Annotated in this window: 252 protein-coding genes, 3 tRNA genes and 5 pseudogenes (1 of these 260 cut by a window edge); 137 read left to right on the forward strand and 123 right to left on the reverse strand. The window is 62.1% G+C overall.

The genetic code is table 11. The annotated features are described in order from the left end of the window. The 6 genes and pseudogenes from O7B34_RS13040 to O7B34_RS13065 all read left to right on the forward strand — a co-directional run. Positions 1-116 (forward strand): annotated as a pseudogene (locus O7B34_RS13040) (IS630 family transposase); the annotation flags it as partial. Between the two features lie 11 nt (positions 117-127). Beyond that, positions 128-307 (forward strand): hypothetical protein, encoded by a 180-nt coding sequence (locus O7B34_RS13045; protein ID WP_337146425.1) that lies wholly within the window; start codon positions 128-130, stop codon positions 305-307. 557 nt (positions 308-864) lie between these two features. Continuing rightward, entirely contained in the window at positions 865-1,167 is a 303-nt protein-coding gene (locus tag O7B34_RS13050; RefSeq protein WP_337146426.1) for a hypothetical protein, read from the forward strand. Beyond that, on the forward strand, positions 1,164-2,384 hold the full coding sequence (locus O7B34_RS13055) for an NRAMP family divalent metal transporter (protein ID WP_337146427.1): 1,221 nt from the start codon (positions 1,164-1,166) through the stop codon (positions 2,382-2,384). Before O7B34_RS13050 ends, O7B34_RS13055 begins: the two co-directional genes overlap by 4 nt. Continuing rightward, positions 2,384-2,743 carry a hypothetical protein gene (locus O7B34_RS13060; protein ID WP_337143263.1) on the forward strand — a complete coding sequence of 120 codons (360 nt, stop codon included), beginning with the start codon at positions 2,384-2,386 and terminating at the stop codon, positions 2,741-2,743. The genes O7B34_RS13055 and O7B34_RS13060 overlap by 1 nt, the downstream gene beginning before the upstream one ends. A 2-nt stretch (positions 2,744-2,745) precedes the next feature. Next, a complete protein-coding gene (locus tag O7B34_RS13065; RefSeq protein WP_337143264.1) occupies positions 2,746-3,078 on the forward strand; it encodes a hypothetical protein in 333 nt (110 codons plus the stop codon). Between the two features lie 338 nt (positions 3,079-3,416). Here the strand turns inward: O7B34_RS13065 and O7B34_RS13070 are convergent. The 4 genes and pseudogenes from O7B34_RS13070 to O7B34_RS13080 form a co-directional block, all read right to left on the reverse strand. Next, positions 3,417-3,661 (reverse strand): annotated as a pseudogene (locus O7B34_RS13070) (NADP-dependent oxidoreductase); the annotation flags it as partial. A gap of 667 nt (positions 3,662-4,328) precedes the next feature. Continuing rightward, on the reverse strand, positions 4,329-4,568 hold the full coding sequence (locus O7B34_RS32165) for a DUF6894 family protein (protein WP_442920965.1): 240 nt from the start codon (positions 4,566-4,568) through the stop codon (positions 4,329-4,331). A 314-nt stretch (positions 4,569-4,882) separates the two neighbouring features. Next, complete coding sequence (locus O7B34_RS13075; protein WP_337143265.1) at positions 4,883-5,059, reverse strand: hypothetical protein; 177 nt, start codon at positions 5,057-5,059, stop codon at positions 4,883-4,885. Positions 5,060-5,122: 63 nt separating this feature from the next. After that, positions 5,123-5,491 carry a hypothetical protein gene (locus tag O7B34_RS13080; protein WP_337143266.1) on the reverse strand — a complete coding sequence of 123 codons (369 nt, stop codon included), beginning with the start codon at positions 5,489-5,491 and terminating at the stop codon, positions 5,123-5,125. A gap of 722 nt (positions 5,492-6,213) precedes the next feature. Here O7B34_RS13080 and O7B34_RS13085 point away from each other — a divergent pair. Further along, the gene (locus tag O7B34_RS13085; protein ID WP_337143267.1) at positions 6,214-6,435 is read left to right on the forward strand and encodes a DUF768 domain-containing protein; all 222 of its coding nucleotides are present in this window, start codon (positions 6,214-6,216) and stop codon (positions 6,433-6,435) included. A gap of 473 nt (positions 6,436-6,908) precedes the next feature. Here O7B34_RS13085 and O7B34_RS13090 read toward each other — a convergent pair whose 3' ends face one another. Further along, positions 6,909-7,106 (reverse strand): hypothetical protein, encoded by a 198-nt coding sequence (locus tag O7B34_RS13090; RefSeq protein WP_337143268.1) that lies wholly within the window; start codon positions 7,104-7,106, stop codon positions 6,909-6,911. A 489-nt stretch (positions 7,107-7,595) separates the two neighbouring features. On the opposite strand from O7B34_RS13090, the gene O7B34_RS13095 reads away from it, so the two are divergent. Further along, positions 7,596-7,946, forward strand: coding sequence for an ethanolamine utilization protein (locus O7B34_RS13095; RefSeq protein ID WP_337146428.1), 351 nt, complete (start codon positions 7,596-7,598; stop codon positions 7,944-7,946). Between the two features lie 473 nt (positions 7,947-8,419). Here O7B34_RS13095 and O7B34_RS13100 read toward each other — a convergent pair whose 3' ends face one another. The 9 genes from O7B34_RS13100 to O7B34_RS13140 form a co-directional block, all read right to left on the reverse strand. Further along, positions 8,420-9,646 (reverse strand): tyrosine-type recombinase/integrase, encoded by a 1,227-nt coding sequence (locus O7B34_RS13100; RefSeq protein WP_337146429.1) that lies wholly within the window; start codon positions 9,644-9,646, stop codon positions 8,420-8,422. A 193-nt stretch (positions 9,647-9,839) separates the two neighbouring features. Continuing rightward, complete coding sequence (locus tag O7B34_RS13105; RefSeq protein WP_337146430.1) at positions 9,840-10,049, reverse strand: hypothetical protein; 210 nt, start codon at positions 10,047-10,049, stop codon at positions 9,840-9,842. Then, on the reverse strand, positions 10,046-10,534 hold the full coding sequence (locus O7B34_RS13110; RefSeq protein ID WP_337146431.1) for a hypothetical protein: 489 nt from the start codon (positions 10,532-10,534) through the stop codon (positions 10,046-10,048). The genes O7B34_RS13105 and O7B34_RS13110 overlap by 4 nt, the downstream gene beginning before the upstream one ends. Next, positions 10,534-11,421: a putative quorum-sensing-regulated virulence factor gene (locus O7B34_RS13115; RefSeq protein WP_337146432.1), complete on the reverse strand. Its 888-nt coding sequence runs from the start codon at positions 11,419-11,421 to the stop codon at positions 10,534-10,536. Before O7B34_RS13115 ends, O7B34_RS13110 begins: the two co-directional genes overlap by 1 nt. Then, positions 11,396-11,875, reverse strand: coding sequence for a DUF1367 family protein (locus O7B34_RS13120; protein ID WP_337146433.1), 480 nt, complete (start codon positions 11,873-11,875; stop codon positions 11,396-11,398). Before O7B34_RS13120 ends, O7B34_RS13115 begins: the two co-directional genes overlap by 26 nt. Further along, positions 11,872-12,474 carry a GcrA family cell cycle regulator gene (locus tag O7B34_RS13125; protein WP_337146434.1) on the reverse strand — a complete coding sequence of 201 codons (603 nt, stop codon included), beginning with the start codon at positions 12,472-12,474 and terminating at the stop codon, positions 11,872-11,874. The genes O7B34_RS13120 and O7B34_RS13125 overlap by 4 nt, the downstream gene beginning before the upstream one ends. After that, positions 12,471-13,442, reverse strand: coding sequence for a phage recombination protein Bet (gene bet / locus O7B34_RS13130; protein WP_337146435.1), 972 nt, complete (start codon positions 13,440-13,442; stop codon positions 12,471-12,473). Before bet ends, O7B34_RS13125 begins: the two co-directional genes overlap by 4 nt. A 1-nt stretch (position 13,443) precedes the next feature. Continuing rightward, complete coding sequence (locus O7B34_RS13135; RefSeq protein WP_337146436.1) at positions 13,444-14,073, reverse strand: siphovirus Gp157 family protein; 630 nt, start codon at positions 14,071-14,073, stop codon at positions 13,444-13,446. Positions 14,074-14,281: 208 nt separating this feature from the next. Beyond that, positions 14,282-15,019 carry a helix-turn-helix domain-containing protein gene (locus tag O7B34_RS13140; RefSeq protein WP_337146437.1) on the reverse strand — a complete coding sequence of 246 codons (738 nt, stop codon included), beginning with the start codon at positions 15,017-15,019 and terminating at the stop codon, positions 14,282-14,284. A 112-nt stretch (positions 15,020-15,131) separates the two neighbouring features. Between O7B34_RS13140 and O7B34_RS13145 the strand changes: the two genes are divergently transcribed. Together O7B34_RS13145 and O7B34_RS13150 are read left to right on the forward strand one after the other, a co-directional pair. After that, positions 15,132-15,413 (forward strand): DUF2312 domain-containing protein, encoded by a 282-nt coding sequence (locus O7B34_RS13145; protein WP_337146438.1) that lies wholly within the window; start codon positions 15,132-15,134, stop codon positions 15,411-15,413. A 215-nt stretch (positions 15,414-15,628) separates the two neighbouring features. After that, positions 15,629-16,015: a hypothetical protein gene (locus O7B34_RS13150; RefSeq protein WP_337146439.1), complete on the forward strand. Its 387-nt coding sequence runs from the start codon at positions 15,629-15,631 to the stop codon at positions 16,013-16,015. 42 nt (positions 16,016-16,057) lie between these two features. On the opposite strand, the gene O7B34_RS13155 is transcribed toward O7B34_RS13150, so the two are convergent. After that, positions 16,058-16,273: a hypothetical protein gene (locus O7B34_RS13155; RefSeq protein WP_337146440.1), complete on the reverse strand. Its 216-nt coding sequence runs from the start codon at positions 16,271-16,273 to the stop codon at positions 16,058-16,060. 250 nt (positions 16,274-16,523) lie between these two features. Between O7B34_RS13155 and O7B34_RS13160 the strand changes: the two genes are divergently transcribed. The 3 genes from O7B34_RS13160 to O7B34_RS13170 all read left to right on the forward strand — a co-directional run bounded on the left by O7B34_RS13160 (position 16,524) and on the right by O7B34_RS13170 (position 18,337). Next, on the forward strand, positions 16,524-17,114 hold the full coding sequence (locus O7B34_RS13160) for a helix-turn-helix domain-containing protein (protein ID WP_337146441.1): 591 nt from the start codon (positions 16,524-16,526) through the stop codon (positions 17,112-17,114). 11 nt (positions 17,115-17,125) lie between these two features. Further along, a complete protein-coding gene (gene ssb / locus O7B34_RS13165) occupies positions 17,126-17,638 on the forward strand; it encodes a single-stranded DNA-binding protein (protein ID WP_337146442.1) in 513 nt (170 codons plus the stop codon). A 90-nt stretch (positions 17,639-17,728) separates the two neighbouring features. Further along, complete coding sequence (locus O7B34_RS13170; RefSeq protein ID WP_337146443.1) at positions 17,729-18,337, forward strand: hypothetical protein; 609 nt, start codon at positions 17,729-17,731, stop codon at positions 18,335-18,337. Positions 18,338-18,776: 439 nt separating this feature from the next. On the opposite strand, the gene O7B34_RS13175 is transcribed toward O7B34_RS13170, so the two are convergent. Further along, positions 18,777-19,340: a helix-turn-helix domain-containing protein gene (locus O7B34_RS13175; RefSeq protein ID WP_337146444.1), complete on the reverse strand. Its 564-nt coding sequence runs from the start codon at positions 19,338-19,340 to the stop codon at positions 18,777-18,779. Between the two features lie 103 nt (positions 19,341-19,443). Here O7B34_RS13175 and O7B34_RS13180 point away from each other — a divergent pair, with 103 nt between their 5' ends. The 7 genes from O7B34_RS13180 to O7B34_RS13210 all read left to right on the forward strand — a co-directional run bounded on the left by O7B34_RS13180 (position 19,444) and on the right by O7B34_RS13210 (position 24,465). After that, positions 19,444-20,058: a ParB/Srx family N-terminal domain-containing protein gene (locus O7B34_RS13180; RefSeq protein ID WP_337146445.1), complete on the forward strand. Its 615-nt coding sequence runs from the start codon at positions 19,444-19,446 to the stop codon at positions 20,056-20,058. Continuing rightward, positions 20,055-20,264: a hypothetical protein gene (locus O7B34_RS13185; RefSeq protein ID WP_337146446.1), complete on the forward strand. Its 210-nt coding sequence runs from the start codon at positions 20,055-20,057 to the stop codon at positions 20,262-20,264. Before O7B34_RS13180 ends, O7B34_RS13185 begins: the two co-directional genes overlap by 4 nt. A gap of 311 nt (positions 20,265-20,575) precedes the next feature. Next, positions 20,576-21,058: a hypothetical protein gene (locus tag O7B34_RS13190; RefSeq protein WP_337146447.1), complete on the forward strand. Its 483-nt coding sequence runs from the start codon at positions 20,576-20,578 to the stop codon at positions 21,056-21,058. A 2-nt stretch (positions 21,059-21,060) separates the two neighbouring features. Then, positions 21,061-22,359, forward strand: a complete 1,299-nt coding sequence (locus O7B34_RS13195; RefSeq protein ID WP_337146448.1) for a phage terminase large subunit — start codon at positions 21,061-21,063, stop codon at positions 22,357-22,359. Positions 22,360-22,362: 3 nt separating this feature from the next. Beyond that, positions 22,363-23,826 carry a DUF4055 domain-containing protein gene (locus O7B34_RS13200; protein WP_337146449.1) on the forward strand — a complete coding sequence of 488 codons (1,464 nt, stop codon included), beginning with the start codon at positions 22,363-22,365 and terminating at the stop codon, positions 23,824-23,826. A 192-nt stretch (positions 23,827-24,018) separates the two neighbouring features. Beyond that, complete coding sequence (locus O7B34_RS13205; RefSeq protein WP_337146450.1) at positions 24,019-24,207, forward strand: hypothetical protein; 189 nt, start codon at positions 24,019-24,021, stop codon at positions 24,205-24,207. 48 nt (positions 24,208-24,255) lie between these two features. Further along, positions 24,256-24,465, forward strand: a complete 210-nt coding sequence (locus O7B34_RS13210) for a hypothetical protein (protein ID WP_337146451.1) — start codon at positions 24,256-24,258, stop codon at positions 24,463-24,465. On the opposite strand, the gene O7B34_RS13215 is transcribed toward O7B34_RS13210, so the two are convergent. Continuing rightward, positions 24,455-24,700, reverse strand: coding sequence for a hypothetical protein (locus O7B34_RS13215; RefSeq protein WP_337146452.1), 246 nt, complete (start codon positions 24,698-24,700; stop codon positions 24,455-24,457). The two genes, O7B34_RS13210 and O7B34_RS13215, sit on opposite strands and share 11 nt — an antisense overlap. Before the next feature lie 64 nt (positions 24,701-24,764). Between O7B34_RS13215 and O7B34_RS32170 the strand changes: the two are divergent. The 8 genes and pseudogenes from O7B34_RS32170 to O7B34_RS13255 form a co-directional block, all read left to right on the forward strand. Then, positions 24,765-24,953: pseudogene (locus tag O7B34_RS32170) on the forward strand (DUF7940 domain-containing protein); the annotation flags it as partial. A gap of 85 nt (positions 24,954-25,038) precedes the next feature. After that, positions 25,039-25,548 carry a lysozyme gene (locus tag O7B34_RS13225; RefSeq protein ID WP_337146454.1) on the forward strand — a complete coding sequence of 170 codons (510 nt, stop codon included), beginning with the start codon at positions 25,039-25,041 and terminating at the stop codon, positions 25,546-25,548. Positions 25,549-25,639: 91 nt separating this feature from the next. Beyond that, positions 25,640-26,143, forward strand: coding sequence for a hypothetical protein (locus O7B34_RS13230; protein ID WP_337146455.1), 504 nt, complete (start codon positions 25,640-25,642; stop codon positions 26,141-26,143). Positions 26,144-26,341: 198 nt separating this feature from the next. Beyond that, positions 26,342-27,610 carry a helix-turn-helix domain-containing protein gene (locus O7B34_RS13235; protein ID WP_337146456.1) on the forward strand — a complete coding sequence of 423 codons (1,269 nt, stop codon included), beginning with the start codon at positions 26,342-26,344 and terminating at the stop codon, positions 27,608-27,610. Between the two features lie 119 nt (positions 27,611-27,729). Beyond that, the gene (locus O7B34_RS13240; protein ID WP_337146457.1) at positions 27,730-28,251 is read left to right on the forward strand and encodes a DUF7768 domain-containing protein; all 522 of its coding nucleotides are present in this window, start codon (positions 27,730-27,732) and stop codon (positions 28,249-28,251) included. Next, complete coding sequence (locus tag O7B34_RS13245; protein ID WP_337146458.1) at positions 28,248-28,790, forward strand: dATP/dGTP diphosphohydrolase domain-containing protein; 543 nt, start codon at positions 28,248-28,250, stop codon at positions 28,788-28,790. The genes O7B34_RS13240 and O7B34_RS13245 overlap by 4 nt, the downstream gene beginning before the upstream one ends. Continuing rightward, positions 28,780-29,016, forward strand: a complete 237-nt coding sequence (locus O7B34_RS13250; protein WP_337146459.1) for a hypothetical protein — start codon at positions 28,780-28,782, stop codon at positions 29,014-29,016. Before O7B34_RS13245 ends, O7B34_RS13250 begins: the two co-directional genes overlap by 11 nt. Beyond that, the gene (locus O7B34_RS13255) at positions 29,013-29,159 is read left to right on the forward strand and encodes a hypothetical protein (RefSeq protein WP_337146460.1); all 147 of its coding nucleotides are present in this window, start codon (positions 29,013-29,015) and stop codon (positions 29,157-29,159) included. Before O7B34_RS13250 ends, O7B34_RS13255 begins: the two co-directional genes overlap by 4 nt. Positions 29,160-29,246: 87 nt before the next feature. Here O7B34_RS13255 and O7B34_RS13260 read toward each other — a convergent pair whose 3' ends face one another. The 11 genes from O7B34_RS13260 to O7B34_RS13310 form a co-directional block, all read right to left on the reverse strand. After that, entirely contained in the window at positions 29,247-29,465 is a 219-nt protein-coding gene (locus tag O7B34_RS13260; protein WP_337146461.1) for a hypothetical protein, read from the reverse strand. Positions 29,466-29,687: 222 nt separating this feature from the next. Continuing rightward, positions 29,688-30,083, reverse strand: a complete 396-nt coding sequence (locus O7B34_RS13265) for a hypothetical protein (protein ID WP_337146462.1) — start codon at positions 30,081-30,083, stop codon at positions 29,688-29,690. Next, positions 30,080-30,829 (reverse strand): hypothetical protein, encoded by a 750-nt coding sequence (locus tag O7B34_RS13270; RefSeq protein ID WP_337146463.1) that lies wholly within the window; start codon positions 30,827-30,829, stop codon positions 30,080-30,082. The genes O7B34_RS13265 and O7B34_RS13270 overlap by 4 nt, the downstream gene beginning before the upstream one ends. Then, complete coding sequence (locus O7B34_RS13275; protein WP_337146464.1) at positions 30,822-32,300, reverse strand: hypothetical protein; 1,479 nt, start codon at positions 32,298-32,300, stop codon at positions 30,822-30,824. The genes O7B34_RS13270 and O7B34_RS13275 overlap by 8 nt, the downstream gene beginning before the upstream one ends. A 4-nt stretch (positions 32,301-32,304) precedes the next feature. Beyond that, positions 32,305-32,562, reverse strand: a complete 258-nt coding sequence (locus O7B34_RS13280) for a hypothetical protein (RefSeq protein WP_337146465.1) — start codon at positions 32,560-32,562, stop codon at positions 32,305-32,307. Between the two features lie 49 nt (positions 32,563-32,611). Beyond that, positions 32,612-33,481 (reverse strand): DUF6011 domain-containing protein, encoded by an 870-nt coding sequence (locus tag O7B34_RS13285; protein ID WP_337146466.1) that lies wholly within the window; start codon positions 33,479-33,481, stop codon positions 32,612-32,614. Between the two features lie 52 nt (positions 33,482-33,533). Further along, positions 33,534-33,962, reverse strand: coding sequence for a hypothetical protein (locus tag O7B34_RS13290; protein WP_337146467.1), 429 nt, complete (start codon positions 33,960-33,962; stop codon positions 33,534-33,536). Continuing rightward, on the reverse strand, positions 33,959-34,213 hold the full coding sequence (locus tag O7B34_RS13295) for a hypothetical protein (RefSeq protein WP_337146468.1): 255 nt from the start codon (positions 34,211-34,213) through the stop codon (positions 33,959-33,961). Before O7B34_RS13295 ends, O7B34_RS13290 begins: the two co-directional genes overlap by 4 nt. Before the next feature lie 91 nt (positions 34,214-34,304). After that, on the reverse strand, positions 34,305-34,679 hold the full coding sequence (locus tag O7B34_RS13300; RefSeq protein WP_337146469.1) for a hypothetical protein: 375 nt from the start codon (positions 34,677-34,679) through the stop codon (positions 34,305-34,307). Positions 34,680-34,715: 36 nt separating this feature from the next. Then, complete coding sequence (locus tag O7B34_RS13305) at positions 34,716-34,931, reverse strand: hypothetical protein (protein ID WP_337146470.1); 216 nt, start codon at positions 34,929-34,931, stop codon at positions 34,716-34,718. Then, entirely contained in the window at positions 34,928-35,452 is a 525-nt protein-coding gene (locus O7B34_RS13310) for a hypothetical protein (protein WP_337146471.1), read from the reverse strand. The genes O7B34_RS13305 and O7B34_RS13310 overlap by 4 nt, the downstream gene beginning before the upstream one ends. A gap of 151 nt (positions 35,453-35,603) precedes the next feature. On the opposite strand from O7B34_RS13310, the gene O7B34_RS13315 reads away from it, so the two are divergent. Beyond that, positions 35,604-36,479, forward strand: coding sequence for an ATP-dependent DNA ligase (locus O7B34_RS13315; RefSeq protein WP_337146472.1), 876 nt, complete (start codon positions 35,604-35,606; stop codon positions 36,477-36,479). A gap of 195 nt (positions 36,480-36,674) precedes the next feature. Here O7B34_RS13315 and O7B34_RS13320 read toward each other — a convergent pair whose 3' ends face one another. From O7B34_RS13320 to O7B34_RS13480, 33 genes are all read right to left on the reverse strand, one after another. Further along, on the reverse strand, positions 36,675-37,019 hold the full coding sequence (locus O7B34_RS13320; protein WP_337146473.1) for a hypothetical protein: 345 nt from the start codon (positions 37,017-37,019) through the stop codon (positions 36,675-36,677). Continuing rightward, positions 37,016-37,717, reverse strand: a complete 702-nt coding sequence (locus O7B34_RS13325) for a DUF2786 domain-containing protein (RefSeq protein ID WP_337146474.1) — start codon at positions 37,715-37,717, stop codon at positions 37,016-37,018. The genes O7B34_RS13320 and O7B34_RS13325 overlap by 4 nt, the downstream gene beginning before the upstream one ends. Beyond that, positions 37,714-37,989 carry a hypothetical protein gene (locus O7B34_RS13330; RefSeq protein ID WP_337146475.1) on the reverse strand — a complete coding sequence of 92 codons (276 nt, stop codon included), beginning with the start codon at positions 37,987-37,989 and terminating at the stop codon, positions 37,714-37,716. Before O7B34_RS13330 ends, O7B34_RS13325 begins: the two co-directional genes overlap by 4 nt. 79 nt (positions 37,990-38,068) lie before the next feature. Beyond that, a complete protein-coding gene (locus O7B34_RS13335) occupies positions 38,069-38,260 on the reverse strand; it encodes a hypothetical protein (RefSeq protein ID WP_337146476.1) in 192 nt (63 codons plus the stop codon). After that, positions 38,257-38,601 (reverse strand): hypothetical protein, encoded by a 345-nt coding sequence (locus O7B34_RS13340; RefSeq protein WP_337146477.1) that lies wholly within the window; start codon positions 38,599-38,601, stop codon positions 38,257-38,259. Before O7B34_RS13340 ends, O7B34_RS13335 begins: the two co-directional genes overlap by 4 nt. Further along, positions 38,598-39,287 carry a hypothetical protein gene (locus O7B34_RS13345; protein ID WP_337146478.1) on the reverse strand — a complete coding sequence of 230 codons (690 nt, stop codon included), beginning with the start codon at positions 39,285-39,287 and terminating at the stop codon, positions 38,598-38,600. The genes O7B34_RS13340 and O7B34_RS13345 overlap by 4 nt, the downstream gene beginning before the upstream one ends. A gap of 82 nt (positions 39,288-39,369) precedes the next feature. After that, positions 39,370-39,648 carry a hypothetical protein gene (locus tag O7B34_RS13350; RefSeq protein WP_337146479.1) on the reverse strand — a complete coding sequence of 93 codons (279 nt, stop codon included), beginning with the start codon at positions 39,646-39,648 and terminating at the stop codon, positions 39,370-39,372. Further along, positions 39,641-40,099 (reverse strand): hypothetical protein, encoded by a 459-nt coding sequence (locus O7B34_RS13355; protein WP_337146480.1) that lies wholly within the window; start codon positions 40,097-40,099, stop codon positions 39,641-39,643. The genes O7B34_RS13350 and O7B34_RS13355 overlap by 8 nt, the downstream gene beginning before the upstream one ends. A 10-nt stretch (positions 40,100-40,109) precedes the next feature. Then, positions 40,110-40,310 (reverse strand): hypothetical protein, encoded by a 201-nt coding sequence (locus O7B34_RS13360; protein ID WP_337146481.1) that lies wholly within the window; start codon positions 40,308-40,310, stop codon positions 40,110-40,112. Beyond that, positions 40,310-40,678 carry a hypothetical protein gene (locus tag O7B34_RS13365; protein WP_337146482.1) on the reverse strand — a complete coding sequence of 123 codons (369 nt, stop codon included), beginning with the start codon at positions 40,676-40,678 and terminating at the stop codon, positions 40,310-40,312. The genes O7B34_RS13360 and O7B34_RS13365 overlap by 1 nt, the downstream gene beginning before the upstream one ends. A gap of 25 nt (positions 40,679-40,703) precedes the next feature. Next, positions 40,704-41,207, reverse strand: a complete 504-nt coding sequence (locus tag O7B34_RS13370; RefSeq protein ID WP_337146483.1) for a DUF1643 domain-containing protein — start codon at positions 41,205-41,207, stop codon at positions 40,704-40,706. Beyond that, the gene (locus O7B34_RS13375; RefSeq protein WP_337146484.1) at positions 41,194-41,394 is read right to left on the reverse strand and encodes a hypothetical protein; all 201 of its coding nucleotides are present in this window, start codon (positions 41,392-41,394) and stop codon (positions 41,194-41,196) included. Before O7B34_RS13375 ends, O7B34_RS13370 begins: the two co-directional genes overlap by 14 nt. Further along, complete coding sequence (locus tag O7B34_RS13380) at positions 41,391-41,621, reverse strand: hypothetical protein (protein ID WP_337146485.1); 231 nt, start codon at positions 41,619-41,621, stop codon at positions 41,391-41,393. Before O7B34_RS13380 ends, O7B34_RS13375 begins: the two co-directional genes overlap by 4 nt. Further along, a complete protein-coding gene (locus tag O7B34_RS13385; RefSeq protein ID WP_337146486.1) occupies positions 41,618-41,929 on the reverse strand; it encodes a hypothetical protein in 312 nt (103 codons plus the stop codon). Before O7B34_RS13385 ends, O7B34_RS13380 begins: the two co-directional genes overlap by 4 nt. Then, positions 41,926-42,360: a hypothetical protein gene (locus O7B34_RS13390; protein WP_337146487.1), complete on the reverse strand. Its 435-nt coding sequence runs from the start codon at positions 42,358-42,360 to the stop codon at positions 41,926-41,928. Before O7B34_RS13390 ends, O7B34_RS13385 begins: the two co-directional genes overlap by 4 nt. Continuing rightward, positions 42,360-42,632, reverse strand: a complete 273-nt coding sequence (locus O7B34_RS13395; RefSeq protein WP_337146488.1) for a hypothetical protein — start codon at positions 42,630-42,632, stop codon at positions 42,360-42,362. The genes O7B34_RS13390 and O7B34_RS13395 overlap by 1 nt, the downstream gene beginning before the upstream one ends. Continuing rightward, positions 42,629-42,826 carry a hypothetical protein gene (locus O7B34_RS13400; protein WP_337146489.1) on the reverse strand — a complete coding sequence of 66 codons (198 nt, stop codon included), beginning with the start codon at positions 42,824-42,826 and terminating at the stop codon, positions 42,629-42,631. The genes O7B34_RS13395 and O7B34_RS13400 overlap by 4 nt, the downstream gene beginning before the upstream one ends. Further along, positions 42,826-43,140 (reverse strand): hypothetical protein, encoded by a 315-nt coding sequence (locus O7B34_RS13405; RefSeq protein WP_337146490.1) that lies wholly within the window; start codon positions 43,138-43,140, stop codon positions 42,826-42,828. Before O7B34_RS13405 ends, O7B34_RS13400 begins: the two co-directional genes overlap by 1 nt. Before the next feature lie 118 nt (positions 43,141-43,258). Further along, entirely contained in the window at positions 43,259-43,414 is a 156-nt protein-coding gene (locus O7B34_RS13410; RefSeq protein WP_337146491.1) for a hypothetical protein, read from the reverse strand. 65 nt (positions 43,415-43,479) lie between these two features. Beyond that, positions 43,480-43,644 (reverse strand): hypothetical protein, encoded by a 165-nt coding sequence (locus O7B34_RS13415; RefSeq protein ID WP_337146492.1) that lies wholly within the window; start codon positions 43,642-43,644, stop codon positions 43,480-43,482. Continuing rightward, positions 43,641-43,865 (reverse strand): helix-turn-helix domain-containing protein, encoded by a 225-nt coding sequence (locus tag O7B34_RS13420; RefSeq protein ID WP_337146493.1) that lies wholly within the window; start codon positions 43,863-43,865, stop codon positions 43,641-43,643. Before O7B34_RS13420 ends, O7B34_RS13415 begins: the two co-directional genes overlap by 4 nt. A 27-nt stretch (positions 43,866-43,892) precedes the next feature. Then, a complete protein-coding gene (locus tag O7B34_RS13425) occupies positions 43,893-44,258 on the reverse strand; it encodes an HNH endonuclease (RefSeq protein ID WP_337146494.1) in 366 nt (121 codons plus the stop codon). Between the two features lie 30 nt (positions 44,259-44,288). Next, positions 44,289-44,423: a hypothetical protein gene (locus O7B34_RS13430; RefSeq protein WP_337146495.1), complete on the reverse strand. Its 135-nt coding sequence runs from the start codon at positions 44,421-44,423 to the stop codon at positions 44,289-44,291. A 96-nt stretch (positions 44,424-44,519) separates the two neighbouring features. Beyond that, positions 44,520-44,870, reverse strand: a complete 351-nt coding sequence (locus O7B34_RS13435; protein WP_337146496.1) for a LexA family protein — start codon at positions 44,868-44,870, stop codon at positions 44,520-44,522. Next, entirely contained in the window at positions 44,867-46,030 is a 1,164-nt protein-coding gene (dnaN, locus tag O7B34_RS13440) for a DNA polymerase III subunit beta (protein WP_337146497.1), read from the reverse strand. Before dnaN ends, O7B34_RS13435 begins: the two co-directional genes overlap by 4 nt. 183 nt (positions 46,031-46,213) lie before the next feature. Further along, positions 46,214-46,642, reverse strand: coding sequence for a hypothetical protein (locus tag O7B34_RS13445; RefSeq protein ID WP_337146498.1), 429 nt, complete (start codon positions 46,640-46,642; stop codon positions 46,214-46,216). 33 nt (positions 46,643-46,675) lie between these two features. Continuing rightward, a complete protein-coding gene (locus O7B34_RS13450; RefSeq protein ID WP_337146499.1) occupies positions 46,676-46,927 on the reverse strand; it encodes a hypothetical protein in 252 nt (83 codons plus the stop codon). After that, the gene (locus O7B34_RS13455) at positions 46,924-48,357 is read right to left on the reverse strand and encodes a DUF4942 domain-containing protein (RefSeq protein ID WP_337146500.1); all 1,434 of its coding nucleotides are present in this window, start codon (positions 48,355-48,357) and stop codon (positions 46,924-46,926) included. Before O7B34_RS13455 ends, O7B34_RS13450 begins: the two co-directional genes overlap by 4 nt. A 69-nt stretch (positions 48,358-48,426) precedes the next feature. Next, a complete protein-coding gene (locus O7B34_RS13460) occupies positions 48,427-48,669 on the reverse strand; it encodes a hypothetical protein (RefSeq protein WP_337146501.1) in 243 nt (80 codons plus the stop codon). 35 nt (positions 48,670-48,704) lie between these two features. Further along, on the reverse strand, positions 48,705-48,953 hold the full coding sequence (locus O7B34_RS13465) for a hypothetical protein (RefSeq protein WP_337146502.1): 249 nt from the start codon (positions 48,951-48,953) through the stop codon (positions 48,705-48,707). An 84-nt stretch (positions 48,954-49,037) separates the two neighbouring features. Continuing rightward, positions 49,038-49,430 (reverse strand): hypothetical protein, encoded by a 393-nt coding sequence (locus tag O7B34_RS13470; RefSeq protein ID WP_337146503.1) that lies wholly within the window; start codon positions 49,428-49,430, stop codon positions 49,038-49,040. Beyond that, on the reverse strand, positions 49,354-50,178 hold the full coding sequence (locus tag O7B34_RS13475) for a YdaU family protein (protein WP_337146504.1): 825 nt from the start codon (positions 50,176-50,178) through the stop codon (positions 49,354-49,356). The genes O7B34_RS13470 and O7B34_RS13475 overlap by 77 nt, the downstream gene beginning before the upstream one ends. Further along, positions 50,175-50,741, reverse strand: a complete 567-nt coding sequence (locus O7B34_RS13480) for a GIY-YIG nuclease family protein (RefSeq protein WP_337146505.1) — start codon at positions 50,739-50,741, stop codon at positions 50,175-50,177. Before O7B34_RS13480 ends, O7B34_RS13475 begins: the two co-directional genes overlap by 4 nt. A gap of 75 nt (positions 50,742-50,816) precedes the next feature. Here O7B34_RS13480 and O7B34_RS13485 point away from each other — a divergent pair, with 75 nt between their 5' ends. From O7B34_RS13485 to O7B34_RS13570, 18 genes are all read left to right on the forward strand, one after another. Next, positions 50,817-52,565, forward strand: coding sequence for a minor capsid protein (locus tag O7B34_RS13485; RefSeq protein WP_337146506.1), 1,749 nt, complete (start codon positions 50,817-50,819; stop codon positions 52,563-52,565). Then, positions 52,546-52,713: a hypothetical protein gene (locus O7B34_RS13490; protein WP_337146507.1), complete on the forward strand. Its 168-nt coding sequence runs from the start codon at positions 52,546-52,548 to the stop codon at positions 52,711-52,713. Before O7B34_RS13485 ends, O7B34_RS13490 begins: the two co-directional genes overlap by 20 nt. Before the next feature lie 179 nt (positions 52,714-52,892). Further along, positions 52,893-53,174, forward strand: coding sequence for a hypothetical protein (locus tag O7B34_RS13495; RefSeq protein WP_337146508.1), 282 nt, complete (start codon positions 52,893-52,895; stop codon positions 53,172-53,174). A gap of 213 nt (positions 53,175-53,387) precedes the next feature. Beyond that, complete coding sequence (locus tag O7B34_RS13500) at positions 53,388-54,221, forward strand: hypothetical protein (protein ID WP_337146509.1); 834 nt, start codon at positions 53,388-53,390, stop codon at positions 54,219-54,221. A 56-nt stretch (positions 54,222-54,277) separates the two neighbouring features. After that, the gene (locus O7B34_RS13505) at positions 54,278-55,423 is read left to right on the forward strand and encodes a hypothetical protein (protein ID WP_337146510.1); all 1,146 of its coding nucleotides are present in this window, start codon (positions 54,278-54,280) and stop codon (positions 55,421-55,423) included. A 68-nt stretch (positions 55,424-55,491) separates the two neighbouring features. Further along, complete coding sequence (locus tag O7B34_RS13510; protein ID WP_337146511.1) at positions 55,492-55,779, forward strand: hypothetical protein; 288 nt, start codon at positions 55,492-55,494, stop codon at positions 55,777-55,779. Positions 55,780-55,788: 9 nt separating this feature from the next. Further along, on the forward strand, positions 55,789-56,226 hold the full coding sequence (locus O7B34_RS13515; protein ID WP_337146512.1) for a peptidase S14: 438 nt from the start codon (positions 55,789-55,791) through the stop codon (positions 56,224-56,226). A gap of 5 nt (positions 56,227-56,231) precedes the next feature. Next, positions 56,232-56,308: transfer RNA gene (locus O7B34_RS13520), tRNA-Met, on the forward strand. 15 nt (positions 56,309-56,323) lie between these two features. Further along, a complete protein-coding gene (locus O7B34_RS13525) occupies positions 56,324-56,728 on the forward strand; it encodes a gp436 family protein (protein ID WP_337146513.1) in 405 nt (134 codons plus the stop codon). After that, on the forward strand, positions 56,728-57,156 hold the full coding sequence (locus O7B34_RS13530; RefSeq protein ID WP_337146514.1) for a phage virion morphogenesis protein: 429 nt from the start codon (positions 56,728-56,730) through the stop codon (positions 57,154-57,156). The genes O7B34_RS13525 and O7B34_RS13530 overlap by 1 nt, the downstream gene beginning before the upstream one ends. Next, positions 57,153-57,677 carry a hypothetical protein gene (locus tag O7B34_RS13535; RefSeq protein ID WP_337146515.1) on the forward strand — a complete coding sequence of 175 codons (525 nt, stop codon included), beginning with the start codon at positions 57,153-57,155 and terminating at the stop codon, positions 57,675-57,677. The genes O7B34_RS13530 and O7B34_RS13535 overlap by 4 nt, the downstream gene beginning before the upstream one ends. Continuing rightward, positions 57,674-58,234 carry a phage baseplate assembly protein V gene (locus tag O7B34_RS13540; RefSeq protein ID WP_337146516.1) on the forward strand — a complete coding sequence of 187 codons (561 nt, stop codon included), beginning with the start codon at positions 57,674-57,676 and terminating at the stop codon, positions 58,232-58,234. The genes O7B34_RS13535 and O7B34_RS13540 overlap by 4 nt, the downstream gene beginning before the upstream one ends. Positions 58,235-58,249: 15 nt before the next feature. Next, positions 58,250-58,450 carry a hypothetical protein gene (locus O7B34_RS13545; protein WP_337146517.1) on the forward strand — a complete coding sequence of 67 codons (201 nt, stop codon included), beginning with the start codon at positions 58,250-58,252 and terminating at the stop codon, positions 58,448-58,450. Further along, positions 58,443-58,808: a GPW/gp25 family protein gene (locus tag O7B34_RS13550; RefSeq protein ID WP_337146518.1), complete on the forward strand. Its 366-nt coding sequence runs from the start codon at positions 58,443-58,445 to the stop codon at positions 58,806-58,808. The genes O7B34_RS13545 and O7B34_RS13550 overlap by 8 nt, the downstream gene beginning before the upstream one ends. A gap of 12 nt (positions 58,809-58,820) precedes the next feature. Beyond that, a complete protein-coding gene (locus tag O7B34_RS13555; protein WP_337146519.1) occupies positions 58,821-59,681 on the forward strand; it encodes a baseplate assembly protein in 861 nt (286 codons plus the stop codon). Continuing rightward, positions 59,681-60,802 carry a phage tail protein gene (locus tag O7B34_RS13560; protein ID WP_337146787.1) on the forward strand — a complete coding sequence of 374 codons (1,122 nt, stop codon included), beginning with the start codon at positions 59,681-59,683 and terminating at the stop codon, positions 60,800-60,802. The genes O7B34_RS13555 and O7B34_RS13560 overlap by 1 nt, the downstream gene beginning before the upstream one ends. Positions 60,803-60,809: 7 nt before the next feature. Further along, positions 60,810-64,097, forward strand: a complete 3,288-nt coding sequence (locus O7B34_RS13565) for a DUF4815 domain-containing protein (protein ID WP_337146520.1) — start codon at positions 60,810-60,812, stop codon at positions 64,095-64,097. Between the two features lie 71 nt (positions 64,098-64,168). After that, entirely contained in the window at positions 64,169-65,545 is a 1,377-nt protein-coding gene (locus O7B34_RS13570) for a pyocin knob domain-containing protein (RefSeq protein WP_337146521.1), read from the forward strand. A 268-nt stretch (positions 65,546-65,813) separates the two neighbouring features. On the opposite strand, the gene O7B34_RS13575 is transcribed toward O7B34_RS13570, so the two are convergent. Beyond that, on the reverse strand, positions 65,814-66,929 hold the full coding sequence (locus O7B34_RS13575; protein ID WP_337146522.1) for an acyltransferase family protein: 1,116 nt from the start codon (positions 66,927-66,929) through the stop codon (positions 65,814-65,816). Positions 66,930-67,090: 161 nt separating this feature from the next. On the opposite strand from O7B34_RS13575, the gene O7B34_RS13580 reads away from it, so the two are divergent. From O7B34_RS13580 to O7B34_RS13615, 8 genes are all read left to right on the forward strand, one after another. Next, entirely contained in the window at positions 67,091-68,527 is a 1,437-nt protein-coding gene (locus tag O7B34_RS13580) for a phage tail sheath subtilisin-like domain-containing protein (RefSeq protein ID WP_337146523.1), read from the forward strand. A gap of 73 nt (positions 68,528-68,600) precedes the next feature. Then, positions 68,601-69,104, forward strand: coding sequence for a phage major tail tube protein (locus tag O7B34_RS13585; RefSeq protein WP_337146524.1), 504 nt, complete (start codon positions 68,601-68,603; stop codon positions 69,102-69,104). A gap of 14 nt (positions 69,105-69,118) precedes the next feature. Then, on the forward strand, positions 69,119-69,427 hold the full coding sequence (locus O7B34_RS13590; protein WP_337146525.1) for a phage tail assembly protein: 309 nt from the start codon (positions 69,119-69,121) through the stop codon (positions 69,425-69,427). 129 nt (positions 69,428-69,556) lie between these two features. Next, positions 69,557-71,710 carry a phage tail tape measure protein gene (locus O7B34_RS13595; RefSeq protein ID WP_337146526.1) on the forward strand — a complete coding sequence of 718 codons (2,154 nt, stop codon included), beginning with the start codon at positions 69,557-69,559 and terminating at the stop codon, positions 71,708-71,710. Continuing rightward, positions 71,710-72,156: a phage tail protein gene (locus O7B34_RS13600; protein WP_337146527.1), complete on the forward strand. Its 447-nt coding sequence runs from the start codon at positions 71,710-71,712 to the stop codon at positions 72,154-72,156. Before O7B34_RS13595 ends, O7B34_RS13600 begins: the two co-directional genes overlap by 1 nt. Position 72,157: 1 nt before the next feature. Then, entirely contained in the window at positions 72,158-72,373 is a 216-nt protein-coding gene (locus O7B34_RS13605; protein WP_337146528.1) for a tail protein X, read from the forward strand. A 3-nt stretch (positions 72,374-72,376) separates the two neighbouring features. Beyond that, positions 72,377-73,531, forward strand: a complete 1,155-nt coding sequence (locus tag O7B34_RS13610; protein ID WP_337146529.1) for a phage late control D family protein — start codon at positions 72,377-72,379, stop codon at positions 73,529-73,531. 274 nt (positions 73,532-73,805) lie between these two features. Then, on the forward strand, positions 73,806-74,165 hold the full coding sequence (locus O7B34_RS13615) for a hypothetical protein (RefSeq protein WP_337146530.1): 360 nt from the start codon (positions 73,806-73,808) through the stop codon (positions 74,163-74,165). A gap of 62 nt (positions 74,166-74,227) precedes the next feature. Here the strand turns inward: O7B34_RS13615 and O7B34_RS13620 are convergent. Further along, a tRNA-Pro gene (locus O7B34_RS13620) sits at positions 74,228-74,304 on the reverse strand. A 199-nt stretch (positions 74,305-74,503) separates the two neighbouring features. On the opposite strand from O7B34_RS13620, the gene O7B34_RS13625 reads away from it, so the two are divergent. Continuing rightward, positions 74,504-76,024 carry a phosphomannomutase/phosphoglucomutase gene (locus O7B34_RS13625; RefSeq protein ID WP_337146531.1) on the forward strand — a complete coding sequence of 507 codons (1,521 nt, stop codon included), beginning with the start codon at positions 74,504-74,506 and terminating at the stop codon, positions 76,022-76,024. A gap of 7 nt (positions 76,025-76,031) precedes the next feature. Here the strand turns inward: O7B34_RS13625 and O7B34_RS13630 are convergent, their stop codons facing one another. After that, positions 76,032-76,919, reverse strand: a complete 888-nt coding sequence (locus O7B34_RS13630; RefSeq protein WP_337146532.1) for an NmrA/HSCARG family protein — start codon at positions 76,917-76,919, stop codon at positions 76,032-76,034. A gap of 113 nt (positions 76,920-77,032) precedes the next feature. Here O7B34_RS13630 and O7B34_RS13635 point away from each other — a divergent pair, with 113 nt between their 5' ends. Genes O7B34_RS13635 through O7B34_RS13645 form a run of 3 tightly spaced genes read left to right on the forward strand, consistent with a single transcriptional unit; the run spans position 77,033 to position 80,834 of the window. After that, positions 77,033-77,932 carry a LysR family transcriptional regulator gene (locus tag O7B34_RS13635; protein ID WP_337146533.1) on the forward strand — a complete coding sequence of 300 codons (900 nt, stop codon included), beginning with the start codon at positions 77,033-77,035 and terminating at the stop codon, positions 77,930-77,932. 51 nt (positions 77,933-77,983) lie between these two features. Continuing rightward, the gene (locus O7B34_RS13640) at positions 77,984-80,221 is read left to right on the forward strand and encodes a mannose-1-phosphate guanylyltransferase/mannose-6-phosphate isomerase (RefSeq protein ID WP_337146534.1); all 2,238 of its coding nucleotides are present in this window, start codon (positions 77,984-77,986) and stop codon (positions 80,219-80,221) included. Positions 80,222-80,225: 4 nt separating this feature from the next. Next, a complete protein-coding gene (locus O7B34_RS13645; protein WP_337146535.1) occupies positions 80,226-80,834 on the forward strand; it encodes a hypothetical protein in 609 nt (202 codons plus the stop codon). Positions 80,835-80,840: 6 nt separating this feature from the next. Here O7B34_RS13645 and betB read toward each other — a convergent pair whose 3' ends face one another. The 5 genes from betB to betI form a co-directional block, all read right to left on the reverse strand. Further along, positions 80,841-82,304, reverse strand: a complete 1,464-nt coding sequence (gene betB / locus O7B34_RS13650; protein ID WP_337146536.1) for a betaine-aldehyde dehydrogenase — start codon at positions 82,302-82,304, stop codon at positions 80,841-80,843. Positions 82,305-82,390: 86 nt separating this feature from the next. After that, positions 82,391-84,043 (reverse strand): choline dehydrogenase, encoded by a 1,653-nt coding sequence (gene betA, locus O7B34_RS13655; RefSeq protein WP_337146537.1) that lies wholly within the window; start codon positions 84,041-84,043, stop codon positions 82,391-82,393. Then, positions 84,036-85,040, reverse strand: a complete 1,005-nt coding sequence (locus O7B34_RS13660) for a threonine/serine dehydratase (RefSeq protein ID WP_337146538.1) — start codon at positions 85,038-85,040, stop codon at positions 84,036-84,038. Before O7B34_RS13660 ends, betA begins: the two co-directional genes overlap by 8 nt. Beyond that, a complete protein-coding gene (betC, locus tag O7B34_RS13665; protein ID WP_337146539.1) occupies positions 85,037-86,566 on the reverse strand; it encodes a choline-sulfatase in 1,530 nt (509 codons plus the stop codon). The genes O7B34_RS13660 and betC overlap by 4 nt, the downstream gene beginning before the upstream one ends. Continuing rightward, the gene (gene betI, locus O7B34_RS13670; protein WP_337146540.1) at positions 86,563-87,153 is read right to left on the reverse strand and encodes a choline-binding transcriptional repressor BetI; all 591 of its coding nucleotides are present in this window, start codon (positions 87,151-87,153) and stop codon (positions 86,563-86,565) included. The genes betC and betI overlap by 4 nt, the downstream gene beginning before the upstream one ends. 188 nt (positions 87,154-87,341) lie before the next feature. On the opposite strand from betI, the gene O7B34_RS13675 reads away from it, so the two are divergent. The 3 genes from O7B34_RS13675 (at position 87,342) to greA (ending at position 90,310) form a co-directional block, all read left to right on the forward strand. Next, positions 87,342-88,508: an acetyl-CoA acetyltransferase gene (locus O7B34_RS13675; RefSeq protein ID WP_337146541.1), complete on the forward strand. Its 1,167-nt coding sequence runs from the start codon at positions 87,342-87,344 to the stop codon at positions 88,506-88,508. Between the two features lie 78 nt (positions 88,509-88,586). Then, entirely contained in the window at positions 88,587-89,591 is a 1,005-nt protein-coding gene (locus tag O7B34_RS13680) for an asparaginase (protein ID WP_337146542.1), read from the forward strand. 245 nt (positions 89,592-89,836) lie between these two features. Further along, positions 89,837-90,310, forward strand: coding sequence for a transcription elongation factor GreA (gene greA / locus O7B34_RS13685; RefSeq protein WP_337107794.1), 474 nt, complete (start codon positions 89,837-89,839; stop codon positions 90,308-90,310). Here the strand turns inward: greA and O7B34_RS13690 are convergent. From O7B34_RS13690 to O7B34_RS13705, 4 genes are all read right to left on the reverse strand, one after another. Then, entirely contained in the window at positions 90,307-90,693 is a 387-nt protein-coding gene (locus tag O7B34_RS13690) for a type II toxin-antitoxin system death-on-curing family toxin (protein ID WP_140823809.1), read from the reverse strand. The two genes, greA and O7B34_RS13690, sit on opposite strands and share 4 nt — an antisense overlap. Then, positions 90,690-90,920, reverse strand: a complete 231-nt coding sequence (locus O7B34_RS13695; protein ID WP_140506122.1) for an AbrB/MazE/SpoVT family DNA-binding domain-containing protein — start codon at positions 90,918-90,920, stop codon at positions 90,690-90,692. Before O7B34_RS13695 ends, O7B34_RS13690 begins: the two co-directional genes overlap by 4 nt. A 71-nt stretch (positions 90,921-90,991) precedes the next feature. Further along, complete coding sequence (gene scpA / locus O7B34_RS13700; protein WP_337146543.1) at positions 90,992-93,115, reverse strand: methylmalonyl-CoA mutase; 2,124 nt, start codon at positions 93,113-93,115, stop codon at positions 90,992-90,994. Next, positions 93,112-94,554 carry a methylmalonyl-CoA mutase subunit beta gene (locus O7B34_RS13705; protein ID WP_337146544.1) on the reverse strand — a complete coding sequence of 481 codons (1,443 nt, stop codon included), beginning with the start codon at positions 94,552-94,554 and terminating at the stop codon, positions 93,112-93,114. The genes scpA and O7B34_RS13705 overlap by 4 nt, the downstream gene beginning before the upstream one ends. 376 nt (positions 94,555-94,930) lie before the next feature. Between O7B34_RS13705 and O7B34_RS13710 the strand changes: the two genes are divergently transcribed. After that, the gene (locus tag O7B34_RS13710; RefSeq protein WP_337146545.1) at positions 94,931-96,472 is read left to right on the forward strand and encodes a helicase HerA-like C-terminal domain-containing protein; all 1,542 of its coding nucleotides are present in this window, start codon (positions 94,931-94,933) and stop codon (positions 96,470-96,472) included. 34 nt (positions 96,473-96,506) lie between these two features. Here O7B34_RS13710 and O7B34_RS13715 read toward each other — a convergent pair whose 3' ends face one another. Together O7B34_RS13715 and O7B34_RS13720 are read right to left on the reverse strand one after the other, a co-directional pair. Next, complete coding sequence (locus O7B34_RS13715; protein WP_140506114.1) at positions 96,507-97,331, reverse strand: L,D-transpeptidase; 825 nt, start codon at positions 97,329-97,331, stop codon at positions 96,507-96,509. Positions 97,332-97,502: 171 nt separating this feature from the next. After that, entirely contained in the window at positions 97,503-98,165 is a 663-nt protein-coding gene (locus tag O7B34_RS13720) for a haloacid dehalogenase type II (protein ID WP_337146546.1), read from the reverse strand. 155 nt (positions 98,166-98,320) lie between these two features. Here O7B34_RS13720 and O7B34_RS13725 point away from each other — a divergent pair, with 155 nt between their 5' ends. The 5 genes from O7B34_RS13725 to O7B34_RS13745 all read left to right on the forward strand — a co-directional run bounded on the left by O7B34_RS13725 (position 98,321) and on the right by O7B34_RS13745 (position 102,325). Beyond that, positions 98,321-99,199 carry a branched-chain amino acid aminotransferase gene (locus tag O7B34_RS13725; RefSeq protein WP_027143972.1) on the forward strand — a complete coding sequence of 293 codons (879 nt, stop codon included), beginning with the start codon at positions 98,321-98,323 and terminating at the stop codon, positions 99,197-99,199. Positions 99,200-99,369: 170 nt separating this feature from the next. Continuing rightward, on the forward strand, positions 99,370-99,972 hold the full coding sequence (locus O7B34_RS13730; protein ID WP_337146547.1) for a superoxide dismutase: 603 nt from the start codon (positions 99,370-99,372) through the stop codon (positions 99,970-99,972). Positions 99,973-100,133: 161 nt separating this feature from the next. After that, complete coding sequence (locus tag O7B34_RS13735) at positions 100,134-100,571, forward strand: c-type cytochrome (RefSeq protein WP_337146548.1); 438 nt, start codon at positions 100,134-100,136, stop codon at positions 100,569-100,571. Positions 100,572-100,580: 9 nt separating this feature from the next. After that, positions 100,581-101,531, forward strand: a complete 951-nt coding sequence (locus O7B34_RS13740) for a cytochrome c (RefSeq protein ID WP_337146549.1) — start codon at positions 100,581-100,583, stop codon at positions 101,529-101,531. A 152-nt stretch (positions 101,532-101,683) separates the two neighbouring features. Beyond that, positions 101,684-102,325 carry a glutathione S-transferase family protein gene (locus O7B34_RS13745; RefSeq protein WP_337146550.1) on the forward strand — a complete coding sequence of 214 codons (642 nt, stop codon included), beginning with the start codon at positions 101,684-101,686 and terminating at the stop codon, positions 102,323-102,325. A gap of 140 nt (positions 102,326-102,465) precedes the next feature. Here O7B34_RS13745 and O7B34_RS13750 read toward each other — a convergent pair whose 3' ends face one another. The 3 genes from O7B34_RS13750 to O7B34_RS13760 form a co-directional block, all read right to left on the reverse strand. Next, positions 102,466-102,867 (reverse strand): SET domain-containing protein, encoded by a 402-nt coding sequence (locus O7B34_RS13750; protein WP_337146551.1) that lies wholly within the window; start codon positions 102,865-102,867, stop codon positions 102,466-102,468. Between the two features lie 149 nt (positions 102,868-103,016). Continuing rightward, the gene (locus tag O7B34_RS13755) at positions 103,017-103,643 is read right to left on the reverse strand and encodes a LysE family translocator (RefSeq protein ID WP_337146552.1); all 627 of its coding nucleotides are present in this window, start codon (positions 103,641-103,643) and stop codon (positions 103,017-103,019) included. Positions 103,644-103,662: 19 nt separating this feature from the next. Next, positions 103,663-105,762 carry a S9 family peptidase gene (locus O7B34_RS13760; protein WP_337146553.1) on the reverse strand — a complete coding sequence of 700 codons (2,100 nt, stop codon included), beginning with the start codon at positions 105,760-105,762 and terminating at the stop codon, positions 103,663-103,665. A 114-nt stretch (positions 105,763-105,876) separates the two neighbouring features. Between O7B34_RS13760 and O7B34_RS13765 the strand changes: the two genes are divergently transcribed. Both O7B34_RS13765 and O7B34_RS13770 read left to right on the forward strand, forming a co-directional pair. Continuing rightward, positions 105,877-106,245 carry an SH3 domain-containing protein gene (locus O7B34_RS13765; protein WP_337146554.1) on the forward strand — a complete coding sequence of 123 codons (369 nt, stop codon included), beginning with the start codon at positions 105,877-105,879 and terminating at the stop codon, positions 106,243-106,245. A 410-nt stretch (positions 106,246-106,655) separates the two neighbouring features. Beyond that, entirely contained in the window at positions 106,656-107,081 is a 426-nt protein-coding gene (locus O7B34_RS13770) for a MucR family transcriptional regulator (protein ID WP_027143963.1), read from the forward strand. Positions 107,082-107,250: 169 nt separating this feature from the next. Here the strand turns inward: O7B34_RS13770 and O7B34_RS13775 are convergent, their stop codons facing one another. Together O7B34_RS13775 and O7B34_RS13780 are read right to left on the reverse strand one after the other, a co-directional pair. Next, complete coding sequence (locus tag O7B34_RS13775) at positions 107,251-107,679, reverse strand: SufE family protein (RefSeq protein ID WP_337146788.1); 429 nt, start codon at positions 107,677-107,679, stop codon at positions 107,251-107,253. A 99-nt stretch (positions 107,680-107,778) separates the two neighbouring features. Beyond that, a complete protein-coding gene (locus tag O7B34_RS13780) occupies positions 107,779-108,129 on the reverse strand; it encodes a DUF5330 domain-containing protein (protein WP_337143296.1) in 351 nt (116 codons plus the stop codon). A 533-nt stretch (positions 108,130-108,662) separates the two neighbouring features. Here O7B34_RS13780 and O7B34_RS13785 point away from each other — a divergent pair. The 3 genes from O7B34_RS13785 (at position 108,663) to O7B34_RS13795 (ending at position 111,590) form a co-directional block, all read left to right on the forward strand. Beyond that, on the forward strand, positions 108,663-110,414 hold the full coding sequence (locus O7B34_RS13785) for a PAS domain-containing sensor histidine kinase (protein WP_337146555.1): 1,752 nt from the start codon (positions 108,663-108,665) through the stop codon (positions 110,412-110,414). After that, positions 110,389-111,171, forward strand: coding sequence for a peptidoglycan-binding domain-containing protein (locus tag O7B34_RS13790; protein ID WP_337146556.1), 783 nt, complete (start codon positions 110,389-110,391; stop codon positions 111,169-111,171). The genes O7B34_RS13785 and O7B34_RS13790 overlap by 26 nt, the downstream gene beginning before the upstream one ends. A gap of 71 nt (positions 111,172-111,242) precedes the next feature. Continuing rightward, positions 111,243-111,590 carry a DUF1491 family protein gene (locus O7B34_RS13795; RefSeq protein WP_140717047.1) on the forward strand — a complete coding sequence of 116 codons (348 nt, stop codon included), beginning with the start codon at positions 111,243-111,245 and terminating at the stop codon, positions 111,588-111,590. Here the strand turns inward: O7B34_RS13795 and O7B34_RS13800 are convergent. The 6 genes from O7B34_RS13800 to O7B34_RS13825 all read right to left on the reverse strand — a co-directional run bounded on the left by O7B34_RS13800 (position 111,568) and on the right by O7B34_RS13825 (position 119,193). Continuing rightward, complete coding sequence (locus O7B34_RS13800; protein WP_337146557.1) at positions 111,568-112,593, reverse strand: hypothetical protein; 1,026 nt, start codon at positions 112,591-112,593, stop codon at positions 111,568-111,570. The genes O7B34_RS13795 and O7B34_RS13800 overlap by 23 nt on opposite strands. 409 nt (positions 112,594-113,002) lie before the next feature. After that, positions 113,003-113,572 carry a DUF1254 domain-containing protein gene (locus O7B34_RS13805; RefSeq protein WP_337143300.1) on the reverse strand — a complete coding sequence of 190 codons (570 nt, stop codon included), beginning with the start codon at positions 113,570-113,572 and terminating at the stop codon, positions 113,003-113,005. Continuing rightward, positions 113,565-114,149: a DUF1214 domain-containing protein gene (locus O7B34_RS13810; RefSeq protein ID WP_337146558.1), complete on the reverse strand. Its 585-nt coding sequence runs from the start codon at positions 114,147-114,149 to the stop codon at positions 113,565-113,567. Before O7B34_RS13810 ends, O7B34_RS13805 begins: the two co-directional genes overlap by 8 nt. Before the next feature lie 111 nt (positions 114,150-114,260). Further along, positions 114,261-116,414 carry a transglycosylase domain-containing protein gene (locus tag O7B34_RS13815; protein ID WP_337146559.1) on the reverse strand — a complete coding sequence of 718 codons (2,154 nt, stop codon included), beginning with the start codon at positions 116,412-116,414 and terminating at the stop codon, positions 114,261-114,263. 221 nt (positions 116,415-116,635) lie between these two features. Next, on the reverse strand, positions 116,636-117,568 hold the full coding sequence (locus O7B34_RS13820; RefSeq protein ID WP_027143943.1) for a dimethylarginine dimethylaminohydrolase family protein: 933 nt from the start codon (positions 117,566-117,568) through the stop codon (positions 116,636-116,638). Positions 117,569-117,591: 23 nt separating this feature from the next. Beyond that, positions 117,592-119,193, reverse strand: coding sequence for an amidohydrolase (locus tag O7B34_RS13825; protein ID WP_337146560.1), 1,602 nt, complete (start codon positions 119,191-119,193; stop codon positions 117,592-117,594). Positions 119,194-119,269: 76 nt separating this feature from the next. Between O7B34_RS13825 and O7B34_RS13830 the strand changes: the two genes are divergently transcribed. The 5 genes from O7B34_RS13830 (at position 119,270) to O7B34_RS13850 (ending at position 124,228) form a co-directional block, all read left to right on the forward strand. Next, positions 119,270-120,166: a LysR substrate-binding domain-containing protein gene (locus O7B34_RS13830; protein ID WP_140717055.1), complete on the forward strand. Its 897-nt coding sequence runs from the start codon at positions 119,270-119,272 to the stop codon at positions 120,164-120,166. A gap of 122 nt (positions 120,167-120,288) precedes the next feature. Beyond that, the gene (locus O7B34_RS13835; RefSeq protein ID WP_337146561.1) at positions 120,289-121,383 is read left to right on the forward strand and encodes an ABC transporter ATP-binding protein; all 1,095 of its coding nucleotides are present in this window, start codon (positions 120,289-120,291) and stop codon (positions 121,381-121,383) included. Between the two features lie 70 nt (positions 121,384-121,453). Continuing rightward, positions 121,454-122,566 (forward strand): ABC transporter substrate-binding protein, encoded by a 1,113-nt coding sequence (locus O7B34_RS13840; protein WP_337146562.1) that lies wholly within the window; start codon positions 121,454-121,456, stop codon positions 122,564-122,566. Positions 122,567-122,588: 22 nt separating this feature from the next. Beyond that, positions 122,589-123,422, forward strand: a complete 834-nt coding sequence (locus O7B34_RS13845; RefSeq protein WP_027143938.1) for an ABC transporter permease — start codon at positions 122,589-122,591, stop codon at positions 123,420-123,422. Further along, positions 123,422-124,228, forward strand: a complete 807-nt coding sequence (locus O7B34_RS13850; protein WP_337146563.1) for an ABC transporter permease — start codon at positions 123,422-123,424, stop codon at positions 124,226-124,228. Before O7B34_RS13845 ends, O7B34_RS13850 begins: the two co-directional genes overlap by 1 nt. On the opposite strand, the gene O7B34_RS13855 is transcribed toward O7B34_RS13850, so the two are convergent. Further along, complete coding sequence (locus O7B34_RS13855) at positions 124,225-125,013, reverse strand: 2-keto-4-pentenoate hydratase (RefSeq protein WP_337146564.1); 789 nt, start codon at positions 125,011-125,013, stop codon at positions 124,225-124,227. The genes O7B34_RS13850 and O7B34_RS13855 overlap by 4 nt on opposite strands. Positions 125,014-125,321: 308 nt before the next feature. On the opposite strand from O7B34_RS13855, the gene O7B34_RS13860 reads away from it, so the two are divergent. From O7B34_RS13860 to O7B34_RS13925, 14 genes are all read left to right on the forward strand, one after another. Then, on the forward strand, positions 125,322-125,729 hold the full coding sequence (locus tag O7B34_RS13860) for a DUF3168 domain-containing protein (protein WP_337146565.1): 408 nt from the start codon (positions 125,322-125,324) through the stop codon (positions 125,727-125,729). A gap of 171 nt (positions 125,730-125,900) precedes the next feature. After that, positions 125,901-126,200 carry a hypothetical protein gene (locus O7B34_RS13865; RefSeq protein ID WP_337146566.1) on the forward strand — a complete coding sequence of 100 codons (300 nt, stop codon included), beginning with the start codon at positions 125,901-125,903 and terminating at the stop codon, positions 126,198-126,200. 86 nt (positions 126,201-126,286) lie between these two features. Further along, positions 126,287-126,952: a response regulator transcription factor gene (locus tag O7B34_RS13870; RefSeq protein ID WP_027143933.1), complete on the forward strand. Its 666-nt coding sequence runs from the start codon at positions 126,287-126,289 to the stop codon at positions 126,950-126,952. A gap of 28 nt (positions 126,953-126,980) precedes the next feature. Continuing rightward, entirely contained in the window at positions 126,981-128,369 is a 1,389-nt protein-coding gene (locus O7B34_RS13875; RefSeq protein ID WP_337146567.1) for an ATP-binding protein, read from the forward strand. A 184-nt stretch (positions 128,370-128,553) separates the two neighbouring features. Continuing rightward, positions 128,554-128,994: a hypothetical protein gene (locus tag O7B34_RS13880; protein WP_027143931.1), complete on the forward strand. Its 441-nt coding sequence runs from the start codon at positions 128,554-128,556 to the stop codon at positions 128,992-128,994. Positions 128,995-129,118: 124 nt separating this feature from the next. Then, positions 129,119-130,258: a c-type cytochrome biogenesis protein CcmI gene (ccmI, locus tag O7B34_RS13885; protein ID WP_337146568.1), complete on the forward strand. Its 1,140-nt coding sequence runs from the start codon at positions 129,119-129,121 to the stop codon at positions 130,256-130,258. A gap of 8 nt (positions 130,259-130,266) precedes the next feature. Continuing rightward, positions 130,267-130,710, forward strand: a complete 444-nt coding sequence (gene ccmE / locus O7B34_RS13890; protein WP_337146569.1) for a cytochrome c maturation protein CcmE — start codon at positions 130,267-130,269, stop codon at positions 130,708-130,710. A 32-nt stretch (positions 130,711-130,742) separates the two neighbouring features. Further along, positions 130,743-132,728 carry a heme lyase CcmF/NrfE family subunit gene (locus O7B34_RS13895; RefSeq protein WP_337146570.1) on the forward strand — a complete coding sequence of 662 codons (1,986 nt, stop codon included), beginning with the start codon at positions 130,743-130,745 and terminating at the stop codon, positions 132,726-132,728. Further along, positions 132,725-133,192: a cytochrome c-type biogenesis protein gene (locus O7B34_RS13900; protein ID WP_337146571.1), complete on the forward strand. Its 468-nt coding sequence runs from the start codon at positions 132,725-132,727 to the stop codon at positions 133,190-133,192. The genes O7B34_RS13895 and O7B34_RS13900 overlap by 4 nt, the downstream gene beginning before the upstream one ends. A gap of 131 nt (positions 133,193-133,323) precedes the next feature. Continuing rightward, positions 133,324-134,880, forward strand: coding sequence for a Do family serine endopeptidase (locus tag O7B34_RS13905; RefSeq protein WP_337146572.1), 1,557 nt, complete (start codon positions 133,324-133,326; stop codon positions 134,878-134,880). A gap of 353 nt (positions 134,881-135,233) precedes the next feature. Continuing rightward, complete coding sequence (locus tag O7B34_RS13910; protein ID WP_023771592.1) at positions 135,234-135,908, forward strand: response regulator transcription factor; 675 nt, start codon at positions 135,234-135,236, stop codon at positions 135,906-135,908. Positions 135,909-135,916: 8 nt separating this feature from the next. Further along, on the forward strand, positions 135,917-137,398 hold the full coding sequence (locus O7B34_RS13915) for a sensor histidine kinase (RefSeq protein ID WP_337146573.1): 1,482 nt from the start codon (positions 135,917-135,919) through the stop codon (positions 137,396-137,398). Further along, positions 137,398-140,358, forward strand: a complete 2,961-nt coding sequence (locus tag O7B34_RS13920; RefSeq protein WP_337146574.1) for a bifunctional [glutamine synthetase] adenylyltransferase/[glutamine synthetase]-adenylyl-L-tyrosine phosphorylase — start codon at positions 137,398-137,400, stop codon at positions 140,356-140,358. The genes O7B34_RS13915 and O7B34_RS13920 overlap by 1 nt, the downstream gene beginning before the upstream one ends. 50 nt (positions 140,359-140,408) lie before the next feature. Next, positions 140,409-140,882: a hypothetical protein gene (locus O7B34_RS13925; RefSeq protein WP_337146575.1), complete on the forward strand. Its 474-nt coding sequence runs from the start codon at positions 140,409-140,411 to the stop codon at positions 140,880-140,882. 44 nt (positions 140,883-140,926) lie between these two features. Here O7B34_RS13925 and O7B34_RS13930 read toward each other — a convergent pair whose 3' ends face one another. Beyond that, a complete protein-coding gene (locus O7B34_RS13930; RefSeq protein ID WP_337146576.1) occupies positions 140,927-143,245 on the reverse strand; it encodes a PAS domain-containing sensor histidine kinase in 2,319 nt (772 codons plus the stop codon). Positions 143,246-143,449: 204 nt separating this feature from the next. Further along, the gene (gene pepN, locus O7B34_RS13935; RefSeq protein ID WP_337146577.1) at positions 143,450-146,095 is read right to left on the reverse strand and encodes an aminopeptidase N; all 2,646 of its coding nucleotides are present in this window, start codon (positions 146,093-146,095) and stop codon (positions 143,450-143,452) included. Positions 146,096-146,367: 272 nt separating this feature from the next. Between pepN and O7B34_RS13940 the strand changes: the two genes are divergently transcribed. Together O7B34_RS13940 and O7B34_RS13945 are read left to right on the forward strand one after the other, a co-directional pair. Next, positions 146,368-147,333 (forward strand): DMT family transporter, encoded by a 966-nt coding sequence (locus O7B34_RS13940; protein ID WP_337146578.1) that lies wholly within the window; start codon positions 146,368-146,370, stop codon positions 147,331-147,333. Positions 147,334-147,389: 56 nt separating this feature from the next. Further along, complete coding sequence (locus tag O7B34_RS13945) at positions 147,390-147,842, forward strand: hypothetical protein (protein WP_337146579.1); 453 nt, start codon at positions 147,390-147,392, stop codon at positions 147,840-147,842. Here the strand turns inward: O7B34_RS13945 and O7B34_RS13950 are convergent. The 3 genes from O7B34_RS13950 to O7B34_RS13960 form a co-directional block, all read right to left on the reverse strand. Then, positions 147,834-148,664, reverse strand: a complete 831-nt coding sequence (locus O7B34_RS13950) for a helix-turn-helix domain-containing protein (RefSeq protein ID WP_337146580.1) — start codon at positions 148,662-148,664, stop codon at positions 147,834-147,836. The genes O7B34_RS13945 and O7B34_RS13950 overlap by 9 nt on opposite strands. Positions 148,665-148,712: 48 nt before the next feature. After that, entirely contained in the window at positions 148,713-149,591 is an 879-nt protein-coding gene (locus O7B34_RS13955) for a uracil-DNA glycosylase (protein WP_337146581.1), read from the reverse strand. An 88-nt stretch (positions 149,592-149,679) separates the two neighbouring features. After that, a complete protein-coding gene (locus tag O7B34_RS13960) occupies positions 149,680-150,324 on the reverse strand; it encodes a hypothetical protein (protein ID WP_337146582.1) in 645 nt (214 codons plus the stop codon). 220 nt (positions 150,325-150,544) lie between these two features. On the opposite strand from O7B34_RS13960, the gene O7B34_RS13965 reads away from it, so the two are divergent. After that, entirely contained in the window at positions 150,545-152,224 is a 1,680-nt protein-coding gene (locus O7B34_RS13965; RefSeq protein ID WP_337146583.1) for an electron transfer flavoprotein-ubiquinone oxidoreductase, read from the forward strand. 104 nt (positions 152,225-152,328) lie between these two features. Next, the gene (locus tag O7B34_RS13970) at positions 152,329-152,925 is read left to right on the forward strand and encodes a DUF922 domain-containing protein (protein ID WP_337146584.1); all 597 of its coding nucleotides are present in this window, start codon (positions 152,329-152,331) and stop codon (positions 152,923-152,925) included. A 10-nt stretch (positions 152,926-152,935) separates the two neighbouring features. On the opposite strand, the pseudogene O7B34_RS13975 reads toward O7B34_RS13970, so the two are convergent. From O7B34_RS13975 to O7B34_RS14000, 6 genes and pseudogenes are all read right to left on the reverse strand, one after another. Then, positions 152,936-153,058 (reverse strand): annotated as a pseudogene (locus O7B34_RS13975) (IS481 family transposase); the annotation flags it as partial. Positions 153,059-153,157: 99 nt separating this feature from the next. Beyond that, the gene (locus O7B34_RS13980; RefSeq protein WP_337146789.1) at positions 153,158-154,168 is read right to left on the reverse strand and encodes an endonuclease/exonuclease/phosphatase family protein; all 1,011 of its coding nucleotides are present in this window, start codon (positions 154,166-154,168) and stop codon (positions 153,158-153,160) included. Positions 154,169-154,314: 146 nt separating this feature from the next. Then, positions 154,315-155,775: an AMP nucleosidase gene (locus O7B34_RS13985; RefSeq protein WP_337146585.1), complete on the reverse strand. Its 1,461-nt coding sequence runs from the start codon at positions 155,773-155,775 to the stop codon at positions 154,315-154,317. Between the two features lie 118 nt (positions 155,776-155,893). Then, positions 155,894-156,088 carry a hypothetical protein gene (locus O7B34_RS13990; protein ID WP_027143912.1) on the reverse strand — a complete coding sequence of 65 codons (195 nt, stop codon included), beginning with the start codon at positions 156,086-156,088 and terminating at the stop codon, positions 155,894-155,896. 41 nt (positions 156,089-156,129) lie between these two features. After that, a complete protein-coding gene (locus tag O7B34_RS13995) occupies positions 156,130-156,285 on the reverse strand; it encodes a hypothetical protein (RefSeq protein ID WP_181169782.1) in 156 nt (51 codons plus the stop codon). Positions 156,286-156,498: 213 nt separating this feature from the next. Continuing rightward, a complete protein-coding gene (locus O7B34_RS14000; RefSeq protein WP_027143911.1) occupies positions 156,499-156,840 on the reverse strand; it encodes a DUF2147 domain-containing protein in 342 nt (113 codons plus the stop codon). Between the two features lie 438 nt (positions 156,841-157,278). Between O7B34_RS14000 and O7B34_RS14005 the strand changes: the two genes are divergently transcribed. Both O7B34_RS14005 and O7B34_RS14010 read left to right on the forward strand, forming a co-directional pair. Continuing rightward, positions 157,279-157,545 carry a sel1 repeat family protein gene (locus O7B34_RS14005; RefSeq protein WP_010915070.1) on the forward strand — a complete coding sequence of 89 codons (267 nt, stop codon included), beginning with the start codon at positions 157,279-157,281 and terminating at the stop codon, positions 157,543-157,545. A gap of 433 nt (positions 157,546-157,978) precedes the next feature. Continuing rightward, a complete protein-coding gene (locus O7B34_RS14010) occupies positions 157,979-159,100 on the forward strand; it encodes a branched-chain amino acid ABC transporter substrate-binding protein (protein WP_337146586.1) in 1,122 nt (373 codons plus the stop codon). A 177-nt stretch (positions 159,101-159,277) separates the two neighbouring features. On the opposite strand, the gene O7B34_RS14015 is transcribed toward O7B34_RS14010, so the two are convergent. The 3 genes from O7B34_RS14015 to O7B34_RS14025 are packed head-to-tail and all read right to left on the reverse strand — an operon-like array spanning position 159,278 to position 163,450. Further along, on the reverse strand, positions 159,278-161,260 hold the full coding sequence (locus O7B34_RS14015; RefSeq protein ID WP_337146587.1) for an acetyl/propionyl/methylcrotonyl-CoA carboxylase subunit alpha: 1,983 nt from the start codon (positions 161,258-161,260) through the stop codon (positions 159,278-159,280). A 52-nt stretch (positions 161,261-161,312) separates the two neighbouring features. After that, the gene (locus O7B34_RS14020) at positions 161,313-161,843 is read right to left on the reverse strand and encodes an O-acetyl-ADP-ribose deacetylase (RefSeq protein ID WP_337146588.1); all 531 of its coding nucleotides are present in this window, start codon (positions 161,841-161,843) and stop codon (positions 161,313-161,315) included. Continuing rightward, positions 161,843-163,450: a carboxyl transferase domain-containing protein gene (locus O7B34_RS14025; protein WP_337146589.1), complete on the reverse strand. Its 1,608-nt coding sequence runs from the start codon at positions 163,448-163,450 to the stop codon at positions 161,843-161,845. Before O7B34_RS14025 ends, O7B34_RS14020 begins: the two co-directional genes overlap by 1 nt. Positions 163,451-163,498: 48 nt before the next feature. On the opposite strand from O7B34_RS14025, the gene O7B34_RS14030 reads away from it, so the two are divergent. Further along, positions 163,499-164,290 carry a hypothetical protein gene (locus O7B34_RS14030; RefSeq protein ID WP_337146590.1) on the forward strand — a complete coding sequence of 264 codons (792 nt, stop codon included), beginning with the start codon at positions 163,499-163,501 and terminating at the stop codon, positions 164,288-164,290. A 53-nt stretch (positions 164,291-164,343) separates the two neighbouring features. On the opposite strand, the gene O7B34_RS14035 is transcribed toward O7B34_RS14030, so the two are convergent. The 3 genes from O7B34_RS14035 to O7B34_RS14045 all read right to left on the reverse strand — a co-directional run bounded on the left by O7B34_RS14035 (position 164,344) and on the right by O7B34_RS14045 (position 166,576). Continuing rightward, entirely contained in the window at positions 164,344-165,507 is a 1,164-nt protein-coding gene (locus O7B34_RS14035; RefSeq protein ID WP_337107748.1) for an isovaleryl-CoA dehydrogenase, read from the reverse strand. A 74-nt stretch (positions 165,508-165,581) separates the two neighbouring features. Then, a complete protein-coding gene (locus tag O7B34_RS14040) occupies positions 165,582-166,229 on the reverse strand; it encodes a TetR/AcrR family transcriptional regulator (protein ID WP_337146591.1) in 648 nt (215 codons plus the stop codon). A gap of 65 nt (positions 166,230-166,294) precedes the next feature. After that, positions 166,295-166,576 (reverse strand): acylphosphatase, encoded by a 282-nt coding sequence (locus O7B34_RS14045; protein ID WP_337146592.1) that lies wholly within the window; start codon positions 166,574-166,576, stop codon positions 166,295-166,297. A gap of 182 nt (positions 166,577-166,758) precedes the next feature. On the opposite strand from O7B34_RS14045, the gene O7B34_RS14050 reads away from it, so the two are divergent. Beyond that, entirely contained in the window at positions 166,759-167,286 is a 528-nt protein-coding gene (locus tag O7B34_RS14050) for a MarR family winged helix-turn-helix transcriptional regulator (RefSeq protein ID WP_337146593.1), read from the forward strand. Here O7B34_RS14050 and O7B34_RS14055 read toward each other — a convergent pair. Together O7B34_RS14055 and O7B34_RS14060 are read right to left on the reverse strand one after the other, a co-directional pair. Further along, complete coding sequence (locus O7B34_RS14055; RefSeq protein ID WP_337146594.1) at positions 167,283-168,395, reverse strand: pyridoxal phosphate-dependent aminotransferase; 1,113 nt, start codon at positions 168,393-168,395, stop codon at positions 167,283-167,285. The two genes, O7B34_RS14050 and O7B34_RS14055, sit on opposite strands and share 4 nt — an antisense overlap. Before the next feature lie 136 nt (positions 168,396-168,531). Beyond that, positions 168,532-168,818, reverse strand: a pseudogene (locus O7B34_RS14060) (porin); the annotation flags it as partial. A gap of 154 nt (positions 168,819-168,972) precedes the next feature. On the opposite strand from O7B34_RS14060, the gene O7B34_RS14065 reads away from it, so the two are divergent. After that, a tRNA-Ser gene (locus O7B34_RS14065) sits at positions 168,973-169,063 on the forward strand. Positions 169,064-169,092: 29 nt separating this feature from the next. Here the strand turns inward: O7B34_RS14065 and O7B34_RS14070 are convergent. Both O7B34_RS14070 and O7B34_RS14075 read right to left on the reverse strand, forming a co-directional pair. Next, a complete protein-coding gene (locus O7B34_RS14070; RefSeq protein ID WP_337146595.1) occupies positions 169,093-169,992 on the reverse strand; it encodes an alpha/beta fold hydrolase in 900 nt (299 codons plus the stop codon). Between the two features lie 109 nt (positions 169,993-170,101). Then, positions 170,102-172,132, reverse strand: coding sequence for a lytic transglycosylase domain-containing protein (locus O7B34_RS14075; RefSeq protein ID WP_337146596.1), 2,031 nt, complete (start codon positions 172,130-172,132; stop codon positions 170,102-170,104). A 350-nt stretch (positions 172,133-172,482) separates the two neighbouring features. Here O7B34_RS14075 and dapA point away from each other — a divergent pair, with 350 nt between their 5' ends. The 3 genes from dapA to O7B34_RS14090 all read left to right on the forward strand — a co-directional run bounded on the left by dapA (position 172,483) and on the right by O7B34_RS14090 (position 174,876). Then, entirely contained in the window at positions 172,483-173,364 is an 882-nt protein-coding gene (dapA, locus tag O7B34_RS14080; protein WP_337146790.1) for a 4-hydroxy-tetrahydrodipicolinate synthase, read from the forward strand. Positions 173,365-173,611: 247 nt separating this feature from the next. Continuing rightward, entirely contained in the window at positions 173,612-174,091 is a 480-nt protein-coding gene (gene smpB, locus O7B34_RS14085; RefSeq protein WP_337146597.1) for an SsrA-binding protein SmpB, read from the forward strand. Between the two features lie 74 nt (positions 174,092-174,165). Continuing rightward, positions 174,166-174,876: a glycoside hydrolase family 25 protein gene (locus O7B34_RS14090; protein ID WP_337146598.1), complete on the forward strand. Its 711-nt coding sequence runs from the start codon at positions 174,166-174,168 to the stop codon at positions 174,874-174,876. A 61-nt stretch (positions 174,877-174,937) separates the two neighbouring features. Here O7B34_RS14090 and O7B34_RS14095 read toward each other — a convergent pair whose 3' ends face one another. Then, positions 174,938-175,861: a DMT family transporter gene (locus tag O7B34_RS14095; RefSeq protein WP_337146599.1), complete on the reverse strand. Its 924-nt coding sequence runs from the start codon at positions 175,859-175,861 to the stop codon at positions 174,938-174,940. Positions 175,862-176,008: 147 nt separating this feature from the next. Between O7B34_RS14095 and O7B34_RS14100 the strand changes: the two genes are divergently transcribed. Then, the gene (locus O7B34_RS14100; protein WP_337107829.1) at positions 176,009-176,482 is read left to right on the forward strand and encodes an Lrp/AsnC family transcriptional regulator; all 474 of its coding nucleotides are present in this window, start codon (positions 176,009-176,011) and stop codon (positions 176,480-176,482) included. 32 nt (positions 176,483-176,514) lie between these two features. Here the strand turns inward: O7B34_RS14100 and O7B34_RS14105 are convergent, their stop codons facing one another. Both O7B34_RS14105 and O7B34_RS14110 read right to left on the reverse strand, forming a co-directional pair. Continuing rightward, entirely contained in the window at positions 176,515-177,171 is a 657-nt protein-coding gene (locus tag O7B34_RS14105; RefSeq protein ID WP_337146600.1) for a uracil-DNA glycosylase, read from the reverse strand. An 11-nt stretch (positions 177,172-177,182) separates the two neighbouring features. Next, positions 177,183-177,764, reverse strand: a complete 582-nt coding sequence (locus O7B34_RS14110) for a LabA-like NYN domain-containing protein (protein ID WP_027144193.1) — start codon at positions 177,762-177,764, stop codon at positions 177,183-177,185. 282 nt (positions 177,765-178,046) lie between these two features. On the opposite strand from O7B34_RS14110, the gene rpoZ reads away from it, so the two are divergent. The 19 genes from rpoZ to O7B34_RS14205 all read left to right on the forward strand — a co-directional run bounded on the left by rpoZ (position 178,047) and on the right by O7B34_RS14205 (position 197,074). Next, complete coding sequence (gene rpoZ, locus O7B34_RS14115; RefSeq protein ID WP_027144192.1) at positions 178,047-178,448, forward strand: DNA-directed RNA polymerase subunit omega; 402 nt, start codon at positions 178,047-178,049, stop codon at positions 178,446-178,448. A 259-nt stretch (positions 178,449-178,707) separates the two neighbouring features. Beyond that, entirely contained in the window at positions 178,708-180,936 is a 2,229-nt protein-coding gene (locus O7B34_RS14120; RefSeq protein ID WP_027144191.1) for a RelA/SpoT family protein, read from the forward strand. Positions 180,937-180,960: 24 nt separating this feature from the next. After that, positions 180,961-181,539: an orotate phosphoribosyltransferase gene (gene pyrE, locus O7B34_RS14125; RefSeq protein ID WP_337146601.1), complete on the forward strand. Its 579-nt coding sequence runs from the start codon at positions 180,961-180,963 to the stop codon at positions 181,537-181,539. Between the two features lie 10 nt (positions 181,540-181,549). Further along, positions 181,550-181,930 carry a VOC family protein gene (locus tag O7B34_RS14130; protein ID WP_337146603.1) on the forward strand — a complete coding sequence of 127 codons (381 nt, stop codon included), beginning with the start codon at positions 181,550-181,552 and terminating at the stop codon, positions 181,928-181,930. 262 nt (positions 181,931-182,192) lie between these two features. Then, positions 182,193-182,792: a DUF2062 domain-containing protein gene (locus O7B34_RS14135; RefSeq protein ID WP_140746702.1), complete on the forward strand. Its 600-nt coding sequence runs from the start codon at positions 182,193-182,195 to the stop codon at positions 182,790-182,792. Continuing rightward, on the forward strand, positions 182,789-183,202 hold the full coding sequence (gene acpS, locus O7B34_RS14140) for a holo-ACP synthase (RefSeq protein WP_337146605.1): 414 nt from the start codon (positions 182,789-182,791) through the stop codon (positions 183,200-183,202). The genes O7B34_RS14135 and acpS overlap by 4 nt, the downstream gene beginning before the upstream one ends. Positions 183,203-183,280: 78 nt before the next feature. Continuing rightward, positions 183,281-184,030, forward strand: coding sequence for a signal peptidase I (lepB, locus tag O7B34_RS14145; protein ID WP_337146791.1), 750 nt, complete (start codon positions 183,281-183,283; stop codon positions 184,028-184,030). A 4-nt stretch (positions 184,031-184,034) separates the two neighbouring features. Further along, positions 184,035-184,760, forward strand: a complete 726-nt coding sequence (gene rnc, locus O7B34_RS14150; protein ID WP_337146607.1) for a ribonuclease III — start codon at positions 184,035-184,037, stop codon at positions 184,758-184,760. Continuing rightward, entirely contained in the window at positions 184,757-185,677 is a 921-nt protein-coding gene (gene era, locus O7B34_RS14155) for a GTPase Era (protein ID WP_337146608.1), read from the forward strand. The genes rnc and era overlap by 4 nt, the downstream gene beginning before the upstream one ends. 40 nt (positions 185,678-185,717) lie before the next feature. Next, positions 185,718-186,608, forward strand: a complete 891-nt coding sequence (locus tag O7B34_RS14160) for an aminoglycoside phosphotransferase family protein (RefSeq protein ID WP_337146610.1) — start codon at positions 185,718-185,720, stop codon at positions 186,606-186,608. A 509-nt stretch (positions 186,609-187,117) separates the two neighbouring features. Beyond that, positions 187,118-188,290: a porin gene (locus O7B34_RS14165; protein WP_337146612.1), complete on the forward strand. Its 1,173-nt coding sequence runs from the start codon at positions 187,118-187,120 to the stop codon at positions 188,288-188,290. Between the two features lie 134 nt (positions 188,291-188,424). Next, positions 188,425-189,201, forward strand: a complete 777-nt coding sequence (gene recO, locus O7B34_RS14170; protein ID WP_337146614.1) for a DNA repair protein RecO — start codon at positions 188,425-188,427, stop codon at positions 189,199-189,201. Next, positions 189,198-189,716 carry a PaaI family thioesterase gene (locus O7B34_RS14175; protein ID WP_337146616.1) on the forward strand — a complete coding sequence of 173 codons (519 nt, stop codon included), beginning with the start codon at positions 189,198-189,200 and terminating at the stop codon, positions 189,714-189,716. The genes recO and O7B34_RS14175 overlap by 4 nt, the downstream gene beginning before the upstream one ends. 82 nt (positions 189,717-189,798) lie before the next feature. Beyond that, positions 189,799-192,537 (forward strand): DUF2339 domain-containing protein, encoded by a 2,739-nt coding sequence (locus tag O7B34_RS14180; RefSeq protein WP_337146618.1) that lies wholly within the window; start codon positions 189,799-189,801, stop codon positions 192,535-192,537. Positions 192,538-192,710: 173 nt separating this feature from the next. Then, positions 192,711-193,229, forward strand: coding sequence for an RNA polymerase sigma factor (locus tag O7B34_RS14185; protein WP_027144179.1), 519 nt, complete (start codon positions 192,711-192,713; stop codon positions 193,227-193,229). Continuing rightward, a complete protein-coding gene (locus tag O7B34_RS14190) occupies positions 193,226-194,017 on the forward strand; it encodes an anti-sigma factor family protein (protein ID WP_337146620.1) in 792 nt (263 codons plus the stop codon). Before O7B34_RS14185 ends, O7B34_RS14190 begins: the two co-directional genes overlap by 4 nt. Before the next feature lie 208 nt (positions 194,018-194,225). Continuing rightward, positions 194,226-195,323 (forward strand): GNAT family N-acetyltransferase/peptidase C39 family protein, encoded by a 1,098-nt coding sequence (locus tag O7B34_RS14195; RefSeq protein WP_337143009.1) that lies wholly within the window; start codon positions 194,226-194,228, stop codon positions 195,321-195,323. Further along, positions 195,323-196,786 carry a RimK family protein gene (locus tag O7B34_RS14200; RefSeq protein ID WP_337146621.1) on the forward strand — a complete coding sequence of 488 codons (1,464 nt, stop codon included), beginning with the start codon at positions 195,323-195,325 and terminating at the stop codon, positions 196,784-196,786. The genes O7B34_RS14195 and O7B34_RS14200 overlap by 1 nt, the downstream gene beginning before the upstream one ends. 15 nt (positions 196,787-196,801) lie before the next feature. After that, on the forward strand, positions 196,802-197,074 hold the full coding sequence (locus O7B34_RS14205; RefSeq protein WP_027144175.1) for a DUF3303 domain-containing protein: 273 nt from the start codon (positions 196,802-196,804) through the stop codon (positions 197,072-197,074). A 16-nt stretch (positions 197,075-197,090) separates the two neighbouring features. Here O7B34_RS14205 and O7B34_RS14210 read toward each other — a convergent pair whose 3' ends face one another. After that, entirely contained in the window at positions 197,091-198,008 is a 918-nt protein-coding gene (locus O7B34_RS14210; protein ID WP_337146622.1) for a LysR substrate-binding domain-containing protein, read from the reverse strand. 112 nt (positions 198,009-198,120) lie between these two features. Here O7B34_RS14210 and O7B34_RS14215 point away from each other — a divergent pair, with 112 nt between their 5' ends. After that, positions 198,121-199,011, forward strand: coding sequence for a fatty acid desaturase family protein (locus O7B34_RS14215; RefSeq protein WP_337146624.1), 891 nt, complete (start codon positions 198,121-198,123; stop codon positions 199,009-199,011). 16 nt (positions 199,012-199,027) lie between these two features. Here O7B34_RS14215 and O7B34_RS14220 read toward each other — a convergent pair whose 3' ends face one another. The 3 genes from O7B34_RS14220 to ygfZ all read right to left on the reverse strand — a co-directional run bounded on the left by O7B34_RS14220 (position 199,028) and on the right by ygfZ (position 202,724). Beyond that, complete coding sequence (locus O7B34_RS14220) at positions 199,028-201,163, reverse strand: putative bifunctional diguanylate cyclase/phosphodiesterase (protein WP_337146625.1); 2,136 nt, start codon at positions 201,161-201,163, stop codon at positions 199,028-199,030. A gap of 65 nt (positions 201,164-201,228) precedes the next feature. Next, positions 201,229-201,864, reverse strand: coding sequence for an HD family hydrolase (locus tag O7B34_RS14225; protein WP_027144171.1), 636 nt, complete (start codon positions 201,862-201,864; stop codon positions 201,229-201,231). Further along, a complete protein-coding gene (ygfZ, locus tag O7B34_RS14230) occupies positions 201,864-202,724 on the reverse strand; it encodes a CAF17-like 4Fe-4S cluster assembly/insertion protein YgfZ (protein WP_337146627.1) in 861 nt (286 codons plus the stop codon). Before ygfZ ends, O7B34_RS14225 begins: the two co-directional genes overlap by 1 nt. An 81-nt stretch (positions 202,725-202,805) precedes the next feature. On the opposite strand from ygfZ, the gene O7B34_RS14235 reads away from it, so the two are divergent. From O7B34_RS14235 to O7B34_RS14245, 3 genes are all read left to right on the forward strand, one after another. Then, entirely contained in the window at positions 202,806-204,131 is a 1,326-nt protein-coding gene (locus O7B34_RS14235) for a dihydroorotase (RefSeq protein WP_337146629.1), read from the forward strand. A gap of 81 nt (positions 204,132-204,212) precedes the next feature. Continuing rightward, a complete protein-coding gene (locus O7B34_RS14240) occupies positions 204,213-204,419 on the forward strand; it encodes a hypothetical protein (RefSeq protein WP_337142984.1) in 207 nt (68 codons plus the stop codon). Positions 204,420-204,487: 68 nt separating this feature from the next. After that, positions 204,488-205,204: a nucleotidyl transferase AbiEii/AbiGii toxin family protein gene (locus O7B34_RS14245; protein ID WP_337146631.1), complete on the forward strand. Its 717-nt coding sequence runs from the start codon at positions 204,488-204,490 to the stop codon at positions 205,202-205,204. 71 nt (positions 205,205-205,275) lie between these two features. Here the strand turns inward: O7B34_RS14245 and O7B34_RS14250 are convergent, their stop codons facing one another. The 4 genes from O7B34_RS14250 to O7B34_RS14265 form a co-directional block, all read right to left on the reverse strand. Beyond that, on the reverse strand, positions 205,276-206,064 hold the full coding sequence (locus O7B34_RS14250; protein WP_337146632.1) for a hypothetical protein: 789 nt from the start codon (positions 206,062-206,064) through the stop codon (positions 205,276-205,278). 70 nt (positions 206,065-206,134) lie between these two features. Further along, complete coding sequence (locus O7B34_RS14255) at positions 206,135-206,392, reverse strand: hypothetical protein (protein ID WP_015318556.1); 258 nt, start codon at positions 206,390-206,392, stop codon at positions 206,135-206,137. 352 nt (positions 206,393-206,744) lie between these two features. After that, positions 206,745-207,122: a TIGR02301 family protein gene (locus tag O7B34_RS14260; protein ID WP_027144167.1), complete on the reverse strand. Its 378-nt coding sequence runs from the start codon at positions 207,120-207,122 to the stop codon at positions 206,745-206,747. A 111-nt stretch (positions 207,123-207,233) separates the two neighbouring features. Next, positions 207,234-207,656: an NUDIX hydrolase gene (locus tag O7B34_RS14265; protein WP_337146633.1), complete on the reverse strand. Its 423-nt coding sequence runs from the start codon at positions 207,654-207,656 to the stop codon at positions 207,234-207,236. Between the two features lie 119 nt (positions 207,657-207,775). Between O7B34_RS14265 and O7B34_RS14270 the strand changes: the two genes are divergently transcribed. After that, positions 207,776-208,537 (forward strand): SOS response-associated peptidase, encoded by a 762-nt coding sequence (locus tag O7B34_RS14270; protein WP_337146634.1) that lies wholly within the window; start codon positions 207,776-207,778, stop codon positions 208,535-208,537. Between the two features lie 80 nt (positions 208,538-208,617). On the opposite strand, the gene O7B34_RS14275 is transcribed toward O7B34_RS14270, so the two are convergent. Together O7B34_RS14275 and O7B34_RS14280 are read right to left on the reverse strand one after the other, a co-directional pair. Beyond that, positions 208,618-208,773, reverse strand: coding sequence for a hypothetical protein (locus O7B34_RS14275; RefSeq protein ID WP_337146635.1), 156 nt, complete (start codon positions 208,771-208,773; stop codon positions 208,618-208,620). Positions 208,774-208,884: 111 nt separating this feature from the next. Beyond that, on the reverse strand, positions 208,885-209,040 hold the full coding sequence (locus O7B34_RS14280; protein ID WP_337146637.1) for a hypothetical protein: 156 nt from the start codon (positions 209,038-209,040) through the stop codon (positions 208,885-208,887). A gap of 152 nt (positions 209,041-209,192) precedes the next feature. Between O7B34_RS14280 and cysS the strand changes: the two genes are divergently transcribed. The 8 genes from cysS to rarD all read left to right on the forward strand — a co-directional run bounded on the left by cysS (position 209,193) and on the right by rarD (position 216,184). Beyond that, the gene (cysS, locus tag O7B34_RS14285) at positions 209,193-210,644 is read left to right on the forward strand and encodes a cysteine--tRNA ligase (protein ID WP_337146638.1); all 1,452 of its coding nucleotides are present in this window, start codon (positions 209,193-209,195) and stop codon (positions 210,642-210,644) included. 199 nt (positions 210,645-210,843) lie between these two features. Then, a complete protein-coding gene (locus tag O7B34_RS14290; RefSeq protein ID WP_337146639.1) occupies positions 210,844-211,254 on the forward strand; it encodes an endonuclease domain-containing protein in 411 nt (136 codons plus the stop codon). Beyond that, positions 211,251-211,637, forward strand: coding sequence for a VOC family protein (locus O7B34_RS14295; protein ID WP_337132118.1), 387 nt, complete (start codon positions 211,251-211,253; stop codon positions 211,635-211,637). The genes O7B34_RS14290 and O7B34_RS14295 overlap by 4 nt, the downstream gene beginning before the upstream one ends. A 6-nt stretch (positions 211,638-211,643) precedes the next feature. Continuing rightward, on the forward strand, positions 211,644-212,135 hold the full coding sequence (locus tag O7B34_RS14300) for a GFA family protein (protein WP_337146640.1): 492 nt from the start codon (positions 211,644-211,646) through the stop codon (positions 212,133-212,135). Further along, positions 212,132-212,608 carry a GFA family protein gene (locus O7B34_RS14305; RefSeq protein WP_337146641.1) on the forward strand — a complete coding sequence of 159 codons (477 nt, stop codon included), beginning with the start codon at positions 212,132-212,134 and terminating at the stop codon, positions 212,606-212,608. The genes O7B34_RS14300 and O7B34_RS14305 overlap by 4 nt, the downstream gene beginning before the upstream one ends. After that, complete coding sequence (gene pip / locus O7B34_RS14310; protein ID WP_337146642.1) at positions 212,605-213,555, forward strand: prolyl aminopeptidase; 951 nt, start codon at positions 212,605-212,607, stop codon at positions 213,553-213,555. The genes O7B34_RS14305 and pip overlap by 4 nt, the downstream gene beginning before the upstream one ends. Next, positions 213,552-215,174 carry a citramalate synthase gene (cimA, locus tag O7B34_RS14315; protein ID WP_337146643.1) on the forward strand — a complete coding sequence of 541 codons (1,623 nt, stop codon included), beginning with the start codon at positions 213,552-213,554 and terminating at the stop codon, positions 215,172-215,174. The genes pip and cimA overlap by 4 nt, the downstream gene beginning before the upstream one ends. 83 nt (positions 215,175-215,257) lie before the next feature. Further along, complete coding sequence (gene rarD / locus O7B34_RS14320) at positions 215,258-216,184, forward strand: EamA family transporter RarD (protein ID WP_027144157.1); 927 nt, start codon at positions 215,258-215,260, stop codon at positions 216,182-216,184. Here rarD and O7B34_RS14325 read toward each other — a convergent pair. Continuing rightward, positions 216,162-217,160 (reverse strand): transporter, encoded by a 999-nt coding sequence (locus tag O7B34_RS14325; protein WP_337142971.1) that lies wholly within the window; start codon positions 217,158-217,160, stop codon positions 216,162-216,164. The genes rarD and O7B34_RS14325 overlap by 23 nt on opposite strands. A 107-nt stretch (positions 217,161-217,267) precedes the next feature. Then, on the reverse strand, positions 217,268-217,894 hold the 3' portion of the coding sequence (locus tag O7B34_RS14330) for a glucose 1-dehydrogenase (RefSeq protein ID WP_337146645.1). It continues 156 nt past the right edge of the window; 627 of the gene's 783 nt are visible here — the last part of the coding sequence; the start codon falls outside the window, past its right edge — the gene reads right to left on this strand; it ends in the stop codon at positions 217,268-217,270.

Below are 217,894 nucleotides of genomic sequence, written 5' to 3' on the forward strand. Positions count from 1 at the left end.
AGAAACGCACCGTCGAGGACACGTGGCGCCACATCGGACATCTCGTCGAAACCATCGAGGCAGCCGAATGTAAGAACTACTTCGAAAACGCAGGATACGCTTCCGTCAAAACGTGAAAGGCTCTAGTGTGGCGATCAGCGAGCTCACCGATGCGGTTGCGGATCTGCCGCGGGCGGTCGTTGAAACGGTCGACCGGCCGATTCCTTTCATTCAGCCCGAAACGCGCGAGACAGTGAGAAATCAGGTACTCGGCATTATCCATGAATACAGGATCGAGAACCCTCCAGGCGCGGCCGAGCAGGATTGAACTAGCCGTTCTGGTCTATCGCGTGGGGCGCGGGTTGGCTCCCGTTTTGCGCTTTGTGGCCGCTGAACCAGAACCAGGCCGCGATGATCACGACCGCCACAATCGCTATCCAGACTATGAGACGAGGCATTGCCGAATCCTCCGTGCCAGCAGTCTATCCACGTTGATGCGGTGATCAGGACGGGTTGAGGTCGGCTCGCCGCCCCTCGTATTTCAAATCCCAGAAGCGATCCTTTGTTCCGCTTGAGTTGGTTTCGGTCCTGGCCGACGGTTCCCTGTCACGGCCCATATCTTGCGATCGGCACCCGTGCGATCGGCGTTGATTGACGGGCATGCGGGGCACACTAGATCAATTCATGCCGATCACGATTTGCTTCGATGGCTGGGAGACTATTCTTGTGGCGCACCAAACGCCGGCTTTGACCTTCAGTGGCCGTCATCTCAGGCTGGATTATCTGTGCGCCCTGTTGCTTTTGGGTGTTTCGGCGGGATGCTCGTCTTCCGATAGGATCGAGCAGCAATCCCAAACCGCGGCCGCCGCCGCACAGACCGTATCGATGGTGCTCGATGCCTGGACAAGCGGGGCGGCGCCGTTCGCATATACCGCCGGCACGCTGCAATCGATCGGCAAGACACTGGCCGATGCCGAGGCGCAAATCCAATCGGCCGAAACGGCCGAACCCGCGGAGCGGGCTGCATTGGCGGCAGCGGTCAAGGATCTGTCGGTCGCGGTGGCTCACGCCGAGGCGGGATTGCAGGCAGGCAATCGAGCGGGGGTCCAAAAAGCAAAACAGGATCTTCAACTGGCCTCGCGCTCGCTGGCCGCCGCCTATGCAAACTATTTCGCGCCGAAGCCATGAAGAAGCTCGTGGAAATATCGCTCGGCGTCGTTACCAGCGTTGGCGGCTTCCTCGAAGTCGGATCGATGGCGACGGCGGCGCAGGCGGGCGCGACTTTCGGTTTCCAACTGATCTGGGCCGTGGTGCTCGGCACCATCTGCATCATCTTTCTGGTGGAAATGGCCGGCAGGTTCGCGGCGGTGAGCCATCACACGATCTGCGATGGCATTCGCGAGCGATTTGGCTTCAACGTCTTTGTGTGGCCGTTGCTTGCCACCTTCTTGCTCAGTCTCATGGTGCTCTCCGCCGAGATCGGCGGCGTTGCCATCGCACTCGAACTTGCGACCGGCATAGGCTTCCAGTGGTGGGCGTTGCCGGTGGCTTTTCTGGCGTGGCTGCTGCTCTGGAAAGGCACGTTCGGCCTCATCGAGAAAGGCGTGTCGATGCTCGGTCTGGTGACCTTGTGTTTCGTCGTCGCGGCCGTGATGCTGAAACCCGATTTGACAGCGGTCGCTGCTGGCGCCGTGCCTTCGCTGCCAGCCCACGATACCGCCAGTTACTGGTTCATGGCGGTCAGCATTCTCGGCGCCTCGATATCGCCGTACCTGTTCATGTTCTATTCCTCCGGGGCCATCGAGGACCAGTGGGACAAGAGCTATCTCGGTGCCAATCGGGCCATAGCGGGACTGGGGATGTCTTTCGGCGGCACCATTTCGGTTGGCGTGCTGATCGTGGCCACCCTCGTGCTGGCGACGCACGGCATCGACCAGGTGGACGATTATCACCAATTGCCGTTGATGCTGATCCCGGTATTCGGCTTCTGGGGTTTCGTCCTGTTCGTAGCCTCTCTCGCCATTGCCTGCTTCGGCGCTACGCTCGAAGTCGGGCTGCAGCAGGCTTACCTCGTGGCGCAAGGCTTCGGCTGGACGTGGGGCGAGGACCGCAAGCCGCGCGACAACCCAGGGTTCAGCGCGGTGTACACGGTATCGTTGTTTCTTGCCGCCATCCCCATCATGCTTGGTCTCGATCCGCTGAGGCTCACCATCTTTTCCATGGCGCTGACGGCGGCCAGCCTGCCGCTGACCGTGGTTCCATTCCTGTTTCTGCTGAACGACAAACGCTACGTCGGCGAGCATCGCAACGGCACTCTCTCCAACGCCGCGGTCATCTTCATCATCGCGCTCGGCTTTGTGCTGGCCGTGGTGACGATCCCGCTGCAGATATTCGGAGGCACATGATGAAATTGCTGCGTGATCTCCTGGACAAGCAGGTGGTCGACCGCGAACAGGTCAAGATCGGCAAGATTGATGGGCTGGTGGCGGAGTTGCGGCAGGGCAAGCCGCCAAGGATCATTGCGATCGAGCTCGGCTCCATCACTTTGGCACGTCGCCTCGGCGCGGGACCCGGGCGATGGATGGCGCGACTCGCGGCAAAGCTGGGTGGCAAGCACCATGGCAAACCGCATCGGATCGCCTGGCACAAGGTGAAGGATATCGGCACCGACATCGAGTTCGATGTGGGTGTGCGTCAGACGTCGATCTTCGCTTGGCAGGACTGGTTGCGCGACCATATCATCGGACGCATTCCGGGAGCTTGATGATGACCATCGTCAATCTCGAACATCTGGCTGGGCGACGCGTGCTCTCGCAGCGAGGCAAGAGCATCGGCTACATCGAGGAAATCTGCGCCGAACGGGATGACGACGATTTCGTCGTTACCGAATTCCACGTCGGCATCTACGCTGCTTTCGAGCGTCTTTCGGCGTCGGCCATAGGCGTGGCGGTGCTCGATCTGTTTCGGCTGCGCCGCCGCGATGGTCTATACCGCATCCCTTGGGACAAGCTCGACATCTCCGACCCGGCGCGCCCGCGGCTGCTGTGCCCGATGACCGAACTATCCGGCATGAAGAGCGCACCCGATCTTCGCGAATAGGTCGCCGCCGCGCATCGGCATCGACGCCAAGGCGGCGCCGACCCTCAAGAACGCAGAGGCGGAGGTCGCGGTTTTTCTGGCCGCCAGCATGCTGCGCTGAAAATGTTCACGACGTGTTCTACACGGAAGCAATCCGCGAGCTTACCGTCACGGATACTCCCTTCCTGGTCGCTTCATCCAGGAGAGAGGTCGGCATGACGGAGCCGACATCAATCGCCAACGGGCATCATGCCGTTGGCCGAGCCGAATATGACATCAAAGAAATGCGTGCCCTTGAACACCTTGCCAAATGAAGCGGAGTTGCTGGCCGAGGATTTGCGTAACTGCTCGATCCCAGGTCCCAGCGACAGTCCCGCTGTGCCGTAGCCGAGTGAGGTGACCACTCCGGCTAACTCATGGAATCGAGGCTTCCGATCGCGGCCGAGGCGATGGTCCAGGTCGAAGGCCACGTCAGCTCCGTCGGGACGAATCAAGACCCATGAAAGAACGACGACGTCGTTATCGATGCCTGGGGCTCGGGCCGCTCCACCAGCCTCATTCCGGCCGTTCCAGGGACCTGGTCCGTCATAACGATTGCCTTCATCGTCCATCTACCTGTGTGGGTCGTGGTCATCTTTCTGAATTCCTTGGCACGAGCGAAAGGGGAAACGCGAAACTAATGGTCCAATGATCTTTGCTATCAGGCCGGCGGCCAAACATCTGTCTCGTTACCTAAACCGGAGCGTTGTCCTGAGGCCAGGTTGCCACTGATGCTGGCGTGATGAAACACGCTCCCGGCATCCTTGGACGAGCGGACACGCATTTCGGAATCCGGAGTTCGCGAGGCTCGGCTGAGTCGCAGCGCCGGATTGCACGAACGCTCGCAGCTTGCTTTCGGCCTTTGCCGTTTCAAGTGTTTTCTTCCGCCAAGCAGCGAACTCGGCCGACGATGAAAGCCCGACGAACGTTTTCAACTAAGAATGTCACCATTGGCACGCCGTAAGAAAAACCACACGTCTGACGCGAGAGATGCCTCGGGGCGCGGTATTGGGGTCATGTGCAAGGAACCGCACCCGGAATTGCTTCTCTGCCTGAATGCGCTCGTCGTGCTTTTGCCTGGTTCTGCCATGGTCACATCCACCACGGTTCAACATATGCCACTGCCCGTCGCCGATAGAGGCGCGCGCTAATATTGAAGTAATCGTCAGGCTCCCACGGTTCCATGGCTCCGGCCTATGGTGGCGGTCGTCCGGCGCCCCGGTTAACGTCGTTCAGGCGTGACTGTCTGGCAAGGATCGCGAAGACAACTGCGAACCTTCCGCCTCGACATTGAAAACGATGCTCGCCCTAAAGACCAAATCGCCGGCCTCGTCACGCACCACCATCACCATCTTGTGGTGATCGCCATCTGGAAGCGCGTCCCTCGTCCAGATCGAAATGATAGAGCGCCATCGCCCCGAACATGGAGGTGTGACAATTGCTCCTTCGATCTGAAGCTGTAGCTCCTTCAGAAAATGCCCATGACAACCAGGATGATCCCAATCGCCGCCACGGCCATGACGAGGATCATAGCTATCTCGAAACCGGGACGGAAAGTGTCAGTCATCTGGCACTACGCACACAGGGACAACAGCCCGGCCTGCTCCTCGAGTGACACAGGATTCCGCAGGCCGGGCCGTACGCCGGCCTGGAGGGCAAGCCGGTGACGGTTAAGCATGTTCCTAAGCGGACCTGTCCGCAATGGCATGTCCGATTGCGTACAAAATCCCCGTGCGGCGTGTCACCCACGGGATCCTATGATCCCGTGGGTGTACAATCGCCGGCCTTAACGTCCGCTAGGGACGATGGTGCGCTTTGGCGCGAGGGCTTGCCGAATGATCTTGGCGGCTTCGTCCGGTGTGATACCGCACTTGCGAGCATAGTAGGCAGCTTCCGTTTCAAGCTCGCCTTCCATCGGGATTTCAATCACCTTCTTTGCTTTGTGCTTGGCCTTCTTACCCATAGGACGAATCACACCACAAAACGATGTGCCCCGAACATGGCGACGTGGCGATTGTTCCGTCCGTTACCTCCTAATGATCCAATCCACCAAGGCCGCGTCAACGCGCTCGCACCCGGTAAACTCGTAGGCGAGGCTTTGAGCGAGTGCACGCCATTCACACTCCGGTGTCTTCATTTCCAAGACCAAGTCCTTAAAGACCTTGCGGAGAATGTCGGCATCGAACGCGGACACGCGGTGCTGCTCAACGTCTTTGAGCGCTTCGTCAATTTTGCGCTGACGAAACCGCTTTAGAAGCTCGTGCGACGCTGCGATTGCACGTCGGGTTTGGGCTATGTCACCCCGAAGCGAGGAAATGTAGGCCCTAGAGTGGTGCTGAGACAGGAAACTGGCGTCAACCACCGCCCGCGCGATGTCTGTACCGCTTTCGATCATAGCTACCTCCCAATAGCTAGGATTTTAAGTACCTCTATTTAAAGCGGGGCTTCAAAGGATTCAACGTCGGTTTGATACGAAGGGAACCGGTCCGAGCCTATGGCTGGCTATCGTCTGGCGCTCCGGTTATCTGGCTAACCGCCATTTCCGAAAGTTTGTGGTCCGCAAGTTGTTGAATGAACCATCGGGCATGCTCGCCTCATTAGGCAGGCGAGACGCTGTTGTCGCGGACCGACTTCATGAACGCCTCACGTACCGCGTCGAGATCGAAGACGGAAACGGGCTGGCTGTCCTTCTCGAGCAGCTTGCTCGATAAGGAGTCGATCCCCCATCTGTGCCTCTGTCATTCGCAGGTGAAGACACAAGGGTGAGGTCGATCAATGGACGATAGTTGCCCGGCAAAGGAAAGCAGAGTCTCGTCGGCTCGGCGCCCTGAAAAAAGAGTTGCCTGAAGGACGCCGAGCCTAACCGGCGAAATTGGCGGGGCGCGCGTCGTCTCGCCGGCTAAGGGTTTTATGCGCTCTTTAAGGCAACTCGCACAAAGCATCCGAACGAACTAAAGGGTCAGCCGATTGGCGGTAGCAGGCAATTTCGTTGTCGGCGCTGCTGGTTCCTTAGAGGGGCTGACGTGGATGAAGCTGCCTAATGATCTTGGTTCCGTTTGCTTGCCGGCGCCCTTGTATTCCAGCGGAACCTAATATGCGCTTGCGGCTTGTTGAGGCATGAGCACGCGCGGTCTCAATTTTCTGCATAAGTGGCTAGGCAGCAATCTGTCAGGGCTTGCCAGTCCAGACGTACTTTCGGTTGCCGAGGCAATCCAGAAGCTTTTTGCGGACGCGAAGGCGATCGGGATCAGCAGCATCGAGATGGAGGAAGAGACCGGCAGCGTTTATGAAACGGTGCTCGATGCCATCGTCCATCATGACGCTGGCCTTCTGGAATAACGCCTGATCCCGAGTTGGTGGAATGAGGCTGCGTTATGTTCTGCCGAACTGCCGCTCAGCACCCAAACTGCATGGAAACCTAGATTTTTAGACGTATGGAACCGAACACAACGACCCTAGAACGCGCGTTTGAACTGGCCCGGTCTGGCGAGCTAAGGGATGTAGAAGGCCACGTCGTCAGCTGAGATCGGAGGGTTATGATTCGAGCCAGCCGTTCCCTAGTTAAGCAGCTGAGGACAGTCCTTAAGTCCTCGGCACCAGCAGGCGACATGCGGTACTAGCCCTGCCGAGAAGCGCAGCTGTTCTGGGCCAGCCTGACGCAGCGGCACGGTGACGGGAATGCCCAGCTTTCCCCACATATGCCATTATCACACCGACCGGGGGGATGCGCGTCCACGCTCCAGCGCGCTGTACGAGGCCCTCGATCGGCCTGGGGTCGGGCCAGCCACATTCCGCGCGCCAGCCTGCACCGGCTAGGGCAAGTGAGGTGCATCACCATCAACTATCAGCCGGTTGTGCTCCCAGAAAGAATGCCAGACCACTTGCCGCGCGTCCCGTTCATCCACCATCTGGCCGCACAGGGGGCAGCGGTAGAAATACTCGCTTTCATGGTCGGCGATCTTGCCGTTGAGGTGAGGTTCAAATGAGCCAAGATCCGATAGCTTGATCATTGTAATCACTTTAACATTCAATTTAGCTAAAATGTTCCGGAACTAATATGCCGGACCGTGGCTTGAGGAGCGGTTGAGTGCTGTGCATGCGTCTGAAGTTCATACCGCCGCTGATGCCGCTCCCGAGGGCGACGACTGGATCCACGGGGTGAAGTGTGGGCAGTGTGCTTGAGGAACAGGCTGATGCTCAGGTATCGGATGGTGACGTTCGACCGGTCGACCCCCAGGTCGCCTTTGAAGAAGGGCTTCTGTTGATCGTCGACGGAATGGCATCCCGGATGCGTCCGCGGAAATAGCGGCGTTCGCTCCAGTCAGTACGACTGGCGCTATGGACTCATGTTACGCGCAAACCCGTCAGAACTAGATCCAGCGGCGACATCAACAACTCTGGCGACGTCGCCGACGCGGAACGATCCCATGCGAACGCCAGCGGTAATGGCTATTCACACCACTCCACGTTCCCACAGCCAGTTATAAAGGAGACAGTCCATGACCATTCACAAGTTCGCCCTTGCCGACGCGCCGCTGGAACGCTCGCCGGGGCAGGATGGCGACATCTTCGCCGGCAACGTCCTAGACCAGCGTCAGGGCGGGCCAGTGACGATCGGCTTCGGACGCTACGGGCCAACCCAGACCCTGAAGGAGACTATCACCGTGCACGACACGATGGTGATCCTCGAAGGAAAGATCAGTGTCTCCGACGACCACGGATCGGTGACGGCAGGCCCAGGGGAGATCGTCGCCATGCAGAAGGGCGATAAGGTGACGATCCGTTCCCACGAGAATGGTGCTGTGACGGCTTACGTCACTTACCCTCATTGGCAACAGCCGGATGCTTGATCGCATCAGGTCGCGGTGGGCACCTCATGGGTCCAATTGCGTCCGGGTGGGCTTTCTCGAGCGCCCACTCGATCGCGCGGCAGTGTCTGGACTTGGAGTGGTCGAATTCCGCTTCACCACATTGCCTCGTACAAGGCCATGATCTCAGCATTCCCCTGTAGTCGAATTTTGCATCGATGGAATATCAAACGGGCGTGCGCGTTCGCCAGCCGGCTCGACTCACCCAAATTTGCATCTGTTTCTGTGGGGATATCTGTGGGGTAGCGCAAATACCGTATTCCTAACCCATTGTTTTGACTGGTCGGAGTGGCAGGATTTGAACCTGCGACCCCCTCGTCCCGAACAAGTTGTTTTGCCAAGAAAAGCCCGGATTTCTGGGCTTTTTTGTTGCCGCCCAACCCGTTTGTTCCGCATTAATTCCGGGGTTTCGGGTAGGTTTCTGGTAGGTTTCCGGTAGGTGTTCTAATCCCGTTCTATCGCATCCGAACGACGTTGCTCTTGACCTTCAGGGCCGGAGCTTTCGCCGTGATCCGCTCCGCCGCCTCGGCTTGGAAGTCGGGATGGTGGTGATAGTAGGTCGAGCGCAAAACCGCTTCGGTCATGCCAAGGTAATCGGCCGCGAGCGATAGCTCCGTCCCGTTCTGCATCAACCAAGTCGCGGCGGTGTGGCGCAGCGTGTGCGGCGTCACGTCGGTTTGGAAGTTGCCCTCTTCGTCATACCAGCCAAGCCCGGCCGCCTCGCACGCCGACTTGAACGCCTTGCGCACGGAGCCGACGGGCTGGCCCTCCCACTCGACGACAAAGTCGTGCGAGATCATGCGGCCGATATTGAGGCTCTTCTGTCGGCGCTCATACTTCAGGAAGACCGGCGTCCGCGCCCATCGGCGCACATGGGCAAGCACGCGATCGGGGAGCCGCACCGGCGGCTGTCGCTTCTTTGTCTCCCGCTCGCCGTCGGCGCGGCGGAAGAACACGCCTCGATCGAGGTCGACATAGGCCCGGCCTTCAGTGGTGCGGATTGCAGCGTCACAGACGGCGCCCGACCGCGTCCCGGTGTAGAGCGACACGATGATGAACCGCGCGACGTGGCGGGCGGTGTAGCGGTCGCTGTCGTGGCCTTTCCATGTCTGGCGGAGCCGCCATGCAGCGCGGAGCAACCGGGCGGCCTCCTGGCGCGTAAGCCAGCGCTGGCGGCCTACGGGTTTCTCCGGCAGCACGATTGCCGGGATCGAGGTCACATAGCCCTCGCTATAGTAATGTTTGAGGGCGGCGCGGAGGTCTTCAAGCTGGCGACGGCCGGCGGGTTCGGTGGCCGCCTGTTTTATGTAGTCGCGGCATACCTTGCCATTGATCTCGCTTAGGGCCATCCGGCCAAAGAACTTCAGGATGGCGGCGAGGCGCGAGGCGGTTTCACCCGGCCTCGCGTGACTTGGGGCAACGTCGGTCGAGTAGACGTTGATAACGTCGCTGACTTTTACCTGATCGGGGTCACGGTTGCGGTCGCGCGCCGGGGCATGTTTTTCCGCAAGGTGCTTTTGGAGGCGTTTTTCAGCCTCGCCAAGCTCGCTTCGGCCGCAGCCTGTGCCAATTCGACGCTCTCCGTCTTGGATATACCAGCCGGCGGCGTGCATGAGGGAGCCGTTTTTCTTCCGGTATTCGTCTCGCCAGACGAGGCGAGCGCCTTTGCTTGGACGCGGCATAGTTCTCTCATGCGCTCGATCGCCTCCAAAGTCGTGTATTCCTTGTTGGCGATCATTTCTGTGGTAAGGCGACCACGATCGCGCTCCTTACGGAGGCCCTTGACCGTCATCGTGTTATCTGGAAAGGCGATCTTCGCCGCCTTGTCAAGGCGGATAGGGCTCGATTTGTCGAAGTCGCAAAGCGCTCTTGCGTTCATCGTGCCACCGCCTTTGCCTTCAGCGCCAACTTCGCCGCGATGATGTCGTCGAGAACCTTGACGGCGACATAGACCTTCCCGTCTTCGCCGTGGTGCTTCATCAGCAGCGGGAACTTTTTGGTCCAGTAGTCGATCAGTTGCGGGGCGACATCGGCGCGCTTTGCGGCCTCGCGGCGGGTAATGAATTCGATCGCTGGCTTGTTCATCGTCTCTCTCTTCGTTTCAGCGTGGTAGGGCGCTTCTGGAATGGTCGGCCGGGGATTTTCTGTTTCTTCGGCTTCGCGTCGTCGTCGTGATCTTCCTCCGGCGGGTCGCGTTTCAGCATCCGCTCGCGGAAGGCGGATTGTTCCCTGGCAAGCCGGCGCGTGCGGTAAATCTCCGTCACGTCGCCTTGCGCCTTGGCCTTGGTCTTGCCGCCGGAGGTCTTGCCTACGTGGCAATCCTTGTGCCGGATCACGATATGCTTCGGGTCATTGGCCGCCGGGATAGTGTCGCCGGCCTCCGCATCCCATGCCCTCAACTGGAGGGGCGGGACGTGGTCGCGGTGGATATTATCCAGGCTCCCAAGGCGCTCGCCGCAATCCGGGCAACGCGCTTGGACAAGGCACGCCTCCAGCGTCGTCTTGACACTGATCTTCGGCCTGTAGCCGGTCGGTGGGGAGGCTTCGGGTTCGCGGGGCGCTACAGACATCATGCGGCCTCCGCAACGAACGTAGCGGTCTTGGCGGCGCACCGGGCGACAAGCTCACGGTAAAGCGGCGTGCCTTCGACGACGTAGTGCTTCGCGCGATTGATAGCCTCGCCCTTCCACCAATCGACCATCATGGCGCGGCTCTCGGCAAACTCCAGTACCTTGCACGCCAGGCCGAAGTAGGTTTCGTGGTCGCCATCCATCCGCCGGGCGCGCTCGACCGCGATCGAGTGCAGCACGCCGTCGTCGAAGGTTCCTTCGCCTTGCACCCAATTGAAATAGTCGAGCGGCACGTCGGCGATCGGCTCGCCCTTGTGCTTGCCAAACGCGAACCGCTTGAAGAGCGGCGGCAAGGCGGAAATCCGGAGCAATTCCTCCAGCGGGGCGAGCCGGAGAAGGCAAAGGAAGATCGGCGCGGTGACATAGGCGTCCGCTCCGGCGCGGTGCGGAAACAGGTTCTCCCGTTCATCGCGGGAGAGCGCGACGCCGAAGTGATAGCGAAGGTATTGAACGTTGTGCTGCTTTGCGTCCGGGGCGAGCCGTAGGGCGGTCTTGAACGTGCAGGCCCATGGCTGAAGCTCCGGAAGGAAGCTCGCCTCGAAAGCTGCATTGTGGGCGACGTATAGGACCGCGCGCTTGACGCGATCGACCGCGAGATCGCGCGGCGGCGCTACCGTGAGATCGCTCTCGACGATTTGGTGAATGGCGCTCGCCTCGATCGGGATAGGCTTCGTGTTCTTGACGAAGGTTTCGTCATACCAGGGCGCGAGTGAGATCGCCCCGGCCTCCGGCTGGACGGCATCGCGCCAGCCGATTTGCAGGATTTCATGTTCGGCCGCGTTGATGCCGGACGTTTCAATGTCAAGCGTGCGAAAGGTAGCGGTCATGGGTCGGCTTGCCGATCTTGCGTTGGCCTTCGGACTTCAGCGCTTTGATGTCGAGGCCGGGAATGATGTCGGTGGATATGACGGCAAGGGCAGCTTCCAAATATTCTTGGAACTCCAGTTCATCCATGCTGTCGAAGTTGGTCGAGCGCGGCCGGATCAAGAGGCTCCCGTCGATCAAGACGAAGTCTTCGATATAGCCGAGCTTGACCTTGATCGCGGTATGGAGGTCTTCCGCCGTCCGCCAGCGGTCCTGGTTTTCCGCCACGATGCCAAGCAGAACCCAATAGAAGCGATGGCGAGGGAGCGAGCGCGGCATTGAGATTGCCGCGCGCACATCGGCGAACATCGGGACGCGCTCGATCATTTCGTGATCGTATGCCGTCAAGGGGACGAAGCCGGCCGGCACGCGGCGGAGCATCGTGAAGGGCTTGTCGTCGGCCTTTTTCTTGCTCACGCTGCCCTCCGCATTTCGGGCGCGGCGTAGGACAGGCCGGAGCGGGCGCACGCCTTGCAATAGGGCTTCAAAATGTCTTCCTTGGCCGCGCCGCAGAAGAACATTTCTTCGACCGACGGCTTGCGCTCCGAACCCCAAAGCGGGAAGCGGCAGTGCGTGTAGTCAGCGTCGAGAATGTGAACGCGGGTCACGCGCGGCGCGATGGTCAAGGCCGCGTTTGGATCAGCTGCGATCGGCTCCGGCTTTTTCGGGGTGGCCTGATTTTTTGCCACCACTTCAACGCCGAATTTCATCCGCTTCGGCTCTTTCTTCAGGCGCGGCTCGCGGCGCGGCGCTGGCGCACGGTCGGCGCGCTTGGTCGAGCGCATCGAATGCTTTTCATGGCCGCCAAGCTTGACTTCCTGCCGGCTGGCAAAGCCGATGACGGCGTTGCGCGAGCATCCGAAAATGAAGCTCATGTCGGCCGCCGAATAGTCGTGCTTGGCTAGATCGGCGATCAGTGCGGCGCGAACCGCCTTCGGCTGTTTCCAGCGATCGGCGAGCGGGGTTTTGGTGAAGGCGCTAACGCGCGCCTTCACTTCGTCGGATAGCTCGATCATTGCGCGGCGACCTTTACTTCAAGCTCTTTCTTCAGGGCGAGAGCATCGGTCGGCGATTTGGCCCAAAACTCGCGAAGCGGATGCCGGTTGCGTTCCATGAAGGAACGAACCGCCTCGGCATCGCAGCCGCGCGTCCAGGCGAGAACGCGGTCGGCGAACTGGTCGACCGGCACGCTTTCCAGTTCGGCGGTTTGGCCGTTGAAGCAAACCAGAAGCGAGGGCGTCTTGTTGATCCGCTCTTCGCGAGCTTTCCGCTCCGCCTCATGCACGATCTCGCTCGCGGTCGACATTTGGTCGATGACGCGGGCACGGTCCATTTCTTCCTCGGCATAGACCCCGCCGAACTCTTCCGGCCAGCCGGCGCGGAGCGCTTGCGCCTCGGCGCATTTGGTGATCATGACGAACGGCATCTTCGGCCAGTTGCCGCCATCGTCGAGAACGGTCGGAACCGCGCCAGCCTTCAGCCTCTTGATCGGATTGCCGTCCGGCCAGCACTCGCCGGTTTCCTCGTAGGCGTCGGCTGCATACTTCAGCGGCGCGAATTCATCCCAATAGGCTTCGCCGACGACAGGCCACCACGTTCCGGCGTTGTCCTGTTGATGCAGCTTGATTGTGACCTTGACGATGCCCTTGGGATTGCCTGGACCCTTCAGCGCTTCGTCATACTCGACTATCGCCGGCTCGGATGCCGGGCGGTAGTTGCGGCAACGCGAGGCGATGACCCGAAGGCCGTCGCGCGACACGATGATCGACATACGGCGCTTGGAAGTGTCCTTCGCCTTTTTGCCGAAGACCATCGGCAGGATTTGCGAGCGGAACGGGTTCAACCGCATCGACCGCGCAACTTCCATGAACAGGTCAAATTCGGTGTCGTTGCAATCCTTGGCGATCGTATCCTTGACTAGCCGGATTTGCGTTGGCGACAGGCCGGCGTCGCGATTGATAGACGTGACAGCGTTGCTATGCATCTTACTTGACCCGGATCGCGAGGGAGACGGAACCGTTGTCGAGTTCGGCGCCGGGAATGGGCGGGAACGCTTTCGCGGCGGCCTCGATCGCGGCCTTGCGTTCTTCGTCGTCGAACGCCTTGGCGGCCTCGATCGCCGCGTCGAGCTTGGCCTTGCGATCGCGAAGTGCGCTTGTGAGCGCTTTCTTGTCGAGCTTCGGCGCGGGCGGCTCCGGCGTTTTGAAGTAGGCCGACGGAATGTCGCTTTCCTCGACAACAAGCAGGCCAGGGGCGCGGTTTGAGATCGACAGGGTGGCGACAGGCAGCGGAAGCGTCTTGATCTCCGCCGCAAGCATCGCCTTTTCGATCAGCGATTTCTTGCGCTCCGCCGTGGCCTCCAGACGCTTTTTGCGCGTGGCAAGCTCTTCCTGCTTTGCTTCGATGCCGGTCAGCATCATCAGATCTTCGTCGCGGGAATTGAGCGCCGCCGTGATGACTTCGATCAGGCTGGTTTCGCCCTCGATCGCGTCGATGAGAAAGCCTTCGTCGCCGTCGAAAATGTCGGCTCCGTTCTGTTCGCGCATGTCGGCGATAAGACGCTTGGCGGCTTCAATCTGAAGGCGCGCTTTGTGTTCGTCGTGTTCGTGTTTCATTAGGGTACTCCGCTGCTGTGGTAGGGCGGAGAAGCACACAAACGAAAAAACCGGCCTCGCAGGGAACGGAGGCCGGTTTCTTTTCAGGTCGTTTTGACGTGGTAGGTCATGTGGGCGTTCTCCGTGAACACCGACAACTTATCTTGTCAAAACGGTATGTCAACAAAAAATTTTGTCACGCCGTTGGAATGGCGCGTATTCCACGCCGCTAGAACGGCGCGTATTTCCCATTGGCGACGGCGACAATCCGGACTTCGGCGTCCTCGCTGTCCTTCTTAATGATCAGCGTCGTGAAAGCATCATCATCGCTTTCCGGCTCCAGAACCAAGGTGTCGTCAGTGATCCGCTTGAGACGCTTTAGCGTTGTCTCATATAGACCATTCTTCGCACGCTCGACGACAACAATGTCGTTCGGATAATAGCGTGCGCCATCTTCAATGAGGCAGATCGAGACGAATTCGCCCGGCTGGACGATTTTGTTCATAGAATTGCCTTCTACCCGCAGCCCGTATTGGGGTATCCCATTGTTCGTTTTCGTCGGCAAATATGGGATTTCAGTACCCGACGAGGCGAGCGCGTTCACTTGTGTCTCTCTCCAAAGGCCAGCACCAACGGTCCCGATCACCGGAGCCGTTCCTGACAAACCTATTAGTCGATCTGCTCCCTCTACGTCATTAGGAAACTTTCCGTGGACCACACTTTTTTCGCCAGTCCACAAGTATTCGGCGGTTACACCTAGAACTTGTGCAATTGCAACCAGATAACTTGATCCCCCTTTCCCTTTTGTTTCCAGGTTATGGATCGCCTGCTGCGACGTGCTGATCGCCCGCGCAAGCGCCCTCTGGCTTAATCCGGCAGCTTCCCGGCATCGCCGGACCCGCTCACCTACTGTTTCCACTACCCTCTCCAGCGCGATCAAAACAATCTCTCCTGTTTTTTCGTGCATGAATGACAATTTAGGTTGTCAAACCCACAAAAGTGCGCAATAAATCTTCCGCCACTTTCGCTTCGCATGCGACGAAAGTGGTGACTCCTACCACTTGAAAAGGGAATTGAGAATGGACGCGCCATCACATTCGACAAACGAAGATGTTACGGCAACAAGCCAGACGGTCGCCGCCGGCCAGCTTCGCGCCCTCATCGAGCGCATCGAACGACTGGAGGAAGAAAAGAAGACCGTCGGCGACGACATCAAGGAAGTCTTCGCGGAGGCCAAGGGGACGGGCTTCGATACGAAGGCAATCCGAAAGATCATCGCTCTCCGGAAAAAAGATCAAGCTGAACGGCAGGAAGAGGAGAGCATCCTCGACCTCTATATGGCCGCCCTTGGCATGGTTTAAACCGCAGTATCCTCGCGGAATGGGTTTGCGCGAGGTCTAAGGGTGCGGAGGACGCCGGCTTCAAACGGCGTCTCTCCAAGTCGGTAACAATAAGCGTAACAGCACTACCGATAGGCTCCCAAGACATTTCATTTACTCCGTGAACAAAGCGAATGTGTCATGGTTTCGCTTGCGAGTAAGAAAAATGTCTTTGCTAAAACAGCAGGAGGTTATCTATGAAAAACTACATTAAAGAAGCGGCTGCGAAGGCCGAAAAGCTGGTGAACATCATTGATGCACTGGAGGCATGTGGAAAAGAGAACGCTATGCGGGCGCTCTCAAACCGCCACCGGCTTCCATACCAGTTGATATGGAACCTTCGTTTCCGGCCACCGAAATCCATCGCCTACGACTTGGTCATGATGCTCGACGAGGTTTACCGGAAAAAGTGCCGGGAAGCTGGAGCGGCCCTTATGGTCGAGGCGGAGGCGGCCTTGAACGAGGAAGGTTTGAATGCGTCTGATCGAAATATCGTGCTGGCGGGTCGCAGTGTTGGCCGTCAGGCTGAAGGTGCGACTGAAGCGAGCTTTGGCCGGCGCGCAGGAGACATCGCCGCTGCATGAGGGTGGCCGGTGAAGAAAGCTCGCCGCTCTTCTGTTCGCACTCTACTCCGTCGCGCCTCCGGGCGCGGCGGTAAGGCCAAGCGAGGGCACCCGGAAGACGATCTCCAGATTGCTCTTGTCTCCATGCTCCAGGACGTTCTTCGGCGCGGTGTCGTCATGGCCCACGTCCCCAACCAAGGCATCCGCCTTGCCCGGTATCTGAAGAAACTTCTGCGCATGGGAATGAAGGAAGGCATCGCCGACCTTCTGTTTTTTCATGAGGGCCGGACGTTCTTTCTGGAGCTTAAATCGTCCACCGGCTCGCTCAATGAAAACCAGTGCAAGTTCCGCGCCGAGATCGAGGCCGCCGGCTTCGACTACCGCGTCGCCAAGACCTTAAACGCGGCGATCGAGATCGTAAGAGAGTGGGGCCTGATCAGCCCGAAATTCACCATCCAAATTCCTACCACGGAGAAGACCCTTGTATCTAGAAACGTATCGCGGCGGCGAGCCGCAGACGGCGGCGGAAGTGTTCCGCCGGGCGGCGGAAGTGAAGCGCCGGCTATACGGCTCCCCGAAGGCGGTCAATGTGCGCCAGGCGCAAATCAACGGGCAGCGAAAAGCGCGGGAGAGCGAAGAGATCAGGCGTGAACTGATCGAGGGCTATCACCGCGAGCCGGCCATCGCAGCCGCAAAGGAAGTCCGCGCCATGCGCGAGGCTATCGCGACGCGGGCGGCCAGTCTGGCAGTCAACCCGGCTACCGACTTCCGTGAGATCGAGGTCATCCGGATCAAGGCTCCTACGCCTGTCCGCGTCTCGGCAAACGACATCATCGCGCAAGGGTGTCTGTTCTTCGGCATGAGCGAGGCGAGACTCTTCGCCAACTCTCGCAGTTGGGACGTGGTCGATCCCCGCCAAACCGTCATGTGGGCGACGCAATTCTTTTGCCCGCACCTGTCTCTCCCCATGATCGGGCGTCGGTTCGATCGGGACCATACCACTGTGATGCACGCGGTTCGCAAGATCGACAAGCGCATAAAGGCCGGCGACGCCGTCGGCATCAAGGCGGCCGAATTCGCGAACTGCCTTCGCACAATCTTCCCCAACGCGGCAATCTAGGAGCAACGAAAATGGCAGGCAGCGTCAATAAGGTAATTCTGGTCGGCAACCTGGGGGCGGACCCTGAAGTCCGGCGGCTCAACAACGGAAACGTCGTCGTGAGTATCCGCATCGCCACGTCGGAAAGCTGGCGCGATAAGCAGTCGGGCGAGCGCCGCGAGAAGACCGAATGGCACAACGTCGTAATCTTCAATGAGCATATCGCCAAGGTCGCGGAGCAATACCTCAAAAAGGGCATGAAGGTCTACGTCGAGGGCCAGCTCCAAACCCGCAAATGGCAGGACCAGGGCGGCGCCGATCGCTACACGACGGAGATTGTCCTCCAGAACTTCCGGGGCGAGCTTCAGATGCTCGAAAGTGGTGGCGGCGGCGGGCGGTCGGACAATTCCGGCGACAATCGCGGCGAGAGCTTCAGCCGTGGCGGGAGCGGCGGCGGCCGTGGCGGCTACGGCGAGCAAAGCGGCGGCGGCGGCCGATCGACCGGCGGCAACTCACGCGAGCTTGACGACGAGATCCCCTTCTAGCGATCGCATTCCGGGCCAGCCGCGCACAAGACGCGGCGGCCCGATCTCCGGGGGTTGCCTTTCCTACCACACAAACGGAAGGGCAAGACGATGGCAGGACGTAAGCGCAAGTTCGGGGTTCCGCGTAGGCCGGATGGCAAGATCAAAAGTTCTCACCACGAAAAGCAGAAGCGGGAGACGGCATGTGATGTCGTTCTCGATCAGCGACGCCGGCACTTCGGCGCGGTCGGCGCTGAAGACAAGCGCAACGGCAAAGGTCACAGCCATGCCAACGATCGCCGCTATGGCTATGCGCTCGGCCGGCTCCTGATCGCCGGCAAGATCGACCAAAAGCAGCACGACGCGGGGCAAGACTTCTCGGAACTGTTCGCGGCCTTCCGACGGGTCGCCGACATGCCGCCCGCCGTGGTCGCCGCGATAAGCTACGTCCCTCGCACTGGCGGGATGGCGCGCGACCTGGAGGATGATGAAGCCGCCGCGATCTCCAGGCGCTACAGCAAGGTATGCGAGGCGATCAAGGTCGCGGGGATGGGGACATTCTCCGCGCTCTATGATGTCGTTGTGCGCGACCTCGATCCTGAAGACCCGGCAAAGGTGGCGTTGGCGCTACAGGCCGTTGTCAACCATTTTTGTCGCAGGAGGCGGTCAAAACCTCACAAAAGGTCTTCCTTGACAAATAAAGTTGTGGTATCGGTCTAAATGTAAGGCGGGATATTCCCGCTGGAGCCGTGAGAGGCGAATGACTGTTGTTCCGGGTCGCCCGTTGTGCGCTGGACCCCGGCGGTTATCCGCGAACGTCGAAGTGCCTCTCACGGCTCCGTAGTGAATTCAAATCTCCGTGGTAGGGGACGCGAAGTGTCGAGGGGTCGACGCTTCGCCTGAAGGGTCGGCCGCTCCAGTGAGAGCGCCGGCCCTTTCCAGTTTCAGGGGTCGCACAATGCATGAGAGTGAACTGTCCAAGAGCCTTTGCCCGCTCTGTCCGGACGCAACCGAAGTCGTGGTGACGCGCCTATGGCGCTTCAGGCGCGACGGGGTCGAGACAAGCAGGCTCCGTTGCGGGCCTTGCGGCGCGGTATGGAAGCGGGTCGAGTTCGCCTGCGATGAAAGCTGACTTCCGTCTCCGTGGTAGCAGACGGGGTTAGCTCTTGGCGAGGGCCTGGCAGGCGAGGGCAACAACCTTCGGGATCGTGACCGACCCGGCCTCGTAGTTCGAATAGCTCTGCCGGGCGATGCCGAGAGCCTTTGCCGCCTCACGCTGCGAAATGCCAAGCTTATCGCGCCATGCGACCAGATTGGCCGACGTGAATTCGTGGTGCGTTCGCGGGGTGTCCTTCGCTTCGCCTGGCACCTTGGCCTCGACAGGCTTCGGTTCGGGCTTCGGCTTCGGGGGCGCATCCATGCGGGCCTTGCGTCGAGCCTCGATCTCGGCGGCGCTGGACTTCGTCGGCGGCAAGTTGGCGACGGCGGCCTTCATGGCGGCGGGCGTCATCTTGCTCACGCTTCGGGCCTTGGCCTTGTTCGCCTTGCTGGCCTTGACGACTTCGTCCGGAGACATGGCCGCCACCCTGGCGACCTCGGCGGCGATCTCGGCCTTCGGTGCGGCCTTGGCCTTGGTCTTAGCCTTGGCTGGAGCGGGCAGGGCCTTAACCGTCTTCGCGGGCGGCCTCGGCTTAGAAGCGGCGGTCGGCTTGGTTTTGATCATTTCGGCTCTCTCGATTGCAATCGGCGGATTGTTACAATTTAGGCCAGTGCATTGCAAGGCTGTTGTTAAAAAATAGGCCGTTGTGGGCAGGAAGGTTTCCGTCATGGCAAAGCTCAAGCACGTCGCCGGGACATCGAAGGTCGAGGACCTCATTCCCTACGCCCGCAATCCTCGCAAGCACTCGGCGGAGGCGGTCAACAAAGTTGTCGCCTCGATCCGCGAGTTCGGCTTCACCAATCCCGTCATCATCGATGAAGCCGGCATGTTGCTCGCCGGCCATCGCCGCAAGCTGGCGTCAATCAAGATGGGCCTGAAGGAAGTCCCGCATATCCAGATTTTCGGCCTCACCGAAGCGCAGAAGAAAGCGCTCATCATCGCCGATAACCGCCTCGCGGAGGATAGTGATTGGGATGACGAAATGCTTGCCGGCCTTCTGCATGACCTCAATGCGGAGGGCTTCAATCTGGAGCTAACCGGCTTCGAAAGCGACGAGCTGGAGGAATTCCTCCGCCCGTCGGACGATGACGACAGCGAGCTAACCGACGGCGAGGGCGACGAAGACGAACCGGGGAAGGAATACCTCACTTTCGGCGACAACCGCGTACCGATCACGGCAGGCGAGATCGGCAGGCTCGCCAAGGCGCTCAACCGATACGTCGACAAGAGCGGCGCGCCTTATTCCTTCGTGGCCTACCTACTGGACGGAGCGGGCGAATGAGCGGGACGAAAAAGCCTGAAGGCGCACGGCTGAAGCTGTGGCGTCCAATCCGCGATGCCGCGAGCAACGTGATCGGCGTCCGCTACGTCTACGCGTCGATGGAGCAAGACCAGCGCGACAGGCTTCGCAAGTGGTTTCCGAACGTCCGCTTCGTCGACTTCATAGACGAGGTCGAGGCGATCATTCCAAGAGGCGCGGCCATATGAGAGCGCACCGGTTCTTTGTGCCGTTCTATGCCGCCCTTTGCGTCTGTGGAGTCGTGGCGTGCTGTCTCTCAATGATCCCGCCGGCCTCCGCGCCGACGCCATACCCTGGCAACGAATGCAGGGCAAAGCATTGGCTGGCAACGAACGATCATCCGTTCTTCGTTCCCTGCAATCGCCTCGACAAGATCACGGCAAGAACCGTTCGGCGAACGGTGTGAAAACAGGGTCGGCCTAGAATTAGTCCGGCCTATTTTTTTGCCACGCATAATCAGGACATTTCAGACACGACCAGCGCCAAGACCGTCAAGGGATTGAGCGAGAGCGCGGCCGTGTCCACTCGGAAGGATTTAGATATGGAAACCCCGGAGGAAAAAAAGAAGGGCAAGCCGGGCCGTAAGAAAGGCTCGACGAAGGGCAAGGCCGACCCGTTCCGTGAGGTCCGCGTGGGCCGTCCCGACGCTCTAGTGCCAGACGAGAAGACCATGAAGGCTGTCCGCGAATACGGGATGGCTGGCCTCTCCTATGAGCGCATGGCCGCCTTCCTGGGCGTGTCGATGACGGCCTTCAACAACTTCAGGGCCAAATGGCCGGAGGTCGATCAGACGATCGAGCAAGGCCGTTCCGCGATGGACCTCACTATCGCGAAGACGCAAATCGACGTGGCCGTGCGGAAGAAAAATCCGCAAATGCTCATCTGGCTCGGCAAGAACCGTCTCGGACAGGCTGACAAGGTCGAGACGAAGAACACCGGCGACATCAACATTCACGTCGACGGCGAAGATGCGGAAATGTAGCCATGCCCGCCTTCGCCAAGACGCCAAAGCAGGCCGACCAAGTCCGCCTGATCGCGGGTAGCGCGCAACACATTCTCGGCTATGGCGGCTCTCGCTCGGGCAAGACCTTCGGGTTCACTCGGGCGATTGCCTTCCGGGCCATGAAGGCTCGCGGCTCCCGTCATGCAATCTGGAGGTACAGGCAAAACCATTTGATGGCGTCGATTTGGGCCGACACGTGGCCCAAGATGATGAAGATTTGCTTCCCCAGCGTCCCTTACGAGACGAACAAGGTCGAAGGCGTCATCAAGCTCCCGAATGAGAGCGAAATATGGATGGGCGGCCTCGACGATAAGGACCGCGTCGAGAAGGTTCTCGGCATGGAATTCGCGACGGTCTACTTCAATGAGATTTCGCAGATTTCATACGACAGCGTCACGACGGCTATGTCGCGCCTGGCGCAGCAAACCGGGCTGAAGCTCAAAGCCTTCTATGACTGCAATCCGCCGTCAAAGAAGCATTGGAGCTACAAGCAGTTTATCCAGAAGGTCGACCCGGAGAGCGGGCGCGCGCTGCCGAACCCGGAGGAATACGCGCACCTTCTCATGAACCCGGCCGACAACGCGAACAACCTCGCACCGGAATATCTGGCGATGCTGGCGAACCTACCGCCACGCAAGCGCCAGCGCTTCCTTGACGGCCTCTTTGCCAATGAGAACGAAAACGCTCTCTGGAACTATGGGATTATCAAGCACGCCCCGGACGCCACGGCCGCGCTATCGCCCGAAGCGATCATCGCCGGCCTCGGGATCACGCGCGTTGTCGTCTCCGTCGACCCGGCCGTAAGCAACACGCCTGGAAGCGACGAACACGGCATCATCGTGGCCGGCAAGGACGCCGACGACAACGGCTATGTGCTGGAGGATTGCTCTACGTCGGGCAAGCCTCACGAATGGGCTACCAGGGTCGCTGAAGCCTATCGCCGATGGCAGGCTGACGCCGTGGTCGCCGAAGTCAACCAGGGCGGCGACATGGTCGAAAGCACGGTGCGGACGGTCATGCCGAACGCGTCGGTTATTCAGGTCCGTGCCACCAAGGGCAAGGGCATTCGCGCGGAGCCTGTCTCCGCACTCTATGAGCAAGGCAAGGTTCTGCACGTCGGCGACTTCGAAACTCTCGAAGAGCAGATGTGCGAAATGACGATCGACTTCGATCGCAAGGCGGCCGGCTACTCGCCCGATCGCCTCGACGCCTTGGTTTGGGCCTTCACCGATCTGCTCTTGGAAGAAGAGGGCGGCGGTTTCTTTGTTGGAAAGTGCTAAACAATGGCTGACAAGATTGATCCTTCCGTCCCCTCGGCGGACTATCTCGCGAACGCGTCGAGCTTCAAGGTTCTCCGTACCGTCATGGCGGGAACGGAAGCCATGCGCGCGGCCGGCGAGACGTATCTCCCGAAGCACCCGGCCGAAGACCCGACCCGCTATCAGGGCCGCCTGAAGGAAACGGTTCTGTTGAACCGCCTGGAGGGCGCTATCAACTCGGCCGTCGGCAAGCCAATGGGCATCCCTGTGGCGCTCACGGGCCAATATGACCCGTACTATGACCCGTTCGTCATGGACGTTGACTTGCTCGGCAACTCGCTTGACGTGTTCGCCCGCGCATTCTTCGAAGACGGCGTCACGGCCGGACTTGCCTACCTCATGGTCGACATGCCGCGAGCCGAACCGGGCATGACGCTGGCGCAAGAGATCGCCTCGAATATCCGGCCCTACTTCATCCACTTCCGCGCCGAAGACGTGATCGACTGCACGGTTTCGACCGCAACGGGCAAGCCGATCGTCATCGACGCCCGTTGGTGGGAGAACGGCGTGCGCAAGGTCAACTTCGCAACGATCATCGTGAAGCGCATCCGCCACTATCGCGCCGACGGGTGGGATTTGTGGGAGCTTGCGGTCGACGACAAGGGCAAGGAAACCGATTGGGGCATCGTCGAAAGCGGGCCGAACCTCATGGGCGAGGTCACGATCATCCCGTTCTTCACCGGACGCCGCGCCACGAAGACGAGCTTCAATATCAAGCCGCCCTTCCTCGATCTCGCCTGGAAGAATGTCGAGCATTGGCAGTCGTCGAGCGACCAGCGCAACATTCTGAAATATGCCCGCTTCCCGATGCTGGCAGGCTCCGGCGTCAAGATGCCGGTCGCCAAGAGAGGCGAGCCCAAGCCGGTTGTGCCGATGCTTGGGCCGAATTCGCTGCTCACGACCGAAGACCCGCAGGGCAAGTGGTATTTCGTCGAGGCGGAGGGCAAGGCGATTGCCGCCGGGCAGAAAGACCTTGAGCGGCTGGAAGCCGAAATGGACGCCCTCGCCATGAAGCCGCACCAAAAGGGTTCGGGCGTGATCACGGCGACCTCCGTTAAGGCCAGCGAGGCGCGCGAGAACTCCGCAATCAAGAACATGGCCCTCAACCTGAAGGACGCTCTGGAGCGCGCCTTCGTGTTCGCGGAGCGCTATCGCGGGATGGCCGACACGACGCGCGCGCCGTCGGTCAACGTGTCGACGGAGTATGACGACGATACGGGCAACGATGCGCCGACGATGGATAGCCTCCTGAAGGCTCGCGTCGCTGGCGAGATCACGCGCAAGACCTATTGGGCCGAACTGAAGCGGCGCGGGGAACTCTCTTCGTCCTTCGATCCGGATCAAGAGCAAATCGACCTCGACGAAGAGGCGTCCAGCATGGCCGCCGAAACCGACAACGTCGATGACCCGGCGGCGCTGGCGGCATGACCGATCCGGCCGCATCAAAACGAGGAACGCCTATGCCGAACAGGGGTAGGCGTATCCATCAACGGGGCGCTCCTGGCCGAACGCTGTGCGGCTCGCCCGGCCGCCGCTGGCAGTCATGCGACGTCACGACAGTAGCCGGGCCGCGCAAGGTGTCTTGCCGGCGCTGCCTGTCTCGACTGAAGGGAAAGCCCAATGCCGAAACTCACTGACAAGACGCTTGGCGAGGCCGCCCTCAACCCGGACGGCAAGACCTATCATGGTCCGACGGCTGTCCGTTGGATGATGGAAGCCTTGACCGGCAAGCCCTTCAGTGCGGCGGAAGCCGACAAGCTGATCGCGGAGGCGCAAGAGCGCGCCAAGGCAAAGCGCAATATGGCCTAAATCTAGGCCATCGGCCTAAATATAGGCCATTCAATAAAGGAACCCGAAATGACCGAACCGACCAAGCCCAAAGTCCTCGAATTGAAGCGCAAAGTCGTCTTCAAGTCGGGCAATCACCTCAACCTTCGCAACGTCACGTCTTGGGATGCGAAGGGCACCTATGTCCGCCTCCAGTGCGACGAGGGCTATGTGCTGATCCGCGAGAAGAGCGTCGACTATCACGTCATCACGCCGGCTCCGGAAGGCATCACCGGCTAGGCGGCAACGGGTCATGCACGATGTCGGCATGGTGAAGCACTTCGTCGAGCTTCCTCATGTCGATCATCTGGCCGCATATCGTGCAAACGATGAAGTGTTCCGCCTCCGGCTTGTCTGGCCTGTCGTGGTCGACCCCCGGCGTGCCAAGCGGGATATTCCCGGCCGGCGGCCTGTCCCGAAGCGTCTTCGGGAAGTCGATCACGTTTAGGTCGGGTTTCTTCCGGTCTTCGGTCATGCCTCAAAACGCGGCTCGCGGGGTTTAGTTTCCGCCGCCGCGCCACAACCAAGGAAACATCGCTATGCCTGCCCTCCCTCCGTCGCCGAAAGGCGTCTGGAGCCGGCTTCGTGCGCTCGAATTCAGGCTGATCGACAACTGGAGCGACGTTCTCAAACGGGCGTGGTCAATCCGCATCCTGCTTGTCGCGGCTCTCCTGTCGGGCGCTGAAGCTGTTCTCCCGTACTTCGCTGACCTCATGCCTCGCGCCCTGTTCGCGCGGCTTCTCTTCGTGACGATCGTCGCCGGCATGGTGGCGAAATTCGTCGCTCAATCACCATCAAAGATCGGAAAATCCAATGAAAAGTCGCTACCTCCAGTCGGGAGCGGCGGGGCTTGCCCTGCTTGCTGCTGCCACCGCCTACACCGGGTCTTGGGAAGGCGAGAAATTCCGGCCGTACTACGATGTCGGCCATGTCCTAACCGTGTGTCGCGGCCACACCGGGCCGGACATCATCAAAGATAAGCTCTACACGCCGGCCGAATGCGACGCGATCACGGCGAAAGACATCATCGCCCATGAGCAACGCTTGCTCGCGTGTGCGCCGGAGCTTTGGACGGTTCCCGGTGCGACCTACAACGCCCTCAACGATTGGGCGTTCAACGTCGGCACCGGAGCCGCGTGCAAGTCGACCCTGATCAAGAAAGTCAAGGCCGGCAACCTTCGCGACGCGTGCCTCCAGCTTTCGAAGTGGGTCTTCGTCAATGACGAAGTCATCAAGGGCCTGATGAACCGCCGCGTTACTGGCACGCCGGGCCGCGAGAGCGAGCAAGCCATGTGCTTGCGCGGGTTGAGGGAAGGCAAATGAAAGCCGCTCTCACAATCCTCGACTATGCGCTCCGTATCGTCGGGGCCGCCTCGCTCGCGGTCATAGCGGGCTTCCTTGTGTGGTGGCTGGCATGAGCGCCGTCATCGCATGGGCGCTCTCGCGGCTGTCACCGGCCGCCATCGCCATCATCGGGCTTCTCGTCTTCTACGAAGGCGTCCCGGTCGCAAACGAGATCGTCAAGGCGGTTCCGATCATCCGGTATGTGCCGGCGGTCGGGCCTGCCGTCGAGTACCTGGCCCTCGGCCGCGTCGATCGAGCGGAGAAGGCCGGCCACGATGCCGGCGTCGCCGAAGAGCGCGCCGCTTGGACCAAGGCGGCGGAGGCAACCCGCCAAGCCGCCGCCGATCTCCGCGCCGCCGACGCCGAACGCAAGGCCGAAGCCGAACGCCAATACCTCGCCGACCGCGCCAAGCGCGCGCTGCACGCCGGGGAACTGAAGGAAATCATCAATGCTCTGGAAAATGCACCTACGCCTGTCGATCGCTGTGACGTTCCTTCTGTGTCTCGCCGGCTGTCAATCGGTCTGGACGCCGCCGGTCGAAAGGAAGCCCGCCGTCCTGCAAACGGTCGCTGACATTCCGGCCGACTCGACCTTGCGGGAGCCTTGCGCTCCCCTCGTCGACATTCCGCACCGCGATCTCAAAGAACCCGAAACCGGAACCCTGTGGGGGACCGATAGGACCAACTACGGCGACTGCATCGGCAAGAATGAGGCGCTGATCGCGATCCTCCCGCCGCCTTCGCCTGCCAATGCCGGAAAGAAGGTGTCGAAATGATCGAGGGGGCAACCAAGAAAAAGACCGGCGGCAAGGTCGACAAGCTGGAGAACGATGAGATCCTTCGGCGCCTGGCGATCTTCCGCGAGGCCGGGTCGAAGCGCAAGGCGGCCGACATCATCGGCATCACGCGCGCCACACTTCAGAAGACCCTTCGCCGGGCCTCGGAACGCGGTCTTGACGGCTTGCTCGCCGGCCAGACAGTGCCGGAGGGCTACATCGTCCAGTCGCATTCCATCACGCGCGACGCCGACGGCTATATCGAGCGGACCTCGATCAAGACCCGCGCCGACAAGGGCGGCGAATTCGTCAAGCCGGCCGACCATCTGCTGAAGGGCATGTCGGTCTTGACCGACGGCGAGGATCGCATCCTCCTGAAGTGGCACAAGACCGACCGCGACCTGAAGGACACGATCGACAAGGCGGAGATCATCCGTCAAGCCTTCGAAGACTTCGTGCCGTCGGCTCCCTTCATCATCCGGCCGCAGCGGACCTTGGCCGATCGGCTCACGGTCTACATTTTCTGCGACTGGCATGTCGGCCTCTTTGCCTACGGCAAGGAAACCGGCGGCCCCGATTGGGATTTGTCGATCGCCAAGCGGGTCTTGCTCCAGTCGATCGCGGACCTGATCGAGCAAACGCCGAAGTCCAAGCGCGCGGTGATCCTCGGCCTGGGCGACCTCCTGCACGCCGACAACAGCCGCAACATGACGGAGCGCTCGGGGAATATACTCGACGTGGACACGCGCTACGCCAAGACGCTGTCGGCCACTTCCGACCTATTGGTCGAGGGGTCCGAAATGGTCGCGGCCAAACACGACGAAATCGAGCTCGTGTTGAAGCCGGGCAACCATGACCCGAACTCGACCGTGGGGCTTGTTCAGGCGATGCGCATGTACTGGCGCAACACGGAGCGGGTCGAGGTCGATGACAGCCCGAACCCATTCTATTGGAAGCGCTTCGGCGTCAACCTGATCGGCGGCACTCACGGCGACAACGCCAAAATCCCCGACATGCCGCTGATCATGGCGAACATGCGCAAGCAGGATTGGGCGGACACGTTCACGCGCCACTTCCACACCGGCCACATTCACCACGACACGGTCAAAGAGATCGGCGGCGTGCATGTGTGGTCGCACCGCGCCCCTGTGGCGCAGGACGCCTATCACGCGGCGAATGGCTACCTCTCCGGCCGGTCGATGCGGGCGTGCAACTACGACTACGAGCGCGGCACTACCGGCACGTCCGAAGTCGAAATTCGGTAGGCGAGGGCGGCCGTGGTCGACCGCCTTCTCCGCCTTTTCATCCTCTTCCTCTTGATCCGATCGGACGCGCGGCGAGCGCGGCGCTTCCGGTCGGTATCGCGCAAGTAAGGACATCACAGATGCGCAACATTTTCGCTTACACCGCTCCGGTTGCGGAGCCCGAATTCGTCTCGATCAATGAACGCAACGGCGAGGTCAGCCTCTTGGTGCGCGGTCGCGGCGACCCCACGACGGTTTCCACCGTGATCCCGCGCGATCAGGTCGAGGCCCTTGCGCGCGCAATGATCGGCCGCGTGGCGCATGAGGTCAACAGCGCGCGCCTGGTGATAATCGAAAGTCCGTTTGCCGGCCATCGTGAGCGAAACATCGCCTACGCCCGCCGGTGCGTGCGCGACAGCCTCCAGCGGGGCGAAGCGCCGATCGCGTCTCATCTGCTCTACACGCAAGAGGGCATCCTCGACGACGACAACCCCGTCGAGCGCGCTCTCGGCATCGACGCCGGCCTTGCCTGGCGCAAGGTGGCGGAGGCGAGCGTCGTCTATACCGACCTCGGCATAAGCTCCGGCATGAAGTACGGCATCGCCGCCGCTGAAGCCGCCGGCCGCCCTGTCGAATATCGCAGTCTGGAGGCGACGCCATGAGCCGGTGCAAACTCAATCCATGTTGCGGGAACCTGACATATTGCGAGCCGCCGGAGCAATACAGCCGGCAGGCGCAGCAATTCCAGAACATGCCGGATGCGCCAGCCGTAGCGCCTGCCAGCCGGCCGCCGAACCCCAAGCAAGCCTTCGGCGATAAGAAGCCGCCGCTGGCCTATATCCCGCTGTCGGCGCAACTGGCGGAGCTTGAGGCGCTCTTCGATGGGCGCCTGAAATATGACCCGCTCAACTGGCGCGACAATCCCGTCGAGGCGATGACTTATGTCGAGGCCGCGATACGTCACCTTCAACTGTGGAAGGTCGGCGAGGAACGGACGCGGGACACGCTGGTCCAGAACCTCGGGGCCGTCAAAGCCTGTTGCTCGATCCTGATCGACGCGGCGGCTCACGGAACACTGATCGACAATCGCCGACATTCGAAGATCGAGGCCGATCTCCTGCATGAGGCTGAAGCTTGGGTCGCCCGGCTGAAGGAAATGCAGGCGGAGCGGGAGAAAGCGAAGGCAGCCAATGTCCGATGAAGCTAATCCGGCCCTCGATCTCGACCCGAAGGTGAAGGAATTCATCGACAGCTTGACGCCGGAGCGGGTCAAGTACCTGGAGGCGTCAATCCAGTTTTCTCGAGATCGGGAAAGCGCGGGCCGGTTCCTGAAGTTCCTCGGCCTCCTGTTTGCCTTCGTCACCGGCGCGATCGTCGCTTGGGACAAGGTCGCGGTCTACCTTCAGGCCGGAGGGAAGCACCCATGATCCACCGGCCGAAGTCGTTCCATAGCGCGATCTGGCAAGTGGTGGCGATCGGGGTTTGCCTCGTCGCCGCCGTTTATGTGGCGCACGCCATCATCGAACTAACGGCCGACACGTCGCCGGCCGGAAATCTGAAACTGAAATAGAGGCCCCGCTGAAGCGTTTTGTCGCCTTCGGCTATCTCCGAATACCGGCGAGGGCGCCCTTGCGCGTCCTTGGCCGGTCCCCGGCGGCTAGCGACGCTGCGTCGTCAATTCCGGAAGCGATTTCCGGACCAAATCGAGCGCCCTGGCAAGCTCATCGGCCGAAGCCGCGATCTCGACTATCTTGGCTTGCGCCTTTGCGAGCCGTTCGGCCTCAGCCGCCCATTGAGCGTCGCGCTGAAGCCTCGCCGCAAGCAACGTCTTGCCCGCCCGCCGGCCTCCGGCGAAAATGTATCGATCGCTCCTCATTCACTCCTCCGTTGGACTTGACGGGCTGGGGCTGATGTTCCTATTTCGTTCTCTATGGAGATCGAGACGCTAGGCGACTGCCTTACCCATTCCGTGACCGTCCGCGTGTTCTGTGCCTTCGGGCCTTACACGAAGGGGATGCAGCGCGGACGGGAGTGCAATTGGTCGTACCTTGCCGACATGGAAACGCTTGTTCTCACGCGCGGCAGGGACTTCCCGATCTCATTGCTCCGCGAGCGGGTCCGCTGTCCGCGATGCGGTAGCCGTCGGCTCCGTGTCATGTTTAGCGTCCCGACCAACTCCGGCGAGGTCGCCTCCGCCATGGCCGCGCGCCGGGTCGGCTGAAAATCCGTCCGGGTTGACGCCGATCCGGCGGCAAAGGGCCGTGGCATAGGTGCTGCCAAGGCCGAACAAGTCGCGAGCTAGAGCCCAATTCGGTTGCCGGCCGCGCGTCCCCCTCACCATCCGCCGGGCATTGGCGAAGATGATCCGGAGCGAGATCGCGTTGAGGGTCGCATTCATGCGCTCTTGTTCTGTCGGGGCGGCATTAGCATTGGGAAACGAGGCGTCGAAAACAGCCTTCGTTTGCGCGGCGATCTTAGCGTCGATATCGCTCATGGCTTCGTCTCCGCGACCGCGCCGCCCGGCCGCTCCTGATCGCCTCCCACAGGGGAGGCGGCAAGGGCGCCCTTCCAGAATCTACGGAACGCTTGAACGAAGCTATAGTCGATGCCATCCACGGTTATCGAGATACCTTCGACCGGGGTTTTAGCCACCCGACGCTTGCCGTAGTGAGCCTCTGCCGCTGCTGTGATCATTTCATGGGATGGAATCTTCGGTACCAGCACATAGCCTTCCGGCTTCCCCCGCTCATTGCCAAGGGAGGAGAGAGCATCTCGGATGCCGCGAATGATGAGACCCTTTTCGGCCTGACGAGGATGCAGCACCCCGGAGCGATCAAGCAGAGCTTCAGCTATGGCATCCGCGTCCAGCGCCCCCACCGCCTTGTCGGGTGCTGGTGGGGTGGCGAGTCGGCGAATGCAAGTTTCAACCTCGTCTATGAGCGCCGATGCATCGCAGAGCGCTTGGTCCATGCCTTGGTTGGCAGCCAAATTGATGTCCTGCTGCGCGTCGAGCAACCGATGCAAGAGGCTATCGATATAAGGGACGCCAGTCGGATCGAATATGTCGGGATTTAGCACTGTCGGCTCCGGCCAAGCCACCGGTTCGGCCTTCCGCTCCTCTAGGGAAGCGGTAAGGGCGGCGCGCATGGCGACATTGATGTTGTCAGCCCTGCCGGTTTCGTGAGCCCGGCACCATTCATTGACCGCCGCCTCGACCATTTCGTCGCTGAGCTCAACCATTGCTGCTCTCCTCTGATAGGGAACGAGCGGCGTCGATGCACCACTGAACGGGCAACTCAACGTAGCTCGTCTTGTGGTCGGCAAACGTGGCGAACGGCTTCAGCGCCTTCCTCGCCTCTTGCAAGGCGGAGCAATATATGCCTCGCTCCCTGCGGGTTCTGTCCCGGTCTTCCTCAGTCGCCGCCAAATCCGCCGTGAGTCTTTCGTTCTCGGCGCGGAAGCGCTTGAATTGTTCAAGCTGTTCTGTGGCTTTTTCGACGCCCGCCCATTCGCCTGTGGAGAAATAATCCCGCTCCGCCCGCGCTTCGTCCCGCTCGCGCGTCAGCCTTTCGTTTTCCGCGCGGAGAAGCTTGACGCCATCGCTTGCAGGGCTCGTGCGCATGCCTTGCGGACACGCCATGATGACGCGGCCAAGCTCTTCCATAGCTTCGTCACGATCGGCACGGAGAGCGGCAATGGAATTGGCGGCTTCGAACGCCAGATCGGCGAAACAGCCATTATTCAACCGAACTGGACCGGCAGCTTTATTCAACCGCTCAACCAGCCCGTCCAGATCGTCTCCCACCGGCAAGGAGGGAGGGGCAAGTGCTGGCAGCGGGTGGTTGGCGCTATATTCGCTCCACCATTCTGCGGTTTTGCCGTGTTTTTCGCCGAGATACTGGGCGAGCCCCAAGATCACTTTCACGGAAGCATCGTTCAGCTTGCAGACCTCTGCATGATCATAATTCGACGGGTTGATCTCGTAGAGCGTGTCGTGAGCCCAACGGATCATGTTGCTCTCCACCAAAGCCTTCACCTGTACGCCAGCCCCTTCTGGCATCCCTTCGAGCATGTGGCGCACCATCGCCTCGGCTTGACTGGCGTCGAACAGATTGGTGCCAGACGGCTCATGCCTCATCGGATGGGCGGTGTTCTCATTGAAGGCTGCCTTGAAGCTGATCCCTGCATCCGGATTGAAATTCTCGGGAAGCTTCCAGGCAAGGAAGCGGTCGACCATGTGCTTGATCTGGCTCGACTGCATCGCATTTACCGTGCGCAGGGCGCTAGCCTCGATCTCGGCTTCATGCTCTTCGATCACAGCGACGAAGCCGTCCCATTCGTCGCCGTCATTGTCCACAAGGCCGCGCTTGAGAAGCCAGCCCCAAACCTCGCTGTAGAATTCTTCAAGAACCTCGATCCGGCGGTCTTGCTCTATGCCTTCCTCGATCTGGCGAAGTTGAGCGTCCGCCCACCATGATTTGCCGGCGGCTTTTGCGCCCTCGATCAGGCCAAAGAACTGCGCGGCCTTGGCGATCGTCTCCGCGTCTTGGGAGAGGGCCAAGGCGACCGATATGGCGGTCGCTTGCGCCTTCTCTTCGTCGCCGTCGGCCGCGTAGACCGATGCGACGATCTTGTCGTCTGTGGTGATCCTGAAGCTGGAATGAAGGTCGCCCGGAACAAGGTAGGGGCCGGTTACGGAATGCAAGGTCATGATTTCATCCTTCTGTGGTAGGGAAGAGAACGTTGCGGAGGGTGTCGCGGACATCGCGATTTTCCGGCTGTTCGAGGGCGATCGAGATATGATCCCATTGCATTTGATGGGCCTTCATCGCCTCGATCATCGCCCGGAAAACATGGACCTGTTCTTCGTCGGCCATGTCGGCGAAGACCTGGCCGAATGCAGCGGCGTCGGCCTCGATAAACACCGGGAACCGGCCGGATATGCCGACCGTGATCTTGTGCTGGCTTGTCACTTCATGTCTCCGTGGTAGAGGGATTGAATGGGCGGAAATAGGCGGGGGCTTAAAGCCCCCACTTCGTCGCGCAAATCGGGCCTATGCCGGCCGCGACGCTGTCCTTGTCCGTAAGCTCCCGGCCGCAGCATCCGCAAACGCCCGTCGCCCGGCCGTAGCGCACGGCGCTTTCCATCGGGTCGGCCGCGATCTCGCACAAGATCGACAGCGTGTCGGCCATCGCCTCGCGGCGGGCTTCGAATTTGCCTTCGACGATCTTGCCGACATAGGCGGCGCCGCCGCGCTCGCGATCCTCGACGCGCTTGTCGGTCACGTAAAGCACGCCAGCATGAAGCTTGGCGGGCTTGATCACAAGGTTTTCAGTGCGGAAGATCGGCTTTTTCAAGCCGTTGCCGATTGCGGTCGCGAACAGCGCATTGATGCGCTCGACGCCGACGGCTCCAGACTTGGCGGCCGTCTCCGTCTGGCGCTCGGCGGCACGCTTCTCGGCGATCTTCGCCAGGACCGACTTCGCGGCGTCGCGCTGGTTGTCTGTCAGGCTCCCGAAGGTCGCCACGGCGTCGAGCATCTTGGCGGCGAAGCCGTGCCACGAAGCGACGGCGCGGAGGCCGGCCATAAGCTCGGCATTGGCCTCTTCGAAGTCGATCCTGCGGGAAGCGAGGTTTGCGGCCTTCGTTGCCTTGCCCTTGAACGCGGCGATCTTGCCCTTCGTCACCTTCCCCTTGCCTTCGCAGGCGCGGCAGGGGAAAGCGCGAGTGTGGCCGCGCCAGCTTCCGGTTCCGTGGCAGCGCGGGCAATCGAACATGGCGACTTGGCCGCCGTTGGCGATATGGGCGTTGCGCTGGATTTCGATCGAGGTCGAGACGGCGCGGGCCGTCGAGGTCATGGGATCGGTGTCGAGGTCGGCGAAGTCGATCATCTGCTTTCTCCGTGGTAGGATGGCCTAGATTTAGGCCGGAGCTTGGACGGTGTCAAGCAGCCCGACAAATATTTTTGTCGGCCTTCGTCGTCCCGCACTCGGGGCACGCGGCTTCGGTTATGCGGGTTTCGCCGCCGCACGCCTTGCAGATTTCAAAATCGCTTTGGATGGCTCGCGCCGCCCATGCTTTGTTATCGGCACGTCTCCATCCCGGCTTGGCGTCGGGCCTGTCAGTGCGCGGGCATGAGACGGCCAGGAGGTCCATCCTCGCGCGATAGATGCCAACTCCAGGCGGGGCGGCGTCTAGATCGCCCGCGCCGCTGTCTGTGCAATGCACCCAAACTTTTTGGCCGGCCCATTCCATTGGTGCTTGCCAATATCCGCGCTGAAAAAGGATGGTCCCGTCCGCGTGAACCATCCGGAGGCCGCCTAGCAGGAAGCCGTCCGGAGCTTTGATGTCGTTGTTGCGACGATGGCTCATGACGGCAATCCGAAATCTTCGTAGGAGAGCGCGCCGTTCTGCCAGCGGTTGCGAAGGCGCTCCAGTTCCGCCTTAACCGCCTTGTGCGCATCATTGTAAGCGGCGGCCTCGCCCTGCCGATACGACTTCATGTCGACATGGTTTGCTTCCTGGTAGGTCTTGGCCTCGGCGCGGCGCTTGTAGGCGGCGTCGCCGGCAACTTTGCAGCGGTCGGCGATCAATTCGAGGGTGGTAAGGCGGTTGGCGGTCATGTCGTTTCTCCGTGGTAGGGTGGCCTAGATTTAGGCCGGGAGAATTGTTAGGTCAACCCCTTCTGACAAATTATTTTGTCGGACGCAAGCGCTAATCGCTGCTGTCCCAAGACATGTTCTTCCCGCAATGGCGGCACTCGCCTTTGTGCTGCCCGCGATTGCTTTCTTCGCGGGTGCTGGTCGACACGCGCTCGTGACCGGGGCAAGCCGCCTCGCGGGCGACCCTGGCCTTGTACCTCGCGGCGAAGGCTTGTCCGTCGGGGTCGAGCAAGCTGATCTCTTCGTCTGTCAGCAGGCCGACGGGAGTCCGCTTGACGCGGGCTAGGCGCTCGTCGGCAGTTTCCGGTGCGGCGGCCTCGCGGCGGCCGATCTCGGCACGGATCGCGGTCGCTTGCTCTTCGGTCGTGCGGTCTATCGATCGCCGAAGTTCGGGCGTCGTGAAGTCAGGGAAGGCGTTGTCGAGCATGGTAGGTTCTCCTGTGGTGGGGATGGATGGAGCGGCCTAGGAAGCGGCCTCTGCCTTGGTGATGACGGCGCGGACGGTCGCGAGCGTGGCGACCTCGCGCCGGACCTCCGGGGACCATCCGTCGGTGCATTCGCCGGGGCGGTAGCCGCGACATTGCAGGGTGTTCGCGATGGTCGCCTCGGCGAGCTTCAGTGCGTCGAAAACGGGGTCTGGACGCGCGATCGTCTGCATTTCCGTAACCGTCGGGCTCATTTGTCGTCTTCCTTCTTTTTCAGCCACTCGGCGGCGGTGCTGATCTCGCGGCGGATGCCGGAAACCGTCACGGCAAATTCGGTGCGTGTAACGCGGCGGCGCTTGTCCAGTAGGGCGAAAAGCGCCTTGCGATGGAAGTCATTGAGGGAGCCGTAAACCAAGAGGACGCCGTTAGGCTGGTCGGGGTTCGCGTCGACCCATGCGCCGATGCGATCTTGCGACGCCTTCAGTTCCGCATAGAGGCCGTTCGGGTTGAAGCAATGAAACAGTATCGTGTCCGGGCGCGAGAGCTTGTCGGCGGTCGCGAGCGTCCTGGTGATCTCGTCATAAGTCGGGGTGGCGGCTCTCTTTCGCGGCTTTTTGACGTTGCCGCAATTTTCGCAGCACCAAGCCCACGTGAGGTCGCCATTGACCTCGACGATGTCGCGGCAGTGCCGGGAGCGCCCGGCCTTGTGGTAGCCTAGATCGGGACGAGCCGGGCTACAGGCGGTGCAGGGAAGCATTTTCGTGGTCTTGGTCATTGCCGTTCGTTCCGCGTTGATGGCCTAGATTTAGTCCACCACAACGAAGGCGTCAAGCCGTCTGACAAATTATTTTGTCAGGGTTCAAAAATAGCGGTTGCGGAACCATATCAGCGCAAGCTAATTGAAACGCGGTTTGTGAGTACGGTTCATGAGTTTGAAGTTCATTCCGCCGATGAAGCCCAAGCTAGTCGAGGTTCCGCCGACGGGCGACAACTGGATACATGAGATCAAATACGACGGCTACCGGACCCAAGTCGCGATCGAGGGGGGGGCGGCGAGGGCGCTCACAAGCACCGGCATTGATTGGTCGAAGACGTACAAGCAAGTCGTCGACGCCGCGAAGGACTTGGCCGGCTCGGCGATCCTAGATGGCGAAGTGGTCGTTTTGAACGACGCCGGGGTGTCTGATTTCCATGCGCTTCGAAGCGCCATGCGATGGTCCCCTAGCAGGATTATCTTCGTTGCCTTTGATCTCCTGCACCTTGGCGGCGCGGACTTGCGCCGCGTCCCGTTGATTGAGCGCCGGGAGAAGCTACGCAAGCTATTGGGCGATGCTGGAGGCGTTCTTCAATTCAGTCACCACGTCGTCGGCGGCGGCGCGGAATTCTATGCGGCGGTCGATCGCCTGGGGCTGGAGGGCATGGTTTCGAAGCGGCCCGATAGCAGCTATCGCAGCGGCGACACTGAAGGGTGGGTAAAGACGAAGTGCTTCGAAGAGATCGACGCGGAGGTCGCGGGCGTCCAGCGCCGGCCCGGCGCGGCCCCGCTGGCGTTGATGGCGACCCGCGACACCGAACGGCGATACATTGGGTCCGCCAACCTCGCCTTGACCCGCGCAATGCGAGAACGGCTGTGGGCGCTTGTCGAGGCTGGCAAAGGGACGCCGCCGAAAGGCGTCAAGGTTCAAGGCGAATGGATCAAGCCCGGCGTTGTCGGCCGCGTGAAGACCCTGAAGCGCGAGAACAAGCTGCGGCACGCGACCTTGCGCGGCATTCGCGAGGAAGAGCCGGACAGCCGGCCCTAAATTTTCGTTAGGTCTAGCTCCAGAAGGAACGCCCGGAAGTCCTTGTAGCCGTCGGCGCGGCCGATCTCCCATTGCCGGGTTTTGCTCGATCGCTTCTCATTCAGTCCGGCCGCGCGGCACACGCCCTCACGCTTCTGAAGAACGTCGACGATATAGGCTCGCAACTGTTCGGCTGTCGGCTGTCGTTTTGTCACTTCATTCCTCGCCCATCTTCAGAAGGTCAAGCGCTCGCCGCACATAAGGCCCGGCCTCGTTTCGCGAAGCGATCTCCAGAGTTTCCTTCAGCGAGGCGCGGAGGGCTTCGTTCTCGCGCTCCAGCGCCGATATGCGGTCGGCATCCGAAACGTCCTCGATCTGGCCCCGTCTGATAAAGCTCGGAAGCTCTTCAGGAACCTTTGTGCAATGGTCGAAAATGACCCGGTCGGCGATCATCTGCTTTTCGTAGTGTATCCAGCGGACGCCAAGCGCCTCGATCACTTCCGAAGGGAGACGGTCTTCGCCTGCCTCGGCCGCGCCGTTGATGTCGAATATCAGTTTCAAGCGATCCTCCGTTGCATTCCTGTCGGCCCGGCGACGCCGCGATTGAGGTCAACCGCTTGGCCGGCCTGGACGCCGCGCCGGTAGTCGGCGTCAAGCGACCTCGACGGCTTAACGCGCGCGTCCCCCAACTTGATCCCGGCGGCCTCGATCGCGTCGTCGATCAGCGCATTACGTAGGACGATCAACCCGGTTCCCGTCGGTGTGGGCGGCTTCAGCGCCAGGATGCGACGGTGCAGCGCATCCGCCATCCCGTCAAGGAACGCGCCTACGCGCATTCTCCGCCTCGCCGGGTTGAGAAGGCCGGCCTCGATCATGACGCGTCTCTCGCCGTCGTGCATGGCCCTTGCGACGATCGCCATAAGATACTTCGCGACCTCGACTTCGTGATCGAAGCCGAAGAAGGTCATCCGATAGGGCCTCACGCCGGCAGGGCCGCGCCATGTGCGCGTTCCAGTCAATTCCGCGACCGCAAGCGCCGGCTTCCACAAACGCTCGCCTACGGCGTCCGCGTGCGCTTCGTCGTGGCGGCCGAAGGGGTTCTCGCGAAGCATCGCTTCGTCGAGCGTGACATTGTGCGCGGCGAGCATGTCCGCGAGCTTGCCGGCGGCGGCCACGGCTTCGTTTTCGGTACATCCGTTCTCGACCGTCATCGCGGCCAGGGCGCGGATGCGCTTGAAGAGCTTTTCGCGGTCGGTCATTTGCTCCTCTCGCACCATTCCATGCCGACGATGCGACCGTCGAAAATGATGTTCCACCATTCGTATTGGTTGCCGTCTCCAGTTCGCCAGCCACAGAATTCAGCCGTGAAGTAGAACTCTTCGACCGGAATTTCGTCATCCGGGGACGGGTACAGGTGCAAATCAACTGGCGGAATAATTTCCGCGCGATACCAACGGTTGTAGCGCCAATAGTCGGAATTCTGGCGGACCCTGGCGTATAGCGCGCGGGCGCGTTCCAAGCGATTTGTCATCTGTACATCACCAATTCCGCTGTCAGCCAAAAGCCGACGGATGCAAGGGCGAGGACTGCGAAGGCGAGGGCTAGGAGCCTCATGTCGCCCTCCGCATCTTGGCGATCGTGGCGCGCCGCTGCTTGCGGTTCGATCTGGGCGCGCTCTCGATAGGCTCCGTGAGCGGGACCTCGGCGCGCTCCGTGAAGAGATCGAGCAAGGTGGCACGGCTCTGTCGCCACTTCTCCAAGTCGATCTCTGTCGCTTCGTTGAACATCATGTAGCCGCTCATGACCAAACCGGGGCCTCGGCGAGATATCCTCGGAACGTCTCCGGCTCCGCATCCTCCCGCGCAAGCGCTCTCCGTTCGTCCCGATCCTCGCGAAGATGATCCGGGTCCGCGTCGCCGGCATGAGGCCAGCTTGCCATAGCTCGGCAAAGGTCCGGCTCTTCGCCACAACCTTCGTGAACGTCGGTCGCCTCCTTGCAACTGTCGAAGGGGCCGATCGCATCGTAGGACGTGCCGTCCGGGTCATAGTAGACGACCCACCATCCGGTGTTGTCGGGCGTCTCCAAGTCGATGATCTCTTCGATCTTCTCATAGGATTTTGCGGGCATGGGGCGCGCGTTCATTCGTCGTCTCCGGTCTTGTTCTCAATCTGGAGCGGCAAAGGCTCTCCAGATAGGGCGGCGATGCCGGCGCGATTGATGACGCCTTGCATGTAGCCGTGGATTTCCTGCTTGGCCCTGTCGACGGTCTTGGCGACGTGCCGGCCGAAGCTCTCGGCGACAAAGGGCATGTTTGCCGACATTTCCCGAACCGCCGTCTCCAGCGTCTCGCGAAGCTCGGCGGTCTTGCCCTTCGGGAGGCCCATTTCATCCATGCGCGAAAGGATGGTTTGAAGGTTCTCGATGCTGTCCTTCAGCTTCCCGTCAAGCTCTCCCGAAAACTGCTTGCTCCGGTCGATCGGGTCGGGAAGGCCGGGCATCTGCTCGCCTTGGACGTGCTTCACGGTGCAGGGCGTGCCGGAGCCGACATTGAGCGACGAAATGAACGTCGCCCACTGGCCTTCGGAAAGCTCGACTTCGATCAATTCGTTGCGGGCGTGGTGCCAGTCTTTCGAGAGATCGCGGCGAAGCTCGCTCCGCGCGATCGTAACCCGGATGGTGGCGTTGTGCTTGAAGTCCGACCCGTAGAGCGTCGCCTGTCCGGAGACGCGGTGCGCGACGATCTGGCCGAAGGCGGGATGCGTCGTATTCGAGGCATCGCCGTTCCGGTCGGCCTTCGTGACGGGTTCTTCAATGAGGCGACGTGCCATTATCTCATTTCTCCGTGGTAGGAATGGCCTGCATCTAGGCCGACGTTCGGCGATCCGTCAAGCGAGCCGACAAATTTATTTGTCAGCCGTTTCTGTACCTGGTTCCGATCGGCCGGAACGTCTGGCCGTCGCCGGGAATGAGGCTGTCGCCGCCCGGCTCGACCAGGCCAAGGCGCAAGAGCGCGTCGGCGTGATCTCTGTCGACGCGGACGCCGGTCGGATGGACAAACCAGATGAAGCCGCCTTGCTTGACCTCCGCATTACTCGCGGCGACTTCCTTGCAAAGCACCGCGCCGGCCTTCAGGCGGCCCCATAGGTCGCGTAGCGGCGCGGTGAGCTTGCTCTCGTCGGGCCTAGCCATTGGTCGCGCCCTCCGCCTGCTTTGCCCGCCACGCCGCGATATGCGGGACAAGCGTTGCCGGGTCATCGATCATTTCGACATCGGCCGCATAGGCGATCATGTCGCGGGCGATGTCCTCGTCGCTGTAGCCGTGCATTTCTCCGCCCTTGTCGAAGCTCCCGTTTTCGTTCGCCGCGTCCATATTGTTGAAGACGATCTTCCGCAACTCGCTCTCGCCGAACGCCGGCACGTCGCCGACGGCAAGGCCGACCGGCGGCCATCCCTCGCCAAGGATGCGGAGAACGATCGGCTCCCCGGCAACGATGCGCTCGATCTCTTTCGCCGTCGGCAGGAACGCGCTCGCCATGACCGGCAAGCCGTCGATCCTCTCATCGCGGATATCGATCCCGATATAGCCTTGACTGGCGCCCACGCCTTCGCGGGTCGGGTTCTTGATGTTGAAAGGGATCATGGTCCAGCTCCTACCTAAAAATTGCCCAAACCAGCCACGCGACCAGCGACCCGACGATCGCTGCCATGAAGCGGAAAAGCCCCTCGATATCATAGCCGTAGCCGTGACGGTTCTTGAACTCATGCGAGAAGACCCAAGCGAACAGGGCGGCGGTGATCATGAGCGGGATGATCCACCATGAAATGGTGATCGAGAATTGAAAGGGCGGCATTATGCGACCCTCCCGGCGATCTTCGCGGCCTTGCGGGCTCGCTTGGCCTCGGCTCGATTGATGCGACCTACCGGGTCGACCTGGGGGCGCTCGATCGTCTCTTCGAACTTGCGCCAGTAGGGTTCGACGCGGCCATTCTGTCGGCCCCGATTGCTTTGCGTTTCGATCCAGCCTTCGTCGGCATCGTAGGCGATCACGTCGTTACGTGGCACGCCGTTGAACAGAATGCCGATCGTGCGCGCGGTCGAGAAGTTCTCGCGGGTGAGCCGGTAGCGCCGGGGCGCGGCTGTCGGGCTGTCCGGGCCGCCGACAATCCCGAAGGCGTCTCGCGGCTCGACCATAAGCGGGGCCATGATGGCGATGGCCATTGCGGAGAGAAGTCCAGTTCGCATGTCAATTCCTTTCTGTGGCAGGCATCGGAAGCGGCAAGAGGTCTTGCCGGAGGTAAAGCGGATGGCCGGGGTGTCCGGCCGCTGTGAGCTTCAGGGCGAGGGGTTCGGCTCCAGCCTCGCGGATGATCCGGAGAACTGCCTCGCTGCGGTTCTGGAAAACGCCGTGCGTCCCCCAACCGCAAACGATGCGGTCGGCTTCCTTGGCTATCGAGCCGAGGGCCGCGTCGTTGTCAGGGCCGACCGGGTCCGCGTGCGAATAGAGGCCCTTGGGGTCGGTCGAGCGGAGCGCGAAGATGTTGCCAAGCACAAGGCCGCCATATCCCCATCGCTTCGCGTAGGCGATGCAGCGGCGGATGGTCGGATCATCGTTCGTTTCGTCGGCGGTGGACGGGTTTAGAAGGATGAAGGCGGCCGACAGGCCTTTCGCCCATCGCCGCGCCAGGCGGTAGCGCCAGACGCGACAAGGGGAGAATGTCGCCGGTTCGTCCTGATCAGTGAAAAGCATTGCTTGCGTCCTGCCTGTGAGGGATCACGCCGGGCTTCAGCGGCGACAAATATTGGCGCTCGACGTTGCCGAGCCCTCCGTTGATGTCCAAGATCACGGTGACAAGATTGCCGCCGTCGTCTGTCTGGACGGTGCCGGTCCAACCGCTTAGGGCGACGAAGCGGTCGCCTTTCTTGAAGGCGGTCATTTCCAGCACTCCAGATTGAAGCCGTCCTCGACCTTGCCGCGCCAATAGTCGTCGGCGTTCGCCATCTGCGAGATCGCCTTCAGGCGACCGGCGAGCACCATCGCGCCCTTGTAGGAGCCGTCGAATTCAGCGACGGCCGCGATCACTCGCTTCGACATTCCCTCGCGGCCGATCTCCTGGCCGATCTCTTTCAGCCGCTTGGCCCGCTCCAGTGCATGGAGGCTCATGGCGCAAACCTCATGCCGGTGATCGGGATAGCGCCTGCGACACCTTCCTTCGACCAGAACCAAGGGAATTCCTCGTCGAAGTCTTCGGCGTGTTCTTCGCCTTGTCTAATCCAGAAATGGCCGACGGCTCCGCCCTCGACGGATTGCTGGGCGTCGTCGCTGTCGAACCCCTGTTCCTTCAGCAAGTCGATCATCGCCTCGCGGAAGTCGTCGCCATGCATGTCGTCAAGCGACACATGCCCGGCAACGAAGATCGCCCACGGCTCGAAATCTTCGGTCGTGTAGACCGTCCATTCCCGCGCACTCATGCTGCCACCTTCATATTCCGTTCCGGACAGCAAGACCGGAACCCGTCGGCGTGCAGCTTGCGGAGGTCTTCGACCGGGTCGCCCGTCTGGCGTCCGCATCCGTCGCAAACGTGCAGGGTGGAAACGTCGGCCGGGTGCGATCGGAGGATGATGTCGCTATCTTCGCGGACGAAGGCGACATACTGGCCCGAATGAATGCCGGTCACGCGGTAGGCGGCCTTGCCGCTCACGGCGATGCGCTCCCCGAAGCCTTTCGGCGGCTCGACACGCTCAACAGTCGAGCGCTTCAGGAACTCGCGGAAGCTGCACTCATAGGCGACGGTGTACTCGCGCCAACACGCGGCGCGGGCCTTGGCCGGCGTTGCGGCCGGCTGCGGAGAGGCAGGGAAGCCGCTCACTGTGACGTGATACATTTTCAGCGTGAAGGCCATCAGGCGGCCCTCCGGAGGCGCGGCGGGACCGCTGCATAGGCTGCGCTGCCATACGGGAGATCGAGCGCCCGGAATTCGGCGCACATGGCTCGCAATAGGTCTTCCGCATGGAGGCGGAGAACACGCTCCGTCTCCGCGTTGATAACGGCGATGTCGCGCTCTTCCGCGAGCCCGGCAACGTCTTCGTTCGCGCCGTCGAGAAGGCCGACAGCGTAGCCTCTCGCGTAGAATTCGGCGTTGATGCAGGAGGGCGAGTTGACCGCCGCCCTCATCGCTGCACCATGCCCTTGCGCGGCGCGGTGCGCGTGAACGACCAGCGGTCCTTTGCCATCCAAAGGCCGCCGAAGGCGTCGACGAAGTAGAAAACCTTTACGCCGGTGCCGCGCTCGACATAGGCGACGCCGATCTTGCGCATGGGTCGGCCGCCGGTTGCGGCGTGGAAGAGCTTCGTGAGGAAGTCACGCATTAGTCGTTTCCTTGGTGGTGGGTGTAGGGGAGGGCGTTGCGCCATTTGACGGATGCGGCGCGGTCGATATTGGAGAAATCGACATCGCCCCGCTGGAACATCGTCCGCATGATGCCGATGAAATCGCCGATCTCTTTTTCGAGATCGGTCCGGTTGTGCCGGTGTCGGTTGGCGTTGTTCGGATGCGTCGAGTTGTAGCCGTGGCGCTTGATCTTGCTAACGGCGAGGATAACCTCGGCGGCTTCCTCCGCGAGCATGTCAAGGCGCTCGGCCTCTGCCGGCGTGAGGCCGTTGAATGGCTTCTCGGCGGGCATTCCGGGGCCGGCCTTCTGGCATGGCCCAAGGCGGCAACGCGGACAGGACTTCGGGACAGGTCCGCCACTCTTCAACAGGTCAAGTCTGCATTGCATTGATTTGCTCCGTGGTAGGCGATCACGCCGCTTGACGGTCGTGTTCCATGTCTTCGTTTTCCTGCCGTGCCGCCTCGCGCTTCGCTTCCTGCACCGGGCAATCGCAGAAGAATTCTTGTTCGACCGCGCACCATTGCATCGTGTCGAGGCAGTCATCGCAGTAGGGTTGGAACTTCATTTTCCGTCTCCGTGGTATGGCCTAGATTTAGGCCATACCGTGAAATCGGTCAACAATTATGTTTGTCAGGCCGCCTGCTTTTCCGGACGGCGATTTCCAGGGCGTTTCCGCTTCGGCCGCCGATGGAATTCGACATCGAGCATTGCCGCGATGTCGCGCTCCAACTCGGACAGGATGATCTTCGTCGCGAGGTCCGCGTCGGCGTAGTGGTCGGGTTCGATCGTGGTCACGCCGCTGCCCTGATCAGCGAGTATTGCGCGACGCGCTTGCCGTCGTCGCCGACCGGGATAAGGTCTGTCCCGATCATGTGGCCCTTGGCCTTCAGGTCATGGATGCGCGCGCCAAGGCGGAGGCATCCATATTCCTTCAGCGCCTCCAGGGGCGTGATCGTCCCCAAAACTTCAAGGTGTTCAAGGACCAAATCGTTCTGCGATGCGGTGCTGTTTGTCATGGTGGTTTCCCTTGCTGTGGTAGGACTTCAGGCTGCGATTGAGATCGCTTTCACGATCCGTTTTTCCATCAACTCCAGTCGACGGTTGATGCGGAGCCGGGCGTTGATACAGCGGAACACAAGGGGTTCGCCCGACTTCGGTTCTTCGATCATGCGGCGGAAGAGCTTCGCCGGCATGTGGCCCTTGGTGCGGTTGCAATGCCCGCACGCGGCGACAATGTTGTTGCGGTGATCCTTCCCGAAGGCCGCCTTCGGCTCGACATGGTCGGCCGTGGCGGTTCGGGCGGTGATCTTGTCGCGGCAATAGTCGCAAAGGCTTTCTTGGCTGGCCCTCGCGTCGTCGCGATAGGCCCGGAGGAAGGCAACGTCGAGCTTCTGTTGCTGGCGTGCCATGAAGCGCCGCGAGCGCCGGCTCATACCGGCTTAGACCCGGCTGGCGACGGCGAGGGCGGCCTCAAGGTGGCCGACGGCGCTCCAGATCAGATAGAAGGTGTAGAAGGCGGCGGCTGTTGCGATGGCGCGATAAAGCGCGGCCGGAATGATCGGCTTGGTGTGCATTTTAGGCGTTCCTGTGTGGTAGGTTGAACGCCTAAAATGCTACACGTTTATTTGTCAATTGCAACAACTTTGTTTGTCAAAACAGCAAAAGACTTGTCACGCCGCGCCAGCGTAGGGGATGACGTGGAATGTCGGCATGGGCCGGCCTTCCAAGAACTCTTGCGCCCGACGGACGGCCGGCAAACTCGACCCGGACGTGCGCGACAGGGCTTCCAGAACGGCGCGAAGGTGATCCTCCGCGCCGCCGACAAGCTGAAGCTCGCGGGTGCCGACCTTGCGGAGCCGACCGGCCTCGATCAGGAACGCGACAAGGTAGTGCGCGCTCGATCGCGACTTCAGCCCCAAATGAGCGCAAATCTCGTCATAGGTCGGCGTCCGCTTGCCGGCGCGTAGCTCCCCGGCGATGAAGTCGAGGACTTGCTCTTGCCGCCTGGTTACTCCGCTCATGCTGCCGCCTTCAGCGCTGGCGCGGAAAACCGGGCAAGCTCTTGCCGGGCGAAGCCGTCGCCGCTGGACCGCATCGGCATAAGGATGATGAATTCCTTCGCCTCGGCCGCGTTCCCGGTGAAGGTTGCGGGCGAGCCGGCGTCGTCCATCCACATCGTCACGCGCTCGCTGCGTTTCAACTGGTCGAGGGCCGTCAACACGTAAGCCGCGTTAAAGGCTATGTCGCCGCCGGCCGTAGGCGCCGACAGGTCGACGCCGTCGATGTACTCAACCCCGGAGGCGTCGAGGTTCTTCGTTCCTACGGTCGCCACGGCCTCGCCAATGGCAAACTCGATCGAGCGGCCACGTTCATTCGACGCCATCATGACGCGCTTCGTTGCTGACTCCAGGGCTTGCCGATTGAAGGTCGCCGCCTGCTTAGCTTCCGCCCTCTTTGGCACGATGCGCCGCCAGTCGGGGAAGGTGCCGTCGATCGTCTTCGTCCGGACGGTCACGCCGTCGAGTTGGAACTCGACTTTCTTCTGATCCTTGGTGACGATGATCGCCTTCGGCGTGGGGAGCTTCAGCAGGACGTTGACAGTCTGGCGCGGCAAGATGATGCCGGCTAGTGCCGTCGCGTCGAAGTCGAGCGGGAAGCATGACAGGCGATGCCCGTCGGTCGCGACAATGCCGAACTTGCCTTCCGAACCGTCGAAGAAAACGCCGTTGAGGTAATAGCGGGTTTCCTCCGTCGAAATGCTCGGCGCGGTGAAGGCGAGGGCGTCCCGGAGCTTGTCGGTGACGTTCCCGATCCTCGACACGTCGCCAGACATTTCGAGATCAGGGAAGTCCCGCGCATCGAAGGCCGGCAGGCGGTAGCGCCCGCCAGGGAAGGACAGTGTCGCGGCTCCGTCGTTGCCGACATCGACGGCGATCTCGGCGTTCTTGTCGATCAGTCGCACGACGCGCTCCAGAAAGGCGTAGGATACGCAAGCCTTGCCTTCAGCCTTGATCGCGGCGAACCCGGCGGAGATCGTGATATCGAGGTTCGTTGCCATGGCGCGCGCGCCATCGAACAGAACGGCTCCCAAGATCGGTATTGTCACTCTCGGCTCGACGACGGGCTTCAGCGTCTTCAGGGCGGCCGTGAGTAGGCCGGCGGTGGTTTCCAGATGGTACATTTTCAGTCTCCGTGGCAGGAAAAAGGATCTTCGAATTGAAGTGGCGGGTTTCCCGTTCGTCACCGCCCCCGGCTTGACCTAGGTCGAACCGGCACGCCCTTCGCCTAGCGGTCCTTGGCGTCGGGTTTCAGCTTCTATTACCGGGCTGGAGGCTCCGGTAAGGTGCCGCGCTAAGGTCTAAATTTAGGCCGCGATCTTCGTTGGCTCGGGCAGGATGAAGAACGCGGTTCCGCCGGCCATTTCCGACGCTACTGTAAGGGCGTCGGAACCGAAGAAAGCGATTTCATCGGCGGAGAATTTCTTGCGGAGGTCGGCCGCCGTGCATTCGCCCTTGCGGTGCGTGTGGTCGATGACCTCCAGCGCCATCTTGCGGATGCTCTCGACGTGATACTTCGACCGCTCTTCCGCCCATTTTGCGTTTAGCTGTTCGAAGGCGCTTTCGAACGTCTCGCAGCGCTCCGCGTAGATGGCTCCGCCGCTTAGAATTCCAAGCGGATAGACGACGCCGCGAACTAAGCCGTGGTCGCTGGTCATCGATATCGAGATATAGGCAGACGGGCCGACAATCGCCTTCAGGCGCTCGATTGCGTTGTTGATCTGTGAGGGGTTCATGCTCGTTTCTCCGGTTGTGGTAGGGGTTGAAGTTTAGAGGTAGAGGTCGACAGCCTTGCGGCCGTCGAGGGCGGCAGATTGAACGTCATTGCCTTCGATGATGGACTTCAGCATTGCGATCCGCGCCGCGTCGAAGGCGTCGCTAAGGTCGACTCGATCGATGATCTTGGAGGAAAGCTCTCCGGCGATTTGCTCCCAGGCCGCGCCGGCTTCGTGCGACATTCCAGGCGTTCTTGCGCAGACGCGTTCGGCCGCCTTGACGATGGATTTTTTCGAGGGGTTCACCAAAAGCTCCTTCCGTCCGCATAGACGCGCAGCGTGATCGTGTTGACGTTGGTCCCGACGGTCGAGAATGAGTTGCGAGGGTTGTCGCTCCAGCGGGCATTCATCTTGCCCATGAGGTCGCGGAACGCCTTGGCCTTGCGCGTCTCGGCGAACTCCGTATGCGCGGACATGATCGCGATCAGGAAGCCGTCGGGGCGGAGGAATTTCAGGGCGTGCATGACGTGGTCAATGTCGCGCTCGCGATCGAAAGGCGGGTTCATGATGACCCGGTCAAAGCTCCCGGCCGCCTCCGGCTTGATGTCGAGGAAGTCAGCGGCATAGGTGTTGAAGCCATCGGCGCGAAGCTGCATCGCTAGGTCGCGTTGATACTCGACGCAAACCACGTTGGCATCGGCCTTGCGCGCCCGGCGAGCAAGCTGCCCGGTGCCGGCGGAGGGCTCCAGGACGCGGAGCGGCCGGCCGGGGCTGTAGAGCCTTGCATCGTCGACTGTGCGGTCGGCGAGGGTGTCCGGGGTAGGGAAGAACCCGAAGTTCTTCGCCAGCGACCGCTTCGGCTCATGAAGGCCACCGTCGTCGTTGTCGTGCTTGCGCTCTTCGGGGATGACCTCGCCGTAATACTCGCCGATCATGCGGTTTGCGATGGTGACAAGATCATCCCGCTTAAACCAAAGATGCGCGTTGCCGTTCTGGAAAATCCGGATGCGGAAAAACTCGCCCTCAATCACGACGGGCAGGGTCTTCAATTCCCCGCGACCGCGCGCCGCGTCGATCTCGCCGACGATGCCGGCATATTGAGAAACGCCCTTGCGGCCGTCGAGGATAAGGAAGGTCCGTTCGATGTCTTGGAACTTGTCGCGGTGGTTGCGGTGATAGTTCCAATGTCCGTTGCCGATCGTGCCGTCGAAGGCGCTCGAAAGGATGATGCGCGCGCCGATCTTCCACCCGGTATGCGAGCGGAACCGGCGATCGAGATTTGAGAAGACCTCCGCAATGCCGCGCCGGAAAATCATCCCGGCTTCAGACGCGAACTTCTCCAGCGTCGAGGCGGCCGTTTCTTCAGTGAAGGGCGGCGGCGACGCGCGAAGCTCGGCGCGGAGTTCATCCTTCGCCTTTTTGTCCATAAGGCGCTCAAGGTCGGTGGTCTTGACGATCGAGGTCCAGCAATCGGCGTCGACCATCTGGCGGGCGATCGTCATGAACTGGTCGCGCTTGGCGACCTCATAACTCCCGAAGACCGCCTTGCGCTGGTCTTGGGTCATGAACATGCCATCCGCCGCCGGGGCGGCCTTGCGCAGCGTTTCGCCGGCCGCGCGAAGCATATCGTTTGCGGCCATGATCATATCGTGAGCCTGCCCGTATTGGTCGAAGGCCTGGTTCCGGAAAGCCTCGATTTCGGCGAGGCTCGCGCGGGTCGCGAGTGCAGCGGTCATGCTTGGAAGTCTCCGTGGTAGGGCTTGAACAATCTTCGAACTTGAACAGAAAGTCAACAACTAAAGTTGTCAAACCGCGACCGCGTCTTCTCCCTCGCGAATGATTGCCATCGTTTCGCTATCGACCTCGTCTTCCGTCATCCCGTCAAACAGCATCGCATAGGGATATCTGTTCAAAAGGTTCCATTGAGTTTCCTGCCAATCCAGATCGCATTCAGCGGCGGTCTTTGCGTAATCGACCGCGTACCTCCGCGTCAGCGCTTTGTCGGTCAAAGCCGGGCCACGGCCGGCAGATGGGGTTGTCCATGCCATTGTTTTCGTCCTTTATTTTGGATTGTCGTTGACGATCAGTAATTTACGCCCTTGCGCCACGGCCCGGTGTCCGGGTTCCAGTAGGAGGCGCGGCTCTTGCGGTCGCGGTCGGTAATCTTGGTGTGATACCAGCGGCCCTTTTCGTCCTTCGCGATAACCGACGGGCCACCGTCCTTCAGCGGGGCTGTCGCCCAGGCGCGATCGTCGTCGCTCATGTAGTTGTCTGCGACCCTGAAGCCGCTGCAAATCAGGCTCCGGTTATCCATGTTCGCGACGTGCTGCATTTGCGTTCTCCGTTCTTGGTGGCCTAGATTTAGGCCGGCAAAAACAGAACGTCAAGCCGTGAACGACAAAATATTTTGTCAGGATCAGAGTTCGCGGAGGAGGCCGGGGAACTTTTCGCGAAGCCGAGCTTGGACGGCCGCCCGCTGCTCGGCACTAACCACCGGGGCCGCCTCGACCTTGGGTTTCGGCGCGGCCTCCAGCTTGCGCTTATGGTCTTCGTACCGATCCCGAGCTACCAGCCGTCGGGCCTCGGCGCATAGCTCGGCGGTCGACGGGCAGAAGCGCCTGTTCTGGCCCTCGACTTCACCGCGCATGAAGCGCTTCACCGCCTCGGATAGATGTCTGATCGGCAGATCGGCAGTGGCGGCGATGAACGCTTTCCCCCGATCGAGGCCGGCGCTATTCCCCTGGTCTGGGAAGCTGTCGAAGAGGGTCGCCAGAATGCCCGCTCTCGATTTGAATTCCGTTGTGTCCATCGAAAAGTTCTCCTAGTTCGCGAAGAGCGTCGCCGGTCGATTTTCGGGCTTGGGTGCGTCGAGACGAGTTGTGGTTTTCGACCCATTCCGGCTTGAAGCCCTGCCAGCCGTTCACAACCATCAAGTCGGCCGCCATGTTCGGATCGGCGCATTGAGAGAATTGTCCGGCCAATAATTTCGCGGCGCGAGACGTGAGCGGAGCGCGGCGGGCCTGCCTGTGCTTCAGAACGGCGTCGGCAATCTCCGGACGAAGGACCGTCTCAAGCCATTCCCGTGGCGTGAGCTCTTTCGGCGTCCTCTTTGAAGAACCGTAAGGTTCTTCTCTATCCTCTATCTTCTCAAGTCGCGCGCCCGTGTCTTCTGGCAAACCGGCTGGCAAATTGTTAGCACTTGCCACGGCTGCATTCTTATTTTTCAATGACTTAGCCTCGCCGCCCTTTGCTCCAGCGGATGCCCTCAACTCGGATCGAGCGACAACTTTTTGGAGTTCTTCGGTGAGCCGTCGATTGGTGATGACGCCGCCTTCCACGTTCATGTAAGCCATGATTTCCGGGCGGATTGCGCGCCACTTTTTAAGCGACAAACGAGACGCTCGGGCGAGCTTGGTGTCGTCATCTGGCAGGCTTCCTCCGGCGTTCCACATCGTCAACAGGAGCAGGAGGTATGAGCCGCTTTGCTCGCAATTGAGCATGTTGGTGTCACCAAGGAACTGCGACACATATAGCTGCATGAACGGCCGTTCGCTCATGCTTGTATTCCCATAGCGTCGTCAAGGTTGTGCAGTTCGCCAATCCAAAGCCCCTCTTCGATCTCATCCTTATCCGGATAGTCATCAAGCGATGCGATGGCGTCATTCAGTCCGCAGCCGGCTTGCATCACTCGCAGCCTTCCGCCCTCGTACCTCGCTGCAAGAACCCGGATAACTTCGACGCACAGCATGAAGAGGGACCGGCGATGGCCCATGGAAAACCATTCGCCGCGAATGCGCTCATGCCTGAAGCGACGGTGGAAGCGACACTCGATTTCGCGCGCCAGTTCGCGCGTCGGAAAACTGAACGTGAAATGAACCTCAATAGGCTCCGGGTTATGGCATTGGATTTGAGCGAGCCTCTTCGGAACGTCGCCCGCGATCCCAACCTTCACTGCGTGGCCGTATTGGGCGTGCGGGTAGCCAATGAGGTAGACGCAACACGTCTGTTCGTGTGGGAGCATGTGGGGGTTCTTTTTCCGTGGCAGGAGCGCCCCCATAGCCGCGCCGGGGCGAATGCGCAATTCACTTTTGACAAAATCGATTGTCAAAACGACAACCAATGACCTTCCCAAAAACAAACTAGCCTGTTAGGATGACCAAAATTTTTGCTAAATCAACAAAAATTGTGGTTATCGATGCCGAACGCCGTTGCTCACAATCTTTTGGTCCAGCACCGCATAGGGCTGGAGCGGTACGGCGTTGCCATCAACAAGAAAATTCTGTCGCGCCTGAATAAGGTCGAGGCCGATATCGTCGCCAAGATCGGCACGATGTCAGCGCTCGATGCCACCACGGCCGGGCCTTCCCCGTCGGTGCGCCGGCATCTTGAAGACCTATTGGCCCAAATTCAGGCCACGACAGTTGAGGCGATGGCCGTCATCAACTCGACGATCGAGACTGATCTCGGCGACCTCGCGGTGCATGAAGTCGAATGGGCGGCCAGTACGTACAAGGCGACGCTTCCGTTTGCGACGAACTTCGTCATCCCCGCGCCGCAACTTCTGAAGGCGGTTGTCACGACGCGACCTCTTCAGGGTCGCTTGATCAAAGACTGGCTCGCCCAATATCCGGGCCAGATCAGGCAAAAGGTTAACGATGCCGTGATGACCGGCATCATGGAAGGCGAGGGCATTCCGGAGATCGTCCGCCGCATTCGCGGAACCCGCGCCCTCAACTACGGCGACGGCATCTTGCGCGGCACGAAGCGCGGGGTCGAGGCGTTGACGCGGACAGCGGTCAATCACGTTTCGAACGCGGCGCACAAGACTTTCCTCGACGACAATGCGGACGTGTTCGATCGCTACCAATGGGTGTCAGTCCTAGACGCGCGCACCACTCCGGTTTGCGTGGCAAGGTCGGGTCGGGTCTACGCCAACTCGCCGGGTTCGGCGAACCCTATCCCGCCGGCCCATATCAACTGCCGGTCGACCATCGCGCCGATCGTCATCGGCCAAGAGGTCGAGCCGGTGAACGATTACGCGAAATGGCTTGCCGGCCAGCCGCCGGAAGTGCAGACGGACGTTCTTGGCCCGGCTCGCCGTAAGCTCTGGATCGACGGCAAGATCAGGCTCGATAAGTTCGTGACCGATCAAGGTCGCCCTCTCACGCTTGAGCAACTGAAGACTAACGACGCGGCGGCCTGGAAGCGCGCCTTCGGAACGAAAGCGCCCTATCAGGCCGCCAACGATCCCGGCAAGCCGCGAGGCCAGACGCCGCCGACTCCGGTGCAGACTACGCCCAAGGTCCGCAAGCCGCCAGCGCCGTCGAGGACGCCAACGGAGATCGTCGAAAGCCCCGCGATGCGGAACGCACGCCTCGACGCGGAGGCGAAGGCTTATGTCGTCGAGCAAGGCAAGGCGACCAACACCGAACACCTGGTTATGTTCGACTCCGACAGCGGCTACCAGTTTGCCCGCCAGACGACAGGCCAGAAGTCTTTTGTCGGCTTTTCCGAAGAGCAAATGGCGGCCGTGGCCGACCCGAAGCGGCGCATCATCGCTCACCACAACCATCCGAGCTCTAATTCGTTCTCGCCGCAAGACATTAAGATGCTTCAGCACCACAAGGGCTTCGAAGGGATATGGGCGCACGGTCACAACGGCTCCAGCTTCTATGCGGAGCGAGGCCCGAACGCATCGACGTTCAACAGCGCTCGATCCCTCGACCAGGCCGAAGCGGACGCACGCAAGCAAATCTTCGACAGGCTCTACGCTGCCGGCAAGATGACGGCGGCCGATATCAATACCGTATATTGGCATGGTATGATGCTTGTCATGCAGAAGCGCGGCTTTGTCGCCTACCACTACGAACTGGCGGGGCCGGCGGCCGAAGTCTGGAGCAAATACAGTAAGGAGATCATGGATCATGTTGAACGCATTCGTTGACCCGCCAACCCCGTTTGCACCGCTGGAGGAATGGATAGCCTTCCGCGCCGAAATGGCGAAGATCAAGCCGCGCACCGCCGACGTTGAAAAGTTCATTCGCGATGCCGACGAAACGATCAAGCGCCTGAAGAAAGACGCCGCCGCCTAGCCGCGCGCAAAGCGCATTTGTGAATTTGCAAATCGCGAAAAGTCCGGTTGAATTCGGGCGGAGTGCGGCGTATCTACCTGGCATCGAAGCGGCGAGAAATCACGCTTTGGTCGTTTCTGTGGTAGGAAACGTGGGCAGGCTTTCGGGTCTGCCCATTTCCTTTTCTGGAGAGGGCCGCATTGTCGGAAAACCCAAGACGCCTAAGAGTTATCGAAGGTGGAGCCTCAAGCGACAAGCCCAAGGCGAAGGTCATCCGACGCGGCTCCAAAGACATTTCCATTGAAAAGTTCGAATGCGTGCCTTGCTCGGCGAGCCTCGGCCATCCCTACGGAACCTTGATCGAGGCGCGCATCGGCGGTCACGTGATCGACGGCGAGCTTGTGGGCGGCGCGATGTTTTGGTGCTGCCGGCGATGCGAGCGCCCTCATTTCCACATAAAAGATTGTCGCCTGACAAAATAACTTGTTGACGGACCCTTCCGGTTCGTTTATGGGTTTAATGCAAGGGACAAAATCCGTTCACAAAGGCTCGGCCGCGAAAGCGACCGGGCCTTTTTCGTTTTGGGATGGCGTGACGCCTTCCTGATCGACCCGACCGGGTTTTGCTGAAGCGCGCGGCGGGATGCCAAGCGATTTCCCGAGAGGCGGGACGCCTCGCAACCCCGGAAAAAAATCATGCCACTGAAAGCAATTATCGACGACGTTTCGGCTGTGGCCGAAGCGGTTCGCCCCTTCTACGCCAAAATCGAAGGCGACGACGCCGGAGACTTGGCCGGCAAGTTCCGCCTGGACATCGAAGCCGCTCACGGCTTCAGCCTCGACGCTGTCGACCCGCTGAAGACCGCACTGTCGGCCGAACGTGAAACCAAGCGCGGCCTTGAACAGCGCCTGAAGGACTTCGAAGGCTTGGATGCCAAGAAGGCCAAGGAAGCGCTCGCCAAGATCGCCAAGATCGGCAATCTCGATCCGGCTGTCGAGGCCGATCGCATTGCTGGCGAGAAGGTTGAGGCAATCAAGTCTCAACTGATCGCGGAAGTCGACGCCGACAAAAAGAAGTGGACCGACCGCGAAACCTCACTCACCGGCGAGCTTCGCCGCGTGCTGGTCGATAACGCCGCCTTGACTGCGCTCTCCGCGCACAAGGGCAACCCGGAACTGCTTCAGCGTGTCGTGACCGACCGTCTTCGCCTGACTGAAAAGGATGGCAAGTTCGGTGTCGAGGTCATCGACGCGAACGGCAATCCCCGCATCAAAAACGCCAAGGGCGACATGATGTCGGTGGAAGACCTTGTGGTCGAAATGCGCGCCGACAAGCGCTTCGCCGTTGCCTTCGAAAGCAACGCGAAGGGTGGCGGCGGAACCCCTCCGGAGAACAACGGCGGCGGTGGCGGGGCGGCGGGCAAATACTCGCGCGCTGAATGGAACAAAAAGATTGGCGAGGCCGACGAGGCCACCAAGCGAAAACTGACCACGGAATACATGGCGGGCCAAATCGAAATCGTCGGGTAACTCCGGCGATTTTTGCATTGAGGGCCGCCGTGGCGAAACTCTGAAAAGGAATGGAAATGGCAAACGATCTTCAGAAACTCATGGATGACCTGATCCTCCCGGCGGCCCTCCCGGTGCTGCGCGAGGCTTGCGTCATGCCGGCCCTCGTCGCGTCCGATTACTCCGCCGAAGCCGCCACGCAAAACGAAACCATTCAGGTTCCGTTGCCGCAGGATTTGGGCGAGGCCGACGACTTCGACCCGAACACCGGCACCACGAAGACCGATCTCGGCTCCGGCCTGGTCGAAATCCGCCTTGACCAGTGGAAGTACAAGGCGTTCGGCATGACCGATCGCGAAATGCGCGAAAGCCTGACCGGCGGCATCCTGCCCTCGGCGGCCGAAGGCGCTGTCAAGACGCTGGCGAACTCCGTCAACCGCACCATCTTCGGCCTGTACAAGGCAATCCCATCTTTCGTCGGTGTTGCTGGCACTACTCCGGCGAACGAAGATGCACTGCTCGACGATCGCGAGGCGTTGAACCTCCAGCTTGCGCCGAACAGCGAGCGCCGGGCCGTCTTTGACAGCAAGGCGGAAAAGAACTTCCTGAAGGGCATGAAGGACGCCGCGAAGACCGGCTCCACCAATGCGCTCCGCGAAGCCTCGCTCGGCCGCATCTATGGCTTCGACAACTATTCGGACCAGATGGTCCCGAAGCACACCCCCGGCACCGCTGTCGATAGCTCGCTGGCCGTCAACGGCGCTGCCGCTGCCGGTGCGACTTCGATGGCTATCGACGGCGCTGCTGGCGCCGCGACCCTGGTTGTCGGTGACGTGTTCACCGTGGCCGGTGTCGAGGGCCAGTATGTCGTGGTCGAAGACGTTGCCGCTGCCGCTGGCGCTTTTGCGCAGGTCAAGTTCCTGCCGAAGCTGAAGGGCAACGCCGCCGACAGCGCGGCCGTGACCTTCGAAGGCACCGTCGGCACGCCCTACACCGTGAACCTGTCGTTCCAGAAGAACGCATTCATGTGGGCGGCCCGCACGCTGTCGGACGAAGCGAGCGAAAGCTCTACGATCTCGGTCGCGACGGACCCGGTAACGGGTATCCCGCTGCGTCTGGAAACGTGGCGCGATCCGGGCAAGTCGAGCCGCATCTGGCGCTTCGACATTCTGTTCGGCGCGAAGACCATTCGCGAAGCGCTGGCCGTTCGCCATCACGGCTAATCAACCCATGAACAGACGGGCGGGGGAAACCTCGCCCGTCCTTTTTTTGCTACCCGGAGAGAAGCAAAATGAAACTGATCGAAATGACCAACGGCGAGGCGACCATCCACGTCGAGCCTGGCTCCAAAGGCCATGAGAAGGCAATCGGCAACGGCTTCGAAGCCAAGTCGCCGAAGGCCAAGCCGGCGGCCGAACCGAAGACCGGAGAGCCGAAGGCGTTCGCGGAAATGAGCGTCGCCGAACTGAAGGCTGTCGCGGCCGAATTCAACGTCGACCTCGGCGAGGCCACCAAAAAGGCCGACATCGTCGCGGTTCTGGAAGCCAAAGCCGACGAAGCGCTCGGCAAGACGGCCTAAAATCAGGCCATGACAACAATCGTTTATCGTGACGGCGTCATGGCCGCCGATAGCCGCGCCTATGCGGGCGACAAGCATCCGATCGGCACGAAGTCCAAGCTTCGTCGCCTGTCGGATGGGTCGCTTCTCGGCGTGTCGGCCAGCATCCCCGGTCTTCCGGAGAGCTTCCGCCGCGCTGTCGAGAAGACCGGCGTCGAGGCGGACCTTGAGGCGGAATTCGACTGCAAGGCGCTCTTGGTCAAGCCGGACGGAACCGTCTGGTTTTACAACAATGGCCCCGGCTTCACCGGCCCGTTGAAGGGCGAATTCTTCTCGACCGGCTCCGGCGAGCAATACGCCTACGCCGCGATGGTGATGGGCGCGGACGCGGTTCGCGCGGTCGAAGTTGCCATCGAATGCGATGCTTGGACGAAGGCAGAAATCTGCCGGCTGACCTTGCTCGACTGACTTAACGCGGGATGGGGCAGTCTGGTAGCCCGCCGGTTTCATGCACCGGAGCGCGCGGGTTCAAATCCCGCTCCCGCAACCAATTCAAGGTGATGCCATGGCTTACGCGACGAAGGAAGACATCACCAAGCTTTATGGCGCAGACGAACTTTTGCGCGTCGCTGAAGATGAAGCGAACCCCGGCCAGCTTGACGAAGCCGGCGTGACCGCTGGCCTCGCAAATGCTTCGGCTGAAATCGACAGCTATATCGGCGTCAAGTATCCCCTGCCGGTGTCGGTTGTGACGCCGACACTGGAGCGCCTTTGCGTCGACATCACGCTCTACCGGCTCGCCCTGAAGGCGGGGCCCCGCACCGATGAACATCGGACGCGCTACGAGGACGCGGTGTCGCTCTTGACGAAGATCGCGAAGGGCCTCGCGACGATCGGCGTCCCTGCCGATCAGGAAGAGCAAACCGATCCCGACTTCGCGGCCGGCTTCTATACGTGGGAGCGTGGCTAGTGGCTGAAGTCGTCATCACTTTCGACAAGTCGGACGTTGACAAGGTCTTCGCGGCGCTGGCGAAAGCTTCCTTCAGGAACCGCTTGCTCCGCGCCGTGGGCGGCATGGCGGAGCGCCAGACGAAACGCCGCTTCGGCGAGAAGGTTTCGCCCGACGGAGTGCCTTGGGCACCCTGGTCGGCCTCTTATGCTGGCGGCAAGTCGCAAAAGGGTCGCGGCATCCTTGTTCGAACTGGCCGCCTCATGGGTTCGATCGCGAACTTCGTGGCCGGCGACGCTGTCACGGTCGGCTCTGGCGTCGCCTACGGCCGCTACCACCAATTCGGCACCAAGAAAATGGTTGCCCGCCCCTGGCTTGGCGCGTCCGCCGCGAACCTCACGGAGATCGAGGGAACGCTCGTGAAATTCATTAAGGCGGTAGTCGGATGAGCAACCTTGTCAAGTTCTGGAATGCTGTCGTCGCGGAGATCGACGCGCGCATTGATGCGCTGAAGGAAGTCCGCGCTTACGCCAATGAATTCGACGAAGGCGACAAGGGGCGACTTAGCATCAAGACGCCTGGCGCGCTGGTCGCTGTCACCGGCAACGGCGTCACGCAAAAGCTGTCTGACGGCCGCCTTAAGCTTCATGTTGCGGTCGCGGTCGCCGTCATCTGCGAAGATCGCGGGAAGACGGTCGACACGACGGCGGCCTCGATCGCCGAAGCTGTGGTCGGCATCATCCACGAGAACCGCTTCAGGGTAGACGGCGTGGCGACTGCCAGGTCGGACCCGGATGGGATTTCGATCATCAACTACAACTCCGACAAGACGCTTGGCCGTGGCCTTTCCGTTTGGGGCGTCGGTTGGGAGCAAGCCATCATCGTCGGCACCGCGACCTCCGTCGAGCCGCCGCTCCCCGATGTTCCAAACGGCGGATATCAGCCGGCCGATGCGACGAGGCCCGAATGACGGAACTTTCCGACATCATCATCGGCCTCGCAAACCGCATAAAGGATCTGGAAAGGCGCGATCGAGCTTCGAAACGCACCGGGAAGGTTGTCGAGGTCGATGCGGCTAAGGGTCTCGCTCGGATCGAGCTACTGGCAAAGGGTTCAAACGGCAAGCCGTTCCTGTCGCCCTGGGTTCCTTGGGCGGAGCAAGCCGCCGGTCTTGCCAAGACGCATTTCCCGCCCTCCGTCGGCCAGCAAGTCACGATCTCCAGTGAGACGGGCGACCTTGCCGATGGCGTGATTGAGCAATCGATCCCGTCCAACCAAAACCCTCGGCCATCCAAGGCCGGGGATGAATTCGTTCTGATCGACAATGGCGGCGTGCGCGTCGCGGTGTCGGGCGGCGAACTGAAAATCACATGCTCCAATTTCAAGGTTGGGGCGACGCAAACCACGCTTGACAGCAAGCTTCAGGTGAACGGCGAGAGCCTTCGGCACAATGCCAAGGAAGTCGGCGACACACACCTTCACGGCGGCGTCGAGCCGGGCGGGTCCGATACGGACGTGCCGGTCTAATCAAGGGAGCATCCTATGCCGAAATACACTGTCAATCACGACGGGTTCATCGACAACGTCTACCGCAAGGAAGGCGAGACGGTCACTTATCATGAGCGCGCCGCCCGGTATCTGGTCGCGCCCTACGGCGACAACCTCACGCTCTTCGTCGAGCCTACGGTCGCGGCGGACGCCAAGCCGGCCAAGGCCCGCCGCAAAGAGGCGGCCGATGAGTAGTCTTGGCGTCGATCGCCAGACGGGCGGCATCCTGACGGGATGGGAACACGTCAAGCAGTCGATCGAGGTCATCCTCACGACGCCGATCGGTTCGCGCGTCATGCGTCGCGACTTCGGCTCGCGGCTCATGTCTCTGATCGACGCCCCGATGAACGATCGCGTTGTGCTGGCCGCTTACTCGGCGGTCGCGGACGCCCTCGCCAAATGGGAACCGCGCTACCGGCTCGAAACCGTCAACATCGACGCCGCCGGGGCGAGTGGAGCGATCACGTTCTTGCTCTCCGGAACCTACTATCCGCGCGGCCATCTTGGCGACTTTTCCGACGGCTCCGCGCGGCTTGCTGAAATCACATTCTAAGGCGGGTCCGCTATGGTCACTGAAGCCGAAATTGCATTGCTTGGTCGCCCCGCGATCATCGAAGAAATCAGCTACGAGGCAATCCTCGCTGATCTCATGACCGATGCGAACGCGCGCTTCACTGCCGCCGGCATCGCCTATGACGTGGGCGGCCTCGAAACGGACCCGGTCAAGATCGTTCTGGAGGCCGCCGCTTATCGCGAGGTCTTCCTCCGCGCTCGCATCAATGATGCGGCCAAGGCGAACCTTGTCGCGTTCGCGGGCGGGACCGATCTCGACCATCTGGCCGCGTTCTATGACGTTGTCCGTCTGACTGGCGAAAGCGACGATGCTTTGCGCAAGCGCGTGATCATCGCGATTGCCGGCCGCTCGCCTGCCGGCCCTTCCGACTGGTATCGAACCGCCGCGCTTCGGTCGAGCGTTCGGGTGCGCGACGTATCGGTTTATCGCGTGGGGACCGGCCCCGACCTCCGCATCGCTGTTCTGGCGACCGACAACTTCGGCGAACCGGATGCGGCCTTGCTCGCGGCCGTGGACGGCGAGGTCCAGAAAGACAGCGTGCGCGTGATCTCTGATCGCGTGACTGTCGTCTCGGCGACCAGCGCGACGGTCGACGTAACGGCTGACATCTGGCTTCTGCCGGGTGCGCCGATGACGGTCTTCGACAATCTGGAGGCCACGCTCCGCGCCGCGCTGGCGGCGGAGGGCGGCCTTGGCTTCAACGTGACCCGCTCTTGGCTGATCGCCAAGCTTCATCAACCGGGCGTCGAAAAGGTTTCCCTCCTGTCGCCTGTCGCCGACGTAGTGGTCGACGACAATTCGGCGGTCAAGGTCGGGACCGTGGCGCTCACCTTCAAGGGGCGCGATCGGTAATGGTGCAACACCTTCTCCCGGCGAACGCTTCGCCATTCGAAACCGCCGTCTCGGAAACGCTCGATCGCTTCCCTGTGCTGGCTCCAGGCGCGGCGGAATTGCATTCGTTCAAGCTGGAGACGGTTCAACCCTCGATCCTGCCTTGGCTTGTCGTCGAGTATGGCCTCGGCACGATCTCGCAATATCTGCCCGATCTCGCCTCGACCATCGAATACGGCTTGCGCTGGCAAAGGGTGAAGGGGACGCCGCAAGGCATCGCCGAAAGCCTGACTTGGGTCGGCTACGCTTTCGACACGCTCTACGAGGCTCCAGTGCGGCGCACGCGCTGGCATCTTTACGAACTGGAGCTGGACCGCTTTCGCGACAACGAAATCGACCTCGGCACGATCGAGGCGGTTGTGCGGCTGTCGGACCCGGTTCGCTCGGAATTCTACCGGGCCTGGCGCGGCTACAACGTGCGCGAAACCGACTGGAGCTATTCGTCCTGGGGGAATGCGATTTGGGGCGATAACTCCGGCGTCTTCCTTCATGAAGGCGGCGTCAAGTGGTCCTTCGGTCGGACCTTTGACGCGGGCAATCACGAATTCACCGAAGCGGAGCTAACCGCTCTAGGCGCGTGGGTCGCGCCGGTGGAAGAGGGCTCGATTATTTGGGGTCCATTCCCTTGGACCACGCCGGGCCTGAAATGGGTTTCGGATGGTGCAGCGTCGCGGGCGCAAGTCATTGCGACGGCCCTCATGACGAAGTCATGCTGGATAGGCATCTATCGCCAAGACGGGACGCCGATCGGCTTCCGCAAGGCGCGGGTCTATCGCCCCGTCGATTTTTCCTTCGACGGCTACTATGAGGCCGGCGGCCAAACCTACATCGCCGCCAGCACGGCCGGCGCGAATATCTATGCCGAAGCCATGACCGACTTCGGCGAGGGCGATGGCGAGGTCGCGTATTCTTGGAGCATCACGCTCGGCGGCTCGCCTGTCGGTACGCATCCCGCCGGCATCCAATGGCTTGAAGGCGCAGGCATCACCGGAGGCGCGATCGTCGGCGGCTTCGCTATCGATCCGTCCACCTTCGGCAAAACATCACGCGAACGCTTTCGCACCCTCTTGAAGATCGTTTGAGGCAATCATGGCTTATGAGCATAAATCGAACCTGACCGGCGCTTACGATCGTTCGGTTGCTTTCCCGCTTTGGGATAGCGTCCTGACCCGCGAGGGCCACGTAGGGCAGGCGGCGGAGCTTGTCGAGGCTCAATCCATCCTCCAGCGCAAGCTTCGTTCCGTGGGCGACCTTGTGGCCCGCGATGGCGACCGCATCGAAGGCGGCGACATCATCATTGATGCGGACGCGGGTAGCGTCACGCTCACGGCCGGCCGTTTGTATGTCAACGGCCGCGTCCTTCCTGCCCCGGCCGCCGTGCTGGCTTCGGTCCCGATGACTGGAGCCGTTCATATCGGCGTGCGAGTGTCTGAAACCTACGTCACGGAATTGGAAGAGCCGGCTTTGCTCGGCCTCATGCCCGGCACGGTTTCGGAAGGCGAGAAGGGCGCGGCTCGCGTCGTGATGGCGCTTTCTTGGGGTTTCTCTGGCGATGGTGTGGAGGGCGATCTCTACGCCGTCTATCTCATGAAGGATGGCGTCGCTATCGACCAGACGCCTCCGCCGAACCTGTCCGGCATCAATGCGCAGCTTCAAGTCTATGACTTCGATGCAAACGGCAACTACATCGTGACCGGTTGCGTCGTCTCGCCCCTCGGCAAGGACGGCACGGACCAAGTCTTCTCGATCTCTGAAGGCGTCGCCAACATCAAGGGCGCGAAGCGCACGCGCTATGCCGCCCTCCGCCATCGCGAACTGGAAACTTTCGATCTCTTCCGCATCCCGGTCGAGGTCCATACCTTCGGCGCGAACCCGACGATCGTCGCGCTCAACCACGGCCCCATTGCCACTATCCGGCAAGTGATGGTCGAGAAGGAAGTCACCGACACGATCACGCGCGGCGGCACTCCGAACGGTACGGACGCGCTGTCGAATACCGGCGTCACATCCATCCTGGAGGTCAAGCAAGGCGCGACGACTTACGTCGCAACCACAAGCTACCTGAAGTCCGGCGACCTTGTGTCTTGGTCCCCCGGCGGCGCGGAGCCGGCAACCGGGTCGAGCTATACGGTAAAATACCGCTACCTCGGCATCGTCGCGGCGACCGACATCACCGCAACCTCGATCACGGTTGCGGGCGGCGTCAATGGCGGCCAAATCCAAGTCGACTATGACTTCAAGCTTCCGCGTGTCGACGTGATCGGCTTGGACAGCGACGGCCTGTCGGTTTACCTGAAGGGCGTTTCCAGCCGCACCAACCCATTGCCGCCGAAAGTCCCGGCGGACGTGCTTCCCTTGGGTCTGATCGAGAACGTCTGGACCGGAGCCCCCAATGTGACAAACATCGGCGTGCGGGCCTACACGATGGACAAGATCGACCGCATGTACAACAGCCTTGTGGGCGCGCTCGACCTGATCGCGCTCGAAAGGCTCCAGCGGGACATTGACAGCCGGGAACCTATCGCGAAAAACGGCGTCTTCGTCGACCCGTTCACGTCCGATCGCTACCGCGACGATGGGGAGCCGCAGACAGCGGCGGTGTTCGGCGGCCTCTTGCGGCTTGCCATCGCGCCGACGTTCCACTCTGCGAACCTCCCCGGCGTCACGCTGTTGAACTGGACGGAAGAGGTTGCGATCGAGCAACCGCTCGCCACGTCCTGCATGAAGATCAATCCGTATCAGAACTTCACGCCGATGCCGGCGTCGATGTCGATCAATCCGCCGGTCGACTATTGGACGGAGAGCGCAACCCAATGGGCGTCGGATAGCGCGGCGGCCCTGTCGTCTCCGGTTGTGGTGACGACGGCAAGCTCGACTTCCGGTCGCACCACGACCACGACCACGACCACGAAAAAGGAAACGGTCACAAGCACGACCACGGAAGAAACACTCACCTATCTCCGGCAAATCCCGCTCGAATTCTCGATCAAGGGCTTCTTTGCCGGCGAGACGCTTCTGTCTCTCCACTTCGACGGGATCGACGTGACGCCGGCTGGCGTTTCGGCCGATGCCGACGGCGAGATCGTGGGAACCTTCAATATTCCGGCCAACGTGCCGGCCGGTTCGAAGGGCTTGGTCGCCATCGGCGCGGGCGGCTCCAATGCGGCGGCGATCTTTGTCGGGCAAGGGACGATCGACATCGAGACGCTTCGCCGGGTCATAACAACCACGGTGCAGGAAACGTCTGTCACGGCTCCGCGCGAAACGCCGCCGCCCATCCTTGTCGAGGTTCCCGGCCAGCCTCCCGTTTGGGTTCCTCGGCCCAGCGACAGAGGCGGCAACGGCGGAAGCCGATCCGACCCGCTTGCGCAGACGTTCACTCTGATCGAGGGCCGGCACATTGCCGGCGTCAATCTGAAGGTCTGCCTGATCGGCGACCCGGACAAGCCTATCGTGGTCGAACTGGTCGAAGTGGCGAACGGCATTCCGACCGTCAACGTGATCGCGCAAGCGTTCTACAACATGAACGCGGCGGTTATCGGACAGTGGACCGAAATCCGGTTCCCTTATCCGATCTGGCTGGCGGGCGGCGTCGAGTATGCCTTCGTTGTCAAAACCAACGATGCAAACCACTCGATCTCTACGGCCAAGATCGGCGACTTCGACATCGAGACGCAAACGCCGGTGGCGGCTCAACCGTACTCCGTCGGCGTGATGCTGTCGTCGTCGAACGCCGTGACTTGGACGGCTCACCAATCGGAAGACGTGTGCTTCCAATTGATTGCAGCCAAGTTCGCCCCGACGACGAAGACGGTCACGATTGGGACGATCGCGGTCACGAACATGAGCGATCTCTTGCTTCGGGCGGAGGTCGAGTTGCCGACGGCGGCGGCTTCGATGCATTTCGAAGTCGAACTCGACGACGGCTCGATCACCTTGCTCAATCCGGGGCAGGCTTGGGAATTGCAGGCCTTCTATACCGGCAACGTCCAGCTTCGCGCGGTGCTGACAGGCTCCGCCAGGGTTTCGCCGGTTGTGTTCCCGGTCATCATCGCGATCGAGGGGCAGTTGCAGACGACGGGAACCTATGTGAGCCGCGCGTTCGACATGGGGACCGGCATCGACATTCTGTCCTATCTGAAGACCAAAATCCCGACCGGGGCGACCATCGCAATGGATGTCGACCCGGCCAACGACGTTTGGACAGCGGTTCCTCAAACGGTGCAGACGCCGCTTCAGGAAGCCGGATGGGTTGAACGGAAATACAGCGTGACGGGCTTCAACGCGAACCCTGTCGGGCGCATCCGGATTACCCTGACGGGAACCCCGGCGGCGCGACCGATGGCATACGATTTCCGCGCGATCTCGACGCCGTAAACACACAAAAACTGACCTGAATTCGCGCTGGCGGAAACGCCGGCGCGATCTCTTTTGGCCGCGAGGATCACATGACCGTAACCAACACGACTTCCAACCGGGGCTATCAGCTTCCCGACGAAGGCAACCAACTTGCCGACGACGTGCTTCGCCTGATCTCGGCGCTTTCCGCGATCGACGTTGATGTCGCGGCCATTCTCGTATCGATCGCCAACCGGGCGCTATTGGTGCATCAACACGTCATTTCCGACACAGCCGGCCTTCAGGCCGCGCTCGACAGCAAGCAAGACGAAAGCGAGAAGGGCAACGCCAACGGGTACGCGGCCCTTGACGCGACCGGCAAGGTTCCTGCCGGGCAACTGCCTTCCGCGCTGTTCGGGGCCATGTCCTACCAGGGGACGTGGAATGCCAACACCAATACGCCGACCATCCCGGCGGCCTCTTCCGCGAATAAGGGGCAGTATTACAAGGTAGCCACGGCTGGCGCGACCAACGTTAGCGGCGTCACCGATTGGCAAATCGGCGACTGGATTGTCTCTAACGGCGCGTCTTGGGACAAGATCGACAACACCGATCAAGTCGTCAGCGTCGCCGGCCTTCAGGGGGTTATTTCGGCCGCCGCGCTGAAGACCGCGCTTGCGATCACCCTCGCCGACATTCCCGGTACTACCCGGCTCGGAACGGTCTGTCAGACCATCACCGACTGGAATGCGGCCATCGATAACGGCTGGTATATGGGCAGCAATGTCGCCAACGCACCGGATACCGGCTGGTGGTTCGGGCAGACAATCCAGCATAACAACATTTGGCACCAACAGGATATTTTCGCGTTCACCTCCATGACGGCGGCGGACAGCAAGCACTACCGCCGCTATCAAACGAACAGTGCGTGGACCGGGTGGTTCCGGGTCTTGGACAACATCGCCGAACTGGACGCCCGCTATCTCGGCATTGGCGGCACCGCCGCAAGGGCCACTGCCGCCAACACCTTGCTGCAAAGCGGCACCGGCTCCGCTATGACCTTCAATTGGTCAGGACAGGGCGGCCAGCCGTCTTGGGTGTGGGGCGGCGAAGACGGCGCAAATATGTACGTCTACAACCCGGCCAATTTCAACGTGTACTCCGTTGGCGGCTGGACGCAAGCTACCATTTCCGCCCAGATCGAAACTCGCGGTCAAGCGTGGGCACAGTGGGGGATCACGTCGGGGAATGCTGCGCAACCGCTTGGTGGACTCGGCACGTACGCCTGGCTGTGCAGCGCCGCGAACAACACTACTTTCACTTTTGGAAGCAACTACGCCGGATCAAACTTGAGGTACGCGGGCGATACTTCTCAACCAGCCATGTCGCCATCGGGGACAGCCCCCGCAGGGACATGGAAGGCGATGGGGTATGCCGCGTCCGGTAGCAGCACTCTGGCGGCAACACTTTTCTTGAGGGTGGCATGATGAACTACCAAAACCCACGTTACAACGCGTTAGGCACAATCGATTGCGAGATCGAACATCCGGTACTTGGCTGGATACCAACGACGCTATCGCCGGAAGACGACGCCACTGCTGCGCTTTACGGCTCTGTCCTAAGCGGGGGCAACATTTCGAACTATATCGAGCCGCCGGCAGAGCGCGCAATGATCGCCAAATCAACGGTGATGCAACGCATCATCGACGCCGGGAAGATGGGAAGCGCGTTTGCTGCTCTGACGGCCAACCCAATCTATTTCGCCCGCTGGTTCGCCCCTGACCATCCCGCCGTGTTCAGTGACGACCCCGACGCCGTAGCGTTTGTAGTCGCCTTGGATTTGGACCCGGCGACCATCCTCGCTCCAGCATGATCGGCCTTGAATTTCATCGCGGGCCGCTCAATTAGATGGCATGATAAGAAAGCCAGAATGCAGGTAATGATCAGCGAAATCATGCCGATTGCAATCGGCGACAGGCCATTGCCCGTCACCTGCACAACCGTCTGCTGTACTGGGAAGGCGTAGATATAGAGACCATACGAAATGTCGCCGAACCGGCCAAAGCGGTTGATGACAGGCCAAGATTTTAGGCCACATGCCAGCAGGGCGAGCGGCCCCGCCATGAATAGTCCTGCGTACTGATATCCCGTCAGCCAAAGGACAAGAGCCACAAGCAACAGAACCGCCAAGACAAAGGACACGCGAGACTGCCATAGATCGCGAAACAAATAAGCGCATGTTCCCGCGCCAAAAAAGACGCCGAACTCTTTGACGAATTTGTGGTCCGTCTCAACGTGTTGGAAGAAAAAGATGTAGGCCGCCAGGGCGAGGATTGCTGCAAGGCATACCCATCGCCACCGTAGCAAAGTCGCCAATCCAGCAATGAGCAGAAGGGCGTACATACGGGCTTCAATCGGAAGCGTCCAAAGCGACCCGTTTACCGCTCGGGGAAATGGATTGTTCTCAAAAACGCCCGGAAGATGGAACTGCTCCACGAAAACCAGTTGCGTGAAGTACTTCCATGTCTCGGAGTTCGCGAAATACTCGCCGGCCGGCAGAGTGCTGACGGCCGGCCCCAATACCAATGCCGACAGGATCGTGACCACTATCCATGCCGGCCAAATGCGCAGGAAACGGCGGGCGGCAAACCGAAAGGCGTGAGGGTCGCGATCCCAACTTGAGGCGACCAGATACCCGCTGATCACAAAGAATATCAGCACACCAAGGCCGCCCAAGCTTTGGAAGGATACCGGCGAAGGTTCCGGCTGCCCTGTAAGGGCGAACGTGTGGCTTACCAAGACAAGCAGCGCCGCCACAACTCGTAAAAAGTCGAAGTTGTTTGCGCCGTGAGTGAGCGGTGGTTGCGTCAAAATCTTACCCTAACATCAGCGGAATTTGGGCTTAGGTGTAACAAATTAGGTTGTCAATACAGCGGTCGTATGGTAGGGCTTAATGCAGTCCCCAAAAGACCGCCAAATCAGCCTTTCCGCCGCCATTTCTGGCGGCTTTTTTCGTTCTGGAGATACATCAAATGGCAGACCTCGCTTTTCACCACGGCACCCGCGTCTTCGAAAGCGGGGAGACGCCGATCCTTATCCGCACCAATCAGACCCGCGTCATCCTGCTTGTCGGGACCGCGCCGGATGCGGACGAAGCCCTATTCCCCGTCAACATGCCGGTTCTCATTCCCGGCCTGCCGACCATGGCCGACCAGTTGGGCGACACTGGCACGCTCCCCGACGCCCTGGACGCCATCTTCAAGCAGGATGGTCCCTACATCCTCGTCGTGCGCGTCGAGGAAGGCGTCGACGCTCCGGCGACCCTCGCCAATATTATCGGCGACCGAACCGCCATGACCGGCGTTTGGGCTGGCATGAAGGCGGAGCCGATGCTCGGCATCGCCCCGGTTAACGTCGTGGTCGCGGGCTATTCCGGCTCCGTCATCACCAATGGCGTGACCAGCGTTGCAGTCGACACGCCCGGCACTGGCTACACCGCCGCGACTGTCGCCTTTGCGGCGGCTCCTGCTGGCGGCGTGACCGCTCTCGGCGAAGCCGTGATCGTGGCTGGCGCTATCACCGCGATCAAGGTCACGCGGCCCGGCAAGGGCTACACGGCAGTCCCGGCTGTCACCATCACCGGCGACGGCGCGAATGCGGCGGCCACGGCGACGACTGGCAACGCCATTGATCCGATCACGGCCGAACTGACTGGCCTTGTCGACCAGTTGAAGGCAATCGCCTACATCGACGGCCCGAACACGACCGACGCCGACGCCGTGGCCTTCAGGGGCCAGGTCAATTCGCAGCGTATCTATATCGCGGACCCGAAAGTTCTGGTCTACGACAAGGTCGCGGCGGCCAACGTGTCGAAGCCCTTCGCGCCGTTCCTTGTCGGCGTCCGGACCCGTACCGATCGCGACTTCGGCTTTTGGTGGTCGGTTTCGAACAAGCCGGTTTTCGGCATCGTCGGCATGGCTCGCCCGATCGCCTACGGCGCGCAGGCGAACTATCTCAATGAGCGTGCCGTGAACACGGTCATCAACGTGAACGGCGAAGGCCTTCGCACCTGGGGCAACCGCGTTGCCACCGGCGACGATCTTTGGAAGTTCGAAGCGGTTCGCCGCACGGCCGACGTGATCAACCGGGCGCTAGCCGATGCCTACCTCGAATTCGTCGACAAGCCGTTTTCGAAGGCGAACCTGAAGTTCATGCTGGAGAGCGGTAACACCTTCCTCCGGTCGATGAAGAATGAGGGCGCTATCCTCGGCGGCCGTTGCTTCATCCGCGCCGACGACAATCCGGCCGCCAATCTGGCTTCGGGAAGCCCGACGATCTCCGTCGAGTTCGAGCCGCCAGCGCCGATGGAAGACATTCGGATCAAGACCTACCGGAACATCGCCTATTACGACCTCCTGCTGGAGCAGGTTCTGAAGGAAGTGAACAACGGCAGCTTGACCACGGCCTAATTCTAGGCCGCATCAATCAACCTCAATCGGGACGCCTTCGGGCGTCCTCTTTTTTTGAACTGGAGCAATCACAATGCCGAGCGAACTTCCCCGCTATATCCTCCGTAACTGCACGGTCTTCGCCGACAGGGTGAACAAGATCGGGCAGGCCTCGGAAATCACTATCCCCGTTCCGGCCCGCGTCACCGGCGAAGTGCGCAACGCCGGCATGATCAAGCCGCGCAAGGTCGGCCTCGGCTTCGAAGGCCTGGAAATGTCCTTCAAGATGACCGCCTTCGACCCGCAGACCATCAAGCTCTTCGCCCTCAATGGCGAGAAGGACTTCATGGTCACTGGCGCGTTGGTCGACGAAGATGACACGACCCATTCGGCGATCGTCTTCATGCGCGGCACGCTGACCAAGCCCGACGCGGGCGCTTGGAAGCCGGGCGACCTCTCTTCGACCGATTACACGGTCGACGTGAACTACTGCAAAATCGAAGTCGACGGCGAGACGCTGATCGAGATCGACGACTTCGAAGTCATCGTCGGCGGCAAATCGCAGACGGGCGCGATCCGCGCCGCTCTGTTGAGCTAAGGGAGTAACGCCGCGTGGAAACGAAAACCTACACCTTGCAGCATCCGGTTCCCCTGCCTTCAAAGCCAGGGGAGCCGGCCGGTTCGCAACTCGCCTCGATCACGTTCCGCCGCCCGAAGGCGAAGGACTTGATCGCGATCGAGAAGGCCGCCAAGCACGGCCTTAGCGCCGCCAACGTCGCGATCATCGCGGCCCTTGGCGACATTTCGGTCGAAGTCGCTGGCGAACTCGACGCCGTCGACTATGAGGCGGCTTCGGAGTTTGCCGCCGATTTTTTTCCCAAGCTGACGCCGCCACAACCGACGGGTGGCGCTTCAAAGTAGCGGTTGTTTGCAGGGCGTTCAACACGTCGCTCCCGGCCGCTTTGGACATGACGCTATCCGACATCGACGAATGGTTTCGGATAGCCGAACAGATGACAGGCGGCTGACATGGCGGCTTTGGACGTTAAAATGATCCTCTCGCTTGTCGATAAGGCAAGCGGCCCGGCTAAGGGCATCATGGCCCGCCTCTTCGGCGGCAATGGCAAGCGCGGCAACGTCATGGACGGGGCCGGAATGTCCGCGACCGCTGCGAATGGCGCTATGGCGATGCTCAATCGCACCATGGCGACCTTCGCCGCCGGTGCGGCCGGCTACGTCGGCTTCAAGTCGATGATCGGCGGGGCAGTCGCGTTCGAAGACGCGATGGCCGACGTTTCCAAAAAAGTGAGCATGACCCCGCCGCAACTCGACAAGCTGACGGAACGGATCAAGCAGCTAGCCCGCGAGACGCCGCTCGCGGCGACAGAGATCGCGGGCCTTGTGGCGCAGGCCGGCACGTTCGGCATTGCTAACGAAGATTTGGAGCGCTTCGCCCTTCTCGGGTCGAAAGTCGCCATCGCCTTCGACATGACGGGCGAACACGCGGCCGACAGTCTGGCGCATATCAAGGCTTCGCTGAAGCTGAATATGGACCAATTGACCGACTACGCCGACGCGATCAATTACGTCGCCGACAACACGGCCGCGAGCGAAGAGCAGCTAGTCGATTTCGTGCTTCGCACTGGACCGGGGGCAATGGCCGCCGGCTTGAAGCCGAAAGACCTCCTGGCGATCGGCTCGGCAATGACCGAAGTTGGCCTCGAAAGCGGGCGCGCCGGCACGGCGGTAAACGCCATGCTCACGAAGATGACCGACCTTGGCAAGAAAAAGGGCGCTGGCAAAGTTCTCGACCAGCTTGGCGGCAAGGGCTACTCGAAAAAGCTCCAGAAAGAGTTTTTCGAGAACCCCACGCAAGCCCTGGTCAAGCTTTTGAGGCTCACGGACAAAATGTCCCGGCCTGATCGCGCCACCTTCATGAAAGACCTCTTCGGCCTCGAAACGCAAGACGAGGTCGCCGCGCTGGCGGGCAACGTCGACCGCGTGGTCGACACGCTGGAGAAGCTTGGCGATACGGCCAAATATGCCGGTTCCGTCAACAAGGTTTTTGAGAGCTTCAAGAACACGACGAAAAACCAGTGGGCGCAATTCACCAACAACGTCGAGCTTGCGGCGTCGGCGATGGGAGCGAAGCTCCTGCCGGCGATCAATGGGAGCCTGCACTATCTAAACCAGTTCTTCGCTACGGCGGACGGCCGCGTTTCGATCCTAGACAGGCTTTCGGCCTCGGCCGACGGGTTCTTCAACGGCCTCGGCTATAAGGGCGGCGCGGCTGAAGCGCTGTCGGGCGTAGCCGCGAACCTGAAGACGATCCGCGACCTGATCTTCGGCGTCGAGGGCGACGGCATGTCAGGCAACAAGCTTGGCGAATTGTTCCATCAATGGCAGCAATTCGGGGCGAGCCTGCACGACAGCCCGATTGCTACCATCCTCGACAGCATCGCGCACGCCGACATTGGCAGCTTGGGCAGCTCCCTGCTGGTCGGCGCGGCCGGTATGACCGCGCTCAATGTCGCGGCGCGTGTCGCGCTGTTGCCGATCAAGGCCATCCTGTCGGCGCTCGGCGGCATCGTGAAGATCGCTTATACGCTGTCGGGCCTTCGCACCGCCAAATGGCTTGCCGGCTTCACCGGCGGCGCGCTTGGCCTTGGCCTCTTGGGTCTTGGTGCGGGCGCGGCGGCGATTTCCAAGTATGGGCCGGGCGTCAAGCCTAAGCCGATCGAGCCGGGAACGCCTGGCGATTGGCTGAAGCGCATGACCGGCTTCGACCCGAACGAAACGCGGGAGCAACGGCTCCAGCGCCTCACCGGGCCGAAGCATTTCGGCGAGCATGAGCGGGACGATCTTTCGAGCTTGCCCGACGACATGGATCGGTGGCGGAGCCTTCAGCGGTTCAACAACCCGCCTCCGCAGTTCACGCCGAAGAACGACTTTGCGGTGATGCTGGAAAGCATGGACGCGGCGAAGTCGAAGGCGGCCGAAACGGGAGCTTCCATGCAGTCGTCGCTTAGTGTGACGGCGGCCCCGACGATCGACACCTCGTCGATCGATGCAGCCCTAGCCAAGGCTCGCCAGCTTGTTTCCGTGTTGGCGCAAGCCGGCGCGGCGGCGGCCGGCGCGAATGCCAACGTCGGCGGCAAGGTGACAACCGCGCTCCGGCAAAACCTCGCCGACGGAGGCCAGTGATGTCCGGACCCGTAACAATGTCGCTCGGCCCCTATGCGTTTGAAGCGCTCGGCTTCGGTTATACCGATGTCGGGCGCAATCTCGACGTGCCATGGGTCGACATTCCAGTCGCGTCCGGCTTCAACCCGCTCCAGTTCACCGGGCCGAAGTCTGACAGCGTTACGATCAAGGGCGTTCTCTTCCCGATCGCCCTTGGCGGGGCGGCCGGGCTGGAGGGTATCCGCAAAGCCGGCATCGCCGGCAAGCCTTTGATGCTGGTTTCGCTCGGCGGCAAAATCTTCGGCAACTACGTCGTCGAGGGCGTCAAGGAAGATAGGACTTATCACGATCGCCGGGGTACGCCGGGCCAGAACAGTTACGAGATCAGCCTGAAATACTATCCCGGCACGGTCGGCGGCGGCTTCTCGATCACGCTCGGCGGCGTCCTGAATTTGTTGGGGTCCTGACATGGCAACCTACACATGCATTGATGGCGATATGGTCGACGCGATTTGCGCCGGCTATTACGGCGAGGAAAGCGGCTACACCGAAATGGTGCTGGAGGCGAACCCCGGCCTTGCCGATCTAGGCCCGGTCCTGGCCGCCGGGACCGTCGTCAAGCTCCCCACGATCTCGGCGGCCGATGCCGGCGAGGCAAACGACATCGTCCGGCTTTGGGATTAGACCATGACGCCTTTGATCGAGATCACAGTCGACGGCAAGCCCGTCTCCGGCCTCTTCATGTCGCGGCTCATTTCCGTGACCGTGAGCGACAAGGAAGGAACGCGGTCGGATACGATCTCGCTGAAGCTCGACGACAGCAACCCATTCGCTGAAATCCCCCGCCGTGGGGCGAAGATTTCGGTCGCCATGGGATACGTCGAGAGCGGCGCGCAATCGCTCGGCGATTTCGTCGTTGACGAAGTCGATCTCGAATGCCTGCCCTACGCATTGTCGATCACCGGCAAGGCGGCCGACATGCGCGAGACGCTGAAGGAACACAAGAACCGGCATTGGGATGACAAGACGGTGAAGGACATCGTCGGCGAGATCGCGGGCGATCATGGCCTGTCTCCGGCCGTGGCAGACGACGTGGGCGCGCATTCCTACAAATGGTTTGGACAGGTCGACGAAAGCGATATGAGCGTTCTAGACCGTCTGGCGACCCGGCACGACGGCCTCTTCACGGTCAAGCAAGGCCGACTCATCTTCGCCAAAAAGGGCGCGGGCAAATCGGCGAGCGGCAAAGCCGTCGGCGACTTCGTCTTGACGCCGGACAAGATCGTCCAGGGGACGTGCAAAATCTCGATCTCGGATCGAGGCAGCTTCGGCAAAGTCGTCGGCTACTATCAGGACAAAGACGACGCGGAGCGCAAAGAGGTCGAGGTCGAGAGCGACGTGTCGGACAGCCCGGCCGTCTACCGGCTCCGCGAGGCGTTCTCGTCGGAAGAGGAAGCAAAGAAAGCCGCCAAGTCCAAGTCGAACAATCTAAGCCGGGGAGGCATCACTACGGCCGTTACGGCGATCGGCGACAATTCCATCCGGGCCGGCGGCGTCTACAGCTATAGCGGCGTTCGGCCGGGCGTGGATGGCATCCCTTGGATCATCGAGACGGCGGAGCATAGCTTCAGCAAGACCGACGGTTACAAGACGGCCATTCAGGGCAAGGTCAAATCGGGAGAAAGCGAGAAGTCGGCGAAGTCGGCCAACAAGACCAACGGCACCGAACGGGCGGCCAAGGAAAAGGCGGACGCGGCGGCGGCTGGAGCTTCAGGTTCCAAAGGCTCCGGCGCTCCGGCGGACGTTGGCGGCAACGTGATCAGCGGCGACGGGCCGGAATAAGATAGCAAGCGTCTCTCCGGCGCTTGCTAAGAGGGCGGCGGCTTGATCTCTTAGTGAGGTCGCCGCCGCCCCATTTTTTTGCGCTGTGGACATCGTTTTTTGCGAATTTGCAAATCAGCGATGTTCTCATAGTGTTCACGGTGATAGGCAACCTCCTGTCTAATTTTCGAACCCGGTCGCGTGTTGGATTGCGCGCCGGGTTCTTTTTTTGTGCGGGGCGCATTTGACGCCTCCCGACCGCCGGAATAGCTTGCCCATAAACGGGGTAGGGCGAATGAAACAGATCATGTCTTTGATGGTGTTGGCGGCAATTGGCGCGGCGATCTTCGTCGGCCTGCATTGGATGGACTTGAACAAGCGCCTCCCTGATACGGTCCAGTCGATTCTTGATGAGAACGTTCCGGGGAATACGCTGAAGGTCGCATTTTTGAAGCTCCCGATCTCAGCCGCCATTCCGTATGTTGGGCCGACGAAGTCCGAGGGCTACTTCATGGTCACGCACAAGACCGGCGTCGCACTCACCGGCCAGTGCGAGTTTGAGACGATTGACTACTCTGTGCGTGATGCCGCCGACAATCGGTTCAGCGTCTCGATCGAGGGTTCGGAATTGGCGAAGATCTACGCCTGCCAATAGGGTTTCTGGTAGGGTTTCTGGTAGGGAGCAATTTTCGGGAAATGCTAAGTGCTTGTTTTGACTGGTCGGAGTGGCAGGATTTGAACCTGCGACCCCCTCGTCCCGAACGAGGTGCGCTACCAGGCTGCGCTACACTCCGTGACCAGACCGCGGGCTTATAGCCGCCACACTTCGTTCCTGCAAGCGGCAATGGCAGCCCTTCTGTCGCATTTCGTCCGCTTTCGTCGGGTAGTGCCGTAAAGCCCGGATTTCCATCCGGGATAAACGCGGCTTAAAGCCTTGTGTGCTAACCCGCTGCCTCGATAGATCGTGTTTTTGCCGCCTGGAGCTCTGCTGTCTTGCCCCCAAAAATCGTCGCCGAGGCCTGGCCCAACAGCTTCGAATTCGAAACCGCGGCGCTGATCAAGGCATCCGGTTTTCGGGAATATGATGCGCGCTGGTGGTTCGGCCATCCCGGTTCGACGGTGCCGCCGGAACTCAATCTGATCGGCGTCCAGGCGCTTGGCATGGGGCTCGGCACACTGATCCGGCGTCTCGGCGCCGGACCTGATATCGTCACCGGACATGATTTCCGTTCCTATTCGCTTGGCATCAAGCTGGCGTTGGTTTCGGGGCTGATGGCGGCCGGCGCACGGGTGAAGGACATCGGCCTGGCGCTGTCGCCGATGGCCTATTTCGCGCAGTTCGCACTGGAGACGCAGTCGGTGGCCATGGTCACCGCCTCGCACAACGAAAATGGCTGGACCGGCGTCAAGATGGGAGCGGCGCGGCCGCTGACCTTCGGGCCCGAGGAGATGAGCGCGCTGAAGGCGATCGTGCTGGCCGGCGATTTCGACCTTACAGGCGGCGGCTCCTATGATTTTGTCCGCGATTTTCGCGCCACCTATCTCGACGACCTGACCGGGGACAAGCGCATCACACGAAAGCTCAAAGTGGTCGCCGCCTGCGGCAACGGCACTGCCGGCGCCTTTGCCCCGGAAGCCTTGCAGCGCATAGGCTGCGAGGTGGTCCCGCTCGATGTCGAACTCGATCACACCTTTCCGCGCTACAATCCCAATCCGGAGGACATGCAGATGCTGCATGCCATCAGGGACAAGGTGCTGGAGACAGGTGCCGATGTCGGGCTGGGTTTCGATGGCGACGGTGATCGCTGCGGTGTCGTCGACAATGAAGGCAACGAGATCTTTGCCGACAAGGTTGGCGTCATGCTGGCGCGTGACATTTCCAGCCAATATCCGGGTTCGACCTTTGTCGTCGACGTCAAATCGACCGGATTGTTCAACACCGACACGGTGCTGCACGCCAATGGCGCCATTACCGACTACTGGAAGACCGGCCATTCCTACATCAAGCGCCGCGTTGCCGAACTCGGCGCGGTCGCCGGCTTCGAAAAGTCAGGCCACTTCTTCTTCAACCCGCCGATCGGGCGCGGCTATGACGACGGGTTGGTCACGGCAATCGCCATCTGCCATATGCTGGACCGCAACCCGGCCAGTTCGATGGCCGATCTCTACCGTGCGCTGCCGCTGACCTTCGGCACGCCCACCATGTCTCCGCACTGCGCGGACGAGGTGAAGTACGGCGTCGTCGAACGGGTGGTCTCCGATTTCCAGGCGATGAAGCGGGACGGCTCCAGTTTCGCGGGCCAGAAGATCGTGGACCTCGTCACAGTCAATGGCGTGCGCGTCGTCGCCGAGGACGGCACCTGGGGTCTGGTGCGCGCCTCGTCGAACAAGCCGGAACTGGTCGTGGTCGTCGAAAGCCCGGTCTCGTCCGAGCGTCGCCGGCAGATGTTCGATGCCGTCGACGCCGTGCTGCGCCGCAGTCCGGAAGTCGGCGCCTACAACCAGACCTTCTAGATCTATTTCAGCGTTCTGGCGCCTTGGTCGTCAGAACGCTCCAGTCGAACGCGCGCGCCCAGTCGGCAAAGCCGTGCCAGCGCACCTCCGGAAATTCCCTGTGCAAGGCGGCGATATCGACGTCGTAGCCGACGCGGTCGAACCATTCGAACATCAGCGCAGCGTCCTCGCTTTGCTGACGAGCAACCGCGATCGGTATTTCCTGATAGCGGATCGGTTGGCCGATGGCGCCGGACAGTATTGCGGCCTGTTCTTCGCCCGACAATTCGTCGCCGGCGAAATCGAAGCGCTTGCCGAACACCCGCTCCCGCCGCTCGGCCAGAGCGGCCACGAAGGCGCCGATATCCGCCAGGGCGACCAGTTGAAGCACCCGCTTGGGCGGCATCGCGAAGGCATGGATGCCTTGGTTGAGCGCACCGATCGACCACGGCGCAACGGCATTCTCCATGAAGGCCACCGGCGCGCTGATCGAATAGGGAATGCCGAGCTGCTCGATATACCGCTCGACCAGATATTTGGTTTCGAAATGCGGGATGCCTGTCTTCTTGTCGGCGTCGGCAACGGAGGAATAGATCAGGTGTCCGACGCCGGCGGCCTTCGCAGCATCGGCGGCAAGGATCCCCAGACGGGTCTCCTCCTCGAGGCCGGCTTCATAGCTGTTGCCCATCAGGAACATGGTGTCGACGCCTTTTGCGGCGCTCACGACCGAGCCCGCGTCGGCGAGATCGCCGGCTACCACCTCGGCGCCCGCCGACGCCAGTTGCCGCGCGCCCTCGCTGTCCGGTTTGCGCGTCAGTCCCTTGACGTGATGGCCTCTAGCCAACAGGGCACGCGCAACCGCGCCACCTTGCTGGCCCGTGGCGCCGGTCACAAGAACGCTTCGTTTGCTGGTCATTTCGTCTGCTCCTTCTTCTCTGTCTGGCTTGTTTGCCCGGAGCAAAATTAAGCCCTGTCCGATTGATGCATAATTGCCTATAATTGGAAAACTTTGTTCCACTTGTGAGCACAATGATTGATCTCAATGATATCGTCGTGTTTGCTCGCGTCGTCGAAGCCGGCAGCTTCACCGCCGCCGCGCGCCTGCTCGCCATACCCAAGACGACGGTCAGCCGCCGTGTCGCCGCGCTAGAACGCGAGGTCGGCGTGCGCCTGCTGCAGCGCACGACACGCAGCCTCAACCTGACGGATGCCGGGCGCTCCTATTATGAGCAGAGCAGCCAGGGACTGCGGACTATAGAGGAAGCGAATCTGCGTCTCGCGGAGGCGAGGGCAGAACCGTCGGGCACTATCCGCATTTCAGCCCCGGTAGGTTTTGGCAGCTACTTCCTCATCCGCGCCGTGGTCGACTTTCTGGCGCTGTATCCGAAGACCAACGTCGAGCTTCGCCTCACCGACGACAAGCTCAACTTGGTCGAGGACGGTATCGACCTTGCCTTCCGCACAGGCACCCTTCAGGATTCGACGCTGATCGCCCGCAAGCTCGGCGCCACGCGGAGGCTGCTCTGCGCAAGCCCCGACTATCTAACACGATACGGAACGCCGGAAAGTCCGGCGGATCTAGCGCGCCATCGATGCGTCATCGCGGGCCCATCGGCCTCAGCTGCTCACTGGGTGCTGGATGGACCACAAGGCCAGGAAACGGTCGTGGTCGCGGGGCGCTTCGCCGCCAATGAAATGCAGGCGGTGGTTGCGGCCGCGCTCGCGGGCTTCGGCATCGCCCAATTGCCCCAGGCGATGGCCGAAGGGCTGATCGATCAGGGGCGCCTGCAGCGCGTTCTCGAGGATTACACGACACCGGCCGGCGGACTGCACGTCCTCTATCCGAGCAGCCGCCACCTTTCGCCCTTGGTAAAGGCCTTTATCGAACTGGCGGCCGGGCGGATTTCCAATCGGGCAGATACCGCTTAAAAGGCGTCTGTGCTACTCAATCGACCTCCAATTCCCGAGCGCGAGACCTGAATGACCGAGCGGATCGTCAGTTTTGTCATGAGCGGCGGCGTCGGTTCTCGGCTATGGCCGTTGTCACGTGAGGACAATCCCAAGCAGTTCCACGATCTGTCGGGCGATGGTTCCATGCTGGCCAAGACCTTGCGCCGCCTGACGGCGAGAGCGGCTGGCGAGACGCCGATCTTCCTGATTGCTTCGGAGCGTCATGCCGACCGTGTCCGTGCCGACTTGGCCGGTCTCGATCTTGCCGGTGGCGGTCCCCTGTTCGAGCCCGCGGGACGCAACACCGCCGCCGCCGTCGCACTGGCGACCCTGCGCACCTTGTCGGAATTCGGCGACAGCCTGGTGCTGGTGGTGCCCTCGGACCATGAAATATCGACGGCGGGGCAATTCTGGCAAAGCATCGAAGCGGGATCGCAGGCGGCGCGCGCCGGCCGCCTGGTGGTGTTCGGCATCAGGCCGACCCAGCCGGAAACCGGTTATGGCTATATCGAGGTATCGGCCGAGAAGGGCGGGGTATTCGACGTTTCGCGCTTCGTCGAGAAGCCCGACCTTGCGACGGCCAACGACTATCTCAAGGCGGGAAATTTCTACTGGAACACCGGCATCTTCCTGTTTCGGGCCGGTGTCATGCGCGACGCGTTCGAGGCATTCCAGCCCGATATCTGGCACGCCACCGAAGCGGCCTACAAGGCGGCCACAGCGGACCTGTCCGGCCTCTATATGCCGCTGGAGCTTTACGCGGCGATCCCTTCGAACTCGATCGACTATGCCATCATGGAGCGGGCAAAAGACATAGCCATGGTGCCGGCCGGTTTCCGCTGGAACGATCTCGGCTCCTGGCAATCGCTCCTCGATGTCGGTCCCGCCGACGGCCGGGGCAATGTCGTCGTCGGCGATGTCGTCGCCATCGATTGCGAGAATTCCTATATCCGCAGCGATGGCCGCCTGCTGTCGGCGATCGGCATGAAGGACGTTGCGATCGTCTCGACCGCCGATGCCACTTTCGTTGCCCCGGTCAGTCACAGCCAGCACGTCAAGAAGATCGTCGAGCAACTCGAAAAATCGGGACGGCTGGAAACCAGATTTACGCCCGCGCATGACCGCGTCATCCAAAGCGGCGCCTGGCGGCGACGGGTGCATCACTGGCTGTTCCAGGAGACCTTGCCGTTGTGGTCGACATCAGGCGTCGACGAGCGCCATGGCGGCTTCCACGAGGCGCTGGGTTTCGACGCCAAGCCGCTCATCAAACCCAAGCGCATGCGCACCCAGGCCAGGCAGATCTATGCTTTCGCGGTTGCCAAGGAGCACGGCTGGACCGGCCCGGCCGACCGGCTGATCGCGCATGGCATCGACTTCATGGCGGGGCAGGGCCGCACCGAACGGGGCGGTTGGGTGCGCACGCTGAATGTCGATGGTTCCGTCGCCGACCCGGTCGAGGATGCCTACGATCATTCCTGCATCCTGCTGGCATTGGCGCACGCGCATATGTCGGGTAATCCCAACGCCTTGCGGCTCGGCGAAGAGACTTTCGCCTTCCTCGATGCGCATCTGGAGGACAGCCGCATGACCGGCTTCCTCGAGACATCGGACGCGACGGGCGAGCGGCGCTCCAACCCGCACATGCATCTGCTCGAAGCTTTCCTGGCCTGGCACCAGGCGACCGGCGAGCGCACGCATCTGCGTCGTGCGGCGCGCATCATCGACCTCTTCCGCAGCCATTTCTTCGACCCTGAGAGCTGGACGCTCGGCGAGTATTTCGATGCCGAATGGAAACCGGTCTCCGGAGAGAAGGGAACCTGGACCGAACCCGGCCACCACTTCGAATGGGCATCGCTGCTGGTCGATTTCGCCGATCGCAGTGGCCAGGCCGAACTGAGCGCCTTTGCCCGAAAACTCTATGCCTCGGCGATCGCCAACGGCCTCAACCGTGCCACCGGCCTTGCCTATGGGGCAGTCTCGCGGCAGGGCCTGCCGCTCGACCTGATATCGCGCAGCTGGCCGCAGGCCGAGGCGCTCAAGGCGGCGATCGCGCTGGATGGCTCGGGCGGCCCTGATCTGAAGCCGGAGATCGAGGCGCGCGTCGGCCGGTTGTTCCGCTGGCACATCGACCCGGCCCCGCTCGGTCTGTGGATCGACCGCATCGACGAGCGCGGCCGCTCGCTGGCGACCGATGTCCCCGCCAGTATCTTTTATCATTTGGTCTGCGCGTTGACACAGTATCTGGATAGGACGGCAGAGAAGGGGTGAGGCGTTGGGACAGACGGCGGCCAGTGAATTTGTGGACGTTCCGGGTGACACAACTCTCTGGAAGACTCAGGACATTCCGCCACAAAGAATTAATCTTCCATTAGAGGTCGGTGGCCATTTTCGTTGGTATTACCCGATCTTCGGAATCGCTGCCTTGTTGGCACTGTCCTCTTCGATAAAGTTCTATTCCGTTGCAGTCCAAAATTGGGAGCTCGGAAATTCACTCGACCGAATGGCGTGGGTAGCTGGAGTGGTCGGATGCCTTTTTGTCAGCGTTCTCTTTGCCGGAATGTTAGTAAGGATGATAGTCGACGCGACGAGTTCCCTCCCATTGCTCATCCTTACCAGAGAAACGCTGTGGGATAAGCGTCAGTTAGACAAGCCAATCCAATGGAGCGACGTCGAGCGTATAAGGTTTCAATCCCTCAGGGATACTACGGTCGTGTATCTGAAACTTGCGCGACCCGTGTATGTTAGGAGTGGACTGTTTCGGATGGGTGGCGCGATAAAGAGCGGCCTAAGGTCGAATATAATCGTCTTGGTGTCAGATTTGGAGCACGAGGATATCGTTGGGAAGGTGATCGTCGCCCTTGCCAAAAAAGCCGAGACCTGAATCCCGTCAATACGGGCTCACCACATCCCCCATCTCGACATAAACCGACTTCAGCTGCGAATAGAGCGCCAGCGCCGCCAGCGAGTTCTCGCGGCCGATGCCGGACTGCTTGACGCCGCCGAAGGGGATTTCGATCGGCGTCAGATTGTAGGCGTTGATCCAGCAGGTTCCGGCCTGCAACTCGGCGATGACGCGGTGGGCGCGCGGCAGGTCGCGTGTGAAAACGCCCGCGGCAAGGCCGAACTCGGTGTCGTTGGCGCGGTCGATCACCTCGTCCTCACTGTTGAATTTCAGCACGCTCATGACCGGACCGAAAATTTCTTCACGGGCGATCCGCATCGTGTCGGTGACGCCGGTGAACACCGTCGGCTCGACGAAGAAGCCGCCCTGGAGGCCCTGCAGCGACGGCACGTTGCCGCCACAGGCCAGCGTCGCCCCATCCTGCTTGCCGGACTCGACATAGCCGACGACCTTGTCTTGCTGTGCCTTGTTGACCAGTGGCCCCATCTGCGTTTCCGGATCGAGCGGATCGCCGATGCGGATTTTCTTGGTCCGTTCGACCAGCCGCTCGACAAAGCGGTCGTGAATGCCGCTCTGGACGAAGACGCGCGTGCCGTTGGAACAGATCTGGCCGGTCGAATAGAAGTTGCCGAGCATGGCGCCGCCAATGGCATTTTCGAGATCGGCATCGTCGAAGACGATCAGCGGCGACTTGCCGCCGAGTTCCATCGTCGCGTGCTTCATCTTCGAGCCGGCCAGCGACAGCACCTTGCGCCCGGTCGGCACCGAGCCGGTCACCGAGACCTTGGCGACGACATCATGGCCGACAAGCCCGGCGCCGACATCGCCATAGCCTTGCACGACGTTGAACAGCCCGTCGGGCAGGCCGGCCTCCGAGTAGATCTCGGCCAGCGCCAGCGCCGAAAGCGGCGTGTTTTCCGATGGCTTGAATACCATGGCGTTGCCCATGGCGAGCGCCGGCGCCGATTTCCAGCCGGCGATCTGGATCGGATAATTCCATGCGCCGATGCCGACGCAGACGCCAAGCGCCTCGCGGCGCGTGTAGGCGAAGGATCCGCCGAGGTCGACCGCTTCGCCGTTGAAGACGGCGACCGCGCCGGCGAAATATTCGAGGCAATCGGCTGCCGAAGGGGCGTCCGCCACCAGCGTCTCCTGGATCGCCTTCCCGGTGTCGAGCGTCTCGATGCGGGCAAGATCGGCGTTGCGGGCGCGCAAAATGTCGGCGGCACGGCGCAGAATGCGGCCACGCTCGACCGGCTTGAGCCGCGCCCAGGCAGGCTGTGCGGCGCGTGCGGCCTCGATGGCGAGTTCCAGCACGTTCGGCGTCGCCGAACGCAGCATGGCGATGGTCTCGCCTGTCGCGGGATAGATCACCGGCAGCGGCGCGCCGCCGTCGTCCTCGATATAGCGTCCGTTGACATAGTGCGAAGCCGTGGGCTGGGCGCGCATGGGAGGTCTCCAAGTCATTTCGGCCCCACGCGTCGGCTATTGGGCGGGCGGCTGTCGGGCGGCTCACTCTATCGGCGGATCATGGCCTATCTGTCAGATGCCTGCCAGCGCGGATTGATCCATGGTTCCTGGTTGGACGGCGCGAGCGGCGTACGGCCAAGGATGTGATCGGACGCCTTCTCGCCGGTCATGATCGATGGCGCGTTGAGGTTGCCGTTGGTGACGCGCGGGAAGATCGAGGAGTCGGCGACCCGCAATCCGTCGACGCCGATGACCCGGCATTCCGGATCGACGACGCTTGATTGATCATCGACGCGGCCCATTCGGCAGGTGCCGCAGGGGTGATAGGCGCTTTCGGCGTGGTCGCGAATGAACACGTCGAGATCGTCATCCGACTGGACATGGCTGCCCGGCGAGAGTTCCTGTCCGCGATAGGCATCGAAAGCCGACTGGCCGAAGATCTCGCGGGTCAGGCGGATGCAGTGGCGGAACTCCGCCCAGTCGTCCGGATGCGACATGTAGTTGAAGCGGATGACCGGCTTCGCTTTTGGATCCGGCGAGCGCAGCGTCACCGAGCCGCGCGACTTCGAGCGCATCGGCCCGACATGCGCCTGGAAGCCGTGCGACTTCGCCGCCGCCTTGCCATCGTAGCGAACCGCCGCCGGGATGAAGTGGTACTGGATGTCGGGATAGTCGACGCCTGCCTGTGAGCGCACGAAGGCGGCGGCCTCGAAATGATTGGTGGCGCCCAGGCCCGACTTGAAGAACAGCCATTGCGCCCCGATCATCGCCTTGGAGAACGGGTTCAGCACTGAATTCAGCGTGATCGGCCTGGTCGATTCCTGCTGGATGTAGAGCTCCAGATGGTCCTGCAGGTTGCCGCCGACGCCGGGCCGGTCGGCGACGACGGCAATGCCGTTTTCGCGCAAATGCCCGGCCGGGCCGATGCCGGACAGCATCAGGATCTTTGGCGAATTGATCGACGATGCCGCGACGATCACCTCGCGTCGCGCCTTAACGACCTGAATCTGTTTGTGAGCTTCGATCTCGACGCCGATGGCGCGTTGATTCTCGATGATCACCCGGCGCGCGAAACCCTTGACCAGGTTCACGTTTTTGCGCCTGAGCGCCGGCTTCAGGTAGGCTGATGCCGCCGACCAGCGGCGGCCGCCCAGAATGGTCTGCTCCATCGGGCCGAAGCCTTCCTGCTTGGCGCCATTGTAGTCGTCGGTCAGTTCAAACCCTGCCTGCCGGCCCGCTTCGACGAAGGCGCCGTAGAGCGGATTGCGGCGCGAGCCGCGCTGCACATGCAGCGGCCCACCGTGCCCGCGCCAGCCATCCTCGCCACCGTCCGAATCCTCCATGCGCTTGAAGTAGGGGAGCACGTCAGCAAAACCCCAGCCGGCGGCGCCCTGTTCTGCCCAATGGTCGAAGTCACGGGCGTGGCCGCGCACATAGACCATGCCATTGATCGAGGACGAGCCGCCGATCACCTTGCCGCGCGGCGTCGCCAGCACGCGGCCGCCCAGATGCGGCTCCGGCTCACTGGCGAACCCCCAGTCGTAGAGGCTCATGTTGAGCGGGATCGACAGCGCCGACGGCATCTGGATCAGAGGTCCGAGATCGGTGCCGCCGAATTCGATGACGATGACCGAATGCTTGCCGTCTTCAGACAGGCGATAGGCCATGGCCGAGCCGGCGGAGCCGGAGCCGATGATGACGAAATCCGCTTCAAGCATGGTTCATATGCGCCATGAAATCAGCGAGCGAAACGTTGCCGCCGGTTGCCATTACAACGACGGTCTTTCCCGCCACATCCACCTTGCCGCCGAGCAGTGCCGCCAGCGACGCCGCCCCCGACGGTTCCAGCACCAGCTTCATCCGCTCGAAAGCGATACGCATGGCGCGCCGCACCGACCGGTCGTCGACGGTGATGCCGCGGACACCCGCGGTCTTGACCGCGGCGAACGGCGCGTCGCCTGGCCGGCGCGACATCAGCCCGTCGCAGATCGACTTTGGTCCGATCGGCATGGTTTCGATGCTGCCATGCGCCAGCGAGGAACCCATGCCGTTGAACCCTTCGGGCTCGACGCCGATGATCCCGGTCGCCGGCGACAGATAGTGGAAGGCGAGCGAAACGCCGCCGATCAGCCCACCGCCGCCGACCGAGCAGAACAACAGGTCGGCGCTGGCGTCCTTGGCCGATAGCTGGTCGAGCGCTTCGAGGCCGGCACCCGCCTGGCCGGCGACGATCTCCGGATCGTCGAAAGGATGCAGCAGGGCCAGATCTTCGGTCTCCGCGATCTCGCGCGCCTTTGCGGCCGCGACTTCCTCGCGAGCCCGATCGCCATGATCGGTCAGTACGACGCGCGCGCCATAGCCTGCGGTGGCGTCCCGCTTGGCAGCCGGCGCATCGATCGGCATGACAATGGTGACCGGAATGCCGAGCGCCTGGCCGGCCGCGGCCAGCCCTTGCGCGAAATTGCCGGAGGAATAGGCGACGACGCCCTTCTTCGCCTCATCGGGCGAAAGCCGCTTCAGCCGCCAATAGGCGCCGCGAACCTTGAAGGATCCGGCCCATTGCAGCGATTCCGGCTTGATGAAGATCCGGGCTGCGCCGGTTTCCCTGGCCAGCGCCGTCGATTCCAGCAGTGGCGTGACCTGTGTCGCTTGGGAGGTGACGGCATAAGCCTGTCTGAGATGGTCGAGGGAGGGGACGAGAAGCTCTGCCATCATTCGCCTCGTGGATACCTTTTGCTCTCTTCGAGATTGTCGAGGTTCATGTGATTGCGCATGTACCGCTCGGACGCCTTCTGCAGCGGCTGGAAATCCCAGGGGTAATAGGCGCCGTTGCGCAGCGCCGGATAGACGACCCAGCGGCGTGCCTGGCTCTCGCGCACGGCGGCGTCGAAGCCGGCCATGTCCCAACGCGCCCGCACCTTTTCCATGAATGCCGCCACAAGACCCGCATTGGCCGGGTCGTCGGCCAGATTGTCCCGCTCGAGCGGATCGGTTTCGAGATCGAACAATTGCGGCGGATCGAGTTCGCAATGAACGAATTTGTATCTGCCGTCGCGGATTGCCACCAACGGCGCATAGGAGCCTTCCGCGGCATACTCGATCAACACCGGTGCCGTGCGTTGCCCGCCCTGGGTGAGCGGCAGCAGCGACTGGCCATCGGTCCACGGCGCGATCGCCCCGATATCGATGCCGGCGAGGTCACAAAGCGTTGGTGCCACGTCGAGATTGGAGACCGGCGCCTCGATCAGGCCGGCACGAATGCCCTTGCCGGCAATCATCAATGGCACCCGCGCCGAGCCTTCGAAGAAGCTCATCTTGAACCACAGGCCTCGCTCGCCGAGCATGTCGCCGTGATCCGAACAGAACAGGAGTATCGTGTCGTCGAGCATGCGCGTTCGCGTGAGAACGTCCAGGAGCTCGCCGACCTTGTCGTCGACATAGGAGATGTTGGCGAAATAGCCGCGCCGCGAACGACGCACCTGCTCGGGCGTGATCTCGAAAGAGGGATAGTCGCTGGCGTGGTACAGCCGCTGGGAATGCGTATCCTGGTCGTCGTGCGCGATGTACCCGGTTTCCGGGTCCAGCGCCTGGCAATGCTCATATAGATCCCAATACTGCTTGCGCGCGACATAGGGATCGTGCGGGTGCGACAGCGAGACGGTGAGGCACCATGGCCGATGGCCCGCATCGTCCTGTTCGCGTGAAAGCTGATAGAGCTTCTGCGACGCGAGGAACACGACCTCGTCGTCATACTCCATCTGGTTGGTGGTTTCCGCAACGCCGGCGCCGGTCACCGAACCCAGATTGTGATACCACCACTCGATGCGCTCGCCGGGCTTGCGGTAGTCCGGCGTCCAGCCGAAATCCGCCGGATAGATGTCGGTGGTCAGCCGCTCCTCGAAACCGTGCAACTGATCCGGTCCGACGAAATGCATCTTGCCCGACAGGCATGTATAGTAGCCGGCGGCACGCAGATGATGGGCGAAGGTCGGGATCGACGAGGCGAACTCGGCCGCATTGTCATAGACCCCGGTGCGCGACGGCAACTGGCCGCTCATGAACGACGCACGGCCCGGCGCGCAGAGCGGCGAGGCGGTGTAGTTGTTGGCAAAGCGCGCCGAACGAGCGGCCAGCGCTTTCAGATGCGGCGTGTGCAGGAATTCCGCCGGCCCGTCCGGGAAAAAGGTCCCGTTGAGCTGGTCGACCATGACGATCAGGAAATTAGGTCGCTTCGCTGTCACCGTTTGTGCCGTCCGCCAAGTTTGGTTTCGAGATAATCCTCGACCAGCGCGATCGCGGTCGCGGCGTCGGGCACGCCGTCCTTCAGCGCGCGCCTGATGTAGAGCCCGTCGATCATCGCAGCCGTCGCTTCCGCGGCGCGGTCGGCTTCGGTCCTGGGCAGGATACCGGTCAATCCGCTCATCAGGTTCGAATGCAGCCGCCGGGCGTAGATTCTGAGCAGCCGGCGAAGCGAGGACGATTGCTGCGCCTCGACATAGAAGGCGAGCCATGCGGCGATGGTCTCCGCCTGGAACTGGATGTCGGAAAAATTGACAGCGACCACGGCCGAGACGCGCTCGCGCGGGGAAGTGGTGGATTGGAGCGCGCGGCGCATGTCGGTGGTCAGTTCAGCCAGGATGTGCCGCATCGTCGCGAACAGCAGCTCATCCTTGGCGCCGAAATAGTGATGGGCAAGAGCCGATGACACACCGGCGCGGCCGGCAATCTCCGACATGGTCACGTCAAGCGAGCCGCGCTGACCGATCGCCGAGATCGTCGCGTCGATGAGCGCCTTACGGCGCAATGGCTCCATTCCGACTTTTGGCATGTCGTTCCCGATTTTGTACGGAGATTATTTTTTATTGACGCGTCAATCAATAAAAAAATCGCCGCTGACGCGACCTGCACCAAGCGATTGTTGCGTTGCGGCCCTTCACGGTTCGGGGAAGAATGTTTATATTTGAACAATAGACGGCGAAGCCATAGACTAGGCTGGCGCCAAGGATGGAGACCGCCATGACCGCATGCATCGTTGGCTGGGCGCATTCGCGTTTCGGCAAGCTTGAGGGCGAGACGCTCGAAAATCTGATCGTCAAGGTCGCGACGGAAGCGCTCGATCATGCCGGCATCGGTCCGGACGAGGTCGATGAGATCGTGCTTGGCCATTTCAACGCCGGCTTTTCGGCGCAGGATTTTACGGCAAGCCTGGTGCTTCAGGCCGATGACCGGCTGCGCTTCAAGCCAGCGACACGGGTCGAGAATGCTTGCGCTACCGGCTCGGCAGCGGTCAGGCAAGGCATCCGCGCCATCGACGCAAACGCCGCCCGGGTCGTTCTGGTAGTCGGCGCCGAGCAGATGACGACCACGCCCGGGCCCGAGATCGGCAAGAACCTGCTCAAGGCGTCCTATCTGCCCGAGGACGGCGACACGCCAGCCGGCTTTGCGGGCGTCTTCGGCAAGATCGCGCAGGCCTATTTCCAGCGCTATGGCGATCAGTCGGATGCGCTCGCCATGATCGCCGCCAAGAACCACAAGAACGGCGTCGACAATCCGTATGCCCAGATGCGCAAGGATTTCGGCTATGACTTCTGCCGGCAGGAGAGCGAAAAAAATCCCTTTGTCGCCGGTCCGCTGAAGCGCACGGATTGCTCGCTGGTCTCCGACGGCGCCGCCGCCCTTATCCTTGCCGACACGGCGACGGCGCTGAAGATGCGCCGCGCCGTCGCCTTCCGTGCCAACGAGCATGTGCAGGATTTCCTGCCGATGTCGAAGCGCGACATCCTGACGTTCGAAGGTTGCGAACAGGCCTGGACCCGTGCACTGAAGAACGCCGGTGTGACGCTCGACGACCTCTCCTTCGTCGAAACGCATGACTGCTTCACCATCGCCGAACTGATCGAATATGAGGCGATGGGATTGGCGAAGCCGGGTGAGGGCGCCAAATTGGCGCTGGATGGCACAACGGCAAAAGACGGCCGCCTGCCGGTCAATCCCTCAGGCGGCCTGAAGGCCAAGGGCCATCCGATCGGCGCCACCGGCGTCTCCATGCATGTCTTGACCGCCATGCAGCTTGTCGGCGAAGCCGGCGGCATCCAGGTGCCGGGCGCGAAACTCGGCGGCATCTTCAACATGGGCGGCGCGGCGGTCGCCAATTACGTTTCCATTCTCGACCGGATCAGATAGACCGCCCGCATTACAGCGCCGCGCGCCGTTTGGGGCGCGCAAACGACGCTGTAACACTTTGATTTTGCGGGAGGTGACATGACAAATCCGGTTCTGATCGAGGTTTTGCGCGGCGCCATTGTCGAGAGCGCCCATCGGGGCGCGGTCGCTGTCTTCGATGCCGATGGCAAGCCGGTCCTGGAGATCGGCGACACGTCGAAGCCGGTCTTTCCGCGTTCCGCCGTCAAGGCGATCCAGGCCCTGCCGCTTGTCGAAACGGGTGCCGCCGACGCCTATGGCTTCGGCGACCGCGAACTGGCGCTGGCCTGTGCCTCCCATTCCGGCGAGCCGGCGCATGTCGAATTGGCGCGGTCCATGCTGGCCAGGGCCGGGCTGGACGGGTCGGCGCTCGAATGCGGGACCCATTGGCCCTCGAACCATGACGCGGAGATTGCGCTCGCGCGTGCCGGCGGTTCACCAAATGCGCTGCATAACAATTGTTCCGGCAAGCATTCCGGCTTCCTCTGCACCTGCGTCCATTCAGGCATCGCCCATCGCGGCTATGTGAGGCCGGATCACGCCTTGCAGGAAATTGTGCGCGACGCCATGCAGGCAGTCACCGGCGCTGTCCACGGCCCCGACGAACGCGCGATCGACGGCTGCTCGATCCCGACCTATGCGGTACCGCTCAGGAGTTTCGCGCTCGGCTTTGCCCGCATGGCCACCGCCCACGGCTTTGGCCCAGCGCGGGCGAAGGCCGCGAAGCGCCTGCTCTCCGCCTGCATGGCTGAGCCGTTCTTCGTCGCGGGCACCGGCCGTGCGGACCTGTTGCTGATGGAAGCCGCTCCCGGTCGAATTTTTGCGAAGGGGGGAGCCGAGGGCGTCCACTGTGCCGCAATTCCGCAACTCGGCCTCGGTATCGCGGTCAAATGCGATGATGGTGCCGGGCGCGCCGGCGACGCAATCGCAGCCGCTGTACTCGCCAGGCTGCTGCGGGCGGACGAAATCTTGGCGGCGAAGCTGCTCGAACTGGCGAACGCGCCTATCGAAAGCCGGATTGGCGCCAAGGTCGGGGCGCTGAGGCCGACGCCGGCGTTGAATTGAAGGCAGCAATCAGCTGACGCGGTTGCGCCCGGCGGTCAGGTGCGCATAGCTGCTGCTGCCAGTTTGGTGAGGTCAACTGTCGCCGGCTCGGCCCGGCGCCGGCCCACAACCGCCCCGTTCGACGCGCCATACGCTGACGACGATGCCGGTGCCTGCCTTGCGGGAATCATACCGGACGCTCGACACGCCTGTTCTCTCAGCGGCAACGGCTTGCCGAGCAGCCACCCGGCGCCTAAGTTCAGGGAATGAGCAGAGCTTTTACCCGCGAAGAAGACAGCGAGAATGCCATCGCCGGCGTTGGCGAGCGGCCGATCAGCACGCATCGTAACCTGGTGACGGAGCGCGGCCTGGCGCAGATCGAGGACAATCTGGCCGATCTGCGCGATATCATGGCGAAAGCGGAGCGGAAAGCCGACCGCGAGCGCATTGCGGTCGTGTCGCGCGACCTGCGCTACTGGACCGCGCGGCGCGAGAGTGCCGAGCTTTCCGTGCCGGAGCCCGGCAGCGATGTTATCCGCTTCGGCATGGGTGTCACGCTGGAAAGTGACGACGGCAAGAAGGTGCACTGGAAGATCGTCGGCGAGGACGAAGCCAATCCAGCCAAGGGCAGCATCTCGCATGTCTCGCCGATGGCGGTCGCCTTGTTTGGCAAGAAGGTCGGCGACGTCGCCAACGTCAACGGCAAGGAGTGGGAGATCGTCAAGCTCTCGGAGAGTTAGTCTTCAAGCTTGACGACATGGTCGCGGAAGAATGCGGCGGCACCCGCTTCGTCGATCTCACCAGCAGCGACCATCATCACCAATTGGATGATCTCCTCCTGTTCGGCTTCGATGCTTAACCCGTTGAAATAGAGAAACAAGTCGGCCGCAGCGAAAGCCGTGCGCTTGTTGCCATCAACGAATGGATGGTTCTTCGCGATGCCGAAGAGATAGGCGGCGGCGAGTTCGCTTAGATCTGGCTCGCCGTATGCTTCTTTCTGCTGCGGACGTGCGAGCGCCGATTCCAGCAGGCCTTCATCGCGGATGCCCGATGCGCCGCCGTGAAGACGCAATTGCTCGGCATGCATCGCCTCCACGAACTCTCGCGAATGATGTGCGGTCATTTTGCGAGCGCGCGGTAGGCAACCTCGTATTTCTTCATCCGCTCGCGCGCTACCTTCATCTTGCGCTCGAATTCTTCGGCAGAATCTTCCAATCGGCGCAAGCGAAGCTCTTGACCTTCCTGGACGACGACCACGTTGTCGCCTGTCTTGAGGTTCAACCGATCGAGAAGCTCTTTCGGCAGAATCAGGCCGTCGGAATTGCCAATCTTGCGAATTGTGGTGTTCATGACGAAACGTCCTGTTGCAACGCTGATTATAACGAAGCCCGCTGGATGTTGCAACAGATATTATAACGCTCTTAGCCTGCCGCCAGCAGCCGATCCAGCAGCCGCTCCGCCGCTTCCGGAATAACCGTGCCCGGCGGGAAGATTTCCGCAGCACCTGCTCGCAGCACCGCGTCATAGTCCTGCGGCGGGATGACGCCGCCGGCCACGATCAGCATGTCGCCTCGGCCGAGCTTTTTCAGCGTGTCGTGCAACTCGGGGATCAGCGTCAGGTGGCCCGCTGCCAGCGATGAGGCGCCGATGACGTGGACGTCATGCAGGATCGCCAGCTTCGCGATCTCTTCCGGCGTCTGGAACATGGCGCCGACGGTGACATCGAAGCCGAGATCGGCGAAGGCCGTGGCGATCACCTTCTGCCCGCGGTCGTGGCCGTCCTGTCCCATCTTGGCCACGAGAATGCGCGGCTTGCCGCCGTTTTTCTTTTCGAAGGCATCAAGCTTGTCCTGCAGCCGGTCGACCACCAGATTGTCGCCAAGCGCCTTGCGGTAGACACCGGAAATGGTCTGCACCGTGGCCACATGGCGGCCATAAGCCCTTTCCAAGGCGAACGAGATTTCGCCGACAGTGGCATTGGCGCGCGCGGCGCGGATGGCGAACTCCAGCAGGTTGTCCTCGCCTTGGGCGGCACGGGTCAGCGCATCGAGCGCGATTTCGACCGCGGCGACGTCACGCGTGCCTTTCAGCCGTTGCAGCTTCGAGAGTTGCCGGGCCCTGACCTCGGCATTATCGATTTTCAGCACGTCGACCTCGATATCGGTCCCGGGGCGATGCGCATTGACGCCGACCAGCATCTGCTCGCCGGAATCGATGCGCGCCTGCGTACGCGCCGCGGCTTCCTCGATGCGCAGCTTGGGTATGCCCTTTTCGATCGCCGCCGCCATGCCACCGAGAGCTTCGACCTCCTCGATATGGGCAAGCGCACGCGCCGCCAGGTCATGTGTCAACCGCTCGAGATAGGCTGAACCGCCCCACGGATCGATGATCCGCGTGGTGCCGGATTCTTTCTGCAGGATGAGTTGCGTGTTGCGGGCGATACGCGCCGAATGATCGGTCGGCAGCGCCATTGCTTCATCGAAGGAATTGGTGTGCAGCGACTGGGTATGCCCTTGGGTCGCGGCCATCGCTTCGATCATGGTGCGGATGATGTTGTTGTAGGGATCCTGCGCCGTCAGCGACCAGCCGGAGGTCTGGCAATGGGTGCGCAGGGACAGCGACCGTTCGTCCTTCGGCGCGAAATTCGTTTTCATCAGCGTCGCCCACAACAGGCGGGCGGCCCTGAGCTTGGCCACTTCCATGAAGAAGTTCATGCCGATCGCCCAGAAGAAGGACAGGCGCGGCGCGAAACGGTCGATGTCGAGCCCTGCCGCGACGCCGGCGCGGGCGTATTCGATGCCGTCGGCGACCGTATAGGCGAGCTCCAGGTCGGCGGTCGCGCCGGCCTCCTGCATGTGATAGCCGGAGATCGATATCGAATTGAACTTCGGCATGTTCTTCGAGGTGTAGGAGAAGATGTCCGAGACGATCCGCATCGAGGGCTTCGGCGGATAGATGTAGGTGTTGCGGACCATGAACTCCTTCAGAATGTCGTTCTGAATGGTCCCCGCCAGATCCTTCTGCGCGACGCCTTGTTCTTCGGCCGCCACGATGTAGAGCGCCATGATCGGCAGCACCGCGCCGTTCATAGTCATCGACACGGTCATGTCGCCGAGCGGAATGCCGTCGAACAACTGCCGCATGTCGAGGATGGAATCGATGGCCACACCCGCCATGCCGACATCGCCGGAGACGCGCGGATGGTCTGAATCATAGCCGCGATGGGTGGCCAGATCGAAAGCAACCGAAAGACCTTTCTGGCCGGCGGCAAGGTTGCGTCGGTAAAAGGCATTGGACTCTTCGGCGGTCGAAAAGCCTGCATATTGCCGGATCGTCCAGGGCTGCTGGACATACATCGTCGGGTAGGGGCCGCGCACGAACGGCGCCAGGCCCGGATAGGTATCGAGATGCGGCAATTCCTTGAGGTCGCCCTGACTGTACAACTGCTTGACGACAAGACCTTCCGGCGTCGTCCGCTGTCCCTTGACCTCGACCGGCGCGCGGCGCGGCGGCACCCAGCCGATCTGACTGAAATCCGGAATCAAGAAGCGGCCCCGATGGATTGCTCGATGCGAACCGGCGACAGTGCCTCGCACAGGACGACACCCTCGGTGAAGGCAGGTCGCCGCTCTGCGTCCAGCGTCTCGACCGGACGCTCGCTTTTCAAGGGGTGAAGCGTGGCGCCGACAATGGCCCGCTCGCCTGACTTGAAGGCAATGCCACGCTGGGCGGCGGCAGTGCGGACGCGCTGCTGGATATGTCCGTCCCGAAGGCTGGACAGCACGCCACCCTCTGCCTCGATCGCCTGCAATTCCGCCCACGCTGCTTCGCAAAGATCTGACGTCAGCGCTTCGACCGCGCCGGAGCCGTGGGCGGGATCGGCGACATGATCGACATGGCTTTCATTGGCCATGATCAGTTGCGCATTACGCGCGACGCGGCGGGCAAAAGCCGCCGGCAGGCCGTGCGCGATCGTATGCGGCAGGATTGAGATCGAATCGGCGCCTCCCGCCGCCGCGGCGAAGCAGCCGATCGTCGTGCGCAGGATGTTGTTTTCGGGGTCCAATGCCGTCATCATGCGAAATGATGTCTCGGCATGGATATTGGCCGTGGAATTGGGGATCGAACAGGCCTCCTGCACCCGTGCCCACAGCCTGCGCAGGGCCCGCACCTTGGCCATAGACAGGAACTGGTCCTGGTCGACGCTGAGCGCGAAACCGATATGAGGAGCGGCATAGACGAGCGGCTGCCGCGCCTTCTCGAACATCCTCAGATACGAAACCGCCGAAGCCAGCATGATGCCGAGTTCCTGCGCTTCCGTGGCGCCGGCATTGTGAAAGACGCGACCGTCCGCCTCCAGAAGCACACCGGGGACGCCCATCGAGAAGAAATGCGCCAGCGATTGCGGCATCGATTCCTGCAGCGCCTCGATCGACATGCGCAGTCGTCCGGTGCCGGCGAGGATAGCCGCCGGATCGATGCCGAAGGAAAGGTTGAGCTTTGCCGGATCGGAGCGGCGCTTGCTCAGGAACGCCACCAGCCAGTCGGCCATGGGGCGACTCCACGGGTGGGTATCGATGCGGATCTGGACCCGGTTGAGGGGCACGCCCTCCAGTACCGTCTCCAGTGCCTGCGCCGTCCTCGGCAGGCCGTAGCCGAACGCGTTCGGAGCACCCTCGAAGACGAGCGACAGTCCCGTCGCGCCCTGCGCGATATCTTCCAGGACCTGGGTCTTGGCGCGATCGACATCGGGGTCGTCGACGCGCTGGCTGACGATCCAGGGCAATTGAGGATTGGCGCGCACGATCGGTTCCGTTCCGGTCGCGCGATCATAGAGCGGCTCGACGCGGATGTAGTCGTCGGTGTGCGAGACCAGCTTTTCCTCAAAGGATGCGCCGGCCAACGCTTTTTCCGCCAAGGCCAGCCATCGCTGACGCTGCGCATCCGTTGGCTCAACATCCCTGGTCAAGGCTCCGGCGCCCATTCATCGTCCTCGTTCTATGTGGCCGCACCAGCCCGGTCAGCCCAGTCTACGGTCCCCGGTCGGTTATCGCAATGCGCATCCAAGGCCCGAATCCCACCACCTGATATTCGATCCACCTGATATAGGTTGGCTTGCGTAGACCGACCATGGACGATTGCCAAACACCATCGAAATTCGCAAGTTCCAAAATCCGCTCCTGGCGATTGGTCCGGTTTGGACGATTGGCCCTGATTGGACGAAAGCCCTGATTGGACGAAAGCCCTGATTGGATGATTGGCCTCGCTTTGGACAATTGTCATTGTCGCTATGCAACGGCCTCACTATACCTTCGGACAAAGGCTGGCCTTAGACACATCAGTTTGCGGAGACCCGACATATGGCTGACGATACCAGTATTTTCATCGGCGCCAGCCGCAAGCCCGACGACAGCTATCAGCGCGCCGAAAATCTGCTGCTGCAATACGGCAACCGCCACGGCCTGGTGACCGGCGCCACCGGTACCGGCAAGACTGTCAGCTTGCAGGTCCTGGCCGAAGGTTTTTCGAATGCCGGCGTGCCGGTATTCTGCGCCGACATCAAGGGCGACCTTTCCGGCATCGCCATGATGGGCACCGCCCAGGATTTCCTTGTCAAGCGGGCAGAACAGGTCAAGCTCGACCCTTACGACTTTCAGGAATTTCCGGTCATCTTCTGGGACCTGTTCGGCCAGCAGGGCCACCCCATCCGCGCGACCATTTCGGAAATGGGACCGCTGCTCCTGTCGCGGCTGATGAACCTGACCGACGCTCAGGAAGGCATCATGAACATCGCCTTCCGTATCGCCGATGAGGAAGGGCTGCTGCTGCTCGACATGAAAGACCTGCAGGCGCTGCTCGCCAACATCGCCGAGCGCGCCGAAGAGATCAGCGCCCGTTACGGCAACGTCACCAAGCCATCGGTAGGGGCCATTCAGCGCACGCTGCTGGTGCTGGAGCAGCAGGGCGCGGCGAATTTCTTCGGCGAGCCGGCTTTGCGGATTGCCGACATCATGCGCACCACGCGTGACGGTCGCGGTGCCATCAGCGTGCTCGCCGCCGACAAGCTGATGATGAATCCGCGCCTCTACGCGACGTTCCTGCTCTGGCTGATGTCGGAGCTGTTCGAGGAACTGCCCGAAGTCGGCGACCCCGACAAGCCGAAGCTGGTGTTCTTCTTCGACGAGGCGCACCTCTTGTTCGACGAGGCGCCGAAGGTGCTGATCGATCGGGTCGAGCAAGTGGTCCGCCTGATCCGCTCCAAGGGCGTCGGCGTCTATTTCGTCACGCAGAACCCTCTGGATATCCCCGAAAAGGTCCTGGCCCAGCTCGGCAACCGCGTGCAGCACGCGCTGCGCGCCTACACGCCGCGTGAGCAGCAGGCGGTGAGGACGGCGGCCGAAACTTTCCGGCCCAATCCGGACTTCGACTGCGCCACCGCCATCACCCAGCTCGCCACCGGCGAGGCGCTGGTTTCGACGCTGGAGGCCAAGGGCATTCCGTCCATGGTCCAGCGCACGCTGATCCGCCCGCCGTCATCGCGGCTTGGGCCCATCACCCCCGCCGAGCGGCAGAAGCTGATCGGGGAAAGCCCGGTCACCGGCCAGTATGACCAGGTCATCGACCGCGAATCGGCTTTCGAGATGCTGCAGAAGAAGGCCAAGGAGGCGCAGGACGCCGAGGCGCAGCAGGCAGGCACCGGCGGCTCGCGCTGGACCATTCCAGGCTTCGGCAATGACGATCCCTCGCCGCAGCCCGGCGGCAGGCGTGCGCCGGCGCCGCGGCCCTCCAACCGCCAGACAGTGGCGGAGGCGGCGATCAAGTCGGTCGTGCGCTCGGTCGGCTCTTCGGTCGGACGTGCGATCGTGCGCGGAATATTGGGCAGCCTGTCGCGGGGACGGTAGAATCGGGCAGCGGCGTTGCCGCTGTCCGGCCAGCTCAGAAAATCGCGTCCGTCACCGCTTTGACCGGTCCGAGCAGGACCGATCCATCCGGCACGCCGGCGTCGATCGGGATGGCCTTGTGGTTGGCCGTCGCCACCATCGGCTGGCGGGCGTCGCTGGTCACGATGACCGGCGTCTTGGAGGGCACGCGATCGTAAAGGTCGATGATGTCCTGGTTCATCAGGCGCACGCAGCCCGACGACACCGATTTGCCGATCGAGCGCCATTCCGGCGAGCCGTGCAGGCGATAGAGCGTGTCCACATTGCCCTGGAAGAGATAGAGCGCGCGCGCGCCGAGCGGGTTCTTCAAGCCGCCGGGCATGCCGCCATTGTCGGCGCTATACTGCTTCAATTCCGGCTGGCGGGCGACCATCTCATCCGGCGGCGTCCATTTCGGCCATTTCTGCTTCCATTGGACGACGGCGTCGCCCGACCACTCGAAGCCGGCGCGGCCGAGACCGACGCCATAACGGATGGCCTGGCCGCCCGGGCGAACCAGATAGAGGAAATGACCCGTCGTATCGACGACGATGGTTCCCGGCTTCTGGCCGGTCGGGTCGGGCACGATCTGGCGCAGGAACTGCGGATCGATCCTGTCGACCGGGATGGCCGGCAGATCGAAGCCGCCATCGCTGACCGCCGCGTACATCGACGCATAGTCGGCAAGCGGAGGCTCGACATAGGTTGGTGGCGGCGGCTCGGCCGGCCCGGGGCCGGTGGTGGCGCATGCCGAAACCGCGATCGAGGCGGCGCCCAGGGCTGCGGCGTTGAGGAAGCCGCGACGGCTCAGGCGATAGGATTCGATTTCGGTTATGGACATGGCTGCCTTCTTTAAGACTCAAATCGCAACAAAGCGTCAACACGCCGACGTCCGCTGCGGGTGCCTGACAACACCTGAGGCGATAGGCGGTTCCGATTCTGGCCCGAACGTGGACAAACAAAGGCGAAGCTGTGACTGCGCCGCCACTGTGGCGTTGGGGTCACAGGTCCGCTAGCCACCGGATACGAGGGCCTCCAGCGACGGCAGGATCAGGGCCGGCGGCAAGTCCCGGTATTCCTCCGGCTGGTTGGAGCGGTTGATCCAAACCGTGCGGAAGCCGAATTTGGTGGCGCCCGCAATGTCCCAGCGATTGGAAGACTGGAAGGAGATCGCGCCGGGATAGAGCCGCCATCCCGTGGCGACCATGTCGTAGACCGCCGGATCGGTCTTGAAGCGACGCACCGCATCGACCGAATAGATGTTGTCCAGGACCTGGTCGAGTGCCGCGGACTTGACCGCCGCCTCCAGCATTTCGGGCGAGCCATTGGAGAGGATCGCCAGCCTGGCGCCCGAGGCCTTGAGCGCCTTCAGCACGGCCGGCACTTCGGGATAACAGTCCAGCCTCCAATAGGCCTCCAGCAGCTTTGCCTTGAGACTAGGGTCGGCCGAAGGGACCTTGCGCAAGGCGAAGTCCAGTGCCTGTTCCGTCAACTGCCAGAAGTCGTTGTACGCGCCCATCAACGTGCGCACCCAGGAGTATTCAAGCTGCTTGGCGCGCCAGATTTCGGACAGGAGCTGGCCGTCGGGGCCGATCGCGTCCGCATGGCGGCGCACGGCCGCATGCACGTCGAATAGCGTGCCATAGGCGTCGAAAACATAGGCGGCGTATTGCATGGCAACAGTTTTGAGGCGAGGCGGGACAAGGTGCAAGCCTTGATTGCATCGCACCCGTCGCTGGCCTCAACAAAACTCCCCGATGCTGGTTGACGGCAGCGGCCAAAGCATCATCCAATGTTGTCGCACGAGATCGACCGGAACAGGAAAACGCGATGACACTGGCGGCGGCGGCGCAATCCGCGACATGGACTTTCGTCGATGGCGATTGGTACGAAGGCAATGTCGCCATTCTGGGGCCGCGCAGCCACGCCATGTGGCTCGGCACCAGCGTGTTTGACGGGGCTCGCTGGTTCGAGGGTGTGGCGCCCGATCTCGAACTTCATGCCGCACGCGTCAATGCCTCGGCGATCGCGCTCGGCCTCGCGCCAAACATGACGCCCGAGCAGATCGTCGGGCTGACCTGGGACGGATTGAAGAAATTCGACGGCAAGACGGCGGTCTACATCAGGCCGATGTACTGGGCCGAGCATGGCGGCTACATGGGCGTCCCGGCCGATCCCGCCTCGACCCGTTTCTGCCTCTGCCTCTATGAATCGCCGATGATCTCGCCGACCGGCTTTTCCGTGACCGTATCGCCGTTCCGGCGCCCGACCATCGAAACCATGCCGACCAACGCCAAGGCCGGCTGCCTCTATCCCAACAACGGCCGCGCCATCCTCGAGGCCAAGGCGCGCGGCTTCGACAATGCGCTTGTGCTAGACATGCTGGGCAATGTCGCGGAGACCGGAAGCTCGAATATCTTCCTGGTCAAGGACGGCCACGTGCTGACGCCGGCGCCCAACGGAACCTTCCTGTCCGGCATCACCCGCTCGCGCACGATGACGCTGCTCGGCGACTATGGGTTCAGGACGACCGAAAAGACGCTGTCGGTGCGGGATTTCCTCGAAGCCGACGAAATCTTCTCGACCGGCAACCACTCCAAGGTGGTGCCGGTCACCCGCGTCGAGGACCGCGACCTGCAACCCGGCCCGGTGGCCAAGAAGGCACGCGAACTCTATTGGGATTGGGCGCATTCGACGTCAGCTGGCTGAGGTCCGGCCTTTTTGTCGCTGCGCGGTTGGCCGCAGGAAAAGCGTGTGACAGTTTTCGGGAACCCGCTTAGAAAGGGAACCGGCGCTTCATTTCCGGAGTTGCTCCAGCTCAATCCCGACCTATCTTACTCCGGTATCCACACCGGATTTTCCACGAGGGAGTACTACCCATGGCTTTCGAATTGCCCGCTCTGCCCTACGACTATGAGGCCCTGCAGCCCTATATGTCGAAAGAGACGCTGGAGTATCACCACGACAAGCATCACAAGGCCTATGTCGACAACGGCAACAAGCTCGCCGCCGAAGCCGGCCTCGGCGAACTTTCGGTCGAAGAGGCGGTCAAGCAGTCGTTCGGCAAGAACGCCGGTCTCTTCAACAATGCCGCCCAGCACTACAACCACATCCATTTCTGGAAATGGATGAAGAAGGGCGGCGGCGGCAACAAGCTGCCTGGCGCGCTGCAGAAGGCGTTCGACAGCGATCTCGGCGGCTACGACAAATTCAAGGCTGATTTCATCGCCGCTGGCACGACGCAGTTCGGTTCGGGATGGGCCTGGGTTTCGGTCAAGGACGGCAAGCTGGCGATCTCGAAGACGCCGAACGGCGAAAACCCGCTGGTTCATGGCGCATCGCCGATCCTCGGTGTCGACGTCTGGGAACACTCCTACTACATCGACTATCGCAACGCCCGGCCGAAATACCTCGAGGCCTTCGTCGACAGCCTGATCAATTGGGATCACGTGCTCGAGCTCTACGAAAAGGCAAATGCCTGATCGATCTTCCGAAAAGGCCCGGCACCCCCGGGCCTTTTCTTTTAAGTCGAAGCCCCACCGCAGCCAGACTCGTCCAAATTCATGCGGAGAGAAGGGAATATTCCTCCTCCCACACCCGTTAACGTCCTGTCCTGAAATGCCTTCATCACGGAGCCAAATGAATGAGAAAGCTTGTCATCGCCATCTCTATGCTCGCACTCGCCGCGTCGGCGGCCTTTGCCGATCCCGTCCTCGGCCGGCAGGCACTGATGAAGGAACGCGGAAAGATCGTCGGCGGCCTGTCGAAAGTGGTCAAGGGCGAGGAACCCTTTGATGCCGCCGCGGTGCTGACGCAGTTGCAGGCACTGCAGGCAAATGCCGAGAAATTCGACGTAGAGGCCTTGTTCCCGAAGGGCAGCGATACCGGCGACACCACGGCGGCGCCAAAGATCTGGGAAGACATGGCCGGCTTCAAAACGGCCGAGGATAAGTATCTTGCCGACGTCAAGGCCTCGATCGCGGCTGCTCCGGCCGACGTCGACGCGCTGAAGACCCAGATCGGCACCATCGGCTCGGACTGTGGCACCTGCCACCAGGGCTACAGGGTCAAGAAGGGCTGATCGCCTGATATGGCATGGCTGAAGAAGCTCGTCGGCGCGGCCCTCGTTCTGGGCGTCGCCGGCGCGGCCGCCGGGTGGCTGCTGTCGGCACCCGTCAGGCTTAATGGGGCGGGCCTGGCGCAACTCGGCCCCGGCGATGTTGTCCGGGGCAAGCGCATTTTCTATGCCGGCGGCTGCACCTCATGCCATGCGAAGCCTGGCTCGCACGGCGATGCGCGGCTTCAACTCGTGGGCGGGCTTGAACTCAAGACGCCGTTCGGCACTTTCGTGCCTCCCAATATTTCGCAAGATCCCAATGATGGCATCGGCGCATGGTCGGTCGGGGATCTCGCCAATGCCATGCTGAAGGGTGTTTCGCCGACGGGTGAGCATTTCTATCCGGCCTTTCCCTACGCCTCCTACGCACGCATGAAGCCGTCTGATGTCGCCGACCTCTATGCTTTCCTGAAGACGCTTCCCGCCGTCGCCGGCAAGGCGCCGGGCAATTCGCTGGCATTCCCGTTCAACATCCGGCGAGGCATTGGCCTGTGGAAGCGCCTCTATCTCAGCGACCAGCCTGTCATTCCCCTGCATGATGGCACGCCGGAACTCGTGATGGCAGGCCGCTACCTGGTCGAAGGGCCGGGTCATTGCGGCGAATGCCATACGCCGCGGGACTTGGCTGGCGGCATCAGGAAGGGTCAATGGCTGGCCGGTGCCGTGGCCGCCGAGGGCTCGGGCGTCGTGCCGAACGTCACTTCGGGCGAGGGGGGTATCGGCAGCTGGTCCGCATCCGACATCGCAAACTACCTGGAAACCGGGTTCACGCCGGATTTCGATTCCGTCGGCGGCGCCATGGTCGATGTGCAGCGCAACATGGCCGAGCTGACGGCGGACGACCGCGCGGCGATTGCCGCCTATCTCAAGGCGATACCGCCGCACCCCAACGGCTATCCGGCTCGCAAGAAAAGCACGAAATAGGTCGGGAATCCATAAAGTGGGGAGGGCCCGCAGCTGTAGGATGACGAATATGCGCCAAGCCCTGAGTGCATTATGGGCCATTGATAGTCCGTTGCGCGACTGGCTTACCTCTGCGAGGTAGTACATCCAGCCCAATCCAGGGACACTTAACTATGCTCACCGTCTATGGCGAAGGTCGTGGCTTCCGTGTTGTTTGGCTGCTCGAGGAATTAGGATTGGCTTATCGGCTGCGCCCGGTCGATCTGCTCGCAGTCGAGAATAATCGCGGCTTCCTCGCGATCAACCCCGCCGGCTTCATTCCCGCACTGCAGGACGGCGAGACGATCATGGTCGAATCGATCGCGATTCTTGAGTACCTGCTCGCCCGCCACGGGTCAGATTCGCTTGCCGTCGCCCCGCACGATCCCGCCTTCGCCTCCTATCTGCAATTTCTTCACTTAGGCGAGGCCGGGCTCGCCGGGCCGATGAATGCCGTCTTAGTCGGTCGCGAACTGGCGCCCGAAGCCGAACGAAATGCCCGGGTTACCTGCTGGGCATTGGAGACCTTCGAGAGCCGGCTGGGGTTGGTTATCCGCCGCCTCGCGGATTGCCCCTATCTCGCCGGCGAGCGGTTCACTGCTGCCGATATCTCGGTGAGCTACGCCCTCCTGCTCGGCCTGCGAACTGGCAACTATGTCCCCGGGTCTGTCGAGCGGGACTATCTCGCTCGCACGACGGCACGCCCTGCCTACGCCCGAGCAATGGAAAGCTGTCAGGCCACCAAGGCTTGGGCGGCGAGATCACCGGGATTGTAGTGCTCGCTTCATCGAAGCGGCCAAGCGCCTGGTTGAGCAGTCGCGAAAAGTTCCTCATGGGGGTCTACCAAATGGGGCCTCCTCGCCATGGTCCAGCTGGCTTCCATCCGGCTGTGGCTCCACGCTAACGAGTCTACTGCCTAGTCTTCGGACTGCAGGTGACGATCGCCGAGGAAATCGAAGCCCGTTTCGAAGAAATGATTGTAATTGCAGGTCATTTCCTCGCCAGGCGCGATGTCGCGCAAGGCGTAGGTTTCCTCGGGCGACGAGACATCGCAATTCGGCTCGTCGTCATGGTTCATGTAACGGGCGTCGTCGGCTTCGAAGACGATATAGGCCGGATCGCGCCGGTCGGGGTAGGAATAGCGGTCGAGATAGTTCTTTACCGACCCGGTCTCGCCCTCATAGGTCTCGACGTCGATGATCCGGTCGAACCGGGGGTCGAGCTTCCAGACCAGCGTGCCCTTGGCAATGTGGTTCTTGGCAAACACACCGATGCCCTGGATCGGCGATTTGTCGAGATAGACGTCGACGAGCAACATAATGGACCCTTATGCGAATGTGGGCTTCGTGCCCGGGAAAATCGTGCTTGGGTAGCGCGCGACCGTTGCAATTGCGAGCGGAAATCAGCTGGGCGGAATTCAAAAAATCATGATCATCATGCCTGCTGGCAGACGTGAGCCGCCTGGCTTCAGCGCTGTTGCAAGGCCAGGCGGACACCCAGGGCGCAATAGATGCCGCCGACAACCTTGCCCTGCCATTTCAACACTGTCGGATTTTGGCGCAGGAAACCGCCGAGCCGCCCTGCGCTCACGGCAAACACGACCGTGCTGAAAAGCCCCAGCATGACGAAGATGATTCCCAATACGGCTAACTGAACCATCGCCGATCCGTTTTCGGGCCGCACGAACTGAGGCAGGAAAGCGAGGAAGAAAAGTGCTGTCTTGGGATTGAGCACCTCGGTCAGGACGGCCTGCCGAAATGCCTTTCCGGCAGAGATCGCGAGCGCGCCGGCGGTCGGTTCGGTCGGCGCTTTCTCGATGATGGCGCGAATGCCGAGGTAAACGAGGTAGGCCGCGCCGATATACTTTACGATGCTGAACAGCGTCGCCGATGTGGCGATGATCGCCGAGATACCGACCATCGCCATCACGGTATGAAACACATCGCCGGCCGCGATCCCGGCGCCGGTGGCGATCCCGACCCTGGTTCCCGAACTCGTTGCGCGCGCGATCGTCAACAGTGTGGCCGGACCCGGAATGAAGACAAAACCGAACACAACCGCGATATAGGCTATCAATGTGGACAGATCGATCATCGCGGCGTTCCTCCGTAAGCTATGCCTTGTCCGTTACCTTCAACGTGAAGGCATAAGTATAGGCGATCTCCTCCAGGCGCGAAAACCGGCCGGAGGCACCGGCATGGCCGGAATCCATGTTGATTTTGAACAGCACCGGATTGTCGCCCCTCTTGCGGTCACGCAGCCGCGCCACCCACTTGGCCGGCTCCCAATAGGTGACGCGCGGATCGGTAAGACCGGCGACCGCCAGGATCGGCGGGTAGTCGAGTGCTGCGACATTGTCGTAGGGCGAATAGGCGGCGATCGTCCGGTAATCGTCGGCCGACGCAATCGGATTGCCCCATTCCGGCCATTCGGGCGGGGTCAGCGGCAGCGTCGCGTCGAGCATGGTGGTAAGCACATCGACGAACGGAACCTCGGCCACGATGCCGCCGAAGCAATCCGGCGCCATGTTGGCGATGGCGCCCATCAGCATGCCGCCGGCCGAGCCGCCCTGCGCGACGATGCGGTCATGCGCGGTATAGCGCTCGGCAACGAGATGGCGGGCGCAGGCGATGAAATCGGTGAAGGTGTTCATCTTGTGCGCCCGCTTGCCGTCATCGTACCAGCCATAGCCCTTGTCCTTGCCGCCGCGGACATGGGCAATGGCAAAGACGAGGCCTCGGTCGACCAGCGAGAACCAGTTGGTATTGAAGGCGGCCGGAACGGCAATGCCGTAGGAACCATAACCGTAGAGCAGGCAAGGCGCGGAGCCGTCCAGCGGCGTGTCGCGGTGATGCAGAAGCGAGATCGGCACCAGTTCGCCATCGGCCGCGGGCGCCATCAGCCGCCTCGTGACGTATTGATGCGGGTCATGGCCGGACGGCACTTCCTGGGTCTTGAGCAGCACACGCTCACGGGTGCGCATGTTGTAGTCGAACATCTGCGACGGCGTCGTCATCGACGAGTAGGAAAAGCGCATCATCTCGGTGTCGTATTCCAGGGCCCCCGAAAGGCCGAGCGAGAAGGCTTCCTCATCGAAGAAAATCAGATGCTCTTCGCCGCTGGCACGGTCACGCACGACGATACGCGGCAGGCCTTCCTTGCGCTCGAGCCGGACCATGTGGTCCTTGAAGCCGATCACCGACAGGATCAGCCGGCCCGGTTCATGCGGCACCAGTTCCTGCCAGTTGGCGCGGACCGGATCGCTCGCCGGCGCCGTCATGATCTTGAAGTCCTTGGCACCATCCGCATTGGTCAGGATGAAGAATATGCCGCCGCCTTCCTCAAGTTCATATTGAAGGCCGGTCTCGCGCGCCGAAACCAGCTTGGGTTCGGCAAACGGATCGCTGGCGCTCAACAGACGGTATTCCGAAGTCTCGTGATCGTTGATGCCGATCATGATCCATTGATTGTTGCGGGTTCCGTCGACGTCCATGAAGAAGCCGGGGTCGGTTTCCTCGTAGATCAGGCGGTCTCTTTCGGGGTTCTGTCCAAGCGCGTGGAACAGAACCTTGGACGGCCGGTGGTTTGGATCGAGACGCGTGTAGAAGAACCCGTCATTGCCCGCGTCCCAGACGCCCGAACCACCGGTGGCGGGAATCTGGTCCGCCAGTTCCTTGCCATCGGCAAGGTCGCGCACACGCAGCGTGTAGAATTCGGAACCCTTGTCGTCGAAGGCCCACAGGAGCTTGCGATGATCGGCCGAATGATCGACGCCGCCAAGCCGGAAATAGGCCTTGCCCTCGGCCTCGGCGTCACCGTCGAGCAGGATCTGCTCGGGCCCGCCGTCGCGCGGCATGCGGAAATAGCGCGGCTGCTCGCCGCCGAGCTTGAAGGAAGAGCCATAGGCGTAAGGCCCGTCCTTCATGGGAACTGATGAATCGTCTTCCTTGATGCGGCCCTTCATTTCCTTGAAGAGCTGCTTTTGCAAATCTGACGTGTCGGCCATCAACTTCGACTGGTAGGCATTTTCGGCTTCGAGTTCGGCGCGGATCCCAGGATCGAGCAAGGAGGGATCCCTGAACATCTCCTGCCAGTTATCCGCCCGCAGCCAGGCATATTCGTCGGTTCGCGTGATGCCGTGATGCGTGTCCGAGACTGGCCTCTTCTCGGGGGAAGGGGCGCTGACGATTGGAAATCGGGAAGTCCTGGTCATTGCGTCTCGCTTTGGAAATATCTTGAATGACGAATGAACACACCGATCAGGGCGGGTTCAAGAGCAGTTGCGTAGAGGTGGTGTGGGCCCATGAGGTGGCCGGGAGGAGGGAAGATGACTATTCGGTCTCGTATTGCTGCGGCCTTCGCCGTTGCTTCGCTAACTCTGGTCTTTGCCGGCCAGTCTCATGCGACCGTATTCGCGGCTTGGCAAGTGGCCAATGTGCCGTTCGGCGACACGCTCAATGTGCGCAAATATCCGTTGGGAACATCCCAGAAGCAGGCCGCCTACCCGAACGGAACCGTCCTGCAGATGACCGGACGGTGCACCGGCGGCATAAACCTGCTCGACATCGCCAATCAATCGGCATGGAAACAGCGGCAGATGGTTCGCTATCGCTGGTGCGAAATCTGGCATGACCCCGCCAGGAACGGCGTCTTCGTCACCGGCTGGGCCTATGGCGGATACATCGCGCCGTTTTGACCGGGGAATGGCCTGATTGATCGCGGAATGGTTTGGCAACCTATGGTTTCGTGGACAGGTGTGAACAACCAAGCTTGTCGGTGTGGTCGCCAAGCAAACCGGAGCATTGAAACTTGTTTTGTGAGTTATCGCGAATGTAACGATTAGCTGACCCAACGTCAGCCTTTGTCCGTTTGGCGACCGAAATATCGAAAAATTACATGGTGCACGAAAGATTGAAGCTGATCGCGCAATAGTTGACCAACATTCGTAAATATAATGCAGAGAGCGAATTGACTTACTTGACGTGTGGCCGCATTGATGTCCCTGTGACGCGAATCGTCGCAGCTCTATCTGCGCAAAATTCGTGCAATGCCCTGTTTGTAAAAAGGGGCACAGATCGACGTAACTCTTGTTGGGGCCTGAAGACCATGGATATTGTCGAAACACCTTCCAGAAACAATGATGCGCTGATCGAGCTCACCGCCGATGTGGTGGCTGCCTATGTCAGCAACAATCCCGTGCCGGTCGGCGAACTGCCGAACCTGATATCCGATGTCCACGCCGCTCTCGGGCGTGTGGGCGGAACCGTCGAACAGCCGCCTGCCGACAAGCAGAAGCCGGCTGTCAATCCGAAACGCTCGGTTCATGACGACTACATTGTCTGTCTTGAAGACGGCAAGAAGTTCAAGTCGCTCAAGCGTCACCTGATGACCCACTACGATCTGACGCCCGATCAGTATCGCGAAAAGTGGAACCTGGACCCAAGCTATCCGATGGTTGCCCCGAACTACGCGGCGGCCCGCTCGCAGCTTGCCAAGAAGATGGGCCTTGGCCGCAAGCGCAAGGCGCGGTAGTCGCGGCTTGCCGGATTATAACTGAAATCAAACGGCGCCTTCGGGCGCCGTTTGATTTTGCGGGCGAGTGCAATTCCAGGAAAAGTGTGAGCCGGTTTTCCCGGGAAAAGCGCGTAGCGCTTTCCCTAGGGAATTGCGTCAAAACAAGGAAGATCGAGGCAGAAGCCTGTCAGGCAGTCTGCGCGAGCGCCATCTCGGCATCGCGTTTGATGCGCTTGACCATCGAGCGAAGGCCGTTGGCGCGCTGAGGTGACAGGTGCTCGTCGAGGCCGAGTACCTTCAGCGTCGCTTCAGCGTCGGTTTTCTGGATTTCGCTGGCCGTCTTTCCGGAAAACAGCGCCAGCATGATCGCGACCAGTCCGCGCACGATATGAGCGTCCGAATCGCCCGTGAAGCTGATGACGGGATCTGCGCCCGGACCCCGTTCGGTGGTCAGCCAGACCTGGCTGACGCAACCCGGCACCTTGTTGGCGGCGTTGCGCTCGGCATCGGGAAAGGGAGGCAGCGCTTCGCCAAGCTCGATGACGTAACGATAGCGGTCCTCCCATTCCTCGAGGAACGAGAAGTCGTCGCGGATCGTCTGGATCGTGGTCGTCATGACACGGATATAGTCACGCGATGGCGCCGCGTCACGGAAAAACAAGGACACCGCGGACGTCGAGAGGGCAGACGGTCCGCGGTGCGCCGTCGAGACGGCTTAATTCTTTATCGGCAGGTTGACCGTTTGGGGCAGGACGATTTCTTCCGGCACGCTGCCCGTCATTGTCGAGATGTCGGGGCCGGCGGACTTGTCGTCCAGCATGGCGGCCGCGATCTTGGCGGTCTCCTTGGCGCGCGCGGTGATGGTGTGCATCGCCGATTTGCCGGTTTCGCAGACATCGGGCTTGCGTTCGCAGATCCCGGCGATGTCGCCGACGGCGTCTCGCGCCGCGAACAGGGCCTGGATCGGCCCGACGCTTTGCTGGCCCGTTTCATCGGATCCGACACCCAGCGGCAGCGCCAGCAGCACCAGTGAAAACCAGAAAGCCATTCTTATCAGGAAGAACATGCCTTGCCTCTCGTCGTGACCGGATCATGCATCATATGGCACGACCTCTTTTATGGGCAGGATGTTGGCACACGGGCACAAAGGACGGCTTGCATGATCGCCGAGAATTTTCCTCAAATTTTAGGCAAATTCGAGACGAAGCGTTTTGTTGTCGATTTGTTTCATATCGGGACGATTCCCGTTACCATCCGATAACCATCTATCCGGTTGTTTCTACCGGATTTTTCGCAAATGGAGGCGATCCCGTTCCTGCCTCTGGGCCGCTGATGACGGGCGTTCGCGAATAACCCTCCGTTTACTATGGCTGCATTTGCCCGGGCTTTCGGCGGCCGTCATCCCGATATTTGCCGCAGGGCCGGCCTTGGTCGGCCCTGCCTTATCCATTCCTTAAACGCTGGATGCGAGTTTCAAAGCCACCCAAGACAATCTGCAAAAGCAGAGCTGTTCACGACGAGTGCGAGTGCGTTGAGTTGATGCCGATCGAGGCCAGATACGCTGAATTGCCTGGCGCAATGGCGGCCGGTTGTGAACGCATGGTTCATCCCAGCGTTCTCGGGCGCAGCGACCGCGAGCGCCAGCGCCGTTTCATCGGCGTGATGCTGGCCGCGCCGTTCTTTGCAGCTGGTGCCGCGGTCACGCTGGTTACGTCGGGCATGGGGGCTGCCGTGACCATGGCCGCCATTTTCGCGGCCTTCGGTCTGTGCTGGTTCGTCGCCCTGCTGGTAGCCGCGACCGGCAAGATGGCCGCCGCCGGGCCGATCGCCCTGGCGATGGCGGCGATTGCCCTTGGCGGTCTCATCGGTGCCGCCGGTGGATTGAGTTCACCTGTCGCCATGCTTGCCTTGGCGCTGCCATTCGAAGCCTGGTGGATCGGCGCCTCGCGGCGTGCTGCTGTGTGGGGGGGCGCCTCGGCCGTCATCGCCATCGCCCTTCAGTCCCTGTCGGCCACCTTCCTTCCATTCGCGGACGCGCACATCGCCGCCTGGCACTGGCTGGTGCCATTGGCGTGGGCGCTGACCCTCCTCCCGCGCATATCGGCTTTTCGCGGCACCGCCGGCGCGGCCGCTACGCTCGATGCGGGTGACGGATTGGAAGACATCATCGACGCGGTGGTCTTTCGGGTGACCCGCCAAGGCGAAGTCGTGGAGGCGTCCGCCAAGGCGCGTACGCTTCTGAAATTGCCACCTGAATTGTTGTCCGGAACGGGCCTCTTCGACCGCGTCCACCTGTCGGACCGTGTCTCCTATCTCAGCGCCCTGGCCGACATGCGTGACGGCGCACTGTCGCGCCGCCTCGAATTGCGCATCAGGCTGCCCCAGAGTGGCAACGGCGCCCACAACGGAAATGGTTTGGTGGCCGACAACTACCAGCCATTCGCGCTCGAACTGGTGCGCGGCGAGGAACAAAGCGACGTTTTCACGCTTGTCCTGCGCGAGAATGACGAGACCGCGCGGTTGCGCGAAGAACTGGCACAAGCCAATGAGACGGCGGCCGCCGCCGAAGTGGCCAAGGGCCGCTTCCTCGCAGTGGTGAGCCATGAACTGCGCACACCGTTGAATGCCATCATCGGCTTTTCCGACATGCTGCTGCACGAGATGTTCGGCGCCTTCAAGGATCCGCGGCAGAAGGAATATGTCGGCCTCGTGCGGGATTCGGGCCAGCATCTGCTGGCAGTCGTGACATCCATACTCGACGTCTCGAGGATCGAATCGGGCGTCTACGCCACCGAGCCGGAGCCGTTCCGGTTCATGGAAGCCGTGGACATGTGCCAGTCGATGATGCGGCTGCAGGCCCAGGCCAAGAACATTGACCTGCAGACGCAGATCGCCCCAGACGCAGGCGATATCAATGCCGATCGCCGCGCCGTACAGCAGATGCTCATCAACCTCGTTTCCAACGCGATCAAGTTCACGCCCGACGGCGGCGATGTCGTCGTCGGCGCCAAGCGGATCGGCTCACGTCTGCATTTCTGGGTCAGGGACACCGGCATCGGCATTGCCGAGGAGGATTTCGCCAATCTCGGCAAACCCTTCATGCAGATCCAGAACGACTATACCCGCCGTTTCGAGGGAACGGGTCTTGGCCTTTCCCTGGTGAAGGGGCTGGTGGCCTTGCATGAAGGCACCATGTCGATCGAAAGCATGCCGGGCGAGGGCACCACGGTGACCATCAGCCTGCCGGTCAGCGGGCCGAAGGGACGCCCCGCCAACTCGACCGGAGTGCTGACGATGCCGGTGACGAGGGCGAAAGGGGACGGAAATGGCTCGCTCCGCAAAACAGGCTAGGGCGGTCAAACGCCGCAGCAACGCCTTGCAGGACGGCGCCATCGCCGTTGGCGGCATGATTTCGCGCAATCCCGTCCTGGTGGGAGGATCGACCGCATTCCTGGTGACGCTGTTCTACGTCTCGGCCAACGCGCTGTGGTATCAGCCTTTCCCGCACGCCGGGGCGTTTTTCGCCACGCGTCATTTCCAGGGCTTTCCGCACGCCGCCGCCGACGAGCCGGAGACGACTATCAACATCGTGCGGTCCAATGCCGCGCCCGCCCCGATCAAGGGCGATCCGGTGGTCGAGCAGGTGCAAGGCATATTGAAGGACCTCGATTTCTATTCCGGCACCGTCGACGGCATTTCCGGCCCCAACACGCGCAAGGCCATACAGGCCTATCAGCAGAAGGTCGGGCTGAACGCCTCGGGCGAGATCGATGCGCTGCTGCTGGATCAACTGGGTGCAACGCCGAAGACGGCCGCCGTGCCCAAGCCGCAGCCTCGTCCCGACATGGCGCCGGCCGCTGTTCCCGTGTCCTTGCAGACGAATGAGGCGCAGACGAATGCCGCTTTGCAGGGGCCTGATCCCCGCATCGTCAAGATCCAGGCCGGGCTCAAGGCCTTCGGCAATGACGACATGCAACTGGATGGCGTCGTCGGTGCACGCACGAAGGCGGCGATCAAGGAGTTCCAGACGCTGTTCGGGTTACCACAGACCGGCGAACCCGACGAGATCGTCTACGTCAAGATGCGCGAGATCGGCCTGACCAACTGACAGCCGAAACGACGGCTCGCCCTGCATCGGAAATTTCGATAGAGAGCCCCGCATGTTGTCGGGAGTCTTCGATGCGTGTAACCGCTGATCTGTGGGTGTCGGCCCTGTTGCGCCGGGTTTTCGGCGCTGGCGGATTTGCCGCCGTGGTCAATCGCGGCGCGACAGAGGCCGGGGCTGTGTTCATCCTGGCGCGGGGCAGGATGGGTGAAACGGCTCTCTACGGGCCGGCGCCGCAGACAAGCTACGATTCGGCCAAGCCCGAAGACCGTTTTTTCAGCCTTCTGGCCGCCGGCGATGATGCGTCCGTGCTGGATGCGAGACTTGAGCGCGAGAAAAAATTCGATCCCGACATTTGGGTGGTCGAGATCGAGGCCGGGAATGTTCCCGTCGAGGAGCTTATTTCCGTGAAGACACCCTGAGGCCGGGGGCGTCGGCTTCGTCGCTGTTGGAGGCCTTGCGGCTGTCGCCGTTTGTCGGCGAAGTGTTGCGAGCCGCCCTGGACGGGGTTTCGGCTTTCCATCCCCGCACTTTGTCCAGGGCCGCATCGCGCTGCAGCATGCGGTAACGGTCGAGATAGGTGCGGATGGCCTGCGGATGCGGGAACAGGCCGGGATAGACGGCAACCGTGATCAGGAATGCCCGGTCCTCGCTGAAATCGAGCGAACGCAGCGCCGCAAGCAGCGGCGCATAATTCTGGTTGGCGGTCAGCGATTGCGCGATCGAGAAATCAATGTCGAGGGCATCGGCAAGCGCGGTCTGGAAGAAAGCGGCGTTTCCCGTCAGTGCCGTCTCGCGCAGTTTGACATAGGTATCCGCACCTGGGAACGCATCGACCTTCGCCGCCAAGGCTTCGTCGCCGGTGTGCATCATGGAGCGCAGCCTGCGCCGCGCGTTCTCGGCGGCAACGCCGGGCGTCTGCTGAGTTTCCGCGCTGTCCGCCGTTGCTTGCGCCGTCACGGCAGGGCTTTGCGCCGGGGCTGCTTCCGGATCCCGCATCCGCACCAGGGTCGGTCTTTCCAGCGCTCTGATCAGATCGGCGATGGTCGGGTTCAGGTCCTTGCGCCGCGCTATGGCGCGCGCATGCGGCAGCCCGTGCCGGCCAATCAGCGCGATCAGGTCGATATCGCTGACCGCGCGTGATCGGATGAGCAGCGGAGCGGCAATGTCGACCGGTTCCTCGCAGAGGCGCCGCACCAGGGCCGCGGGTGCATATTCGCATTCGGAAAGGGCGGCTGCCACGTAGCGCCGCGATTCGACGGATACGCTGTCGAACAACGGCAGCGTCAGGTCTTCGAGCTGGCCGATCTCGCGGCGCGACGGTCGGGTCAGCGAGCAGAACGCCGACACGGCGGCGCGGAACAGCCTTTCGGCTTTTCCCGATTCCGTCCTTATCGCGATTTGCCTGAAGTCCGAAGATGACACGAAGGATACGCCTGACAACAGATACACACTCGACATCGCGCCACCGGAACTGTGTCGGTTTCGCGTTTGCCTCGGTCAGAACTCTCTGACCTGGGAACAAAGATCAAGTTAGCGGCGATCCGTTAGCGCTCCGTTAACCCTCTGCCAGCCTTAATGATATTTGGAGGCGTTGCGTTGTGCTCCGGGGAAACCGAGAGGAATGCGCGAACCATGGGCATGGTACTGTCTTTCGTGCCGCGTGCGGCACCGACCAATCGAGCAAAGCAAACCACCGAAATACCGGCGGCCGTAATCATATTTCCCGGCATCCGCTATGAGCGGTCCAGCACCGGCGAAGCGCGGCCCGCGGGGCCAGACAAGCCGGGATCGCCACGGACGCCCGTGCCGCACCACTGAGCTTGCTGAAGCTCTAGAAATCCTGCAGCTCGCAGGAACTCTGATCGAGAAAGCGCGACACGATCGGCTTCCAGCTCTCGTCCGGCACGAAGCTGCGGATGACGAAGATGCCTTCGTCGATGGGCGCTTCGACGAAAATCGCTCCCTGCAGGTCTTCGGGCAGGTCCTTGCGCACGTCGATCATCTGCGCCGGCGTCAGCACGACCGCATCCAGCTTGCCGTCCGTCGCCGTGTGGTCGTTGAAGGAATAGATGTTGTGACCGCTGCGGTCATAGACCGACACCGACCAGAAGGGGACGTCTCCCGGCGCCTTGATCCGGACCATTCCTTCCTCGAGATCGAAGCGGCAGGCCGTGGCATAGAACAGCGGGTCGACCGATTTCACCACCGGCGCGCCGCCGGCTTCGGCATCGAGCCGGTTCATCCTGTAGAGATCGGATGCCATGGAAAGACGCGACCAGGCGTCACGTTCCGAAAATTCCGGCACCAGAAGCAGGACGATAATGTGGACAATACCGGCGCCGACGAGGCCGAGCAGGACGGCATGCAGAAGTCTGCGCAGTGCGGCACGCAAACTACGCATCGCAGCCCGCCCTCACGATCCTGGGCAGCGAAACGTCGGACAGGCCGGTGCTGCTGGCGATCGGCGTGTCGTAGAAGGTCAGGACGAAATACATCTTCCCGGAACCGTCGGTCAGAAGCCAGTTGCCTGGCATCGGGTGATGGCCGACGGAGATGATCACGGAATTGTCTGGTTGGCGCAGCACCTGGTAGGACTGAAGTGCCGCAAGCCGCGATTTGCCGGTCTCGACGACGCCGAGCGATCGATCGGCGGCATAAAGCGTCCAGAACCGGGCTGTCGGAAATCCACCCTCGACCCTGTAGGTGCATTCCCGCTTGAGCTGGTCGCCGGCGGCATCGTTTTCCGCCACGAAGGACAGGCCTTCGGCGCGGCCGAGCGCCAGCACCCCCTCGCGCGCCACGCGCGCCTTGGAATAGGGGTCCGCGGCCGGTGTGCCGATGTCGGGGAAGGCGGTCCACTGGCCGATCCTGATTGCGCCGACCCCGTCCTGGATCTTCAGCGCATACCAGACGCTGGCGCCGCCCCCGCCAATGGCTATGGCAAGCGAAATCAGCATCAGGAAGGCATTCTTGAGCATGAAGGGCCGGGTGCGCGAAGGATTGCCGTTCGGGGATATCGCGGCGCGGGGTCTTGTGGCAAGCCGGCGTGATGGATTTGCCTGCCGACCCGGCTCGCGCCGGGGCGGATGTCACAGGGCCGAAAGCGTTTCGGGTGGAGTGGGGGCGTCGAGTTTGGGCGCCGTCTGGAACAGGTGGCTCATGTCCCGCAGCGTCTGCGTGGTTCGGCTGGACAGCACCGGCGGCCGCTCGGCGGCGGTATCGGCCGCTGCCTGCTCCTCGGTCTTCTTCTGCGCCTCGGCGGCCTTGGCCGCGATCTCCTCGTCGACGAAGGGTTTGTCGATGCCGGGGATCGGCTTCAGGTCGATGTTCTGGTGCGCGTAGACCATCAGCCGCTGCCACACCATCGCCGGCAGCGAGCCGCCGGTCATGTTCTTGGTCGGCGTGAAATCGTCATTGCCCAGCCACACGGCCGCCGTGTAGTTGCCGGTGAAGCCGACGAACCAGGCATCGCGGTAGGACTGCGTCGTGCCGGTCTTGCCGGCGACGACGATATTGGGGATTTGCGCCCGCCGCGCCGTGCCCATCACCGGCACGGCCGCCAGCATGGTGTTCATGGATTTCAGGGCCTGCTCGGAGAGCACGCGGTGCGGCGGCGGCGCGTCCTTGGTCCAGTCGTAAACCACGTCGCCGGTACGCGTGACGAGTTGGGTGATGCCGTGCCGGGAGCCGACGAAGCCGTTCTGGGCGAACACGCTGTAGCCCGTCGCCTGGTCCATCACGGTCATGCCCGAGGTGCCGAGCACCATCGTCTTGTGCCCTTCGAGCGGCGATTCCACGCCAAACGATTCCGCCAATGCCTTGATCGGCGCGATGCCGAGATGGTCCTTGGCCAGCCGCACCGGCACCGTGTTGATCGACTTGGCCATCGCCATGATCAGGGTGATATTGCCCGCCGATTCGCCGCTGTAATTATGCGGTGACCAGTTGCCCCAGCTGATCGGCCCGCCAGAAATGATCGAGTTCGGCGTGAAACCGTGTTCCATCGCCGTGGCGTAGACATAGGGCTTGAACGATGAGCCGGTCTGGCGCAGCGCTTTGGTGGCGCGGTTGAACTGGCTGGCGCCGTAGTCACGGCCGCCGACGATCGCTCGCACCGCGCCATTGGTCTCGATGACCACCACGGCACCTTCGGTGACATTGTATTCCTTGCCGAACTGGCGCAGGTGGAACTCGACGGACTCTTCCGCCGCTTTCTGGATGTTGGCGTCGAAGGTGGTGTGAGCGACCAGCGAGTGCTGGCCGGGCTTGGCGATCTTCTTGACCTCGTCGAAGGCCCAGTCGAGGAAATAGTCGGGACTTTTCTGTTCGCCGCGATCGACGACATCGGCCGGATGCAGCCTTGCCTGCAGCACCTGGCCTTCGGTCATGAAACCGGAATCGACAAGGTTGGACAGCACCACATTGGCGCGAGCGCGCGCCGCCGGCAGGTTGATGTGCGGCGCGTATTTGGTCGGCGCCTTGAACAGGCCGGCGAGCATCGCCGCCTCGGCAAGGTTCAGGTCCTTGACGCTCTTGCCGAAATAGAAATCCGCCGCCGCCTCGATGCCGAACGTGCCGCCGCCCATATAGGCGCGGTCGAGATAGAGCTGCAGGATTTCTTTCTTCGACAGATTGGCCTCCAGCCACAGCGACAGGAAGGCTTCCTTGATCTTGCGCTCGAACGTGCGCTCGTTGGTCAGGAACAGGTTCTTGGCCAGCTGCTGGGTGATGCTGGAGCCGCCCTGGACGACCGAGTTTGCCCGCACATTCTCGAAGATCGCGCGCGACAGGCCGAGCACGTCGATACCGTAATGATCGAAAAACCGGCGGTCCTCGGTGGCGAGCACCGCCTTGATGACGTGGTCCGGCATCTCGTCGACCGGCACGGAATCGCGCTGGATGATGCCGCGCTGGCCGATCTCGTTGCCGTACCGGTCCAGGAAGGTGACGGCGAAGTCGCCCTGGGCACGCCAGTCGCCGGTGGTGTCCTGGAACGCGGGTATCGCCAGCGCCAGCATCACCACCATGCCGCCGGCGCCGAGTGTAAAACCTTCGCTCAAAAGTTCGATGAAGCCACGGCGCCAGCCCTTGAGCCGGAAGCGCCGCGAGAAGATCGTCGCGGCCTCCCAGAACTGGCGCGCCTTGAACCCGATCTCATAGAGCGAGGAATCGAGCCACGCGTCCAGCGCCAGAAGGCGGGAGGCGATCGGACCTCTTCTCTTGCGCGGTTCAGGGTTGACCATTCAAAAACCCGGCTCGGCTCTGGCGCGACCTGAAAACCGCAAGCGGGCAATTTCAGGGCAGCGACCTGTCGGACTATTCATCCATTTTACCGACGCCCACAAGGGCGGCGAGGACACAGCCGCAAGGTTTGTCGATGGAAGGCCAGGTAGCCGGCGGGCCGGTTCCTCGCCCGCCAGATTCTGCGGCCGGCGAGCGAGGGGAGATTTGCTTGCCCGAGCTATCAGGCCGCCTCGCGCTTCAGCGCCTGCGCCATGCAATGGATTCCGCCGCCGGTCTTGGAGATTTCGCTCATGTCGACGGCCGCCACCTCAAAGCCGCGCGCCTTGAGTTTCTCGATCAATGTCTTGCTGGATGTCGGCGCGATCACCCGGTCCTTGCCCAGCGACATGAAGTTGCAGCCTAGCGCCATCGTGTCCTGGAAGGGAACGTCGATGATCTCGTGACCCTTGCCCTTCAGCCAGTCGACGATGCCGGGCTCGGTGCAGGCGAGGCAGACGGCGGTGAGCTTTTCGGCGATCGGCACCACCATCAGGTCGATGTGAACGTAGTATTCGTCGATGAAGGCAATGCGCGTTTCCCAGCCTTCCTTCTCGAACCAGGCCTGCACCTGGCGGGCGCCTTCCTCCTGCGTGCGCGCGCCGCCGCATCCGATCAGCACCACGCCGTCCTCGATGACGTTGAAGTCGCCGCCCTCGAAGGTGCCTGCCGTCACCATGTCGTAGATCGGGATGCCGAGCTTTTCATAGGTGCGGATGGCCGCGTAGTTCTCGCCGCGCCGCCACCAATTGGCCATGGCGGTGATGATCGCGCCATAAGGCGTCATGACGCTGGAATCACGGGAATAGACCTGCATCGGCAGTTCCGGCGTCGGCTCGTGCCAATGGATGTTAACGCCGAAATGCTCGTAAGCCGCGACCAGATCCTTGTGCTGCGCCTGCGCGATCTGGACGTTGCAGGGCGCCTCGCGCAGATGTTTTCGCGAGAGCGAGCTGGTCGACAGGTGACGCAGGAAATTCGGCGAGCCGAGCAGCACGTCGGTCAAGACGTCGGTCTCGTTGGCGAAACCCCAGACGGTCAGCGGCTTGGTGCCGCCGGAGGGATTGCGGCGCTGCAGCGAAAACGGCTCGGCGATGATGCGGTCATGAACGGTCATGCGGTTCTCCTCGTGGCTTGTTCTCAAGAATTGGTCGGTCGCGCATTGTTTGGTATCCACCAGTCGCGCCCGCGCGGCGTGGTGACATATTCCGGCCAGCGGAAATTGATCGGCGGCTCGTAGTCGCAGAGCGGGGCGATCCAGTTGGAGCCGCCAACGCCGCCGCCGGTACGGGTCGTGAACTCGCTCATCGCCTCTTCGCGGGCGGTTTTGTCCTCGAGCAGGCGCAGCGCCGCCAGCGCGACCGTCTTGGCAGCGCAGATGACCATCGGATCGATCGTCGCGGGAATGCCGCCCAGCGCATTCATCACCCATGCCGGAAAAGCGTGGCCGTTTGCCGAGCGGAGCGCTGGGCGGGCGACATAGAAGCGCGCGGTCGGCGCGTGCCAGCTCATGTCGGTGTAGTCGTCGGAGGTCGAATTCACCTGCGACGGCGGCAAGTCGCGGCGCAAGATCGCCTCGGCCTCTTGCGGCGAAATCAGCCGCTCCAGTTCGTCGATAAAGGGGTTTTCGGTCGCGGTGCCGCCGGCATTGACCTGGATTTCCCGCGCGATCGTCTTGGCGGCATCGTCCCAGCGAGGTGGTCCGACAATTGACAGGGCTTCGTAGGCAATTCCGGCCATGGCGTGGTTGGCGAGCCCCGGCCGCGACTTCGACACCCAGTGCCGTTCGTAGCGGCAGCCGCTGATCGCGGCCGCGGCCGCGGCGTTGCGGTCGAGCACCGCCGTCACCTGCTCGGCCATACGAAGCGTCGGCACGCGGATCATGTACTGGATCTCGGCCAGGCCTGCCGGCAGATTGTCGGCCGTGGCCTGGCCAGCCGTCAGGATCGCCTCGCTGATCGACCAGCCGCCCTGGTGCGGGAGCATGGAATCGCGCAACGCCTTGGAGGCCATGTACATGGTCATCAGCGCATCGTTGGCGCCCGGTGCCCGGACCGCCGAATGCGCCTGCGGGATCGGCGCGCCGTCGCCTGCGCGAACCCAATTTTCGGGTTCGTCGCAGACGAAGCGATAGATCATCGCGTAGGCCGCACCGCAATGCGTGTCCCAGCGCGCGGTGTTGCAGAGCGGTAGCATATAGAAGGGATGGAAGGAGATCATGCCGGCAAGGCCGTCATAATAGCCTTTGGCGGCATGGATCGGCTTCGAGCCGCGCACCTTTTCGGCCGGTTCGCCGGTGAAGCGCAGCGTGCCTTGAATACCGTCGCGCTGCATGGCGGCCTTGGTCGCGAGCAGCCCGCCGAGGCTTGCTATGCCAAGCCCCGAATGCGGATCGGTATGGCCGCCGGCCTCGGCGCCAAGGCCAGGCCGTGGCTGCTTCACCGTCACCGCATCCTGACAGTTGCCGGGTACGGCATCATATTCGGCATACATGCCGACGGTCGGTCCGGCGCCGTTTGTCCAGTGGGCGCAGAAGGCGGTCGGCATGCCGCCCGAGCCTTCCTCGACCGAAAATCCCTCGCGCTTGAGCCGATCGACATACCAGGCGGCCGATTGGTACTCGCGCCACGCTGTCTCGCCGAAATCGAAGATGGTGCGTGTCCAGGCCGACAGCAGGGGCTGGATGCCGTCGAGGCAGGCAAGCGCGGTCTCTTGCGCCGATGTCGTCACCTGTTTGTCCATGCTCCAAAAGAAAGCAGTGAAGCGGCTCGCCAAAAAGTGATATGTTTTCCCGGTTCGTGCAAATTCGGTTCACCTCTTGAGAATTCCTTCCACACAGGCGCTACGCGCCCTCGACAGTTTCGCCAGGCATGGCAGCGTCTGGCGCGCAGCCGACGAACTGCACCTGACCCGCAGCGCGGTAAGCCATCAGCTGCGGCTGCTAGAACGCGACCTTGGCTTCGATCTGCTGGAACGCATCGGCAAGGGCGTGGCGCTCACCCCGCGTGGCCAGCGCTATGCCAGCGACGTGCGCAAGGCGCTGACCGTGCTGGGTGACGCGGTGACGCGCGATGCCGGCACTGGCGTCGGCGGCTCGTTCGCCGTCTCTTGTACGCCAGGCTTCGCCTCGCTGTTCTTGTGCACCCATATCGGCGAGTTCCGGCAGATGTATCCCGATGTGGCGCTGCGCATCCTGACGCCCAGGCGGCTCGACGATGTCAGCAATGCCGATGCCGACGCCTTCATCGCGTTTGGCGTCGGCAACTGGCCAAACCGCATGGCCGAACTGTTGTGCGAAATCTCGTTCACGCCGCTTTGCAGCCCGACGCTGCTCAACAAGGTCGGCGGCTTTTCCCGGCCGGCGGACGTGCTGCGCGCCAATCTGCTCCATCTAGACGACACCGAGGATTGGGCACGCTGGCTGGCGCTGTCCAAGGTCGAAAACCCGGACACCGAAGGCGGTATCTTCTTTTCCGACATGAACCTCGTCTTCTCCGCGGCGATCGCCGGCCAGGGGATTGCCATGGGTGACGAACTGACCAGCCGCCGCGCGCTGAGCGAAGGCCGTCTGGTCAGGCCGTTCGACATCGCGATCAAGTCGCCGCGCTCCTATTTCCTGGTCTCCGAACACGCCAAGGCCTCGCACCCGGTCCTGGAAGCGTTCGCGGGATGGCTGAGGTCGACGCTCTCCGAGAACCGCATTCAGCCTCATTGAGGGGCAGGGTGGCGCCGGACCGCCATAGATGAATGAAATTTGCCGATCAGGCGAAAACTATTCGGTTGCGGTGAGCTTCGGCCCTGCCTACGATTTGGCTCAACGGTAAGGATAGAGGCAGGATGCAGCAACCCGGCCGGGCCGCAGAGATCAAGGCAATCGGGATCGGCAAGAGCTTCGGCTCGTTCCGTGCACTGGACAATCTGACGCTCGATATTGGCCGCGGAGAATTCCTGACGCTGCTTGGCCCTTCCGGATCCGGCAAGACCACCTTCCTGATGATCCTGGCCGGCTTCGTGCAGCCGACCGAGGGCAGGCTTTTCAGCGACGGCGCCGACATCACCGACCGCCCGGCCGAGCAGCGTGCCGCCGGCATGGTGTTCCAGGGTTATGCGCTGTTTCCGCATATGAGCGTCGAGGCCAACATCGCCTTCCCGCTCAAGGTCCGCAAGAAATCGGCCACCGAGATCAAGAAGCGCGTCGGTGAGATGATCGAGCGTGTCGGTCTGATCGGCCACGAGAAGAAATTGCCGTCGCAGCTTTCCGGCGGCCAGCAGCAGCGCGTCGCACTTGCCCGCGCGCTGGTGTTCGAGCCGGGCGTGCTTTTGCTCGACGAACCGTTTTCAGCGCTGGACAAGAGCCTGCGCGGCCAGATGCAGGCCGAGATGAAGCGCCTGCACCAGGAGACCGGCACCACCTTCGTCTTCGTCACCCACGACCAGAGCGAGGCCTTGGCGCTGTCCTCGCGCGTCGCCATCTTCAACCATGGCAAACTGCTGCAGGTCGGGGCGCCGGACGAGGTCTACGACCGCCCGGCCAATCGCTTCGTCGCCGAATTCCTGGGCGAGATCAACATGCTGCCGCTGAAAGGCGTGCGCAGCGCCGATGACGGGGCCACCGGCCTTTGCGAGGACCGCGCCGTCAGCCTGCGCGGCAATCCGGCGACTGTCGGTGCCAACGCCATCCTGGCAATCCGGCCCGAACACATGTCGATAGCGCGCGAGGCCGCCGCCGGAGAGAACGGCATTGCCGCGACGGCGATCGCCTCGACCTATCTGGGGGCGGCAACCAAGCTCGACCTCACCACACGCCAGGGTGCCAAAGTAACCGTCTCGGTGCCCAACGAGATCGCGGCGGCTGCTCTCAGCAAGGGCAATTCCGTCTGGCTGACATGGCCGGCGGAAAAGGGTTTCCTCCTTCCGGACGGAGGACAATGAGCGCCAGTGAGGCCTGATCCGCCGCACCGGCTTCCATAATTGAAATTAACAAAAACAAAGGGGAACTGACATGAACGACACCAAAAAACAGGCCATCGAAACGCTGTCCGAAAGGACGATACGCGGCGAGATTTCGCGCCGCCAATTCACGCAGCTAGCGGCGCTCGTGCTCGCCGGCACGCCGATGCTGCTGCGTTCGAGCGGCGCATTCGCCGCTGCGAAGGAACTGGTGCTGGTCAACTGGGGCGGCGACGCCATCACGGCCTATGACGCGGCCTATGGCCAGGCTTTCACCAAGGACACCGGCATCACCGTCAAGATGGACGGCTCGGGCCCGACCGAAGGCGCGATCGCCGCGCAGTTTAAAAGCGGCGCCCCGACCTGGGACCTGGTCGACGTCGACCCGTTCTCGGCCATTACGCTCGGCGCGCAAGGCATGCTCGAGCCGATCGACTACAACATCGTCGACAAGAAGAAGATGCGGCCGGGCTTCGGGTGGGACTATGCCGCCTCGACCTATTTCTTCTCCTATGTCATCGCCTACGATTCCGAGAAATACGGCAAGGATGCACCGACCGGCATGGCCGATTTCTTCGATGTGAAGAAATTCCCGGGCAAGCGTTCCCTCTACAAATGGGGTGTGTCGAGCTGGGAAGCGGCCCTTTTGGCCGACGGTATCGCGCCGGCTTCGCTCTATCCGCTCGACTTGAAGCGGGCGCACGACAAGATATCGGCCTTCAAGGAAAACGTCGTCGCCTATTGGGGCGGCGGCGCCGAGAGCCAGAGCGTGCTGCTCAATGGCGAAGCCTCGATGGCGATCGTCTGGTCGACGCGCGCCTCGCTGATCGAGCAGGATTCCGGCGGCAAGATCAAGTTCATCTGGGACCAGGGCCTGATCTCGCCCGGCGCGCTGGCCGTGCTCAAGAACAACCCCGGCGGCAAGGATGCTGCGATGAAGTTCATCGCCAGTGCACAGGATCCGGAAAAGCAGTTGGTGATGTTCGACAAGCTCGGCCAGGGTCCGGCCAATCCGGCGGCCGATTCGCTGATCCCTGCCGACAAGAAGCGCATCAATCCCGTCGATCCCGAGAACATGAAGAAGCAGATCGCACTCGACATGGATTGGTACGCGAAGAACTACGGTGCGGCACTCGACGAATACACCAAGATCATCTCTGCCTGACCGGCGGCGATGCTGAACTGACATGAGAGGCGTTCTCTCCGACAGGATGGGCGCGGCGCTGTTGATGGCGCCGCTGCTCCTGTTTCTCGGCCTTGCATATGCCTGGCCGTTTCTCGGCGTGGTGAAGTGGAGCTTCACCTTGCCGACGCCCGGGCTTGGCCAATACAAGGCGTTGCTCACCGACGATCTGGTGCAGTCGGTGTTCATCCGCACGCTGCGCATCGCCGCCATTGTCACAGTTGTGTCAGTCGCCGCCGCCTATGCCATCACGGTGGTCTGGGTGCGCGGCAGCCCGGCGCAGCGCCTCATCGCCGAATTCTGCATCCTGGTGCCGTTCTGGATCTCGGTGCTGACGCGAGCCTTCGGCTGGGTGGCGCTGCTGTCCAATCGCGGCCTGATCAACACCTGGCTGCAGTCGATCGGTTTCATCTCCGAACCGCTGACTTTGGTGCGCAACGAGTTCGGCGTCATTGTCGGTATGACCCATTTCCTCATTCCGTTCGCCGTCTTTCCGCTGGCTTCGGCCATGCGCAGCCTGGACGACCGTGTGCTGCTGGCAGCGCGCGGCCTCGGCTCAAGCCGCATGCGCACCTTCTGGACGGTGTTCGTGCCGATGACGCGCTCCGGTATTATCGGCTCCGCGATGATCGTGTTCGTCTTCTCGCTCGGCTTCTTCGTCACGCCGGCGATTCTCGGTGGCGGCCGCAGCGTCATGATCGCCGAACTGATCTATCTCAGGATATTCCAGAGCCCGGACTGGGGGCTGGGAGCTGCGATCAGCGTCGTGCTGGTGCTGTTCGTCGGCGCGCTGATGGCGCTCTTGTTCCGTTATGTCAGACCGAAGCAGCTTATCTGATGCCGACTTATCGCCCCGGTCCTGTCTCGCTGGTTATCGCCGCACTGGTGGCGCTGTTCCTGCTTATGCCGCTGCTCGCCGTCATTCCGGTATCGCTGACGCCTAGCCGCATGCTGGCGATGCCGACGGGTGAATTGTCGCTGCGCCACTATCGGTCGTTGATTGAGGATCCGCGCTGGCTCCAGTCGATCCTGCTTTCGATCCGCATCGGGATTGTCAGCAGCGCCATTTCAACTGTACTGGCGCTTTGTTTCAGCCTTGGTGTGTGGATGTTCCAGCCGCGCTTTACGGCAGCCCTGGTCGGCTTTGTGCTGTTGCCGATGGTGGTGCCGCCGGTGGTTTCGGCGATCACGCTCTACTTCCTGCTCACCTCGATCTCAGGCGTCAGTTCCTTCTTCGGCTACGACACCTGGCTCGGCGTTGCCATGGCGCATTCGGTGATGACGGTGCCGTTCGCGACCGTGCTGATCCTGGTCTCGCTCAGCCAACTCGACCGCCGCATCGACCTTGCCGCGCGCGGCCTTGGCGCAAGCGTGTGGGAACGCGCCACGCGCATCATCATGCCTAACATCAAGTTCGGCATCGTCACCGCGGCACTGCTCTCCTTCGTGCTCTCCTGGGAAGAGATCGGCGTCACCCTGTTCATCACCTCGGTCAACGCCATCACGCTGCCGCGCCTGATGTGGATGGGCCTGCGCGACAACATCGACCCGGCGATCGCGGCGCTTTCGGTGATTTTGATCATCATCACGGTGCTGGTTCTGGCGGTGAGGAGCCTCGCGGTCAGGCAGCGCGGCGAGCATTAGACAAACCGCACCGAGACTTTGCCAAACCTGCCCAGATCGCCGATCACTTCGTCACCGGCCTCGACGCGTATCGGCGACACGCAAGTACCTGTGATCACCACCTGTCCCGGCTGGAGCGCTATGCCCAGGCCCGACAGCTCATTGACCAGCCATGTGAGCGCAATACGGGGATCGCCGAGGACAGCCGCGCCGGTTCCGTCGTGCCGCGACTTGCCCGAAACAAGACCGGTCACCGGGTACTCCGCGAGATTCACGTCGCGCCATTCGTCTTGCGTGGGCTGGCCGATGACAAAGAGATTGGCGCAGGCATTGTCCGCTATCAGCTGCGGCGCGCCGACGGCGCAGAAATCGTCGTAGCGTGAGTCCGGTATTTCGATTACCGGATGCAAGGTCGCCACGGCATCCATCACTTCAGCGATTTCATAAGGTGCCGCGCGAGGTGGGATCTGGCGGCCGAAACGGAAAGCGAATTCGATCTCGGCGACCCGCATCTTGCTTGTCGCCAGCGAGACGGTCCCGCCAACCTCGACCGCTTTCTCTGCCAGCAGGCGCCCGGCCATCGGGCCGTCGACATTGATATGCCTTTGACCCGCAAGGCTGGTTGCCGCGATCTTCCAGCCGAAAAGCGGGGCCGCCGAACGATCCATGACATGGGCCTGGATGGCATAGCCTTCGGTCCGCGTCGTCGGCCGCAACTCCTCAGGTATGGCGGCGACATGGGTGCCGTTGTCCCAATGACTTACCAGCAGATGCGACGCTGCCCTGGCTTGTTCTGGATCGAGCATGGTCAGCTTCCGAAAATCGGGAACATGCCCTCTGTCTGGCCAAGCCCGCAAGGAACATTCCATCGTAGGGACCAGCCTATATATGGCAAGACCACCTGACCACGCTCATGGTTCATTTGCGGGGCTCTACCGCGCCGGCTGACGAGATTGTCGGCAAGTCGTATTTTCGAGATCATGGGCGTTCATCATTCCGATGACGAATCGCCATCGTCTTCGCGTGGCGAACCGCTATATCTGCGAAGGGATGCGGACATGGACAGGCTTTGGGAAAGCATTGCCAGTCGCGCAACGACTTGAGGAAATGGACGATGACCGCGCCCGGTGATTTGCAGCAAGCCCTGTTCCTCAGGTTGAAAAGCGATGCTTCGCTGTCGGCGCTGCTGGGCGGCGCCGGACTGCTCGAGCGGCCAACCGACAACGTCGCCTTTCCCTATGTGACTTCAGGCCAGACCTCGGCCTTTGACTGGCATACTGGCGCCGAGAACAACGATGACCAGCTGGTCACGCTGCATGTCTGGTCGAAGGCCCATGGTGAAGCCGAAACGCTTGCCATCATGGCCGCCATTGAGGCACGCTTGGCCGACGCGGTACTGGTGATCGGCCCGCGTGGCCAGACGCGGCTGTCCCTGGAATTCAGCGAGGCGCGTTATGATGAGGAACTGCTTGTCCATCACGGTCTGCTGCGATTCCGTGCGCTGACGCAGGAAAACGCCTGACGCGCTTTCAATATCATCGAAACGGAGTCTAAACTGGGCTCTCGCGGGTTTCACTGGTGGGGCGGTGAAATCCAGATTGTCTGTCTCGCGTTGCAGGGGTGTGGCGAGCATGGTTTCAGGGCCGTTCACCGTTCATTTCACGTTCAGCACCGATGCGTTACAACGCCGGTCATGAAAACGCTTCGCTCCCATTTCCGAACCGCGACCCTGGCGCTTAGTGCCGCCGGGCTGTTTGCGTCGCAGGCAATGGCGATACCGGTGATCGGGCCCGACCAGCCCAGCCCGATCGTCCTGGCCGCGTCCGACTGCTATGCGATCGGTCAGCAGGTCGCCGAGCAGAATGGCGGAACACTCGCCAAGGCCTCGGCGTCGACGCGTGGCGGCCAGCCGGTCTGCGTCATCGTCGTGCTCGTGCCCGGCAAGGACGGGCAGCGTCCGCGCCGCTCCGAAATCGTCGTTCCACAGAACTGACGCAGTCTTCCCTTCCTACAGGGCTCCGTTTCCCAGGCCGGCGGAATCGGCCTATATCTGAAACCTCAACAGGCATTGGTCCCCGCATGCGCGTACTCGTTGTCGAGGATGACAAGGATCTCAACCGGCAGATTTCGGATGCGCTGGTCGATGCCGGCTATGTCGTCGACCGTGCCTTCGACGGCGAGGAAGGCCATTTCCTCGGCGACACCGAGCCTTACGATGCCGTCGTCCTCGACATCGGCCTGCCGCAGATGGACGGCATCAGCGTGGTCGAGCGCTGGCGTCGCGGCGGCCGCAAGATGCCGGTGCTGATCCTGACCGCGCGTGACCGCTGGAGCGACAAGGTGTCCGGCATCGATGCCGGTGCCGACGATTACGTCACCAAGCCGTTCCACATCGAGGAGGTGCTGGCGCGGGTCAGGGCCCTGATCCGCCGCGCCGCCGGCCACGCCTCGTCGGAACTGACCTGTGGGCCGCTGCGTCTCGACACCAAGGCTTCGAAGGCCGATGTCGCCGGCGTGCCGCTGAAATTGACCTCGCACGAATTCCGGCTGCTTGCCTATCTGATGCACCACATGGGCGAGGTCGTTTCGCGCACCGAACTGGTCGAGCATCTCTACGACCAGGATTTCGATCGCGATTCCAACACGATCGAGGTCTTTGTCGGGCGGCTGCGCAAGAAGATGGGCATCGACATGATCGAAACCGTGCGCGGTATGGGCTACCGCATGCGTGAGCCGGAGGCGTAAGGCGGAACCGCTCGCTACCAACTCAACCGTGGGCAGACGGCTTTCGCTGCGCGCTTGGCCGCGTTCGCTGACGTTCCGCGTCATCGCCTTCTCCACCGTGTGGGCGATCCTGACCCTGGTCGTCATCTTCACCCTGATCACCACGCTCTACCGCCAGGCCAGCGAGCGAGGCTTCGACAGCTTGCTGTCGGCGCATTTGTTCAACCTGATCGGCTCCATCGGCATTTCCGACAGCGGTGCGCTGACCGGTTCCCCCGATCTTGGCGACCTCCGTTTCTCGGAACCGAATTCGGGCTGGTACTGGTCCGTCGAGCCCGCCTCGGAAGGCGTGCATGGCGATCTTCATTCTTCGTCCATGACCCGGACCATCCCGTCGCCGGACGTGGCGGATGTTCCCTTCAACGCCAATTTCCAGCGCAGCTATGCCGCGCAAGGCATTAATGGCGAGGAACTGGTCGTGTTCGAGAGCGAATTCGTTCTCGATGCCAAGAACCGCGCCGCGCGCTTCCGCGTCATGGGCAACAAGACCGAACTGGAGCAGGAAATAGGAACCTTCCAGCGCCGCTTGCTGACCTATCTCAGCCTGTTCGGCATCGGTATGATCGCCATCAACGCCATCGCCATCCTGCTCGGGCTGCAGCCGCTGCGTAGGGTCCGGAACGCACTTGCCATGGTGCGCGAGGGCACCGCGCAGAGGCTCGACGGCCGCTTCCCGGCCGAGATCGAACCATTAGCCAACGAAACCAACGCGTTGATTGAAAACAACAAACGCATTGTCGAGCGCTCGCGGACCCAGGTCGGCAACCTCGCCCATTCGCTGAAGACACCGCTCGCCGTTTTGCTCAACGAGGGCCGGGCGCTTGGCGGCGCCAAGGGACAATTGATCACCGAGCAGGCCGCGTCCATGCAAAAGCAGATCGACCATTATTTGCAGCGCGCCCGCGTCGCGGCGCAGCGCGACAGCGTCGTCTACCGCACGCCGGTGGCACCGCTGGTGCAGCGCATGGTGCGCGTTTTGCAGAAGCTCAACCCGCAGACCAGTCTGTCGCTGTCGTTGCCCGCGGCCGAGCTCATCTTCGCCGGCGAACGCGAGGACCTCGAGGAACTGCTTGGCAACCTTCTCGAAAACGCGATGAAGTGGGCAAAGAGCGCGGTGTCGGTTACGGTTGCGCCCTTGGCCAGCAGCGGTGACAACCTGTTCGAGATCAGCATCGACGATGACGGCCCTGGCATTCCCGAAGACAAGGCGCGCGAAGCCATGAAGCGTGGACGCCGCCTGGACGAGACAAAGCCTGGAACGGGTCTGGGCCTCGCCATCGTCGCCGACCTCGTCAACGAATATGGAGGCGGGCTGGTGCTGGAACGGTCCGGCATGGGCGGATTAAAGGCAGTGGTGCGATTGCGGAGCCTTCAGTGACGTTTCCCCAGGCCAATCGACACCGACGGGCGGCCCATGCTATGGCGGCATATCGATTGACCTCGGACTGGCCGGCGGCGGCCAAATTTCCGGCAAATATCAACACTATGGCCACGCCCACTTCTCAGATGATGCTCCCCGCGCATCCATGGCAGGCTCCAACTCAGGAATACCGGTTGTTGGCATGAAGATTCGCGTCGCGCTTGTTTCCGCCTTGCTGGCCGTATCGGGCTGCACCACCTTGAGCGGCAAGGGCCCGACCGTGCCGGCGACACCGGCCTCGACGCCCCCGGCCAGCGGCAAGGTTGTCACCAAGTCCATCATTTCTGCCATGGGCGGTGGTCTCATTGGCGGGTCGATCGGCAATGGCCTGAGCGATACCGAAAAGCGCAGCGCGCTCGAGGCCGAATACAAGGCGCTTGAATATACGACGAGCGGCCAGAAGGTGGCATGGAAGGGCGATCAGGCGTCGCGCCATGGCGAGGTGGTTCCAGCCCAGCCTTACCGCGTTGGTTCGCAGGATTGCCGCCAGTACACGCAGACGGTATTCACAGGCAGCGCCAGTGTCACGGCGCACGGAACGGCCTGCCGCAATGCCGACGGCAGTTGGACGCCATTGACCTAGCCAACCGGGTCCGGTTGCGATCCGGCCAGTTGATGTCGATCAAGGACATTTGGCGTGCCTGCCGTCAAAGCGTCGCAGGATGCCTGTGTTGGCAGGGCAGGGCTCTGCCTTTATTGGAAGAACCATGCTGTTCTGGGTCATAGCCGCAATTCTCACGCTGGGCGCCAGCCTGGCGGTGCTTTTGCCGCTGGCCGGGGCCTCCAAGGGCGCGCCATCGAGCGGCGATCACGATCTGGAAGTCTATCGCGATCAATTGGCCGAACTCGATCGCGACGCCGCACGCGGCCTGATCGGGCCCGCTGAAGCGGCCGAGGCGCGCGCCGAGATCGCCCGCCGCATCCTTCGTCTCGGCAATGCTGATCCGGGCGGCAAGACGTCCGGCAGGTCAGCGTCGGTGACGGCACGACTTGTCGCTACCGTCGCCGTGCTGGCGGTGCCGTTGGTCAGTTGGGGGCTCTACAGCCAGATCGGCTCGCCTGACTTGCCGTCGCAGCCGCTCAGCGACCGGCTGGCCAAGAACCCCGCCGACAGTTCGGTCGATGAGCTGGTAGCGCGCGCCGAAGCCCATCTTGCAGCCAATCCTTCCGATGGGAGAGGCTGGGACGTGCTGGCGCCGGTCTATCTGCGCATGCAGCGCTTTGCCGACGCCGCGGCGGCCTACCGCAACGCCATACGCCTCGACGGCGACAGCGCCGTCCGCCAGGCCGGCCTCGGCGAGGCGATCGCCGGTGCCGCGGGCGGTATTGTTTCGGCCGATGCCCAGGATGCCTTCGAGGCGGCCTTGAAGCTTGACCCGGCCAATGCGAAAGCCAGCTTCTATCTGGCCATGGCGTTGGCGCAGGAGGGCCGCGGCAAGGAAGCGGCCGCGGCCTGGCAGGCGATGCTTGGTACGCTGCCGCCGGATTCGCCATGGCGCGGCGCCGTCGAACAGGCATTGGCCAAATCCGGCGGCCCCGAAGTCGCTTCCGGCGCAGCCGCGAAAGGCCCCGATGCCGCCGATGTCGACGCGGCATCCTCCATGTCGCCGCAGGACAGGGAAGCCATGATCAACACCATGGTTGCCGGCCTCGACGACAAACTTCGTCAAAATCCGCGCGACCCGGAAGGATGGATGCGGCTGGTTCGTTCCTATGTCGTGCTGGGCAAGACCGATCAGGCACGCGATGCGCTGGGCCGCGCCATTGCGGTCTTTGGGGCCGACAGTGACGAAGCCAGGAAATTCACCGCCTTTGCCGCCTCGCTCGGCTTGACGGCGACGGAGTAGAACTTGACATGACGCGCAAGCAGAAACGATTGTCGGTGATTGTGGGTGGCTTGGCTTTCCTCGCCGCCGCCACCGGCCTGACCTTCTACGCGCTTGGCCAGAAAGCGTCCTATTTCTACATGCCGGCCGACCTGACGACGGCCAGTGTGGAGCCCGGCCAGCGCATCAGGCTCGGCGGTTTGGTCGAAAAAGGCACCATCCAGCGCGGCCAGGGCACGACGGTTGCCTTTTCGGTCACCGACACCCACAAATCGGTCAAGGTGACCTATACCGGCATCCTGCCCGATCTTTTCCGCGAAGAGCAGGGTGTCATCACCGAGGGCACCTTCGGCACCGACGGTGTCTTTGTCGCCGACAGCGTGCTGGCCAAGCATGATGAGCGCTACATGCCCAAGGAAGTTGCCGACGGGCTGAAGGCCAAGGGTGTCTGGCAGGAGAGCAAGAGTGAATAACTCTGGCGGGAGAGCAAGCGTGAGTTGCGGGAATGGTTGAGACCGGACATTTCGCCCTGGTTCTGGCGTTCGCGCTCTCGCTGGTGCAGGCCGTCGTGCCGCTGTTTGGCGCGCGGCTGAATAACCAGCGCCTGATGGCAGTCGGCGGTCCGGTCGCGGTGACCGGTTTTGCCCTGACGGCGCTGTCCTTCACCGCACTTGCGAGCGCTTACGCAAGCTCCGATTTCTCGCTGGCGACCGTCTGGGAGAACTCACATTCGCTGCAGCCGCTGATCTACAAGATCACCGGAACCTGGGGCAACCATGAGGGCTCGATGCTGCTCTGGGTGCTGATCCTGACCTTCTTCGGCGCGCTTGTCGCCGCTTTCGGCTCCAACCTGCCGGCGACGCTGCGCGCCAACGTGCTTGCGGTGCAGGGCGCCATTGGCGCTACTTTCTTCCTGTTCATCCTGATGACGTCCAATCCTTTCATCCGGCTCAACCCGGCGCCCATCGAAGGCCGCGATCTCAACCCGATCCTGCAGGATCTTGGCCTCGCCATTCATCCGCCGCTGCTCTATCTCGGCTATGTCGGCTTCTCGATCTGCTTTTCCTTCTCGGTCGCGGCCCTCATCGAGGGGCGCATCGATGCCTCCTGGGCGCGCTGGGTGCGGCCGTGGACACTGGTCGCCTGGATGTTCCTGACCGGCGGCATCGCGATGGGATCGTACTGGGCCTACTACGAACTCGGCTGGGGCGGTTTCTGGTTCTGGGATCCGGTCGAGAACGCTTCCTTCATGCCGTGGCTGGCGGGCACCGCGCTGCTGCATTCGGCCATCGTCATGGAAAAGCGCTCGGCGTTGAAGATCTGGACACTGCTGCTTGCCATTTTGACCTTCTCGCTGTCGCTGCTTGGCACCTTCCTGGTGCGTTCGGGCGTCCTGACTTCCGTCCACGCCTTTGCCACCGATCCGACGCGCGGCGTCTTCATCCTGTGCATCCTGACGTTGTTCATCGGTGGCTCGCTGGCACTATTTGCGCTGCGCGCCTCGAAATTGACGGCAGGCGGCCTGTTCCATCCGATTTCGCGCGAAGGGGCTCTCGTCCTCAACAATCTCTTCCTGACCACGGCGACCGCCACCGTGCTGGTCGGCACGCTCGATCCGCTGGCGGTCGAGGCTTTTTCGGCCGACAAGATTTCGGTCGGGGCGCCGTTCTTCAACCTCACCTTCGCCCCGCTCATGGTGCCGCTTCTGGTGATGGTTCCCTTTGGGCCGCTGCTGGCCTGGAAACGCGGCGATGTGTTTGGCGTCGCGCAGCGCCTGATGGTGGCGTTTGCGGCCGCCCTTCTGGCAACGCTGGTCACCGCCTTATTCATCGACGGCGCTTCGGTGCTTGCCGCGCTTGGCGTCGGCCTTGCCGTCTGGCTGATCCTTGGCGCGCTGACCGACCTCGCCGTCAAGGCGGGGTTAGGCAATGCCGCCGCGCCGATCATGGTCAGGCGCCTGGTTGGTTTGCCGCGCTCGGTCTTCGGGACCGCTTTCGCGCATCTTGGCCTCGGCCTGACCGTGCTCGGCATCGTCGGCACGCTCTGCTTCGGCACGGAGAAGATACTGTCCATGCATGCCGGTGAAATCGTCGAAATCTCCGGCCGCGCGGTGCGTTTCGTCGGGCTCTACCCTGCGCAGGGACCGAACTACAGCGAGGATCGCGGCCGCTTCGAGCTGATCGGCGTCAGCGGCAGCCCAATCGGCGAAATCAGCTCCGCCAAACGTTTCTATCCCGTGCGACAGATGACGACGACGGAGTCCGGCATCAAGACCATCGGCCTCTCCCAACTCTACCTTTCGCTCGGCGACGAGGGCAAGGACGGCTCGGTCGTGGTGCGTCTGTGGTGGAAGCCGCTGGTAACGCTGATCTGGGGCGGCGGCCTGGTGATGATGGCGGGTGCGGCCATGTCGCTGATGGACAGGCGCCTACGCGTCGGCGCGCCATCGCGCCGTCGCAAGCAGGCGGTAGCGCCGGCGGGCCTGCCATGAAGGCAAGGCTTTCGCTGACCTCGATTGTCCTGCTGCTGGCGCTGTTTTTTGCCGGCACGGCGCTGGCGGTGAAGCCTGACGAGATGCTGGCCGACACGGCACTCGAGGCGCGGGCCCGGGCGCTGTCGGAAGGCTTGCGCTGCATGGTCTGCCAGAATCAGTCGATCGACGAATCCGACGCCGACCTTGCTCGCGACCTGCGTATCCTGGTGCGCCAGCGCCTCGTCGCCGGCGATACCGACCAGCAGGTGATGGACTACGTGGTTTCCCGCTACGGCGAGTTCGTGCTGCTGAAGCCGCGCTTCGACCTGCGCAACGCGTTGCTGTGGGGCACGCCGGTTCTGTTGCTGCTGGTGGGAGGCGTATTTATCGCTCTAAGCGCGCGATCGCGCCGGACGTTGGCGACGAAATCCCTGTCAGCCGACGAGCAGGCGACATTGGACGCGATCCTGCACCGCGACTGACAGCCCAGTCGCCCGCTAACATTACCAAAGTTTCATGTGCCGGAAATGGCGTCGTAATGTGCGCCGCTCTAATTCTCGTTTCTTGAGGATGCCGATCAAGGCGCGTCCGTTTGAAAGAGGATAAGAGATCCATGAATATTGCCCCCAATTCATATTCCCTCACCCGCAAGCGCCTTCTGGCTGCCGTCGCGTCCGTCGCTGTCGCCGGCGCGATCGGCTTTGGCGCGCTGACCAGTGGAACCAGCCCCGTTCTGGCTGACGCCGTGCGTGTCGAGGCTCCGCAGGTTCCGAGCTTCGCCGATGTCGTGGAGCGCGTTTCGCCAGCCGTGGTCAGCGTCAAGGTCAAGGCCAAGCTGCAACCGACAGCCGATGACGGTTCCGACGATCAGGGCGGTTTCGACAATCTTCCCAACAATCCGCAGCTGCGCCGCTTCTTCAAGGAATTCCGCGGCTTTGGTGACCAGGACCAGGGTGGTCAGAACGACGAAGGTCACCGCCGCTTCGGCCACCGCGACCGCAACAACGATCAGCCGCGCCCCGTGGCGCAGGGCTCCGGCTTCTTCATTTCTGAAGACGGTTATCTCGTCACCAACAACCACGTCGTCGAAGAAGGCACCGCCTTCACCGTGGTGACCAATGACGGCAAGGAACTCGACGCCAAGCTGGTCGGCACCGATCCGCGCACCGACCTCGCCGTGCTCAAGGTCGACGGCGGCGGCAAGTTCACCTATGTCGACTTCGCCGACGATTCCAAGGTTCGCGTCGGCGACTGGGTCGTGGCTGTCGGCAACCCGTTCGGCCTCGGTGGCACCGTCACCGCCGGCATCGTTTCGGCGCGCGGCCGCGATATCGGCGCCGGCCCCTATGACGATTTCCTCCAGATCGATGCCTCGGTCAACCGCGGCAATTCGGGCGGCCCGACCTTCAATCTCAACGGCCAGGTGGTCGGCATCAACACCGCCATCTTCTCGCCCTCGGGTGGCAGCGTCGGCATCGCCTTCGACATTCCTGCCTCGACCGCCAAGCAGGTCGTCGGAGACCTGATGAAGAATGGTGCGGTCCAGCGCGGCTGGCTCGGCGTCGAAATCCAGCCGGTCACCTCCGACATCGCCGAATCGCTCGGTCTGAAGTCCAACAATGGCGCCCTGGTTTCGAGCGCCCAGGATGATGGCCCCGGCAAGAAGGCCGGCATTACCGCAGGTGATGTCATCACCCAGGTCGATGGCAAGGACGTTGCCTCGCCAAAGGAACTCGCCCGCCTGATCGGCGCCTATTCGCCGGGCAAGTCGGTTGACGTCACCGTGTGGCGTGACGGGAAGGGCCAGACTGTCAAGGTCGATCTCGGCAAGCTGCCCGCCAGCGACAAGCAGGCGTCGGGCGACCAGCAGCAGCAACCCGCCGCTCCGGCAAAGCCGGACACGCTGGCCGATCTCGGCCTCACCGTCACCAAGTCCGAAAACGGCAAGGGTCTGGTGGTGACCGACGTCGACCCCGACAGCGCCGCCGCCGATCGCGGCATCCAGCCGGGCGACGTCATCACCGCGGTCAACTCGGCGGAGATCAACGGCACCGAAGACGTCACCAAGGCCATGGCCGATGCGGTCAAGTCCGGACGCAAGTCGGTGCTGATGCAGATCTCCCGCGACGACAACAACCGCTTCGTCGCGCTGCCGGTGGCCAAGGGCTGAGACGACTTTTCCAATGCGGCGGTTTCAACACCCCCGAGTCGCCGCATGGGAAAGCAAGAAGGAGAGCCCGTTAGTCAGTCATCGCGCTCTTCTTCAGCGGCAGCGGGCTTCCCATCGCCCGCTGCCGCGCCCGCATATGACGGCCCATCACGCCCCCATGCCCGAAGCCGACTGGTTCGGTGGTTGCGGGTAACGACATGACCGGGAACCGGCATGTCCGGCGTAACGACGCCACGGAACAAAGATTTTGTCGCGCGCGCTCTCGATCCTCTTGATCGCGATGTGCTTTGGCAAAGGCTAAAATGCAGATGCCGGCTACTCAACCTTCCAGCGAAATCGCGTATAACGGCCCTATGAAGATTCTCGTCATAGAAGACGATCGCGAGGCTGCGGATTATCTGCAGAAAGCCTTCACGGAAGCGGGTCATACCGCGCATGTCGCGGGTGACGGCGAGACCGGCTTCGCGCTTGCCGATGCGGGTGATTATGACGTGATGGTCATCGATCGGATGATGCCGCGCCGCGACGGCCTATCGGTCATTGCCGCCCTCCGCTCCAGGGGCAACACGACGCCGGTGCTCATCCTGTCGGCGCTGGGCGAGGTCGATGACCGGGTCACTGGCCTGCGCGCCGGCGGCGACGACTATCTGACCAAGCCCTATGCCTTTTCCGAACTTCTGGCTCGCGTCGAGGTGCTGAACCGACGCGCCAGCGCCAAGGAGGCCGAGACCGTCTACCGGGTTGGCGACCTTGAACTCGACAGGCTGTCGCATTCCGTCCGCCGGGCGGCGCGCGAGATCACGCTGCAGCCACGCGAATTCCGCCTGCTCGAATATCTTATGCGCCATGCCGGCCAGGTGGTGACGCGCACCATGCTGCTCGAAAATGTCTGGGATTATCATTTCGATCCGCAGACCAATGTCATCGATGTCCACGTCTCGCGGCTACGCGGCAAGATCGAAAAGGGTTTCGACAAGCCCATCCTGCATACGGTTCGCGGTGCCGGCTACATGCTGAAGGGCGGCTAGGCGGCAGCATGGCGCTTTCCGTGCCCGCCATCATGAAGACGACGGCCGCACGGCTTTCGGCGCTGTATCTCCTGCTCTTTGCACTCTGCGCGGTGCTGCTCGTCCTCTATATGACTTCGCTCTCGGCGCGCATGCTGACGGCGCAGACGCAGGAGACCATCAACGACGAAGTGCTCGGCCTCGCCCGCGCCTATCAGCGCGGAGGTCTGCCGGTATTGGTCCGCGTGGTCGAGGCCCGCTCGCGCCAGCCCGGCGCCAACCTCTATCTGATCGCCGATGCCAACGGCCAGATCCTGACAGGCAATGTGCAGAGTCTTGAACCTGGGGTGATCGACACCGAGGGCTGGACGACCGAGCCGTTCTCCTACAAGCGCTTCGGCGAGGGTGAGCTTGATCGCCTGCGCAGCGGAACGTCGGACCAGGCGACGCCTCCTTCGACTGGCGATAATGCGCCGCCGCAGGCCGAAGGCGAAAAGGGTCACAACGCCATTGCCCTGGTGCTGCGGCTGCCGAACCAGATGATCATGCTGGTCGGCCGCGATCTCGGCGAACCGGAGCGGTTCCGTGCCGTCATCCGCCGTTCGCTGGTGCTGGCGCTCGGCATGATGGGGGTGGGCGGCATCCTGATCTGGTTCTTTGTTGGCCGCGCGGCATTGAAGCGTATCGACGGGGTTTCCAAGGCAAGCCGGCGCATTATGGGCGGTGATCTCAGTGGCCGGTTGCCGGTGACCGGCGCCGGTGACGAGTTCGACCGGCTATCGGAAAATCTCAACGTCATGCTGGCCAGGATCTCCACGCTCAACGAAGGCCTGAAGCAGGTATCCGACAACATCGCGCATGACCTGAAGACGCCGCTGACCCGGCTGCGCAACCGGGCCGAAGCGACGCTTTCCGGCAAGCAGAAAACATCGGACTATCGGCAGGCGCTGGAAGGCACCATCGCCGAGTCCGACCAGCTGATAAAAACCTTCAACGCCATCCTGATGATCTCCCGGCTGGAGGCTGGGTATTCTTCCGAGCACACCAACCGCGTCGATCTGGCGGCGGCCGTGCGTGATGTGGTCGAACTCTACGAGCCCGTGGCCGAGGAGGCTGGCGTTTCGCTGGATGCCGAGGTGAACGGTGCTTTTGTCGTTGACGGCAACCGCGAACTGATCGGCCAGGCGCTTTCCAACATCGTCGACAATGCGATCAAGTACTCAACCGATTCCACATCCAAGCCGGCGGTCCGTGTGGCGCTCGAACGCACGCATGGCGAGATCAGGCTTTCCGTCGCCGACAACGGCCAGGGCATTCCCGACGAAGCCGATCGCGCCCGGGCGACCGAACGGTTCGTGCGGCTGGAGAAGAGCCGTTCGCAGCCCGGTTCCGGCCTTGGCCTCAGTCTCGCCAAGGCGGTCATGACATTCCATTACGGCCGGCTTGACCTGTTGCCTGGCAATCCAGGACTATCCGTGGTCATGAGTTTCCCCGCGCGGGAGGACCACTAATGGCGGCCGTTGCCAAACGGAGCAAGACAGACTGGTTGCTGAGCCTGGAATCCCCCCTTGCTCCGCTCGACGAGAGCCGGGCACGGCAGGAACTGTCCGAAATCGCGGACGCAGCGCGCGAAGAAGGGCTGACACGGGCGGCCAAATTCCTGGCCGGCAAGGGGACGGCGCAGGATTTCCTGGCCGCCGTCTTTGACCTTTCGCCGTTCCTGCGCGATACGGCGCGCCGCCGGCCGCAAATCCTGGACGGCCTCTTCGACCTGCCGGTCGAGACCCGCCTGAAGGCGATCACCGCCGCGATCGACCAGGCGCCGCTGGCGGAAATGGTCTCGGAATCCGGCCTGATGATGGAGCTGCGCCGGCATAAGGCCGAGGCGCATTTCCTGATCGCACTCGCCGATCTTTCGGGCGAGGCTGAAACCTCGCTGACTGTAAGGCGGTTGAGCGATCTCGCCGACGCCTGCACCCGTGCGGCCGTCGATTTCCTGCTGCGTGACGCGCATGGCCAGGGCAAGCTCAAACTGCCCGACCTCGACAGTCCGTCGCATCAATCGGGTTGGATCCTGCTCGGCATGGGCAAGCTCGGCGCGCATGAGCTGAATTTCTCCTCCGATATCGACCTCGTCGTGTTCTTCGATCCGGAAGCGCCCGCCGTGGTCGATCCACTCGACGCCACCGACCTGTTTTCACGCCTGACGCGGCGGCTGGTGCGCATCCTGCAGGATCGTACCGAGCACGGCTATGTCTTCCGCACCGATCTGAGATTGCGTCCCGATCCCGGCTCGACCCCGCTCGCAATTCCGGTTGAAGCCGCGCTGCGCTACTACGAGGCGCGCGGCCAGAACTGGGAGCGTGCCGCGATGATCAAGGCGCGCCCGGTCGCCGGCGATCTCGCGGCGGGCGATACCTTTCTCAAGGAGCTCCAGCCCTATATCTGGCGCAAATACATGGACTATGCGGCTATTGCCGACGTCCATTCGATCAAGCGCCAGATTCATGCCCATAAGGGCCATGGCGAGATCGCCGTGAAAGGGCACAACGTCAAGCTAGGGCGCGGCGGCATCCGCGAGATCGAGTTCTTCGTCCAGACCCAGCAGCTCATCGCCGGCGGCCGCTTCCCGGAGCTGCGCGGCCGCGAAACCGTGCCGATGCTCGGTCAGCTCGCGGCTCGGGGCTGGATCACATCAGATGCGCGTGACGCGCTCGCCCGCCAGTACTGGTTCCTGCGTCGCGTCGAACACGCCATCCAGATGGTGGCCGACGAGCAGACGCACACGCTGCCGGAAGACGACGAAGGGCTGGAGCGCATCGCCCGCATGCTGGGCTTTGCCGACGCGGTCGTGTTTGCCGGGGCGTTCCGCGCCTCGCTGCAGCAGGTCGAGCGCCACTATGCCGCGCTGTTCGAAACCGCGCCCGAGCTTTCGGCCGGCATCGGCAACCTGGTCTTCACCGGTGACGTCGACGACCCGGACACGCTGCGGACCTTGCACGGTCTCGGTTTTCAGAGGCCAAGCGATATCTGCCGTGTCATCCGCGGCTGGCATTTCGGGCGCTATCGCGTCACCCGGTCGGCGGAGGCGCGCGAGCGGCTGACGGAACTGACACCGGCACTGCTCAAGGCCTTTGGCCAGACGCGCCGGGCCGATGAGGCGCTGGTCCGTTTCGACGAATTCCTCGCCGGCCTGCCGGCCGGCATCCAGTTGTTCTCGTTGTTGCAGTCGAACCCCGCATTGCTCAGGCTGATGGCGACGATCATGGGCGCAGCACCCCGGCTGGCGGCGATCATCACCCGCCGGCCGCATGTCTTCGACGGCCTGCTCGACCCGGCTTTGCTGACCGAGCTTCCCGACCGCGGCTATCTCTCGGCGCGGCTGTCGGCCTTCCTCGAAGGCGACAGTGCCTATGAGGACATGCTCGACCGGCTGCGCATATTTGCTTCCGAGCAGAAATTCCTGATCGGTGTGAGGCTGCTCGCCGGTTCGATCGATCCGGCCCGCGCCGGCCGCGCCTTCTCCGATCTGGCGGACCTGACCATCGGGGCTGCGTTGCAAGCGGTGACCGCCGAATTCGCGGTGCGCCACGGCACGATTGCCGGTGGCGTGGTTTCGCTGCTCGGAATGGGCAAGCTCGGCAGCCGCGAATTGACCGCCGGATCGGATGTCGATCTTATTCTGCTTTACGACCACAATGCCGATGCCGAGGACTCCGACGGTGAAAAGCCGCTGGCGCCTTCGCATTACTACACCCGCATGACGCAGCGGCTGATATCGGCTGTATCGGCGCCTACGGCGGAAGGGGTGCTCTACGAGCTCGACCTGCGTTTACGGCCGTCCGGCAACAAGGGACCGGTCGCCACCCACATCGATGCCTTCAAGAAATATCAGCGCCAGGAGGCTTGGACCTGGGAGCACATGGCCCTGTCGCGTGCGCGGCCGATTGCTGGCGACGTTAGCCTGTGCGGCGAGGTCGAGGCGGAAGTTGCCGCGTTGCTCAGCCGGCCGCGCGATGCGGCGAAGGTGAGGGCGGAGGCGTCGGACATGCGTGCCATGATCGAGCAGGAGAAGGCGCCACGCGACCTCTGGGACATCAAGCTGATCCCGGGTGGTCTGATCGATCTCGAATTCATCGCCCAGGTGGCTGTCATCACCGGGCAGGTCGAGGCCGGGCCGCGCGCCACCGGTACGGCCGAGATCCTGTCTCGCCTGACGCCACGTTTCGCCAATGCCGGGATCAGGCAGGACCTTGGCGATGCTTACGCCCTTTATCTGGCGCTGACCCAGATGACGCGGCTGTGCCTTACCGGACCCTTCGAACGTGACGACGTTCCGCCGGGGCTTTCGGATCTGCTTCTGGCGGTCACCGACCTGCCGGATTTCGGTGTGCTGGAGGCACACCTCAAGGAGACGTCGCAAAAGGTCAGGAAGGATTTCGACCTTTTGCTTCGTGCCGGGGGTTCGTGATCAACGAGCGTTCGGCCGCATCGGGGGTGACGATGCAACAGGAGAAAACCATGAGAAAGACAACCAAGCTCGCAATTGCCTTCATCGCCCTGGCCGGAGCTGTCGGCGGCGGCGCCTATGCCGAGAATGTCGACAGCGCAACCATGCGTGAGCGCACCATGATGCGGCTCGACAAGGCGATGAAGGACAATAACGGCACTATCACCTTCGACCAGTTCTCCGATGTCATGGACGCGCGGCTCAAGAAGCTCGTGGCTGACAATGGCGGCAAACTGACTGTCGCTCAACTCGCCGACGCACTGGAGAAGGCGCGCTTCGAACGTATGGCAAGGCGCATCATCGCCCGCTACGACAGCAAGGGCGACGGCACGCTGACATCAGATGACATCAGCGGCCGCGAAAAGAAGCTTTTCGCGATACTCGACAAGAACAATGACGGAAAGATCGAGAACCGCGAGCTGCCGAAGGGCGGGCGCTTTGGCCGTCATCGTCAAGGAGGCGACGACGAAAACGGTATGCAGTGAGGCTGGCTGACGCAGGCTCCGGGCCGTCAGCCGGAGCCTGCCGCTCAGGCGGCTTTGACCGCAGGCGGAGCCTTCTTCACCGGAATGCGAACCGACACGATAGTGCCGACGCCTTCGGTGGAACGGATCTTCAGTGCGCCACCTTGCAACTCGGCCAGCGAGCGGGAAATGGCAAGGCCAAGTCCGGAGCCGGCATGGTTCTTGGAAAACTGGTTCTGCACCTGCTCGAAGGGGCGCCCAAGCTTGCCAAGCGCTTCCTTCGGGATACCGCAGCCATTGTCCTCGATGGTCAGCACCAGGGCGCCTGAGGTGTTGCGGGCCCTGACCGATATGTGGCCGCCCTGGCCGGTGAATTTCACCGCGTTGGACAGGAGGTTGATGACGATCTGCTTGATCGCCCGGCGATCGGCGAACAGCGTCAGTGCGTCGGCGATACGCGTTTCCACGGTGATCACCTTCTGCGCCGCCTGCAGCGACACGACACGCACGGTTTCGCTGATCAACGGACCGAGGTCGATCTGTTCCTGGTCCAGCGAGAACTGGCCGGCCTCGATCTTGGACATATCGAGAATGTCGTTGATGACGCCGAGCAGGTATTTGCCGCTGCTGTTGATGTCGGTGGCGTACTCCTCGTAGCGCTCCGACCCCAGCGGGCCGAACAGCCTTTGTTCCATCAGTTCGGAGAAGCCGATGATGGCGTTGAGCGGCGTGCGCAGTTCATGCGACATGTTGGCCAGGAATTCGGATTTGGCCCGGTTCGCCGCTTCGGCGCGCTCGGTTTCCTTCATGTATTTGCGGTTGAGGTCGACCAGTTCGCGCGACCGTTCCTCTTCGGCCCGCCGTGCGAGGCTGAGATCATGGATCGTCGCCATCAGCCGGCGCTCGCTGTCGACCAGCTTTTCCTGATGCAGCTTGATCTGGGTGATGTCGGATCCGACCGAGACGATGCCGCCGTCCCTGGTCCTGAGTTCGTTGACCTGCAGCCAGCGGCCGTCGGACAGCTGCCGCTCGAACGTGGCGCCGCCCTGCGGACCATTTGTGTTGGCAAGCCGGCGCTCCGAAGCAAAGGCCAGCATCCGCTCTTCCAGGGATGCGCGCGTCACACCTGGCATCACGTCGCGATCCGAGAGCCCGTTGTCCTGCTGGTATTTGGAATTGCACATGATCAGGTGCTGAGCCGAATCCCACAACACGAAGGATTCATTGATATTTTCGATCGCAGTCCTGAGGCGAAGATCTGCCGCTTCGGAGCGGAGCGCCAGATGCCGTTGCTCGGTGACGTCGACCGCGATGCCGATCAACTGGATCTCCGGCGCTTCCGGATCCATGACTTGGGCTCGGGCGCGCATCCACACCCACTGGCCATCGGCATGCCGCATCCGGAACACCTGGTCGATGTGATCGATCTCGCGTGCGACGATCCTGTTGGCGAGTTCGAACAGGTCGCCGTCCTCGGGATGAATGATCTCGTCGACCTCGCCGAACGACAGCATCGTCTCGCAGGGTTCGTAGCCGAGCATGTCGTACATCGAGCGTGACCAGTACATCTTGCCGCGCACCATGTCCCAGTCCCACAGGCCGCAGCGGCCGCGAACCAGCGCCATGTCGATACGCTGATGCGCTTCGAGATAGATGCGGTCGGCAGCCTGCGCGCGCGCCGCCTGTCCGAAATAGGCATAGAGGATGATGATCAGCACTCCGGCCGTCAGCACGAACAGGGTGACGTTGAGCGAGACGGTCTTGCGCCACGTGTCGAAGACCGCTTCCTGCGGCACCAGAGCCGCGGCGGCTCCCTTCCTGTCCTTGGACAGGCTGACCGCCGCGTACCAGTCCTCACCGCCGATGTTGACCTCCATGACACCGGCGCGATCGCCGAACATGAACAGGGGTTGGCCGCCCTGGACGAGGCCGTCGAGCGAATGGCCTTGCCAGGGCACGGAACGTGGTGTCACCGCGGTGATCCTGAAGGCACTGTCGGTGATGACGAGCACATGACTGCGGCCCATCGCGCCTTGGCGGCTGGTGGTCTCCAGCAGGTCCTGGGTGGCGCCCGGCAGCGTGTCCGATGTCGTGACGAGCGAGCTGGCGAGCTGCGCGGCGCCCAGCGTCAGGATCGCCTTGGCATCGCGCTCGATGTCGTCGCGCTCGTTCATGAGCGAGAGCACGCGCAGCGCCGCGATGACGAGGAGGAAGATGACGATGAGAGCTGGTATCGACCGGCGCAAAAGCGGTTCAGCCGCCAGAAGACGCTTGTAGGCTGGTTCGGCGATGAGCCGCGTATTCCCGGCAAGGCCGTCGCTGCGCGTCTCGCGACGCGCAAAAGCCATCCCTCCGGGCGCGCCCCACGCGTCCGCCTTCGCCATAAATGGCACTCCCCGATTTCCAGTATGCCGCATTCTATGTGCTGGTGATCCGGCAACACCGCACTTCCGAATCGCCATTAAAGAATCAAAGGTGATTCGCCTTGTCCAGTGCTCCGGCGAAAAAAGATTAAAAATCGACTAAAATAACGGACTTTGGAGGTGAGGCGGCTTGGCCTTCTCCCCACGGGACATGGCAGGGGGCGCCTATGCCAGCGTGCGCTCGACGATATCGCGCAGGTCCGCCGACAGGTTTTCGGTATTGGCGATCGAAACCAGTGCTTCCCTGGCCTTGGCTTGCCGGCCCGGTTCGAGCGAACGCCAGGACCTGAGCGCCGTCGCCAGCCTAGCCGCCACTTGCGGGTTGCGCTTTTCGACCTCGAGCACCGTCTGCGCTAAGAAACGGTAGCCTTCGCCGTCGGGGCGATGGAAGCCGGTCTGGTTGGCGCTTGAGAATGTGCCGATCAGCGAGCGCACCCGGTTCGGGTTGCCCATCGAAAACCCCGGATGAGCGGTCAGGGTCCGAACCGTGTCGACAGCCTGCGGCCCCGGCACGCTGGCCTGGATCTGGAACCATTTGTCCATGACCAGCGGGTCGGATGCATATGTCTTTTCGAAGGCCGCCAGCGCCTTGTTCGCCTCTGGCGATCCGTGGTGACGATGCGCGAGAACGGCCAATGCGGCCGCGCGGTCGGTCATGTTGGTCGCGGACTGGAAATGCCCGGCCGCCAATGCCGCCCCGCCAGGCAGCAGCGAGAGATAATCCAACAGAATGTTGCGCAAGGCGCGTCGTCCCGCGCTCGCCGCGTCGGGGCTGAAGGCGTTCTTGTCGGCAAGGCTGTCGTAGAGGCCGGAAAATGCCTCGCCATTGGCCGTGCCGATCGCCAGCGCAAGCGCGTGGCGGGCGGTATGGATGGCGTCGGGATCGATGTTCTTGCCGATGTCACGCGCGATGTCGGCGTCGCCAGGCAGCGCCAGGGCAAGGGCCCGATAGGCCGGCTCGAGTATCTCGTCGCTGGCGATGACGCCGGCAAGGTCGGTCAGCCGTGGGGCGAAGTCCGGCTGTTTGCCGCCGAGGATCTGGCGGAAGACAGCGATCAGCGCATCGGTGAGCAGCGTGTTGAACGCCTGCCAGCGCGAGAAGGCGTCGCTGTCATGGCGGGCGAGGAAGAACTGGTCGGCGGCCTTCTGCTCGACCGACAGCGTCACCGGCGCCGAAAAGCCGCGGTTGAGCGACACAGCCGGTCGTTCGGCAACGCCGGAAAAACGCACCATGTGACGGCGCTTGCGGATATGGATGACGCCGTCCTCGACGCTGGCACCCTCGACGCGGTCATACTCCACCGGCTTGCCGCCGGCGCCGATCAGGCCGAAGGCGAGCGGGATATGCATCAGCCGCTTGCGGCTTTCTGACGGTGTCGGCGGCACCGACTGCTCGATCTCGAGCGTGAATTCCTGTGCAGCCGGATTGTGCGTCGAACTCACCGTCAGGTTGGGCGTGCCGGCCTGGTGATACCAGAGCGCGAATTGCGAAAGGTCGCGGCCGGACGCCTCTTCGAACACTTTGATGAAGTCCTCGATGGTCGCGGCTTCGCCGTCGTGGCGTTCGAAATAGAGGTCCATGCCGGCGCGAAAGACCTCGGCCCCGAGAATGGTGCGGATCATGCGCACCACTTCGGAGCCTTTTTCGTAGACCGTCGCAGTATAGAAATTGTTGATCTCGCGGTAGCGGCGCGGCCGCACGGGATGCGCCAGCGGTCCCTGGTCCTCGGGAAATTGGTGGGCACGCAGCGTGCGCACTTCGGCGATGCGCTTGACCGCGCGCGAGCGCTGGTCGGCGGAGAATTCATGATCGCGGAAGACCGTCAACCCCTCCTTCAGGCAAAGCTGGAACCAGTCGCGGCAAGTGATTCTATTGCCTGTCCAATTGTGGAAATACTCATGCGCGATGATCGCCTCTATATTGGCGAAATCGGCGTCCGTCGCCGTCTCCTGGTCGGCCAGCACGTATTTGTCGTTGAAGATGTTGAGGCCCTTGTTCTCCATCGCGCCCATGTTGAAGTCCGACACGGCGACGATGTTGAAGACGTCGAGGTCGTACTCGCGGCCAAACGCCTCCTCGTCCCATCGCATGGACCGCTTCAGCGCGTCCATCGCGTAGCCGGCGAGCGCCTCCTTGCCGGGCTCGACATAGATGCCGAGCTCGACCTTGCGCCCCGACAGGGTCACGAAACTGTCGGCGACCTGGCCAAGGTTCCCGGCCACCAGCGCGAACAGGTAGGACGGCTTGGGGAAGGGGTCGTGCCAGTTGGCGTAGTGCCAGCCATCGGCGAGATCGCCGTTCTCGACCGGATTGCCGTTGGACAGGAGCAGCGGCGCCTCGTCGCGCCGCGCCTCGATCCGCACCGTGTAGACGGACAGGATATCGGGGCGATCCAGGAAGTAGGTGATGCGGCGAAAACCCTCCGCCTCGCACTGCGTGCAGTAAACATTGTTCGAACGGCAAAGGCCCATAAGAGCCTCATTGCTGGCCGGCGCCAGTTCGGTTTCGATCCGCAGTTGGAAACGACGTGCGGCCGGCGGCTTGAGCAGGGTCAGTTGGTCCGGGCTCGCCAGCAGATCAGCCGGTCTCACCGTCTTGCCGTCGATCTCGACGCGCTTGAGCGTCAACCCATCGCCGTCGAGCACCAGCGGAGTCGATTTCGATATCCCCTCGCGGCGCTCTACGGTCAGTATCGCGGTGACGACGGTGGCCTGTGGCGAAAGACGGAAGTCAAGGTTGGTTTCCGGAATGAGGTAGTCGCTGGGGCGATAGTCCTCGAGTTTGAAGACTTGGCCTGTGTCGGTGCGCATTCCCTGGCTTTTCCTGTCTTTTCCGGGGACCGGACATGTTTTGGCTGGTCCAAAAAATTCAAAGTCCGCGCTCTTTACACGAAACACACCCTCGACAAAACTGCGGCAGAGCCTAATTCAGGCCTTCCTTTCATCATCGCGAGGGCAGCCATGACCGCCGTCACACCGGAAATCGGGATGGGCGCTTTCGTTCAGCGCGCAGACAATTTCCCGTTCTGCCGTTTCGAGACCCGCAATGTGCCCTCGGCGGCGGGCAGAGACGCATTGCCAAAGTGACATCCCGGGCGGAGGCGCAACCAGAAACCACCAGCGGCCACGATACGCTCAGAGGCATCGTGCTGAAGATCGTCTCCGTGGCGGTTTTTGTCGGCATGCAAACCTGTATCAAGGCGGCGGGCGACGTGCCTGCCGGGCAGATCGTCTTCTTCCGTTCCTTCTTCGCCATCTTCCCGATCATTGCCTTCCTGGCATTGAAAGGACATCTGGCCACGGCATTCGTCACGAAGCGTCCCTTCAACCACGTCGCACGTGGCGTCGTCGGCGTCGGTGCCATGGGGCTCGGCTTTTTCGCGCTCACCAGGTTGCCGTTGCCGGAGGCGATTACCCTGAACTATGCACAGCCGCTGCTGGTCGTGGTGTTCTCCTCGGTATTCCTTGGCGAGACGATCCGCGTCTATCGCTGGAGCGCCGTCGCGATCGGCCTCATTGGCGTGCTCATCATTTCCTGGCCGGAGCTGACTCTGCTCAATTCGGATCAAGGGCTGGACGACCAGGAGGTCCTGGGCGTCATGGCCGCGCTGGCGGCCGCGGCAATCTCGGCTGTCGCCATGCTGCTGGTGCGCAATCTCGTGCAGACGGAGAAGACGGCCACCATCGTGCTGTGGTTCTCGTCGACGGCGAGCGTGCTCTCACTGCTGACGCTGCCGTTCGGCTGGCAATCGCTGACGCCGGCGCAAGCAGCACTGCTCATCATGGCCGGCTTTTGTGGCGGCCTCGGCCAGATTCTGATGACTGCGGCCTATCGCCATGCCGAAGCCTCGGTCGTGGCGCCTTTCGAATATACCTCGATGATCCTCGGTGTCGTCGTCGGCTATTTCGTTTTCGGCGACGTGACCTCGTCCGGCACGCTGGTCGGTGGTGTGATCGTGGTGGCAGCCGGCATCTTCATCATCTGGCGCGAACGGCAACTCGGTCTGGAACGCACGAGGACCCGAAAGGCGGCCTTACCGCAGGGTTGATTGGGCACCGCCTGAAAGCACGTTCACAACTGGGTCTCGGTTGATGGAAGTTTGAAATGAATGACAAGAAGCGTCCTTACGCCCTGCACACCAACCGCGAGCTCGTCATGATGCTCGCAGGGACCAAGCCATTGGCTGTGTTTTCCCATGAGGGGGTGGACGGTTTTGAAAAATCCGATGCGCTAGCCGATCAGGACTTTGCCCGTCACGTCGCAGACGGAACGCTCTCGGAACATGTAAGGACTTTTCAAATCCCCCTGAGGCGGGGTGCCACGCTGAATATCGATTATTGGTTTTACGCTCTCAAGGGAGAGGAGTGGAGGGTCGAGGCGTATTCATTGCTTCTCGATCTCCTGCACCGGGGTGCTTGGTGCCCACAGTTGGAATGGCAGCAGGGAAAGTTGCTCGGCTACACCGACGAGGAGAACCTCTATCACCTTTCGCAGACCTACCCAGGGAACCCGTTTGTTGCTCAGATCGGCGGCCCGAAAGCTCCGGAATCAGGCTGAAACCGGACTCGGTTTTGTGTTCGTCCGCTCTTTCGCCAACCGCACCAACACCGCTCTTGTCTGTTCGTCGGCCGGGAAGAATGACTCGATCGCCAGTTCCGACAGCGTGACATCCAGCGGCGTGCCGAACACGGTGATGGTGCTGATGAAGGAAAGCACCGTGTCGCCATGGGCAAGCCTGAGCGGGTGCACGATGGCATTCGGCTCGACCGGCGCCGGCCGGCTGCTCTTCAGGCCGGAAGGGTAGCCGCGAAGCTCTTGCTCCAATGCGATCAGCTCCGGGTCGCCGGCGGCATCGTTCTGATGCTTCAGCCGTTCGAGCAGGTGGATGCGCCATTCCTGGAGATTCACGATACGCGGCGCGACACCACCTGGGTGCAGGCTGAGCCGCAGCACATTGACGGGTGGCTGGAGCAATGAGGGCTCGGAAACATCGGCCAGGAATGGCCCGATTGCCGCGTTGGCCTTAACCAGGTTCCAATGCCGGTCCACCGCCAATGCCGGAAACGGCTCATGCCCCTTGAGCACCATCTCGACCGCCGTCATCGCTGGTGCCAGTGTCGTATCGGTGAGTGACCGTTCGCTGAAGCTCGGCGCGAAGCCTGCGGCCAGCAGCAATTGATTGCGTTGCCGCAATGGGATCGCAAGCTGGTCGGCCAGATGCAGCACCATGTCGCGCGAAGGTGCGGCGCGACCGCTTTCGACGAACGAGAGATGCCGCTGCGAAATTTCGGCCTCCATGGCGAGGTCGAGCTGGCTCATGCGGCGGCGCGTGCGCCATTCGCGGATGAGACTGCCGGCGGAGGTTTGAGGCGTTGTCATGGAAGAATGGTTAGGCCGCGGGCCAAAGCATTTCAATTACCTGCGAGGTCATCGCTGGGAGAGCGCCCGCAGCTTCGCCTTCACCTCCAGAAAATCCCGCCATGCGAGCTTCTTGTGTGCGGGCGTCCGCAAGAGATAGGCCGGATGCAGCGTCGGCATGGCCGGAATGGCAATGCCGGACGCCGTGGTGTGGACGCGCCAGTTGCCGCGCAGCCGCAGGATTCCTTCCGAGGTGTTGAGCAAGGTCTTGGCCGACGGACCGCCGAGATTGATCAGCACCTTGGGATTGACCAGCTCGATCTGACGCTCGATGAACGGCCGGCAGATCTCGGTCTCGTGCGGCGTCGGCGTGCGGTTGCCGGGCGGCCGCCAGGGAATGACATTGGCTATGTAGACCGAGCTGCGGTCGAGCCCGATCGCGGCCAGCATGCGGTCGAGCAGGCGGCCCGAGCGGCCGACGAAGGGCAATCCTTCAATGTCCTCGTCGCGGCCGGGGGCTTCACCGACCAGCATGACAGCGGCTTGCGGGTTGCCGTCGGCGAATACCAGGTTCTTGGCGGTGGCCTTGAGATTGCAGCCCTCGAAAGCGGCCATGTGCTGGCGCAGCTCGTCCAGTGATACCGCCGCGGTCGCCAGTTGGCGCGCCAGCGCCGCCTGCGCCTCGTCGGGCACGGCGGAGGTCGATGGGCGCGGGGTTGGAGCATCCGGCACGGTGCGCCCACTGAGGCGCGGCGGAGTCGCGGTCGGCTGCTCTGGTGCGCTGCTTTCGCGTGGCGTCGCCGTCGGCATGCGCTCCGCCGGCTTCGGCGCGGCCTCCGCGAACCGGTTTACCGGCGCATCCTCCAAAGCCTCGTCAACACCCGCGCTGGCATAGAAGGCGAGCAGATCGGCGAAATCGACCGGATGATTGGGAGAGGCGGCAGTCATGGCCGCACCATCGTCCGGGCGGCGCCAATTTGCAACCTCGGGAAGGCCGTGGCGGCAGCCAATCCCGCTGCCAAGGCGACGTCGCGGTCTAGCCGGTGGGTATGCGTGGATCCTGCACGAGATAGAAGGTCCAACGCGGCGTGTAGTCGGTCATCAGGAATTCGAAGCGAGCGGTCTTCAGCGGATCGACCTTGCCGTTTTTGAACAGCAGCCGATCATAGGGTTCGAACTCGCGATCGAAATCGGCGAAATTGCTCGACCAGATATTGTCAGGTGTCTTGTTGCGCTGGTCGAACGAAAGCCCGTCTCCGAACACGCTTGGCTGGTCCAGCATTTCCTGCAGCTCGAACTGGAATTCAATCCAGCCCTGGCCGCTGTTGTTGAGCACGTCTATGCGCATATACATGATGCCGTTGGCGAACTCACCCGCCTTGCCGAATGTCTGGATCGGCTTTGTGGTGCGGATGGTCAGCGTCACGGGTGTCGCCGAATTCAGCTCTTCGGTGATGACAAGCGGATCGTCCTTGGTTCCGATGCCGGAGGCCCCGGTGATGCGGAAACCGCCAAGCTCGTCGGAGAATGAGTACGCGCCTGTCGACCAGACCTTCACATCATCGGCGACGGCATGACCCGGTGCCAAAGCCAGAAGGGCCAAAGTAATCGCCCGGCAGGCCCGGCCGGGCGTTGATGGAAAGCGCGTCGAAGAGAAGCCGCCTGGCCCGGGAATGCGCATGGCGGGAAGTATGGCCGATAAGCAAGCCGTCGAACAATAAAAAACGCAAGTTTGGCGGGTCGCGCCGCGCGGAAGCGGCTTGCCTGCCGCGGAATGCGCGACTTTTTGGCCAAATCCGCATTGTCACGTATGCGCCGGTTTCCTGTCGCCAAATGATGCGCTATGCAGCGCGAGAGCCAGCAAGATACGCCAACGGCGGCAAGCCAGTGCGGAGGGGTTGATGAGCGATATCGAACGCGAAAGCATGGAATTCGACGTGGTCATCGTCGGTGCCGGACCGGCCGGCCTTGCCGCGGCCATCCGCCTCAAGCAGGTCAATCCCGAGCTCTCGGTCGTCGTGCTGGAAAAGGGCGGCGAGGTCGGCGCCCATATCCTATCGGGTGCCGTCGTCGATCCGATCGGCATCGATCGGCTGTTGCCCGGCTGGCGCGAGGAGGATGGTCATCCCTTCAAGACGCCGGTCACGGCGGACCATTTCCTTGTGCTCGGCCCCGCCGGCTCGTTCCGCCTGCCCAACATCCTCATGCCGCCGCTGATGAACAACCACGGCAACTATATCGTCTCGCTGGGGAACGTCTGCCGTTGGCTGGCCGGCAAGGCCGAAGCGCTTGGCGTCGAGATCTATCCAGGCTTTGCCGCGACCGGCCTGCTCTACAATGAAGAAGGTGCCGTCACCGGCGTCGTTACCGGAGACATGGGCGTCGAGAAGGACGGCACGCATGGTCCGGGCTTCGCGCCGGGCATGGCGCTGATGGGCAAGTACGTGCTGATCGGCGAGGGCGCGCGCGGTTCGCTCGCCAAGCAGTTGATCGCCAGATACAAACTCTCCGATGGCCGCGAGCCGGGCAAATACGGCATCGGCCTCAAGGAACTCTGGCAGGTCAAGCCGGAGAACCATCGGCCCGGTCAGGTGCAGCATTCCTTCGGCTGGCCGCTCGACATGAAGACCGGAGGCGGTTCGTTCCTCTATCATCTGGAGGACAACCAGGTGGCTGTCGGCTTCGTCCTCCACCTCAATTACAAAAATCCTTATCTGTCGCCCTTCGAGGAATTCCAGCGCTTCAAGACCCATCCGGCGATCGCAGGCACGTTCGAGGGCGCCAGGCGCCTGGGCTACGGTGCGCGCGCCATAACGGAGGGTGGTTGGCAGTCGGTGCCGAAATTGTCGTTCCCGGGCGGCGCGCTGATGGGATGCGCGGCGGGCTTCGTCAACGTGCCGCGCATCAAGGGTTCGCACAATGCCGTGCTGTCCGGCATGCTGGCGGCCGATCATGTCGCCGAGGCGATCGGCGCCGGCCGTGCCAATGACGAGCTTTCCGCCTACGAAGAAGCTTGGCGCGCGACCGACATCGGCAAGGACCTGAAGAAGGTGCGCAACGTCAAGCCGCTATGGTCGCGCTTCGGCACCGTCATAGGCGTCAGCCTCGGCGGCCTCGATATGTGGCTGAACACGCTGTTCGGCGTCTCGCCCTTCGGCACGCTGAAGCATGGCAAGGCCGACTATGCCACGCTCGAGCCTGCCGCCCAGCACAAGAAGATCGCTTATCCGAAGCCGGATGGCGTGCTCACCTTCGACCGCCTCTCCTCGGTGTTCCTGTCCAATACCAATCACGAGGAAAACGAGCCGGTGCACCTCATCGTCGGCGACATGGCGCTGCAGCAACGCTCCGAGCACGATGTTTTCGCCGGACCTTCCACGCGCTATTGTCCGGCGGGCGTCTATGAGTGGGTCGACAAGGATGGCAACGCCGCCGCCGATCCGCAGGCCAAGGACGTGCGCTTCGTCATCAACGCGCAGAACTGCGTCCACTGCAAGACCTGCGACATCAAGGACCCGAACCAGAACATCGACTGGGTGCCGCCGCAGGGCGGTGAAGGACCGGTCTACCAGAGTATGTGAGCGGCGGCGGACCTCGTCTGTCGCCGCAGGGGCGGCCGTTTCAACCAAGCCCGTTGAAGCGCCGCTCGGAGTATGGTCTCATGGCTTCCGGAGAGGAGGCGGACATGCGCCCGAGGACCCTGACTATGATCGCCGCTGCCGGCATGCTGGTCTGCGCATCGGCCGCTTCGGCCGACACAAAGCTCACCGTGCATATCCGCTCCTATGACGTTGCCGGCAGGACCGGCGCCGCCCTTGTCGAGGCGATGGACCGATTGGGGCCCAAGCACGGCTATATGGCGCGCGCCATCGCCGAAACCGGCTACACCACGCACTGGGATCTCGATGTCGCCCGTCAGGATGGGACCTGTCGGCTGCGCCAGGCCAACGGGACGCTCGACGTAACCTACACTTTCCCACGGCGGCTCTCGCCAACAGATACAAGACTGCGCAAGCGCTGGGACCGTTTCATGACCGGCGTCCGCAAGCATGAGCATACGCACGGCCGCATCGCGGCGCGGATGATGCGGGCCACCGAGACCGCGCTTGTCGGGCTGAAGCGCCCCGACAACTGGTTCTGTGCGGGCACGCACATCGAAGCGAGGCGGCGCATCAACGCCATCTATGCCGAATACGAAGCCAGGCAGAATGCGTTCGATGCGCGCGAGCATCGTGATGGCGGCCATGTCGAGCACCTGGTCGACGCGCTGACCAAGCCTTGAAGGCGTCATTGGCGACGGTCTTCTGGTTGATCCCGTAGCGCTTGGCCAGCGCCCTCAAGCTCTCTTGACTATGTTGTATCGCTCGACGGACCGCCTCTGTCGTCGTGGCGCTCCCATGGAGAACCTGGCCCATAATGCCTCCTTTGATTCGGAAGACAAGGATGCCCCATCAAAGCCTGGGATCAAACATCTAGCGCATTCGCGATGGTGCCCCGTCCTGGACGGGGAAGCATCAGCCGCGCGGTCTGCCTTGGAAATCGCGTGCCGCGAGCGCGCTCTCGTGCTCGTCATGCGGTTGCTTGTCGCCCGTGCGGACGGAGAACTCGACCAGCACCGGCAGATGGTCGGAGCCGGTATCCTCCAGCCGCGTCGAAGACAGGATGGTCAGCCCACCCTTGCTGAACACCTGGTCGATCGGCAGGCCTGCATAGCGGCGCAGGAAATCGGGCAGTGTCCGGTGAATCCAGGTCGGGCCGGCTGAAGGCATGAGTGTCAGCCCGCCGAGAGCCGTGACCCGCCGCACCGCGGCACTCCAAGGCACAGCGTTGCAATCCCCGGCCAGGATCGCCGTCTCGCCGAGCGCGGCCAGTGGCTGCGCCAGGTCGCTGATCTGCCAGTATTGCTCCTTCGGCCAAGGCCAGGTCAAATGGATCGCGGCGACATCGACATCGCTCCCGCCAAAGTCGATGGTGGCGGTCGCCATTGCGCCGCGCGGCTCGCAACGCGGCGCGGTGTCGGCGACAAACGGCCGGCGCGACAGCAGCGCCACGCCGAACATGCGGTTCGGGTAAGGGCAGAGGATCCGGTAGGGATAGGCGCTGGCGATGTAGCCAAGCTCGGTTGTCCACATCGCCGACACCTCGTCGAGCGTGATCACGTCAGGATTGGTGCGGCCGATCAGTGAGAGCACTTTCTTCGGTGTTGGATTGTTGAAGCGAAGGTTCATCTGCAGCAGGCTGTAGACGATCTGGCCGGCGGGCTTGGCAACCGCTGGCTGCGGCCACAGCCTGGGCAATGCGCTTGCCGTCGTGGCCAGGCAGGCGACCGCGAAGAGCAGTGCCGCGGCCGCCTGCAGCCGGTAGGAACTCGCAAGCAGCGGCAGCGCCAAAAGCGCCATCAGCACGCTGAGGTGAATGCGGAAATGTGAGAAGGAATCGAAAGCGGGGTGCAACGCGCCGAAAAACCCGGCCAACAAAGCGGCCGACAATGCCGTCATCGCCAGGAATGCCAGCCCAGCCATCATGTTCAAGCGCGCGCCTGTTGTCATTGAGGTCTTATCTGCGAGGTCGTGTCCGCTGAATGCCGCCTGTCGATCAGTTCGATTTGCTTATCGGTCAAATTGCGGCCTGAGCAAGATGACGAATTGCCTCGCCGACGCTTCGCGACCGCCTACTGGAATGCTGTCTCCGAAAAGCTCCGGAGCTTGCGCGAATGCAGCCGCTCCATCGGCATCTCGGCCAGCTTTTCCATCGCCCTGATGCCGATGGTCAGGTGTTGCGCCACTTGGCGTTTGTAGAATTCTGTCGCCATGCCAGGCAATTTCAACTCGCCATGCAGCGGCTTGTCGGAAACGCACAGCAGCGTGCCGTAGGGGACGCGGAAGCGGAAGCCATTGGCGGCGATCGTTGCCGATTCCATATCGAGGGCGATAGCGCGCGACTGCGACAGGCGCTGCACCGGTCCGCGCTGGTCGCGCAGTTCCCAGTTCCGGTTGTCGATGGTGGCGACGGTGCCCGTGCGCATGATGCGCTTCAGATCATAGCCCGACAGGCCGGTGACCTCGGCTACTGCTTCCTGTAGCGCAACCTGGATCTCGGCCAACGGCGGGATCGGCACCCACACCGGCAGATCGTCGTCCAGCACGTGGTCTTCGCGCACATAGGCATGCGCGAGCACATAATCGCCCAGCGCCTGGGTGTTGCGCAGCCCGGCACAGTGACCAAGCATCACCCAGGCATGTGGCCGAAGCACCGCGATATGGTCGGTGATGGTCTTGGCGTTGGAAGGACCCACGCCGATATTGACCATGGTGATGCCACCATGGTTCGGCTTCTTCAGATGGTAGGCGGGCATCTGCGGCAGGCGCTGTGGCGCTACGCCTTCACTGGGAGCGCTTTGCCCGGACCGGGTGATAACGTTGCCAGGTTCGACAAATTCCGTGTAGCCTTCACCACCGTTTTCCATCAGGTCGCGGGCGCGGGCGACGAACTCGTCGATATAGAACTGATAGTTGGTGAACAGCACGAAATTCTGGAAATGCTGCGGGCTGGTTGCGGTGTAGTGCGTCATGCGGTGCAGTGAATAGTCGATGCGCTGCGCCGTGAACGGCGCCAGCGGCCGGGGCTCGCCGAAGGCGACCTCGAACGTACCGTTGGCGATCTGATCGTCGGTGCCGTCGAGATCCGGCACGTCGAACAGGTCGCGGATCGGCCGCTTGATGCGTTCGGCATCAGCGCCGTCGACATAGGTGCCTTCCAGGAAAGCGAAATGCAGCGGGATCGGCGTGGTCGATTCCGAGACGGTCACCGACACGCCGTGATTGCGCATGATCAGCCGAAGCTGCTCGATGAGGTAGGTCTCGAACAGGTCCGGCTGGGTAACCGTGGTAGCGAAATGACCGGGCGTCGGCATGTGGCCATAGGCCTGGCGAGAGTCGACCTGGGTGAATGAACTCGTGGTGACGCCAATCTCGGGGTAGAAGGCCCGGTAGCGCTTGCTGCTGTCGCCGCCGGCGGCAAGGGCCGCGAAGGAATCGCGCAGGAACTTGGTGTTGCGGTCGTAGAGCACCTGCAGCGCGGCAACGGCCTTTTCGGCGTCGTCGAAGCTCTGCCGCCCAAAAGGCTCGGGCATGACGACAGATTCGATGGCTTGGGGATAGATTCGCTTTTCCATGGCCCAATATAGAGACTTGGGCGGCCGGTTGGGAGGGGTGTCGCCGCCGAAGGCGCCCAAAGCGCCCCTTTTTTCTTCAACCCCGCTGCAGGCTGACCAGCAGAACGAACCCGACACCGGACTTTCTGAGCGCCGGCGCCTCGATCGTCGAGCCGGCATCGGCGCGCATCATCGGCACCGCCAGGACCGGGGCGGCCAGAACGATCAGGATAAGCGCCGCCCGCGGCAGGAGCCGGAGGGTCTTGAGAGTGTTGGCGGCGATGCGGTTCATGATGTCTGTGCTTTTCTTTTCGAGGTCCGGGCTATTTGGTTTCAGTGGCGAAGGTTGGTCGGGCAGGCGAGATGGCAGAGCCTGGTGGCTTCGTCCCAGGAGCGGGGGGAACGGCCCGCTTCGGCGACGAGAATGGCGAAGAACATTCCAAACAGGCTCATCAGCAGGCAGACGATGGTGAAGCGGCGAGCAAGCATTGGGTATGTGTCTCCTTCAACACGCATGAGAATGCCCTGACGCCGCTGAACCTGCTCTGATGCCGGCGTTCATCTGCGGTTCAAATTGATTGACGCGACGTTGGCTGGGTCACCGCCGGCCCCGGACGGCGATCGGGTGCGACAGTCAGCGCATCGGTAAAACGAAAACGGGGCCCGCCGGGCCCCGTTTTGAGATCACTGGGAAATGGTCGATCAGAGCTTGTGCCAGGTCTGGCTCTTGCAGATCAGTCCGCCGAGCACGCAGCCGCTCATCTTGAGCGAGGCGCCCGACAATGTCGCCTTGCCCGAATAGGTCTTGTCGTTTGCCGGATCGGTGATGTTGCCGGTATATTTGTTGTCGCCGGCCGCCTTGAGCGAGCCGATGGTCTTGCCGGCATATTTGCCGGACTTGAGCGTGATGGAAAATGAACCGCCGCCTGAAATGGCCGCTGTGTCGCCTGCCTGCGTTTTCCAGTTGCCCTCGATCGGATCGGCCCACGCCGCGCCGCTCAGGATCAAAGTGGCCGCCAGGGCCAGGCTCACTTTTCGAAACATGTCTTCCTCCCTTTGGATGGCCGGCCGGATGCTCCGCCTCGCCGGTCTGCCGCTTACGCAAACGTAAGCTAATCCAGCTTCCGTCAAAACAAAAGCGGTGCCGCAACGGAAGACTTTGGCATTTTGAAAGCGCCTGAATTCGCTCTGCCGGCGCGGAAATGAAAACGATCGGCTCGTCGCGTTTGTTTCCCGTGGTTAGCGGAGTGTTGATTGCAGCCCTGAAAATTTTCGTCAAATTTGGCGAAAACCAGCCGAATTGCTGGCTCCGTATCCTTAACGAATTTCTGTGTTTACCTCTTGTTTTAGCTTTGTTTTCCTCAAATTAAGCACGCCATTTAACGACGGATTCAAGCCTGCGCGGCATTCTCGAAAGCATCGAAAGAGCGGCCCGGACAAGACAAACGGAGGCAGCTCTCGGGAGCCAGACAGGGGACTAAAATGGCACGTTTTGAAATGCTTGAAGCAGGCTTCGGCGCCATGGGGGCAACTGCCCAGGCCGACATTCTTTTCGAACTGGGCATGATGTATGCGACCGGCCGCGATTGCGAGACCGACGTCGTTGCCGCGCACAAATGGTTCAACATCGCCGCCATCAAGGGTTCGGCCCGCGCCGCCGAACTGCGCTCGGAACTCTCGGCGGCCATGTCGAAGGTCGAGATCGCCAAGGCGCTGCGCGAAGCCCGCGAATGGATGACCATGCACTGAGTTCCGCCAGACGGGAACGCTCCGGCCAAGACCGCTGAAAGACGGTCGGGCCAACAGGGATAGGCTGCGCAGACAGCCGGGCCACAGGCCAACAACAAAAAGAATGCGGCAGGCCGACAGGTCCAAGCCGCGCGACGAACCATGATCCCGAAAGTGCAATCGGGGCTTCGGCAAGATCATGGCCAACAGGAAGACAGGGAAGGTGGGTTGGGTTCACAGCGCGGGGGCGCCGGGGAAACGGCCTGACAGGCAAAAAAGGCCACGACCAGCCGGAACAAGGCTGGCGTGGCTTTTTTGCGTGGATGAGGCCAGGCAGGCCCAATCGAGTGGCGCCAATGCGCCTAGACAGGTCCGATGAAGGATGAAATTGTCCCGCCTCTCTGGAAGAAGCGCGGCCGGGGCGGCCGCGCGTGAGTGGAGGAGTTCTATTGTCATGAAAAGAATGAGTATTTTGAGCGCGGCCATTTTCGGCCTGATGATGAGCGTGCCGGTTGCATTCGCCGACGATATCACCGTCTCGGTGGTCGGCCCGATGACCGGACAACTCGCGACCATCGGCGATCAGTTCAAGCAGGGCGCACAGGCCGCCGCCGATGCCATCAACGCCGCCGGCGGCGTCAACGGCTCGATGATCAAGCTCGACATCGAGGACGACCAGTGCGATCCAAAGCAGGCCGTGTCGGTCGCCAACCGCATCGTTGCCAACGGCGTCAAGTTCATCGACGGTCATGCCTGCTCGGGTTCGAGCATCCCGGCCTCGGCGGTCTACGCCGAAGCCGGTGCGCTGATGATGAGCCCGGCGTCCTCGAACCCGGTGCTGACCGACGCCGCGGCAAAGGCCGGCTGGCCGACGATCATGCGTCTCTATACGCGTGACGACGCGCAGGGCGCCTTCATCGGCCCCTGGATCGCCAAGAAGTATGCCGGAAAGAAAGTCGTCATCCTGCACGACAAGAGCGCCTACGGTCAGGGCGTGGCTGACGCCGTCAGGGCAACCATGAATACTGGTGGCCTCAAGGAAGTCTACTATGACGCCATCAACCCCGGCGAGAAGGACTATTCGGCGCTTGTCACCAAGCTGAAGGATCTCAAGGCCGATGTCGTCTATTTCGGCGGCTACCATCCTGAGGCCGGCCTGATCCTGCGTCAGTCGGCGGAGCAGAACCTGAAGTTCCAGCTGATCATGCCGGATTCGATCGCCTCGCCGGAGTTCTGGCAGGTTGCCGGCCCGGCCGGCGAGGGCACCATGTTCGTGTTCCCGTCGGATCCGCGGGCAAAGCCGGAAGCCAAGGCGGCCGTCGAGAAGATCAAGGCCGGCGGCTTCGTGCCGGAAGGCTTCACGCTGTTCTCCTACGCCGTGGTCCAGGCTTTCGCCGAAGGCATCAAGCGTGCCGGCGGCGACGATCCGGCCAAGGTTGCCGAAGCGTTGAAGAACGGCACGCCGATCAGCACCGTTGTCGGCGACGTCACCTTCGACGAGAAGGGCGACCTCAAGAATGCCAGCTACGACATCAACCAGTGGCACGACGGCAAGTACGCGCCGATCGCGCAATAATCGCTCTGTAGCCTAGAGCAATTCCAGGAAAAGTGCGTAGCGGTTTTCCGTCCGGAGTTGCGTGAAAACAAAGAGTTAGAGCGGTTCGGCGATTCTACCAAACGCTGAACCGCTCTAAGGAAATGGCCGGGTTCGTCCCGGCCATTTCTGTTTGCGCCCCGCGATGCGCTCCGGCTATCAACTGGTGGCTGAGTTCGACGCGCTCTGTTCCTCGACGAACCGCACCAGCACCGTCCCGTCAGTGACCTGCGCCCCTTCCCCGGCGATCTCGGCGATCACGCCATCATGCGGGGCGGCTATGGTGTGCTCCATCTTCATCGCTTCGAGGATCAGCAGAATTTGCCCCTTGATCACAGCGTCGCCTTTCGCCACGCGCACAAGCTTGACGAGACCCGGCATCGGCGCGCGCAGGCTGCCGGAGGCGGCAGCTGCTTCATCGCTCCTGGCCAGGGGATCCGGCACGGTGAAAGCATATCCGACAGCGCCTTCGAACACCGTGATGTGGGCGGGCCAGCGGGCGAGGCGGGGAACGGCGCGAAGATCATGCGAATTGGTGCTGTCGTAAGGCGCATCGAGGGCCACCTGAAAGCGTCCGTCCGGCCGCATTGAAACCTTTGCCTGAATTTGCTCGTCGCCGAACTTCAGCCGCATGCGCCGCGCCACGCCGTGGAAATGCGCATAGCCGGCAAGCGACGACCACGGGTCGTCCGACGACGGCAGTGCTCCGGCACCCGAGGCCGCCAGGACGGCGGCCGAGATGATTTCGCCGGTCGGCGGCGCGACTGCCGTCAGCGCTTCCTGGTGTCGGCCGATCAGGCCGGTATCGACGTCGCCGGCTGCAAAATCCGGATCGGCCGCAAGAGCTGCAAGAAAAGCGGTGTTGACGGTGGAGCCGGCAATCTCGGTTTGCGCGAGGGCTGTGCGGAGCGCTTCCAGCGCCGCCTGTCTGTCCCCGGCATGGACGACCAGCTTCGCGATCATGGGGTCGTAATAGGGCGAGATGGCATCGCCGGCCCGCACGCCGGTCTCGATGCGCATCGCGGCTCCTTCTGGGGCAACGCCCGGGAATTTCAGGTGGTGCAGCGTGCCCGTCGCCGGCAGAAAGCCCTTGGCCGCGTCCTCGGCATAGATGCGCGCCTCGAAAGCATGACCGGAAAGCGCGATCTCGCTTTGTGTCTTCGGCAGTTTTTCGCCGCTGGCGACCCGCAACTGCCACTCGACCAGATCGGTGCCGGTGACCATCTCGGTGACCGGATGCTCGACCTGCAGGCGGGTGTTCATTTCCATGAACCAGAAGCGGTCGGCCTTGAGGCCTTGCGAGGCGTCGACGATGAACTCGATAGTGCCGGCGCCGGAATAGTTGATTGCCTTGGCCGCCTTCACCGCCGCTTCCGTCATCGCCTTGCGCAAAGCCGGCGTCATGCCGGGGGCGGGGGCCTCCTCGATCACCTTCTGGTGGCGGCGCTGCGCTGAGCAGTCGCGTTCGTAGAGATGCACCGCATTGCCGAAATTGTCGCCGAACACCTGCACTTCGATATGCCGCGGCTTATCAACATATTTCTCGACCAGCACGCGGTCGTCGCCGAAGGCGGCCTTGGCCTCGCGCCGGGCGCTGGACAGCGCCTCGGAAAAGTCATCGGGATGCTCGACGCGCCGCATGCCCTTGCCGCCGCCGCCGGCACGCGCCTTGATCAGCACGGGATAGCCGATCTCGCGGGCCTTTGAGGCTAGCAGCACGATTTCCTGCGCCTCGCCATGATAACCCGGAACGACCGGAACGCCGGCCTTCTCCATCAGCCGCTTGGCGGCGTCCTTCAGCCCCATGGCGCGGATCGAGGCCGCCGACGGGCCGATGAAAATGAGACCGGCAGTCACCACCTGGTCGACGAAATCGGGGTTTTCCGACAGGAATCCGTAACCGGGATGGATGGCCTGCGCGCCCATTGCAAGAGCCGCCGCAACGATCCTGTCACCGCGCAGATAACTCTCGCCGACGGGCGAGGGGCCGATATGGACCGCCTCGTCGGCCATCTCGACATGCAGGGATCTCGCATCGGCATCCGAATAGACTGCGACGGTGTGTACGCCGAGCTTGCGCGCTGTGCGGATGACACGGCAAGCGATCTCGCCCCGATTGGCGATCAGGATTTTCGTGAACATGGAGCCTCCCGGATTAGGGTCGGGCGGCGCCGTTCCGGCAGGCGCCTAAAATTCATACTTCACCCAATGTTGCAAGGATACGTCGGTATAGTTCCGCCATGGCTTCGTCGAAGCAGCAGAAAACAACGGTTTCGGGAAGTGCGTTCTGCCCGATGAAGTCATTCACCTCATCAATAGCGATTTTGGCCGCGTCATCTTTCGGATATCGGTACACACCGGTCGAGATGGCCGGGAATGCCACCGAGCGGCAATCATTGGCGGCTGCTAGTTCAAGCGAACGCCGGTAACAGGAGGCCAGCAATTCGGCTTCGCCCTTGCCGCCGCCCTGCCAGACGGGCCCGACAGTATGGATGATGTGTCGAGCCGGCAGTTTATAACCCTTGGTGATCTTGGCATCGCCGGTCTTGCAGCCATTGAGCATGCGACATTCGAATTCGAGCTCCGGCCCAGCGGCGCGGTGAATGGCTCCATCGACCCCGCCGCCACCGAGCAGCGAGGAGTTGGCAGCATTAACGATGGCATCGACCGCCAGCTTGGTGATGTCGCCGGTGTGAACGCTGATCCGGTCGCCCATGGCGATCATCACATCCTGAACACGCCGAAGCGTGTCTCCTCGATCTCGGCGTTGAGCGCGGCCGACAGGCTGAGCGCCAGCACCTCGCGTGTCCTGGCCGGATCGATGATGCCGTCATCCCAGAGCCTTGCCGAGGAATAGAGCGGATGGCCTTCATGCTCGTATTTCATCAGGATCGGCTTCTTGAATTTCGCCTCCTCCTCGGCGCTCCATTCCCCGCCCTTGCGCTCGATGCCTTCGCGCTTGACCATGGCAAGTACGGTTGCCGCCTGCTCGCCGCCCATCACCGAGATGCGGGCGTTGGGCCACATCCACAGGAAGCGAGGTGAGTAGGCGCGGCCGCACATGCCGTAATTGCCGGCCCCGAACGAACCGCCGATGATGACGGTCACCTTGGGCACCCTGGCGGTGGCCACCGCCATCACCAGCTTGGCGCCGTCCTTGGCGATGCCGCCGGCCTCGTATTTCCTGCCGACCATGAAGCCGGTGATGTTCTGCAGGAAAACCAGCGGGATTTTGCGCTGGCAGCACAATTCGATGAAGTGCGCGCCCTTCAGCGCGCTTTCGGAAAACAGCACGCCATTGTTGGCGATGATGCCGACCGGCATGCCGTGGAGATGGGCAAAGCCGGTGATCAGCGTCGTGCCGTAGTTCTGCTTGAACTCATCGAATTCGGAGCCGTCGACAACGCGCGCGATCACTTCGCGCACGTCATAGGGCTGGCGCAGATCGGTCGGGACGATGCCGTAGAGCTCATCTGCCGGATGAAGCGGCGGATGAGCTTTATGTAAGTTCAGGCTTACAGCCTTGTTCCGATTCAGGTTCTTGATGATGCGCCGGCAAATGGCGAGCGCGTGTTCGTCGTCCAGCGCATAGTGATCGGCGACACCGGAAAGCCTGGTGTGCACATCCGCGCCACCCAACTCTTCGGCGCTGACGTCCTCGCCGGTGGCCGCCTTCACCAGCGGCGGTCCGCCGAGGAAGATGGTCGCCTGGTTGCGCACCATGATTGTCTCGTCCGACATCGCCGGCACATAGGCGCCGCCAGCCGTGCAGGAGCCCATGACGCAGGCGATCTGCGGGATGCCGGCAGCCGACATGTTGGCCTGGTTGTAGAAGATGCGGCCGAAATGTTCGCGGTCGGGAAAAACCTCGTCCTGGTTGGGCAGATTGGCGCCGCCGCTGTCGACCAGATAGACGCAAGGCAGGTTGTTCTGCAGCGCGATCTCCTGCGCGCGCAGGTGCTTTTTCACCGTCAGCGGATAATAGGTGCCCCCCTTCACCGTGGCGTCGTTGACGACGACCATCACCTCGGTACCCTCGACGCGGCCGATGCCGGCGATCAGGCCGGCCGACGAAATCTCCTCGCCATACATGGACCACGCCGCGAACTGGCCGATCTCGAGGAAGGGCGAGCCGGTGTCGAGCAATTGCGCCAGGCGTTCGCGCGGCAGCAGCTTGCCACGGCCGACATGGCGTTCGCGCGCCTCGTCCGAGCCGCCGCGCTCGACGGCCGCGGCCTTTTCAGTGATGTCGGCAACCAGCGCCCGCATGCGCTCGGCATTGGCGCGGAAGGTTTCGGAGGAGGGCGAAATTTGCGATTGGATAACTGCCATGTCAGATACCTAAATGAGGACCAAATCGGTCATTCGTGACGAGCTACCATGACTAGGCAAGACAACGATTTCCTCAGGACACAGTTTCATCAGATGCGCTTCTCTAGTGAAGCAAGTCGCTTGAGTAAGCGGGATGCAGAGTATCTCATCAGTAACCCTAGCAAATATGCGCAACGCGATCCTGACAATCCGCTCCTGTCGTGTCCAACCGGAGTGGCCGTTAACGCGTTTGATACTGTGTCCGCGGAAGCGTATCGCATTTTTGATTCCTACCTTGCCGCGTGGGGTGCAAAAAATGATGTCGATACGCTGTATAAAATTCTTCTATCGATTCGAATTCGTTCTGAAAGAATGAGCGAGGCAGCTGCTCGTATTAAAGCGTTGGAGTATGCAATATGGGATGCGCAGTACCGGTTCGAGGAGCTTACATTAAAATTTGTTGAGGCTTCGAGCTCAAACAGATTTGCGATCCGTACGCCGGAATTCGAGAAATGGCGTATGAAACTGAGAAAAGAGATTGGTCGCTTTTTCTTCGATAATAGAAAGAGAAGAGGAATTAATACGCACCAAGAGAGCGTGAGAATTCGAGTAGAATCTGATCTGTCGCAGCTTAATGCGTATTTATTTCTAAGGCCTCTGCACCCAGAATTCGCGAGAAAGGATGTCGTCGATTTTATCGTGAGGGACGGCAGGGCGCGGTTGCGAAAATATGTACTGGAAAGGCGTAGCGACCTCCACTTGTATGAACAGTCAATGAACAACTCTTTAGAGAGCGCATGTGATTTCGCCTTGAGAGCCGCGAACTTCACGTCTCTGGTGAATGCCGCGCTAGCCGACTGAAACATGTGCCCTGTCAGGTTTACAATTGGCCAACTCATCTAGGCGAAGGACGCTCACACCCCCTCCGCCATGATCTCGCGGCCGATCAGCCAGCGGCGGATTTCGCTGGTGCCGGCGCCGATCTCGTACAGCTTGGCGTCGCGCAAAAGCCGGCCGGTCGGATAGTCGTTGATATAGCCGTTGCCGCCAAGCAGTTGAATGGCGTCGAGCGCCATCTGCGTCGCTCTTTCGGCGGCAAACAGCACGCAGCCGGCGGCATCCTTGCGGGTGGTCTGGCCACGGTCGCAAGCGGCGGCGACGGCATAGACGTAGGCGCGCGCGGCGTTCAGCGCCGTATACATGTCGGCAAGCTTGCCTTGCACCAGTTGGAATTCCCCAATCGGCTGGCCGAACTGCTTGCGCTCGTGAACATAGGGGATCGCCACGTCGAGGCACGCCGCCATCAAGCCGATCGGGCCGCCGGCAAGCACGGTGCGTTCATAATCGAGGCCAGACATCAGCACCTCGACGCCGCGTCCTTCCTCGTGCAGCACATTGTCGAACGGCACCTCGACATCCGAGAAAACCAGTTCGCCGGTGTTGGATCCCCGCATGCCGAGCTTGTCGAGTTTCTGCGCCACCGAAAATCCCGGCATCGCCTTTTCGACGATGAAGGCAGTGATGCCGCGCGATTCCCTTTCCGGGTCGGTCTTGGCGTAGACAACCAGCGTTTCGGCGTCCGGGCCGTTGGTGATCCACATCTTGGTGCCGTTGAGCACATAGCGGTCATTGCGCTTTTCGGCGCGCAGCTTGAGCGAGACCACGTCGGAGCCGGCGCCGGGCTCCGACATGGCGAGCGCGCCAACGTGCTCGCCCGAACACAGCGGCGGCAGGTATTTTTCCTTCTGTGCCGGCGTTGCCCAGCGGTTGATCTGGTTGACGCAGAGATTGGAGTGGGCGCCATAGGAGAGGCCGACCGATGCCGAGGCCCGCGAAATTTCCTCGACCGCGATCACATGGGCGAGATAGCCCATGCCGCTGCCGCCGAAATCGGGATCGGCGGTTATGCCGAGCAGGCCGAGCGCGCCGAGTTCTCGCCACAGATGCGCCGGGAATTCGTTCTCCCGGTCGATGTCGGCGGCGATCGGCGCGATCCTGTCCTGCGCGAAGCGCCGGACAAGGTCGCGCAAGGCCTCGACGTCCTCGTCATGCCCGAAGCTGAGCGTGTTCGTGTACATGCCGTTCCTCCTGCCGCATGACCCCTGAAAATCGACTTCGACTTTCGGCAAGGATCATGCGCGAAATTAAAGTGCTACAGCATACTTCGCGCATCCGAAGGGACGCGCGGCGCTGTAGTATCGGTAGCCATCCTCGCGCCGACCAGGCGCATTGTCATCGAAAGGTATGTCTCCGTGACCTCGGCGATGGACAATCGCTCGCCGGGCCGGAACCAGACGATGACGCCGGTCATCATCTGGATCAGAGCCATGGCCGTCAGGCCGGTGTCCTCGATGCCGAAAATGCCGGCCTCGGCGCCATCGCGCAGGATCGAACGCAGCTCCTTTTCGTAGGCCGTGCGCATGCGCAGGATCTGTGTCAGCCTGTCGGGCGACAGGCTCCGCAATTCCATGTTCGACACATGCGTGGCGTGGCGGCGCCCGATATGAAAGGCGATGTGGTTGCGCACGTAGGCGGCAAGCTGCCGCGCCGGATCCGCGCCGGCCGGCCTGGAGTGCTCCCACGCTTCGCGAAGCCCTTGCATATGGTCGCACATCAGCGTGAACAGCAGGTCTTCCTTGGTCGGGAAATAGCGGTACAGCGCGGCTGCCTGCACGCCGACCTCGGCGGCCAACTGGCGCATCGACATCGCTTCATAGCCATAGCGCGCAATCAGGTTGACCGCCGCCTCGCGAACTGCCGCTTCGGTTCGCTCGCCGTCTGATCCTGTGGTGCGTGCCATCCTCGCCTCGTTGACGGCAGATAATAAAACGAACGTTCAATTAATTCAAGGGCGGAGAAATCCGTCTACGTCATGATCCTGAAATCTCCAGGCGTGGTCCAGGTCTCCAACTCGTCCAGATCGATCCGCGAGACCGCAGCGCCGGGCGGGCCTTGCCGAAGCCGTTCGATCATGGTCGCGACAGCCGCGTCGGCGCCGGTAAGCCATGTAACCGAGCCGTCTCTTTCGTTGCGCACCCAGCCCAGCAGCTCGAGCCTTGTCGCTTCGCCTCGCGCCCAGATCCTGTAGCCGACGCCTTGGACCTTGCCATATACGCGCGCCTGCACTGCCCTTTTTCGGTCACTCATGGCTCGCTCCCTTGCATAGAGTCTGGCGCAGCGCCGAACGAAGGCAACTGGCTTGAGGTCTATCCAGTCGAGAACCTGGATTCCTTGCGAAAAATAGATGACTCGTTCTAGTAAATGGTTGACTAAGTCAATTTGATAGCAATCATCTCTGTGGCCTGGTAATTTCACGGGAGGCACCTGGCATGTGCGATCGGAATGGCTTGGTCCGCGATATCCGCCACTTCAACCGGTTCTACACCGGCCTGATCGGGTTGCTCGACGAGACGTTGATGCACAGCGCCTATACCCTGACCGAGGCGCGGGTGCTGTTCGAGCTCGGCCACCGCCCCCGCCATAGCGCCACCAATCCCGGCGGCAAGACAGGTTTTCTGGTGCGAGCGTTTCGGCTCGATTTCGAACCGGTGGCCTCCGCGGTCGCCTGGGACCTCCAACTGGATGCTGCCTATGTCGCGAGAATCCTTCGCAAATTCTCTGCCGCCGGCCTGATTGAAATGTGCACCGGTCCCGCGCCCCTGCGGCCGCGCGTCCTATCGCTCACCGCGCGCGGCCAGGCCGCGCTTGCAGCCCTTCATGCGGCCACGGATCGTGATCTTGCCCGCCTGACCGCGGGGCTGAATGACAGGGAAGCCGCGGAGTTGTCTGATGTGCTGACGCGTGTCAGGCATCTGCTCGGCGCAGCGATGCCTCCTGAGCGCCGTGAAGCGCCCTAGTTTCCGCGCACCGCTGCCAACGCGCCGGGCAATTCCTCGGCGAAGATATCCAGTTCGTGGTCGAGACCGACACTGACGCGGATGCAGCGGTCGAGCCCCGGCGCCATCGGCTTGCGGATGAAGACGTCGCGCGACAACAATCCCTGCAGCACTTTCAGAGCGAAAGCACCGTCATGGCCGCAATCGATGCTGACGAAATTGGTCGCCGAGGCGAGCGGCTTCAACCCATTCTGTTCGGCAATATCAGCGATGCGCCGCCGTCCGGCGGCCACCCGGGCCACCACCGTCTCGAGATAGGTCTGATCGGCGAGCGCCTCGACGCCGGCGATCTGCGCCATGCGGCTGACGCCGTAGTGGTTGCGGATCTTCTCGAAGTCGCTGATCACCTGCGTCTCGGCCAACGCATAGCCGCACCGTATGCCGGCAAGTCCGTAGGCCTTCGAAAAAGTTCGCATGCGGATGACGTTTGGCCGCGAGATGTCGATCGGCGGCAGGGCCGAGGCCGGCCCCAGTTCGCCATAGGCCTCGTCGAGCACCAGCATGGTGCTTTCCGGCAAGGCTTGTATGAAGCCGATGACCTCGTCGGCTTCCCACCAGCTGCCCATCGGATTGTCCGGGTTGGACAGATAGACCAGTGGCGCCTTCTCCCTGACGACCGCCGCGAGCAGACCGTCCAGGCTTTCGCGATCGTTCTCGTAAGGGACGGTCACCAGCCGGCCGCCGACACCGGCAATGTGGAAGTTGAAGGTCGGATAGGCGCCGAGCGAGGTAACCACGGCATCGCCAGGCGCCACATACATGCGCGCCACCAGGCTGAGCAGGCCGTCGATGCCTTCGCCGACAACGACGTTCTCGACCGCCACATTGTGATGAGCGGCCGCCGCGACTTTCAAATCGTAATTGTCCGGGTCACAATACATCCACTGGTCGCGCGCGACACTCTCCATGCGGGCGATGACGCGCGGCGAGGGGCCAAAGCTGCTTTCATTGGCGCCGATGCGGGCACGGAAAGCGCGCCCGCGCTCACGTTCCTGCGCTTCGGGGCCGACAAACGGCACCGTCGACGGGAGTGCGGCGATGAGCGGCGAGAGGGAAGGGCGCAGAGGCATGTCGAAGGCTCGCTTGGAAGGAGCCTTCTTGCTAACGCGCGCCACCGGCCGGTGCAAGCTGCGCGATAGAGCATCGCTGTAAATGCAAAGACCCGGCGGCGCCCGCCGGGCTCCGATTTCAATAAGCCGAAATGTTTTAGAACGAGCGCTGAAAGCGGAGAATGCCGCCGATATTGCTCTTCTTTTCGGCGCCGTCCCAGGCCCGCGTCAGATGATCGCTACCGACGTTCTGATAGTCGACTTCGGCCGTGACCGTAAAGCCGGGAACAACGTCATGGGCGATGCGCGCGGCGATGCCGAGGTTCTTCCAGCGTCATACGAAACCTGAGCGTTGAACGAGATCTTGTCGTTGAACTTGTAGGTGCCGCCGCCCCAAACTGCCCAGTTGCCGTCCCAATGCTTGTAGAAGCCGCGGCCGCCAGCCGGAAATCATGGCAGGGCCTGGAGTCGACAGCCAGGGAATTGCCGCAGAACCGCCGCACCTGGGAAGGCAGCGGCTCGGTACGCTGTTATTTTTCCATATAATGACGCGGGCTTGTTGATTGTGCCGGCGCTTTTCTTTATCCAGCGGCTCAACGGAGAGGTGGCCGAGTGGTCGAAGGCGCTCCCCTGCTAAGGGAGTAGAGGTCAAAAGCTTCTCGTGGGTTCGAATCCCATCCTCTCCGCCATGGCCCGCAGACCTTGGTTGGTCTTGGGCTTATCTTGGGTTTTTCCGCGCCTCTGCTTGATCCAGAAAGAGCGCGAGGTCGGTGAGCAGGTTGCCGGTCTCCAGGAAGGGGGCGTGGCCCTGATCTGGAACGGTGATTGTCCTGGTGCCGGGATGACGCTTTCGCATCTCCTCCAACGTTTCAGGCGACAACAGCCTCGAATTGGCGCCGCGTATGACGAGCAGTGGTATGGCCGCCAACGCATCGAACTGCTGCCAGAGAGGCGGCAACGGCTGTGACAGGTCGAGATTGGCAACCGTGTCGACAAGCTTCGAATCGAAATCGGGCAGCAGCCCTTGATTCGTCTCGCGATAGATCGCGCGCACCATTCGTTCCCAGTCGGCATCGGTGAGGGCTGGAAAATCCTGGCCGTGAACGCTGCGCTGGGCAGCCATCGCCTCGGCGAGGGTTTTCGGCTTCGGTGCGCGTTCGAGATAGGACTGGATGTGAGCGAGACCCGCGGGTTCGATCACTGGCCCGATGTCGTTGAGCACGATGGCTTTCAGCGCCGCCGGCTGCATCGCGCCAAGCACATGGATGATCAGCCCGCCGCGCGAGGTGCCGATGAAGGCCGCCTGTTCGATGCCGAGCGCCGCCAGCCCGGCAAGGACGTCGCCGGCTTCGATGCCGACATTATAGTGGCTGACATCGGGATCGTAGGCCGACTGCCCGCGTCCGCGGTAGTCGAAAGCGACGACCTTGCGCGCAAGGTCGGATCGCGTCGAGAGATGGAGCGCAAGCTCGTGAAAATCCCGCGCGTTACGCGTCAAGCCAGGCAGACAGACGACCGGCCAATGTGCGGAGTTCGCTTCGCCATAGACGCGCGCGTGAAGTCTCAGCCCATCTGGCGCCGCATAGAAGAAGTCGGAGAAATCTGGATTGCTCGACAAGGGACGGGCTCTTTGGCCGAAGGATCGTCCACGACTGCTACAGACGGAGCGCGGGAGGGTCAAACGGGAAAAGCTCCTCCTTCTCCACGCAAGGGGAGGGCAAGAGCGCTCAGCTGCGCCCGTTCACGAGATCGCCGACGATGTCGTACTTGCCGGAAATACGCATCTTGTAGACCTCGTAATTCTCCATCACGCGCTGCACGTAACTTCTTGTTTCCGTGTAAGGAATCCGCTCGATCCAGTCCACCACCGCATCGATGTCCTTGCCGCGCGGATCACCGTATTTCGCCACCCACTGGCTGGCTCGGGTCGGGCCGGCATTGTAGCCCGCGAAGGTCAATACGTACGAGCCATTGAAGCGATCGAGCTGTTCGCCGAGGAACGCCGAACCAAGCGTTGCATTGTAGCCGGCGTCGGTCGTCAGCCTGGTCTGCGAAAACTGTAATCCGGCCTTCTTCGCCAATTGCTTGGCGGTTCCCGGCATCAGCTGCAGCAGTCCGCGTGCGCCGGCACTGGATACGGCGCCGATATTGAATTCGCTTTCCTGGCGGGCGATCGCATAGGCCAGCGCCTTGCCCGAACCGGAAATATTGGCCGAATCGGGGATGACGCCGAGCGGATGCGACAGCGCGCCGACATCGATGCCGCGCGCCCCGGCGATCTTGCCGATTTTCAGCGCCATGAAATGGTTGTCCTGCTTTTCGGCAAGGACAGCGAGCAGCGCCAGTTCACCCGGGCTGGTCAACTGCCCGGCAAGGTCGCGATAGGGCGTTTCGGCATAACGGTCGTAGCCTGCCTCCTGCAGGCGCTTGATGGCCGAGACGGCCTCGCGGCCGGCAAAGTTCTGCCGGTCGGCGGCACTTGGCTGGGGATAGACGATGTTGAGCGCCTGCCGGCCGACGCGTTCGGCGGCTAGCTGGCCGTAAAACGTCGTGCCGTAGGTCGCCGCACGCCCAAAATAGTCCTTGGCATTGCCGGGGCCGCCAACTTCTGCCGCACGGCCGAGCCAGTAATAGGCGCGCGACAGGGTCATTGGGCCTTGGGCAAGGTCGGCGATACGCGCGAAATGCGTCGCCGCGAGCTTGGGATCGTTCAGGCCGCGCAGCGCATACCAGCCGGCATGGAATTCGGCTTCCGCCGCATTGGCCGCGCTTTCGGCGGCATGCGTGGCGACTATTTTGTAGGCGGTCTTCATGTCGCCCTGGTCAACCAGTTCGCGCGACAGCACCCGGCGTTCGACCCACCAGGCATCCGGATCGACCAGGGATTCCCGGTCTGCCGGCGCTTTCATGACAATTGCCGCGGCGCCCGCAAGATCCTTCTGCTTGCGCAGATATTCGGCCTGCGCGAACAAATAGCCGGCCGAGCGTTGCGCCACCGGCACAGCCTTCAATAGTTTGGCAGCATTCTTGTCGCCCTTGTCGGCCGCCGCCCAGGCGTCGGCAAACTGCTGGGCGCCGGCGAGGCCGGCGACACGCAAGGCGGAATTCATCCGGTCGGCATAGAACATGCGCTCCATGCGAAAACGGTGATCGGCGGCGGGAACAAGGCTGCCGAACTCTTTGATCAGAGCCGTCTCGTCCTTGGCTTCCAGGATCGCTGTGCGCCAGAACGGCGACAGCACCGATCGCGCCGCCTTGGCATTGCCCGACGACACGTAGGCGCGCGCGAGAACCATCACGCCTTCGAATGTCTGCGGCTGGCTGCCGTCGAATGCCTTGACGACGACATCCGCCGCCGGGTTCTCGCGATAGAGTGCGCGCTCGCTGTTCTTGCGCAATGCAACGGTGCCCGGCCAGTTGGGCAGCATCTTCGCGGCCGTGGCGATGTCGCCGCTCGGAACCTTGTCGCCCCCGTAAAGCGCGATCGCCCAGGCCAATATGTGCTGGTCGAGCGATTGTGCGGGCAGCGCATCGCGCACAACGCGCGCGCCGGGAATATCTCCAGCAGCCAGCGCATCCAGTCCGCTTTTCAGGAGCGTGACGGCCGGTGAGGGGTCCAGTTGCGCCTTGTCCTGTACACCAGGCATCGGGATGGCCGAGGTGACCCGCACATCGACGCTGCCGCTGATCGCCACGCCGGGCATCAGCGCGGCGATGGCGCCAAGAAGCGCGAACAGCTGGGGCCAACTGGGCGGCATGATTTCGTGTCTTTCCTTAATCCAGCATTTTACCTGCGGGCGAAGAAGCCTTGAAGCCTAAGCTTAGGTCGTGAAGGGCTCGTAAACAAAGGGTTATCGAGGCCGCTCGAATTACGCTTGCTGGCACCATGGCAATGCTTGCCGCGCAACAATGTCGAGACTATGGTGCGCCGCTTCGCTTTCGGTTAGAAGGCGCGCACGACAAAACACCGATGCATGTCGCCCAAAAGTGGATACCGGTTTTGGGGCCACGACATGCATAACCGACAAAGTGCATGTCGCCCAAAAGTGGATACCGGTTTTGGGACCACGACATGCGTGAACCAAGAAGTCCCAAGGAGTTGGACGACATGCTGAGAGGCTCGCTTACTGCGCTCGTGACACCGTTCGAAAAGAGCGGGCGTTTCGACGAGAAAGCCTTTCGCGCGTTCGTCGAATGGCAGCTTGGCGAAGGCACCACGGGCCTCGTCCCGGTAGGCACCACCGGCGAATCCCCGACGCTGTCGCATGACGAGCACCGCCATGTCGTCAAGGTCTGCATCGAGGTGGCCAAGGGCCGCGCTCCGGTGGTTGCAGGCGCCGGCTCCAACAACACCGAGGAAGCTGTTGGGCTTGTGCAGTATGCCGAAAAGGCCGGTGCCGATGCCGCCCTGGTCGTCACGCCCTACTACAATAAGCCGACGCAGCGCGGCCTCTACGAGCATTTCGCCGCCGTCGCCAGGGCGACCAAGCTGCCGATCATCATCTACAACATCCCGCCTCGCTCGGTGATCGACATGACGCCGGAAACGATGGGCCGGCTGGCGCACGACTTCAAGAACATCGTCGGCGTCAAGGATGCGACCGGCAAGGTCGAGCGCGTGTCCGAGCAGCGCATGACATGCGGCAAGGATTTCATCCAGCTTTCCGGCGAGGATGCCTCAGCACTCGGCTTCAACGCGCATGGCGGCGTCGGCTGCATTTCGGTGACCTCGAACGTTGCGCCGCGGCTGTGCGCCGAGTTTCAGGAAGCGACGCTCTCCGGCGACAGCGCCAAGGCGCTGGAACTGCAGGACCGCTTGCTGCCGCTGCACAAGGCGATCTTCATCGAGCCCGGCGTGTCCGGCGCCAAATACGCGTTGTCGAAGCTGGGCAAGGTCGAGAACGTCCTGCGTTCGCCGCTGGTCACCATCGAGCAGTCGACGGCAGAAAAGATCGATGCGGCCATGAAGCACGCCGGCTTGATTAATTAACGAGCCCGTTTGGAAACTCTACTCCTGCGGCCATCTGAAGGCGCCACCTGCGCTTCCGGTGCTCGCGTACTATATGTACGCTCCGCTCCGGTTCCGCGCGTGGCCCCGAAAGCACTTCGCTTTCGGAAAGGACCATGCGCAAAGTCGGATTTCTAGAGCGTCCTTTGCGCGTTAAAAAACGCGCGGCGCTCTAGTAGCACCATCATCTGACTCGCAGGAGCGAGTTTCGAAACGGATTCTAGACGTTATGAACCAAGTCAGAAAAGCCGATCCCAACAACAAGACCGTTGCGGAAAACCGCAAGGCGCGGTTTTCCTATGAAATGCTCGACACGATCGAGACAGGCCTGGTGCTGACCGGAACCGAGGTCAAGTCGCTGCGCCAGGGCCAGGCTAACATCCAGGACAGCTATGCCTCGGTCGAAGGCGGCGAGATCTGGCTGATCAATTCCTATCTGCCGGAATACCTGCAGGCCAATCGCTTCAACCACGAGCCGCGCCGGCGCCGCAAACTGCTGCTCAACAAGCGCGAGATGGCAAAACTATCGCAGAGCGTCGACCGCGAAGGCATGACGCTGGTGCCGCTGAAAATCTATTTCAACGATCAAGGGCGCGCCAAGCTGCTGCTTGCAGTTGGCCGCGGCAAGAAACTGCATGACAAGCGCGAGACCGAGAAGCAACGCGACTGGTCGCGCGAAAAGGGCCGGCTGCTCAAGGAACGTGGGTGATCAGGTGACAGCCTGAAAAAAGCCAACGATCGGGCTTCAAGATCGAATAACGGCAAGTCCTACAGGGGATGGTCTTGAAGAAGCGGATTGTTCTCGGGGGCTTGGCCGGTCTTGCCCTGGCATGCGTCGTTGTGGTGGGCGCCATGGTCTATTTCCACACCTACTCCCCCAACCGGGGCGAATATCCGGTCCGGGGCATCGACGTCTCCCATCATCAAGGCAAAATCGACTGGCGGCGTGTTGCCGCCGATGATGTGGCTTTCGCCGTCATCAAGGCGACTGAAGGCGGCGACCATGTCGATAATGCCTTCGCCGGCAATCTGCGCGAGGCCCGCGCCGCCGGGCTCGCCGTCGGCGCCTATCATTTCTTCACCTTCTGCCGGCCGGGCGCCGACCAGGCCAGGAATTTTATCTCGGTGGTGCCGCACGATCAGCCATTGCTGCCGCCGGTCGTCGACATCGAGTTCGGGGGCAACTGTCCGCAGCGCCTGTCAGCCGAGCAACTGAATACCGAACTGAGGGATTTCCTCGGACCCGTCGAGGCTGCCTTCGGCAAGCCGGCGATCATCTATCTGACGGATGAAGCCGAGGCTGCCTATGCCGGGCAAATCGCCGCTCGCCCACTCTGGCTGCGCTCGCTGCTCATGGAGCCGGACCGCCGTGACTGGATTTACTGGCAGTACCACAACAGGGGGCGCGTGGACGGCATAGAGGGGGACGTCGACCTGAACGTTTTGCAGGGTGGGCCGGAGAAGTTGGCGGCGCTGCTTGCCTCCGCACCTTGACGGACAGACCCGATCCGATGCCGGCCGGTTCTTCAGAAGCCTGCCATGCCGCTGAAACCATTCACGATCCAGCTGATGTCGGGACAGCCAGATTTTCCCTGGTGCCGCGTCGACCCGTCGCCGAATAACCCATCCCGGCGGCCATGATGGCGATGGCCACGCATTGGATCGCCAGCGGGGTCTCGCCAAGAACGATCATGCCGACCATCACGGTGGCGATCGGAACTCCCGGCAGGAACAGCGATGCAGCCTGCGAGCCCAATCGGTCGACAATGTAAGTGTAGAGGAACATTGCGGCCGCGCCCGCGAGAAGACCTTGAATGACGATCTGGCTGGCGATTTCGGCGCCTGCGGCGGCACGGAAGCCGCTTGGTGCCAACAGGCAGAGAAGCGGCAGCGGCAGGCACGACAAGATCACGACGGTCGCGGTTGCGGTGACGGGTTCGACGCGCCATCGCTGCACAAGAGCCGCATAGGCGGAAAACATCGCGCCCGATCCGATGAACAGCAGATCGCCGAAGAGGACATCGCCGGCACCGCTGCGCGCCGGCGCGATGAACAGCAGCAGCCCAGCGATGATCGTGACGACACCGATGACCCGCTGCCGCGAAGCACTTTCCCTGAACAAGGACAGCAGGAATGAGAAGAACACGATCGAGGCCGGGCAAAGTGCCGCGCCATGGGCGGCGGGCGCATGGGTCAGGCCCCAGTTGATGATGAGTGGGTAGGGCAAACCGGCCAGTGCCGCCAACGTCAGTCCACGTCGCCAGCCCAGCGCCTTCAGGGTCGCCAGGCCGCGCCACCAGACGATCGGCAGGAACACCATGCCGGCACCGGCAAAGCGCAGGCTGGCCATGTCGGTGGGCGTCAGATGCTCCCTGAGGCTGAAGCGGGCGGCGACGAACTGCGCCGCATAGATGGCGATCATGACGAGGCCGGCGATCACCGCCAGTCTTGTGTTTGCCGTGTCTCGTCCGTCCGCCATGTCAGTTCTGCCGTCATATTCATTGTCGCCAGGAGGAAATAGCCCCGACCTCGCGACGAAGCGCAGCCTATTGCCGAAATAGCCGCGACGAAATACGCTGTTTTTCGCAACTTAAAGTGTAATTCACGCAAAAGAGGTGGCTTGAACGTGAATTCTGAATCAGGCGACCTGGACGCCATCGACCGCACTCTTCTGCGACTGCTGCAGGAAGATGGACGCCGCACCACGCTTGACCTGGCAGCGCGCGTCGGCCTGTCGCCGACCGGCGCCAGCCAGCGCGTGAAGCGCCTGTTTCGCGACGGGTTCATCACAGCCGTCAGGGCGGTGCTCAATCCGGCAAAGATTGGCCGCGGCATGCTTGTCTTCATCGAGGTGCGGCTCGATCACACGGCCCCGCATATCTTTGACCGCTTCGCAGAGGCGGTCGCAAAGGCGCCCGAGGTTCTGGAATGCCACATGGTCGTCGGCGGCTTCGACTATCTCGTGAAGGCGCGCATTGCCGAGATGGCCGACTATCAGGATTTTCTCAAACGCGTCATCCTGCCGCTGCCGGGAGTGAAGGAAACACATACCTATGCATCCATCGGCGACGTGAAACCGGATGCCCTGCTGCCGGTGTGAGCAGGCACCGGATACCGCCCGGTGTCCGATCCTCAATTCTTCAGGAATGCGGCGATCTCGCTGAACACCCTGACGAACATGTCTTCGGTCAACACGCCAGTATTGGTGTTGTAGCGTGAGCAATGATAGCTCGAAAACAGCGTAATGCCGCCGGCCGGCAATTGCCCGCCATGTTTGAACGGGTAGGCGGCGACGCGCCCGCCCAATGCCCGTACGGTCGACTGGTGCGCGATCGATCCCAGCGCCAGCACGGCGCGCAGGTTGGGAAAGCGAGCGATCGTCGGCACCAGAAATGTCCGGCATGTGGCGATCTCCGCACCCACCGGCTTGTTCTCCGGCGGCACGCAGCGCACCGCGTTGGTGATCGCCGTGCCGACGAGCTCCAGCCCATCATCGGGCCGCGCCTTGAACTCGCCGCGTGCGAAGCCGTGGGCAATCAGCGTCGAGTAGAGCAGGTCGCCGGCATAGTCACCGGTGAACGGGCGCCCGGTGCGGTTGGCGCCGCGCAAGCCAGGCGCCAGACCGACGATCAGAAGCCGGACGGTATCCTCGCCGCCCAGTGGCAGGAAGGTCGGCACCGGCGCGTTGAACCAGGACGGCTCGCGCTGCCGCCATTCGGCGATGAAATCATGCAACCGCGGGCAGAGTGGGCAGTCGCGGCTGGGTTCGGAAGCGGGGTGGGCGGTCAAGTCGACCGGCCTCAGTAGTCGTCCTCGTCGACTTCAGCCGGTTCGGGCCGCCGTACGGGCCGCTCCGAGGGATCGCGGCCGACTTCGTTCTTCAGCGTCGCCAGGTCGATGAAATGGTCCGCCTGGCGGCGCAGGTCATCTGAGATCATCGGCGGTTGCGAGGCCATGGTCGAGACGATCGACACCTTGCGGCCACGCCGTTGCAGCGCCTCGACCAGCGTGCGGAAATCGCCGTCTCCGGAGAATATGACATAGTGGTCGACGACGTCGGCGAGTTCCAGCGCATCGACGGTGAGCTCGATGTCCATATTGCCCTTGATCTTGCGGCGGCCGGTCGAGTCGGTGAATTCCTTGGCCGGCTTGGTCACCACCTTGAAGCCGTTATAGTCGAGCCAGTCGATCAGCGGCCGGATCGAGGAGTATTCCTGGTCCTCGACCAGCGCGGTGTAATAATAGGCGCGCAGCAGGTAACCGCGCTTGTGGAAGCTCGCCAAAAGCTTGCGATAGTCGATGTCGAACCCGAGCGCGCGTGAGGTGGCGTAGAGATTGGCGCCGTCGATGAACAGGGCGATTTTTTCACGGGGATCGAACATGGAAATAGTCCTTTTCGAAATAACAGCCGTCTAACGAAATGCGGTAGCGACTAGCGGTCAGGCCCATAATAAACCGGCCGACCTTGGACCAACCGAGATAACGCCAGTTTGGTGGCAATCCAAGGGCGCGTGGCGCACTGCAAGCAATTGTGATCGCGGCGCCGAACCGTGGACGCGGGCTGCCCTGTGGGCACGCATTGCCATGATGCTTGTATTTTGGCGCCGTTCGGGTTATGGACCGCGCCTGTTTTCCATTACATCCAGGCATGAAAGGGGCAATCCATGGCCCGCGTAACCGTTGAAGATTGCATCGACAAGGTCGACAACCGCTTCGAGCTGGTGCTTCTGGCCGGCCACCGCGCTCGTCAGATCAGCCAGGGCGCGCAGATCACCGTGCCGCGCGACAACGACAAGAACCCGGTCATCGCGTTGCGCGAGATTGCCGACGAGACGCTGTCGCCCGACGATCTCAAGGAAGATCTGATCCATTCGCTGCAGAAGCATGTCGAGGTCGACGAGCCCGAAGCCGATGGCGAAGTGATCGCCGACCAGACTGGCGGTGCCGTTGCCGCCGCCGACGCGGACGACACCGAGGACAACGTCACCTTCGATCGCATGACCGAGGAAGACCTGCTGGCCGGCATCGAAGGTCTGGTTCCCCCGGAAAAGAGCGACGACTACTAAGAGCTTTTGATAATTCTACCCAGCCGGTCGCCTAGCGCCGTTTTCTGCGCTTCCGGTGCTCACGGACCCAAATGTCCGCTCCGCTCCGGTTCTCGAAAACTACGCTATCCGGCTCGGCTGAGCGAATTCTGAAAAGCCCTTTGGAATTGGCTGGAACAATCTTCCGGCACTTCCGTCCCGGCGGTTTCGTGGCTATCTATGACATGCGCCGTACAGTAGTGCGGCGCATGATTCATTTCATCGCCGAGAGTGTCCGCCCATGATGCGTCAGTATGAGCTTGTCGAGCGCGTCCAGCGCTACAAGCCTGACGTCAACGAGGCGTTGCTCAACAAGGCCTACGTCTACGCCATGCAGAAGCATGGTCACCAGAAGCGCGCTTCCGGCGACCCCTATTTCTCGCATCCGCTCGAAGTCGCCGCCATCCTCACCGAGATGCATATGGATGAGGCGACGATCGCCGTCGCCCTGCTGCACGACACCATCGAGGACACCACGGCGACCAGGGCCGAGATCGATGAGCTGTTCGGCCCAGAAATGGGCAAGCTGGTCGAAGGACTGACCAAGCTGAAGAAGCTCGACCTCGTGTCGAAGAAGGCGGAGCAGGCGGAAAACCTGCGCAAACTTCTGCTGGCGATCTCGGAAGATGTCCGCGTGCTCCTCGTCAAGCTCGCCGACCGCCTGCACAACATGCGCACCCTCGACCATATGCCGGAGGCCAAGCGCCTGCGCATCGCCGAGGAAACGATGGACATCTATGCGCCCTTGGCCGGGCGCATGGGCATGCAAGGCATGCGCGAGGAGCTGGAGGAGATCGCCTTCCGCTTCATCAATCCGGAAGCCTATCGCGCCGTTACCGCCCGGCTCGCCGAAATCTTCGAGCGCAACAAGGACGTGTTGTCCGAGATCGAGAAGGCTCTTTCGGGACTGTTCGAGAAACACGCCATCAAGGCCGGCGTCAAAAGCCGCCAGAAGAAGCCGTGGTCGGTGTTCCGCAAGATGGAGGCCAAGGCGCTGTCCTTCGAGCAATTGTCCGACATTTTCGGCTTCCGCGTCGTGGTCGACTCTGTCGAAGACTGCTATCGCGCGCTGGGGGCCATCCACACCACCTGGTCGATGGTGCCCGGCCGTTTCAAGGACTACATCTCGACGCCGAAACAGAACGACTACCGTTCGATCCACACCACCATCGTCGGTCCTTCGCGCCAGCGTGTCGAGCTGCAGATCCGCACCCGCGAGATGAACAAGATCGCCGAATACGGTGTCGCCGCCCATTCGATCTACAAGGACACCGGGGGCAAGACGAACGGCGCCGTGCACGCGATCTCGAAGGAGACCAATGCCTATGCCTGGCTGCGGCGCACCATCGAGCAGCTGGCAGAGGGCGACAACCCGGAAGATTTCCTCGAGAACACCAAGCTGGAGCTGTTCCAGGACCAGGTGTTCTGCTTCACGCCGAAGGGCATGCTGATTGCCTTGCCGCGCGGCGCCACGCCGATTGATTTCGCCTATGCCGTCCACACCGATGTCGGCGATACCTGCGTCGGCGCCAAGGTCAACGGCCGCATCATGCCGCTGATGACGGAACTGAAGAATGGCGACGAGGTCGAGATCATCCGCTCCAAGGCTCAGGTGCCGCCGGCCGCGTGGGAATCGGTCGTCGTCACCGGCAAGGCGCGCGCCGCCATCCGCCGCGCTACCAAGAATGCGATCCGCAAGCAGTATTCCGGCCTTGGCGCGCGTATCCTGGAGCGTGCCTTCGAACGAGCCGGCAAGACCTTCACCAAGGAAAGCCTGAAGCCGGTCCTGCACCGGTTGGCGCGCAAGGACATCGAGGATGTGCTGGCGTCCGTCGGTCGTGGCGAACTGGCTTCCACCGATGTCATGAAGGCGGTCTTCCCTGACTACAAGGACGAGCGCGTCACCCCCGCGGCTCCCAAACAGCGCGAGGAGGGCTGGTCGAAGATCCGCAACGCCGCCGGCATGCTGTTCCAGATTCCGGGCCGGGCCGCGCGCAAGGACAAGGACCAGCCAGGCGCCGGCGCGGTGCCGATCCGTGGCGTGCGCGGCGACCTGCCGGTGCGCTTCGCGCCGGAAGGCGCGGTCCCTGGCGACCGTATCGTCGGCATCGTCCAGCCGGGCACCGGCATCACCATTTATCCGATCCAGTCGCCGGCGCTGCAGGCTTTCGACGACCAGCCGGAGCGCTGGATCGACGTACGTTGGGACATCGACGAACGCACCAAGGAACGGTTTCCCGCGCGCGTCTCGGTCACCGCCATCAACGCGCCGGGCTCGCTTGCCGACATCGCCCAGGTCGTTGCCTCCAACGACGCCAACATCCATACGCTGTCGATGGTGCGCACCGCGCCCGATTTCACCGAAATGCTGATCGATCTCGAAGTCTGGGACCTGAAGCATCTCAACCGGCTGCTGTCGCAGCTCAAGGACAATTCGAGCGTCAGCGATGCGCGGCGCGTCAATGGCTAGCGATAGCCGACCATGGGGGACGAGATGAATACCGACGAAGTGCTGGGCATATTCCGTGAGGCTGGCGCTGTTCTGGAGGGTCATTTCATCCTGACGTCGGGCCTGCGCAGTCCAGTCTTCCTGCAGAAGGCACGGGTGTTCATGCATGCCGACAAGACCGAGCGGCTGTGCAAGGCGCTGGCCGAGAAGATCCGCGCCGCGGTACCAGGCAAGATCGACTATATCGTCGGGCCGGCGATCGGCGGGCTGATCCCGGCTTACGAAACTTCGCGCCACCTTGGCGTGCCGGCGATCTGGGTGGAGCGGGAAGGGGGCGAGTTCCGCCTGCGGCGCTTCGAGATTGACCGAGGCGCGCGCGTCGTCATCGTCGAGGACATCGTCACCACCGGATTGTCGATCCGCGAAACCATCGATTGCCTGCGCGCCCTTGGTGCGGAGGTGGTCGCGGCCGCCTGCATCATCGACCGATCGGCCGGCAAGACCCATGTCGGCGTGCCGCTGATCGCGCTTGCCGAATACGAGGTCCCAGCCTATCCGCCGGACAGATTGCCGCCGGAGCTTGCCGCCATCCCGGCCATCAAGCCGGGCAGCCGCAACATCTGAGGAGGTCGCATTGATCGTCGGTATCGATCATTTCGTGCTGACGGTGGTGTCGCTCGACGCGACCTGCGCCTTTTATCAGCGCGTGCTGGGCTTCGAACGCGTCGACACGCCGGGCCGGCCGACGGCACTTGCCTTCGGCAACCAGAAGATCAATGTCCACGAGATCAGCCGCACCTTCGAGCCGAAGGCGAAGTCGCCGACGCCCGGATCCGGTGACTTCTGCCTGATCACCGACCGGCCGCTCGATGAATTCGTTGCCGGCCTCGAAGCCAATCACGTAATAGTGGAACTCGGGCCGGTCGAACGCATCGGCGCGCAGGGGCCGATGATGTCGGTCTACTTCCGCGATCCCGATGGCAACCTTGTCGAAGTCAGCCAGTACCTGCGGTAGCATATCGATCATCGGCTGCGACAATTAGCCGAAACCACTTCTCAAATTCGCCGCGATTGTCCGATGTTGGAGGAGACGGACCTTACCCGAATTTGGCGGTGCGGCCGCTGCGCGGACGGCCTCCAGTTGTTGTCGGGGTCGCGGATGGCTATATCAAAGTCGCGATTGCCTTCTGGCGACCGTAAAGCGCAAGATGTGGTGGTCGAAGCCCGGCTGGAAACAGCGGGCCTGTAAGCTGTGAATAGTCGGGAATAGGAAGAGAGTGCTTTTTCGTCGCCGCAAACCGGATGGCCTTTTCGAGCGGGTGCGCACCTATCTGTGGCCGCGCCGTTCGTTTTCGCGCTCGCTTCAATATTTCTCCAAGCGCATCCTGCGGCTCAAGGCCACCCCGCATGCGGTGGCGGCTGGCGTCGCGGCAGGTGTCTTTGCTTCGTTCTTCCCCGTCGGTTTCCACTTCATCATCGCCGCCGTTCTGTGTTGGGTGATCGCCGGCAATCTGGTGGCAGCGGCTCTCGGAGCCGTGTTTTTCGGCAATCCGCTGACCTTTCCGCTCTTGTGGGGCGCGTCCTGGGAAACCGGCAAGCTCATCTTGCACGATCGCCTGCCTACGCATGGCCCGCCGGCGCATCTGGGCGAGATGATGCACAAGCTTTCCTTCGCCAAACTATGGCATCCCGTACTGGAGCCCATGCTGATCGGGGCGGTGCCGCTCGGGCTCGTGTTCGGCCTGGTGTTCTACGGCATCACGCGCTGGGGCATGAATGTCTTCCGCGAACAGAGGCGCAAGCGGCTGGCAGAGCGTGCGAGACGCCGTGAGCATTCGCCTCATCCCGGCGGAAGCATCGGTTCCGCCACCCAATGATCATCGGCATCGGCAGCGACCTGATCGACATCACACGCATCAAGAAATCGCTTGAGCGTCATGGCCAGCGCTTCATCCAGAGGATCTACACCGAGGTGGAGCAGGCGCGTTCGGAGAACCGGCGCGCCCGCGCGGCTTCCTACGCCAAGCGCTTTGCCGCCAAGGAGGCTTGCGCCAAGGCACTGGGCACCGGTCTGGCGCAAGGGGTCTTCTGGCGTGACATGGGTGTCGTCAACCTGCCCAGCGGTGCGCCGACGATGGCGCTGACCGGCGGAGCGCTGGCGCGGCTGGAGAAGATCCTGCCGCAAGGTCATCGGGCGGCGATCCACCTCACCATCACGGATGATTTCCCGCTCGCTCAAGCCTTTGTGATCATAGAAGCGCTACCGGTCGAAGAAGCGCCACATTGATTGCATCTGACGACCGGCATTGACGTTGCCCAGCGCGCGCCGAGACTCTATACCATCCAACGCACAATCGAGGACGACATGAGCGTGGCTGAAAAATCCCAGAAGAAATCCGGCGGGCTTGGCGAAACCGTCAGCGTCATCGTCCAGGCGCTTTTGCTCGCCCTGGTCATTCGCACGCTGCTGTTCCAGCCGTTCTCGATCCCGTCGGGCTCCATGCGGCCGACGCTTCTGGAAGGCGACTATCTGTTCGTCACCAAATGGTCCTACGGCTATTCACGCTATTCGCTGCCTTTTGGACCGGACATTTTCTCGGGCCGTATCTGGGGCTCCGAGCCCAAGCGTGGTGACGTGGTGGTGTTCAAGTTCCCGCCGGATCCGTCCGTCGACTACATCAAGCGCGTCATTGGTCTGCCCGGCGACAAGATCCAGATGAAGGATGGCCAAGTCTTCATCAACGGCGTCGGCGTGCCGCGCGTCAAGACCGGCCAGATCGACAATCCCGACATCACGGAAAAGGATTATCCGATCGATGTCTATCGCGAGACGCTGCCCGACGGCGTCAGCTACGACACGCTGGATCTGTCGCCGAACTCGATTGGCGACAACACCCGCGAATTCGACGTTCCCCCCGGCCACTATTTCATGATGGGCGACAACAGGGACAACTCCGCCGACAGCCGCTTCACCGTCGGCTTTGTTCCGGCCGAGAACCTGGTCGGCCGCGCCAACCTTGTCTTCTTCTCGATCGCCGGCAAGGCAAGCCCGCTCGAAATCTGGAAATGGCCGTCGCTGATGCGCGCCTCGCGCCTGTTCCATTTCGTCAACTAGGGTCATGGCGGCACCAAAAAGGTTGACCGCCGATGCGCTCGCCGAAGCGCTTGCGGAACGCACGGGCCATGCCTTTGCCGACCGCCAGCGCCTGCAGCGTGCGCTTACCCATGCCAGTGCGCGAGGCGCCAATGCGGGCGCCGACTATGAGCGGTTCGAATTCCTCGGCGACCGGGTTCTTGGCCTTGTTGTCGCCGATATGCTGTTGGCTGCCTTTCCCGATGCCGCGGAAGGGGAGTTGTCGCTGCGGCTCAATGCGTTGGTCAATGCCGAGGCGCTGTCTGATATCGCCGAAGACATCGGGCTGCCGGACCTGATCCGTGCCGGGTCCGATGTGCGCGGGCTCGAGGGACGCAAGCGCGTCAACCTGCGCGCCGACGCACTGGAATCGCTGATCGCCGTGCTGTATCTCGATGGTGGTCTGGAAGCAGCCCGCGCATTCATCCATAAATACTGGCAGCCGCGTTCGCAGGCCTCGGGTGCCGCGCGCCGCGACGCCAAGACCGAATTGCAGGAATGGGCGCATCAGGCGGCGAGTGCTGTTCCCGCCTATCAGATCGACGGCCGGGAAGGCCCCGATCACGATCCGCTGTTTACCGTCAGCGTCAAGGTCGGCGCGTTTCAGCCGGCAACCGGCAGCGGCCGCTCCAAGCGCGAGGCCGAACAGGCCGCCGCTGCTGCCCTTCTGGTTCGCGAGGGCGTCTGGGTTCATGAAGGGAGTGCGGCATGACCGCCGAAGACACCGCAGCCGCTCCTGTCACGCATTCCGGCTTCGTCGCGCTGATCGGCGCGCCCAATGCCGGCAAGTCGACGCTGGTCAACCAACTGGTCGGCGCCAAGGTCTCGATCGTCACCCATAAGGTGCAGACGACACGCGCCATCGTGCGCGGTATCGCCACGCACGACAACGCGCAGATCGTCTTTGTCGACACACCGGGCATCTTCAAGCCCAAGCGGCGTCTCGACACCGCGATGGTGACCACCGCCTGGGGCGGCGCCAAGGATGCCGATATCGTGCTGCTGCTGATCGACGCCGAGCGCGGCATCAGGGGCGACGCCGATGCCATCCTCGAACGGCTGAAGGATGTGCGCCAGCCGATGGTGCTGATCCTCAACAAGGTCGATCGGGTGAAGCATGAGGCGCTGCTCGCCCTGTCCGCGGCAGCGAACGAGAAAGTGCCGTTCCAGCGCACCTTCATGGTCTCGGCGCTGACCGGCTCCGGCTGCAAGGACCTGCTCGACTACCTGGCCAAGGCGCTGCCGGCCGGCCCGTGGTACTACCCGGAAGATCAGATTTCCGACCTGCCTATGCGCCAGCTGGCGGCCGAGATCACCCGCGAGAAACTCTATCTCAGGCTGCATCAGGAACTACCCTATTCCTCGCACATCGAGACCGAGAAATGGGAAGAGAAGAAGGACGGTTCGGTGCGCATCGACCAGACTATCTTTGTCGAGCGCGACAGCCAGAAGAAGATCGTGCTCGGCCACAAGGGCGAGACCATCCGTGCCATCGGGCAGGCCGCGCGGATGGAAATATCAGGCATATTGGAGCAGAAGGTGCACCTGTTCCTGTTCGTGAAAGTGCGCGAGAATTGGGGCGACGACCCCGAGCGCTATCGCGAGATGGGGTTGGAGTTTCCGCATTAGGCGCGATCCCGAGACGTGAGCGCCGTTTTCGGGAAAGATCATGCTTGAGGTAGCGATCGATGCCGCCTTGGTGCGCCGGCTGATTGCCGCGCAATTCCCGCATTGGAAGAATTTTGCGGTCAGGCCGGTTGATTTTGGCGGCTGGGACAACAGGACCTTTCATCTCGGCGACGAGATGACCGTGCGGTTGCCGAGCGCCGCTGCCTACGCCCTGCAAGTGGAAAAGGAACATCGCTGGCTGCCGAGATTGGCGCCGCTGCTGCCACTGCCCATTCCCGTACCGCTGGCGATGGGCGTTCCGGCCGAGGGCTATCCCTGGCATTGGTCAGTCTATGGCTGGATCGAGGGCGAGATAGCGAAACGGGAACGTATCGCAAATCTGTCGGAATTCGCGGCGGACCTGGCTCGGTTCCTGGTTGCGTTGAAACAGGTGGACGCGACCGATGGGCCCGCGCCTGGGCAGCACAATTTCTTTCGCGGCGGACCGCTGACGGTCTATGACGGCGAGACAAGGCAAGCGATCTCGGCGCTCGGCAACCGCATCGATGCCGGCGCCGCCACCGCCGTCTGGGAGACAGCCCTTGCCGCGGCCTGGGAAAGTCCGCCCGTCTGGTTTCATGGCGATGTCAGCCGGGGCAACCTCCTGGTCGAAAACGGCAGGTTGAGCGCCGTGATCGATTTCGGCACCTCCGGTGTCGGCGATCCATCCTGCGATCTGGCAATTGCCTGGACGGTGTTCGAAGGCGAGAGCCGGGACACGTTTCGCGCCTGCCTCGCGGCAGATGAAGCAACCTGGGCGCGCGGGCGTGGCTGGGCGCTGTGGAAGGCATTGATCACCGCCGCCGGGCAAATAGACATCGCCCCGGCCGAGATCGAAGAATCGTGGCGAGTGATCGATGCTGTGCTGATCGATCGCAAGCGCCAGGCATGAGGCGAGACGCCTGACTCCGTCATCGGGCGGCGCTGATGGATCAAAAAACCTGCTGTCCCGGCAGCTTTCGCATGGGCCTCTATCGTCGGTTGAGCGCTCAAGAAATTGGCCAGATTTGACTTGAGAATCTGATGTTGAAAAATAACATATTCGACATTTGTTAGACAACGTGCGCAATTTACTTGAAAATAATGGAATAAAACGAGAAGGCTGGAGTCTAAAGTAAAAGACATCCGGGATTATTACATAAAAATGACGATGTGCCATTTGTGCCGATTTGAAAATCGACCTGGGACGGTTAGTGTTATTTGTGCAACACCGATTTAATCTGTGGCGTGAATCCGGCATATTTGCGGAATTGTCATTGAAGGCGGAAGATTGGTGGGTATGTTCGCCGCGAAAAGGGGACGCGGTGCGAGCCTTTTTTCATTGTGGGGGTGAGGCGGGAAAACATATCCGCCAGCCACAATTCGGAAGCCATTTATTAACTTGACTGGAGAGGTCAGAAAATGAACATCAAGAGCCTCCTTCTCGGCTCAGCCGCGGCACTGATCGCGGTGTCCGGCGCACGCGCCGCGGACGCTGTCGTCGTCGCCGAACCGGAACCGGCCGAATACGTCAAGATCTGTGACGTCTACGGCGCCGGCTATTTCTATATCCCGGGCACCGAAACCTGCCTGCGCATCGGCGGCTATGTCCGTTACGACATCGGTGTCGGCGATTCCGGCTCGCTCGATGGCGTCAACCACGTCCCGGATCATCAGGACGCCGGCACCACTCATTCGACCTACTACAAGAACACCCGCTTCACGCTGAAGACCTGGACCGGTCAGGAGACCGAGCTCGGTACCCTGAAGACCTACACCGAGACCCGCTTCAACTACGGCAACAGCTCCGGTGACTATACTAATCAAGCCGCCTCCAACGCCGACGATTGGACGGGTCGTAACAAGTCGCTCTCGCTGCGTTTCGCCTGGATTCAGCTCGGCGGCTTGCGCGTCGGCAAGGACGATACGGCTTTCGATACGTTCATCGGCTATGCCGGCAACGTCATCCAGGACACGCTGGTTCCGTATGGCGGGCAGGAGAGCAACGTCGTTCAGTACTACTTCGACGCAGGCAATGGCTTCTCGGGGCTGGTCTCGCTCGAAGAGGGTGCTGGCAAGGTCGGCACCATCGACAGCTATGTTCCGCATGTCGTCGGCGGTTTGAAGTACAAGGGCGACTGGGGTTCGCTCACCGGCGTCGTGGCCTATGACAGCAACTATGAAGAAGTCGCTGGCAAGGTTCGCCTCGACGTCAAGGCAACCAACGAGTTGGCGCTGTTCATCATGGGTGGCTACGGCACCGACGACAATCTCACCGACGATGCGAACAACGCCATCGATGCACACGGTCGCGGCTTCTACAAACAGTGGGGCGGCAACTGGGCGATCTGGGGTGGCGGCACCTACAAGTTCAACGACAAGACCTCGTTCAACGCCCAGATCTCCTATGACGACTGGAAGAATCTCGGCATCGCCGCGAACGTTGCCTATACCGTTGTGCCCGGCTTTACGGTCACGGCTGAAGTCGATTACCTCAATGCTGGAAAGTTCGACGACGCAGATTTCAGCAACTGGACCAAGGCCAACAAGAAGAGCAGCGTCGGCGGCATTCTCCGCTTCCAGCGCTCGTTCTAACGGATCGACTGACCTCACCAACCGCCCGCAGCACATCGCTGCGGGCGGCTTTTTTATGCGTTGTTGCGGGAGACGGCCCAGGCGCTCAGGCCCATAGCTTGATTTCGCCACCCGATCGGTGAAAAGCTCGTGATATGGAATGGCGCGACGAGGGAATCATTCTCGGCACCCGCAAGCATGGCGAAACCAGCGCCATTCTCGAGGTGATGACGCGTGCCCATGGCCGCCATCTCGGCCTCGTGCGTGGCGGCCGCTCGCGCAAGCTGCAACCCGTTCTCCAGCCCGGCAATCGCGTCGATCTCTTGTGGCGCGCGCGCCTTGACGAGCATCTGGGTACCTTCCAGGCCGAAGCGATCGAGATGAACGCCGCCCGGCTGATGGACAGTGCCATCGCCGTCTACGGCCTTCAGACGATGGCGGCGCATCTGCGCCTGCTGCCCGAGCGTGATGCCCATGGGGGCCTTTACGAGGCGCTTTCGGTGATGATCGTCCACCTGGACGATGCCGACGCCGCCGGCGAGCTGGTGGCGCGTTTCGAACTTCTGATCCTCGATGAACTCGGCTTTGGCCTCGATCTCAGCCAATGCGCCGCCACCGGCACCAAACAGGACCTTGCCTATGTCTCGCCGAAATCGGGACGCGCGGTGTCGCGTGAAGCCGGAGCACCATGGCACGACAGGATGCTGGTGCTGCCTGCATTTCTGCAGCGCGGTTCCGGCATGCGCGCGAATCATGCGGCGATCGCGGACGCCTTCCGCTTGACCGGTTTCTTCTTCACCCGCCATGTCTACGAGCCGCGCGGCATCGACCAGCCCGACGCGCGCGCCGGCTTTCTTGCAGCGTTGCGCAAGCACCACGCTGCGCACAAGCCCATCGCCGGAGAGAACGCGGCCAGAGAAATCATCAGATGAGCGAAGTCGAACTCTATCCAGGCCGGGTCTCGCCGCTCGGCCTCGGCACCATTCCTCACGCCGACATCCTGAAATACACCGGCCTGGAATTGCTTCAGCGAATCATCGACGGCAAATATCCGGCACCGCCGATCTCCTTCCAGCTCAGCTTCGCGTTGACCGAAGTATCGGAAGGTCGCGCCGTATTCCGCGGCGTGCCGAACGAACGTCACCTCAACCCGCTGGGTGGCGTTCATGGCGGCTGGGCGGCGACGCTGCTCGATTCGGCGTTGGCCTGCGCCGTGCAGTCACTGCTCGACAGGGGCGAGGCCTACACGACGGCGGAGTTCAAGGTGAACCTCACGCGGCCGATTACGCCCAGGACCGGCGAGGTGGTCTGCGAAGGCAAGGTGGTCCACAAAGGCCGCACGCTTGCCGTTTCCGAAGCGACGCTGAAGGACGCCGGCGGCAAACTGCTGGCTTTCGGCACCGAGACATGTTCGATATTTCCAGCCGCCAATCTGGCGGCACGTTGAGTTTTCAGCCGTTTGACCGCCGCATTTGAATGTCAATGAGACGATACGTCAGTGAAAACTGGCCTGGTTTGGGGGAACCGCCATGTTTGAAAGCCTGATCGGCCTTGTCGCCATCATCGCCTTGTTCGTCATCATCTCGCGCCAGCAGAGCCGGATCGGCCTGATCGAGCGCGAACTTGGCGCGCTGCGCAGTCTCGTGCTGTCGGGCGCTGTATCACCCGCGGCCAGGCCGTCGGAACAGGAAGCGGCCGAGGGCGAGGCCTACACGGCACCGGTGGCCGCGCACGCGGTCGATATCGCCCCGGCAGCAATCAGCGAGTCCGCGCCGGTACAGGCCACCGAGGCGGAAATCCCGGCCGCAGAGAGTGTGCCCGGTCCCTGGAGCACCCCCGAGGCAACACCGAAAACGCCAGAGGTCGCGCCGGCCGCGGTCGCCAAAGCCGCTCGCCAGTCCGACGTCGAAACCGCGCTCGGCACGCGTTGGGCGGTCTGGGTCGGCGGCATTGCGCTTGCTCTGGGCGGCTTGTTCCTGATCCGCTACACCATCGAGGCCGGCATTTTCGGTCCCGGCGTGCGGCTCACCATGGCGGCCGTGCTCGGTTTGGTGCTGGTCGCCGCCGGCGAGTTCATTCTTCGCACCGGATTCAAGGTACCGGTGCAAGGTGTTGCCGGCGCTTATATTCCGGCGGTCCTCACGGCAGCCGGCGCCTTCATCCTGTTCGGCACCGTCTATGCCGCCCATGGCGTTTACGGCTTCATCGGCCCGGCGCTTGCCTTCACGTTGCTTGGTGCGATCGGCATTGCCACCATCGCCGCCGCTCTCATCCATGGCCAGGCGCTGGCTGGCATCGGTCTCGTCGGCGCCATGGTGACGCCGGTGCTGATCGCTTCGCAGGCGCCCAATCCCTGGGCGTTGTTCGGCTATCTCGCAATCGTGCTCGCCGCCACCGGCGTCATCGCCCGCATGCGCGACTGGAAGGCGCTGATGGCGGCCGCCTTTTTCGGCACCGGCATCTGGACCATCCTCTACATGACCGACGCACCGGGCGCGAACCTCTCCGCGATCCTGTTCATCGACACTGTGACGCTGGCTGTGCTTGCCCTTGTCTGGCTGAGCAGTCGCGGCGACGAGACCGGACCAGCAAGGTCCTTTGACTGGCCGTCCATCGTGCCTGGACTGTTCGTCGCCTTCTCGGCGCTGGGCCTCTCGGTTGACCCGGTCTTCGCCGCTGCCGGTGATGCCTTGCCTGGCGCGGTGCTGCTTATGGTGATGGTAGCGGTCGCGCTCTACCGCCCGCTGGCGCTGCCACTGCTTTATGCCGCCGCCATGGCGACGGTACTGATCTATCTCGGCATCATCCCGCCGACCTCTATCGCTTCCGATTTTTCGAGCGGCGCTCTGGGTGTTGATGGGGTGCCTTTGGCCACGGCCAACGCGCTGAGCTTGCGCCTTGGCATCGGCCTTGGCGTGGTCTTCATTGCCGCCGGTCTCTGGGCCGCGCGCCGTTTCGCCGCCTCGGCGCAGATCCGAGCAGCCTCGTGGGCTGCATGGGGTGTCATCGCGCCTCTGGTTATCCTGCTGGCGCTCTGGTTCACCTTCGGCGATCTCGACCGTGACTTTGTCTATGCCGCCGTTGCGGCCCTGCTGGTCGTGGTCTTCGCCGCCGGCGGCGAGTGGATCGCGCGGGCTGAGGAACCGCCGCTCAGGGGCGGCGTGGCAGTGTCGTTTGCCTTGGGTGGCGCAGCAGTCGCCGCACTCCTGATGCTGCATATGGCTTTTGATTCCGGCTGGACCACCACCTTGCTCGGTGCCGCGGCAATCGTGCCGGCGCTCGCCACGCGTTGGCGCTCTTATCCCGTGCTCGGCTGGATTTCAGTCGCCGCCGTCATCGCGGTGCTTGGCCGCGTCGCCTTCGACCCGACGATCGTCGGCGCCGAGTTCCTGTCGACGACACCGGTCTTCAACTGGTTGCTGCCGGGCTACGGCGTGCCGGCGCTCGCCTTCGGCTTCGCGGCCTGGCAGCTCGCCAACACCACTGATGGCCGACCGCGCCTCGCCATGGAAGCAGCGGCGGCACTGTTCGCGCTGCTGACGCTCGCAATACTGGTGCGTCACGCCATGCATGGCGGCGTCATCAACAGCGATGCGCCGACGCTCGCCGAACAAGCGATCTACACGCTGATCGCCATCGGTGCCGGCGCCATCCTGATCGCCATCGACAGGCGCTCGCCAAGTTCGGTGCTGCGCTATGGTTCGATGGCGGTGGGCGTGGTCTCGGTTGCCTTTGTCGTCATCCAACATTTCCTGGTGCTCAATCCGTTGTTCACCGACGAATCGACCGGTCGGATTCCGGTTTTCAATCTTTTGTTCCTGGCCTATCTCCTGCCGGCCGTCGCCGCTGGCGGTCTGGCGCTCTATAGCAGGGGCAAGCGGCCGAAATGGTATTCTGCCATGCTGGCGCTGGTGGCGGCGCTGCTTGCCTTCGCCTATGCCACGCTCTCGGTGAGGCGCCTGTTCAAAGGCGAGTTCATCGGCTTGTGGAGCGGCCTTGGCCAGTTGGAGACCTATACTTATTCGGCACTCTGGCTGGTGATCGGCGTAGCGCTGCTCACAGCTGGCGTCTGGCTGAAATCGCAGGTGCTGCGCATTGCTTCGGCCGGGCTGATCGCGGTTGCCGTGCTGAAAGTCTTCCTCTTCGACATGTCGGAACTGGAGGGTGTGCTCAGGGCGCTGTCCTTCATCGGTCTGGGTGCGGTGCTGATCGGCATTGGCCTGTTCTACCAGCGGCTTTTGACGCGGGCGGCGAAGGAAAAAGGATAATCGCCTGCGAATCATTGGTTTTCTTTGCCGGTCGGGAATAAACCGGCACCCGCCGGCGTTATCTCGTTGCTTGGGTGACCGGAGCGGTGGACCGCTTCGCGCTGGCCGCTTGCGCCGTGCCGGGAAGGCGCGTTCAATCGAGATCAACAAGGGCGACCTCAGAACCAGCGGTCATGAACGAAAAGAAGGCAGCAATCCTTGGCGAAATACCGCGCCTGCGACGCTACGCACGCTCGCTTCTGCGCGACCGCGATGCTGCCGACGATCTCGTTCAGGACTGCCTCGAGCGCGCGCTGTTGCGGCTCGACAATTGGCAGACAGGAGAAAGCCCCAGGAGGTGGCTGTTTACGATCATGCATCATTTGTTCATCGACCAGATGCGCAAGGTGAACCGCCGCGGCGAAGCGGCGATGCTGCCGCTGGAGGCGGGCGAGACGGTTGCCCAGCCGCCCGAACAGTTGGAGGGCATCGCTTCGCGCGAGATCATCGACGCATTGCAGGCGATCAGCCCGGATCGCCGCGCGGCGCTGGTCATGGTCGCCATCGAGGGCTTTTCCTATGCCGAAGCCGCCAACATTCTGGGTGTGCCCGCGGGCACGCTGATGTCGCGCATCGCGCGTGGCCGTGAGGAACTGCGCGGGTTGCTGGACGACACAGCACGCCGCCGAGCCATAAGGATCGTCGAGAAATGATCCGCCGCGATTTTTCCGAACGGGACATCCACATGGCGCTCGACGGCGAACTGCCGCCCGATGAACGCGCCGCCTACGATGCCTGGCTCGACTCCAATCCCGAGATGAAGGCCAGGAGCGCCCGCTTCACCGCCGACCGGGAGGCATTGCGCTCGGCTTTTGCCGGCGTGCTGGATGAGGCTGTACCGCTGCGCCTGCGCAAGGTGGTGCTCGGCGAAGCGCCTGTTAAGGTTGCGGTGCCACGCTCACGCTGGTGGCTTGCCGCCGCCGCGGCCGTGCTTCTCGCCACGGGCGGATTTGGCGGCTATTTTGCCGGCATCGGCGGCCTCGGGCAGGAGGACCCGGCGGAGGATCAGCTCGCCGAACAGGCGATCGCCGCCCACGTCATCTATGCCGCCGAGAAGCGGCATGCGGTGGAAGTTCCGGCCAGCGACAAGGATCATTTGCAGACCTGGCTGTCCAACCGGATCGGCCTGAATCTGGTGGTGCCGGACCTGAGCGCGAACGGCTTCCAATTGGTTGGTGGCCGGTTGCTGCCGGCCGGCGAAAGCAAGGCCGCGATGCTGCTTTACGAAGACGGCAAGGGCGAACGCATATCCCTCTTCGTAACGGCGGAATCGACCGAGAATGCCAAGGGTACTTACGCTTCGGCGCAGGACGGTCCGCAGGCGGTCTACTGGCTGGACAAGGGCTATGGCTGTGCCGTCGTCGGTTCGCTGCCGCGCGAGCAATTGGCGGTCGTGGCCAAGAACGCGTATGGCCAGCTTTTGGCCGGGCTGGCCAGTTGAGCCGGTTGCGAACTTGCGCGGCCGACTGACTTGAAAACAGCGATTGCGTTCAAAGCTTGCCAGCTTCCCTGTCGTGGCGGAAACTGTCACAATTCGGCCCTAATCAAGGAGCGATAGCGCATGATGAATACCGGCGCTTCGGCCGGTGTCCGCGACGCTTTTGACCGGGGCCGTTTTCCGCAACGCAATCGAGGTTTTCTCAAGCCGCATGCCTGCCGAGATCCGCAAGGCCCGCGCGTCAGACGTCGATGATCTCGCCGCCATCGAGAAAGCCGTGTTCTCGAGCGACCGCATTTCCCGCCGCTCCTTCCGCCAGTTCATCGAGCGGGAGACCGCCGAGACGCTGGTCGCCGAAATCGACGGCCGCGTCGGCGGTTATGCGATCGTGCTGTTTCGCAAGGGAAGTGGGGTGGCACGGCTCTATTCCATAGCCGTCGGACCGTTCTTCGGCGGGCTCGGCATAGGCCGCCAATTACTGTCCGCGGCCGAAGAGGCAGCCTTCGAACACGACCGCATGATGCTGCGTCTCGAAGCGCGCGAGGACAATGGCCGCGCCATCCATATCTACGAGCAGGCCGGCTACCGCAAGATTGGCCGTGAGCCGGGGTACTACGAAGACGGCGCGACGGCGCTACGCTATGAAAAAACCCTGCGCGGCGACCTTCCGGTCGCCACCAGGGTGCCGTTCTACCAGCAGACCTGCGAGTTCACCTGCGGTCCATGCTGCCTGATGATGGCCATGGCCAATTTCGATGGTGGCTTCGTACCCGACCCGGTGATGGAAATCCGCCTCTGGCGCGAGGCAACGACCGTCTTCATGATGTCTGGACCAGGCGGCTGCGAACCATTCGGTCTGGCCGTTTCGGGGTACGAAAGCGGGCTTGCTGCGGAGATTTACGTTTCCTTCTACGGCGCATTGTTCCTGCAATCGGTGCGTAGCGAGGAAAAGCGCCGGATCATGGAACTGGCACAGGTCGACTTTCGCCGCCGCGCGGAACTTTACGGCATCCCGGTGAATTACCGTCCGTTCACCATCGACGATATAAGGGCGGCTCTCGCTGGTGGCAAACTGGTGCTGGTGCTGATCAGCGGCTTCCTGATGTTTGGCAAGAAGGTGCCGCACTGGGTGCTGGCCATCGGCGATGATGGCGATCATATTCTGATCCACGATCCGTGGGTCGAGGATGAAAGGCAGGAAACCATCCTTGATGCCGCCAACATTCCCGTGCCTTACGGCATCTTCATGAATATGGCGCAGTTCGGCCGCGACGGACTGCGTGCCGCCATCACTTTGGGAAAGAGATAATGACCTGGGTCATTCTTACCGGCAGGCAGAGCGATCTCGACCAGGTGGCGACACCGCACAAGATCATCACCAATCGTGACTATCTCGCGCATCCCTCGCTGTTCCGCGGCCAGCGGCCGAAGGTCATCAACCTGTCGAACAATTACGGCTACCAGAGCCGCGGTTATTATGCGTCGCTGCTGGCAAGTTCGCGCGGCCACAAGGTCATCCCGACCGTCGAGACGATGATCGACCTGTCGGAGCGCAAGCTCTACGAGCACGCCTTGCCGGAACTGGAACTGGCGCTCAACAAATGCCGCAAGGATCTCGGCGGTATATTCCCGGCGAAGGTCTGCATCTTCTTCGGCATCGGCCCGTCCAAGGTCTGGGACCGTTTTGCCAAGCTGTTGTTCGACTGGTTCCGGGCGCCGGCGCTCGAAGTCCACATCAAGGACAGCGCCGAATGGGCTTCGATCCGCAAGATCGGCTTCCACCCGCTGGCGCGCATGACCGAGGACGAGGAAAAGAGCTTCATCCAGTGCCTGGAGACCTACACCAACCGTGAGTGGCGCGACACCAAGGGCCGCACGCCGGCGCGGTACACCTTCGCCACGCTGGTCGATCCGCATGAGGAATTGCCGCCCTCGGAAATCTCCTCGCTGCGCTACTGGGCCAAGATCGCCGAAAAGATGGGGGTCGAAATCGAGCCCATCACCAGGAAGGATCTCGCCAAGCTCGCGAATTACGATGCGCTGTTCATCCGCGAGACCACCTCGATCTCCAATCATACCTATCGTTTCGCCCGCCGCGCCCAGCAGGAAGGCATGCCTGTCATCGACGACCCGCTGTCGATGATCCGCTGCACCAACAAGGTCTATCTCAACGAACTGATGGCCTACAACAAGGTGCCGGTGCCGCCGACGGTGATGATCGCCGGCGCCTCCGATCTCGAACTCGCGGCGCAGACGCTGGGTTTTCCGCTGGTGTTGAAGATCCCGGATTCGTCATTCTCGCGCGGTGTCAAGAAATGCGCCAATTTCGAGGAGCTGAAGACGCTTGCCACCGAATGGCTCGAGGATTCCGATCTTCTGATCGCGCAGAAATTCATCCCGACCGAATATGACTGGCGTGTCGGCGTGCTCGGTGGCCAGCCGCTGTTTGCCGTGCATTATCTGATGGCCAAGAAGCACTGGCAGATCGTCAACCACAAGGCTAATGGCAAGCCCGACCAGGGCGGCATCAAGACCTTCACGCTGAAGGAGACGCCGCCTCATGTCGTCGAGACGGCAGTGAAGGCGGCGCGATGTATCGGCGATGGTCTCTATGGGGTCGACCTCAAGGAGACCAATGACGGCGTCTTCGTCATCGAGGTCAACGACAATCCCAACCTCGATCATGGCTGGGAGGATTCCGGCGAGAAGGACGAGGTCTGGGTGCGGCTGACGCAGTGGTTCCTGGAGCGGCTGGACAGACCGGGACGGTAATCAACCGAGGGGAACATGCAGTTCATCGTCATCGAGGATTTCACCGGCTGCGACCGCAAGGAAATCTATCGCCGGTTCCGCGACCGTGGGCGCCTGAAGCCGGAGGAGCTTGTCGTGCATCATAGCTGGATCGCTGCCGATATGAGCCGCTGTTTCCTGCTGGTGGAGACCGATGACGTCACGCTGCTGCAGCGCTGGGTCATCGAATGGGCTGATCTGGTCGAGTTCGAGATCGTGCCCGTGGCGGCCAACAAGGACATGGTGGCGGCCTTGAGCGCGCACCTCTGACCATCGCCCCACCCGGTCAGCGCAGCGCCGGCGAGCCGACGGCGCGCTGGCATTCATCGATCAGCCAATCGCGGAACGCGGCCACGACATCGCGCCTTGCGCTTCGCTCCGGGACGGTCAGGCAATAGGGCTGTCGCAGGGCAATTGCGCTCTTGGCGGGGCGGACCAGCCGGCCGTCCTCCACCGCCTCGGCACAGTAGATCCCTTGCGCCAGTGCCACGCCCAGCCCCGAAATGGCGAGGTCGAGGGCCGCGCGCGACGAATTGGCCGAAAGGCCGCGCCGTACCGCCCGGCCAGATTGGGCACCCGCCGCCTCGAACCAGTTGCGCCAGGACGGAAACGATGCGCCGGTCGGTCCCCAATCCGTGTGAATGAGCGGCAGCCCGGCGAGCGGCTCGCCGCCCGCCTTGGTCATGCCGGCAAGCTTTGGCGCGCAGACGGGGTAGACCGCATCCCTGGCAATGTCCTCGGTCGGATGCTCGCGATAATGCGGGCCGTAGGAGAGCCTGATGTCGATCAGCTCGCGGTCGAACGGCACCGGGTCGTCATCGCACCGGAGCGATATGTCGGCGGCGCCATGGCTTGCGACGAAGCCGGCCAGACGCTGCGAAAGCCAACCCATGGCCATGGATGGCGGCACCGAGACCACCAGGCGCGGGCGGAATGCGTCGCCGGCAAGCTCGCGCGAGACGCTGCCGATCTCCTGAAAGGCCACGGTCAGCCGCGGCAGCATTTCCACGCCGGCCTCGGTGAGGACAACGCGCCGGTTGACCCGCTGAAACAGCTTGCGGCCCATCTGCTCCTCCAAGGTGCGGATAAGCTGGCTGACGGCGGCGGCCGAAACCGACAGCTCCTCCGCCGCCGCGGCAAAACTGCCCGTACGTGCCGCGGCCTCGAAAGCCTGAAGCCCTTTCAGGGATGGAGATGTGACCATGATCGCCCGATAGATAAGCTTACCTTATCCAAATCGCAGGAATCGTCGTTTTTGGAAAGCTTTTTCGCCGGCTAGAATGGTCATCATCAATCTCCAGCCTGGATCAAAGCCGATGGACCATCGCGACATCATCGCGTCACTGACACCGGAAGAGCGCAATCGCCTGACGGCCAAATCCGATGCAGCGGGCCTGTTCCAGCTCGGCGCTCACTTGGGTGCGATTGTCATCATTGGATCGTTGATCGCGGCCAAGGTGCCGTTCTGGCCATTGCTGATGTTGCCGCAGGGCATTCTGATCGTGTTCCTGTTCACGCTCCTGCACGAGACGGTTCACCGCACGGCTTTCGAAACACAGCGGCTGAACGACGGCGTGGCGCGGCTGTGCAGCCTGGCGATCGCGCTGCCGGCCGACTGGTTCCGCTACTTCCATTTCGCTCACCACCGATACACGCAGGATCCGGAGAACGATCCCGAGCTCGCTTTCCCCAAACCCGAGACCTTGCGGCAATACATTGTCCACGTCTCGGGCCTCCCGGTGTGGTGGGGGCATGTCAAGACGCTGTTCACCAATGCAGTTGGTGGTAGTCAGGAGAGCTATGTGCCGCCGAAAGGTCGACCCAAGGTACGGGCCGAGGCGCGCGCCATGATTGCCTTCTACGCTGTGGTCATTCTGCTCACCGTCTATTTCCGGCTCACCGTGCTGCTCTATGTCTGGATCATTCCCGCACTATTCGGGCAGCCATTCCTGCGCCTGTATCTGCTGGCCGAGCATGGCCGCTGTCCGTTCGTCGCCAACATGCTGGAGAACACAAGAACCACGCTGACCAATTGGGTGGTGCGCAAGCTGGCCTGGAACATGCCGTTCCATGCCGAGCATCATGCCTATCCCGGAGTGCCGTTTCACCAATTGCCGCGGTTTCACGCGCTGATCGAGCGGCATCTGAAGGTGGTCGAGCCCGGCTACGTCAGCTTCCACGAGAAATACCTGGAAACATTGAGCTGACATTGTCCCGATGCCGTCAGCCGGTTTGGCTGCGCGTCGCACGCGACTTCAATAGGCGCTGGATCTCGGCCGGCTTCGATGGCACGCCGATCAGATAGCCTTGCGCCTCGACACAACCATTGTCGCGCAGCATGTCGAGTTGCCTCTCGGTTTCGACGCCCTCTGCCGTGACCACGATGCCAAGCTCGGCACCCAGCCCGATGATGGTGCGAACGATCGCCGCCGTGTCGCGGTTGCCCATGTCGCGGATGAATGATCGGTCGATCTTGATCTTGTCGACCGGAAACCGTCTGAGGTAGCCGAGCGAGGAATAGCCGGTGCCGAAATCGTCCAGCGCGATGCGGATACCGAGCTCACGCAACTGGCGCAGCGTTTTCAGCACGGCTTTGCTCTCGTCCATCAGCACGGTTTCGGTGATCTCCAGTTCCAGCTGTCCGGCCGGCACGCCGGAAAAAGCCAGCGCCGAGATGACGCTGCGGGCAAATCCGCTGCTTTTGAGCTGCACCGCCGAGACATTGACCGCGATGCGCAAACCCGGCGGCCAGCTAGCCGCCACCGCGCAGGCTTTCCTCAGCGCCCATTCGCCAAGCGGCACGATCAGTCCTGTCTCTTCGGCGACCGGAATGAAGTGGTCCGGCGCCACCCTGCCGCGCGCTGGTGAATGCCAGCGCATCAAGGCCTCGGCGCCGATGATCTCGCCCGAGGCGATGTTCATGATGGGCTGGAAATCGAGATCGAACTCCTGGCGCGGCAGTGCCGCCTCCAGATCGACTTCAAGCGCCCGGCGGGCCTGCACCACGGCGTCCATTCCAGGTTCGAAGAAGCGATAGAGGTTTCGCCCATCGTTCTTTGCCCGATAGAGCGCCGTATCGGCGTTCTTCAGCAGCGTGTCGGCGTCACGGCCATCGGCGGGGAAAACGGCGATGCCCAGGCTGACGCCGACATGCATGTCCCGGCCCTTGTCGCGAAATGGTTTTGCGATTGCCTCGACGATGCGTTTCGCCAGTTTCTCGGCATCGGCGATGCCCACGGAGTTGGATTGGATGACGACGAACTCATCGCCGCCGAAACGGGCGATCATATCTGCATCATTGCGCAGGCAACGCTGCAGTCTTTCGGCCACACTCTTCAACAGCCAGTCGCCGGCGGGGTGTCCCCAGGTGTCGTTGACCGCCTTGAAGCGGTCGAGGTCGAGCGAGAAGATCGCGAGCGGTGTAGCGGCCACATCCTCCAGCGCAAGGTCGAGCCGCTCGCGAAACATCGATCGGTTGGGCAGTCCGGTCAGCATGTCGTGATGCGCGAGATGGGTCATGCGCTCTTCGGCCAGGCGACGTTCCGTGACGTCGTCGAACGTCGCCACCCAACCGCCGCCACTCATTGGCTGGCGCACGACCAGAAACGTCCTGCCGTCGGCAAGATGGCGATAGGTCGAATGCATTTTTCCCGCCCGCCGGCAGGCTTCGGTCTTGGCGACTTCGCTGTCGACGTCGATCTTCGTGTAGATGCCGAGTTCCAGCAGTCGTTCGAGCGCGTCGCGATGCGTCGTTCCAAGCGGGAAGTCGGCCGCCGTGACGTTGTACAGTTCCAGAAAACGCCCGTTGCGCACGATCATCTTGCCGTCGGCGTCGTACATCAGCAGGCCTTGCGACATGTTGGCGAGCGCTGCGTCGAAGCGGCGATGCTGCTCCTTGAGATCATGCTCGGCGCGCCGCTGTTCAGTAATGTCCTCGTAGATCGAGACCCAGCCGCCCGGAGCCAGCGGCCGGTGCGAGATAAGGATGATGCGGCCGTCCGACAGGATTTCTTCGTAGGTCGAAGGCTTCGCCTGGTCGATGTAGGGCTTGCGGATGGCATAGAGCTCGTCGGCGCTTTGCGAGGCGACGCCGAGATCGACGCTGTGCCGCAGGATGTCGATGAAGCGGATGCCTGGCCGTACCAGCTTGGCGTCGAGGTGGAAGATGTCGATGTAGTTGCGGTTGCAGATGATCATGCGTTCATCGGCGTCGAACATGCACAGGCCATGCGACATGTTTTCGACAGCGGCTGAAAAACGTTCGTTCTGCTCGCGCAGCTCATCTTCAATGCGGCGCGACCGCTCCACGCCTCCGGCCACCCGTTCCGGGACGATCGAACCATCCTTGACGACGGGCATGAGGCGCCCCTGCGGTGCTTGATCGAACACCACACTGTTGACGCTTTCGGTTAATTTAGCGTTTTCTACCCTAATGCGGATGTCGCAACGTGATGCCTTGAGGTCTCGATCGCCGAAAACCGCTTCAGGAACGCATTCTGTGCCCAGATCACCGAGCGTGGCGTGAAGTCGAAACGTTCGGCTGAAAAACCGCGCGGGCGGCCGAAGAACTCGGTCGCCTCGGCGGTCGAAAAGCCGGCGAGCAGCGTAGCCTCGAAATAGGCGGCGATCTGGTCGGCGCGCTTGATCTCCTTGCGCAGGGCAGCGGCCGGTTCGGGAGGCAGCGAGAAACGCAGATGGATGGCGCGTTGCAGGCGCAATTCGCAGTCCTTGTAGCTGCCGCCCATCACCGACTTGAATGGCGAGATCATGTCGCCGATGACATATTCCGGCGCGTCGTGCAGCAGTGCCGCCAACTGGTCGTCGGCCGAAGCCTGCGGCACCAGCTCGTTGAACAGCGCCTCGACCAGCAGTGAATGCTGGGCCACCGAGAAGGCGTGCTCGCCGCTGGTTTGGCCGTTCCAGCGCGCGACGCGGGCAAGCCCATGGGCGATGTCCGAAATCTCGATGTCGAGTGGCGAGGGGTCGAGCAGGTCGAGCCTGCGGCCGGACAGCATGCGCTGCCAGGCGCGTGGTGGCGCACCGGCGCGGTCCGCCGCCATCAGGCTTCCCCCGCGCCGGCGGTTTCCTGCGGGAAACTGAATTTGGCCCAGGCGGGGATGGTGAGCGTCACTGGCACGTCGTCCGCCAGGACCGGCTGGCCGGCATCGAGCGCCGCCTTGACCCTGTCGATGCGGGCGATGGCGAGCCCGGTCACGGTGGCGGTCGAGCCGAGCGTGCCGACCGGACGCCCGCCGACGGTGAGCTCGGCACCCGCGGCGGGCAGAGGAAGCCCAGCCTGGACGATCAGCACGCGCCGCCGGGCCGTGCCCCGATGCTGCATGCGCGACACGACCTCCTGGCCGACATAGCAGCCCTTCTTGAAGCCGACACCGCCCATCTCGTCGAGCAGCACGTCATGCGGGAACGCATCGCCGAGTGCATAGTCGGACCCGCTCTCGGCAATGCCGCGGGCGATGCGGAAGGCCTGCCACGCGGCGATGTCGCCGGCGTCCGCGGTGCCGGCATGGAAGCGCGTGACGCCTCCGTCGCCAAAGCGCCTGTCGGCAACCGCGGTTGAATCACTTTCTGAGGCGATTGACTCTTTTCCCCACACGACAGTGACAAGCGTTTGTTCCAACTTGGCAATCTCGACCTTGGCGCGAAGCTTGTAGAGCATCAGCCGGCGAATGAAATCGTCTGAAACGTCGGCACGGCATTCGATGCGGAAGGCGTTTTCTCCTGCCCGTGAGATCAGGAAGTCGAACAGTATCTTGCCTTGCGGCGTCAGCAGCGCGCCCGGCTTGGCCTCACCATCGCCAAGCGCATCGAGATCGGTGGTCAGGATGTTTTGCAGGAAGTGTTCGGCATCCGGGCCGGAGACGGAGATAAGCGCGCGGTCTTTCAGCAGGGCAAAGGGCATGGGGCGGATAAAAGCCTGATCTTGCAAAACGGTTGGCCATTACGTAAGCCGCTGACACTCCCCCCGCAAGAGAGCATCACCATGACCTATGACCTCATCCTGACAGGCGGCACAGTGGTCAATCATGACGGCGAGGGGCTGCGCGACATCGGCGTGAAGGGCGGGCGCATCGCCGCGATCGGCGATCTGCGCCAGGCCTCGGCCGGCGAGACGATCGACTGCCGGGGCCTGCACATCCTGCCCGGTGTCGTCGACAGCCAGGTGCATTTCCGCGAGCCGGGACTTGAGCACAAGGAAGACCTGGAAACGGGATCGCGGGCTGCTGTGCTCGGCGGTGTCACCGCCGTCTTCGAGATGCCGAACACCAACCCGTTGACCACCAGCGAGGCGACGCTTGCCGACAAGGTCCGGCGCGGCAGCGGCCGCATGCATTGCGATTTTGCTTTCTGGGTTGGCGGTACCCGCGATAACGCCAGGGATGTCGGCGACCTCGAGCGTTTGCCGGGAGCTGCGGGAATAAAGGTCTTCATGGGATCGTCCACCGGTGACCTGCTGGTCGAGGACGATGAAGGCGTCGCCTCGATCCTGAGGAATACCCGCCGCCGCGCCGCTTTTCATTCGGAGGACGAGTTCCGGCTGCGCGAGCGCCTGGGCGAGCGCATTGAGGGCGACCCGTCATCGCATCCCGTTTGGCGTGATGAGATCGCCGCCTTGCGCTGCACCGAACGGCTGGTGCGCATCGCGCGCGAGGTCCGTGCCCGCATCCATGTCCTGCACATTTCGACCGCCGAGGAAATCCTGTTCCTCGAGCAGCACAAGGATGTCGCGACCTGTGAGGCCACGCCGCACCATCTGACGCTGAGCGCCGACGATTATGCGCGGCTCGGCACGCTGATCCAGATGAACCCGCCGGTGCGGGACAAGCGCCATCGCGACGGCGTCTGGCATGGTATTGCACAGAGCATTGTGGACGTGCTCGGCTCCGACCACGCGCCGCACACATTGGCGGAGAAGGCAAAACCCTACCCGGCTTCGCCCTCGGGTATGACCGGCGTGCAGACGCTGGTGCCGATCATGCTCGACCACGTCAACGCCGGCCGGCTGACCCTGCAGCGCTTCGTCGATCTCTCCAGCCATGGCCCGCAGCGCATCTTCGGCATGGCCCGGAAAGGCCGTATCGCCGCCGGCTATGACGCCGACTTCACCATTGTCGACATGAAGCGGCGCGAGACCATCACCAACGCGCAAGCCGGCTCGAAAGCCGGCTGGACACCTTATCACGGCAAGGAGGTGACCGGTTGGCCGGTCGGCACGGTCATTCGCGGTCAGCGTGTCATGTGGGAGGGCGAAATCGTTACGCCCGGCCGGGGCAGGGCGGTGGAGTTCTCCGAGGCATTGCCCGGCTAGACGGCCATCGCCGACGCGTCACTTTGATTTTTAAGCGCTCTGCACTATGTTCAAAGCACTATGAAGGCACAATTCGCGCCTATGATTGACCCCGCCGAGTTTCCAGAGCTGCAAGCGCTCTTGTGGAACCGCGATGTCGCACGACTGATCCCGGCCAACGAAGCATTTGCGTTGTACGAGCGCAATTGGCGCTTTGTCGATCAAACTCGGCTTACGGCGCGCGAAAAACAGCTTATCCAGAATCTTGCCAGCGAATTCGGTCACGGCATCCTTCTGACCGCCGGCTAAAATCTCTTCCTGTCGTGGTTTCGTCTCGCATCTGCAACATCAAACCGGACACATCGCGAGCGAAAGTCATGAAGGAATTCAGGAAGGCCGAGCACAGGATCATCTCGGAAGCCCTCGCGCTTATGGACCGTGACTTCCTGACGGCAGCCCAATGCTGGTTCGGTGGCGGGACGGCGATTGTGTTGAAATTGGGCGAGTATCGGCGGTCGTTGGATGTCGATTTTCTGTGCGCGGATGCCGACGGCTATCGCCAATTGCGAATGTCGGCGGTCGAAAGCGGGGTAAGGGCATTCTTTCCCGAACCAGTCGAAGCTGTTCGAGATTTTCGGATTGATCAGTATGGCCTGAGGACCGTGGTGCGATTGAAGGGGCAATTGATCAAGTTTGAAATCGTTCGTGAAGCCCGCATCCCATTGCAAGGTCGTTTCGATGAAGATCTAAACGTACCTTCTTTGATCCCCTCGGACATGTTCGCCGAGAAATTATTGGCGAATGCTGACCGATGCCAAGACCGTGCTGTCGGCTATCGCGATGCTATTGATCTTGGGATGTTGGTCAGTGCCTATCGGGAGATCCCGAACGACGCCGTAGCGAAGGCTCAGGCTGCATATGGACAGGATGTCCAGCACAAGGTTGCGTGGGTGGTCAACAAGCTTCGGGATACGGTAGAGCTGAGTTACGCAGCCGAGATTCTGCAGATGGAGGCAGGTAAGGCTAGCGGTGCCATCTCGTTTCTTCGAAACGAAAGCATTCGCATTTGGCCGAATGCTGACATCATTGCATAGCCCGCCAGCCCGCTTAATGGCAGCATTGTCTACAATGCTGCTCGCAGCCTGCCGCTGGCAGGCAGGCACCTTCAATCGCCCGCGACGAAGAAGGTCCATTGCCCGGCGGGCGTGATGCCGACGCGGTAGAAGATGTAGGCGCCGAACTGTTTCATGTCGTCGAAATCGCTGGCGGTGACGATCTTGAACAGCTCGACCCGCTGCTTGGCGTCGAGCCTGTCGAGCGGCAGCGCGAAGAAATACGGCCAGACATAGAGTTCCTGTGGCGCGCCCGCATCGACATGGACGTAGCCGGCGCTAAGCACCTCCTCCAGAATGGCCAGGATCTCCTGGCCGTCAGGGTCGCCGGACAGCCCTTTGAGGAAGGCGATGGCATCGCCATCGATGTCGGCCAGCGACAGCTGGGTCATGCTGTCGCCCTTGCCGATTAAAGGCCTGAGCTTCTCGATGTCGCCGCTCTTGCAAGCTTCGATGATGAGGTCATGCATGCGTCGCACGGACTCGGGCAGCTTGCCGAGGTCATAGACGACCTCGGGCAAGGGCGCCTGAGGATCGACACGCGGCCTGTTGCTGCCGCCATCCGACGGAATGTCCGGCTCCGCGGCGTCGGGAGCGGCCGGTTGGCTGGCCGAAGGCGGCGTTCCCGGCGGGCCAGGCACGGGAATCGCGCCCCCGGGCGACGTCGCGTCGTCGCCCGTCGGGGGTGTGACCGGCGAGGGGAGTTCTTCGCTTTTGATCTCGCTCAGCGCATAGGCAGGGCTGCTGGCCAGGCATGTCACCAAGGCAATCGCGCCACAGCAGGCAGCGAGACGGATGTAGAGGACAAGGCCTTTCGGCCTGCCTGACATCGGAAAATTCACTGCCCCTATCTCCCTGCTCCCGGGCATGGTGCCCGGTCGGCATCTACTCGTCAAAGAACCTGATGTTGGTTCAGTGCCGCAGCCGCTCGGGTTCGAAGGCGCCAGCAATCACCTTTTCACGCATACGGTCCAGCAGGGCAAGGGCCGAGGTCTCGCCATTGGCGCGCAACATTTCGCCGAATGCCGTTTCGAGCGCCGCCTCGGCAATGATCTCGGGCTCGATGCCGGCCGAAAGGCCTTCCGCCCAGGCTTCGCTGTGGCTCTCAACCGCCGTCAGGCGCTTCTCTTCCCTGACCAGCGCGTCGATGTCGTTGGCAGCATGTTCCATAAGCGATGTCCACCCTTTCAAGCGGCAACCCATCAGTGTGGATCAGGCTTGATCTGTTCCATTCATAGGCAGCGCCAAGTAAGTATCTGTAAATACGACATTTTTTTGGTCGCGTTTTACAGGGGCCAATTGTGTTTGGCGAAGCTGCGTTTCAACCCGGATCAAACTTAGCCGATTAGGCCGGCCTGCGGGGCGAAAACCTTCAGTTTGAGTTAATTCCGCATTCGCGTGGTAACGTTTGATTAACGCTGTTGCAGAAGTGCAACATCAGAATTGCACCAAGACATGGACAGGCACAAGTAGGATATACCGACGATCCCTGGCGACGCGTCTAATATCTGTTGATGGATGCTCAGTTGCCATAACGCGAGGCGATGTCGCGCGACAGCGTCTCACCTTCCTTCATATAACGGCTGATGGCTTCAGCGGCCGAAGCGGTGCACTGGGTGTAGGTGCCGCCGAAGGAGCGATAGCCGCGGTTGAAGCTGGCGATGAAGCGGGCGCGGCGTTCTGGATCGGGATTTTCCGAATCGAGCAGTTTTTCCATCTCGCCCCGCCACTGGTCGCCTTTCTCCCCGCACAGATTGCGCAGGAAATGCAGCGACCCCAGAACCTCCGCCAGTCGCATCAGCCCCGGTTCGAACGGCGACTCGGCACTGAACGCGGGCCGTACCGGGACGGCCGCGCTGACGGCAAGGCAAATGGCGAGGAGTATTGACGGACGGTTCATAAGCCCAAAGCCGCTATGGTCCGCCGAACGGCCTAAATCGTGGCTGGCGAGACAACATAAGCGTTGTGACGAAACAATTTGTCGCCTGCAAGGCGATTTTTCAGTGCTGCGTCAGCGTGTTTGAATGTGACTGAGGAGTTCCTCAGCGACCGCCAACACCGAGCCGGCAAGCGGCAACAGGGTCATCTCTTTAAGTGTGTAGAAGGCAGCTGTCTCGGCGTCGTCGCTGGCCACGGCCTCGCCACCGGCATAGGCGGCGCCGAACACCGTGAGGAGATAATCGACCGGGTGGCTGTCGTCCCTGCCGTCGATGTGGATTTCCCGAAGCGGACGCAAACCGGTGGCGCGCAAGCCGGTCTCTTCCATCAGTTCACGCCGTGCCGCGTCCTCCAGTGTCTCGTCGCCTTCGACCTTGCCGCCGGGAAAGGCGTAGAACCCTTGCGAAGGCGGCCATGCCCGTTTCACGAGGAGTACGCTGTCCCCCCGCACGACGGCGACCGAGACGGCGGGAAGTGTCTTGCGTGCTTCGTTCATGATCAGGCCCATTCGATGACCGGTCTGTTGTGGACCGCCCGGTAAGGGGAAGCATTACCGGTTGCGCAACACCGCTTCCATAGCCACTTTCGAAGCCGAACCATTCGAAAGGCTCCATCATGTGCGGACGTTTTGCCTTGACCGCCACGCCGGACGAGACCGCCGCCTTCCTGGGCCTTGCCGAGCTGGAGGATTTCCCGGCCCGCTACAACATCGCGCCGACACAGCCGGTCCTGATGGCGACCGCCGGCGCGCCGCGGGCTCCGGGCTCCAACCTGCCGGACCGGCAGTCGATGCTGGTGCGCTGGGGCCTCCTTCCCGCCTGGGTCAAGGACACCAGGGAATTTCCGCTGCTGTTCAACGCGCGTTCGGAAGGTGCAATCGAAAAGGCCTCGTTCAAGGCCGCCATGCGCCATCGGCGCGCGCTGGTGCCGGCATCCGGCTTTTACGAGTGGCGGCAGACCGGAGGCAAGAAGGGGCAACCCTATTGGGTCCGACCACGGCATGGCGGGCTGGTCGCCTTTGCCGGTCTGATCGAAACCTATGCCGAGCCGGGCGGCTCGGAGATGGACACCGGCGCCATCCTGACCGTGAACGCCAACGCCGACATCGCCCATATCCATGACCGGATGCCGGTGGTGATCGATGTCCCCGACTTTGCCCGCTGGCTGGATTGCCGTACGCGCGAACCGCGCGAGGTCGCCGATTTGCTGCGGCCGGCGCTGCCCGATTTCTTCGAGGCGATTCCCGTCTCCGACCTCGTCAACAAAGTCGCCAACACCGGACCGGAGATACAAGAGAGGGGCGAGATCGGACCTGAGCCCGAGAAAGCCAGGCGCCAGAAACCCGGCGCGGACGACAGTCAAATGACGCTGTTCTAGCGAAGTCCGTCGAGGTCATTATGTCAGGGCGCTTGTTCGCGCCCCTCGGTGCCGGCGATTGCGTCGGCTGGAGTGCCGCTTCAGGCGGCGCGGGGCGATACGACCTTCTGCGCCGGCTTGTTCTTCTTGGCGGTGTGAAGAAGGGCGGCGACGATAGCCGCCGGGCCGATCGCACGATAGTGGTTGGCCAGCGCCGGTTGCTTGGCGCGGTTGGCTTCCTGCTTGCTTCGAGGCATGTTTCTCTTCCCAGATAACGTTTTCGTGTATGCGATTTGGTCGCCGAATCCGACCAAATCGTGACGCTTGGTGATCTAGCCGGCGAATGTTTCATGACTGTGCCGACATGTTTAATAAAATGTTTCATTGGCTGATTCCGTGTGATCGGGCGATGCGGTTGCCAGTCTTTGCGACGTTTTTCCCGGGATCAGCGACTTGACGGCAACACCTGCCAAGGCGATAAAGCGGCCCATGAAAACGTCTTTCGCCATTTGTGGCATTTGCATTATTGGCTAGCCTCGCGCTGGTCCGGACGTTTTCGCCTCATCTTTCCCCAGATTGGACAAACGCCCCGGCCAGCAGGCTGGAGCCAGATTTGCGCCTCGGCGCTGGGCTGGCTCCATCCAGACAAGAAGTTCTGAAACCGGGAAGGCATGGAATGTCTGACGCATCGCAGGGCCTGCGCCTCTACAACACGCTGACGCGCACGAAAGAGGACTTCGTGCCGATCGATCCGCGAAATGTGCGCATGTATGTCTGCGGCCCGACCGTCTACGACTTCGCCCATATCGGCAACGCCAGGCCAGTGATCGTCTTCGACGTGCTGTTTCGTCTGCTGCGCCATCTCCATGGCGAGACGCACGTCACCTATGTGCGCAACATCACCGACGTCGACGACAAGATCAACGCGCGCGCGTTGCGGGACTTCGGCGGCGAGATCGCTTCAGGGGCGCTTTCGCTCAACGAAGCGATCCGGCGGGTTACCGAAAAAACGGCCGATCAGTTCCACAGGGATGTCGCGACGCTTGGCTGCCTGGAGCCGACGGTCGAGCCGCGCGCCACCGAATTCGTCGAGCCCCGCGCCGACGGCAAGGCTGACATGATCACCTTGATTCAAAGCCTGATTGGGCGCGGCCATGCCTATGTCGCGGCGGGCGAAGTGCTGTTCGATACGGCGTCGATGCCGGACTACGGGCAATTGTCGAAACGCAATCTCGACGAGCAGCAGGCCGGCGCCCGCATCGCCGTCGACGCGCATAAGAAGAACCCCGGCGATTTCGTGCTGTGGAAACTGTCGTCGCCGGAGGAGCCCGGTTGGCAAAGTCCATGGGGCAGGGGCCGGCCCGGTTGGCATATCGAGTGCTCGGCCATGTCGGCCGCCTATCTCGGCGAGGTCTTCGATATCCATGGCGGCGGCCTCGATCTGATCTTCCCGCACCATGAGAACGAGATCGCCCAGTCGCGCTGCGCCCACGGCACGTCGGTCATGGCCAATGTGTGGATGCACAATGGCTTCCTGCAGGTCGAGGGCCAGAAGATGTCGAAGAGCCTCGGCAATTTCTACTCGATCCACGAGTTGCTGGAGACCGACATTTTTGGTGGTCGCAAATGGCCCGGCGATGTGCTGCGGCTGGCGATGCTGATGACGCATTACCGCGAACCGATCGACTTTTCCGTGCGCAAGCTGGAGGAGGCGGAAAACACGCTGCGCAAATGGAAACGCGCGGCGGATCTGGCGCCGGCCGCGGGAAGTCAGTTGCCGGTTGAGGTCGTGGAGGCGCTGTCGGATGATCTTGCGACCTACGCGGCCTTCCAGCAACTCACCCAGCTTGCCGGCGAGGCGACCGACTTTGACGGTAGCGGCGACAACGCCGCCGCCGTCGCATTGAAGACCGCGCTCACCTTCCTTGGCTTCGACATTGGCGCGACCAAGGTGGACGAAACCGTGGTCGCCAAAGCGATTGGCGAGCGCCTGATGCTTATCGCGGCGAAAAATTGGACAGAGGCCGACCGCATCCGCGATGAACTTCTGGCGCAAGGTGTACAGTTGAAGGACGGCAAGGACCCGGTCACCGGCGAGCGCGTGACGACGTGGGAGATCAAGCGATGAGGGTGACGGCGGGAATGGAGAGGTCATCGCGAGGCGCCCCCCTCTGCCCTGCCGGGCATCTCCCCCTCCAGGGGGGAGATCGGCAGCTTCATCGATGGCGCCGAATCTTCAACGTCGGCGATTGGCGAAAGCCGAAGCGACGTCCAATCTCCCCCCTTGAGGGGGAGATGTCCGGCAGGACAGAGGGGGGCGCCTCGCGATGACCCATCATCTCGTATCTTCCCTTAATCGTGGCAATGCGCGCAACATGCGCAAGGCAATGACCGATGCCGAACTCAAACTTTGGAATGAGATACGTGCACATCGCCTTATGGGGCTGGCTTTCAGGCGCCAGATGCCGATCGCTGGCTACATCGTCGACTTTGCTTGCCCGACCAGAAAACTGATCGTCGAGATTGACGGCTCCCAACATGCAACGGCCAAAGCCTCGGAGATGGATGCGGCGCGTACCGCGAAGGTTGAAGCGCTGAGCTGGACCATCCTGCGCTTCTGGAATGACGACGTCATCCGCGATATCGACAATGTCTGCCAGCACATCGTGATCGTGGCCGGTTTGGCCGATGCTGTGATGCCGGCAAGCCAACCAGCAACGGAGGAGCTCGTTCCATGATCGATCATCTTGGCATCGCAGTTTCCGATTTCGATGCTTCCAAGGCCTTCTACGACAAGGCGATGGCGCCTTTGGGCGCCTCGCTGCTTTACATGGTGCCGCAGGAATATACCGGCGGCACCAAGGTCGGCGGTTATGGCCGCGACCGGCCGGTGTTCTGGCTGAGTTCGGCCAGGGAAAAGCCCCGGGATCACCAGCACGTCGCCTTCACCGCGCGCAGCCGCGCCGAGGTCAACGCCTTCCATGCCGCCGCCCTTGCAGCCGGCGGCAAGGACAATGGCGGGCCGGGCCTGCGTCCGCACTATCACCCCAACTACTACGGCGCCTTCGTCTTCGATCCCGACGGCAACAATGTCGAGGCGGTCTGTCATGATCCGGAGTGAAAGCCGATGAGCCTCGACAACCGGCCGGTCTACACCGGCGGCTGCCAATGCGGGGCGGTGCGCTTCCGCGTCGAAGGCGCGCATGGCGGCGCTTCGGTCTGCCACTGCCGCATGTGTCAGAAGGCGAGCGGCAATTTCTACCTGCCGCTGGTCTCGGTGCGGGGCGCAAAGGTCGACTGGACGCGCGGCGAGCCCAAGCGTTTCCGTTCCTCCAATGCCGCCTGGCGCGGCTTCTGCGCCGACTGCGGCACGCCGCTGACCTTCGAGGCGCCCGACGGCATGGCGCTGGCGATCGCCGCCTTCGACGATCCGGCTGGTATCGCGCCGACCATCCAATGGGGCACGGAAGCAAAACTGCCCTATGTGGATTCCATACCGCGATTGCCGGGCGAGGACACGATGGCGGATATTGGCTCGGCCCCCTATCTCGCCGAACTCGTCTCCTATCAGCATCCCGACCACGACACCGACCAATGGCCGCCGGAGGAAAGACCATGACCGAGACCGTTCGAACCGGCGGTTGCCAATGCGGCGCCGTGCGCTTCCGCATCAAGGGGGCGCTGGGACGCGCGTCCATCTGCCATTGCCGCATGTGCCAGAAACAGTTCGGCTCCTTCTTCGGCGCCTTGGTGACGGTGCCCAGGGACGGCGTCGAATGGACCCATGAAGAACCAAGTTATTTCCACTCTTCGGTCAACATCGATCGCGGATTCTGCGCCCGTTGCGGCACGCCGCTGACCTATCGCCAGCCCGGCGGGCTCGAGATCGCCATCGGCGCCTTCGACGACCGCTCGGATCTGGCGCCGCGGATCCAGGTCAACTACGCGGCACGGCTGCCTTGGGTCGAGACGATCTTCGATCAGCCTGTCCACGATGATCCCGACTATTACGCGCGGCAGGAGCAGATCATCTCCTTCCAACATCCCGATCACGAAACGGCCAATTGGCCGCAACAGGGCCTGAAACTATGAGTTTGCGCACCCTCTATCCGGAAATCGAACCGTTCGACTCGGGGATGCTCGACGTCGGTGATGGCCATAGGGTCTATTGGGAACGGTCCGGCACCAAGGGCGCCAAGCCGGCGGTGTTCCTGCATGGCGGCCCGGGCGGTACCATCTCGCCAAAACACTGGCGGCTGTTCGACCCCAAGCTCTACGATGTCATCCTGTTCGATCAGCGCGGCTGCGGAAAGTCGACGCCGAACGCCTCACTGGAGGCCAACACGACCTGGCATCTCGTTGCCGACATCGAGCGGCTGCGCGAAATGGCCGGCTTCGATAAATGGCTGGTGTTTGGCGGCTCCTGGGGCTCGACGCTGGCGCTCGCCTATGCCGAGACACACCCTGATCGCGTCAGCGAACTGGTGGTGCGCGGCATCTATACGCTGACCCGCGCGGAGCTCGAATGGTACTATCAGTTCGGCGTCTCGGAGATGTTCCCCGACAAATGGGAGCGCTTCCTGGCGCCGATCCCGGAGGCCGAACGCGGCGACATGATGGCCGCCTACCGCAAACGGCTGGTCGGGTCCGATCGCAAGGCTCAGATAGAGGCCGCCCGCGCCTGGAGCCTGTGGGAAGGCGAGACGATCACGCTGCTGCCGGAGCCTGAAACCAGCGGTCCGTTTGGCGAGGACGACTACGCCGTCGCCTTCGCCCGCATCGAGAACCATTATTTCGTCCACGCCGGTTGGCTGGAGGAGGGGCAGTTGCTGCGCGATGCCGGGAAGCTCAAGGACATCCCCGGCACCATCGTCCATGGCCGCTACGACATGCCGTGCCCGGCGCGCTACGCCTGGGCGCTGCACAAGGCTTGGCCGAAGGCGGACTTTCATCTGATCGAAGGCGCCGGCCATGCCTATTCGGAACCGGGCATACTCGATCAACTGATCCGGGCGACGGACAAGTTTGCAGGCAAATGACCATGCCCCGCGAGCGTCTCTATCTCTTCGACACCACACTGCGCGATGGCCAGCAGACGCCGGGCATCGACTTTTCGGTCGAGGACAAGATCGCGATTGCCAAACTGCTGGACGAGTTCGGCTTCGACTATGTCGAAGGGGGCTATCCCGGCGCCAATCCCACCGATACCGCCTTCTTCCAGCAGAAGCGCACGGCACGCGCCAAGTTCGTCGCCTTCGGTATGACCAAGCGGGCAGGGGTCTCGGCCTCCAACGACCCCGGGCTTGCGGCACTAGTTCAATCGAAGTCGGACGCCATCTGCTTCGTCGCCAAAAGCTGGGACTATCATGTCCGCGTGGCGCTCGGCTGCACCAACGAGGAGAACCTGGAGGCCATCAAGGCCTCGGTCGAGGCGGCGGTCGCTTCGGCCAAGGAAGCGATGGTCGACTGCGAGCATTTCTTCGATGGCTTCAAGGCCAACCCGGACTATGCGCTGGCCTGCGCCAAGACAGCCTATGATGCGGGCGCGAGCTGGGTGGTGCTTTGCGACACGAATGGCGGCACGCAGCCCTCGGAAGTGCGGCTAATCGTTGAAAAGGTCATCGCCGCGGGTATTCCGGGCGAGCATCTCGGCATCCACGCCCATGACGACACCGGCCAGGCGGTGGCCAATTCCCTTGCCGCCGTCGAGGCCGGCGTACGCCAGGTCCAGGGTACGCTGAACGGCATCGGCGAGCGCTGCGGCAATGCCAATCTGATCTCGATCGTGCCGACACTGGCGCTGAAGCCGGCTTTCGCCGACCGCTTCGAGACTGGAATTTCAGCTGAAGCGCTGACTGGCATCTCCAGGCTGTCCCGCGCCTTCGACGAATTGCTGAACCGCGCCCCGGAAGCGCAGGCACCCTATGTCGGCTCGTCCGCCTTCGCCACCAAGGCCGGCATCCATGCTTCCGCACTGGCCAAGGAGCCGGCGACCTATGAGCACGTGCCGCCGGAATCGGTCGGCAACCGCCGCCGCGTCATGGTCTCCGACCAGGGCGGCAAGGCCAATTTCTTCGCCGAGTTGAAGCGGCGCGGCATCGATGTGCCGAAGGACGATCACCGGCTCGATGCCCTGATATCCGTGGTCAAGGAGCGTGAAGCGTCGGGCTATGCCTATGAGGGCGCCGACGCCTCGTTCGAGCTCCTGGCGCGCAAGATGCTGCATGGCCTGCCCGAGTTTTTCCACGTCACCTCGTTCCGCTGCATGATCGAGCGCCGCTTCGATGCCAATGGCCAGTTGAAGACCGTGTCGGAAGCGGTCGTCAAAGTGCTGGTCGAAGGCGAGGAGAAGATGTCGGTGGCCGAGGGCCATGGCCCCGTCAACGCGCTCGACATCGCGCTGCGCAAGGATCTCGGCAAATACCAGAACGAGATCGCCGATCTCGAACTCGCCGACTTCAAAGTGCGTATCCTCAATGGCGGTACCGAGGCCATTACCCGCGTGCTCATCGAATCGCATGACGGCACCGGCGCCCGCTGGTGGACGGTCGGCGTTTCCGAAAACATCATCGACGCCTCGTTTCAGGCGCTGATGGATTCGATCATCTACAAGCTGATGAAGAACCGCGAGATGGCGGGGCTGGTGGCGGCGGAGTAACTTTGAACCATCAGCGAAAGTCCATTGATCCATCAGAACTTTGCGATGGTCTTCCCAAGGTTACTGGGCCATAGCGTTGGGCCATGGCCGCTGAAGCAATTACCCCCGATGCAGATTCAAAAGCCCGCCGCGGCTTCTTGCTGGCGCTGGGTGCCTATCTCTTGTGGGGATTGCTGCCCTTCTACATGAAGGCGGTGGCGCATCTGCCGCTTGCCGAGGTGATTGCACATCGCATCGTCTGGTCGGTGCCGATTGCCGCGGCGGTCCTGATCTGGGCCGGCCGCACGGCGGACTTCAAGGCGGCGATACGTTCGCCCCGCACCATCGCCATGGCGGCGCTGACGGCGGCGCTGATCTCAGTCAACTGGGGCATCTATGTCTGGGCGATCGCCGTCGATCGCACCGTCGAGACCGCGCTGGGCTATTATATCAACCCGCTGGTCAGCGTCGTCGTCGGCGCGTTGCTGCTCGGTGAGCGCCTCAATCGGCTGCAGATCGCGGCGGTGGCGCTTGCTGCGGTTGCCGTCGGCGTGCTGACAATCGAGGGCGGCAAGCTGCCCTGGGTGTCGCTGGCATTGGCGTTTTCCTTCGCCGCCTACGGTTTCTTCCGCAAGACCCTGCCGATCGGTCCCAGCCAGGGTTTCCTGCTCGAAGTGCTTTTGCTGTCGGTGCCGGCGCTGGGCTACATCATCTTCCTGATCGCCACCGGACAGGATCATTTCGTCTCCGGCAGTGGTACCGACACCGCGCTGCTCATCGGCTGCGGGCCGGTGACCGCCGTCCCGCTGCTGCTGTTCGCCTTCGGCGCCAAGCTGCTGCGCCTGTCGACCATCGGCCTCATGCAGTACATAGCGCCAACCATGGTGTTTCTGATCGCCGTGCTGATCTTCGACGAGCCGTTCGGCACCACGCAGGCCATCGCCTTTGCGCTGATCTGGGCGGCGCTGGCGATCTATTCCTGGTCCATGCTGGCGACGGCGCGTCGGGCTACATCTGTCCGAGCCGCCTGACGAAAAGATAGGTCACGCCCGCGATCAGCAGCGATACGGCCGTGACCACCCAGAAGCCCAATGGGGTGTTGACCAGCGGCAAGCCGCCGACATTCATGCCGAACAGGCCCGAGATGATGGTCATCGGCAACAGTACCGCCGTCATCACCGACAGCACATAGAGCAGCCGGTTCGACTGCGTCGTCAGCTTGGCCATCAGCTCGTCCTGCAGCAGCCGCGTGCGCGCCTGCAGCTGCTCGCCGTCATAGTGCAACGTCTGGGCGCGGTGCGACAGCCGCGCGGCCATGTCGTTGATCGAATCCGGCAGGTCGTTGCGGTGCGAATGGTCGAGATGGCGAAACAGATTGGTCAGCGTCGCCATCTGCCGATGGATGACCACCAGGTGCCGGCGTGCATCGACCAGCGCTTGCCGCTCATTGTGCCATGCGTCGCAGACGATACGGTCCTCGATGCCGTCGAGACTGTCGCTGAGTGTCGCGAGTTCGGCGGCCATTCCGTCGAACGACTGGCCGACGACAGCCTCGATCAGCTCGGCCGGAGAGCGGAATTTGCGCGATCCGTTCTCGATCGCCTTGCGGATGTTGTCGACCGATTGCAGCGGTTGTTTGCGGGCGCCGACCAGCATCGTATCGTTGAGAGCAAAGCGGAAATGACCAAGCCCGCCGGCTTCCGCCGAATAGTCATGGCGCAGGTCCGGCAGATCGCCATAGAGCCAGTCATCCTCGAGATCGATGTGGCAGCCATGGCTGGCGCTCAGGAAGGCTTCGCGCACCGGCGCCGGCAACGCCTGATCGGCGCCGATCTCGTGACGGGCGCGCATGTCGGAAAGCTGGTAGCTGCGCCATGTCCAGTGCGCGGCGGCGGCATCACTGGTACGCGCGCCCTCGGTGGTAAAGTGGTAGATGAAGAACAGCCCGTGCTCATCGGGCAGGTAAGGCGACAGGTCAGTGCCTTCGGAGGGGAGGGCGATATTCATGGCGGCTTCGCCGGTCTCTGATGCGGTCGGGGTCGCGGGGGCGGCCAAGCGCGATTTCTAGCATGGCATGCCCGATTTAGTGTGACTGTTTCGTGACGGCGTGCCGCCTACAGGACGCTGGTGATCCCGCCATCCACCAGCAGCGTCTGTCCGCTCACGAAGCTGGCGGCGTCGGATGCCAGGAATACGGCGGCACCCGCGAGTTCCCTCACTTCGCCCCAGCGCCGCATCGGTGTGCGGCCGGTCAGCCAGGCGGAGAATGTCTCGTCGGCGACCAGCGCGGAGTTGAGCTCGGTCATGAAATAGCCCGGCGCGATGGCGTTGACGCGCACACCGTGCTGGCCCCATTCGCCGGCCATCGACTTGGTCAGCATGGTGATGGCGCCTTTGCTTGCCGCGTAAGGCGCGATCGAGGGGCGCGCGAGCACGCTCTGCACCGAGGAGACATTGATGATCGCCCCCCTTTGGCGGGCGATCATGCCCTTTACGACGGCTCGGCTCACCTTGAACACGCCGTCCAGGTTGGTGGCCATCAGCGCGTCCCAGTCGGCGTCGCTAAAGGTCTCCAGCGGCGCCCGTCGCTGGATGCCGGCATTGTTGACCAGGATGTCGATCGGTGCGGTGCCGGTTTCCGCCGCCGCGATCGCGCTGTCGACCGACTGGGTGTCGGTCACGTCGATCACCGCTTCAGCGATCGAATGGCCCGCGGCGCGCAGCCTGTCTGCGGCCGCTTT

Source organism: Mesorhizobium sp. Cs1299R1N3, assembly GCF_037179625.1.
Classification (GTDB): Bacteria; Pseudomonadota; Alphaproteobacteria; order Rhizobiales; family Rhizobiaceae; genus Mesorhizobium; species Mesorhizobium salmacidum.

Coding starts and splice junctions, on each gene's coding strand:
- O7B34_RS13065 (WP_337143264.1), top strand. CDS start 2,746: ATGACCATCGTCAATCTCGAACATCTGGCTGGGCGACGCGTGCTCTCG.
- O7B34_RS13915 (WP_337146573.1), top strand. CDS start 135,917: ATGGCGCTTTCCGTGCCCGCCATCATGAAGACGACGGCCGCACGGCTT.
- O7B34_RS14030 (WP_337146590.1), top strand. CDS start 163,499: ATGACTAGGCAAGACAACGATTTCCTCAGGACACAGTTTCATCAGATG.
- O7B34_RS13910 (WP_023771592.1), top strand. CDS start 135,234: ATGAAGATTCTCGTCATAGAAGACGATCGCGAGGCTGCGGATTATCTG.
- O7B34_RS13860 (WP_337146565.1), top strand. CDS start 125,322: ATGACCGCGCCCGGTGATTTGCAGCAAGCCCTGTTCCTCAGGTTGAAA.
- O7B34_RS13680 (WP_337146542.1), top strand. CDS start 88,587: ATGACAAATCCGGTTCTGATCGAGGTTTTGCGCGGCGCCATTGTCGAG.
- O7B34_RS13715 (WP_140506114.1), bottom strand. CDS start 97,331: ATGTCCATAACCGAAATCGAATCCTATCGCCTGAGCCGTCGCGGCTTC.
- O7B34_RS13945 (WP_337146579.1), top strand. CDS start 147,390: ATGAATGACAAGAAGCGTCCTTACGCCCTGCACACCAACCGCGAGCTC.
- O7B34_RS13750 (WP_337146551.1), bottom strand. CDS start 102,867: ATGTTGCTCGTCGACGTCTATCTCGACAAATCGCCGATCCAGGGCATC.
- betA (WP_337146537.1), bottom strand. CDS start 84,043: ATGCTTGAAGCGGATTTCGTCATCATCGGCTCCGGCTCCGCCGGCTCG.
- O7B34_RS13400 (WP_337146489.1), bottom strand. CDS start 42,826: ATGCGTGACTTCCTCACGAAGCTCTTCCACGCCGCAACCGGCGGCCGA.
- O7B34_RS13810 (WP_337146558.1), bottom strand. CDS start 114,149: ATGCTCAAGAATGCCTTCCTGATGCTGATTTCGCTTGCCATAGCCATT.
- O7B34_RS13745 (WP_337146550.1), top strand. CDS start 101,684: ATGCTCACCGTCTATGGCGAAGGTCGTGGCTTCCGTGTTGTTTGGCTG.
- O7B34_RS13245 (WP_337146458.1), top strand. CDS start 28,248: ATGAGCCGGTGCAAACTCAATCCATGTTGCGGGAACCTGACATATTGC.
- O7B34_RS14270 (WP_337146634.1), top strand. CDS start 207,776: ATGTGCGGACGTTTTGCCTTGACCGCCACGCCGGACGAGACCGCCGCC.
- ccmI (WP_337146568.1), top strand. CDS start 129,119: ATGCTGTTCTGGGTCATAGCCGCAATTCTCACGCTGGGCGCCAGCCTG.
- O7B34_RS13185 (WP_337146446.1), top strand. CDS start 20,055: ATGAGCGGGACGAAAAAGCCTGAAGGCGCACGGCTGAAGCTGTGGCGT.
- O7B34_RS13430 (WP_337146495.1), bottom strand. CDS start 44,423: ATGCACACCAAGCCGATCATTCCGGCCGCGCTTTATCGCGCCATCGCA.
- O7B34_RS14300 (WP_337146640.1), top strand. CDS start 211,644: ATGAGCCTCGACAACCGGCCGGTCTACACCGGCGGCTGCCAATGCGGG.
- O7B34_RS13090 (WP_337143268.1), bottom strand. CDS start 7,106: ATGATCAAGCTATCGGATCTTGGCTCATTTGAACCTCACCTCAACGGC.
- O7B34_RS14200 (WP_337146621.1), top strand. CDS start 195,323: ATGACCTGGGTCATTCTTACCGGCAGGCAGAGCGATCTCGACCAGGTG.
- O7B34_RS13985 (WP_337146585.1), bottom strand. CDS start 155,775: ATGCCCGAGCCTTTTGGGCGGCAGAGCTTCGACGACGCCGAAAAGGCC.
- O7B34_RS14075 (WP_337146596.1), bottom strand. CDS start 172,132: ATGCCGCCCAGTTGGCCCCAGCTGTTCGCGCTTCTTGGCGCCATCGCC.
- O7B34_RS13195 (WP_337146448.1), top strand. CDS start 21,061: ATGCCCGCCTTCGCCAAGACGCCAAAGCAGGCCGACCAAGTCCGCCTG.
- O7B34_RS13485 (WP_337146506.1), top strand. CDS start 50,817: ATGCCGAACGCCGTTGCTCACAATCTTTTGGTCCAGCACCGCATAGGG.
- pepN (WP_337146577.1), bottom strand. CDS start 146,095: ATGCGCACCGACACAGGCCAAGTCTTCAAACTCGAGGACTATCGCCCC.
- O7B34_RS13350 (WP_337146479.1), bottom strand. CDS start 39,648: ATGGCTAGGCCCGACGAGAGCAAGCTCACCGCGCCGCTACGCGACCTA.
- O7B34_RS13845 (WP_027143938.1), top strand. CDS start 122,589: ATGAGAGGCGTTCTCTCCGACAGGATGGGCGCGGCGCTGTTGATGGCG.
- O7B34_RS13630 (WP_337146532.1), bottom strand. CDS start 76,919: ATGACCAGCAAACGAAGCGTTCTTGTGACCGGCGCCACGGGCCAGCAA.
- O7B34_RS13075 (WP_337143265.1), bottom strand. CDS start 5,059: ATGGGTAAGAAGGCCAAGCACAAAGCAAAGAAGGTGATTGAAATCCCG.
- O7B34_RS13990 (WP_027143912.1), bottom strand. CDS start 156,088: ATGAACCGCATCGCCGCCAACACTCTCAAGACCCTCCGGCTCCTGCCG.
- O7B34_RS13230 (WP_337146455.1), top strand. CDS start 25,640: ATGAGCGCCGTCATCGCATGGGCGCTCTCGCGGCTGTCACCGGCCGCC.
- O7B34_RS13205 (WP_337146450.1), top strand. CDS start 24,019: ATGCCGAAACTCACTGACAAGACGCTTGGCGAGGCCGCCCTCAACCCG.
- betB (WP_337146536.1), bottom strand. CDS start 82,304: ATGCGCGCCCAGCCCACGGCTTCGCACTATGTCAACGGACGCTATATC.
- O7B34_RS13640 (WP_337146534.1), top strand. CDS start 77,984: ATGACCGAGCGGATCGTCAGTTTTGTCATGAGCGGCGGCGTCGGTTCT.
- O7B34_RS13200 (WP_337146449.1), top strand. CDS start 22,363: ATGGCTGACAAGATTGATCCTTCCGTCCCCTCGGCGGACTATCTCGCG.
- O7B34_RS13465 (WP_337146502.1), bottom strand. CDS start 48,953: ATGCAGCACGTCGCGAACATGGATAACCGGAGCCTGATTTGCAGCGGC.
- O7B34_RS13930 (WP_337146576.1), bottom strand. CDS start 143,245: ATGGCGAAGGCGGACGCGTGGGGCGCGCCCGGAGGGATGGCTTTTGCG.
- O7B34_RS13385 (WP_337146486.1), bottom strand. CDS start 41,929: ATGAGTGCGCGGGAATGGACGGTCTACACGACCGAAGATTTCGAGCCG.
- O7B34_RS14160 (WP_337146610.1), top strand. CDS start 185,718: ATGCTTGAGGTAGCGATCGATGCCGCCTTGGTGCGCCGGCTGATTGCC.
- O7B34_RS13730 (WP_337146547.1), top strand. CDS start 99,370: ATGGCTTTCGAATTGCCCGCTCTGCCCTACGACTATGAGGCCCTGCAG.
- O7B34_RS13600 (WP_337146527.1), top strand. CDS start 71,710: ATGTCCGGACCCGTAACAATGTCGCTCGGCCCCTATGCGTTTGAAGCG.
- O7B34_RS13435 (WP_337146496.1), bottom strand. CDS start 44,870: ATGAGCGGAGTAACCAGGCGGCAAGAGCAAGTCCTCGACTTCATCGCC.
- O7B34_RS14205 (WP_027144175.1), top strand. CDS start 196,802: ATGCAGTTCATCGTCATCGAGGATTTCACCGGCTGCGACCGCAAGGAA.
- O7B34_RS13390 (WP_337146487.1), bottom strand. CDS start 42,360: ATGGCCTTCACGCTGAAAATGTATCACGTCACAGTGAGCGGCTTCCCT.
- O7B34_RS13900 (WP_337146571.1), top strand. CDS start 132,725: ATGAAGGCAAGGCTTTCGCTGACCTCGATTGTCCTGCTGCTGGCGCTG.
- O7B34_RS13595 (WP_337146526.1), top strand. CDS start 69,557: ATGATCCTCTCGCTTGTCGATAAGGCAAGCGGCCCGGCTAAGGGCATC.
- O7B34_RS13405 (WP_337146490.1), bottom strand. CDS start 43,140: ATGCCCGCCGAGAAGCCATTCAACGGCCTCACGCCGGCAGAGGCCGAG.
- O7B34_RS13970 (WP_337146584.1), top strand. CDS start 152,329: ATGCGCCCGAGGACCCTGACTATGATCGCCGCTGCCGGCATGCTGGTC.
- O7B34_RS13080 (WP_337143266.1), bottom strand. CDS start 5,491: ATGATCGAAAGCGGTACAGACATCGCGCGGGCGGTGGTTGACGCCAGT.
- O7B34_RS13585 (WP_337146524.1), top strand. CDS start 68,601: ATGCCGAGCGAACTTCCCCGCTATATCCTCCGTAACTGCACGGTCTTC.
- O7B34_RS14305 (WP_337146641.1), top strand. CDS start 212,132: ATGACCGAGACCGTTCGAACCGGCGGTTGCCAATGCGGCGCCGTGCGC.
- O7B34_RS13905 (WP_337146572.1), top strand. CDS start 133,324: ATGAATATTGCCCCCAATTCATATTCCCTCACCCGCAAGCGCCTTCTG.
- O7B34_RS13475 (WP_337146504.1), bottom strand. CDS start 50,178: ATGAGCGAACGGCCGTTCATGCAGCTATATGTGTCGCAGTTCCTTGGT.
- O7B34_RS14255 (WP_015318556.1), bottom strand. CDS start 206,392: ATGGAACATGCTGCCAACGACATCGACGCGCTGGTCAGGGAAGAGAAG.
- O7B34_RS13710 (WP_337146545.1), top strand. CDS start 94,931: ATGGCTGACGATACCAGTATTTTCATCGGCGCCAGCCGCAAGCCCGAC.
- O7B34_RS13785 (WP_337146555.1), top strand. CDS start 108,663: ATGGTTCATCCCAGCGTTCTCGGGCGCAGCGACCGCGAGCGCCAGCGC.
- O7B34_RS14025 (WP_337146589.1), bottom strand. CDS start 163,450: ATGGCAGTTATCCAATCGCAAATTTCGCCCTCCTCCGAAACCTTCCGC.
- rarD (WP_027144157.1), top strand. CDS start 215,258: ATGGCCGCTGAAGCAATTACCCCCGATGCAGATTCAAAAGCCCGCCGC.
- O7B34_RS13360 (WP_337146481.1), bottom strand. CDS start 40,310: ATGCCGCCCTTTCAATTCTCGATCACCATTTCATGGTGGATCATCCCG.
- dnaN (WP_337146497.1), bottom strand. CDS start 46,030: ATGTACCATCTGGAAACCACCGCCGGCCTACTCACGGCCGCCCTGAAG.
- O7B34_RS13925 (WP_337146575.1), top strand. CDS start 140,409: ATGAGAAAGACAACCAAGCTCGCAATTGCCTTCATCGCCCTGGCCGGA.
- betI (WP_337146540.1), bottom strand. CDS start 87,153: ATGCCAAAAGTCGGAATGGAGCCATTGCGCCGTAAGGCGCTCATCGAC.
- O7B34_RS13760 (WP_337146553.1), bottom strand. CDS start 105,762: ATGACCAGGACTTCCCGATTTCCAATCGTCAGCGCCCCTTCCCCCGAG.
- O7B34_RS14000 (WP_027143911.1), bottom strand. CDS start 156,840: ATGTTTCGAAAAGTGAGCCTGGCCCTGGCGGCCACTTTGATCCTGAGC.
- O7B34_RS14190 (WP_337146620.1), top strand. CDS start 193,226: ATGATCCGCCGCGATTTTTCCGAACGGGACATCCACATGGCGCTCGAC.
- O7B34_RS13115 (WP_337146432.1), bottom strand. CDS start 11,421: ATGACCGCTACCTTTCGCACGCTTGACATTGAAACGTCCGGCATCAAC.
- O7B34_RS13865 (WP_337146566.1), top strand. CDS start 125,901: ATGAAAACGCTTCGCTCCCATTTCCGAACCGCGACCCTGGCGCTTAGT.
- O7B34_RS13525 (WP_337146513.1), top strand. CDS start 56,324: ATGGCTTACGCGACGAAGGAAGACATCACCAAGCTTTATGGCGCAGAC.
- O7B34_RS13795 (WP_140717047.1), top strand. CDS start 111,243: ATGCGTGTAACCGCTGATCTGTGGGTGTCGGCCCTGTTGCGCCGGGTT.
- O7B34_RS13560 (WP_337146787.1), top strand. CDS start 59,681: ATGGTGCAACACCTTCTCCCGGCGAACGCTTCGCCATTCGAAACCGCC.
- O7B34_RS13210 (WP_337146451.1), top strand. CDS start 24,256: ATGACCGAACCGACCAAGCCCAAAGTCCTCGAATTGAAGCGCAAAGTC.
- O7B34_RS13355 (WP_337146480.1), bottom strand. CDS start 40,099: ATGATCCCTTTCAACATCAAGAACCCGACCCGCGAAGGCGTGGGCGCC.
- O7B34_RS14290 (WP_337146639.1), top strand. CDS start 210,844: ATGACCCATCATCTCGTATCTTCCCTTAATCGTGGCAATGCGCGCAAC.
- O7B34_RS13345 (WP_337146478.1), bottom strand. CDS start 39,287: ATGGCACGTCGCCTCATTGAAGAACCCGTCACGAAGGCCGACCGGAAC.
- O7B34_RS13105 (WP_337146430.1), bottom strand. CDS start 10,049: ATGAACAAGCCAGCGATCGAATTCATTACCCGCCGCGAGGCCGCAAAG.
- O7B34_RS13735 (WP_337146548.1), top strand. CDS start 100,134: ATGAGAAAGCTTGTCATCGCCATCTCTATGCTCGCACTCGCCGCGTCG.
- acpS (WP_337146605.1), top strand. CDS start 182,789: ATGATCATCGGCATCGGCAGCGACCTGATCGACATCACACGCATCAAG.
- O7B34_RS13180 (WP_337146445.1), top strand. CDS start 19,444: ATGGCAAAGCTCAAGCACGTCGCCGGGACATCGAAGGTCGAGGACCTC.
- O7B34_RS13780 (WP_337143296.1), bottom strand. CDS start 108,129: ATGTTCTTCCTGATAAGAATGGCTTTCTGGTTTTCACTGGTGCTGCTG.
- greA (WP_337107794.1), top strand. CDS start 89,837: ATGAGCAGAGCTTTTACCCGCGAAGAAGACAGCGAGAATGCCATCGCC.
- O7B34_RS13540 (WP_337146516.1), top strand. CDS start 57,674: ATGACGGAACTTTCCGACATCATCATCGGCCTCGCAAACCGCATAAAG.
- O7B34_RS13995 (WP_181169782.1), bottom strand. CDS start 156,285: ATGCTTGCTCGCCGCTTCACCATCGTCTGCCTGCTGATGAGCCTGTTT.
- O7B34_RS13255 (WP_337146460.1), top strand. CDS start 29,013: ATGATCCACCGGCCGAAGTCGTTCCATAGCGCGATCTGGCAAGTGGTG.
- O7B34_RS13840 (WP_337146562.1), top strand. CDS start 121,454: ATGAACGACACCAAAAAACAGGCCATCGAAACGCTGTCCGAAAGGACG.
- O7B34_RS14220 (WP_337146625.1), bottom strand. CDS start 201,163: ATGCCCGTCGTCAAGGATGGTTCGATCGTCCCGGAACGGGTGGCCGGA.
- dapA (WP_337146790.1), top strand. CDS start 172,483: ATGCTGAGAGGCTCGCTTACTGCGCTCGTGACACCGTTCGAAAAGAGC.
- O7B34_RS13170 (WP_337146443.1), top strand. CDS start 17,729: ATGGCAGGACGTAAGCGCAAGTTCGGGGTTCCGCGTAGGCCGGATGGC.
- O7B34_RS13950 (WP_337146580.1), bottom strand. CDS start 148,664: ATGACAACGCCTCAAACCTCCGCCGGCAGTCTCATCCGCGAATGGCGC.
- O7B34_RS13515 (WP_337146512.1), top strand. CDS start 55,789: ATGACAACAATCGTTTATCGTGACGGCGTCATGGCCGCCGATAGCCGC.
- O7B34_RS14040 (WP_337146591.1), bottom strand. CDS start 166,229: ATGGCACGCACCACAGGATCAGACGGCGAGCGAACCGAAGCGGCAGTT.
- O7B34_RS13815 (WP_337146559.1), bottom strand. CDS start 116,414: ATGGTCAACCCTGAACCGCGCAAGAGAAGAGGTCCGATCGCCTCCCGC.
- O7B34_RS13855 (WP_337146564.1), bottom strand. CDS start 125,013: ATGCTCGATCCAGAACAAGCCAGGGCAGCGTCGCATCTGCTGGTAAGT.
- O7B34_RS13335 (WP_337146476.1), bottom strand. CDS start 38,260: ATGAGCGGCTACATGATGTTCAACGAAGCGACAGAGATCGACTTGGAG.
- pyrE (WP_337146601.1), top strand. CDS start 180,961: ATGAATACCGACGAAGTGCTGGGCATATTCCGTGAGGCTGGCGCTGTT.
- O7B34_RS13135 (WP_337146436.1), bottom strand. CDS start 14,073: ATGAAACACGAACACGACGAACACAAAGCGCGCCTTCAGATTGAAGCC.
- O7B34_RS14050 (WP_337146593.1), top strand. CDS start 166,759: ATGTGCGATCGGAATGGCTTGGTCCGCGATATCCGCCACTTCAACCGG.
- O7B34_RS13570 (WP_337146521.1), top strand. CDS start 64,169: ATGACCGTAACCAACACGACTTCCAACCGGGGCTATCAGCTTCCCGAC.
- O7B34_RS13295 (WP_337146468.1), bottom strand. CDS start 34,213: ATGACCGCCAACCGCCTTACCACCCTCGAATTGATCGCCGACCGCTGC.
- cysS (WP_337146638.1), top strand. CDS start 209,193: ATGTCTGACGCATCGCAGGGCCTGCGCCTCTACAACACGCTGACGCGC.
- O7B34_RS13505 (WP_337146510.1), top strand. CDS start 54,278: ATGGCAAACGATCTTCAGAAACTCATGGATGACCTGATCCTCCCGGCG.
- O7B34_RS14185 (WP_027144179.1), top strand. CDS start 192,711: ATGAACGAAAAGAAGGCAGCAATCCTTGGCGAAATACCGCGCCTGCGA.
- O7B34_RS13365 (WP_337146482.1), bottom strand. CDS start 40,678: ATGGCCATCGCCATCATGGCCCCGCTTATGGTCGAGCCGCGAGACGCC.
- O7B34_RS13690 (WP_140823809.1), bottom strand. CDS start 90,693: ATGACCGCACATCATTCGCGAGAGTTCGTGGAGGCGATGCATGCCGAG.
- O7B34_RS13175 (WP_337146444.1), bottom strand. CDS start 19,340: ATGATCAAAACCAAGCCGACCGCCGCTTCTAAGCCGAGGCCGCCCGCG.
- O7B34_RS13895 (WP_337146570.1), top strand. CDS start 130,743: ATGGTTGAGACCGGACATTTCGCCCTGGTTCTGGCGTTCGCGCTCTCG.
- ygfZ (WP_337146627.1), bottom strand. CDS start 202,724: ATGCCCTTTGCCCTGCTGAAAGACCGCGCGCTTATCTCCGTCTCCGGC.
- O7B34_RS13695 (WP_140506122.1), bottom strand. CDS start 90,920: ATGAACACCACAATTCGCAAGATTGGCAATTCCGACGGCCTGATTCTG.
- pip (WP_337146642.1), top strand. CDS start 212,605: ATGAGTTTGCGCACCCTCTATCCGGAAATCGAACCGTTCGACTCGGGG.
- O7B34_RS13235 (WP_337146456.1), top strand. CDS start 26,342: ATGATCGAGGGGGCAACCAAGAAAAAGACCGGCGGCAAGGTCGACAAG.
- O7B34_RS13770 (WP_027143963.1), top strand. CDS start 106,656: ATGGATATTGTCGAAACACCTTCCAGAAACAATGATGCGCTGATCGAG.
- O7B34_RS13395 (WP_337146488.1), bottom strand. CDS start 42,632: ATGAGGGCGGCGGTCAACTCGCCCTCCTGCATCAACGCCGAATTCTAC.
- O7B34_RS13605 (WP_337146528.1), top strand. CDS start 72,158: ATGGCAACCTACACATGCATTGATGGCGATATGGTCGACGCGATTTGC.
- O7B34_RS13410 (WP_337146491.1), bottom strand. CDS start 43,414: ATGAAGTTCCAACCCTACTGCGATGACTGCCTCGACACGATGCAATGG.
- O7B34_RS13545 (WP_337146517.1), top strand. CDS start 58,250: ATGCCGAAATACACTGTCAATCACGACGGGTTCATCGACAACGTCTAC.
- O7B34_RS14235 (WP_337146629.1), top strand. CDS start 202,806: ATGACCTATGACCTCATCCTGACAGGCGGCACAGTGGTCAATCATGAC.
- O7B34_RS13580 (WP_337146523.1), top strand. CDS start 67,091: ATGGCAGACCTCGCTTTTCACCACGGCACCCGCGTCTTCGAAAGCGGG.
- O7B34_RS13955 (WP_337146581.1), bottom strand. CDS start 149,591: ATGACTGCCGCCTCTCCCAATCATCCGGTCGATTTCGCCGATCTGCTC.
- O7B34_RS13215 (WP_337146452.1), bottom strand. CDS start 24,700: ATGACCGAAGACCGGAAGAAACCCGACCTAAACGTGATCGACTTCCCG.
- O7B34_RS13880 (WP_027143931.1), top strand. CDS start 128,554: ATGAAGATTCGCGTCGCGCTTGTTTCCGCCTTGCTGGCCGTATCGGGC.
- O7B34_RS14245 (WP_337146631.1), top strand. CDS start 204,488: ATGAAGGAATTCAGGAAGGCCGAGCACAGGATCATCTCGGAAGCCCTC.
- O7B34_RS13805 (WP_337143300.1), bottom strand. CDS start 113,572: ATGCGTAGTTTGCGTGCCGCACTGCGCAGACTTCTGCATGCCGTCCTG.
- O7B34_RS14240 (WP_337142984.1), top strand. CDS start 204,213: ATGATTGACCCCGCCGAGTTTCCAGAGCTGCAAGCGCTCTTGTGGAAC.
- rnc (WP_337146607.1), top strand. CDS start 184,035: ATGGCGGCACCAAAAAGGTTGACCGCCGATGCGCTCGCCGAAGCGCTT.
- O7B34_RS13330 (WP_337146475.1), bottom strand. CDS start 37,989: ATGACAAATCGCTTGGAACGCGCCCGCGCGCTATACGCCAGGGTCCGC.
- O7B34_RS13500 (WP_337146509.1), top strand. CDS start 53,388: ATGCCACTGAAAGCAATTATCGACGACGTTTCGGCTGTGGCCGAAGCG.
- O7B34_RS14325 (WP_337142971.1), bottom strand. CDS start 217,160: ATGAATATCGCCCTCCCCTCCGAAGGCACTGACCTGTCGCCTTACCTG.
- O7B34_RS14280 (WP_337146637.1), bottom strand. CDS start 209,040: ATGCAAATGCCACAAATGGCGAAAGACGTTTTCATGGGCCGCTTTATC.
- O7B34_RS13300 (WP_337146469.1), bottom strand. CDS start 34,679: ATGCTCGACAACGCCTTCCCTGACTTCACGACGCCCGAACTTCGGCGA.
- O7B34_RS14295 (WP_337132118.1), top strand. CDS start 211,251: ATGATCGATCATCTTGGCATCGCAGTTTCCGATTTCGATGCTTCCAAG.
- O7B34_RS13635 (WP_337146533.1), top strand. CDS start 77,033: ATGATTGATCTCAATGATATCGTCGTGTTTGCTCGCGTCGTCGAAGCC.
- O7B34_RS13660 (WP_337146538.1), bottom strand. CDS start 85,040: ATGATGGCAGAGCTTCTCGTCCCCTCCCTCGACCATCTCAGACAGGCT.
- O7B34_RS13225 (WP_337146454.1), top strand. CDS start 25,039: ATGAAAAGTCGCTACCTCCAGTCGGGAGCGGCGGGGCTTGCCCTGCTT.
- O7B34_RS13370 (WP_337146483.1), bottom strand. CDS start 41,207: ATGCTTTTCACTGATCAGGACGAACCGGCGACATTCTCCCCTTGTCGC.
- cimA (WP_337146643.1), top strand. CDS start 213,552: ATGACCATGCCCCGCGAGCGTCTCTATCTCTTCGACACCACACTGCGC.
- O7B34_RS14095 (WP_337146599.1), bottom strand. CDS start 175,861: ATGGCGGACGGACGAGACACGGCAAACACAAGACTGGCGGTGATCGCC.
- ssb (WP_337146442.1), top strand. CDS start 17,126: ATGGCAGGCAGCGTCAATAAGGTAATTCTGGTCGGCAACCTGGGGGCG.
- O7B34_RS14180 (WP_337146618.1), top strand. CDS start 189,799: ATGTTTGAAAGCCTGATCGGCCTTGTCGCCATCATCGCCTTGTTCGTC.
- smpB (WP_337146597.1), top strand. CDS start 173,612: ATGAACCAAGTCAGAAAAGCCGATCCCAACAACAAGACCGTTGCGGAA.
- O7B34_RS14055 (WP_337146594.1), bottom strand. CDS start 168,395: ATGCCTCTGCGCCCTTCCCTCTCGCCGCTCATCGCCGCACTCCCGTCG.
- O7B34_RS14165 (WP_337146612.1), top strand. CDS start 187,118: ATGAACATCAAGAGCCTCCTTCTCGGCTCAGCCGCGGCACTGATCGCG.
- O7B34_RS13110 (WP_337146431.1), bottom strand. CDS start 10,534: ATGTCTGTAGCGCCCCGCGAACCCGAAGCCTCCCCACCGACCGGCTAC.
- lepB (WP_337146791.1), top strand. CDS start 183,281: ATGAGCGTGGCTGAAAAATCCCAGAAGAAATCCGGCGGGCTTGGCGAA.
- O7B34_RS13740 (WP_337146549.1), top strand. CDS start 100,581: ATGGCATGGCTGAAGAAGCTCGTCGGCGCGGCCCTCGTTCTGGGCGTC.
- ccmE (WP_337146569.1), top strand. CDS start 130,267: ATGACGCGCAAGCAGAAACGATTGTCGGTGATTGTGGGTGGCTTGGCT.
- O7B34_RS14215 (WP_337146624.1), top strand. CDS start 198,121: ATGGACCATCGCGACATCATCGCGTCACTGACACCGGAAGAGCGCAAT.
- O7B34_RS13315 (WP_337146472.1), top strand. CDS start 35,604: ATGAGTTTGAAGTTCATTCCGCCGATGAAGCCCAAGCTAGTCGAGGTT.
- O7B34_RS13100 (WP_337146429.1), bottom strand. CDS start 9,646: ATGCCGCGTCCAAGCAAAGGCGCTCGCCTCGTCTGGCGAGACGAATAC.
- O7B34_RS13310 (WP_337146471.1), bottom strand. CDS start 35,452: ATGACCAAGACCACGAAAATGCTTCCCTGCACCGCCTGTAGCCCGGCT.
- O7B34_RS13150 (WP_337146439.1), top strand. CDS start 15,629: ATGAAAAACTACATTAAAGAAGCGGCTGCGAAGGCCGAAAAGCTGGTG.
- O7B34_RS13725 (WP_027143972.1), top strand. CDS start 98,321: ATGACACTGGCGGCGGCGGCGCAATCCGCGACATGGACTTTCGTCGAT.
- O7B34_RS13285 (WP_337146466.1), bottom strand. CDS start 33,481: ATGATCGACTTCGCCGACCTCGACACCGATCCCATGACCTCGACGGCC.
- O7B34_RS13850 (WP_337146563.1), top strand. CDS start 123,422: ATGCCGACTTATCGCCCCGGTCCTGTCTCGCTGGTTATCGCCGCACTG.
- O7B34_RS13610 (WP_337146529.1), top strand. CDS start 72,377: ATGACGCCTTTGATCGAGATCACAGTCGACGGCAAGCCCGTCTCCGGC.
- O7B34_RS13265 (WP_337146462.1), bottom strand. CDS start 30,083: ATGAGCGATATCGACGCTAAGATCGCCGCGCAAACGAAGGCTGTTTTC.
- O7B34_RS13820 (WP_027143943.1), bottom strand. CDS start 117,568: ATGACCGTTCATGACCGCATCATCGCCGAGCCGTTTTCGCTGCAGCGC.
- O7B34_RS14045 (WP_337146592.1), bottom strand. CDS start 166,576: ATGAGTGACCGAAAAAGGGCAGTGCAGGCGCGCGTATATGGCAAGGTC.
- O7B34_RS13755 (WP_337146552.1), bottom strand. CDS start 103,643: ATGATCGATCTGTCCACATTGATAGCCTATATCGCGGTTGTGTTCGGT.
- O7B34_RS14260 (WP_027144167.1), bottom strand. CDS start 207,122: ATGAACCGTCCGTCAATACTCCTCGCCATTTGCCTTGCCGTCAGCGCG.
- O7B34_RS13675 (WP_337146541.1), top strand. CDS start 87,342: ATGACCGCATGCATCGTTGGCTGGGCGCATTCGCGTTTCGGCAAGCTT.
- bet (WP_337146435.1), bottom strand. CDS start 13,442: ATGCATAGCAACGCTGTCACGTCTATCAATCGCGACGCCGGCCTGTCG.
- O7B34_RS13965 (WP_337146583.1), top strand. CDS start 150,545: ATGAGCGATATCGAACGCGAAAGCATGGAATTCGACGTGGTCATCGTC.
- O7B34_RS13470 (WP_337146503.1), bottom strand. CDS start 49,430: ATGGACACAACGGAATTCAAATCGAGAGCGGGCATTCTGGCGACCCTC.
- O7B34_RS14005 (WP_010915070.1), top strand. CDS start 157,279: ATGGCACGTTTTGAAATGCTTGAAGCAGGCTTCGGCGCCATGGGGGCA.
- O7B34_RS14225 (WP_027144171.1), bottom strand. CDS start 201,864: ATGGCGGCGGACCGCGCCGGTGCGCCACCACGCGCCTGGCAGCGCATG.
- O7B34_RS13055 (WP_337146427.1), top strand. CDS start 1,164: ATGAAGAAGCTCGTGGAAATATCGCTCGGCGTCGTTACCAGCGTTGGC.
- O7B34_RS13275 (WP_337146464.1), bottom strand. CDS start 32,300: ATGACCTTGCATTCCGTAACCGGCCCCTACCTTGTTCCGGGCGACCTT.
- O7B34_RS13085 (WP_337143267.1), top strand. CDS start 6,214: ATGAGCACGCGCGGTCTCAATTTTCTGCATAAGTGGCTAGGCAGCAAT.
- O7B34_RS13380 (WP_337146485.1), bottom strand. CDS start 41,621: ATGAGCCTCCATGCACTGGAGCGGGCCAAGCGGCTGAAAGAGATCGGC.
- rpoZ (WP_027144192.1), top strand. CDS start 178,047: ATGGCCCGCGTAACCGTTGAAGATTGCATCGACAAGGTCGACAACCGC.
- O7B34_RS14265 (WP_337146633.1), bottom strand. CDS start 207,656: ATGAACGAAGCACGCAAGACACTTCCCGCCGTCTCGGTCGCCGTCGTG.
- O7B34_RS13835 (WP_337146561.1), top strand. CDS start 120,289: ATGCAGCAACCCGGCCGGGCCGCAGAGATCAAGGCAATCGGGATCGGC.
- O7B34_RS13340 (WP_337146477.1), bottom strand. CDS start 38,601: ATGAACGCGCGCCCCATGCCCGCAAAATCCTATGAGAAGATCGAAGAG.
- O7B34_RS13095 (WP_337146428.1), top strand. CDS start 7,596: ATGACCATTCACAAGTTCGCCCTTGCCGACGCGCCGCTGGAACGCTCG.
- O7B34_RS14010 (WP_337146586.1), top strand. CDS start 157,979: ATGAAAAGAATGAGTATTTTGAGCGCGGCCATTTTCGGCCTGATGATG.
- O7B34_RS13250 (WP_337146459.1), top strand. CDS start 28,780: ATGTCCGATGAAGCTAATCCGGCCCTCGATCTCGACCCGAAGGTGAAG.
- O7B34_RS14015 (WP_337146587.1), bottom strand. CDS start 161,260: ATGTTCACGAAAATCCTGATCGCCAATCGGGGCGAGATCGCTTGCCGT.
- O7B34_RS13260 (WP_337146461.1), bottom strand. CDS start 29,465: ATGAGGAGCGATCGATACATTTTCGCCGGAGGCCGGCGGGCGGGCAAG.
- O7B34_RS13240 (WP_337146457.1), top strand. CDS start 27,730: ATGCGCAACATTTTCGCTTACACCGCTCCGGTTGCGGAGCCCGAATTC.
- O7B34_RS14210 (WP_337146622.1), bottom strand. CDS start 198,008: ATGGTCACATCTCCATCCCTGAAAGGGCTTCAGGCTTTCGAGGCCGCG.
- O7B34_RS13775 (WP_337146788.1), bottom strand. CDS start 107,679: ATGACGACCACGATCCAGACGATCCGCGACGACTTCTCGTTCCTCGAG.
- era (WP_337146608.1), top strand. CDS start 184,757: ATGACCGCCGAAGACACCGCAGCCGCTCCTGTCACGCATTCCGGCTTC.
- O7B34_RS14110 (WP_027144193.1), bottom strand. CDS start 177,764: ATGTTCGATCCCCGTGAAAAAATCGCCCTGTTCATCGACGGCGCCAAT.
- O7B34_RS13550 (WP_337146518.1), top strand. CDS start 58,443: ATGAGTAGTCTTGGCGTCGATCGCCAGACGGGCGGCATCCTGACGGGA.
- O7B34_RS13270 (WP_337146463.1), bottom strand. CDS start 30,829: ATGGTTGAGCTCAGCGACGAAATGGTCGAGGCGGCGGTCAATGAATGG.
- O7B34_RS14275 (WP_337146635.1), bottom strand. CDS start 208,773: ATGCCTCGAAGCAAGCAGGAAGCCAACCGCGCCAAGCAACCGGCGCTG.
- O7B34_RS13425 (WP_337146494.1), bottom strand. CDS start 44,258: ATGGCACGCCAGCAACAGAAGCTCGACGTTGCCTTCCTCCGGGCCTAT.
- O7B34_RS13050 (WP_337146426.1), top strand. CDS start 865: ATGGTGCTCGATGCCTGGACAAGCGGGGCGGCGCCGTTCGCATATACC.
- O7B34_RS13455 (WP_337146500.1), bottom strand. CDS start 48,357: ATGACCGCTGCACTCGCGACCCGCGCGAGCCTCGCCGAAATCGAGGCT.
- O7B34_RS13790 (WP_337146556.1), top strand. CDS start 110,389: ATGGCTCGCTCCGCAAAACAGGCTAGGGCGGTCAAACGCCGCAGCAAC.
- O7B34_RS13555 (WP_337146519.1), top strand. CDS start 58,821: ATGGTCACTGAAGCCGAAATTGCATTGCTTGGTCGCCCCGCGATCATC.
- O7B34_RS13490 (WP_337146507.1), top strand. CDS start 52,546: ATGTTGAACGCATTCGTTGACCCGCCAACCCCGTTTGCACCGCTGGAG.
- O7B34_RS13290 (WP_337146467.1), bottom strand. CDS start 33,962: ATGAGCCATCGTCGCAACAACGACATCAAAGCTCCGGACGGCTTCCTG.
- O7B34_RS13125 (WP_337146434.1), bottom strand. CDS start 12,474: ATGATCGAGCTATCCGACGAAGTGAAGGCGCGCGTTAGCGCCTTCACC.
- O7B34_RS13375 (WP_337146484.1), bottom strand. CDS start 41,394: ATGACCGCCTTCAAGAAAGGCGACCGCTTCGTCGCCCTAAGCGGTTGG.
- O7B34_RS14120 (WP_027144191.1), top strand. CDS start 178,708: ATGATGCGTCAGTATGAGCTTGTCGAGCGCGTCCAGCGCTACAAGCCT.
- O7B34_RS13060 (WP_337143263.1), top strand. CDS start 2,384: ATGAAATTGCTGCGTGATCTCCTGGACAAGCAGGTGGTCGACCGCGAA.
- O7B34_RS14020 (WP_337146588.1), bottom strand. CDS start 161,843: ATGATCGCCATGGGCGACCGGATCAGCGTTCACACCGGCGACATCACC.
- O7B34_RS13305 (WP_337146470.1), bottom strand. CDS start 34,931: ATGAGCCCGACGGTTACGGAAATGCAGACGATCGCGCGTCCAGACCCC.
- O7B34_RS13460 (WP_337146501.1), bottom strand. CDS start 48,669: ATGGCATGGACAACCCCATCTGCCGGCCGTGGCCCGGCTTTGACCGAC.
- O7B34_RS13615 (WP_337146530.1), top strand. CDS start 73,806: ATGAAACAGATCATGTCTTTGATGGTGTTGGCGGCAATTGGCGCGGCG.
- O7B34_RS13155 (WP_337146440.1), bottom strand. CDS start 16,273: ATGAAAAAACAGAAGGTCGGCGATGCCTTCCTTCATTCCCATGCGCAG.
- recO (WP_337146614.1), top strand. CDS start 188,425: ATGGAATGGCGCGACGAGGGAATCATTCTCGGCACCCGCAAGCATGGC.
- O7B34_RS14035 (WP_337107748.1), bottom strand. CDS start 165,507: ATGTACACGAACACGCTCAGCTTCGGGCATGACGAGGACGTCGAGGCC.
- O7B34_RS14195 (WP_337143009.1), top strand. CDS start 194,226: ATGCCTGCCGAGATCCGCAAGGCCCGCGCGTCAGACGTCGATGATCTC.
- O7B34_RS13765 (WP_337146554.1), top strand. CDS start 105,877: ATGACTATTCGGTCTCGTATTGCTGCGGCCTTCGCCGTTGCTTCGCTA.
- O7B34_RS13325 (WP_337146474.1), bottom strand. CDS start 37,717: ATGACCGACCGCGAAAAGCTCTTCAAGCGCATCCGCGCCCTGGCCGCG.
- O7B34_RS13720 (WP_337146546.1), bottom strand. CDS start 98,165: ATGCAATACGCCGCCTATGTTTTCGACGCCTATGGCACGCTATTCGAC.
- O7B34_RS13535 (WP_337146515.1), top strand. CDS start 57,153: ATGAGCAACCTTGTCAAGTTCTGGAATGCTGTCGTCGCGGAGATCGAC.
- O7B34_RS13420 (WP_337146493.1), bottom strand. CDS start 43,865: ATGACAAACAGCACCGCATCGCAGAACGATTTGGTCCTTGAACACCTT.
- O7B34_RS13870 (WP_027143933.1), top strand. CDS start 126,287: ATGCGCGTACTCGTTGTCGAGGATGACAAGGATCTCAACCGGCAGATT.
- O7B34_RS13145 (WP_337146438.1), top strand. CDS start 15,132: ATGGACGCGCCATCACATTCGACAAACGAAGATGTTACGGCAACAAGC.
- O7B34_RS13825 (WP_337146560.1), bottom strand. CDS start 119,193: ATGGACAAACAGGTGACGACATCGGCGCAAGAGACCGCGCTTGCCTGC.
- O7B34_RS13705 (WP_337146544.1), bottom strand. CDS start 94,554: ATGGGCGCCGGAGCCTTGACCAGGGATGTTGAGCCAACGGATGCGCAG.
- O7B34_RS13565 (WP_337146520.1), top strand. CDS start 60,810: ATGGCTTATGAGCATAAATCGAACCTGACCGGCGCTTACGATCGTTCG.
- O7B34_RS13445 (WP_337146498.1), bottom strand. CDS start 46,642: ATGAACCCCTCACAGATCAACAACGCAATCGAGCGCCTGAAGGCGATT.
- O7B34_RS14175 (WP_337146616.1), top strand. CDS start 189,198: ATGAGCGAAGTCGAACTCTATCCAGGCCGGGTCTCGCCGCTCGGCCTC.
- O7B34_RS13980 (WP_337146789.1), bottom strand. CDS start 154,168: ATGATGGCTGGGCTGGCATTCCTGGCGATGACGGCATTGTCGGCCGCT.
- O7B34_RS13920 (WP_337146574.1), top strand. CDS start 137,398: ATGGCGGCCGTTGCCAAACGGAGCAAGACAGACTGGTTGCTGAGCCTG.
- O7B34_RS13960 (WP_337146582.1), bottom strand. CDS start 150,324: ATGCGCATTCCCGGGCCAGGCGGCTTCTCTTCGACGCGCTTTCCATCA.
- O7B34_RS13140 (WP_337146437.1), bottom strand. CDS start 15,019: ATGCACGAAAAAACAGGAGAGATTGTTTTGATCGCGCTGGAGAGGGTA.
- O7B34_RS13510 (WP_337146511.1), top strand. CDS start 55,492: ATGAAACTGATCGAAATGACCAACGGCGAGGCGACCATCCACGTCGAG.